The 230,686-nt window shown below is 44.8% G+C and carries 204 protein-coding genes, 1 tRNA gene and 1 pseudogene (2 of these 206 only partly in view); 80 read left to right on the forward strand and 126 right to left on the reverse strand.

Going from position 1 to position 230,686, the window contains the following annotated elements; genetic code table 11:
• Both CBX98_RS09100 and CBX98_RS09105 read left to right on the forward strand, forming a co-directional pair.
• A protein-coding gene (locus CBX98_RS09100; RefSeq protein ID WP_005395669.1) for an Hpt domain-containing protein crosses the window boundary here: on the forward strand, positions 1-125 show its final stretch. The gene continues 211 nt to the left of window position 1, outside the view; 125 of the gene's 336 nt are visible here — the last part of the coding sequence; the start codon falls outside the window, past its left edge; its stop codon occupies positions 123-125.
• A 35-nt stretch (positions 126-160) separates the two neighbouring features.
• Positions 161-352, forward strand: a complete 192-nt coding sequence (locus CBX98_RS09105; RefSeq protein WP_012842175.1) for a hypothetical protein — start codon at positions 161-163, stop codon at positions 350-352.
• Positions 353-384: 32 nt separating this feature from the next.
• Here CBX98_RS09105 and CBX98_RS09110 read toward each other — a convergent pair whose 3' ends face one another.
• From CBX98_RS09110 to CBX98_RS09125, 4 genes are all read right to left on the reverse strand, one after another.
• Positions 385-882, reverse strand: a complete 498-nt coding sequence (locus tag CBX98_RS09110) for an ATP-binding protein (protein WP_005395666.1) — start codon at positions 880-882, stop codon at positions 385-387.
• Between the two features lie 23 nt (positions 883-905).
• Positions 906-2,099 carry a SpoIIE family protein phosphatase gene (locus CBX98_RS09115; protein WP_109169032.1) on the reverse strand — a complete coding sequence of 398 codons (1,194 nt, stop codon included), beginning with the start codon at positions 2,097-2,099 and terminating at the stop codon, positions 906-908.
• A gap of 29 nt (positions 2,100-2,128) precedes the next feature.
• A complete protein-coding gene (locus tag CBX98_RS09120) occupies positions 2,129-2,389 on the reverse strand; it encodes a hypothetical protein (RefSeq protein ID WP_005395662.1) in 261 nt (86 codons plus the stop codon).
• A 213-nt stretch (positions 2,390-2,602) separates the two neighbouring features.
• Positions 2,603-3,217 carry a glutathione S-transferase gene (locus tag CBX98_RS09125; protein ID WP_047009249.1) on the reverse strand — a complete coding sequence of 205 codons (615 nt, stop codon included), beginning with the start codon at positions 3,215-3,217 and terminating at the stop codon, positions 2,603-2,605.
• 144 nt (positions 3,218-3,361) lie between these two features.
• On the opposite strand from CBX98_RS09125, the gene CBX98_RS09130 reads away from it, so the two are divergent.
• Positions 3,362-3,937 carry a TetR/AcrR family transcriptional regulator gene (locus CBX98_RS09130; protein WP_005395660.1) on the forward strand — a complete coding sequence of 192 codons (576 nt, stop codon included), beginning with the start codon at positions 3,362-3,364 and terminating at the stop codon, positions 3,935-3,937.
• A gap of 1 nt (position 3,938) precedes the next feature.
• A complete protein-coding gene (locus CBX98_RS09135) occupies positions 3,939-4,343 on the forward strand; it encodes a PPC domain-containing DNA-binding protein (protein WP_109169033.1) in 405 nt (134 codons plus the stop codon).
• Between the two features lie 98 nt (positions 4,344-4,441).
• Here the strand turns inward: CBX98_RS09135 and nirD are convergent, their stop codons facing one another.
• The 11 genes from nirD to CBX98_RS09195 form a co-directional block, all read right to left on the reverse strand.
• Positions 4,442-4,777: a nitrite reductase small subunit NirD gene (gene nirD / locus CBX98_RS09140; RefSeq protein WP_031412669.1), complete on the reverse strand. Its 336-nt coding sequence runs from the start codon at positions 4,775-4,777 to the stop codon at positions 4,442-4,444.
• A complete protein-coding gene (gene nirB / locus CBX98_RS09145) occupies positions 4,778-7,297 on the reverse strand; it encodes a nitrite reductase large subunit NirB (RefSeq protein ID WP_109169034.1) in 2,520 nt (839 codons plus the stop codon). It abuts the gene before it with no gap.
• Between the two features lie 10 nt (positions 7,298-7,307).
• Entirely contained in the window at positions 7,308-8,144 is an 837-nt protein-coding gene (locus CBX98_RS09150) for an ABC transporter ATP-binding protein (RefSeq protein ID WP_005450080.1), read from the reverse strand.
• An 11-nt stretch (positions 8,145-8,155) separates the two neighbouring features.
• Positions 8,156-9,121, reverse strand: coding sequence for an ABC transporter permease (locus CBX98_RS09155; RefSeq protein ID WP_109169035.1), 966 nt, complete (start codon positions 9,119-9,121; stop codon positions 8,156-8,158).
• 80 nt (positions 9,122-9,201) lie between these two features.
• Positions 9,202-10,566, reverse strand: a complete 1,365-nt coding sequence (locus CBX98_RS09160) for a CmpA/NrtA family ABC transporter substrate-binding protein (protein WP_109169036.1) — start codon at positions 10,564-10,566, stop codon at positions 9,202-9,204.
• A 265-nt stretch (positions 10,567-10,831) separates the two neighbouring features.
• Complete coding sequence (locus CBX98_RS09170) at positions 10,832-11,413, reverse strand: ANTAR domain-containing protein (RefSeq protein ID WP_172605945.1); 582 nt, start codon at positions 11,411-11,413, stop codon at positions 10,832-10,834.
• A gap of 73 nt (positions 11,414-11,486) precedes the next feature.
• On the reverse strand, positions 11,487-12,404 hold the full coding sequence (locus CBX98_RS09175) for a dienelactone hydrolase family protein (RefSeq protein ID WP_048625125.1): 918 nt from the start codon (positions 12,402-12,404) through the stop codon (positions 11,487-11,489).
• 170 nt (positions 12,405-12,574) lie between these two features.
• Positions 12,575-13,528 (reverse strand): glycosyl transferase family protein, encoded by a 954-nt coding sequence (locus CBX98_RS09180; protein ID WP_109169038.1) that lies wholly within the window; start codon positions 13,526-13,528, stop codon positions 12,575-12,577.
• Positions 13,525-14,430 (reverse strand): uroporphyrinogen-III C-methyltransferase, encoded by a 906-nt coding sequence (cobA, locus tag CBX98_RS09185; protein ID WP_109169039.1) that lies wholly within the window; start codon positions 14,428-14,430, stop codon positions 13,525-13,527. The genes CBX98_RS09180 and cobA overlap by 4 nt, the downstream gene beginning before the upstream one ends.
• A gap of 20 nt (positions 14,431-14,450) precedes the next feature.
• A complete protein-coding gene (locus tag CBX98_RS09190; protein WP_109169040.1) occupies positions 14,451-17,096 on the reverse strand; it encodes a nitrate reductase in 2,646 nt (881 codons plus the stop codon).
• A gap of 293 nt (positions 17,097-17,389) precedes the next feature.
• Positions 17,390-17,824: an N-acetyltransferase gene (locus tag CBX98_RS09195; RefSeq protein ID WP_005395641.1), complete on the reverse strand. Its 435-nt coding sequence runs from the start codon at positions 17,822-17,824 to the stop codon at positions 17,390-17,392.
• A 381-nt stretch (positions 17,825-18,205) separates the two neighbouring features.
• Here CBX98_RS09195 and CBX98_RS09200 point away from each other — a divergent pair, with 381 nt between their 5' ends.
• The 5 genes from CBX98_RS09200 to CBX98_RS09225 all read left to right on the forward strand — a co-directional run bounded on the left by CBX98_RS09200 (position 18,206) and on the right by CBX98_RS09225 (position 24,837).
• A complete protein-coding gene (locus CBX98_RS09200; RefSeq protein WP_109169041.1) occupies positions 18,206-19,462 on the forward strand; it encodes an aromatic amino acid transport family protein in 1,257 nt (418 codons plus the stop codon).
• 616 nt (positions 19,463-20,078) lie between these two features.
• On the forward strand, positions 20,079-21,992 hold the full coding sequence (locus CBX98_RS09210) for a tetratricopeptide repeat-containing diguanylate cyclase (RefSeq protein WP_109169042.1): 1,914 nt from the start codon (positions 20,079-20,081) through the stop codon (positions 21,990-21,992).
• A gap of 7 nt (positions 21,993-21,999) precedes the next feature.
• Entirely contained in the window at positions 22,000-22,341 is a 342-nt protein-coding gene (locus tag CBX98_RS09215; RefSeq protein WP_012842508.1) for a hypothetical protein, read from the forward strand.
• 249 nt (positions 22,342-22,590) lie between these two features.
• A complete protein-coding gene (locus tag CBX98_RS09220; RefSeq protein WP_109169043.1) occupies positions 22,591-24,369 on the forward strand; it encodes a S8 family peptidase in 1,779 nt (592 codons plus the stop codon).
• A gap of 12 nt (positions 24,370-24,381) precedes the next feature.
• Positions 24,382-24,837 carry a hypothetical protein gene (locus CBX98_RS09225; protein ID WP_012842506.1) on the forward strand — a complete coding sequence of 152 codons (456 nt, stop codon included), beginning with the start codon at positions 24,382-24,384 and terminating at the stop codon, positions 24,835-24,837.
• A gap of 147 nt (positions 24,838-24,984) precedes the next feature.
• Here CBX98_RS09225 and CBX98_RS09230 read toward each other — a convergent pair whose 3' ends face one another.
• The 3 genes from CBX98_RS09230 to CBX98_RS09240 all read right to left on the reverse strand — a co-directional run bounded on the left by CBX98_RS09230 (position 24,985) and on the right by CBX98_RS09240 (position 27,884).
• The gene (locus CBX98_RS09230; protein WP_046875332.1) at positions 24,985-25,914 is read right to left on the reverse strand and encodes an SRPBCC family protein; all 930 of its coding nucleotides are present in this window, start codon (positions 25,912-25,914) and stop codon (positions 24,985-24,987) included.
• 88 nt (positions 25,915-26,002) lie between these two features.
• Positions 26,003-27,244 (reverse strand): HAMP domain-containing sensor histidine kinase, encoded by a 1,242-nt coding sequence (locus tag CBX98_RS09235; RefSeq protein WP_109169044.1) that lies wholly within the window; start codon positions 27,242-27,244, stop codon positions 26,003-26,005.
• Positions 27,216-27,884, reverse strand: coding sequence for a response regulator transcription factor (locus CBX98_RS09240; RefSeq protein ID WP_109169045.1), 669 nt, complete (start codon positions 27,882-27,884; stop codon positions 27,216-27,218). Before CBX98_RS09240 ends, CBX98_RS09235 begins: the two co-directional genes overlap by 29 nt.
• Before the next feature lie 90 nt (positions 27,885-27,974).
• Between CBX98_RS09240 and CBX98_RS09245 the strand changes: the two genes are divergently transcribed.
• Positions 27,975-29,174, forward strand: coding sequence for a DUF5666 domain-containing protein (locus tag CBX98_RS09245; RefSeq protein ID WP_109169046.1), 1,200 nt, complete (start codon positions 27,975-27,977; stop codon positions 29,172-29,174).
• Between the two features lie 158 nt (positions 29,175-29,332).
• On the opposite strand, the gene CBX98_RS09250 is transcribed toward CBX98_RS09245, so the two are convergent.
• Complete coding sequence (locus tag CBX98_RS09250; protein WP_065646682.1) at positions 29,333-30,382, reverse strand: Preprotein translocase subunit SecY; 1,050 nt, start codon at positions 30,380-30,382, stop codon at positions 29,333-29,335.
• 485 nt (positions 30,383-30,867) lie between these two features.
• Between CBX98_RS09250 and CBX98_RS09255 the strand changes: the two genes are divergently transcribed.
• Positions 30,868-31,329, forward strand: a complete 462-nt coding sequence (locus CBX98_RS09255) for a hypothetical protein (RefSeq protein ID WP_074189701.1) — start codon at positions 30,868-30,870, stop codon at positions 31,327-31,329.
• Between the two features lie 93 nt (positions 31,330-31,422).
• Entirely contained in the window at positions 31,423-31,896 is a 474-nt protein-coding gene (locus CBX98_RS09260; RefSeq protein ID WP_005395626.1) for a copper chaperone PCu(A)C, read from the forward strand.
• Positions 31,897-32,235: 339 nt separating this feature from the next.
• On the opposite strand, the gene yegD is transcribed toward CBX98_RS09260, so the two are convergent.
• The 3 genes from yegD to CBX98_RS09275 form a co-directional block, all read right to left on the reverse strand.
• Entirely contained in the window at positions 32,236-33,588 is a 1,353-nt protein-coding gene (gene yegD / locus CBX98_RS09265; protein ID WP_109169047.1) for a molecular chaperone, read from the reverse strand.
• Between the two features lie 112 nt (positions 33,589-33,700).
• Positions 33,701-34,324 (reverse strand): hypothetical protein, encoded by a 624-nt coding sequence (locus tag CBX98_RS09270; RefSeq protein ID WP_005395624.1) that lies wholly within the window; start codon positions 34,322-34,324, stop codon positions 33,701-33,703.
• A gap of 325 nt (positions 34,325-34,649) precedes the next feature.
• Positions 34,650-34,970 carry a DOPA 4,5-dioxygenase family protein gene (locus CBX98_RS09275; RefSeq protein ID WP_005375836.1) on the reverse strand — a complete coding sequence of 107 codons (321 nt, stop codon included), beginning with the start codon at positions 34,968-34,970 and terminating at the stop codon, positions 34,650-34,652.
• A 657-nt stretch (positions 34,971-35,627) separates the two neighbouring features.
• On the opposite strand from CBX98_RS09275, the gene pdhA reads away from it, so the two are divergent.
• From pdhA to CBX98_RS09290, 3 genes are read left to right on the forward strand one after another with little or no spacing between them, the layout of a single operon-like run.
• Positions 35,628-36,722 (forward strand): pyruvate dehydrogenase (acetyl-transferring) E1 component subunit alpha, encoded by a 1,095-nt coding sequence (gene pdhA / locus CBX98_RS09280; protein WP_109169195.1) that lies wholly within the window; start codon positions 35,628-35,630, stop codon positions 36,720-36,722.
• Entirely contained in the window at positions 36,715-37,698 is a 984-nt protein-coding gene (locus CBX98_RS09285) for an alpha-ketoacid dehydrogenase subunit beta (protein ID WP_005395620.1), read from the forward strand. The genes pdhA and CBX98_RS09285 overlap by 8 nt, the downstream gene beginning before the upstream one ends.
• Entirely contained in the window at positions 37,695-38,843 is a 1,149-nt protein-coding gene (locus CBX98_RS09290; protein WP_172605946.1) for a dihydrolipoamide acetyltransferase family protein, read from the forward strand. Before CBX98_RS09285 ends, CBX98_RS09290 begins: the two co-directional genes overlap by 4 nt.
• 66 nt (positions 38,844-38,909) lie before the next feature.
• On the opposite strand, the gene CBX98_RS09295 is transcribed toward CBX98_RS09290, so the two are convergent.
• Positions 38,910-39,875, reverse strand: a complete 966-nt coding sequence (locus tag CBX98_RS09295; protein WP_109169049.1) for an FAD-binding protein — start codon at positions 39,873-39,875, stop codon at positions 38,910-38,912.
• A gap of 138 nt (positions 39,876-40,013) precedes the next feature.
• Between CBX98_RS09295 and CBX98_RS09300 the strand changes: the two genes are divergently transcribed.
• Positions 40,014-41,675, forward strand: a complete 1,662-nt coding sequence (locus tag CBX98_RS09300; protein ID WP_109169050.1) for an electron transfer flavoprotein-ubiquinone oxidoreductase — start codon at positions 40,014-40,016, stop codon at positions 41,673-41,675.
• Between the two features lie 159 nt (positions 41,676-41,834).
• On the opposite strand, the gene CBX98_RS09305 is transcribed toward CBX98_RS09300, so the two are convergent.
• The gene (locus tag CBX98_RS09305) at positions 41,835-49,454 is read right to left on the reverse strand and encodes a VCBS domain-containing protein (protein ID WP_109169051.1); all 7,620 of its coding nucleotides are present in this window, start codon (positions 49,452-49,454) and stop codon (positions 41,835-41,837) included.
• Between the two features lie 368 nt (positions 49,455-49,822).
• On the opposite strand from CBX98_RS09305, the gene CBX98_RS09310 reads away from it, so the two are divergent.
• From CBX98_RS09310 to CBX98_RS09325, 3 genes are all read left to right on the forward strand, one after another.
• The gene (locus CBX98_RS09310) at positions 49,823-51,136 is read left to right on the forward strand and encodes a TolC family outer membrane protein (protein WP_074190888.1); all 1,314 of its coding nucleotides are present in this window, start codon (positions 49,823-49,825) and stop codon (positions 51,134-51,136) included.
• A gap of 5 nt (positions 51,137-51,141) precedes the next feature.
• On the forward strand, positions 51,142-51,759 hold the full coding sequence (locus CBX98_RS09315; RefSeq protein ID WP_164665704.1) for an OmpA family protein: 618 nt from the start codon (positions 51,142-51,144) through the stop codon (positions 51,757-51,759).
• Between the two features lie 328 nt (positions 51,760-52,087).
• A complete protein-coding gene (locus CBX98_RS09325) occupies positions 52,088-53,743 on the forward strand; it encodes an ABC transporter substrate-binding protein (protein ID WP_109169053.1) in 1,656 nt (551 codons plus the stop codon).
• A gap of 74 nt (positions 53,744-53,817) precedes the next feature.
• On the opposite strand, the gene CBX98_RS09330 is transcribed toward CBX98_RS09325, so the two are convergent.
• From CBX98_RS09330 to artP, 5 genes are all read right to left on the reverse strand, one after another.
• Positions 53,818-54,390 (reverse strand): protocatechuate 3,4-dioxygenase, encoded by a 573-nt coding sequence (locus tag CBX98_RS09330; RefSeq protein WP_109169054.1) that lies wholly within the window; start codon positions 54,388-54,390, stop codon positions 53,818-53,820.
• 138 nt (positions 54,391-54,528) lie between these two features.
• Complete coding sequence (gene artM, locus CBX98_RS09335; protein WP_047009279.1) at positions 54,529-55,197, reverse strand: arginine ABC transporter permease ArtM; 669 nt, start codon at positions 55,195-55,197, stop codon at positions 54,529-54,531.
• Complete coding sequence (artQ, locus tag CBX98_RS09340; protein WP_109169055.1) at positions 55,194-55,883, reverse strand: arginine ABC transporter permease ArtQ; 690 nt, start codon at positions 55,881-55,883, stop codon at positions 55,194-55,196. The genes artM and artQ overlap by 4 nt, the downstream gene beginning before the upstream one ends.
• A 1-nt stretch (position 55,884) precedes the next feature.
• Positions 55,885-56,628, reverse strand: a complete 744-nt coding sequence (locus tag CBX98_RS09345) for an arginine ABC transporter substrate-binding protein (protein ID WP_005390934.1) — start codon at positions 56,626-56,628, stop codon at positions 55,885-55,887.
• Between the two features lie 88 nt (positions 56,629-56,716).
• Positions 56,717-57,445, reverse strand: coding sequence for an arginine ABC transporter ATP-binding protein ArtP (artP, locus tag CBX98_RS09350; protein WP_109169056.1), 729 nt, complete (start codon positions 57,443-57,445; stop codon positions 56,717-56,719).
• Positions 57,446-57,872: 427 nt separating this feature from the next.
• Here artP and CBX98_RS09355 point away from each other — a divergent pair, with 427 nt between their 5' ends.
• Together CBX98_RS09355 and CBX98_RS09360 are read left to right on the forward strand one after the other, a co-directional pair.
• On the forward strand, positions 57,873-60,107 hold the full coding sequence (locus tag CBX98_RS09355) for a hypothetical protein (RefSeq protein WP_109169057.1): 2,235 nt from the start codon (positions 57,873-57,875) through the stop codon (positions 60,105-60,107).
• Positions 60,108-60,248: 141 nt separating this feature from the next.
• Positions 60,249-61,244 (forward strand): ABC transporter substrate-binding protein, encoded by a 996-nt coding sequence (locus tag CBX98_RS09360; RefSeq protein WP_109169058.1) that lies wholly within the window; start codon positions 60,249-60,251, stop codon positions 61,242-61,244.
• 82 nt (positions 61,245-61,326) lie between these two features.
• Here CBX98_RS09360 and CBX98_RS09365 read toward each other — a convergent pair whose 3' ends face one another.
• The 7 genes from CBX98_RS09365 to CBX98_RS09395 all read right to left on the reverse strand — a co-directional run bounded on the left by CBX98_RS09365 (position 61,327) and on the right by CBX98_RS09395 (position 69,116).
• A complete protein-coding gene (locus tag CBX98_RS09365; protein ID WP_005390944.1) occupies positions 61,327-61,704 on the reverse strand; it encodes a nuclear transport factor 2 family protein in 378 nt (125 codons plus the stop codon).
• Between the two features lie 144 nt (positions 61,705-61,848).
• Complete coding sequence (locus CBX98_RS09370; RefSeq protein WP_047009283.1) at positions 61,849-62,580, reverse strand: DUF3726 domain-containing protein; 732 nt, start codon at positions 62,578-62,580, stop codon at positions 61,849-61,851.
• Positions 62,577-64,313, reverse strand: coding sequence for a hypothetical protein (locus CBX98_RS09375; RefSeq protein ID WP_109169059.1), 1,737 nt, complete (start codon positions 64,311-64,313; stop codon positions 62,577-62,579). Before CBX98_RS09375 ends, CBX98_RS09370 begins: the two co-directional genes overlap by 4 nt.
• A 101-nt stretch (positions 64,314-64,414) precedes the next feature.
• Positions 64,415-66,016, reverse strand: coding sequence for a BCCT family transporter (locus CBX98_RS09380; protein ID WP_005390956.1), 1,602 nt, complete (start codon positions 66,014-66,016; stop codon positions 64,415-64,417).
• 109 nt (positions 66,017-66,125) lie between these two features.
• The gene (locus tag CBX98_RS09385) at positions 66,126-67,115 is read right to left on the reverse strand and encodes a membrane dipeptidase (RefSeq protein WP_006742451.1); all 990 of its coding nucleotides are present in this window, start codon (positions 67,113-67,115) and stop codon (positions 66,126-66,128) included.
• Positions 67,116-67,184: 69 nt separating this feature from the next.
• Positions 67,185-68,645 carry an aldehyde dehydrogenase family protein gene (locus tag CBX98_RS09390; RefSeq protein WP_053349978.1) on the reverse strand — a complete coding sequence of 487 codons (1,461 nt, stop codon included), beginning with the start codon at positions 68,643-68,645 and terminating at the stop codon, positions 67,185-67,187.
• 72 nt (positions 68,646-68,717) lie between these two features.
• On the reverse strand, positions 68,718-69,116 hold the full coding sequence (locus tag CBX98_RS09395) for a RidA family protein (protein WP_012842492.1): 399 nt from the start codon (positions 69,114-69,116) through the stop codon (positions 68,718-68,720).
• A 155-nt stretch (positions 69,117-69,271) separates the two neighbouring features.
• Here CBX98_RS09395 and CBX98_RS09400 point away from each other — a divergent pair, with 155 nt between their 5' ends.
• Positions 69,272-70,162: a LysR family transcriptional regulator gene (locus CBX98_RS09400; RefSeq protein ID WP_109169060.1), complete on the forward strand. Its 891-nt coding sequence runs from the start codon at positions 69,272-69,274 to the stop codon at positions 70,160-70,162.
• Between the two features lie 105 nt (positions 70,163-70,267).
• Here CBX98_RS09400 and CBX98_RS09405 read toward each other — a convergent pair whose 3' ends face one another.
• The 15 genes from CBX98_RS09405 to CBX98_RS09475 form a co-directional block, all read right to left on the reverse strand.
• Positions 70,268-71,653, reverse strand: coding sequence for an FAD-binding oxidoreductase (locus CBX98_RS09405; RefSeq protein ID WP_085343642.1), 1,386 nt, complete (start codon positions 71,651-71,653; stop codon positions 70,268-70,270).
• A gap of 527 nt (positions 71,654-72,180) precedes the next feature.
• Complete coding sequence (locus CBX98_RS09410) at positions 72,181-73,284, reverse strand: NADH:flavin oxidoreductase (protein ID WP_109169061.1); 1,104 nt, start codon at positions 73,282-73,284, stop codon at positions 72,181-72,183.
• Positions 73,285-73,501: 217 nt separating this feature from the next.
• A complete protein-coding gene (locus CBX98_RS09415) occupies positions 73,502-73,915 on the reverse strand; it encodes a hypothetical protein (protein ID WP_242446583.1) in 414 nt (137 codons plus the stop codon).
• A 123-nt stretch (positions 73,916-74,038) separates the two neighbouring features.
• Complete coding sequence (gene cyoE, locus CBX98_RS09420) at positions 74,039-74,959, reverse strand: heme o synthase (protein WP_197710231.1); 921 nt, start codon at positions 74,957-74,959, stop codon at positions 74,039-74,041.
• Positions 74,920-75,231 (reverse strand): cytochrome o ubiquinol oxidase subunit IV, encoded by a 312-nt coding sequence (gene cyoD / locus CBX98_RS09425; RefSeq protein WP_012842490.1) that lies wholly within the window; start codon positions 75,229-75,231, stop codon positions 74,920-74,922. The genes cyoE (CBX98_RS09420) and cyoD overlap by 40 nt, the downstream gene beginning before the upstream one ends.
• A complete protein-coding gene (cyoC, locus tag CBX98_RS09430; protein WP_005375782.1) occupies positions 75,231-75,833 on the reverse strand; it encodes a cytochrome o ubiquinol oxidase subunit III in 603 nt (200 codons plus the stop codon). Before cyoC ends, cyoD begins: the two co-directional genes overlap by 1 nt.
• Complete coding sequence (gene cyoB, locus CBX98_RS09435; protein WP_109169063.1) at positions 75,823-77,859, reverse strand: cytochrome o ubiquinol oxidase subunit I; 2,037 nt, start codon at positions 77,857-77,859, stop codon at positions 75,823-75,825. The genes cyoC and cyoB overlap by 11 nt, the downstream gene beginning before the upstream one ends.
• 5 nt (positions 77,860-77,864) lie before the next feature.
• Positions 77,865-78,746, reverse strand: a complete 882-nt coding sequence (gene cyoA, locus CBX98_RS09440; protein WP_005388604.1) for a ubiquinol oxidase subunit II — start codon at positions 78,744-78,746, stop codon at positions 77,865-77,867.
• A 792-nt stretch (positions 78,747-79,538) separates the two neighbouring features.
• Complete coding sequence (locus CBX98_RS09445; protein WP_109169064.1) at positions 79,539-80,297, reverse strand: SDR family oxidoreductase; 759 nt, start codon at positions 80,295-80,297, stop codon at positions 79,539-79,541.
• 110 nt (positions 80,298-80,407) lie between these two features.
• Complete coding sequence (gene mmsB, locus CBX98_RS09450) at positions 80,408-81,313, reverse strand: 3-hydroxyisobutyrate dehydrogenase (RefSeq protein WP_005390978.1); 906 nt, start codon at positions 81,311-81,313, stop codon at positions 80,408-80,410.
• An 11-nt stretch (positions 81,314-81,324) separates the two neighbouring features.
• The gene (locus CBX98_RS09455; RefSeq protein ID WP_048625200.1) at positions 81,325-82,464 is read right to left on the reverse strand and encodes an enoyl-CoA hydratase/isomerase family protein; all 1,140 of its coding nucleotides are present in this window, start codon (positions 82,462-82,464) and stop codon (positions 81,325-81,327) included.
• An 8-nt stretch (positions 82,465-82,472) separates the two neighbouring features.
• Complete coding sequence (locus tag CBX98_RS09460; RefSeq protein ID WP_109169065.1) at positions 82,473-83,258, reverse strand: enoyl-CoA hydratase; 786 nt, start codon at positions 83,256-83,258, stop codon at positions 82,473-82,475.
• A 38-nt stretch (positions 83,259-83,296) separates the two neighbouring features.
• Positions 83,297-84,451 carry an acyl-CoA dehydrogenase family protein gene (locus tag CBX98_RS09465; RefSeq protein WP_109169066.1) on the reverse strand — a complete coding sequence of 385 codons (1,155 nt, stop codon included), beginning with the start codon at positions 84,449-84,451 and terminating at the stop codon, positions 83,297-83,299.
• A 19-nt stretch (positions 84,452-84,470) separates the two neighbouring features.
• Positions 84,471-85,964 carry a CoA-acylating methylmalonate-semialdehyde dehydrogenase gene (locus CBX98_RS09470; protein ID WP_109169067.1) on the reverse strand — a complete coding sequence of 498 codons (1,494 nt, stop codon included), beginning with the start codon at positions 85,962-85,964 and terminating at the stop codon, positions 84,471-84,473.
• A gap of 23 nt (positions 85,965-85,987) precedes the next feature.
• On the reverse strand, positions 85,988-87,199 hold the full coding sequence (locus CBX98_RS09475; RefSeq protein WP_109169068.1) for a thiolase family protein: 1,212 nt from the start codon (positions 87,197-87,199) through the stop codon (positions 85,988-85,990).
• 277 nt (positions 87,200-87,476) lie between these two features.
• Here CBX98_RS09475 and CBX98_RS09480 point away from each other — a divergent pair, with 277 nt between their 5' ends.
• The 5 genes from CBX98_RS09480 (at position 87,477) to CBX98_RS09500 (ending at position 92,494) form a co-directional block, all read left to right on the forward strand.
• A complete protein-coding gene (locus CBX98_RS09480) occupies positions 87,477-87,851 on the forward strand; it encodes a MerR family DNA-binding transcriptional regulator (protein WP_012842485.1) in 375 nt (124 codons plus the stop codon).
• Between the two features lie 66 nt (positions 87,852-87,917).
• Entirely contained in the window at positions 87,918-89,087 is a 1,170-nt protein-coding gene (locus CBX98_RS09485) for an isovaleryl-CoA dehydrogenase (RefSeq protein WP_109169069.1), read from the forward strand.
• 25 nt (positions 89,088-89,112) lie between these two features.
• Positions 89,113-90,717 carry a carboxyl transferase domain-containing protein gene (locus CBX98_RS09490; RefSeq protein ID WP_109169070.1) on the forward strand — a complete coding sequence of 535 codons (1,605 nt, stop codon included), beginning with the start codon at positions 89,113-89,115 and terminating at the stop codon, positions 90,715-90,717.
• Between the two features lie 29 nt (positions 90,718-90,746).
• On the forward strand, positions 90,747-91,586 hold the full coding sequence (locus CBX98_RS09495; protein WP_005390997.1) for an enoyl-CoA hydratase-related protein: 840 nt from the start codon (positions 90,747-90,749) through the stop codon (positions 91,584-91,586).
• Positions 91,586-92,494: a hydroxymethylglutaryl-CoA lyase gene (locus CBX98_RS09500; protein ID WP_104970104.1), complete on the forward strand. Its 909-nt coding sequence runs from the start codon at positions 91,586-91,588 to the stop codon at positions 92,492-92,494. Before CBX98_RS09495 ends, CBX98_RS09500 begins: the two co-directional genes overlap by 1 nt.
• Positions 92,495-92,502: 8 nt before the next feature.
• Here the strand turns inward: CBX98_RS09500 and CBX98_RS09505 are convergent, their stop codons facing one another.
• The 5 genes from CBX98_RS09505 to CBX98_RS09525 all read right to left on the reverse strand — a co-directional run bounded on the left by CBX98_RS09505 (position 92,503) and on the right by CBX98_RS09525 (position 99,109).
• Positions 92,503-93,054: a DUF2301 domain-containing membrane protein gene (locus CBX98_RS09505; protein WP_109169071.1), complete on the reverse strand. Its 552-nt coding sequence runs from the start codon at positions 93,052-93,054 to the stop codon at positions 92,503-92,505.
• A 40-nt stretch (positions 93,055-93,094) separates the two neighbouring features.
• Positions 93,095-93,973 carry a DMT family transporter gene (locus tag CBX98_RS09510; RefSeq protein WP_048625206.1) on the reverse strand — a complete coding sequence of 293 codons (879 nt, stop codon included), beginning with the start codon at positions 93,971-93,973 and terminating at the stop codon, positions 93,095-93,097.
• 211 nt (positions 93,974-94,184) lie between these two features.
• A complete protein-coding gene (locus CBX98_RS09515; RefSeq protein WP_109169072.1) occupies positions 94,185-97,232 on the reverse strand; it encodes an FAD-binding and (Fe-S)-binding domain-containing protein in 3,048 nt (1,015 codons plus the stop codon).
• 55 nt (positions 97,233-97,287) lie between these two features.
• Positions 97,288-98,157, reverse strand: a complete 870-nt coding sequence (locus CBX98_RS09520) for an amidohydrolase family protein (protein WP_109169073.1) — start codon at positions 98,155-98,157, stop codon at positions 97,288-97,290.
• 58 nt (positions 98,158-98,215) lie between these two features.
• Positions 98,216-99,109 carry an alpha/beta hydrolase gene (locus tag CBX98_RS09525; protein WP_005375755.1) on the reverse strand — a complete coding sequence of 298 codons (894 nt, stop codon included), beginning with the start codon at positions 99,107-99,109 and terminating at the stop codon, positions 98,216-98,218.
• Between the two features lie 154 nt (positions 99,110-99,263).
• On the opposite strand from CBX98_RS09525, the gene CBX98_RS09530 reads away from it, so the two are divergent.
• On the forward strand, positions 99,264-100,220 hold the full coding sequence (locus CBX98_RS09530; protein ID WP_109169074.1) for a GlxA family transcriptional regulator: 957 nt from the start codon (positions 99,264-99,266) through the stop codon (positions 100,218-100,220).
• A gap of 28 nt (positions 100,221-100,248) precedes the next feature.
• Here CBX98_RS09530 and CBX98_RS09535 read toward each other — a convergent pair whose 3' ends face one another.
• The 8 genes from CBX98_RS09535 to CBX98_RS09570 form a co-directional block, all read right to left on the reverse strand.
• The gene (locus tag CBX98_RS09535; protein ID WP_109169075.1) at positions 100,249-101,607 is read right to left on the reverse strand and encodes an MmgE/PrpD family protein; all 1,359 of its coding nucleotides are present in this window, start codon (positions 101,605-101,607) and stop codon (positions 100,249-100,251) included.
• A gap of 17 nt (positions 101,608-101,624) precedes the next feature.
• Positions 101,625-102,461 (reverse strand): nitrilase-related carbon-nitrogen hydrolase, encoded by an 837-nt coding sequence (locus tag CBX98_RS09540; protein WP_109169076.1) that lies wholly within the window; start codon positions 102,459-102,461, stop codon positions 101,625-101,627.
• A gap of 4 nt (positions 102,462-102,465) precedes the next feature.
• Positions 102,466-103,347 (reverse strand): glycine betaine ABC transporter substrate-binding protein, encoded by an 882-nt coding sequence (locus CBX98_RS09545; protein WP_046873659.1) that lies wholly within the window; start codon positions 103,345-103,347, stop codon positions 102,466-102,468.
• Between the two features lie 35 nt (positions 103,348-103,382).
• Positions 103,383-104,117, reverse strand: coding sequence for an ABC transporter permease (locus CBX98_RS09550; RefSeq protein ID WP_006742426.1), 735 nt, complete (start codon positions 104,115-104,117; stop codon positions 103,383-103,385).
• Complete coding sequence (locus tag CBX98_RS09555) at positions 104,114-105,283, reverse strand: ABC transporter ATP-binding protein (RefSeq protein WP_109169077.1); 1,170 nt, start codon at positions 105,281-105,283, stop codon at positions 104,114-104,116. The genes CBX98_RS09550 and CBX98_RS09555 overlap by 4 nt, the downstream gene beginning before the upstream one ends.
• 24 nt (positions 105,284-105,307) lie before the next feature.
• Complete coding sequence (locus CBX98_RS09560) at positions 105,308-105,964, reverse strand: ABC transporter permease (protein ID WP_031780180.1); 657 nt, start codon at positions 105,962-105,964, stop codon at positions 105,308-105,310.
• A 235-nt stretch (positions 105,965-106,199) separates the two neighbouring features.
• Positions 106,200-107,513: a methyl-accepting chemotaxis protein gene (locus CBX98_RS09565; protein ID WP_109169078.1), complete on the reverse strand. Its 1,314-nt coding sequence runs from the start codon at positions 107,511-107,513 to the stop codon at positions 106,200-106,202.
• Between the two features lie 354 nt (positions 107,514-107,867).
• Complete coding sequence (locus CBX98_RS09570) at positions 107,868-109,061, reverse strand: acetate/propionate family kinase (protein ID WP_104970111.1); 1,194 nt, start codon at positions 109,059-109,061, stop codon at positions 107,868-107,870.
• A gap of 363 nt (positions 109,062-109,424) precedes the next feature.
• On the opposite strand from CBX98_RS09570, the gene CBX98_RS09580 reads away from it, so the two are divergent.
• A complete protein-coding gene (locus tag CBX98_RS09580; protein WP_031780182.1) occupies positions 109,425-110,963 on the forward strand; it encodes a bifunctional diguanylate cyclase/phosphodiesterase in 1,539 nt (512 codons plus the stop codon).
• A 73-nt stretch (positions 110,964-111,036) separates the two neighbouring features.
• On the opposite strand, the gene CBX98_RS09585 is transcribed toward CBX98_RS09580, so the two are convergent.
• Complete coding sequence (locus tag CBX98_RS09585) at positions 111,037-112,971, reverse strand: DEAD/DEAH box helicase (protein ID WP_109169079.1); 1,935 nt, start codon at positions 112,969-112,971, stop codon at positions 111,037-111,039.
• A 413-nt stretch (positions 112,972-113,384) separates the two neighbouring features.
• On the opposite strand from CBX98_RS09585, the gene rnb reads away from it, so the two are divergent.
• Positions 113,385-115,388: an exoribonuclease II gene (rnb, locus tag CBX98_RS09590; protein WP_046873665.1), complete on the forward strand. Its 2,004-nt coding sequence runs from the start codon at positions 113,385-113,387 to the stop codon at positions 115,386-115,388.
• Positions 115,389-115,460: 72 nt separating this feature from the next.
• Complete coding sequence (locus CBX98_RS09595; protein WP_109169080.1) at positions 115,461-116,270, forward strand: AraC family transcriptional regulator; 810 nt, start codon at positions 115,461-115,463, stop codon at positions 116,268-116,270.
• A gap of 40 nt (positions 116,271-116,310) precedes the next feature.
• Here CBX98_RS09595 and CBX98_RS09600 read toward each other — a convergent pair whose 3' ends face one another.
• A complete protein-coding gene (locus CBX98_RS09600; protein ID WP_012842479.1) occupies positions 116,311-116,664 on the reverse strand; it encodes a DUF3024 domain-containing protein in 354 nt (117 codons plus the stop codon).
• A 266-nt stretch (positions 116,665-116,930) separates the two neighbouring features.
• On the opposite strand from CBX98_RS09600, the gene CBX98_RS09605 reads away from it, so the two are divergent.
• Entirely contained in the window at positions 116,931-117,755 is an 825-nt protein-coding gene (locus tag CBX98_RS09605) for a phosphate ABC transporter substrate-binding protein (protein ID WP_005391035.1), read from the forward strand.
• Positions 117,756-117,814: 59 nt separating this feature from the next.
• On the opposite strand, the gene CBX98_RS09610 is transcribed toward CBX98_RS09605, so the two are convergent.
• Positions 117,815-118,495 (reverse strand): MaoC family dehydratase, encoded by a 681-nt coding sequence (locus tag CBX98_RS09610; protein WP_005391037.1) that lies wholly within the window; start codon positions 118,493-118,495, stop codon positions 117,815-117,817.
• 329 nt (positions 118,496-118,824) lie between these two features.
• Between CBX98_RS09610 and CBX98_RS09615 the strand changes: the two genes are divergently transcribed.
• Positions 118,825-118,915, forward strand: a tRNA-Ser gene (locus tag CBX98_RS09615).
• Positions 118,916-119,077: 162 nt separating this feature from the next.
• Here the strand turns inward: CBX98_RS09615 and CBX98_RS09620 are convergent.
• Positions 119,078-120,628: a PAS domain-containing methyl-accepting chemotaxis protein gene (locus tag CBX98_RS09620; protein WP_172605948.1), complete on the reverse strand. Its 1,551-nt coding sequence runs from the start codon at positions 120,626-120,628 to the stop codon at positions 119,078-119,080.
• A 284-nt stretch (positions 120,629-120,912) separates the two neighbouring features.
• Between CBX98_RS09620 and modF the strand changes: the two genes are divergently transcribed.
• Positions 120,913-122,367 (forward strand): molybdate ABC transporter ATP-binding protein ModF, encoded by a 1,455-nt coding sequence (gene modF / locus CBX98_RS09625; protein WP_109169082.1) that lies wholly within the window; start codon positions 120,913-120,915, stop codon positions 122,365-122,367.
• Here the strand turns inward: modF and CBX98_RS09630 are convergent.
• The gene (locus CBX98_RS09630; protein ID WP_109169083.1) at positions 122,355-123,827 is read right to left on the reverse strand and encodes an EAL domain-containing protein; all 1,473 of its coding nucleotides are present in this window, start codon (positions 123,825-123,827) and stop codon (positions 122,355-122,357) included. The genes modF and CBX98_RS09630 overlap by 13 nt on opposite strands.
• Positions 123,828-124,175: 348 nt before the next feature.
• Between CBX98_RS09630 and CBX98_RS09635 the strand changes: the two genes are divergently transcribed.
• The 3 genes from CBX98_RS09635 to CBX98_RS09645 all read left to right on the forward strand — a co-directional run bounded on the left by CBX98_RS09635 (position 124,176) and on the right by CBX98_RS09645 (position 129,057).
• A complete protein-coding gene (locus CBX98_RS09635) occupies positions 124,176-124,910 on the forward strand; it encodes an IclR family transcriptional regulator (protein WP_005391048.1) in 735 nt (244 codons plus the stop codon).
• Positions 124,911-124,916: 6 nt separating this feature from the next.
• On the forward strand, positions 124,917-125,756 hold the full coding sequence (locus CBX98_RS09640; RefSeq protein ID WP_005391051.1) for an arginase family protein: 840 nt from the start codon (positions 124,917-124,919) through the stop codon (positions 125,754-125,756).
• Between the two features lie 307 nt (positions 125,757-126,063).
• The gene (locus CBX98_RS09645; protein WP_109169084.1) at positions 126,064-129,057 is read left to right on the forward strand and encodes a DUF6701 domain-containing protein; all 2,994 of its coding nucleotides are present in this window, start codon (positions 126,064-126,066) and stop codon (positions 129,055-129,057) included.
• A gap of 65 nt (positions 129,058-129,122) precedes the next feature.
• On the opposite strand, the gene CBX98_RS09650 is transcribed toward CBX98_RS09645, so the two are convergent.
• The 4 genes from CBX98_RS09650 to pcp form a co-directional block, all read right to left on the reverse strand.
• Complete coding sequence (locus tag CBX98_RS09650; RefSeq protein ID WP_005386186.1) at positions 129,123-130,415, reverse strand: DEAD/DEAH box helicase; 1,293 nt, start codon at positions 130,413-130,415, stop codon at positions 129,123-129,125.
• 170 nt (positions 130,416-130,585) lie between these two features.
• Positions 130,586-131,572 carry a GTP-binding protein gene (locus tag CBX98_RS09655; RefSeq protein WP_017635758.1) on the reverse strand — a complete coding sequence of 329 codons (987 nt, stop codon included), beginning with the start codon at positions 131,570-131,572 and terminating at the stop codon, positions 130,586-130,588.
• Positions 131,573-131,635: 63 nt separating this feature from the next.
• Entirely contained in the window at positions 131,636-131,899 is a 264-nt protein-coding gene (locus CBX98_RS09660; RefSeq protein ID WP_005391057.1) for a hypothetical protein, read from the reverse strand.
• A gap of 197 nt (positions 131,900-132,096) precedes the next feature.
• A complete protein-coding gene (pcp, locus tag CBX98_RS09665; RefSeq protein WP_109169085.1) occupies positions 132,097-132,735 on the reverse strand; it encodes a pyroglutamyl-peptidase I in 639 nt (212 codons plus the stop codon).
• Between the two features lie 289 nt (positions 132,736-133,024).
• On the opposite strand from pcp, the gene CBX98_RS09670 reads away from it, so the two are divergent.
• The 4 genes from CBX98_RS09670 (at position 133,025) to trpB (ending at position 137,958) form a co-directional block, all read left to right on the forward strand.
• Positions 133,025-133,273, forward strand: coding sequence for a hypothetical protein (locus CBX98_RS09670; protein WP_005375646.1), 249 nt, complete (start codon positions 133,025-133,027; stop codon positions 133,271-133,273).
• Positions 133,274-133,579: 306 nt separating this feature from the next.
• Complete coding sequence (locus tag CBX98_RS09675; RefSeq protein ID WP_005375644.1) at positions 133,580-133,792, forward strand: cold-shock protein; 213 nt, start codon at positions 133,580-133,582, stop codon at positions 133,790-133,792.
• A gap of 294 nt (positions 133,793-134,086) precedes the next feature.
• A complete protein-coding gene (rnr, locus tag CBX98_RS09680) occupies positions 134,087-136,333 on the forward strand; it encodes a ribonuclease R (RefSeq protein ID WP_109169086.1) in 2,247 nt (748 codons plus the stop codon).
• A gap of 401 nt (positions 136,334-136,734) precedes the next feature.
• Complete coding sequence (trpB, locus tag CBX98_RS09685; RefSeq protein WP_048625224.1) at positions 136,735-137,958, forward strand: tryptophan synthase subunit beta; 1,224 nt, start codon at positions 136,735-136,737, stop codon at positions 137,956-137,958.
• Between the two features lie 196 nt (positions 137,959-138,154).
• Here the strand turns inward: trpB and CBX98_RS09690 are convergent, their stop codons facing one another.
• Positions 138,155-139,612 carry a DUF3360 domain-containing protein gene (locus CBX98_RS09690; RefSeq protein ID WP_109169087.1) on the reverse strand — a complete coding sequence of 486 codons (1,458 nt, stop codon included), beginning with the start codon at positions 139,610-139,612 and terminating at the stop codon, positions 138,155-138,157.
• Positions 139,613-140,099: 487 nt separating this feature from the next.
• Between CBX98_RS09690 and CBX98_RS09695 the strand changes: the two genes are divergently transcribed.
• Complete coding sequence (locus tag CBX98_RS09695; RefSeq protein ID WP_005391068.1) at positions 140,100-140,513, forward strand: VF530 family DNA-binding protein; 414 nt, start codon at positions 140,100-140,102, stop codon at positions 140,511-140,513.
• A 150-nt stretch (positions 140,514-140,663) separates the two neighbouring features.
• Here the strand turns inward: CBX98_RS09695 and CBX98_RS09700 are convergent, their stop codons facing one another.
• On the reverse strand, positions 140,664-141,914 hold the full coding sequence (locus CBX98_RS09700; RefSeq protein ID WP_109169088.1) for a DEAD/DEAH box helicase: 1,251 nt from the start codon (positions 141,912-141,914) through the stop codon (positions 140,664-140,666).
• Between the two features lie 387 nt (positions 141,915-142,301).
• The gene (locus CBX98_RS26785; protein WP_258663106.1) at positions 142,302-142,424 is read right to left on the reverse strand and encodes a hypothetical protein; all 123 of its coding nucleotides are present in this window, start codon (positions 142,422-142,424) and stop codon (positions 142,302-142,304) included.
• A 37-nt stretch (positions 142,425-142,461) separates the two neighbouring features.
• Here CBX98_RS26785 and CBX98_RS09705 point away from each other — a divergent pair, with 37 nt between their 5' ends.
• Complete coding sequence (locus CBX98_RS09705; protein WP_109169089.1) at positions 142,462-143,667, forward strand: MFS transporter; 1,206 nt, start codon at positions 142,462-142,464, stop codon at positions 143,665-143,667.
• On the forward strand, positions 143,642-144,598 hold the full coding sequence (gene yidZ / locus CBX98_RS09710; RefSeq protein WP_109169090.1) for an HTH-type transcriptional regulator YidZ: 957 nt from the start codon (positions 143,642-143,644) through the stop codon (positions 144,596-144,598). Before CBX98_RS09705 ends, yidZ begins: the two co-directional genes overlap by 26 nt.
• A 260-nt stretch (positions 144,599-144,858) precedes the next feature.
• Here the strand turns inward: yidZ and CBX98_RS09715 are convergent, their stop codons facing one another.
• The gene (locus tag CBX98_RS09715; RefSeq protein WP_109169091.1) at positions 144,859-145,653 is read right to left on the reverse strand and encodes a helix-turn-helix transcriptional regulator; all 795 of its coding nucleotides are present in this window, start codon (positions 145,651-145,653) and stop codon (positions 144,859-144,861) included.
• Positions 145,654-145,775: 122 nt separating this feature from the next.
• Between CBX98_RS09715 and CBX98_RS09720 the strand changes: the two genes are divergently transcribed.
• Positions 145,776-146,582: a sulfite exporter TauE/SafE family protein gene (locus CBX98_RS09720; protein ID WP_109169092.1), complete on the forward strand. Its 807-nt coding sequence runs from the start codon at positions 145,776-145,778 to the stop codon at positions 146,580-146,582.
• Positions 146,583-146,704: 122 nt separating this feature from the next.
• On the opposite strand, the gene CBX98_RS09725 is transcribed toward CBX98_RS09720, so the two are convergent.
• The 3 genes and pseudogenes from CBX98_RS09725 to CBX98_RS09740 all read right to left on the reverse strand — a co-directional run.
• On the reverse strand, positions 146,705-147,724 hold the full coding sequence (locus CBX98_RS09725; RefSeq protein ID WP_109169093.1) for a hypothetical protein: 1,020 nt from the start codon (positions 147,722-147,724) through the stop codon (positions 146,705-146,707).
• A gap of 257 nt (positions 147,725-147,981) precedes the next feature.
• Positions 147,982-151,755 carry a hypothetical protein gene (locus CBX98_RS09735; protein WP_109169094.1) on the reverse strand — a complete coding sequence of 1,258 codons (3,774 nt, stop codon included), beginning with the start codon at positions 151,753-151,755 and terminating at the stop codon, positions 147,982-147,984.
• Positions 151,756-152,127: 372 nt separating this feature from the next.
• Positions 152,128-152,395, reverse strand: a pseudogene (locus CBX98_RS09740) (IS1-like element transposase); the annotation flags it as partial.
• 403 nt (positions 152,396-152,798) lie between these two features.
• On the opposite strand from CBX98_RS09740, the gene CBX98_RS09745 reads away from it, so the two are divergent.
• Together CBX98_RS09745 and CBX98_RS09755 are read left to right on the forward strand one after the other, a co-directional pair.
• The gene (locus CBX98_RS09745) at positions 152,799-154,403 is read left to right on the forward strand and encodes a S8 family peptidase (RefSeq protein WP_109169095.1); all 1,605 of its coding nucleotides are present in this window, start codon (positions 152,799-152,801) and stop codon (positions 154,401-154,403) included.
• A gap of 768 nt (positions 154,404-155,171) precedes the next feature.
• On the forward strand, positions 155,172-155,420 hold the full coding sequence (locus tag CBX98_RS09755) for a hypothetical protein (RefSeq protein WP_012842472.1): 249 nt from the start codon (positions 155,172-155,174) through the stop codon (positions 155,418-155,420).
• 140 nt (positions 155,421-155,560) lie between these two features.
• Here CBX98_RS09755 and CBX98_RS09760 read toward each other — a convergent pair whose 3' ends face one another.
• A complete protein-coding gene (locus CBX98_RS09760; protein ID WP_104970140.1) occupies positions 155,561-155,806 on the reverse strand; it encodes a hypothetical protein in 246 nt (81 codons plus the stop codon).
• Between the two features lie 40 nt (positions 155,807-155,846).
• Positions 155,847-156,062: a DUF3820 family protein gene (locus CBX98_RS09765; RefSeq protein ID WP_109169096.1), complete on the reverse strand. Its 216-nt coding sequence runs from the start codon at positions 156,060-156,062 to the stop codon at positions 155,847-155,849.
• A gap of 143 nt (positions 156,063-156,205) precedes the next feature.
• Between CBX98_RS09765 and CBX98_RS09770 the strand changes: the two genes are divergently transcribed.
• The gene (locus CBX98_RS09770) at positions 156,206-156,514 is read left to right on the forward strand and encodes a cysteine-rich CWC family protein (RefSeq protein ID WP_074189939.1); all 309 of its coding nucleotides are present in this window, start codon (positions 156,206-156,208) and stop codon (positions 156,512-156,514) included.
• Between the two features lie 38 nt (positions 156,515-156,552).
• Here CBX98_RS09770 and CBX98_RS09775 read toward each other — a convergent pair whose 3' ends face one another.
• Positions 156,553-156,897: a HopJ type III effector protein gene (locus CBX98_RS09775; protein ID WP_109169097.1), complete on the reverse strand. Its 345-nt coding sequence runs from the start codon at positions 156,895-156,897 to the stop codon at positions 156,553-156,555.
• A 198-nt stretch (positions 156,898-157,095) separates the two neighbouring features.
• On the opposite strand from CBX98_RS09775, the gene CBX98_RS09780 reads away from it, so the two are divergent.
• Entirely contained in the window at positions 157,096-158,865 is a 1,770-nt protein-coding gene (locus CBX98_RS09780; protein ID WP_109169098.1) for a choice-of-anchor I family protein, read from the forward strand.
• Between the two features lie 71 nt (positions 158,866-158,936).
• Here the strand turns inward: CBX98_RS09780 and CBX98_RS09785 are convergent, their stop codons facing one another.
• Together CBX98_RS09785 and phhA are read right to left on the reverse strand one after the other, a co-directional pair.
• Complete coding sequence (locus tag CBX98_RS09785) at positions 158,937-159,275, reverse strand: 4a-hydroxytetrahydrobiopterin dehydratase (RefSeq protein ID WP_005375563.1); 339 nt, start codon at positions 159,273-159,275, stop codon at positions 158,937-158,939.
• Positions 159,265-160,059 (reverse strand): phenylalanine 4-monooxygenase, encoded by a 795-nt coding sequence (gene phhA, locus CBX98_RS09790; RefSeq protein ID WP_005391119.1) that lies wholly within the window; start codon positions 160,057-160,059, stop codon positions 159,265-159,267. Before phhA ends, CBX98_RS09785 begins: the two co-directional genes overlap by 11 nt.
• 222 nt (positions 160,060-160,281) lie before the next feature.
• Between phhA and CBX98_RS09795 the strand changes: the two genes are divergently transcribed.
• The gene (locus CBX98_RS09795) at positions 160,282-162,255 is read left to right on the forward strand and encodes an acetoacetate--CoA ligase (protein WP_109169099.1); all 1,974 of its coding nucleotides are present in this window, start codon (positions 160,282-160,284) and stop codon (positions 162,253-162,255) included.
• Between the two features lie 155 nt (positions 162,256-162,410).
• Here CBX98_RS09795 and CBX98_RS09800 read toward each other — a convergent pair whose 3' ends face one another.
• Positions 162,411-162,986: a class I SAM-dependent methyltransferase gene (locus CBX98_RS09800; RefSeq protein ID WP_006742039.1), complete on the reverse strand. Its 576-nt coding sequence runs from the start codon at positions 162,984-162,986 to the stop codon at positions 162,411-162,413.
• Positions 162,987-163,157: 171 nt separating this feature from the next.
• Here CBX98_RS09800 and CBX98_RS09805 point away from each other — a divergent pair, with 171 nt between their 5' ends.
• Entirely contained in the window at positions 163,158-164,036 is an 879-nt protein-coding gene (locus CBX98_RS09805) for a LysR family transcriptional regulator (RefSeq protein WP_006742040.1), read from the forward strand.
• A gap of 176 nt (positions 164,037-164,212) precedes the next feature.
• Positions 164,213-165,109 carry a cation diffusion facilitator family transporter gene (locus CBX98_RS09810; RefSeq protein WP_005391129.1) on the forward strand — a complete coding sequence of 299 codons (897 nt, stop codon included), beginning with the start codon at positions 164,213-164,215 and terminating at the stop codon, positions 165,107-165,109.
• A gap of 90 nt (positions 165,110-165,199) precedes the next feature.
• Here the strand turns inward: CBX98_RS09810 and yddG are convergent, their stop codons facing one another.
• Positions 165,200-166,102 (reverse strand): aromatic amino acid DMT transporter YddG, encoded by a 903-nt coding sequence (gene yddG / locus CBX98_RS09815; protein ID WP_065646932.1) that lies wholly within the window; start codon positions 166,100-166,102, stop codon positions 165,200-165,202.
• Between the two features lie 120 nt (positions 166,103-166,222).
• Between yddG and CBX98_RS26275 the strand changes: the two genes are divergently transcribed.
• The 5 genes from CBX98_RS26275 (at position 166,223) to CBX98_RS09835 (ending at position 170,495) form a co-directional block, all read left to right on the forward strand.
• Positions 166,223-166,372: a hypothetical protein gene (locus CBX98_RS26275; protein WP_164673231.1), complete on the forward strand. Its 150-nt coding sequence runs from the start codon at positions 166,223-166,225 to the stop codon at positions 166,370-166,372.
• A gap of 12 nt (positions 166,373-166,384) precedes the next feature.
• Complete coding sequence (elbB, locus tag CBX98_RS09820; protein WP_048625237.1) at positions 166,385-167,035, forward strand: isoprenoid biosynthesis glyoxalase ElbB; 651 nt, start codon at positions 166,385-166,387, stop codon at positions 167,033-167,035.
• Between the two features lie 333 nt (positions 167,036-167,368).
• Positions 167,369-168,517 (forward strand): L-threonine dehydrogenase, encoded by a 1,149-nt coding sequence (gene yiaY, locus CBX98_RS09825; RefSeq protein WP_109169100.1) that lies wholly within the window; start codon positions 167,369-167,371, stop codon positions 168,515-168,517.
• Between the two features lie 138 nt (positions 168,518-168,655).
• A complete protein-coding gene (locus tag CBX98_RS09830) occupies positions 168,656-169,732 on the forward strand; it encodes a PQQ-dependent sugar dehydrogenase (RefSeq protein WP_109169101.1) in 1,077 nt (358 codons plus the stop codon).
• Positions 169,733-169,874: 142 nt separating this feature from the next.
• Positions 169,875-170,495: an HAD-IA family hydrolase gene (locus CBX98_RS09835; protein WP_109169102.1), complete on the forward strand. Its 621-nt coding sequence runs from the start codon at positions 169,875-169,877 to the stop codon at positions 170,493-170,495.
• Positions 170,496-170,594: 99 nt separating this feature from the next.
• Here CBX98_RS09835 and CBX98_RS09840 read toward each other — a convergent pair whose 3' ends face one another.
• The 9 genes from CBX98_RS09840 to CBX98_RS09880 form a co-directional block, all read right to left on the reverse strand.
• The gene (locus CBX98_RS09840) at positions 170,595-171,074 is read right to left on the reverse strand and encodes a Dps family protein (protein WP_109169103.1); all 480 of its coding nucleotides are present in this window, start codon (positions 171,072-171,074) and stop codon (positions 170,595-170,597) included.
• 300 nt (positions 171,075-171,374) lie between these two features.
• Positions 171,375-173,375 carry a methyl-accepting chemotaxis protein gene (locus CBX98_RS09845; protein WP_109169104.1) on the reverse strand — a complete coding sequence of 667 codons (2,001 nt, stop codon included), beginning with the start codon at positions 173,373-173,375 and terminating at the stop codon, positions 171,375-171,377.
• A gap of 144 nt (positions 173,376-173,519) precedes the next feature.
• A complete protein-coding gene (locus CBX98_RS09850) occupies positions 173,520-174,728 on the reverse strand; it encodes a hypothetical protein (protein ID WP_109169105.1) in 1,209 nt (402 codons plus the stop codon).
• Complete coding sequence (locus CBX98_RS09855) at positions 174,718-175,434, reverse strand: ABC transporter ATP-binding protein (protein ID WP_005391145.1); 717 nt, start codon at positions 175,432-175,434, stop codon at positions 174,718-174,720. The genes CBX98_RS09850 and CBX98_RS09855 overlap by 11 nt, the downstream gene beginning before the upstream one ends.
• Complete coding sequence (locus CBX98_RS09860) at positions 175,434-176,669, reverse strand: FtsX-like permease family protein (RefSeq protein ID WP_109169106.1); 1,236 nt, start codon at positions 176,667-176,669, stop codon at positions 175,434-175,436. The genes CBX98_RS09855 and CBX98_RS09860 overlap by 1 nt, the downstream gene beginning before the upstream one ends.
• On the reverse strand, positions 176,659-177,888 hold the full coding sequence (locus CBX98_RS09865) for an FtsX-like permease family protein (protein ID WP_005391149.1): 1,230 nt from the start codon (positions 177,886-177,888) through the stop codon (positions 176,659-176,661). Before CBX98_RS09865 ends, CBX98_RS09860 begins: the two co-directional genes overlap by 11 nt.
• 35 nt (positions 177,889-177,923) lie before the next feature.
• Entirely contained in the window at positions 177,924-178,670 is a 747-nt protein-coding gene (locus CBX98_RS09870; protein WP_046873698.1) for an outer membrane lipoprotein-sorting protein, read from the reverse strand.
• Between the two features lie 117 nt (positions 178,671-178,787).
• A complete protein-coding gene (locus tag CBX98_RS09875) occupies positions 178,788-180,230 on the reverse strand; it encodes a sensor domain-containing diguanylate cyclase (protein ID WP_046873699.1) in 1,443 nt (480 codons plus the stop codon).
• A gap of 142 nt (positions 180,231-180,372) precedes the next feature.
• On the reverse strand, positions 180,373-180,714 hold the full coding sequence (locus CBX98_RS09880) for a ribosome alternative rescue factor ArfA (protein WP_046873700.1): 342 nt from the start codon (positions 180,712-180,714) through the stop codon (positions 180,373-180,375).
• A gap of 365 nt (positions 180,715-181,079) precedes the next feature.
• Between CBX98_RS09880 and CBX98_RS09885 the strand changes: the two genes are divergently transcribed.
• The 4 genes from CBX98_RS09885 (at position 181,080) to CBX98_RS09900 (ending at position 182,926) form a co-directional block, all read left to right on the forward strand.
• On the forward strand, positions 181,080-181,289 hold the full coding sequence (locus CBX98_RS09885; RefSeq protein WP_005375625.1) for a cold-shock protein: 210 nt from the start codon (positions 181,080-181,082) through the stop codon (positions 181,287-181,289).
• 91 nt (positions 181,290-181,380) lie between these two features.
• Positions 181,381-181,926: a YaeQ family protein gene (locus CBX98_RS09890; RefSeq protein WP_005391156.1), complete on the forward strand. Its 546-nt coding sequence runs from the start codon at positions 181,381-181,383 to the stop codon at positions 181,924-181,926.
• Entirely contained in the window at positions 181,913-182,455 is a 543-nt protein-coding gene (locus CBX98_RS09895) for a hypothetical protein (protein ID WP_046873701.1), read from the forward strand. Before CBX98_RS09890 ends, CBX98_RS09895 begins: the two co-directional genes overlap by 14 nt.
• A gap of 111 nt (positions 182,456-182,566) precedes the next feature.
• Positions 182,567-182,926: a glutaredoxin gene (locus CBX98_RS09900; RefSeq protein WP_046873702.1), complete on the forward strand. Its 360-nt coding sequence runs from the start codon at positions 182,567-182,569 to the stop codon at positions 182,924-182,926.
• Between the two features lie 192 nt (positions 182,927-183,118).
• On the opposite strand, the gene CBX98_RS09905 is transcribed toward CBX98_RS09900, so the two are convergent.
• Complete coding sequence (locus tag CBX98_RS09905; protein ID WP_048625248.1) at positions 183,119-183,745, reverse strand: OmpA family protein; 627 nt, start codon at positions 183,743-183,745, stop codon at positions 183,119-183,121.
• A 278-nt stretch (positions 183,746-184,023) separates the two neighbouring features.
• Between CBX98_RS09905 and CBX98_RS09910 the strand changes: the two genes are divergently transcribed.
• Both CBX98_RS09910 and CBX98_RS09915 read left to right on the forward strand, forming a co-directional pair.
• Positions 184,024-184,656 carry a thiol:disulfide interchange protein DsbA/DsbL gene (locus tag CBX98_RS09910; protein WP_109169107.1) on the forward strand — a complete coding sequence of 211 codons (633 nt, stop codon included), beginning with the start codon at positions 184,024-184,026 and terminating at the stop codon, positions 184,654-184,656.
• Positions 184,657-184,669: 13 nt separating this feature from the next.
• Positions 184,670-185,143 carry an FKBP-type peptidyl-prolyl cis-trans isomerase gene (locus tag CBX98_RS09915; RefSeq protein WP_005391162.1) on the forward strand — a complete coding sequence of 158 codons (474 nt, stop codon included), beginning with the start codon at positions 184,670-184,672 and terminating at the stop codon, positions 185,141-185,143.
• 81 nt (positions 185,144-185,224) lie between these two features.
• Here the strand turns inward: CBX98_RS09915 and cyoE (CBX98_RS09920) are convergent, their stop codons facing one another.
• From cyoE (CBX98_RS09920) to CBX98_RS09935, 4 genes are read right to left on the reverse strand one after another with little or no spacing between them, the layout of a single operon-like run.
• A complete protein-coding gene (gene cyoE / locus CBX98_RS09920) occupies positions 185,225-186,124 on the reverse strand; it encodes a heme o synthase (protein WP_109169108.1) in 900 nt (299 codons plus the stop codon).
• Positions 186,117-187,136: a COX15/CtaA family protein gene (locus CBX98_RS09925; protein WP_109169109.1), complete on the reverse strand. Its 1,020-nt coding sequence runs from the start codon at positions 187,134-187,136 to the stop codon at positions 186,117-186,119. Before CBX98_RS09925 ends, cyoE (CBX98_RS09920) begins: the two co-directional genes overlap by 8 nt.
• A 12-nt stretch (positions 187,137-187,148) precedes the next feature.
• Positions 187,149-187,685: a hypothetical protein gene (locus CBX98_RS09930; RefSeq protein ID WP_047008370.1), complete on the reverse strand. Its 537-nt coding sequence runs from the start codon at positions 187,683-187,685 to the stop codon at positions 187,149-187,151.
• Positions 187,675-188,517 carry an SURF1 family protein gene (locus CBX98_RS09935; RefSeq protein ID WP_085344323.1) on the reverse strand — a complete coding sequence of 281 codons (843 nt, stop codon included), beginning with the start codon at positions 188,515-188,517 and terminating at the stop codon, positions 187,675-187,677. Before CBX98_RS09935 ends, CBX98_RS09930 begins: the two co-directional genes overlap by 11 nt.
• Here CBX98_RS09935 and CBX98_RS09940 point away from each other — a divergent pair.
• Complete coding sequence (locus CBX98_RS09940) at positions 188,465-188,701, forward strand: DUF2909 family protein (protein WP_005391169.1); 237 nt, start codon at positions 188,465-188,467, stop codon at positions 188,699-188,701. The genes CBX98_RS09935 and CBX98_RS09940 overlap by 53 nt on opposite strands.
• 13 nt (positions 188,702-188,714) lie before the next feature.
• On the opposite strand, the gene CBX98_RS09945 is transcribed toward CBX98_RS09940, so the two are convergent.
• The 4 genes from CBX98_RS09945 to coxB are packed head-to-tail and all read right to left on the reverse strand — an operon-like array spanning position 188,715 to position 193,002.
• Positions 188,715-189,599 carry a cytochrome c oxidase subunit 3 gene (locus CBX98_RS09945; protein WP_005391171.1) on the reverse strand — a complete coding sequence of 295 codons (885 nt, stop codon included), beginning with the start codon at positions 189,597-189,599 and terminating at the stop codon, positions 188,715-188,717.
• 51 nt (positions 189,600-189,650) lie between these two features.
• Positions 189,651-190,190, reverse strand: a complete 540-nt coding sequence (locus CBX98_RS09950; protein WP_109169110.1) for a cytochrome c oxidase assembly protein — start codon at positions 190,188-190,190, stop codon at positions 189,651-189,653.
• Between the two features lie 20 nt (positions 190,191-190,210).
• On the reverse strand, positions 190,211-191,842 hold the full coding sequence (ctaD, locus tag CBX98_RS09955; RefSeq protein ID WP_109169111.1) for a cytochrome c oxidase subunit I: 1,632 nt from the start codon (positions 191,840-191,842) through the stop codon (positions 190,211-190,213).
• A complete protein-coding gene (coxB, locus tag CBX98_RS09960; RefSeq protein WP_109169112.1) occupies positions 191,839-193,002 on the reverse strand; it encodes a cytochrome c oxidase subunit II in 1,164 nt (387 codons plus the stop codon). Before coxB ends, ctaD begins: the two co-directional genes overlap by 4 nt.
• 329 nt (positions 193,003-193,331) lie before the next feature.
• Here coxB and CBX98_RS09965 point away from each other — a divergent pair, with 329 nt between their 5' ends.
• Positions 193,332-195,026 carry a phospho-sugar mutase gene (locus CBX98_RS09965; RefSeq protein WP_047008374.1) on the forward strand — a complete coding sequence of 565 codons (1,695 nt, stop codon included), beginning with the start codon at positions 193,332-193,334 and terminating at the stop codon, positions 195,024-195,026.
• A gap of 99 nt (positions 195,027-195,125) precedes the next feature.
• On the opposite strand, the gene CBX98_RS09970 is transcribed toward CBX98_RS09965, so the two are convergent.
• Both CBX98_RS09970 and CBX98_RS09975 read right to left on the reverse strand, forming a co-directional pair.
• The gene (locus CBX98_RS09970; protein ID WP_109169113.1) at positions 195,126-195,548 is read right to left on the reverse strand and encodes a GNAT family N-acetyltransferase; all 423 of its coding nucleotides are present in this window, start codon (positions 195,546-195,548) and stop codon (positions 195,126-195,128) included.
• Between the two features lie 79 nt (positions 195,549-195,627).
• Entirely contained in the window at positions 195,628-196,260 is a 633-nt protein-coding gene (locus tag CBX98_RS09975; RefSeq protein WP_005375522.1) for a LysE family translocator, read from the reverse strand.
• Between the two features lie 230 nt (positions 196,261-196,490).
• Here CBX98_RS09975 and CBX98_RS09980 point away from each other — a divergent pair, with 230 nt between their 5' ends.
• The 3 genes from CBX98_RS09980 to CBX98_RS09990 all read left to right on the forward strand — a co-directional run bounded on the left by CBX98_RS09980 (position 196,491) and on the right by CBX98_RS09990 (position 198,419).
• Positions 196,491-197,318 (forward strand): AraC family transcriptional regulator, encoded by an 828-nt coding sequence (locus tag CBX98_RS09980; RefSeq protein WP_006742070.1) that lies wholly within the window; start codon positions 196,491-196,493, stop codon positions 197,316-197,318.
• 79 nt (positions 197,319-197,397) lie between these two features.
• Positions 197,398-198,108 carry an AzlC family ABC transporter permease gene (locus tag CBX98_RS09985; RefSeq protein ID WP_046873712.1) on the forward strand — a complete coding sequence of 237 codons (711 nt, stop codon included), beginning with the start codon at positions 197,398-197,400 and terminating at the stop codon, positions 198,106-198,108.
• Positions 198,108-198,419: an AzlD domain-containing protein gene (locus tag CBX98_RS09990; RefSeq protein WP_047008376.1), complete on the forward strand. Its 312-nt coding sequence runs from the start codon at positions 198,108-198,110 to the stop codon at positions 198,417-198,419. Before CBX98_RS09985 ends, CBX98_RS09990 begins: the two co-directional genes overlap by 1 nt.
• On the opposite strand, the gene CBX98_RS09995 is transcribed toward CBX98_RS09990, so the two are convergent.
• Together CBX98_RS09995 and CBX98_RS10000 are read right to left on the reverse strand one after the other, a co-directional pair.
• A complete protein-coding gene (locus tag CBX98_RS09995; protein ID WP_109169114.1) occupies positions 198,416-199,030 on the reverse strand; it encodes a fumarylacetoacetate hydrolase family protein in 615 nt (204 codons plus the stop codon). The two genes, CBX98_RS09990 and CBX98_RS09995, sit on opposite strands and share 4 nt — an antisense overlap.
• Before the next feature lie 221 nt (positions 199,031-199,251).
• Positions 199,252-200,310 (reverse strand): porin, encoded by a 1,059-nt coding sequence (locus CBX98_RS10000; protein WP_046873713.1) that lies wholly within the window; start codon positions 200,308-200,310, stop codon positions 199,252-199,254.
• Positions 200,311-200,920: 610 nt separating this feature from the next.
• Here CBX98_RS10000 and CBX98_RS10010 point away from each other — a divergent pair.
• From CBX98_RS10010 to CBX98_RS10020, 3 genes are all read left to right on the forward strand, one after another.
• Positions 200,921-201,898 carry a porin gene (locus CBX98_RS10010; RefSeq protein WP_046873714.1) on the forward strand — a complete coding sequence of 326 codons (978 nt, stop codon included), beginning with the start codon at positions 200,921-200,923 and terminating at the stop codon, positions 201,896-201,898.
• 465 nt (positions 201,899-202,363) lie between these two features.
• Positions 202,364-203,221: a DMT family transporter gene (locus CBX98_RS10015; RefSeq protein WP_172605949.1), complete on the forward strand. Its 858-nt coding sequence runs from the start codon at positions 202,364-202,366 to the stop codon at positions 203,219-203,221.
• A gap of 44 nt (positions 203,222-203,265) precedes the next feature.
• A complete protein-coding gene (locus CBX98_RS10020) occupies positions 203,266-203,880 on the forward strand; it encodes a glutaredoxin (RefSeq protein ID WP_109169117.1) in 615 nt (204 codons plus the stop codon).
• A 126-nt stretch (positions 203,881-204,006) separates the two neighbouring features.
• On the opposite strand, the gene CBX98_RS26790 is transcribed toward CBX98_RS10020, so the two are convergent.
• The 3 genes from CBX98_RS26790 to CBX98_RS10035 all read right to left on the reverse strand — a co-directional run bounded on the left by CBX98_RS26790 (position 204,007) and on the right by CBX98_RS10035 (position 205,994).
• Positions 204,007-204,141: a hypothetical protein gene (locus CBX98_RS26790; protein ID WP_005391196.1), complete on the reverse strand. Its 135-nt coding sequence runs from the start codon at positions 204,139-204,141 to the stop codon at positions 204,007-204,009.
• Between the two features lie 133 nt (positions 204,142-204,274).
• Complete coding sequence (locus CBX98_RS10030; RefSeq protein WP_005391198.1) at positions 204,275-204,622, reverse strand: hypothetical protein; 348 nt, start codon at positions 204,620-204,622, stop codon at positions 204,275-204,277.
• A gap of 178 nt (positions 204,623-204,800) precedes the next feature.
• Positions 204,801-205,994 carry a multidrug effflux MFS transporter gene (locus CBX98_RS10035; protein ID WP_109169118.1) on the reverse strand — a complete coding sequence of 398 codons (1,194 nt, stop codon included), beginning with the start codon at positions 205,992-205,994 and terminating at the stop codon, positions 204,801-204,803.
• A 105-nt stretch (positions 205,995-206,099) separates the two neighbouring features.
• On the opposite strand from CBX98_RS10035, the gene CBX98_RS10040 reads away from it, so the two are divergent.
• Together CBX98_RS10040 and CBX98_RS10045 are read left to right on the forward strand one after the other, a co-directional pair.
• Positions 206,100-206,987, forward strand: coding sequence for a LysR family transcriptional regulator (locus tag CBX98_RS10040; RefSeq protein WP_005391202.1), 888 nt, complete (start codon positions 206,100-206,102; stop codon positions 206,985-206,987).
• Between the two features lie 183 nt (positions 206,988-207,170).
• Positions 207,171-208,991, forward strand: a complete 1,821-nt coding sequence (locus CBX98_RS10045) for a GGDEF domain-containing phosphodiesterase (RefSeq protein WP_006742077.1) — start codon at positions 207,171-207,173, stop codon at positions 208,989-208,991.
• A gap of 107 nt (positions 208,992-209,098) precedes the next feature.
• On the opposite strand, the gene CBX98_RS10050 is transcribed toward CBX98_RS10045, so the two are convergent.
• Positions 209,099-210,382, reverse strand: a complete 1,284-nt coding sequence (locus CBX98_RS10050; RefSeq protein WP_031780190.1) for a peptidoglycan DD-metalloendopeptidase family protein — start codon at positions 210,380-210,382, stop codon at positions 209,099-209,101.
• Between the two features lie 124 nt (positions 210,383-210,506).
• On the reverse strand, positions 210,507-211,136 hold the full coding sequence (locus CBX98_RS10055) for a hypothetical protein (RefSeq protein WP_109169119.1): 630 nt from the start codon (positions 211,134-211,136) through the stop codon (positions 210,507-210,509).
• A gap of 202 nt (positions 211,137-211,338) precedes the next feature.
• Here CBX98_RS10055 and CBX98_RS10060 point away from each other — a divergent pair, with 202 nt between their 5' ends.
• The 4 genes from CBX98_RS10060 (at position 211,339) to CBX98_RS10080 (ending at position 216,701) form a co-directional block, all read left to right on the forward strand.
• Positions 211,339-211,740 carry a GFA family protein gene (locus CBX98_RS10060; protein ID WP_109169120.1) on the forward strand — a complete coding sequence of 134 codons (402 nt, stop codon included), beginning with the start codon at positions 211,339-211,341 and terminating at the stop codon, positions 211,738-211,740.
• Between the two features lie 152 nt (positions 211,741-211,892).
• Positions 211,893-212,564, forward strand: coding sequence for a YoaK family protein (locus tag CBX98_RS10065; RefSeq protein WP_005391213.1), 672 nt, complete (start codon positions 211,893-211,895; stop codon positions 212,562-212,564).
• A gap of 454 nt (positions 212,565-213,018) precedes the next feature.
• Positions 213,019-214,383, forward strand: coding sequence for a YjiH family protein (locus tag CBX98_RS10075; protein WP_109169121.1), 1,365 nt, complete (start codon positions 213,019-213,021; stop codon positions 214,381-214,383).
• 446 nt (positions 214,384-214,829) lie between these two features.
• Positions 214,830-216,701: a methyl-accepting chemotaxis protein gene (locus tag CBX98_RS10080; RefSeq protein ID WP_109169122.1), complete on the forward strand. Its 1,872-nt coding sequence runs from the start codon at positions 214,830-214,832 to the stop codon at positions 216,699-216,701.
• A 153-nt stretch (positions 216,702-216,854) separates the two neighbouring features.
• Here the strand turns inward: CBX98_RS10080 and CBX98_RS10085 are convergent, their stop codons facing one another.
• The 3 genes from CBX98_RS10085 to CBX98_RS10095 all read right to left on the reverse strand — a co-directional run bounded on the left by CBX98_RS10085 (position 216,855) and on the right by CBX98_RS10095 (position 219,613).
• On the reverse strand, positions 216,855-217,196 hold the full coding sequence (locus CBX98_RS10085) for a hypothetical protein (RefSeq protein ID WP_081441257.1): 342 nt from the start codon (positions 217,194-217,196) through the stop codon (positions 216,855-216,857).
• Positions 217,197-217,431: 235 nt separating this feature from the next.
• Positions 217,432-218,589: an aromatic amino acid transport family protein gene (locus CBX98_RS10090; protein WP_109169123.1), complete on the reverse strand. Its 1,158-nt coding sequence runs from the start codon at positions 218,587-218,589 to the stop codon at positions 217,432-217,434.
• A gap of 712 nt (positions 218,590-219,301) precedes the next feature.
• The gene (locus CBX98_RS10095; RefSeq protein ID WP_006742087.1) at positions 219,302-219,613 is read right to left on the reverse strand and encodes a hypothetical protein; all 312 of its coding nucleotides are present in this window, start codon (positions 219,611-219,613) and stop codon (positions 219,302-219,304) included.
• A gap of 141 nt (positions 219,614-219,754) precedes the next feature.
• Between CBX98_RS10095 and CBX98_RS10100 the strand changes: the two genes are divergently transcribed.
• On the forward strand, positions 219,755-220,090 hold the full coding sequence (locus tag CBX98_RS10100) for a helix-turn-helix transcriptional regulator (RefSeq protein ID WP_048625270.1): 336 nt from the start codon (positions 219,755-219,757) through the stop codon (positions 220,088-220,090).
• Positions 220,091-220,305: 215 nt separating this feature from the next.
• On the opposite strand, the gene CBX98_RS10105 is transcribed toward CBX98_RS10100, so the two are convergent.
• From CBX98_RS10105 to CBX98_RS10140, 7 genes are all read right to left on the reverse strand, one after another.
• Positions 220,306-221,052 (reverse strand): phosphatase, encoded by a 747-nt coding sequence (locus tag CBX98_RS10105; RefSeq protein WP_109169124.1) that lies wholly within the window; start codon positions 221,050-221,052, stop codon positions 220,306-220,308.
• 25 nt (positions 221,053-221,077) lie between these two features.
• Positions 221,078-221,812, reverse strand: coding sequence for a nucleoside/nucleotide kinase family protein (locus CBX98_RS10110; RefSeq protein WP_005391222.1), 735 nt, complete (start codon positions 221,810-221,812; stop codon positions 221,078-221,080).
• A 9-nt stretch (positions 221,813-221,821) separates the two neighbouring features.
• Positions 221,822-222,340: an MltR family transcriptional regulator gene (locus tag CBX98_RS10115; RefSeq protein WP_031780192.1), complete on the reverse strand. Its 519-nt coding sequence runs from the start codon at positions 222,338-222,340 to the stop codon at positions 221,822-221,824.
• 59 nt (positions 222,341-222,399) lie between these two features.
• On the reverse strand, positions 222,400-223,671 hold the full coding sequence (locus CBX98_RS10120; RefSeq protein WP_109169125.1) for a zinc-binding dehydrogenase: 1,272 nt from the start codon (positions 223,669-223,671) through the stop codon (positions 222,400-222,402).
• Between the two features lie 47 nt (positions 223,672-223,718).
• Positions 223,719-225,143 carry a PTS mannitol transporter subunit IICB gene (locus CBX98_RS10125; RefSeq protein WP_081442488.1) on the reverse strand — a complete coding sequence of 475 codons (1,425 nt, stop codon included), beginning with the start codon at positions 225,141-225,143 and terminating at the stop codon, positions 223,719-223,721.
• 12 nt (positions 225,144-225,155) lie between these two features.
• A complete protein-coding gene (locus CBX98_RS10130) occupies positions 225,156-225,599 on the reverse strand; it encodes a PTS sugar transporter subunit IIA (RefSeq protein ID WP_005391226.1) in 444 nt (147 codons plus the stop codon).
• 432 nt (positions 225,600-226,031) lie between these two features.
• Positions 226,032-227,789 carry an SgrR family transcriptional regulator gene (locus CBX98_RS10140; protein ID WP_109169126.1) on the reverse strand — a complete coding sequence of 586 codons (1,758 nt, stop codon included), beginning with the start codon at positions 227,787-227,789 and terminating at the stop codon, positions 226,032-226,034.
• 489 nt (positions 227,790-228,278) lie between these two features.
• On the opposite strand from CBX98_RS10140, the gene CBX98_RS10145 reads away from it, so the two are divergent.
• Both CBX98_RS10145 and arsB read left to right on the forward strand, forming a co-directional pair.
• Positions 228,279-228,620, forward strand: coding sequence for a winged helix-turn-helix domain-containing protein (locus CBX98_RS10145; RefSeq protein ID WP_005391232.1), 342 nt, complete (start codon positions 228,279-228,281; stop codon positions 228,618-228,620).
• A gap of 84 nt (positions 228,621-228,704) precedes the next feature.
• Positions 228,705-229,760 carry an ACR3 family arsenite efflux transporter gene (gene arsB / locus CBX98_RS10150; RefSeq protein WP_109169127.1) on the forward strand — a complete coding sequence of 352 codons (1,056 nt, stop codon included), beginning with the start codon at positions 228,705-228,707 and terminating at the stop codon, positions 229,758-229,760.
• A 43-nt stretch (positions 229,761-229,803) separates the two neighbouring features.
• On the opposite strand, the gene CBX98_RS10155 is transcribed toward arsB, so the two are convergent.
• Complete coding sequence (locus CBX98_RS10155; RefSeq protein WP_046873725.1) at positions 229,804-230,583, reverse strand: AraC family transcriptional regulator; 780 nt, start codon at positions 230,581-230,583, stop codon at positions 229,804-229,806.
• A gap of 21 nt (positions 230,584-230,604) precedes the next feature.
• Positions 230,605-230,686, reverse strand: partial view of a YbhB/YbcL family Raf kinase inhibitor-like protein gene (locus tag CBX98_RS10160; protein WP_005482606.1) — the final stretch only. 452 nt of this gene lie beyond the right edge of the window; the window shows 82 of its 534 coding nt (coding positions 453-534); its start codon lies beyond the right edge, outside the window; its stop codon occupies positions 230,605-230,607.

The following is a 230,686-nucleotide window of genomic DNA, read 5'->3' on the forward strand; positions in this document are numbered from 1 at the left end:
TCACAAAAATAGAAGCAGAAACAAGAAACGATAACGAGCCAGATAGCTCAGATATAGCTATAGTTACTAAAGAGCTAGCTGCCATTAATCAACAAATCTTTGCTTACTTGAAGAATATGCAATAAAACAAATTAAGGCTTAACTGGGGGGAAATATGGCAATGAACAATAGCAATTTCAAGGAGCTGATTGAGTCTCTCAAAGACTTAACGCCAACTCAAAAGAGGTACTTGCTTAGTCGTACAAAGATGGCGTTAGATGATGAGAGCAATATGCTAAACATCAGTGATATACTGACACCAGAAGAGTTGGAAGCATTATTGTCACCTGCACCAACCACAAATACAAAATAACAATAACATACAACGTAACCGTCAGATTAACGCTAGGGACCAGGTGGGGTGAATAGATCTTGCTTGGTTGTTAGTTTTTCGCCGTTCCTCTTCACTAAAACAAACGTGTTTTTTCCAATCTCTTTTTCTAACTTGAACTGATCAGATAATTGAGCGACTAACATCAGTCCACGACCTGAAGCAGACCAACTATCATCATCCATTAAGTTAGGCGCCTCAATCTGTTTATTTTTATGTTGGTTGAATGTCATTTCATTGATTGACGCTCCGTAGTCAGAAACCCTAAGTTCAATGAAATCTGACATTGGGTCACATCTAATCCTACACTCCACGTCTATCGGCTTGCCTTCAATTTCACTGTAAGAATGGATGTAAGCATTGTTCATAAGCTCAACAACACAAAGCTCCAACGACTGAGCCGTACTTAACGATACTTGATTATCCATTAAAAACTTAGCAACCTCTTTGCTCGCACTTCGAGAGCGAGTAAGGGATCCACCGTAAGTTCGTTTAAACTCGCTCTGGAACATTCTTTTCCTTTATCCCTAGGCTATCAGCCACGCCACCTTACTTGTAAAAGACTCGCATCATCATCAAACTCATCTTTGTTCTGCCACGATTGTACTTGTTCAAAGACACATCTAGCCTGCACTTCTGCTTCTAATTGCGAAGTACAAACAGCTTTTATACTTGATTCCAACCTTTGTACTGAAAACATCGCCTCGCCTCGCCTCGCTTCTATCAAACCATCCGAATAAAGCCATACTACATCCCCCTCACTCAGAATAATTTGATTATCAACGTACTCCATCGGCTGCAAAGCGCCAATCATAAAGTTGTCTTCACCCGCCAGCTCTGTAGTTTCGGTGCTCGCTCGCCAAACAAGGAACTTAGGATGACCAGCAGTACAATAGCGAAGTTGTCCTGATTCTGTATTAAGAATGGCATAAACCATGGTGAAATAAAGCTGACTGTTCCTAGTTTGCTGATACCGTCGGTTTAGCCGATCAATAACGGCTGCTGGTTCACTGATACAGTAGTCGCCATCTCTTAGCTCCATGGTTATCGAATCAGGTCCCAGATTTTGAGATAACGTCTGTTGGATAGAAAAAGCCATCAAAGCAGACGAAACACCATGACCTGAAACATCGAAAACATAAAATGCGACATGTTGTTCATCAAGCTCAAAATACCCCAACATGTCACCACCAATCTGGGAGCACGGTTTGTAGGCGTAACTAAATTGCATGTTCTGGATAGACGACTCCGCTGGGAGTAGTTGCTCCATCAGGTGACTAGCAGACTGTAAATCTTGATGGATCATTCGATAGGCTGCATCTAACTCTTTATTTCTCTCAACGAGTTTGTTGTGCAGTTCTAAAGTACGAAACCCCGCGCGGATTCTGGCCTGAAGTTCCTCTACAGACGTCTTCTTATCCACAAAGTCATCTGCGCCAGCATCGATGCCTTTCACGATCGAGCTTTGGTCATTTCTAGAGGACAATAAAACAAAGAAAATGTAACGTTCGCTAACTTGTGATTTTAATTGCCGACACAGCTCAATACCATTAATGCCAGGCATCATTAAGTCACTAAGTACAAACTGAATATCTTTGCGATAAGTCAGCACTTCAAGTGCGGATTGTCCGTCTTCAACAGCAATAACTTCATATCCCTGCTTTTCTAATGCACTGCTGATATAAAGTAGTACTGTTTTACTGTCATCGACCAAAAGAATGGATTTCATTCGCCTCCTTAAGACGGTAGTCGGGCACGCTAACGTAGAACACTAGTCACTGATTGCTCATTTCTAAAACGACTATAATCTTCAGCTAATAACTGGTGTTGATATCGAGTGTAAGACAGCGCCTCATTGGAGATTAATATCTGATGCTCTTTCTCTATTAACTGACTTTGCAGTTTTTCAATCTGTTCATTCTGCTGTGTGTTATTGAGGTACAGCGCGACGAGACCAAAGACCGAAACCATTAAAAGAGCAATAAGAACATTATTGATAGTTTTAACTTGAATACGCATGACCTCTCCTTGTCTATTAATAGACTTCCCACTATGAAAAGAACGTCTACAGACTAAGAGCGCTAGGCTCTAAAACGCATTGAAGCCCATTGAGGTTGTTTTTCCAATTATAGGCGATAGGAGACAAAATAAGAAAAAAGCTGAAGAATTTGAATATCCTTGTGAATTCGAAAGGCAATAGCAGCGAGCAATGATCTACTCGCTGCTGGTACATCAACTTAGAAATGCAGGCCGAGCTGAAACTTGCTCATACCAACGCGCAATGTTTGGTGCAGTAGTAAACACATCGATTTCTAGGCCTTTAATTGCAAAACCAATCAAAATAAAGCCTGTAATATCGACGATAGTAAAATGGTCAGCGGCAATGAACTCGCTTTCACCAAGTCGCTTATCTAACAACGGTAAAAACTCTTGCACGCGTTGCTTGGACTCTTCGCCCCACTCTTTAACACAACGCTCTCTATCTTCATAGATAGCTGTGATGTTTCTAAATGCTTGAAAAGCAGCATACAGACCTTGAAACTCCACCACGCGATGCCACATTTCCACTTGCGCGCGCTCAAGTTGGTTTGCCCCAAACAGAGCTAAATTATTTTCAAACGCTTCATCCAGATAACGACAAATTGCGACGCTCTCACAAATCGTCGTGCCATCTTCAAGCTCAAGCAATGGCACTTTTCCATTGACGCTTTTTTGCTTGAAATCTTCCGCTAGATTTTCGCCGTCACGCACATTTAAAGCGATGCGTTCAACATCGCCACCAATTTCCTTTAAAAAAATGCTAACTCGCTTACAACTTGGAGTTATCGCGGTTTCGTAGAGCTTCATTTTATATCCTTTTTCTTTTTCTAACCGATTGGTTAGGATATACTGTATCCAGTTTATAAACGATCAGTCAAGAACTTCATTTCCCAAAAGTTGTTCAATAAGTTTAGGAGTGGTTTGAGAAAAACCGCTCAGGTAGGTACGCATATGGCAAGAAAAGCCAACTTCGATCGAGAAGAAAAACTATTAGTCGCTATGGACGTTTTTTGGCGTAAAGGTTTCGCTAATACATCCATTTCTGATCTCACCGACGAGTTGAACATCAACCGCTTCAGTCTTTACAACACCTATGGTGACAAGCAACAGCTCTACTACGAGGCGCTCGATACTTACTTGAAGAAGGTCTCGCTACCGTCACTGAATGATTTGGAAAAAGACGACGCGTCTTTACCTGAATTGGAATCGTTCCTTAAATCTTTTGCTGAGCTGCAACGCAAACGCAACTGTGGGTGTTTTATTCAAAATGCGTTGATTGAGCACGCTGGCGAAGACGATGACGTGCTGCGCAAAGGGCATTTTTTGTTTGACCATCTTATCGACATCATTGCGGATGCGTTGACCAATGCGCAGAAAGAAACCTTAGTGCCGAAAACGCTGAAACCAGAAGAGCTTGCTCGTTTTGTTCTCAACAACATGCAAGGCATGCGCGTACTTGGCAAAGCCAAACGTTATGCCGATTTGGATACGGCGCTTTCCTGCTTACTGGTATTGATTAGGAAATAACATGTCGATTGAAGTGATAGCAGTACGTCTTACCAAAGGCATGGACTTAAAGCTCAGCCTAGCGAAATTGGTCGAACAGCACGGTATCAAAGCAGGCTCGATTACCTCATGCGTTGGCTGTGTCTCTGACCTCAACCTTCGTTTGGCAGGTGCAGAGAGTACGCTCACCAAACAAGAGCCATTTGAAATCGTCTCTGTGATGGGAACCCTAACGCCTGAACATCAACACGTTCATATCTCGGTGTCTGATCGTGAAGGGCGAGTTTGGGGTGGACATTTGCTGGAAGGCACAGTGATTGATACTACCGCAGAATTGATCATCTATTCTTATCTTGAACTTGAGTTCACTAGAGCGATGGACGACTCGACTGGCTATACCGAACTACAAGTGAACCCTTCCAAATAGCAAAAAGCTCCAGAGCCTTACTGTGCTGCCTCTGGAGCTTTATTCGCTTGTCTCTTACGCCAAGAATTTATTCATATCGAGCAAGCTAATTTCGAGGATCATTCTTCGACTAAGTAACAAACCTGATTATCGTCGACCGTTACTTGCCACGTTTTTAGACAGTGCGCTTCGTCTTCCAAACACTGCCCGCTCTTTAGGCTGAAATGCTGTTTGTACAGTGGTGACGCAACACACATCTCACCATCGATATCACCGACAATCCCTCGACTCATCACATAAGCCTTACCAATTGGGTCCCAATCCTGAACAGCATAAACACCGTTATCAGGAATGTAGAACAACGCCACATGCTCGCCTTCAATCAATACAGTGGCACCGATAAACGGCATTAGGTCATCAAGCTGACACAATTTCACTTTGGTTAAAGCTGCCATTCACACCTCCTGTTTCACTGGAATACGCTGACCGCGCACACGTTGGTACGGCAAGACTTTGCTGCCCGACGTGCTGTTCAAGAAAGGACGGAAGCGTTGCAATTTTTGAGGATTATCCAGCGTACTCTTCCACTCACATTGATAGGTATCTACGACGCGCGCCATTTGTTCATCCAAAGAGTCACATAGGTTGAGAGAGTCATCCAGAATCACTTGCTTAAGGTAATCTAAGCCCCCTTCCATGTTCTCCATCCACACAGACGTACGCTGCAAGCGATCAGCGGTGCTGACGTAGAACATCAAAACTCGGTCAATCATGGTGATCAACTCTGATTTGGATAAGTCGGATGCAAACAAATCAGCGTGTCTTGGTCTCATGCCGCCATTACCACAAACGTATAGATTCCAGCCGTTTTCGGTGGCGATCACCCCAATGTCTTTACTTTGCGCTTCTGCACACTCGCGAGTACAGCCCGATACGGCAAACTTAAGCTTATGGGGAGCTCGCAATCCTTTGTAGCGGTTCTCTAACTCAATGGCTAATCCGACCGAGTCATCAACACCATAGCGACACCAAGTAGAACCCACGCAAGATTTCACGGTGCGCACCGATTTGCCGTAGGCGTGCCCTGTTTCAAAACCAGCATCAATTAAGGTTTGCCAGATTTCAGGAAGCTGTTCTAATTGCGCACCAAATAAATCCACGCGCTGACCGCCAGTGATCTTGGTGTACAGATCGTATTGCTGAGCAACTTCGCCTAGCACGATGAGTTTGTCTGGTGTGATTTCACCGCCCGGAACACGAGGCACAATCGAGTAAGAGCCATCTTTTTGCAGGTTAGCCATAAAGGCATCGTTAGAATCTTGCAGAGATTGATGCTGTGGCTCCATGATGTGTTCATTCCACAAAGAAGCAAACACAGATGCTGCTGTCGGCTTACAGATATCACACCCATGCCCTTTGCCATGCAGTGCGATTAAGGTGTCGAAGTCTTTGATTTGTTCCACTTGGCAAATATGGAACATCTCTTGTCGACTGAGCTCAAAGTGCTCACAAAGGTGGTTGTTAACCTCTACCCCCATGGCTGCCAATTGAGTATCCAATACCGACTTCACCATATTGCTACAGCCACCACAGCCAGTACCGGCTTTGGTGTTGGCTTTAAGGTCCGTCAGGTTGGTAGTGCCAGCTTGAATCTCGGCAACTAAATCGCCTTTTGTGACGTTGTGACAAGAACAGATGATGGCGCTGTCTGGCATCTCTCCATCCAGCATTCCGGTATCAAACAGCAGATTCGCCGCGTGGTCTGGCAAGACAGTTTTGTTCAAATAACACTGTAAGAGCGCATCGTAGTCGCTGTTGTCACCAACGAGAATCGCACCAAGCAATTGGGTACCACTCGCATCAACCACTAGCTTTTTGTAGATGCCTGTGACCGCATCTTGCAACACCATTTCCTGTGCGCCTTCGGTTTGCATTTGTGCATCGCCGATAGACGCCACATCTACCCCAAGCAGCTTGAGTTTGGTGCTCATGTCTGCACCTTTAAAACCTTCACTCGGCATCCCAGTCAAGACATCGGCGGTGGTTCTCGCCATGGTGTAACCGGGTGCGACTAAACCAAAGATCTTCTGCTCCCAAAGAGCACATTCGCCAATCGCATAAATATTCTCATCGCTGGTTTGGCATTGGTTGTTAATCACAATGCCGCCTCGCTCGCCGACTTCTAGCTCAGCCATTCTTGCCAACTCATCTTGAGGGCGAATGCCTGCGGAAAAGACAATCACATCTACTTCGAGAGGATCTTTGTCTTTAAAAACCATACGATGCTTAGCCGTTTCACCATCGCAGATTCGCTCCGTACCCGTCGAGGTATGTACGGTTAACCCTAGCGCTTCAATCTTCTCTTTTAGCACTAAGCCGGCACCATCATCTAACTGCACGGGCATCAGACGTGGCGCAAATTCAATAACGTGAGTTTCTAACCCCAATAGTTTGAGTGCGTTTGCCGCTTCTAAACCCAACAAGCCACCGCCAATCACTGCGCCCGTTCTTGCGCCTTCACATGCCTTTTTGATTTGTGAAAGATCATCAAGCGTGCGGTAGACAAACACGTTATCGCGGTCTTTACCTTCAATTGGAGGCACAAATGGGTACGAACCGGTCGCGAGCACGAGTTGGTCGTAACCCAGCACATCTTCACCATCAAGCAGAATGCGCTTTTGCTCTCTGTCGATGCCTGTTACTTGGCTGCCAAGTACGAGTTGGATGCCGTGCATGTCGTACCATTCTTGGTTACTCAGCATCAAATCATCATGAGACTTCCCCGCAAACAAAGAGGACAACTGTACACGGTCATACGCGATAAAACGCTCTGCACCAATCACGGTAATTCGGTGCTCCAAATGTGCATTTTTCTGCACCAATTGCTCGACGAGGTGTTGCCCGACCATACCGTTACCTACCACAACAATGTGGCTTAATGCGTTCTTTACTGGAATCGTTAAAGGACTATTCATCACTGCCTCCTTATGCCGTTTGCGCTGCGGTTTTGGGCTTGTCTTCTTTCGAAGCAGGAATCTCGACTTTGGATTGCTTCTCGTAAAGGAACTTCAGCACCGCTTGTCGACACTTCTGATACTGCGCATCATCTGCCAGTGCGACACGCTCACGAGGGCGAGGTAGATTCACTTCTAACACTTCACCAATGGTTGCTGCCGGTCCGTTAGTCATCATCACGATTTTGTCGGATAGCAGCACCGCTTCATCCACGTCATGGGTAATCATGATGACGGTGTTGTTTAGCTCGGCTTGAATCTTCATTAGTGCATCCTGTAAGTGCGCACGTGTTAACGCATCCAACGCGCCAAATGGTTCATCCATCAATAAAACCTTTGGCTGAAGTGCCAGTGCTCTGGCGATTCCGACTCGCTGCTTCATACCACCAGAGATTTCATCCGGCTTTTTGTGCGCGGCATGCTGCATTTGAATCAACTCCAAATAGTGATTCACTTGTTCCTGAATCCACGCTTTGCCCTTTTTGCCGGCAATTTGCTTTACTGCGAGCTCAACGTTTTGATATACGGTGAGCCAAGGCAATAATGAATGGTTTTGGAACACCACTGCGCGGTCAGGCCCCGGCCCTGCCACCTCTCGTCCATCGACGATCACGCCGCCGTCTGTTGGCATGTGCAGACCCGCAACTAAGTTCAATACCGTTGATTTTCCGCAACCAGAGTGGCCAATCAGCGATACAAACTCACCTTTATTGATTTGTAAATCGACGTTCTTTAGTGCGATGAACTCGCCATCTGGCGTTGGGAATCGCATCCCTAAACGCGTTAGATCTAATAATGCTTTTTCCATGATCTTTTCCCTTATCTCAACGCTTGTTGTTTATTCCAAGACAGCCACTTTTGAAGTTGCAGCATGCCTCTATCGAGCATCAAACCGATAAAGCCGATAGTGATGACCGCCACCATGATGCGACCCAATGACGCTGAGCTGCCGTTTTGGAACTCATCCCAAACGAACTTGCCTAACCCAGGGTTCTGCGCGAGCATTTCTGCCGCAATCAATACCATCCAAGCGATACCTAAAGAGAGACGTAAACCAGTGAAAATCATTGGAATGGCAGAAGGTAAAACGATGGTGCGAATGTGCTGCCACCACGAAAGTTGAAGCACTTTACTCACGTTGATTAAGTCTTTATCAACGCTCGTCACACCCACAGCGGTGTTAATCAGAGTCGGCCATAAGCTACACAGCGCTACTGTGATCAGAGAGTTAATGAACGACTTAGCAAACATCGGGTCATCACTAACATAAGTAGCACTCACCACCATGGTAACGATAGGCAGCCAAGCCAAAGGTGATACAGGCTTGAGCAATTGAATGATTGGGTTGAACGCTTGATACAGCCCATGATTAAGACCAAGCACGATGCCAAGTGGAATCGCGATAACCGTCGCCAGCAGAAAGCCCGCTGTCACAGTCACTAAGCTTGTTATGATTTGGTCGAAGAACGTCGGCTTACCTGTGTAAGGACGAATCTTCACTTCCGCGTCTGGATTCTTGGCTAACTTCGCAGCATTTCGTTTTTCCTGGCGTTCGATAAACGCTTGTTCTTTTTCTCGCTCTTGCCAATGGTCATCGACAAGGTTGCTGAACTGCTGAAAAGTTTGCACAGGTCCCGGTAGCGTACCTAATGAAGTTTGCACTTCTCTCGCTGCTAAGTGCCACATTGCCAAAAAGATCAGCAAGCCAATGACGGGCAAAAGCACCAACCGACTTCGGTTCACTACCTGCTTAGCAGGAAACAGGGAAATGACATTACTAGACATACTCACTCCTAAGAAATTTACATCCTTGTTATTGCGGGCAGACTCACCTGCCCGCTGTATTTTTTGTAGGACTGCTCATCCTAAACTTTGTCTTTTCCTTTAAGCCCGATAGAGAACTTCTCTAGATATTTATTTGGCTCGCGACCGTCATAAACGATGTTGTCGATAAAGTGTGTTTGTGGCGCGCGAAAACCATCTTCAGCGCTGAAATCTGGGAAGTCTTTTTTGCTCAACACACCATCTTCAATTAGCGCTTGAGCTGCTTGTTGGTAGATATCTGGACGGTAAACCTCTTTTGCCACATCCATGTACCAATCATCGGATTTCTCGCTTGAGATTTGCCCCCAGCGGCGCATTTGGGTCAGATACCAAATCGCATCGCTGTAATACGGATACGTGGCGTTATGACGGAAGAACACGTTGAAGTCTGGCACGTCTCGTTTGTCGCCTTTCTCGTATTCAAATGTGCCCGTCATTGAGTTGGCGATAACTTCGGCATCCGCTCCAACGTATTCGCTTTTTGATAGCATCTTCACTGCTTCTTGGCGGTTGGCATTGTCGTTTTCATCCAACCAATGTGCAGCTCGAATCAAGGCTTTCACTACGCGAATGTGCGTGTTTGGATACTTCTCAGCCCAAGCTTTAGAAACACCAAACACTTTCTCTGGGTTGTTCTTCCAGATTTCGTAATCGGTCACGACTGGCGTACCAATGCCTTTGAATACGGCTTGCTGGTTCCATGGTTCGCCGACGCAGTACCCTTTGATTGTGCCCGCTTCCATTGTGGCTGGCATTTGTGGTGGCGGTGTAACACTCAAAAGAACATCAGCATCCAACTGACCACTGTTGTCACCAGAATCTGGGGCGTAAAAACCGGGATGAATCCCACCAGCCGCTAGCCAATAACGCAACTCGTAATTGTGAGTAGAAACAGGAAACACCATGCCCATATTGAACGGTTTGCCTTTATCCAGATAGCTGTCGACAACTGATTTTAAGGCATCTGCTTTGATTGGGTGAACAGGCTTGCCATCTGGTTGTTTTGGAATGTACTGCTTCATCTGCTCCCAAGTATCATTGGAAACCGTGATTGCGTTACCATTCAAATCCATACTGAACGCGGTAATCACTTCTGCTTTTGTGCCGACACCAATCGTCGCGCCCAATGGTTGACCAGCAAGCATGTGAGCGCCAGCAAGCTCACCATCGATGACTCGGTCTAAGAGCACCTTCCAGTTTGCTTGCGCTTCTAAAGTGACGTACAAGCCTTCGTCTTCAAAAAAGCCTTTCTCATAAGCAACCGCCAGCGGTGCCATATCGGTTAACTTAATAAAACCAAACTTCAGGTCTTCAATTTCTGGCTCACCCAACTCTGCCTTTACGCTGACCGTGGTGAATACCGATAACGAAATTGCTGACACTTTCAGCATCGAACTCCATTTCATTGGTTTGCTCCCATAAAAAAAGCGCCACTACTCCGAAGAGCAGTAGCGCCGTTGCTAAGTCTACAATTACCGCCGTTGATAATTGAGATAAGCGATTCAACAATAAACCCGTTTTAACTAATCCAAGTACTGTGCCAACTTATTTTCTACTTTAAATACAGCACATTAGAGTCTACCCTCGTAACCAAGCAACTGTTTTTGCTTGCTGTTAGTGCAACACGCACCACGGTAGAATTTCTGCCATAACCCCAAAGTAGTAGAGAAGTTAATCCATTAACTGCAATGCCGTAATCAGATTCTTCGCCACTTGTGAGAGCGTTTGGCTCGATTGCATGGCTGAATTTCTAAGCGCTTTATAAGCCTGATCTTCATCAACACTGTGCATCTTCATCAGCAGACCTTTGGCTTTTTCCACCAGCTTGCGCTCTTCAATCTTATGGGTCAGCGATTCAATTTCCGATTGCATACTTTCGAATTTCGCTCTCACTAATGTCGCATGTTCAATCCAGGGTTGAAGTGCAAACTCACTATCATGTGGCATGAGAACATAATCCATTTTTTCTGATAACCGATTGATATCATTGGATGATAGTTGCTTCAGCACGATAAGGAGTGGTGCCGATTTTCTGCGACAGAAATCGACAATCAAACGCAGTTCCGCCGTCGGCTTCTGCCATCCAACAACAACGCGTGCCGATGGTTCTCGCTGCATCAAAGTTTCTAGTTGTGCCAATTGGCAGCCAACTATGTTGTCGTAATCTTTGCTCAACAAGCCGGACAGTCGAGCCTGCTCTTGGAGGCTATCACAGCATACTATGATGGGTGTTTTTGACGTTGATTGAGTCATGCACATTCCTTGTTTATATCTCACTCACTAAGAGAGACATAACAAGGAATGTGCCAATTAAAGTTGAAGCGTTTTAACTAGAGGCGAGATGTTCTTTGAAGAAACCTAGTGTGCGTTCCCACGCGAGCGCCGCTTCTTCTGGTGCGTAGCGAGCCGTTGAGTCGTTATGGAAGCCATGGTTGACGTTTTCATACATTAACGCCTGATATTGCGCATCGTTCGCGATCAATTGCTGCTCATAGGCAGGCCATGTGTCGTTGACGCGCTTATCGAGCCCTGCGAAGTGAATCATCAACGGCCCTTTGACCTGCTTTTGAATCTCTTGCGCCGCCGGTGTTCCGTAGAAAGGCACACCTGCATCCAGCTCTTCTGGCATTACCGCTGCAAGCATATTAACGATGTATCCACCGAAACAGAACCCAACAGCGCCTAATTTACCGTTCCCACCCTCGTAGTGTTTAATGAAATTAGCAGCAGCAATAAAATCTTGTTCGATCTTGGCTCTGTCCATCTCTTTCTGCATGGCGCGACCTTCATCATCGTTCCCCGGATAGCCACCGAGTGGATAAAGCGCGTCAGGAGCGAAAGCAATAAAGCCGTCTTTCGCGAGTCGTCTGGCGACATCTTTGATGTATGGGTTTAGACCTCGATTTTCATGAATCACCAACACTGTCGGCGATTTTAAGGTCTTCTTTTGTGGCACAACCAAATAGCCGCGACCTTCCCCATGTCCATTGGGCGAAGCAAAGGTTTCATAGGTTGCTTTGATCTCAGGATCATTAAAGGAAACTTGCTCTGCGAGTGCATAATTTGGAGTCAGAGCATCAACCAGGGCCGTCATACTAAAACCTAAAACAGCGAGGCCACCAAGACGGTTGAGAAACTCTCGACGAGAGATTTTGCCATGTGCGTATTCGTCATACCAATCGAAAGCTTCTTGTGGAATGGGATGTGACGCCTTGTTGTTAGAATTTGAGTGCTTTAGAACCATTATCCTTGTCCTCATTTCTTATCGAAAAGTAAACTCATCAGGCCTCACTGATGTTTGCCCCAATCAGCTGTGAGACACTTCAAGTGATAAATACATCACTGACAAGCTTACACAAACAATAGATAAAGGATTCCGATCCAACAACGTTTCGCGGTTAGCTCGTCACAGGATTAACTGCCACAACAATAGTTTTCCCAATAAGTAAACGCACGTTCAAAGGCCTGTTCCCTATCGTGCACTTGAGCAAAGAGCACAACGGTCATCGTTGCCAAAACCGTATTCGCCATTTGGTTCATATCATCTTCTGACGTCCCAAACGGACAGTTCGTAGGCATTGGCACCTCAGACAGCATTTGCTCCGTCCAGTAGTGCGATGTCACGCCGCTTGTTTGGCTTAACCATACCGTTTGGCTTACTTTCGGGTTGTATTCTGATTCGCCCGATTGCCCTTTGAATGACACAACGGCGTGAGCGGTTTGACCGATTTCATATTCGACTTCTGCATGAAGTTGTTGGAAACCAGGATGGAAGCTACCACGAATACCAACCGTTGCTTGCCCCGGATTCAATGCTCGAACCACGGTATTAATCGGCGTTCTAAGCCCATAACGATTCTTCCAACCGATCATGGTTTCTGCTTGAGGAGCAAATGCACTGAGCGGTAGATACACGATGTTTTGTGTTTCTAACACACGCTTTGCGTCTTCTGCTGATTCCGCTTTCGTAATAGCAAATTTGCCGAGGTAATCTTCGGCGTGTAAACGTCCAGATTGACGGTCGTGATAGCCATGCATCAGCACTTTATGACCATTATCGGCAAGGATCTTCGCTGCCAACAGGTGCCAAGGCTGACCTGCCGCTTCACGTTTGCCTGCGTAACATGGCCAGTCGATGTCTGCACCAATAGCAGGCATGCGGGATTGGAATGCTTTTACAAAGCCAGCGATTTCTTGTTGAGTCTCGTTTTGTACGCGGATCAGCATCAGCAGCATTGCCATTTGATCATCATCGCACTCTCCGTTTAGGTATTCATCCATAACTCGAAACGCTTGATCAAAGTTCAGTGGTTTTCTACCACGTTCGCCACGACCGACTGTTCTGATACATTCCAAAATGCTGCTCATATTCCCTCGTATTCCGTCACTGACTGTACGGTTTCTATTAGTTGTTCGCGCAGTTTGACAACTTCTCCCATCACAATCAATGCAGGGCTGATGCCTTTAAGTGTAATCGATAACTCATTGAGCTGATTGAGTTGGGTAACGTGCACTTGTTGCTGAGGGCTGCAACCATGAGTAATGATCGCGACAGGAAAATCTTCTCTCAAACTGGAGTTGATTAAACCCGTTTGTATTTGCGATGACTTTTCTAACCCCATATAGAAGACCAACGTTTGTCCGCTTTGCATCAGTTGGCTCCACGCTTCAAATGCGCCTGTTACCACTTGCCCTGTAACAAAGGTAACGCTGCGAGCAACGCCACGATGAGTCAGCGGAATCAAGCTGTTTGCTGAACATCCAATCGCAGCAGTAATACCGGGGATGACTTCGTAAGCGATAGAGTGTTTGACGAGTGCTAATGCTTCTTCGCCTCCACGACCAAATACAAAAGGATCTCCCCCTTTTAAGCGCACAACTCGCTTTCCTTGTAGAGCGAGCGACACCAACAAATTACAGATTTCTTCCTGACCAATACTAGGTTGTCCGCATCGTTTGCCCACGTAAATCCAATCGGCTTGTGGCGAGGCCAACTCCAAAATATCTTTGTTTACCAGACGGTCGTACAACAGCACCTCTGCCGACATAATCGCTTTCACTGCCTTCACGGTTAACAAGTCTGGATCGTGCGGTCCTGCTCCGACAATCGACACAAAACCTTTGTGGTTCGCGTCGAGGTCTACTGAGTGGTCTTCTAAAAGTTGGTTCAGTTTGCTTGCTTGGTCATGCTTAGAAAAGCGAGACGAGCGTTCTTGATTCTGACTCGCTTGTCCTTTCTTAAACCAAGACTTTTGATAAGGCGCTTCCATGTGCTTATCCTCTTTATGATTTACTTTATTTGCATCGCCAGACTTTGCTGGCTCGCTTGCTGTTTGCCCTTTTGATGCTGATGGCTGTCGACCATTTGTTTGATTTGAGAGACGCATGAGCCACAGTTGGTACCGCATTTGAGTTTGTTTTGAAGTTGGGTCAGTGAAGTGCAGTCTTGTTTCTCCATCGCGTCATGTATTTGTTTATCGGTGACACGGAAACAACTACAAACCAGTTTGGCGCTGCTTTGCGATTGAGTGATGGTAAGCAGTTGCGATAACTCCATCGGCTTGCCAATCAAGTGCGTAAAGTTGGTGTAATCGGTTTGAATCGGTTCACTAGACACCACCAAAACAGAACGAATGATACGAACGTCTCCAACAAGATCGTAATCCACTGCTAGCCAACCTTGGGCAATATCAATCGTGATCCTGCGGCTCTTTTCCGTTCGACAAAAACTCTGCTTTTTTGGTCGTTTATCGTGTGCGAAGCGCCAGATGCCCAAATTACTTTCTGCTTGAAATGCGCTGTAGAGAAACTTGCCGGAATCAAACTGTGTCCCGATGAACATACCGTAGGTTTTTACCGCTGCGTCTTGCACTTCAACATAAGACGACTTAAACGCAGGTTGCCCAGAAATAGGGTCTTTTGCGCTGTTTATTATCGCGTTAACACTGCTTTCACCGCCATATCGGCCCGCCCAGTGCATTGACATAAACAGCTCCTGAAACCCCAAACCTTCATCAATGGCAACTTTGGCATAAATACCGGTGTTTGAAGTAGGCTGGAACAGCTTGATGAGCTGTCCGGCTTTTAAGCGATTTTGAGTGGCAGAGAGTGTGTTCATGTACACGGTTGGCTCTAACTCAGAGGCGGCAAGGTGTGCGATATGCCCTGTACGCGTCATGGTATGCCATTGGTCGCGTTGTCTACCCGTATTGAGCCACCAGCCTTTTGCTCTCTCTAAGCGTTGAGGCAATTCACTGGTCACGACAAAACGCGCTTTACCATCTGGGTGCGAATAGATTCCATCAGCAAAAGGGCGCTCTCCTCCCCATTGTGTCGGCACCCACTCTTCGTATTCTTGCTCAGTTAAGTTCGCGTATTCAGATAGGTTGAGCTTCAATGGCGAATCAGCATTCATGCCTGTCATCGCCGCATATTCCCTGAATACCGCCCGCTCAGAAGTAAATGCAAAGCCATTTTGTGTCTTTTCCAATGCACACAGAGCTTGTCCGACTTGGCTTATCGCCCACCAATCTGATTTTGCTTCACCCGGAGGTGTTTGAAACTGGCGCTGCCTTGAAAGTCGACGCTCAGAGTTGGTCACCATGCCTTGCTTTTCACCCCAACCAGCCGCTGGCAATAAAACATCTGCATATTTAGCAACGTCCGACTCCGCGGTAATATCAGACACAATCACAAAAGGACAAGCCTCTAACGCGCGCTTAACCATCTGATTATCAGGCAAAGAAACCACGGGATTGGTTGCCATGATCCACAGAACTTTAATCTCACCACGTTCTACCGCCTCAAACAGCTCGACGGCTTTTAATCCAGGCTTAGTGGCAATTTCGGGTGAATCCCAAAACGCTTGGACTTGCTTTATAGAGTCTGCGTCAAAAGCGCGATGAACCGCTAGTTGGTTTGCCAAACCACCGACTTCTCGCCCACCCATCGCATTCGGCTGACCTGTAATAGAAAACGGCCCACAACCTGACTTAGCAATTTTACCTGTCGCCAAGTGTGCATTAATGATTGCATTGCCTTTATCGACACCATTTTCGGCTTGGTTAACCCCTTGGCAAAACAGCGTGATTGCGGTTGGGCTTTGTGCGAACCATTGGAAGAATGTCGTGAGTTTTTCTTCTGAAATACCAATGGAAGACGTTAAATTAGTGACATCGTAACGCAAATCAGAAACTTCTTCTGCAAGCGCATCAAACCCGTCGGTATGGGAATTTATGTATTCAGAATCAATACATTGCTGCTCGATAAGAAACTTGAGCAACCCATTAAAAAGTGACACATCCCCATCGTTTTTAATCGGTAGATGCAAATCCGCTTGCTGCGCGGTGACCGTTTCACGCGGGTCAATAACCACTAATTTAAGGTTTGGATTATTCTCTCGCGCTTGCTGAACACGACGGAATAACACGGGATGCGTCCAAGCGGTATTCGCACCGCAGATGATCAATAGCTCAGTCTTATCAATATCGTCGTAATTGACAGGAACCACATCTTCGCCAAATGCGCGTACGTGAGCAGCAACCGCCGAAGACATGCATAAACGGGAATTGGTATCGATGTTCGCGCTACCCACGTAACCTTTCATGAGTTTGTTGGCGACGTAATAGTCTTCCGTCAACAACTGGCCTGACACGTACATAGCGACGGAATCCGGTCCAAACTCTGCTTTCGCTTGATGGATCTCTTGTGCAATTAAGTCTGTGATCACCTGCCATGATACTTCTTTTTCCCTTAGCTTGGGGTAGAGCAATCTTGAAGGCATTTGTAAGCTTGCTGCTAATGCGACACCCTTTACACACAGTGAACCGGAATTGGCCGGATGAAGCGCATCTCCAATAATCTTGTTATTGCTGATTTCAATTCCGCAGCCTACTCCGCAATACGGACAAGTTGTCTTTCTACACCCTTGTGACATAACGCCTCCTGCGCGACTAATCCTAAATTACAGGCAAAAAAAAAGCCTCTCCCGAATCGAGAGAGGCAGCAATGCCTTTAACGCTGTTAGTACATTTTCAAAAGTAATACCCTATCCCGCTCTCGCCTGCTATAGAGAGCGGCGCATCGAGTTAACGATGAACATTTATCTCAAAGCAAACGAGGTGCCAAGATTGAAAATCATTAATTTACAAAACGTTAGAACGTAAACAACTATTGCAAAGTAATACCGCGCACTGATTGAGTGCAAGTTTCGTTCATTATCGTGCAGGGTTACTTTACTAATTCCATGACCAATCTAGACTCTTCGTCACCGAAATAATGCGCTTCTTCTTTTAATACTTTGAAGCCAAGGGAGAGGTACAAAGACAATGCAGGCTGATTATTCGGATCGACCGTCAACTTCACACTTGAGCCCAACTTCAACGGCGCGATGGCACTTTCAATCAGAGAACGCGCAATACCCTTACCACGATGTTGAGTATCGACAGCCAGTGACATGATCCAATATTGCTGCGCATTTGTGCTCGTCGTCAGCAAAATATATCCTGCGACTTGCTCCCCCTCTTTCGCCACTAGTAAGCTTTCCCCCCAACAATCAAAAGCTTGTCGAAAGAAAAATTGAGGATAGGCATGTTCTCCAAACAAAGTATTTTCAAGCGTATACACAGCCAATAAGTCGTCTTTATGTGCAGACAGAATGTCCATTCAATGATTCCTCCTTTAACATTTGTGGCGGCAGTATATACCTAAAGCTCATCTAAATGCAGGACTCATAGACCTGCCACTTGCTAGCCCTACAATATGCACCATGGCTCATTAAGTAAGAGCAAGCTTCTTTAGCATATACATCCATGATTAAGTTTTAACCACGAAATCAAAAACCACCCATTAGTAAAAATTTGAAATATAACACCAATTTATTACTCATATATCAGATTAAAATTCTAGTTTTTAAAAAAATTCATAGTTTGATAAGTTACAACCACCCCTTATCTTCAGCATGATTCACCACACTTCCGATGTGATAACAAACACCAAAACCTATACCATTCTCCGCATTATTATTTTTATAAAAGCGAGTTTTAAGTGAAAGAATCTCGAAATGCGTTAAATTCCAGTGAATTAAACACAACAACATCTTGGTCAAAACACGATACACATTGGGTCCTTAGTCTGTTTGGAACAGCCGTTGGTGCAGGCATTCTATTTCTGCCGATCAACCTTGGTATTGGCGGGTTTTGGCCGTTAGTCGCAATGGCTGTGCTTGCTTTCCCAATGACTTATCTTGCCCACCGTGGTTTAGCTCGCTTTGTACTGTCTTCCAAGATCAAAAATGCAGACTTTACTGATGTAGTAGAAGAGCACTTTGGCGCAAAAGCGGGTCGCTCTATTTCACTGCTGTATTTTCTTTCGATCTTCCCGATCCTGTTAATTTACGGTGTCGGTATTACCAATACCGTAGACAGTTTTATGGTTAACCAAGCTGATATGGCTTCTTTGCCTCGCCCTCTGCTTTCAGGTGCACTAGTGTTTGCATTAATTGCCATTATGATGGCGGGCGAAAAAGTCATGCTACGGGCTTTTGCCATTATGGTTTACCCACTAGTGGCTATTCTTGCCTTTCTTTCATTTTACTTGATACCAAACTGGACCATGCCAATCATGGACGCCCCTGAAGCGTCTGCTTTTGCTAGCACTATGTGGTTAGCGGTTCCTGTGGTTATTTTCTCGTTTAGTCACGCAGCTGCGATTTCAAGCTTTGCAAATGTGCAACGTCGCCATTATGGCGATCAAGCGGATGCGAAATCCGAAGTAATTCTTCGACGCACTAGCATCATGTTAATTGCGTTTGTGCTTATTTTTGTCTTTTCGTGTGTATTAGCGCTGTCACCAGAGCAATTGGCTCAAGCTAAAGAACAAAACGTGTCGGTGCTGTCTTATTTAGCCAATGCAACAGACAACCCATTTATCGCAACGCTTGGTCCTTTGGTGGCTTTTGTTGCTATCACTTCCTCTTTTCTTGGGCACTTTTTAGGTGCACGCGAAAGCTTAAATGGTTTAATTACTAAACACTCTAAACTGTCTGAAAAGCGAGTTGATCTTATCAGCGTTGCAGTACTTTTCTTTTCAATCTGGGCAGCAGCGATCATGAACCCAAGCATTCTTGGTATGATGGAAGCGTTGTCAGGGCCTGTTATCGCGATGATCTTATTTATTATGCCAATGTTAGCGGTATACAAAATCGATGCATTGAAACAATATCGTGGGAATGGCTCAAATTACTTTGTTTTAACTGCGGGCATTGTAGCGGTAAGTGCATTGATTTTTAGCTTCTTCAGCTAAAAAGTAGTTATTAGGTTGGATTTTCAGGGGAATACCTTATACGAGATTAAGGTGATTCCCTGAATTTTCTTACTCTTAAGCGGGTAACCATCGTTACCATTGAATCTTAGATAAGAGCAAAAACGCCCGCAATCATAAGCACTGAAGCGATACAAGTGCGGCCAATAATACCGAAGTGTGAAGGTTGAATCATTTCATTATGCATAGTTAATCTCCTGTTTATTATAAAAGCCATTTTTTATTGGCTTAATAACACTATGTCTAATATCGAGTTTTTTAACAACCCATACAAACATTAAATATTTATGACAGAAAGATAATTTTTTAGCGAACCAGCCATCTTTCGAGATGCGAATCGCACCGACTAAATGATGAAACTTACACCACTAACAATGTTCGACACACTAGATTCGTCGCACTGTTTATTTTGTCGTTAAATCAATCTTTCCACTTTTGAACAGATTTATCATTATAAATCAGAATATTAGCCTCACCTTTCGCGAAACTTTCTTCACAAGCCGTTTGTAACTCGGAATCCATCCGCACTTAGCCAATAAGAAGTGATAGACTTACCTAGTATTAGGGTTAAACGAGATCACATTTTATTAATAAGCTCATGCACTTTCCGATTAAAACGCTAACTTGCGCGCTGTTCTCAGTACTTGGATTCTTCTTCCATCCACCCCATGTACTTGCCAACACAGAAAAACAGGGCTATCTGGAAGAACACATTTCTCCTCAAAGCAGCTCCATGCTCAATCTCTATTTTCGTTCAATGGGTAAGCCGCGCTCAATTGAAGAAGATGAATTAGTTGCGCCACAGAATGCGTCAGCGGAATCTCTTGCCCTTTATTACTTTGCGCGCCTTTACCTAAAGCGCTACGAAGGCGTTCCGCTGCCCAAAGATATGCCTGATTTAATTGAGTTTGGGACAGAGCATCATTTACCATGGGTAGTCGCTGAAGCGCAGCTTAATAAAGCGGTAACCATGATTGAACTAGACGATAATTGGAATGCAGAACTTGTACTCCATGACATCATCGCTGAAGCCCGCGATCTCGGCTACTTAGCGCTAGAAGGAAGAGCATATCGCTGGCTAGGGAACTTAGAGGTTTCACGGAATCAACTACGTAGCGGACTCAAATATTACCGAACCGCCTATGAGTTGTTAGAGAGAACCGTATTTGAAATGCAAGTTGCCATGACGCTGAATAATATCGGTACCGTCTATATCGATGCATCCGATTGGGCTCGCGCCAGTAGCTACCTTACACAAGCACTCGATACCTATTTAAACAGCGAATATCAATATGACAACAGCCTTTTCATCGGGGTTATCTACGCAAACTTAAGTATTGTTCACTTAAGCAGTGGAGATAGCGAAAAGGCAGAACACTATTTTAATGAAGCAATCCGACTCTCAATGCAAACGGGGTCAGACGTCATCAAACACTATTCATTATCCAGCTTCTCACAAATGTTAAGTTCGATAGGGAAAATTGATGAAGCGTTGATGGTTGCACAGCGTTGCGTAGCTCTCCCTATCACGGGAAACGTAGAGGCGAAGAAAATGCCTTGTTATGAAGCATATGCAGAAGTATACCTCGCAGATGAACAATACGATAAAGCTATTTCGACAGCTATCAAAGTACTTGAGCAAACTAAATCAACCGATGAGCTAGAAATACGACAGCGCATTGATATGCTGTCGGTCCTAGTAAACGCGAATCAAACCCTTAATAATTTTGAAGCGGCTTTTCGTTACTTGACTCAGTTAAGAGAGCTAGAAGCTGAATTTTCTCATCATATTCACGGCGAAGAGATGATTAATATTAAGTTTGACCTCGAAGCTAAGTTAGCTCAGAAAGAACTCAAGCTACTAGAAACGAAAAATGCGTTGCAAGCTTCAGAGCTGCGTTCACAACGCTATAGAGAAATGTTCTACTTTATCGCTATCGCAGCGATTGGTGTCGTTGGCTTTCGTTACGTACTGCGCGTTAGGAGTATTAATAAAGCACTCACTCAAGAAAATACTACCGATCCATTAACTCAACTGCACAACCGTCGCTACCTTCCCATTTGGCTGGATAAAATGGCTCGTAGAAGCCCAGATAGAACGTTTGCCTTAGCCGTATTAGATATCGATCATTTTAAAACGTTTAACGATGAATATGGGCATGATATTGGCGACAAGATGTTAATGCATATTGCCAGGCTATTTAATGAATCGACTCGCTCTGGTGACCTACTCATCCGTTGGGGTGGAGAGGAGTTTGTCTTATTATTTGAAGTAAACAGAACTGAAGATTGCGCTAAATTCTTGGATCGATTGAGATATATCGTGGAAAAAACGCCACTAGTGGTTGACTCTAAGTCATTAAACGCGACAATTTCTCTCGGAGCTGTCGACAGACTGTCCGTAAAAACTATTCAACAAGAATGGGATCAATGGTTTTTCTTCGCAGATCAAGCTTTGTATGACGCAAAGCAAGCAGGAAGAAATCGCTTCGTTATTCACCCGACGTCATAAGAGCAAAATGAAAAAAATCCTAACCATCGCTATTTTTGCGCCTGCACTTCTCACTGCGTGTAGTAACCATCAAGCCTCTCAACTGGGAATGCGCAGTAGCAGTGTTAACGTATATGCCCAGCAAATGAGTAACACTCAGTTGTGCGAGACCCTCTACTACAACCGTGCAACCAACCAAACCAAAGTTGCGATTGGCGCTGAGTTTAACCGACGTGGTTTAAACAAGAAGTGGTGTGATAGTGAGTTCAATAAGCTATACATCAAAAAGTGGATTGATAACGTGTTACCCAAAGAAAAGGCCAAACCGAAGAAACCAATGGCGACAATTCAACCCGCTTCAACTAAATAATCCTTCCTCTCAAAGCAGACAGTACGACCGTATTTTCTGCTTTTTACTTTTCATGCGTGCGCTATTCGACATTAAAAAACCCTATAGTTTCAGTAAATTAACACTAACTCATGTTGTTCGTCGAACTTTTTATGTAAACAAGTTGTAAATGGTTTTCGTCCTTATTCTTTGTCGTTAGCTTTGTTTATTCCTGTTAGAGGAATATGAAACAGGAGCTAAAAAATTCCAAACAAAGACATGAGGTCAAAAATGGAAATACGCATTAACCGCCTATTTGCTGCTATGTTGGCAGTAGGCATTGCACCTGCCGTCTCGGCGTTTGATCCACTCTATTCTGAACAATGGCACTTAGACAACACAGGGCAAACTGCTTTTGCTGCTAACCCAGCTGTTGCTGGGAACGACCTAAACACCAAGCTCACTCAAGCAATGGGTATTGCGGGTATCGGTGTAAAAGTCGCGGTCATTGACTCTGGAGTGCAGATCGATCACCCAGATCTTGCAGGTAATATAGTTACAGGTAGCAGAAACTTCGTCGAAGACTCTTCTTTCCCATTAAGTTATCCGGTTGATACCAATGGTCACGGCACTGCTGTAGCCGGTTTGATCAGCGCAGTCGGCAACAATGGTGAAGGTGGACGCGGTGTTGCTTCTCACTCTTCTCTTATTGGTTTTAACTGGTTAGCCAACCAGACATTAGAAGGCTGGCTAATCTCTCACGGCATGGACCCGGCCACACGCGATGTTCGTGTATTTAACCAAAGCTATGGTTTCAGCCCGATCAACCCAATAACTTTTGATGAAAGCGATCCTCAACTTAAACTTGAAATGGACGTGATAAAAAATGTCAGCGAGAGTAACTCATGGGGACGCGGTGCTGTATTTGTTAAGTCAGCCGGCAATGGTTATCGCTATTTCAATGCGGGAAGATTCTTCGTATTACCAAGTAACTTCTTCGCTGGTGGAGACAACCAAGGCTTGCCGATGCACAACTCCGCTCAGTCTTATGACAACGCCAACTACTTTAATTTAATCACCAGTGCACTACGTTCGGATGGCACGCGAGCGAGTTACTCATCGGTGGGGTCTAACGTGTGGGTTGCCGCACCAGCAGGTGAATATGGGCAAGACTTCCCTGCCATGGTCACCACCGATTTGATGGGTTGTGAAGAAGGGCAAAATACCAGCGACGGACTTGGTATCAATGGCTTACACGGCGGAACGGAGCTAGACCCGAACTGTAACTATACCAGTACAATGAACGGAACCTCGTCTGCTGCGCCAAACACGTCCGGTGCCATCGCGGCAATCATGTCCACGAATCATGCACTTTCTGCTCGTGATGTACGTGCTTTGCTAGCAGAGACAGCAAAAGTAACGGATAAAACGCATCCAGGCGTACAACTTGAATTTACTAACCACAAAGGTGAACAGGTTAGCTACGAGGCCATTTCTCCTTGGCAGAAAAACGCTGCAGGCGTAGATTTCCATACTTTTTATGGCTTCGGCGCTGTCGATTTGGATGAAGCAATGCAACGTGCTCGCATGACGAATCGTGTTTTACCGCCTCAAGTTATTACGCCTTGGGTTAATAATGCTAAAGAAGTAAGTGTACCCGATGCAAGTCTGGCTGGCGGTTCATCAAGTATCGCTATTGCCGATGATCTGAAGGTAGAATCCGTTCAAGTGAAATTGACATTAGACCACTCTCGCCTGCCCGACTTAGCTATCGAGCTCGTTTCGCCATCAGGGACTCGTTCCGTTTTGCAAACACCACGTAATGGTCTTGTTGGTCAATCTCTTGACCCAACGATTACTGGCTACAAAGACCAACTAATGTTGTCTAACCAGTTCTATGGCGAAGATGCAAAAGGCGAATGGACATTACGAGCAATCGATACGAATGGCGACGAAGTCTTTTCTTACATTGCATATTTTAACTCTTCAACCATCTATGACGTTCCGATGGCAAACAACGCTCAGCCAGGTGTTATTAAGAGCTGGTCGATGCGCATCTTTGGACACTAAGGAGTCAATTACATGAAATACATATCATTTTCTATGCTGGCTCTTTCTATGATGACGGCTAGCGCATACGCTGAGCAACAACTCTCTCAACAACCCGCACCTGAACTGTTTGTGCCTTCAGAAGCGGTTGAGATTAATGGCCAAGATTATCGCAAGGTGCAAACGGGTACAGCTAGGAGCCTATCCGAAGAAGTAAAACTTCAAGCCGGTGATGAAGTGTTTAAGAATGCGTTTAGCAATGTATCCAAGGCCACTGGACTGGTTTACATCACGGTAAACAACCCTAACGAAGCGAAAGCGGTCGCCAAAGAGCTAAAGCTGGAAGTTGTCTTCGCAGAGGGAGAGTCTGCGGTGTTAAAAGCATCTCAAGATCAAGACCTACTGAGCATTAGCGACTATCTAAACGCAGACAGCCGGGTAAAAGCTTCTAAAATTGAACTAAACAGCGGTAAGTACCGTGCACAATAATTCTCTAGCAAGAGAAGTTGGCTGATAAAACCATGCCTCGGCAATTGCTGAGGCATTTTTATAGGTGGGTACAGAAACCCTCTTTTTCTTTTGTAGATTACTACGGAACTAGCATGATATTTAGGGGAGCGTGTCCGGCAACGCCTATCATTTCTTAAATAAAATAACTTCGGTTCTTAGTTTATCCTGCGTGGTTTCTTGCGGGTTATCTAAGTAGCGCTCAATCCCTAATGGACTGGTTTTGGCTTTCATACCACTCTGACGAACCAAGTTCATCGCTAAAGCCCATGCATTTCCCAAAAACTGATATTCCCCGCGGTGCTCGACGACAAATGTTTCACTCTCAGGTATGGTACCGGAAACCGCTCCCTCTGGCGCAGTTACTGCGTTATCAAGTGGCAAGCAAGTGATAAACTCAAACGTGCCTTTCTGCATATCCATCGACTGGTAATAACAAAATAACTCGCCGTTCACAGATAAGCCCTTGTCATCAACTATCTGCTTTAACTGTTGAACTTGTTCTTCTATTACCGGACCTAATTCTGGAATGGTGGCCTCGCCTTTTATTCCGATGTAGTGAACCTGAGGCAGGGTTCGATTACCAATTTCAACCAAGTCTGAGAGCACTTGCCCGGTTTCAAGTTTGCTTTTGAGCATGCGTAGCCCACGTTGATAATCCATCTCTATCATCGATTTAAACATACTTTTCAAAAAGAACAGATACCAAGGAACGCGTGATTGCATTTGCCATTCGACTAAACAGCCATTTTGTGACGGCGTCACGACTAGAGTCACCTTTCCATGGCTCTTGATTGGGCGAAAGAAATGCAGCTCCATATCTAATCGATGCTCTTGAGTACTTTCCAGTACAATCGCGCCAGTCCCAATACGCTGACCATTCCATTGATAACCAGCCCCAACGTGGCCCTGATTATCACTGAATGTCAGCTCGCAGCTTGGTTCAAGAATGATCCATGGTGACCAGCTTGGCCAGTTATTGAAGTTCTTGAGATAGCCAATAATTTCACTTTGATTCTTATTAATTTCAATACTTCGGCTGACCTGATAAGAGAGCATAACGGTTCCTCGAGTTTCCGCTTCACTAACTTCAGTCTAATTCAAATTCCAGTTTTTTCTTGTTTGACTGTGGGTTAGACGCACAAAGCTAGGAACGGAATTCCACTTTCGCACTAAATCGAACACCATCATCGTCCAGTATTAACGCCCATCCCATCCGTTCACATATGCGTTGTACGATAACAAGCCCACAACCGTAGCCGGCGTTGTACGTCTCGTTACCATCGTGACGATTCAGGATCTTAAGAGCATGACCATCCAACTCAATCTCAATATCTCCCACACTATAGCTAAAGGCATTTTTAATCAGATTGTTGATTACAATGGTCACAAAACTCTCTGGTGCATTCACGACACCACTATGTTGTTCGTGCAAAGAGTAATTCGAATCTTGCTTTGCAAATAAAGGAGCCAGCTCTTCCAGTTGTTTTTGTAGACAAGTAAGAAGCTGATGCTCTCCGTAATGCTGAGGCTCTATTTTCTCTTTACCGAGCAAGAGAAACGCTTCTGTCAGTACGCGCATGTCTTCACAAGCTGACTGCATCCTCGCGATGGCTTTTTGCGCGACTCGAGGTTGTTCTGGAATACGCGTTAGAATGTCTGTTGAGCCTTTGATCACCATGATTGGCGTTCTCAACTCATGCGATGCAAAACGACTAAATTCTTGTTCTCGTTTGAAATAGCCCGCGATATCGTTTTTATTATCCAGCAAAGTTTGCTCTATCTGGCGTGTCTCGCTGAACTTGGTTTCAACTTGGAAAGCGGGTTGATCCGGTGACATTTGGCTGATTTTGTCTTCGATTTGCGCTAGTGGTCGAGACAATATTCGCACCATATAAATGCCATACCCGACCATAACAAATGAAAATAAGCCACCGAGCAGTAGCGTAAACTGATGCAGCGAGCTTTCGTATTCGTCGAGGTAATCATCGGAGTCATCTTGAAACACAATGTACATAAGCCCCTTCCCTGAGGGATGTTTCAATACGACAAAGTGTTTGTCTTCTTCACCAAGCAGATATTCGTAAAAACCGGGCGAAGTAAAAGAGAGCAACCAATCCGGTGTCGGTGCTTCACTCCAATATGAGTTGAACTCCAATACGTTTGGCAATGGCGCATCCCAGCCCTGTTTCTCGAAATTCTCACTATAAAGCGCAGCTTCAGTATCAAGCCAGTGATGTAAACTCAGCACTTCGAGTTTGTTTTCTGCCACATAAATCAGCGACCAAAAAAGAGTAAACATCACAAGCGTCATCACCCCAAAACCCCAACGGATCTTGCGATAAATACTTGGATATTCGTTATGCTTTAAGTCGGTAACCTTGTCCATGAATAGTCTCTAATCGTGATTCTTCAAAACCTTTGTCTAACGCGGTTCTTAAACCATAAATATGGCTACGAAGTGCATCACTTCCGGGTGGTTCGTCTCCCCACACACTATCGATCACTTCTGTGCGCGAAACCGATGCTGGAGCACGTTGGAGAAGTAACTTTAAAATCTTGGTTTGAATTCGGCTCAGCTTAATTTCTTTGTCTTTTCTCGTCACTTTGCCTGTGCGCGCATCTAAACAAATGTCCGCAAACTTGAGCGTGCCAATATCTTGCCTTGGACCGCGATTAGCCAAAGCATGAACACGCAAACTAAGCTCTTCCATCGCAAATGGCTTCATTAAATAGTCATCGCCTCCCGCTTTAAATGCCGCGATTTTGTCATCTAACGTACCTTTTGCGGTTAGGAAGAGGATTGGCGTTCCACAGAGCTGATCTTGTCGAAGTTTCTGTACCGCACTAATGCCATCGAGCTTAGGCATCATGATATCCATGATGATTACATCGTAATGATTATCCTCGATTAGCTTCAGTGCGGCCTCACCATGATACGCACAATCGATAATCATGCCTTCAAGCTCAAGATAGTCCGCAATCGTCTCCGAGACATTGTGGTTGTCATCTACAATTAAAATTTTCATAAAAATCACATTTCTTCACGATCTCTTCACGATATGCCCAATAAGATACAGGCAATTTCCTAAACTAGCTCGTAAATTGAGGTTAATACAATGAAAAAACTCGCTCTTATTTCTGTAGTAGGTTTGGCATTGTCTGGTTGTGGTGGTTCAGGTGGTGGCAGCAATAGCGATAGCACACCAACTCAACCAGTAGTGAAACCAAGTGTAGCGATTGGCTCTGTTGAAGCGGTCAACGCTGAAGAAAACACGTTAACCGTCAATGGATATACATACCATGTGTCTGGGGTGGTTTATGGCGAGACATCAATGCAATTAGCCGATGTAGAACCCAAAATGATGGTTCAAGTAGGGACAGGTGTTCGTAAAGCGTCTGACGATGGCTTCTTAGTAACACTTGAGCCAACCATTACAGGACGTGTTACAGCAATTGATTATGTGAAGAAAACATTTACGGTAAACGGCGTAGATCTGCAGTTTGACGGTTTAAGTGATGATATAGAGGTCAACGACTGGGTGATGGTGTCATCCTTGCCGACTGCTGATGCGGGTTATCGAGTGTTGTCTGTGGTCGAAATCGACGTAGATAACGATTACCCAACTCTTGGAAGCTACTACGAACTGGAAGGTCGCATTACTAGTATCGATGAAAATGCTAGCACGTTTGAGCTTGGTACAAATATAACCGTATCTTACGACAACATTAGCCAACTTAGCATCGGCCAATGGGTGGAAGTAGAAGGTGAAATGCAAAACGGCATCTTCATGGCAAATGAGGTAGAAGTTGAAGGCTACGACGTCATAAGCAATGACAGCGATGTGGAAGGCATCGTGACTTGGGTTGCAAATGATTACAGTGAGTTTTCATTAAACTACCGAGGTGCATTCTTCATCGATAACGCAACACGATTTGAAGATGGCAGCAAAGCGAACCTAAAACAAGGCCAAGAAGTGGAAGTAACGTCTGTCATGAAAAATGGCAAACGCATCGCTACCGTTATTGAGTTTGAGCAACCAGACTTTGACGATAACAACCAATGGCAAGGTAAAGAATTTGAATGTGAAGGATACGTATCAAACTACGATGCTGAAGCAAGAACATTTGACATCGAGCGTTGCGAAAACGACGCAAATCAATTGCTAAACAACACTACCGTTGTGATTGATGCACAAACACGCTTCCAAGGCATCGAAGAACTTAACCTAAATGGTGCTCGTGTCGAAGTCGATGGTGTAATCATCAACGACCAAAATATTGCCCGTGAAGTTGAGTTGGACGTTTACGACAACTGATCCCTTCTACACTAGAGAAAAAGTGTCACTTCGGTGGCACTTTTTTGTTTTTCTATTTTTTAAATCCTCTCTCTTCTTTTGGCTCACTTTAGTAGCGAAACCTTACAGTAAAAAAGAGCGCCGATTGACGCTCTTTCCGATCTCTAATTGATAACCAATTATGCTGTCTCTGTCTGACCTATCCAATGATAATGGTGGTTGGCTTTTTTACCCACTAAACCGAGCTCTGCCAATTCCTCAAACACCTTGTCTACCTCTTCCGCAGATAGCCTAAATTGTTTGGCAACGGCTTTTTTTGTGCACGTAATTTGATGCGTTTTAAGTGCATCGCTAACTTGCTCTAACAGAGTTTTCGGTTCTTTTGGCTCTTCAGGCTCCGGCGTTACTGGTATTTCTTGCTCTTCCTCCTCTTTGATATGAGGAAGATATCCCGCTGGCTCTGGATCGATATCGCGAACCGTTTTCAGTATCATGCCCTCATTTCGGCGATAGAAATGTCTGAACCGTTGCTCTTCACCAATCAGGCCGACAAAAAATGCAGCAAAGAAATCCAACAGAATCGAAAGAAATACAACCAAGCCAAGCTGAGCTTGCTGAGAGGTGGTACCAAATGCGTTGGCTAGGCTATCAATCAAACCAATCACTGAGCCTTGCGTGACCGGTGGCAAACTATCACGTTCCATAGCCAAGCGTTGCTGCTCTTCGCGTAAGGTTTTGTTTTGCTCCTGAATGCGAGTTACACCGGTCGCGATACGCTCCATCTCGATGTATTTCTGCGCTGCCATATTGTTGAGCTCAATCTGTTTATCGATTGCCGCAATTTGGCGATTAAACGCTTCCACTTTCGCCTGCTCTACCGAAATATGACTTTGTGCGCTGTTTGTTGCACTGTTAATGCCACCAATACTACCGCCAATGGAGATCGCAGCTAAGACTAAATAAAACACGAGAGCGGTTGCCGCCCCTGTATAGTTGCGATGGGCTCGGCGCTCACCGTATTCATACCAAGCGTAGAACTTACCCGCTTCAAAAATAATCGCTAAACCACCAAATAAGGTTTGCATCATCGGGTTTTCGTCGATCGACAAAAACAGCAATAGAGAAAAAATAGTCGATGCTAAAATCGCAGCACCAGTGAATGCGTATACACTCACCATGGCAAATCGACCTTTAGGGTATCGATATCCAATCTGTTGTTCGTATTTCATTTGAGAAATTTCTTAAGATTAATCGCCCCTCCGACTAAGTAGGACGGACGTTCTGGCATGTACAAAGGAGCGCAGAATACCGTATCCTTTATTAAATTACTGTCATAATTCCGTTAATGGAAAACAAGTGAAGATTCGGTGTGCATTTTGAATCGATATCAGCCAAATCTAGCACGTAAAAACACCACTTCGGCACCCACTAACCGAAGTTTCAGTGACATATAAGAGAGATTAATTCAGTATCTTCAAAAGCGACTAGGCAAGACAGACAAGCTGAATTGGAGGTTATGAATGCAAGCCTAATCAAAACATGCCATCTGCCGTAACACGTTGCTTTAAATCGTAAAGAGCCAAGCTATTAAAGCGTTAAAAATAGGCAATAAAACAAATAATGCACACTTGCATCACCTTTTAGTAAACTGATAATTACATTGTTTGGTTAATTTGTTAGTATCCCGCGCCGAAGAAGATAAGCACTCAATTGTATGGAAAACACTCTAATACAGCATAAACACCATCGCTTGCACGCTATTGCGGTTATTATCGCGGTGTTGTTTCAGTTGTATTTAGCGTCCACAGCGACTCTTAACCCAACACAAGTTCACAACACAACCTGGCTTAACAAAGTTCAAAGTGAAAAGGTCTTACTGTGTACCGCAGATGGTTTCAAATGGGTGGATATCAATACGCTGATTGAAGCTAACGCTCAACCTTCTTCTACGCTCATTCAAGATCTTAATTTACATGAGGGCTTTCAGTTTGAGTGTCCGCTTCTTCAAGCGGTTCAATTCTTTCTTTTGGTTGCGATTGGGCTATACCTGACTACCATCCATTGGCAGCGCCGAGTCAAGAAAGCTCTGACGCCTTACCGATTTTCAAAATGCGATAAGCTCGTTTACAAACACATCGCGCCTAAGCACTCTCCGCCGAGTGTTTTTCCTGCCTAACAGGCATCTAATCATTAACAACTTTATTCAAAAATAACGATGACTCTGTTTGTTGTCCATTCAGAAAAGCTATTCATTCAAAAGGAAAAACACATGCTTAAATCATTTAAAACCGCCGCTATCGCGCTTATTGCTGTCATCGCTAGCCCGCTGAGTTTAGCGCACGATTATGAAGCAGGGAAAATTCATATCGATCATCCATGGAGCCGCGAAGCGCCACCAAACGCACCTGTTATCGGTGGTTTTTTTCAATTAACCAACCACGGTGATAGTGAAGATGCATTGATCGCAGCAGAAAGCCCAATCGCAGGACATGTCGAAATTCACACGCATAAGAAAGAAGATGGTGTGATGAAAATGATTAAGATTGACGAAGTGCGCGTTCCAGCCAATGACTCAGTGTTGTTTAAGCCAGGCAGCTTCCATTTAATGATTTTCAATCCAACACAAGCGCTCAAAGAAGGTGACCGCTTCCCTATGACGTTAACATTCAAAAACGCGGGTAAAGTGGAAGTAGAAATGGCGGTTGAAAAACAAGGTCACATGGAAAAACACATGCACCATTAATGACGTAAACAAAAATGCCCGCTGATTTAGCGGGCATTTTTATTTCAGCTTAGTAAAAATCATTATTCCGATAGATCATAACCCGATTCTTCAGAATAATGGCAGCGAGTTGCGCTTAGCGAGACGAAGTCATATACATAACAGCATGCTCGGACAATAGATCTGAATCACGCTCGTCCCTCATTGTTCAGAATGACATTGAAAGATTTAAGAACCCTAACAAGGTTCCCTACTCGCATGAAACTCAATCTCTCAGCGAAGTCTTCCAACCATCATTTGATAAGCCTAAGCGAAGTCATAAATTTGGTAACAATGCCCATAGCGCAATTAGTTTTCTTTCTACTTGAAACAGACCTCAGCCCAACGAGCTAGGCCAGCAGTGACCGAGCCAAAATAATTTCCACTGACAACCGGAATATTTGGCAGTACAGTTTGCACCGCATCGCGCAAAATTGGCGAGCGTGCCGAACCACCAGTCATAAAGATAGCATCGGGTTTCACCCCAGCTTGCTCTACCGCTTCTGTCACCAACGCCGTCATTTTATTCTTCGGCGACTGAATCGCTTCGATCATTTCGTCTCGTTGCACATCGACTTCAATCAGTTCTGACAGTAAGTTGATGCCAGTTCGGTAAGATGCTTGCTCTGAAAGCGCCACTTTCGCTTCTTCGGCACGGCGAACGATGTTGTAGCCTAAAGACTCATGATACACCTCTAGCAAACGAGCAAGCTTTTCTGGCTCTTGAGCCTGCTTTTGAAGCAACTTCAACGCGGATAGGTTCTCTCGCGAATAGAAATCACTCTGCGCTTCTACATTGTTGATTGCTATCGGGTTCCAGAATTGGGTGGTCGGCATCACAATACCTGACTCCATTTTGCTTTCCATGCCAAACGGGAACATGAGCTGCTTAAATGCTAACGCGATATCAAGATCATTCCCGCCGACGCGCTGGCCACTATGAGCTAACAAGCTTGCGGTCCTATCCGCTTTGCCACGCCAAGACGGCCCCATTTGAATCAACGAGCAGTCCGTTGTACCACCGCCAATATCGACCACTAGAATGGTTTTGTCTTCGCTGAGTGTCGCTTCATACTCTAGGCCCGCCGCGACAGGCTCAAACTGAAACTCCACATTTTGGAAGCCCGCACGTTTCGCTGCCCGCAACAAAATACTTTCAGCCTGAATGTTAGCCGTTTCACCGCCACGCCCATGGAAGTTAATTGGCCGGCCGATAACAGCATCGGTAATACTTTGCTGCGCATCGTTTTCGGCTTGCGACTTAATATTGTCCATCATCGCGCAGACAAGATCTTCGAAGAAAGCCAATTGCACGTCACGCAAACCAGAAGCGCCAAGAAAAGACTTCGGCGACTTTACGTAATAGATATCACGAGGATCTTCCAAATAAAGATTAAGCGCCGCCTGACCAAATGCAATGTCGTCAGATTCGAGATCAATACTTTCTTCTCGGTTTAAATTGATTGCCCGGCGTAAAACCTGCTCACCAACTTGATCTAATGGTTTAATATCTCGATGGCGAAATAAGTGCTCGGATACCGATTCACGAGTCGGTGCAGCAAGGGTGGAAGGAATAAATGGACTGTTCCCTTCTAGGTTAAGCATTACTGGCTCACCCGATTCCATTTTTGCCACTGAACAGTTTGCAGTGCCATAGTCAAAGCCGATAAACATAGTTCCTCCCACTAATAAGGGCCTGTAGACCGTTAAAAAGCCGGCAATGCTAACTTAATGGCATAGGAATTACTATCCTAAAATCGTGTGTAATTTAACGTGGCAAGTCTATCTAAGGTTTATTGCTCTCTTTTTTCATAGATGGCAAAACAACCGCAACCAATAACGCTAATAATAAGAATACAGGAGTAAGCGTTAACCCGTGCCAGATCGAATAACCGTCATGGAACAACCAGAAAATACCAACAGTCAAGAGATACGCAAAGTAACTGCAAAACACTAAGCTAATCGCAACAAAGCGAGTTCGATTGATAATAAGAATCCGCACTAGATACTGACTAAGAATACCAGAACAGTGCATGGCAAGCTGCCAATTGATGATAAAGAAAGCAAGCGCAATAAACCCTGCAACCACTAGTGAATCGTGAGTATTTAAAATAAAGTAGCTACCAAATCGGCTTATGATGATCGGGTAATCCCCTTCATATACTGTTGACCAAGATATCGCATTTGCTGCTGCAATATAATTCGCAAAATAAGCGATGGCGTAAAAAGTCGTTTGAGAGCTGAACGGCTGAAATACATCCGTACAATATCCTCGCCATTCTTCTTTGTTGGCGGTAGGTCCAACCCAGTTACGTTTTTGATGAGCGACGCGCTCGGCGAATGCAGGTCCGTTGCGAAACAACAACCAAAATATATACAGTGAAAGTATGACCAAGAGTATCGAAAACATACCCTTCCCCCTCAGAAATTATCGGCTCCACTGCCAATGGCGTTGGGGTCGTAAACTGCACTTCCCTGCGATACCTATTTCATTTATCTGAACTTATTATTTTATTGCTGCCAAAACTTATTTAACGACATGCTAAACAGAAACATGGTCTCACTTGATGTTTAAGCTCAAAAACCTACTTGTAGGTTTAGCACACAAAAACAGGGCCTGCAGAATGGAGAAAAGGAAATCGCGACTTATTAACGAACATGAAAACGCTAACTTGCTACGGTGACCGCGATGAGGGGAGAAGCATTCAAAGCGGTCATACATGCGGGAGGAACAGCTATTTCTCTAGCTTCTCTTCAAATACACCAATCTCTCTACCCAGCCAAATCGCGCGTTCCGTATGATCGAGCAACTCTTCTTCACTCACAGGATGGATAAGCACAGAAAAATCACCTCGAATTGTATCGAGCCAAGCCAAAAACTCTTCACTCAATGACTCTAGATGAATTTCAAACATCGGCATTTTATGTGGGCCAACCAATCTTCCAACCAAAGGAAACACACGCAGCACATCTTGACGCTCTTGACGGATGATCTCGTTCAAGGCTTGCGCTTTATCTTGTTCTCTTAAAGGAAAATAAACATGAGCGTGATACATAATTTCTCCATAATCACTTCGACTTGAGCGCCATCTACTGCTGATAAGCTCAAGGACCGCCGAGGGTATACATTTGTAATGCCGTCACCCTACCTTGATTCCACTCTGTTGGGAAGAAGTTATGTATTCTCATAAGGCCGGAGTTTCGGGCACAACAAAAAATCTCAATACAACACATAACAACTACTTGAGTTGATTCATTAATAATGACTCACTTTGTCAAATTTTACAGCCAAATTTTGTTGCAAATATGTTTCATTAACCGGTAATTAAATTCGAATTTAAAAATACCACCAACAAAATAACAGCATATTACTCTGCCAAATCAGGGTGTAAGCAAAACTTTACTACTGGTCAAAAGTCAAAATGAAGCACAATTTAACAATTTGTTTACACTTATTGTATCTGGCTATACCACGATTTAGTTAGAGGGTTAGATGCAGAAAAAATGTTTCTCTGTGTCTTGCGATGAAATAGCCGCAGCGGTGTTATCGAAAAATAGTTTAAAGGACGTACAGATGCCTACAGCTATAGAAAACACAAGCAACCTTAGGTATGGCCTTTGCGCTGATATCAGAGTTTGAGTACCCATACAAACTCTGGTTTGATATGAACAGCTGCAGTCCAAAAGACACGCAGCGTCAAAAGGAGCTTGAGATGAACGTTCAGGCATTACCCATGCATCGGTTTATCGACCATCATGGGGACCTAGTCGGCCAACTACCCAACTGGGCTGACACTGAAACTTTGGTCGGGTTTTACCGAGACATGGTATTAACTCGTACTTACGACAACAAAGCCGTTGCGTTGCAACGCACCGGCAAGTTAGGGACCTACCCTTCGCACCTAGGTGCTGAAGCCATCGGCATTGCGGTCGGCAGAGCGCTGAAAGCCGATGATGTATTTGTCCCTTACTATCGCGATATGCCTGCAATGTGGTGTCGTCGTATTGGCATGGAGAAGAATCTTCAATACTGGGGCGGTGATGAGCGCGGTAGTGATTTTGCTCCTGAGGGCAGCCCAGTTCCTAGCCGAGATCTTCCATTCTGCGTCCCCATTGCGACGCAATGTACGCACGCTGTCGGGGTGGCTTCCGCATTGAAAATTCAAGGTAACCATGAAGCTGCGCTAGTCATGTGTGGCGATGGCGGTACATCCAAAGGGGATTTTCTAGAGTCAATAAACTGTGCGGGTGCTTGGAATATTCCACTTGTTTTCGTTGTGAATAACAACCAGTGGGCAATTTCAGTGCCGCGTAGCCTTCAATGTGCTGCCGATTTCTTATCAGAAAAAGCGCAAGGCGCTGGTATACCGGGCATTACGGTAGATGGTAACGATGTCGTCGCCGTTTATGATGCAACTAAGACCGCACTTGAGAGAGCGAGAAAAGGGAAAGGCGCAACACTCATCGAAGCGGTCAGTTACCGATTAAGTGACCACACTACGGCCGATGATGCGACTCGTTATCGTAAAGAGGACGATGTTCAAACCGCATGGCAATACGAACCTATAGCACGTCTTAAAACGTATCTCCTTAATCAAGGTGCTTGGAGCGATGAACAAGAGCAACATTGGCTAGAATACTGCAAGGAACAAGTGGAACTGGCAGTTGAGCGCTACCTCAGCTTACCGTCACAAGCACCTGAAACTGGGTTCGATTATTTGTATGAATCGCTTCCCCAAGAGCTTCACGCTCAAAGAGATGAACTCATCAACAAAGCAATGCGAATGCAGGGAGGCAAACATGGCTGAGCTAACGTTAGTTGAAGCAGTAAACCTCGCTCTGCACCACGAAATGCAACAAGACCAAAATGTTGTCGTGTTAGGTGAGGACGTAGGTGATAATGGTGGCGTATTCCGTGCCACCGTAGGGCTCAAACAAGAGTTTGGTCTCAAACGAGTGATCGATACGCCACTCGCTGAAGCGTTAATCGGCGGTGTTGCGGTCGGTATGGCAACGCAAGGATTACGACCTGTCGCCGAATTTCAATTTCAAGGTTTCGTTTTTCCTGCAATGGAGCACTTAATGTGCCACGCGGCACGCATGCGTAACCGAACTCGCGGTCGCCTCACTTGCCCCGCGGTTTTTCGTGCGCCATTTGGTGGCGGTATTCACGCTCCAGAGCACCACTCAGAAAGTGTAGAGGCGCTATTTGCGCACACTGCTGGCTTTAAAGTAGTGATTCCTTCTTCACCTCAACGCGCATACGGCCTGCTTCTCGCCGCGATTCGAAGTAATGATCCTGTCATGTTCTTCGAACCGAAACGCATTTATCGAACCGTAAAATCTGAAGTCGTTGATAATGGCGAAGCACTTCCACTCGACACCTGCTTCACCTTACGTAAGGGGCGAGATATCACGCTTGTTACTTGGGGCGCATGCGTCGTAGAGTCACTTCAAGCCGCACAGACCTTATCTAGTCAAGGAATTGAAGTCGAGGTGATTGATTTGGCGAGCATTAAGCCAATTGATACCGCAACGATTTTCAGCTCACTAGAAAAAACCGGACGTTTACTCGTTGTTCATGAAGCGAGTAAAACTTGTGGTGTGGGCTCTGAGCTTTTAGCTCGAACAGCCGAACACGCCATGTGCTTACTAAAAGCCCCACCTAAACGAGTAACTGGAATGGATACCATTATGCCTTATTACCGTAACGAAGATTATTTCATGGTTCAGGAAGAAGACATTGTGACCGCAGCGCGCGAACTCGTGGAGGATTGGAAATGAAGACGTTTAACTTACCCGATCTCGGCGAAGGCCTTGCTGAATCAGAAATTGTAAAATGGCACGTTAATGTCGGTGACATGGTTAAGTTGGATCAAGTGATCTTAACTGTCGAGACAGCAAAAGCGACGGTCGACGTTCCCGCCCCCTACTCGGGCCGTGTAGTCAGCCGCCATGGGGAAGAAGGTGATATCGTCAATATTGGCGCATTGCTACTCGAAATTGACGAAACTGGCGCAGAGCGCGGGGCTACGGTAGAGAAAAAAGAGACTGCTGACGCCGCGACCGTTGTCGGCAATGTTTCTCATCAAGCGCATCACGTTAACGTCGATGACTTCTGGATTGGAGGCAATCACAACACGACTGAGAGTAATCTAGTTACTGCTCTACCGTCGGCTCGTCTATTGGCACAAAAACTTGGGGTAGATCTTAATCTCGTGTCAGGCAGTGGTCCAAACGGTCTTATCGTTGATGCCGATATTTACGACGAAGCCGGAAAACAGCGTCCGGGCACCGAAGTATTGAAAGGCGCTCGACGCACCATGGTGTCGTCGATGACTGAGTCACACGAGCACGTTGCTGCCGTGACCATTACAGAAGAAGCGTTGCTGGAAGACTGGCTGCCGAACGAAGACATCAGTATCCGCCTGGTTCAAGCGATTGTTCATGCGTGTCAGGAAGAGCCCGCTTTAAATGCTTGGTTTGATGCAGAAACCATGACGCGTTGCGTGCACAATACGGTTAATCTTGGTATTGCTGTAGATAGCCGTCATGGCTTGTACGTACCCGTATTGCGCCACGCAGATGAATACGAGCCACAAGATGTTCGTCGTTGGCTCGATCAAACTGTTGAAGGGGTCAGAGAGAGAAAGATCGGTCGAGAGCAATTACAGCACGCGACGATTACGCTTTCCAACTTCGGAGCGATTGCCGGCATTTACGCGACACCTGTCGTCACACCTCCGCAAGTCGCTATTGTTGGTGCTGGTCGAATACTCGACCGAGTGGTGATAAGAAATGGTCAAGCAATTTCGGTGAAAGCAATGCCGCTATCCGTAACGTTTGATCATCGCGCTTGTACTGGTGGTGAAGCAGCAAGGTTTACTAAAGTGCTTGCAGAACACCTGCAACGCCCGAGCGAAAAGTAACTGGTAAAAACCAAATGATAAAGGCTTCCAGTTCGGAAGCCTTTTGTTTGAGAGAACATATTATATCTACAGCTTCTCTAGCAACTCCGGCATCACATCAAATAAATCGCCGACCAACCCATAGTCAGCGATGTCAAAAATAGGCGCATCGGGATCGCTGTTAATTGCGACAATCACCTTTGAGTCTTTCATTCCCGCTAAATGTTGAATAGCACCAGAAATTCCGACGGCAATGTATAATTCAGGTGCAACAATTTTACCGGTTTGCCCGACTTGATGGTCATTAGACACATACCCCGCATCGACCGCCGCTCGGGACGCTCCTACCGCTCCACCTAGCTTGTCAGCCAATTGTTCGACTAAAGCAAACTTCTCTTTACTCCCGAATGCACGACCACCCGATACCACCACTCTAGCCGCTGGCAATTCTGGTCGCTCACTTTCTGGCGTTTGCTGCGAAATAAACTCACTAAGTTTGTTGATAATAACCGTATCGACTTGAGTAACCTTAGGGACAACTGGCGTGTCTAACAGCTCTACGGCATCAAAAGCCGTACTTCGTATGGTCATCACTTTATAGAGGTCGTTCGACGTGACTCTCGCCAATGCATTCCCGGCATAAATTGGACGACTCACCGTATCGATAGACTCGATTGTCATCACATCCGAGAGTTGCCCTACATCGAGCAACGCCGCCACGCGAGGCATTACATTCTTACCAAACGTACTAGCAGGAGCAAGAATGTGCGAGTAATTTTTGGCTACTTGTGAGATCAAAGGGGCGATATTTTCCGCTAACCCATGCTCGTATTCCTTCGCGTCAACCCAGATAATTTCTGCAACGCCCTTAACGCACTTCAACTCATCCAAAACCGATTGGCACTGATAACCAATAAGCAATACAGAAATAGGAAGCGATTTAGCATCATCCTTGATATCAAATGCCGCTTTAATTGCACACAGCGTCCCTACAGCCAACGACTGGTTGTCATGTTCCGCAATGACAAGTGTTGCTAATGGTCGGTCGTCCATGGTCATGCCTCGTATAACACGTCAGATCCATTACTTGAGCTTAGTTCACTTCACGTTAACGTCAACTGAGCTATAGTTTTCTGTATAGAAACCAAAAACCTGTCACGCAGATGACGATAATAGAAAGGAAGCAGATAGATGGAACGAGAATGCATGGAGTTTGATGTCGTGATCGTGGGAGCCGGACCTGCGGGCTTAAGTGCCGCTTGTCGCATAGCTCAACTCAACCAAGATAGTGAAGGTGACGCACTTTCAATTTGCGTTGTAGAAAAAGGCTCAGAAGTGGGCGCACATATTTTATCTGGCGCTGTTTTTGAAACTAGTGCCTTGGATGAACTTTTCCCCGATTGGAAAGAAATGGATGCCCCGCTATCAGCCTCAGTTCAGCAAGACCATTTCCTTTATCTTACTACTGAGCAAAACCATATTCGCGTCCCTCATTTCCTTACGCCACGTCCAATGATAAATGGCGAAAATAATTATGTAATTAGCCTTGCCAACCTTTGCCGTTGGCTCGCTAACCAAGCAGAAAGTCTTGGGGTGGAAGTTTTTCCTGGCTTTGCCGCTGCAAACATCAATTATGATCAGAGTGGCGCCGTGACAGGCATTAATACGAGCGATATGGGACTAGATAAGAACGGCCAAGCCAAATCTAACTTTGAGCCAGGTATCGAGCTAAAGGCAAAATACACCCTTTTTGCTGAAGGTTGTCGCGGACATCTGGGTAAAGAACTTATTCAAAGGTTCGACCTAGACGCAGGCAAGCAACCTCAGCACTACGCGCTTGGCTTAAAAGAGATATGGGAATTACCCTCTGACAGCAAGGATGTATCCGGCAGTGTTATCCACTCCGCTGGCTGGCCTTTGAGCGAGACAAATACCACTGGCGGCGGTTTTCTATATCACATGGAGAACAACCAAATCGCGGTCGGTTTGATCGTAGATTTAAACTACAGCAACCCTTACTTAAGCCCGTTTGACGAGTTTCAACGCTTTAAGCATCATCCAGCTATCGAGCAACACCTAAAAGGTGCCCAACGTATCGCATATGGTGCAAGAGCCATTGCAAAAGGTGGACTTTCTTCTCTACCGAAACAGCAATTCCCCGGCGGTTTATTGATTGGTTGTGATGCAGGCACTTTGAATGTCGCTAAAATTAAAGGCAGCCACACCGCCATGAAGTCCGGAATCATTGCAGCAGAAGCGGTACATACGGCCCGACAAACTGGGGCTTCTGAGCCAGACTACCAGTCATTGTTTGAATCATCATGGTTGTATGACGAGCTCGCCGAAACACGTAACTTTGGTGCGAACATCCACAAGTTTGGCAGCATACTGGGCGGTGCACTTTCGACCTTTGAGCATAACCTATGGCAACCACTGGTTAAGAATCCGTTACCTTGGACTGTCAAGGACTATTCGTACGATCACGAACAGTTAAAACCTAAACAAGAGTGCCAACCAATTACATACCCAAAACCAGATGGTGAAATCAGTTTTGATAAGCCTTCGTCGGTATTTTTATCGGGAACACAGCACGAAGAGAACCAACCTTGCCACCTTGTTCTGACTTATCCTCACATTCCAATTGATGTGAATTTGGGTATGTATGACGAGCCGAGCCAGCGCTATTGCCCTGCGGGGGTTTACGAAGTGGTGGAAGTTGAGAGTAAGTTGAAGTTTCAGATAAATGCCGCCAACTGCGTGCATTGCAAAACCTGTGACATCAAAGATCCTTCACAAAACATCACATGGAAAGCGCCAGAAGGTGGTGGCGGACCAAGCTATCAAAACATGTAACCAAAGAACCACTTAAAGTGCGAAGCAGTGCATTTACTACTGCCAATTTTTGAAGTGGTTAGGCAAAAAGTCGGTAACTAACAACAGCAGAAAAGAAAAACAGCACCTGATGATTCAATCAGGTGCTGTTTACTAAAATAACTTTATCTTCAGGTAATACTAATCCACGTTAAAAACTTGGTGATGGAACAGCTGATCAACAATTTCATGAGATGTCGCTGACGACCCTAGCTCCAACCCTGATAAATCAAAGTTCTCTAATGCCACTGACATTGTGTTGCTGCCTTCTCCAGTAATCGTCAAATTCAGAGTATCTTGGGCACTATCGTAGTCTGCGCTTACGTGTTCCAACAAGTTATCCATATCCGTTGTGTCGTCACCGACAAACTCAAGAATGTCACTCAAATCCAACTTGTCTTCATCCAGCCTAAAGTCTTTAATCACATCTCTTGATGACGTCATGTCCAGTGATTCTTGAGTAAAGGTGAAGGTGTCAATACCCTCTCCACCTGTCAAGATGTCACTGCCTAGACCTCCCGTCAGGATATCGTTTCCAAGCCCACCAACCAGAATGTCATCGCCTGCGCCACCACTCAACGTATCTTCATCTGCTTGTCCTAGCAAAATATCAATGCTTTCGCCACCAGTGATACTATTCGCAAACTCATCTCCTACCGACGCATGGCGCTCAGTTTGGGCAATATCGGTGCCAGAATCGTTCAATGTAAGTGTAAAGACGTTTTCACTTATGCCACCTTTACCATCAGACACTTTAAACAAGAAATGCATATCCGCCTGCTGGTCTCCCTGTAGAGTAAGCTCATCGCTTTGAGTAAAGCTATAACTGCCATTGGATGACACTTCCAAGGTGCCGAACGCTGTCTGGATATGAAGCTGACCATCTACTTCACTGGATGAAGAAACTAACGGCTGATTTACGCTTACACCGTGCAGATCTGCGCCCAACAGAGTGAAATCGCCTTCTGCCAAAGAAACGGTCATGCTATCACCATCAGCGTCCTGGCTTCCCGCCAGTAACTCACCGGCAATTGGATCGGGAGAGAACTGGTTTAGGTACTGCCCCAAGTCTTCACCTGAGTCGATAAACACCACTTTGTCGCTAAGCTCATCTAGAGCCTCTGCTGCTTTGACATTATCAGAGAGAGCAATACCAATCCCATATACTTTGGCGTCATGAGTCTGTTTGTAATCCTCCCAGCGCTCGGCTAGATCAGGAGAAGTAACAGCGCCCTCGCTAGGGTTGGGTTCGCCATCTGAGATAAAGAATATGGTGTCCTTACTCTCAGACGGTTTTTCTGGACCGAAATAATCCCAACCATCCTGCCAAGGGTAAACGGCATTACTTGCCTCACCAGGCTCCATTACAGCCTCTAAAGCTTTATCGTAATCCGTATTGGTACCGTATTCTACGTCACACCAGTTGCGCACATATTCTGAAACTTCATTTTGGAAACTTAAATCGTTTGGATCACGGCCATTCATCTCTGGTGGGCGTGTCATCAACTCAACTTCACTCAAGGTCAGCCAGCTATGTGTGGATGTATCTCCGTCGAAACGTACCAGGCGGATATAGGTATTTGATTCTCCTCCATCGGCAATCATGTTTTCAACCATGGAATGTAACGCTGCTGCTGCTTTGTAAGCTCTCGATTCAGTTTTCGGTGCGGTTGCATCACGACCCACGGTATTTTCACCGTCAAAGGTACGGGTCATGCTGTTCGAGTGGTCGAACACTACCGTCACTTTATTGATCGGTAAGTCTTCCATCTGAGCAAAGCCCTGAACTGGAGATGAGGTTGGGGCATGGTTCTCAGTGACATTCAGGATAACCTGAGTTGTATCGGTATCCACACCATCGCTTGCAGACACTTCCAACTGATACGTTTGCTGAGTCGAGTGATCCAGTTTTACACCATCTTTCAGCCAAATCTCACCACTATTAGAGTCAACACGGAATAGATCAGCATCACCACCACTCAATTCATACTTTATGGTGTCACTGCCATCCGGATCAAACGCTTCCACCTGGCCGACTAATACCCCAACTTCTTGCTCAGCGACGTCAAAGCTTGCTGTATCTTCTGTTGGCATACCGTTGGCATCGGTGCCATGGATTTGGTCTGTATCACCGACACTGATGAATTCTGGTGCGCGATCTCGGATATCAATGGTAACTTCGCTATTTGTAGTATCACCATCAGCATCGATAACCGTAACGTCAAGCTTCTCTTGTTGATGACCTACAACATTACTCGCTTGATAGTCGTAGTGACCATTTTCAAAGTTAATGGTCAGCTTGCCGTGGTTGGTATCAATCTGCGCCAGAGAATGATCCGATATTTTCGTGCCATCGCTGGTAGTGACATCACCGTTTACTTTGTTGTAGTAATATATCTCGCCATCGATAGTGATGTGATCTACCCACTGAGCATCACCGCCATTGTCATCCAGAAGGTTGCCTTGCAACTGGCCTGAGACCGTTTTACTAAGCAAATCCCCAATCTGAGAATCATCTACAACGACAATAGCACTACCTTTATCTGTCGCGATCGACTCCAGATGTTCCAGAGACGCACCATTACCGATACCGACAGACCAGATATTTTCAACATCCTGACCGCTACTGCTGATGCCATTTTCCATCGCATTTTGCAGAATGATGCCCTCTTCTTCAGAAGTAGGCTGAACCCGACCATTCACTATGTCCTGATAACGCTGTTCACTTTCAAAATCATCTGATGTTGACCACTTAATCAAGTTTTCACGGGTTTGAATTTCTCCCACGTTCGTTTGATTTGTCCAATAGGTAAAATCGGAAGGTCGACCATCTGAGATAAAGTAAAGCTGGGTATCGGTATTACTAAGCAATGCGTCATCTTCTGGATCACTAAGTATTTCATTTATTTGGTCAACGGCCTGGTTATATGGCGTCGATGCATATGGATGTATACCAGAGATAAAGGCATCAATGGCCTCGGCAGAATCTAGCCACTCAGAAATCTGGCCAGATGGTTGTCCGCTGTAAGTTGCAATTCTAAAACTTACTGGACCCAAATTTTGGTATTGCTCAAACATTGACTTAATAGAGTCTTGAGCAAGTTGCCAGCGAGTAACATATTGTCCGTCTGCATCTGTTACCCAGTCGAGCATTGATTCTGACGCATCAAGTGCAATCACAACACTATTACTTTGTGAATCAACATCATTTATTTCGTAGTGAGCTGAAGACGATGACGGTAATGAATCCGTTACATTCAGATGCAAGGTGGCACTCTCAGACTGACCTCCGGCATCCACCTCGACGCTAGCGCGGATATCCAGCATGTCCGCCCCCTGATCCGCATGATCAAGAGGCATATGTTGATCAACTGTGAAATGACCCGTTTTGCTATCTATGTTGGCTTGAACCACTTTGATGCGGTCGGCACCTGTTCCAGTATAACCAGTTAGAGTGCTCTGATCTGCACTCACTTCAAACACAACCTCTTTACCATCGCTGGTGAAACCACCTAGGTTTTGATCGGCATTGAAGTGATATTCAGCCTCCGTTGCAGACCCGAGGTTTGCGATAAAGTTGCCTTCAGCATGTACGCCAGTATCCGTACCAACTTGAGATTCATCCAATGCTGCGTGCGCATCACTGAGCGACATAGGCTCACCCATCACACTAACGGTAACTTCTGCTTTATCAGTCAGACCGTCGTCATCACGGATGGTGTATTCGAAGGTATAATCTTTCACTTCACCCGTTTTCAGGGTTTGTTGATCAGCTGGCAGTGACTCTAGGTACTTGGCCGCATCAAAGACCAACTTACCATCTTGCAGACTAAGGAAGCTTTCTGATGGATAGTCGATAATAGTCAGAGCGTCACCATCCGGGTCGCTGTCATTCGCTAGAACATCCAGCTCTAAAGTGCCTGAGCCGTTGGTCTGGTAAGCTTCATCAAAGGTCGTCAGGTCCGCTGATACCTGAGTAATAAAGTACTCTGAGCCTTTAGGATCAATGACACCGTCTTTATAGCTGGTAGTAGACATTTCAATACTATCGAAGAAACGCCCATCTGCATTGATGTTGACTACTTGATTACCACCACGGGTACCTTCAAACACACCTGTCGCAACCAAGTCACCTTTGTAGTAAGCCTTCCAAACACCGCGCTCAATACCAGGCTCCCAGCTACCGTTCGAAGTGTCTGTCCATAGGTTTTTCACTTCAACTTCAGCATGATCGGCAACCTGACCATTAGCGAAGGAGAAGCGCATTGCTTCACTTTGTCCAGTTGCATCATCATATCGAATCTGACCATCTTGAACCCGGTCTGAGCCGCTGTCTAGCGCAGAACTAACGCCATATTTGTGGTCGCCGTCACCAACATAATCAGCTTTCGATGCATCCGAAACCTTGTTTCCAGATCGAGTATCAATCACATAATAATCAACTGTGATATCAGTGCTATCATCCCAGTTGCTCTGGTCAAGTGTCTTGGTTGTTTTTTCAATGCCCTTATCATCTTCAGCAATAGGGGCTTCATTAATATCGCGAACCAACACTTCGACCTGAGCGGTGTCTTTACCGCCAAACTGGTCACGAGCTTCCACTTCTAGCTGGTAGTTATCGATAGATTCATGGTCCAGATTTGCACCATTTTTGACACTGATCTCACCAGTAAGACTGTTGATTTCAAACAGTTCGCTATGACCGTTTAAGTGATACGTTATCTGACTGTCCTGATCGACATCGAATGCATTTACTTTTCCAATTACACCCGATTGACTGTTTTCATCAACGCTAAACTGGTAACTATCGATGTCGGTTTTACCTTGAGCATCCAGACCAAAGTTGTCATTACTCCCACTAACAAATTCAGGAGCATCATTAGTGCCCGTAATATCAATCACGATCTTTTGTTGGGTGCCATCGGTCGCCGTGAGAGTGATGATGTCTTGCACCTGGTCACCCTCGTCCAACTGTTGAACCTGGCTTTGATCCAGCGTATACGTCCACTTTCCATCCGCCAATACTAGCTCACCGTAGGTGCCCGTAACGGTAGTGTTGCTGAACACTGGCTCATCGCCATTATCAACATCAGAGATAGTGATGGTGCCTGTTGCGGTCGCGACATCACCGAGGTTGCCTTCGCTCACCTTGCCAGTAAACGTACCGTCAACAATAGGCGTGTCTTCGGTGCCCGTAATATCAATCACGATCTTTTGTTGGGTGCCATCGGTTGCCGTCAGGGTGATGGTGTCTTGCACCTGCTCCCCCTCGTCCAGCTGTTGAACCTGGCTTTGGTCCAGCGTATACGTCCACTTCCCATCCACCAATACCAACTCACCGTAGGTGCCCGTAACATTGGTGTTTGCAAAAATCGGATCGTCGCCGTTATCAACATCAGAGATGGTGATGGTGCCTGTTGCGGTCGCGACATCCCCGAGATTGCCTTCGGTCACCTTGCCTGTGAACGTACCGTCAACAATAGGCGTGTCTTCGGTGCCCGTAATATCAATCACAATGTTTTGTTGGGTGCCATCGGTCGCCGTGAGAATGATGATGTCTTGCACCTGCTCACCCTCGTCCAGCTGTTGAACCTGGCTTTGGTCCAGCGTATACGTCCACTTCCCATCCACCAATACCAGCTCACCATAGGTGCCCGTAACGGTGGTGTTTGCAAAAATCGGATCGTCGCCATTATCAACATCAGAGATAGTAATGGTGCCGGTTGCGGTCGCAACATCACCGAGATTACCTTCAGTCACCTTGCCGGTGAACGTACCGTCAACAATAGGCGCGTCTTCGGTGCCCGTAATATCAATCACGATGTTTTGTTGGGTACCATCGGTTGCAGTGAGAGTGATGGTGTCTTGCACCTGCTCACCCTCATCTAACTCTTGAACCAGACTTTGGTCCAGCGTATACGTCCACTGCCCATCCACCAATGCTAACTCACCATAGGTGCCCGTAACGGTAGTGTTGCTGAACACTGGCTCATCGCCATTATCGACATCAGTAATAGCAATGGTGCCTGTTGCGGTCGCAACATCACCGAGATTACCTTCAGTCACCTTGCCGGTGAACGTACCGTCAACAATAGGCGCGTCTTCGGTGCCCGTAATATCAATCACGATGTTTTGTTGGGTACCATCGGTTGCAGTGAGAGTGATGATGTCTTGCACCTGATCACCCTCGTCCAGCTGTTGAACCTGGCTTTGGTCCAGCGTATACGTCCACTTCCCATCCACCAATACCAACTCACCATAGGTGCCCGTAACGGTGGTGTTTGCAAAAACCGGATCGTCGCCATTATCAACATCAGAAATAGTAATGGTACCTGTTGCGGTCGCGACATCACCGAGATTGCCTTCAGTCACCTTACCGGTGAACGTGCCCGTCACGACTGGCGCGTCTTCGGTGCCCGTAATATCAATCACGATGTTTTGTTGAGTGCCATCGGTCGCCGTGAGAGTGATGGTGTCTTGCACCTGCTCACCCTCGTCCAGCTGTTGAACCTGGCTTTGGTCCAGCGTATACGTCCACTTCCCGTCCACCAATGCTAGCTCACCATAGGTGCCCTTAACGGTGGTGTTTGCAAAAATCGGATCGTCGCCGTTATCAACATCAGAGATAGTAATGGTACCTGCTGCGGTCACAACATCACCGAGATTGCCTTCGGTCACCTTGCCCGTGAATGTGCCCGTCACGACTGGCGCGTCTTCGGTGCCCGTAATATCAATCACGATGTTTTGTTGGGTGCCATCGGTTGCCGTCAGGGTGATGGTGTCTTTTACCTGATCACCCTCGTCCAGCTGTTGAACCTGGCTTTGGTCCAGCGTATACGTCCACTGACCATCCACCAATACCAACTCACCGTAGGTGCCCGTAACGTTGGTGTTTGCAAAAATCGGATCGTCACCATTATCGACATCAGTAATAGCAATGGTGCCTGTTGCGGTCGCAACATCACCGAGATTGCCTTCAGTCACCTTGCCCGTGAACGTGCCCGTCACGACTGGCGCATCTTCAGTGCCCGTAATAGAGATCACAACTTCATGCTCAGTGCCATCTACAGATAAAACGGTAATACTTCTGATGACTGGGTCACTGTCATGATCCAAAGCCTGCACTTCTTCGTGCTCATTATTCAGCTGATAATTCCAGTTACCGAAAGCATCAATTGAGAAGACGCCCCAATAACTATCTTGAACCTCACTCTGTGATTGGAATAACGCTTCACCTGTATTTGGCTCAGTAACACTGAGGTTGCCAGAAGTTCCAAGCGTCACGTCTTCTTGAACGGCACCTCTATCTTCACCATCAATCAACGCTTCAGTTTCACCAAGCTCTGAGGTTGTGAATCGAGAAATATTAAATAGCGTTGTACTTTGCTCTGTCGTCACGCCGGCGGTTTCAAAAAAAGTACTTGCTAGTACTTCTGCCCCCGTTCGTTCAACAGTACCAGAGGCCGTCAAACTTGAACCCGTAACTTCACCAGCTTCAGTAGCATATTCATCACCTAGTTCGCTCGGGTCTTGTCCTTTTTCGATGGCCTCTAATATTTTCGCAAGCTTGTCGGTAGAATCAGTTTGAGCTTCACCTCCTGTGTCCGCAATATATACATGCTGAGGTTGGATCTTCCCCCCTACTAATTCAACGACCACTTCTCCCGGTAACAAGTTTTCTTTAGACGCAAAAGCTTTAATTTGACCATCTAGGCCGATTACAACATAGGTTTGTGCGGTTAATTTTGATGGTCCAACCAAGAGCTTATACCTCATTTAGTAAATACAAAAATCTCAAAGTCCATAAAACTAAGAAAGTAATAAGACTTATTTTCAAGAAGCGATATACACAATTGGGCGTAAGCTAGCATCAATTAACCCATCTAAAACACGCAATTATCCTATCAATAATTTTCATGTTTTAAATTTGTTTTATTTTGAACCGTAAAAACATATGTTATGCGACCTATTTTTAATATTCTTTAAACTTGCCATTAAATTTTCATTGAAATAGCAGCTTACATTCCAAAAAAGCAAGCAAAAGAAAACGTTTGCCTTGGGTAATATTAGTAATCTTTAATATTTATTTTTGAAAAATAACTGGCGTTAAATTATTTGGGGAGATTTTAGTGAAGCTAAGTAATATTAGTATCGCGTGTTTTGGTTTGCTAATACCACTGGTTTCTAGCGCACAAACTTTAGAACAAGCAATAGCGACAACATTTGCAACGAACCCTGATATCAAAAGTGCGTTTAACGAGTATATGAGTAGTCGTTATATTATCGATAAATCACGTGGAGCATATAAACCTAGTCTCGATATTGACGCGGGTATCGGTTACGAGAGCATTCACCCTTCCGACTCTACTGGTAAGAGTGATACCGAGATGACCCGCAAAGATATGGCAATTACTCTTACCCAGTTGATCTGGGATGGTTCAAAAACCCTATATGACATTGATCGTACCTCTGCAGATGCAGAGTCTGTGCGTTATCAGTTACTTGCAGATGCCCAAAATGTTGCGTTAGAAGTCATCAAAGCTTATTTGGATGTAGTAAAAACACAAAAGCTGACTGCGCTTTCCACTAGCAACCTAAACACACATAAGCGAATTTATACTGATATTAAAAAGCGTACAGAGTCAGGAATTGGCTCAGTTGCCGACCTTAACCAGGTTAAAGCTCGTTTAGCAAAAGCTCAGAGTAATGTTTTAGCTGCACAAAATAACCATAAAGACGCTCAAACAGCATTCTTTCGCTTAGTTGGTGAAGCACCAACTAACCTTATTTTTCCGCACGCAGACCAAAACTTTATCCCCAATTCTCTAGACGAGGCCCACTCGCAGGCTTTTGACAATCATCCTGTCATAAAAATAGCACTCGCAGATGTCGATTCTGCCAGGTTCCAATATAAACAAGCAGATGCAAACTATTTCCCTGTCATCTCATTTGAAGCGAAACAAAGCTGGAACGATGATGTAGGAGGAGTAAATGGTCTCAACTCTGAAACACAAGCAATGCTCCGTGTCCGATACAACCTTTACAACGGTGGCCGAGACTCTGCAAACAGTGACAGTATGGCCTACCAACTCAATAAAGCGAAAGACCTCAGAGAACGAGCATACCGAAGTGTGGAGCAAGAGCTCCGCCTTTCGTGGAGCGCTCTTGAGCTGACTAAACAACAAAAGTCTTTTTTAATACAACACGTTGATTCCATGTCAAACACCGTTATTGCATACCAAAAACAATATCGTATTGGAAAGCGCACCCTACTTGATCTGCTGAACACTGAAAACGAGTTGTTTGAATCACGCAAAAACTACTTAGAAACACAATTTGCACAGCAATACGCACAATATCGGACCCTGACTTCAACCGGGCAACTTTTAGACGCATTGCGCGTCGACATACCGGAAGCGTGGACTCAATCGGTGGAGTACTAAATACAATGAAAAAGAACCTTCTAATCACTCTGGCTTTAATCATAATGAGTCATCATAGTGCATACGCACAAGATGAGCTGACGTACATTCCTATACCAAAGGCGAATCAGATTGCTGACCTAAACGACTTGGACAAAGATGGTGTGATAAACGCTCGTGATCTTTGCGCAGGCACTCCAATAGGGGCAGAAGTGGACAATGATGGTTGTGAAACCTATTTGCATAAAGAAGAGCAATACCAACTTAAGATTTTGTTTGATAATGACTCTGCTCTTATTAACCAAATTTTTAAAAACAAGATAGATGAGTTGGCTGCATTTCTTAAAAAGTATCCAACCACTTCTATAGAGATACAAGGATACGCAAGTAAGGTAGGACGCGCAGAATACAATTTAAACCTATCTCGCCATCGTGCAGAGAATGTACGCGATCTATTGATAGAAAAAGGAATCCCGGGTGACCGCCTCGCAATTATTGCTTTTGGCGACACACAGCTAGCAGAGCCGGGTATGGATCGTGTCAGCCACGCATTAAACCGCCGCGTTACTGCCACTGTTGTCGGCCAGCAAGGGATGGTTAAAGATGAGTGGACGATATTCACTACCTTCCCAGAAGTAAAATAAACTTATACCCCTGCTTATTTACATAGATGAGTGGGGGTATTTTCATGTCATTACGCCTAACTAATTAGACACAACTAATAAAACAAACACTAACATTAATCATAACTCACTAATATTATAGTAAAAATTAAAAGTGAGCCTTTGCTCTCTATTAGTAGTAATATATTAGAGTCAAAATGAAAACCACCAATACTTTTAAATGGGAAGAAGATAAGCCAATCAATAACACTGAGAGGTTTAAGCAATCACCTTTCTTCACCACAATATGAAATCAATTTATTATATAGCTTTAATAAATCAATCATCTATTGAGGAAACATAATAAAACATGACAGAAACATGTCTTCGTAGATTGAGCCAGTTATTAAAACATTACAAACACTCTCAAACGTATCAGGTAAACCTCGACGATTTAGAACTGGTTTTTTCAACTTCTAGACGCAATATATCTAATATACTGAGAATACTTGACAGCTACAATTGGATCCACTGGGAGCCAGGTCGTGGCCGTGGGAAAGCCAGCACACTAAAAGTGACGGTAACAATACATCAAGCCCTCTACTTTACGATTCGTAATGAAATCAACAATGGTAGCTTTGACGTCATCTCGAGGTTACTTGAGCATTACCGTAGCACCGCTGTAAGCGCACTTAGCCAAGCACTCGCAGAAGTTTCAGAAGAAAACAAAGATTCAAATACACTCATCGTCAGCCAGTATCCTTGGGTAGATGAGCTAACCCCTTCACTGACTTATCGCTTTTCAGAACTGCAGGTAATACGCAGCTTGTATGACACCCTATTTACCGTTGATCACTACGGTCAATTAAAAAATCACCTCGCTTGTGAGTACAAAAATGAAGGCAGTTGTATATATATTTGGCTCCGCCCTGATATCTGCTGTCACGATGGGCTAACATTACAAGCAGAAGATGTCGTACACTCTTTAAATAAGCTCGTTACAACAGATGGCCCCGTCCAAAAATTACTTCAGCAAGTCACTCGTATCAGCTTCGATAATGCCAAACAAGCTATACGTATTGACTTAAAGCAGCCTAATAACTTATTCATTTACTGCTTAGCAACCGCAAATGCGTCTATCACTACTCGACGTCAGAAGAGCTTTAAAGGTCGCAGTATCACAATAGGTACTGGCCCGTTTGTACTTAGGCATTGGGATACCGACAAAATAGTACTGAAGAAACATCATAACTATTTCGCAAAAAAGGCATTATTGGAGCAAATAACGCTCTCTCATCAAGGGACTGAGCTGGATCAATACATCAGTTATAATCAGGAAACTGACGATACCGAATGTTATATGATTCAGGCATTCTCTTTTCTAGCACGTAATCGTCGCGCCGAGTGTTCACTAAGCGAGCAAACTTGGCAGCGCCTATTTTCTTTTATCGAGAGTCGTAGATTTGAATTTGCCAAAGCGAATGGCTTGGAAACGATGCACATTCTCGATGATAGCTCTCACAACGAGAATGTTCCTCGGCTTGAGGGAACGTTGGTCATAACCCATCCAAAGTGGACGATTGATTATTTAAGTAAAGCGAACCAATGGATCGTAGATTTAATCCGTCAAACTGGGTTGCATGTAGAATTTGTGGAGCTAACTGACGCTAGTAATCCTCAACTTGTAAAAGAACAAGCCGACTTGCTCTTTGTCGAAGATGTCATTGAGCCACCTTTAACCTATGGAATTTATGAGTGGCTATTAACAGGTACAGGTATTCGATTTGCTCTTCACTTTGATGAATTTGAACAGCATGTTAATCACGTACACGATGCAGTCTCAGATCCCACGCCTGAAAAACGTTTGGAGGGAATACTCTCGGAGCTCAGAGCTGATACAACAATTTTACCATTGTTCTGGGGGCAAGAAAAAATCACCAGAGCGAAAGGTGTAAGCGGTGTTCAACTCCGTAAATCTGGGTACAGTGATTTCTACAAACTAAGAGTCAGAGCCGGACAAGACTAATCTGTTAGAAGCTTCTGTTTGCTAATTACTTTTGTAATCTACGATGTGAGTTTTCAAAATAATGCTTAATCACACTAAGCGAGCACAAAATTGAACTCACCGACGACTCGACCATCAATGTTGACAGGCTCAAACTGCAAATAATCACGGGCTTTTCCGCCCCACCACTCGTTACCAGTTCGCCCTTTCAAATAAAGCTGAGTCGTTAACAGCTCTTTCTCTCCACGCCACAATTTTACATGGATGTGGGGAGGTCGAGAGCTATATGGAACCGGAAATAACGTTTGAAAAAGGTAATTCCCATCTTCGTCAGTTAAAACTGCACCAAAGCCTGCAAAGTGTGGATCAAACTTATTATTGTTAGGTTGATTCGGGTGATCATAGATGCCTTGTCCATCACATTGCCATATTTCTATTTTCATTCCAGACAATGGGTTTCCTGCTGTATCCATTACCTTACCCTGAAGAAAAATGGGCTCACCAATAAGACCTTTCGACTGCAAAATCAAATTTTGACGAAGTGACACTGGAACCACGGGATAAAATGGCCCTTCCGTTTGAGGCGGTGTCGGCTTCATTGGGCTAGCGGATTTTAGCGAAGGCGCAAATATTAGCGACCATAAAGCTAAGAAGTGTCGACGTTCCATATCATCACCAGTGATTGTTTACCTTACTTAAGTTTGGTGATTCTTGATGATTTTTCCAGCGTAGCAGTACACTAAAACAAACATGCCTCTGTTCAGGGCAACGCTGAACAGAGGCATTTACAAATTAGCTACTAATAATTAAACGGCTTCAAAGGCTAGTGCTTTCTTCTCTACCTGACGGAAGATAAGAGTGAGCAAACCATTTACGGTTAAATAAAATGCGCCTGCAATACCAAATACCGTCAACGTATCGTAAGTTTGTGCGTTAATGCGCTGCGCGTAACCCATAAGATCCATGATCGTAATCGTGCTTGCTAGTGAAGTACCTTTGAAGACCAAAATCACTTCGTTCGAATAAGCCGGAACGGCACGACGAATAGCGTATGGCAGCAGCACTTTTAGCGTTGCGGTTTTGTTCATCCCTAGAGCACGACACGCTTGCCATTGACCAGAAGGAATCGCGTTAAACGCGCCTTTAAACAGCTGAGTGCTGTACGCCGCGGTATTAAGCGCTAACGCTAACATCGCACAGAACCAAGGTTGGCTTAACCATGTCCAAAAAACACTTTCTCTCACTACATCAAACTGACCCGGACCGTAGTAAACCAAGAAGATCTGTACCAACAAAGGCGTACCAGTAAACAAGGTGATGATGCCACGGCTTACCCAATGCAAACCCGGAGTACGTAGGATCAGAGTCAGCGTCATCATCAAAGCTAAGAGGCAGCCGACAACCAAGGAAGCGGCGGTTAATTGAAGGCTAGTACCTAAGCCATCCAGCATTTGCCAAACATGTTGTTCGTTCATGCGGTTGCCTCCTGTCCCATACTCATGCCTTGAATTGAGAATTTCTTATCAATCAGTTTGACGGCACGTTGTGTAATCAAAGTGATGCCTAGGTAAATCGCCGCAGCGGTTGCGTACCATGTAAAAGCTTCATGCGTCGCAGCAGACGTTAGCTGCGCTTGTTTCAACAAATCCGTTACGCCAATCAGTGATACTAATGCGGTATCTTTCAACAGAACCAACCATTGGTTAGTTAAACCTGGTAGCGCGTGTCTTACTGCTTGTGGCAAAACAATGCGAACGAAAGCATGTGCCTGACTGATGCCGAGTGCACTTGCTGCTTCTCTCTGTCCTCTTCCAACGGCTTTTAACGCGCCACGTAGAGTTTGAGAAGCATAAGAAGCGAAGATCAATGACAACGCCACCGCGCCAGACAAGAACGGGCTAACTTCAATAAAGTCGCCGGTGATTAAAAACAGAACCTGCGTCGAACCAAAATAGATGAACAACACGACAAGGATTTCTGGCAAGCCACGCACAATCGTCACAAATGCCGTCATTGGCCATTTAACTAAAACGCGGCGAGACATTTCACCACTGGCGAATACCACTGCCAGAATCAAACCGACTAAAAGGCTTGTGAAGGCTAGCTGGACAGTCATCCAACTAGCTTGAACAAGCGATAAAGAGTAACCCGTTAGTGCCATATTACTTACCGAAGTACTTGTTGTAGATTACGTCGTATTCGCCGTTCGCTTTCACTGTTTTCAGTGCCGTGTTCAGCTTGTTCACTAGCTCGTCGTTACCTTTGTTTACTGCGATACCGAAACCGTTACCGAAGTATTTAGGGTTGGTTACGTGCTCGCCCACGTATGCTAGATTGTCTTCTTTCTTGAACCATTCAGCTACGACAGCTGTATCGCCGAATACAGAATCAATACGACCGTTCTTCATATCGATGAATGCGTCTTGGTAGCTAGAGTAAGGAACCGCTGTTACGCCCGGCATTTGCTCAATCAGGTAACTTTGGTGTGTTGAACCGTTTTGAACACCAACGCGCTTACCTTCTAGTGCTTTTTGATCAGCAACTTTTTCTTTGATAGAAACAAACGCAGCTGAGTTCTCATAGTATGCATTCGTGAAATTCACTTGCTCCAAACGCGCCTCAGTAATATCCATTGCAGAGATAGCCGCATCGTAACGTTTGAATTTTAATGCAGGGATCAGGCTGTCAAAAGATTGGTTATGGAAGGTACATTTGGCTTCCATTTCTTTACATAGTGCGTTCGCCAGATCCACGTCAAAACCTTGGATTTGGTTGTTTTCATCCATGTATTCGAATGGTGCGTACGTCGCTTCCATCGCGAATTTGATCTCTTCTTGTGCTGCTGCGTTTGCTGCCATAGTTGCAGAAGAAAGGCCGATTAGTGAAGCTAGTAGAATCTTTTTCATTGCAATACTCCGTGTGTACTTAGTGGGCTGACACTCGCAATGACAGCCGAGCTTATCTGTTAAATAGACTGAACTTTAAAAACGTAATTTAGTGATTTAGGTAATCAGCAAACTGGGCGGTTTGCGGGTTAGAAAACGAATCATTTGTGCCGTGCTCGACGATGTGTCCTTTTTCTAGATACAGTACGTGGCTAGCGATTTTCTTAGCAAAATCGACCTCATGCGTTACTACGACTTGGGTGATGCCAGTTTCGCTTAAATCTTTAATAATCTTAACGACTTGGTTAGTAATTTCTGGATCAAGCGCAGCGGTCGGTTCATCAAAAAGCAAGACTTCTGGTTTCATCATCAGTGCTCGGGCAATCGCCACACGTTGTTGCTGGCCGCCAGAAAGTTGCATCGGCCATGCATCCGCTTTGTCTGCCAAATGCAGCGTCGCGAGAATTTGCATTGCCTGCTTCTTCGCTTCTTCTTTATCCATGCCAGAGACTTTTACCGGAGCCTCAATCAGGTTCTCCATTACTGTCATGTGCGGCCATAAGTTGTACTGTTGGAACACCATGCCTACTTTACGACGAAGTGCTAAACCTTGTTTCTCTTTGATTTCAGTAGAGAAATCAAAAACATCATTTGCGATGTTTAGCTTGCCGTTATCCGCCCCTTCAAGAAGGTTAAGAACACGCAGTAGAGAGCTCTTACCTGCGCCACTTGGACCGAGTAAAACCAGTGCTTCCCCGCTTTCACACTTAAAGCTGACATCGTGAAGCACTTGTGTCTCACCGTAGGATTTATTGATTCCGCTTACCTGAATAGTCATGCTGACATACCGCATTAATTGTCACTTGGTATTTATATTACTCAACTGGACTTTTTATGCAATAAAAATGTATAAAAATTTAATTTGTTAATTTTTTGTATGATCAGCAACCACCAATACAGAGTATCTGACTGGTTTGAAGAGTTAGTTTTAACTGAATTTGTTGAAGAAAAATCCAACAACATGGTGACGACCGAAACAAGGTTAAAATGGTGGTTATTTTTGTGCTGACGTGTAGAGGAAGTTTTGAGTCTATGAGGATGATCTATTCCAAGTACACCCGCTCATTTTTGCACAGCATCCCCTGTTAGTTTTCCTGTAAAGTCCTCTATGGCAGGGTCCTGATTACGACTTCGCGAATGGACTATAATTTCTTTTTGTATCTGACTCTTAATTTGAGTCATCTAAGTATTAATGGGATAACTCCATGTTGAAGTCGCATTGTTTTTCTCTCGTTACACTCATTTCTTTGAGCTTGCTTTCTGTACCCAACGTTTGGAGTAAAACAGCAATCGTGTTACCTGGGTTGCATGAACAGGGTATTGATCTTCAAGATAAGCCTATCTCTGCTGCCGCTGCACTTGAATGGGAGCTGGATAATGCCGATATCGTGTTTGGAGCTTACGAAAATAAGAGTGATAACGAGCGTGTAAAAGCGCTTGGTTACATGTACAACCAAAAGCTGGAACTTAACTCAGGTTGGCTGGAAAACGATATACGTAACCAAGCAGAACTGAATGGAGTTGACTACGAAGATTTCTTTCTCCACTTTTCTGAAGACACTATCATCGCAGAGGTTGACTCAAGCCATGGCGAGAATACTCTACTCAATCGAAAACCGATGATTGTTGGTTATACGGCTAGTGCTGACCACGCCGGTTTTTGGCTATATCAACCACCGCCATGGGATGCTGATGTATTCGGTCAGGCGAATAATGGTGGTGCCCTCTATGTTTATCACTCAGAGAAGTTCGACCGCTTGACCCTTACGTTTTCCCAGTTTGCTCTAGGTGGCAACTTCACAATTGAATACCCTTCTGCCATCGATTCGTTTGGTCTGGTAACAGAATGGAAAAGCTTCGCAATTAAAAAAGACAAGACTGAGAACATGACTAAAAACCAAACGGTAAACTGGTCTGTTCCTTCGGATTGGGTTCGCGCTACGACACACGATGGTAGCGGACAAACCTATGGTGGCGGTCAGTATTTTGGGTCCACTTTTTTACGCGACGGCGGCCGCCTTTACGTTGCGAAAATTACTTGGCATGACGACAACATAGAAAACCGCCCACGCCTCGAAAACATTCAACTCAAAGATAGCTTCCCTGTCGTCAATGTCTCAGGAGCACCAACGGAGACACCTGAAGGTCAAACCATTCAGCGCTGGCGACAAATTCGAGGTTTTGACGAATCAGCTGATCGAAACCAAGATAATTATCTTTCTTGGCAAGAGTTCAAGAGCCGCTCAAATAAGAATGCAACGGCACGATTTCGTTGGGAGTCACGCGTTATTCCATTTGGTCGCATGTGGAATCAAACCTCTTCTTGGGCATTGACTAATCTCGGCAATCCCGATTTTGTCAATACAATGCGCCACTATTATCAAGCTGAATGGGCGAAACAAGGTTTAAACGGTGCGTACAACGACGATACGAATAAGTTACTCGGAGAAAATCAGTTCTACGTTTATTCCGGTGGTGGGGTGGATGAGCTTGGTTTGTTGGCGGGAAGCCAAGCCGCTGATGATGCATACAAAGCGCAATTCTCGGCGTTCCTAAACAAATTGGCGACGCTGGATGCGGATGCGTTAATTGGCCTCAACATAGGCACGGCCAACTTATTCGGTCGTAACGGCCAAAACCACTTGGTTGATGCTGGCTCCTTGTACTTGCGCGAGCACTACCTTTTCCCTTCCACTGGCTTTAGTGGCTATGCTGGCTTGGCTAAGTTTTGGGATAACTCTGCTCTCGCCAAAGTTGGCCAGAACGTGATTTATCAAGCAACAACGCGTTATGGTCGCGTTCAATACTTTGGTAACACAGAAAACAATTGGAAGCAGGACCAATATTCTGCACTAGTGGTGTTCTACTTAAACTATCACCCTGAGCGCAGTTACTTTAGCCAGTGGAATAATGGTTACGTATATGGAAGCAATAACACTGCAGGTGACAACTTCTGGAAGGCAGGCATACCAAAGAATATTGCTTATCAACCTAGCACCTTGCTTGCCATCGATTTAGGTACGCCAGCCAATCAAATCCCAGATGGGTATCAGGCGACTCCGTTAATGATGTCCACCAGCACGCCCTATTCCGCCGATTACACGGTGATTGGAGATGCTTCTATGAGCAAAGTGGCTCATCCTGACTTGCCTAATGGCGCTATCGATTTGTTACCAACCCATACGTACTTTGCGTATCGCTCAGAAGATACGGTAGTGATGCATGGCCCTACAGAGATGGTGTTAGCTCGCGAATTTACTAAAGGCCGAGTGCTGTATCGGACTGATTTCTTTGGCAAGAATATCGATTATTTCTCCTCACCGAAGATAACTATCGCACTTACAGAACCTATGCGACCTGTAGATCAAGACGGTAACATCGGCGACTATGTTTCTCACATTGAGATCGGCGGCTACGAAGGGGTGTTCTTGCTGTATTAACTCCCTATCAACCACTCTCACTAAACGCTTCATAAATCGCCGTTTTTATGCTTAACGTCACTGAAAAAACCTTGTTCACTGAATCTTTGTAAACCGATGTATATACTGAAGTAAATGACAACGACAAGGAAATTCAGTCACATGAAGACGACACCTTCAATGCTCTCTGTTCTGCTGCTATCAGCATTATCAACTCATGCAAATGCGGATGAATGTGGAAAAATAACCATCGCGGATATGAATTGGAATTCGGCCAGCTTAATGGCGCACATCGACCAATTTGTCTTAAATGAAGGCTACCAGTGCGATGCGGAATTGATCCCTGGTGATAGCGTTCCTACAGGCACCTCTATGATTGAAAAGGGGCAGCCTGACGTTGCGCCAGAGTTATGGACAAACGGTATTAAAGAAGCACTTGATAAAGGGATTGCGGATAAACGCTTGCGTATCGCTGGTGAATCGCTTGTCAATGGCGGTGAAGAAGGGTTTTGGGTTCCCGCCTATCTGGTAAAACAGTATCCAGAGCTCGCGACGATAGAAGGCGTCATCAAGCACGCCAAGCTGTTTGAACACCCTGAGGATGATGACAAGTTCGCCTTTTATAGCTGCCCTGCTGGTTGGACATGCCAAATCACCTCCGGTCACTTGTTTAATGCATTAGGGTTAAGTGAGCACGGCTTTGAGATGGTTGACCCAGGCTCTGGCGCTGCACTAGCTGGTACCATCGCCAAAGCCTATGATCGCAAAATGCCTTGGTTTGGTTACTACTGGTCACCAACACCCGTATTGGGCAAGTATGATATGGTCAAAGTGGATTTTGGTAGCGGAACGGATCTGGAAGAGTATCGCAACTGTACCACCCAGCCTGATTGTACTTCTCCCAAAGTAACAATGTACCCACCTTCTCCAGTTCGCACAGTAACAACTGAGGCGTTTGCGAGCAAAGAACCCCAAGCATTCGCGTACTTGCAGAAACGCGGATTTACCAACGAGCAAATGAGTGAAATGCTGGCCTGGATGGAAGATAACTACGCAGATGGTGAAGAAGCGATGTTTTACTTCTTTAATACCTACCCTGACTTATGGAAAGGTTGGGTATCTGAAGACGTAGCGATGAAGATCGAAAAAGCGCTTTGATGATTAATACTTAGAGTGCCACAAATCATTTAACCTCCCATACCGCTTGAATAAACGGCATGGGAGACTAATCAACGATTCGTTAATACATGGTGTGACCATTCAATGTTTCTTTAGGAATCTCTTGCAGAGCGTCCCAATGTTCGACGATTTTCCCATTATGATCAAAACGAAAGAAATCCATCGTCACGTATTCAATATCATTAGGCCATGTTTGGTGAGTGTGTAGTGCCACCAAATTCCCTTCAGCAATGGCTCGCACAAACGTAATGTCTTTATTTGGATACTCGTTTTGCATCCGCTCAAAATACTCGATAAAAGCCTCGGGGCCGTTTCCAACTAATGGATTGTGCTGGATGTACTCATCGCCAACGTAGTCTTCAACCGCCTTTCTTGGATTACCTCGATAGGCGGTTTCGTAAAACGCAATGGCATTTCTTTTGTTCTCTTGCAGGTCCATTTTTCTTCCCTATGTCGCTCTACTTGGTATTCAACGATAATCATAGCCTTAGAACCTAAGAAGTGACCGAACATCGCGCACAAAAAAGGCCGCTAAACCGCAGCCTTCATCACTTGAAACTTGGAATCACTGTCCCTTCAGAGCTTAAACCACACCACCAGCGCCCTGCATGGAACGCTCACTGTTCTCCACTAGCAACGCGGTTGCGGTTTGTTTCAGTGTTTCCCACTCTTGGTCTTCGACAAAAATACCATTTTGCCAAGAGGCTTGTTGCGTGTTGCTTAACTCATCGCCTTCAATGTGAATGGTGTATCCTTGTGCGCTTTTCTCGATATCGAAATCGTTCACAGAGAGTTCGATAACCATACTATGCAAATCCGTATCATGCCCATCAAACTGATCCGAGAAAAAGACTTCTGGCGCGATTCGTCCACGATTTAACACATAAAGCGTTCGCTTGGGACTAGAGCCATTGACCCATTGTGCACGGCACGCAATGCCTTTTGCAGAGAGCTTCAACAACTCACTAAAACCTAGCCACCGATTATGACACTGTTTCAATGTGATAGTAATCGACTTGCTGTTGATCATTTTCTCAAGTGCGAAATCCAACACGGCGGGTAAGTGGCACGCCACACTGCCATTGTGCAAATCCATCTCGATACTCGCTGACGTGTTGTTGGTCACCGATACAGCGCAGTCCGAATCTAACCCAAGAAACAGGCTGGCGTTATTAAAGTGACGCACCCCGTGCAAGCCAACCATTTGCAAGTCCGCCACCATGTTCGCAATGACATCCGCCTCACCACAGTGACGGCGCATGCCAAGAAATGCCTTATTAACCGCGGCCACCAATTCGTTGTGAGAGACGATCATAATGCAAATCCTCCGTTGATTTTTAGATTGTCACTTTGCGCAATTTCTTCTCGTTCCGGCATGCTTGGGAAAATCCATGTGTCCGCCAGTTTAGGATCGTGAATTTCATCTAACAGCGGCGCACCTTGGAAGAAAGTTACTCGAACCCAACGATCCGAGCGCGGATCAAACTTAGTCGCACCAAAGATCGCCAACTTACAGCGCAATAAGTGCATTGGCAGTGCATCTTGGCGTAGCACGTTCATTTGAATATCACCCATTGCTCGGTTGCCTAACGTCCATACGCGACGTGTGATCGAACGGTAAGTCGGATTTTGCAACAGAAACTCTGCTACGGACATTTCTTCATCACAACCAAGCAAGGCGTGGTACAAGCGATTCACTTGTCTGCCGATATCAAGCGGCAGCTCTTTTTCTTCTCCTGCTTCCTCCCCACGAACACCAAGCCTTGGCTCTTCTTTGTCTTGTGAGCGATACCAGAACCAGTAGTTGTTCTCGGCTAGTGAGTAATCCGCATCAATCGCCCAGCGGTACTTGCTTTGCAACACTTCCAGTAAATCTTGGATCTTTTTCCCGCCCGGAATAGATAACGTTTCATCCGTATTCATTTGGCTAGCAAATTCATCCACTAAAGATGGGTAGAGTTCGATCAAGCAAGAGGTGAGGATTTCTTGGGCTTCCACACTCATTGTTTTCTTTTGCTCGACCAAACTCGCCCAGTTCGGATGTGATGCCATTAACGTTGTTAGCTCCGATAGCAGTTGTTTGATGTCTGCTATCGCTTGATGATTGAGCCTGTCTTGATGTTCATTGATGGTGATGACTTGCTCTAAATGACGCTGCGCTTTTTGTAGTAATCCTTGCAAAGGAGCATGGAATGAAGCTTCACACGGCATCGCAAAGACTCGCGCTACTGCACGCTCGCGAGAGGTCATCCATTGGTCAACGATGCACGGGTGATTAATCAAGTATGGAGCCATGCCTAAGCCAGTAGCATTTCCGACACCAAGGTAGCGCTGCAAGCCACGGTGCAATGCCACCGAGTTGTCGTGACCTTGCTGAAGTGCTAGGTAGTGCACCCAATCCAAGCTGAATTCACGCAACATATATACTGCGCACATTTGCGCACTAAAAGACTGGCTGAAATCTGAGTTGTTCTCTAGCAGTTTGAAATCGGCGATGCCAAACTTGCCGTTCCCATAAACAGCTGTGGTACGCAGGATATAACCCACTTCCGCCAGCTCTTTTGGCTCGGGCTGCTTGCCTTGAGAAAGGGCGCTAACAATGTGTTCAAACACACGCACGCTTTTGTTTGCGCGAGCCAGAACAAGCACGTTATTCGGATTGCGTCCCGCTTCTTGCAGCGGTACATTTGCTCGCAATCTTTCCAACAAAGTAACATCAACATCGCCTTGAACCAGTGCGAATGTGACGTCCCACTTTTCAGCAATGACGCGGTCATTACGCTCGTCATCAGCAATTTCATCACAGAACACCACCAAATGATAAACGTGCTCTGGCGTGGTCAACTTGTAAATAACGTGACCATAACCACGCGGACAAAGTTGCCACTCATGCTTGGTTACTTGCCAGTTTTGGCTTGCCATATTACGAATCAGACTACGAACAAAGCTGATTCGGTTTTGGTGCATTGCACCAAGCCTTTCGGCTGCCATGACAATCGCTGCATCGCGCATAGTTGCTTCCGTATAAGTAGAACGATGTGCATCCATTTTGCTCACCACCTATTTGTTATTGTAAGAATACTAGGGTTTGTGCGGATGCAGGAGGAAAACACCCGCACAAGCTCCACGTTGTTTGAATTAGATAATTGTTATAGCCCTTGCTCTTTCGCCATTTTGATTGCGATTTGCGGTGCATTCCAAAGTGACGGCAACAGAATCAGAGAAACCGGAACCGCGGTAATCACAATGAAAGATTGCAGTGCAGAGATGCCGCCAGAGCCAAGCGAAATCAGGATCAGAGCTGTCACACCCATCATTACGCCCCAGAAGGTACGGATGATCGCATTCGGCTCCGTTTCACCACTGATCACGACACTGATCGTGTAGGTCATTGAGTCGCCCGTCGTGACGATGAAGATCGTGGTTAAAATCAGAAATAGAATTGAAGTCAGCATTGGCATTGGTAGTTGCTGAGTCACCGCAAGCAAAGCACCTGGCAAGTTAAAGCCTTCAAACGCCGCACTCACACTACCCGGTTCAGCAATTTCAAACGCTAGGCCAGAGCCGCCTACAATCGTGAACCAAAAACAGGTGGTGAGCGGAGCCACAATACTGATGGTTGAAATAACTTGGCGAATAGTGCGACCACGAGAAATACGCGCAATAAAGATTGCCATCATCGGACCATAACCGAGGAACCAGCCCCAGAAAAATACTGTCCACCAACTTAGCCAACCTTCGTCACCGCGATAGGTCGCCATTGGGATAAAGTTATCCAACATGCTTCCGACCCCTTGAATGTATCCGTTAAAGATAAAATTCGTAGGACCAAAAAACAGGATGTAAACCATCAATGCCATTGCCAGAATCACGTTGTAACGACTAAGCAGTTGCATGCCTCGGCTTAATCCACTGAGTGCTGACAAGGTGTAAAGCGCAATCGCAAACAAGATGATGATAAGCTGAGTCGTAAAGCCATCAGGAATATCAAACAATGCATTTAACGCGTAGCTAACCTGCAAGCCCAGAAACCCAATGGGACCAATAGTGCCCGCGGCTACCGCGATAATGCAGCATGCGTCAATCAATGCACCGAGCTGGCCTTTAAGTGCTCGTTCGCCCAAGACTGGATAAAGCAAAATACGGGGTTTTAGCGGTAAGCCTTTGTCGTAATGCAGGTGCATCACCACGATGGAAGTTAAGCTACCTACAATCGCCCAAGCCAGAAAGCCCCAGTGCATAAAGGATTGCGACAACGCATTCACCGCACCTTGCTGCGGGTTATCTTGCGCGCCGTACAACGGGGGTGGGCTAACGTAATGCGCGATAGGCTCAGCCGCGGCCCAGAAAACGCCACCACCAGCCAATAAGGTACAGAAAATAATCGCCATCCAGCGGAAAGAATCCATTTCTGGTTTAGCAATCCCGCCCAACATCACCTTGCCTGTTCGCCCTGCAGCCAAGCCAAGACCAATAAGAAAAGTGAGAAGCAGCAGTAACTGCCAGTAAGGACCAAACACCTGAACTGCCCAGCCAAAGCCGGCGTTAACGATCGTAGATAACAGCTCGCCGTCATAAAGTGCAATAGCAACGAACAACGCGATAAAACCACCGCTATACCAAAAAGCCGGGTTATTCAGTCCCAATTTGTCCGTCGTGTTTTCTGTTGTTGATGTGTTGTGTGTTGCTTTTGACTTGCCCGATGACACGCTCATCGTGGAAGCTTTCATGCTATTGGTTAAATCAGACATACTCTGGCTCCAGAGGTTCTTTGCAGCTGCCAAAGACTGGCTACAAATGTGAGTTTTACGCCTGCCGTATTGTTGTTATGTAGGCAGGCGGTTCCTAATTTTGGGAGTACTATGAAATAGGCTCTAATCCTTCTTTGAGGAAGTTGAACCAGTTTTCACCCAATATTTTTCCAGCCTCAGATTCACTAAATCCGTGACGCATTAATCCGTTGTAGATGTTCTCCATCCCTGCACTGCCGCAGAACCATGGCAGCGCATCTGGCCATCCCGAGTTACTTGCCGAACCTTCGCCGTAATCCATCGCTTTTGACCAACGACCGTTGCGCATCCACTCCAACACTTGTTGCGGCTGATTTAGGCACAAATCGCTACCGATACCTAAATGGTCAACGCCAAACATGTCTGCGGTTTTCGCAACCATCTGGCAGAAATCATCCAGCGTGCACTGGCTGCCATTTGGCAAATGGAATGGATATAAACTGAATCCAATCAAACCACCGCGCTCCGTCAGTGCTTTGATCACGGTGTTGGACTTGTTGCGCAGTGCGTCATGCGCAAACGTCGGGTTAGCATGGCTGATACAAATTGGACGCGAAGAGAGCTCGATAGCTTCCAACGTTGAACGCTCCGCGCTGTGGGACATATCAATGATCATCCCGACTCGGTTCATCTCCTCAATCGCTTGCTTACCAAAGCGAGTTACGCCGGAATCGTTTTGTTCGTAACAACCTGTCGCTAGTAAGCTTTGGTTGTTGTAGGTCAATTGCATGATCAGCAGACCTTGGCGGCGCATCACTTCAATCAGGCCAATTTCATCATCAATCGGTGAGCAATTCTGCGCGCCGAAGAAGATGCCGACTTTGCCTTCTGCTTTGGCTTTTTCTACATCTGCCATTGAATAAATAGGCATGATGAGGTCCGCATTTTGCTCGAAGCGCAAGTTCCACTCAGCAAAACGCGTTAAGGTTTCGCGCGCAGTTTCGTGGTAGACGATGGTGGCATGAACGGCGGTAATGCCACTCGCCTTAAGCGTTTGGAAGTACTCTCGATCCCAATTGCAGTACTGCAACCCGTCAATCACAATCCGTTGTTGGTACATAACCACTCCTTAAACAATTTCTTAGCCTTTCAGTGCGGGTAACTGACACCATCAGCTACCCTGCTGTTCTTAGTAAGGGCGCTGATAAGCGGTTTTCACCACGGTGTAGAACTCTTTGGCGTACTGACCTTGCTCACGAGGGCCAAAGCTAGATTCTTTACGGCCACCAAATGGGACGTGATAATCTGTACCCGCAGTTGGCAAGTTAACCATGACGCAGCCCGTTTGGACTTGCTGTTTGAAGATCGCGCTATTGCGCAAGCTTTGCGTGATAATGCCGCCTGTCAGGCCAAAGCGCGTATCATTCGCGACTGCAATCGCCTCATCCAGATCAGAAACGCGAATCACGCTTGCCATTGGTGCAAAGACTTCTTCTTGGTTCACTTCCCAGCTGTTTTGTGTGTTCAAGAACAGGGTTGGTGACATGTAGTACCCGTCATGCTCTAGGCTCAGACGCTCGCCACCAAAAGCCAGCTCTGCGCCCGCTTGGCGTGCGTTTTCAATCCACTCAAAGTTCGCATTCAGCTGGTTACCATCAACAACAGGGCCCATGAATACGCCCTCTTCCAGTGCGTGACCCACTTTTAATTCGCTCATGCGTTTGATTAGCGCTTCAACATACGCGTCGTGAATTCCGTCCATAACCACAAGACGAGAAGACGCGGTACATTTTTGACCTGCACCCGAGAATGAGCCTGCGATTGTGGCTTCAACGGCAATTTGAATATCTGCATCATCTGCCACTACGAGCGCGTTTTTACTGCCCATCTCTAGCTGACAACGCACAAAGTTTGGTGCCGTTGCCGCGGCGACTTTACGGCCTGTGTCCACAGAACCAGTGAAGCTCACGCCGTTCACATCTTTCGAATTGATAAGGGTATTACCAACTTGCGAACCGCTACCCAAAACGAGGTTAAACGTGCCAGCAGGTAAACCTTGGCGATGGATAATCTCAGTCAGTGCAACGGCACTTGCTGGAGTTAGGTTGGCAGGCTTCCAGACGACACTGTTGCCAAACGCAAGTGCTGGCGCGATTTTCCAAGCCGCTGTTGCTGTTGGGAAGTTCCAAGGAGAGATAATGGCGATAACGCCGACGGCTTCGCGAGTAACTTCAACGGAGACACCTGGACGGACGGAAGCAGCGTTATCGCCAATTTGACGCAGTACCTCAGCAGCAAAATATTGGAAGAATTGGCCAGCACGGTAAATCTCACCTCGACCTTCAGCAAATGGCTTACCTTCTTCACGCGAAAGTAAGGTGCCCAATTCGTCACATCGTGCAATGAGCTCATCACCAATCGCTTGCAGCACTGCTTGTTTGCGCTCGATTGGTGTTTTTTCCCACTCTGGCTGCGCTGATTTAGCCGCTTGAATCGCTTGCTCTACTTGCGACACACTCGCTTGTGCGAAATCGCCAATGTTTTCGCTGATATCAGAAGGGTTAATATTGGCGATGGTGTCCATGCCCGATTGCCATTCACCTGCTATATAGAGGGATTTTTCTGCTTGAACATTGTTAATAAAAGTCATGGTTCTTTCCTTGTTCTTCCGATTTGTGATGGCAAGCCACCCACTCACTGATCTCAATTATTCTTGTTGGATTTATTCTGGTTGGCTTGCCGACGCGTAGACGACAAACTCCACCAACATTTCTTCTCGTGCTAACCCTGCAACCACCATGGCGGCGCGATTTGGGTACGGCGCTTCAAAATATTCCGCGTACACTTGGTTAACGGTTTTTAAGTATTCTCTGTCGGTCACGTAAATCAGGACCTGCAATACAGAGTCCAAAGACTCCCCTGCACACTCCAGGGTGTGAATGAGATTGTTAAAGGTTTGACGTGTTTGTGCTTCGATGCCACCTTCAACAACCGCGCCTGTATCATCAATAGGAATTTGTGCTGTATACAGAGTTCCATTGTTAACAATCGCCCATTCAAGCGGCGCTTTAGAAGCAAATAGACTGGTTTTTACTGGATGTTTTTTAGTAGAAGTATTCACGTGCCTTTCAACCTTTGTAACAACTTTGTTTCAATACAGTTAAATGATGCACATTGACACGCGATAAATCTAACGGTAAATTTTTTACATTTGATAAATAAAACTTATCACCTCATTAAGAATAACGTAAATAAAGGGATTAAGAGGCATTAGGGATGAGTATTAAGCTTCAACAATTAATGCATTTTGTGATGGTAGTCGAGGAAGGGGGCTTTCGAGCCGCTTCACATCGTGCAAATCGATCTCAGGCTGCGCTCTCCACGTCGATAAAAGAGCTAGAGAAAATGCTAGGACAAACGCTGTTTGAGCCCGGCAACAAAACCAAATTAACGCCTTTTGGTGAGATTTGTTTGCCCAAGGTGGTTCAGTTTCTCAATATCTACAGTGCGCTGGACAACGATCTCAAAGCTGCCGCGGCCGGACAGCAAGGGAGAGTGCGAATTGCGAGCGTTCCTTCTGTTGCAGCGAAACTCATCCCGAGCGTGTTGGGTACCTTTTGCGAGCAGTATCCAAATGTAGAAGTAAGCTTGATCGATGATAACGCGGCGGGCGTCGAGGCTCGCTTACTCTCCGGTGAAGTCGACTTGGCGCTCGGTAACCCCTCTCACCTTGATGAGGGCGGCATTGACTTTACGCCGCTGTTGTCCGACCCCATTGGCGTGGTGTGTTTAAAAGATAACCCTATTGCCAATCAAACAGAGGGAATCGAGTGGCAAACTTTGCTCGAACAGCCTTTTATTCGTAACGGCACCTGTACGCTTCTCGATCCAACCCCAGCCAGAGCGCTGAGTGAGCAAGCGCTCTATTCGGTCGAGAATATCACTTCGCTGTTTTCTGTCTTAGAACTTGGGATTGGTGTCACGACCCTACCGAAGCTTGCTTTCCCAACCAATGAAACACGCTTGGTTTGGATCCCGCTTATCGATCCACCCCTTGAAAGGCAAATTGGTATCTTTACGTTGACTGACCGCACGATCTCGCCTCAAGCAAAAGCGTTTCATGATTTGTGTGTACGTTATCTAAACTATCAAGATGAAGAGACGTAGTTCGAAGGTTTTAGCTAACAGTGGCTCCATTAGATTTTAGAGCCACTGTTATTTGATATTAAGTGACAGATCCGGTCATATGAAATGACGACGCTCTTATTGCACTTATTCTGGCTTGATATTCTGATTCATTCTGAACAAGTTATTTGGATCAAACTTCTTCTTCACTGCTTGTAAACGCGCAAAGGTTGGACCGTAGGCAGACTCTGTACGTTCAGCTTCGTCTTGTGTAAGGAAATTGATATACGCTCCGCCACTTGCATAGGGCTTAGTCTTGGCAAAAAATTCCCTTGCCCAGCTGATGCAAGCTTCATCATCTTCTGCTAAATCCCATCTTCCATGCACATTTAATACATAGTTTGCATCACGGCTAGAATAAGCCATAGACTCGGGCTCAGGTCTAGAGGCAGCGCAGCCAAGAGAGGCGATAAAAATCTCACACTGAGGCGATGGTAACTTACCTGCGTATTCTATCGCTGCATCAATCACACCTTCGCTTAGCGAGTTAAAATTGTGCGATTTCCAATAGTTACGTGCGCCCGGAGTAAGCAATGGATCAAACGCTTGCTGCCACGCCGCAAATGGCTGTACACCAACGTGCTCACCATGTGCATCACCAAACTCTCTCAACGGTGCAATTAACTTCTCACCTTCAGCCGGGTCACCCGCATAACATATCGCGAGTACAACTACTTCTTTACCGTGAACGCTTTCAGGTAAGAATGGGAGTGGCGGCGCTTTCCGACTCACCATCCAGACACTTAGGTCATCAGGGGCCGACTCAGTGAATTTCGCAAACTGGGTGATAATGGATTTCGCTTGCTCAAATGGAAAGACAATGAGACCACTTAACACCTCTGGACCGACAGGATGTAGCTGGAATTCAAAACGCGTAACGATACCAAAGTTACCGCCGCCCCCACGTAACGCCCAGAACAAATCGGCATTTTCTGTCTCATTCGCGAGCAGTTGACGACCATCTGCAGTTACGACATTTGCAGAGACCAAGTTGTCTATCGTCATACCATATTTTCGGCTCAACCAACCAAAACCACCACCAAGCGTTAACCCCGCAATTCCCGTGGTTGAATTAATGCCGACAGGCGTTGCTAATCCATATTTTTGTGTGGCCTCATCGACATCAGCCAACGTACAGCCAGGTTCAACGAAAGCCCTTCTTTCGCTTTCATCCACTTGAACATGATTCAAAAGCGACAAGTCGATCATCACACCATGATCGCAAACCGCATTGCCCGCAATATTATGCCCACCACCTCGGACCGAAAGTAGCTGATTGTTATCCCGAGCAAAGTTAACCGCCATCACGACATCATCGGCAGACTTGCAGCGAGCGATAACACCGGGACTGCGATCTATCATGCCATTCCAGATTTGACGAACTTCGTCGTACGTAGGATCTCCGGGCAAAACAACATCACCCTGAAATTGATTTTTGAAGTGTTCAATGGTTGCATTTTCTAGACTATTCATATTAGTTGCCTCTCACGTTTTACATGAGGCTTGCAAAGCACAATGCAACGACAAGCTAATACAAGTCCCTCACAATTAAACGTGACGTTTGAGTAGCTATTTTCAGCAAATAAACAAGGCCCCACAGTAACGATACCGCAGGGTCACAAATTCCCTTACTCTCTTGGGTTCGATAAAGCTGAAACACAGTTATAAAAATCAGATAGTTATCGCAATGATACCGCACCTCAAAGCACCTTCTGTATTCTTTACCCTGCGTGACACTCGCACCTAATTATTAATAAGTTCATTGTAAGTTTAGAATGCAATTTAGTTTCAGATATGAAACTTTGTCTTATAATTAATATTTTTAATAATTAATTATATTACCTTTATTTATCAATTAAATAGGATTATAAAAATATTTCGGACTGCGAATAGTGAATAGCCGTTAGAGGCAGTGATATTGAATTAAATAGAATAGCCTTCTTAGTATTTTAGAAGACTATTGCATTATTAATCAGTGACATACCGTCACTTAAGGTGGGTTATTTACGACGATTTCGGTTCTTATACACTACGCAAAAGTTACCACGTTTGGTACGGCACTTTGAGCAACGTTCGCAATCCACTGGCGCTCGATTACCCTCTTTCCAGCGCTTTATTAACTGAGGCTCAGCCAATAAAGGACGTGACACAGCAAAAAATTGGATATCTGTGTTTTCTGCAATTTTCTCAATCGCATCAATGTCACTCAATCCGCCGACAGTAATCACCGGAATGTTAACGTCCTGACTGATCACGTGCCCATATTCGTGAAAGTAACCTTCTTCTTGTAGTGTATAACCATCGAACGTTTCACCAACAAGTTCGTTTGCTTTGCCGTGAATATTGCCAGACACGATGATCGCATCAACGCCCACTTCTTCGAGTTTCTTACAAACGACGCGAGTTTCATCGAACGTTAAACCGCCGTCAAAGAATTCTGTCGCGGTAAGCTTCACAAGGATTGGGAAAGTATTCCCAACCAGCTTTCTGGTTTCAGAAAAAATTTCTAAAAGGACACGCATGCGATTTTCTAAGCCACCACCGTATTCGTCTTCGCGACGATTATAGTACGTGCTTAAAAACTGGTTAATTAAATAAGTGTGCGCCGCATGAATCTCTACGCCGTCAAAACCAGCGTCTTGAGCACGTTTACTCGCCAATGCGAATGCCTTTACGATGTAGTCGATTTCGTCCTTAGTCATCACTTTGCCTTGCGTATTCGTGCCACGCTCAGGCACGTCACTCGGAGCGAAGATGACACGCTCACCGACGTTGTAGGTGGTTTTGGTTCCACCGTAAGCAATTTGCATTACGATTTTAGAATCGTGTTGATGTACTAGCTCTGTTAGCTTTTTGTATTCTTCAATAAAAGAGTCGTTGTAGATCCCCATCATCCCAGCGTTGGGTTTCTCTTCTTCCACGATATTGGCATAACCGGTCACAATTAGACCCACTTCACCTTTCGCCAACTCTTCGTAAATATCGTAAAGCTTATCCGTCATGTGGCCATCTTCAGTCGCCATGTTCTCCCACGTTGCGCTGCGCACAAAACGGTTCTTTAGGGTCATGTTGCCAATGCGGGCTTCGGAAAACAAAATGCTCAAAACCAGTCCTCTTAATGTTGTCTTTATAGTTCTATCTTTTCCCAAGTAACCAAGAACAAAAAAGGAACAGCGATACACAACGTATGGCTGTTCCTTCTCTGAATCCGTGAGACCTGCAAACTACAGGCGCACCTTAATGCCTCGTGGGTGACAAAACTTTAATCTGGATTAAGGTTTAGTAAGATAAGCTTGTAAGCAAAGCAACTCGGCCGATTTCTCAGTTTACCTTCACTCTACATTCTGGGGGTAAGATCTTCTCTTTTTCGAATGAGACTTCACAATCCACAAGAACGCTTCCTCCCCCATGTAGGTAAAAGTAATCAAGCACGAAAAATACTTTATTATCACGCTCTCCATACTCTTCTACAAAAACGCCAGCACTCTGGTTGAAATCCAGTTTTTCATTATCTAGAGAAATGGAGGCAACTCGAAATACATCATTTATTCCATAATCTGAACGATTAATTGTATCGACTTCAATCACTGGATTAATCTCCATGTTGTGGATAATAAGCCTAACAAGAGTATCTCCAATACGATAAGTTTCCACGGAGCTAACCGAGGACGGAACTTGGGCTAATACGCATGAAGAAATTGCAACAATTGGAAGAAGAGTAAAACGACGGAACATGAACCACGACCATAGTTAAAAGGGATAATCATATTATCTCTTTTAGGCATGAATTCGAGTCTAGCAAAGCATGTAGCTCTCAGAATGGGAGCTACATGGAAGTGATATTAAAGAATTTCAAACTCAATAAATAAACGGCAACGGAATAAGCTCTAATCCTAGTACACCACTAATCCCCATCACCACTAGCAGTGAGACTTTAAACACCGACTTTGACCAAGCGATGTAGTTGCTGTCATCAATGCTGCGAAAGGTCACTTTCGTCCACATAAAGCAAACGACCGCTGCAACCGCTAAGTATTCATACCCGGCTTCACCAAGTAAAAATAACCCCAACGATACGGCCCCAAACGCCACGACATACGCTTTCATGTGTCGCTGCGCTTTATGAATACCTTCTTTAACTGGCAACACGGGAATCCCGGCTTCTCGGTAGTCTTGCATGCGGAACATGGCAATCGCGTACGAGTGCGGCATTTGCCAGAGACAGAACATGGTAAAGAGTAAAATCGCTTCCAAGCTAATGAAGTTTGTTACCGCCAAGTAACCCACCAATGGCGGGACTGCGCCTGAAATACTTCCCACTAAGGTTCCATACACCGAGTTACGTTTGTACCACATCGTGTAAAAGAACACGTAATACACGTAGCCAAGCAAAACGACGACAGCGGATAGTGGGTTCACTCGGATAAATAACAGTGCGGTGCCTACCAGCAATAAAGCAAGCGCATAAACAAACGCAATATCGATATTGATGTTACCTTTCACTGTTTCACGATTTCGTGTACGTGCCATCTTTTGGTCGATATCACGATCGAAAATATTATTCACCACACAACCTGAAGCGATGACTAACCCCACACCAACTAACGTTGTAACGAACAACATTAGACTAGCTGGTTCTGTTTTTGCGGCGAGGAAGAACCCCGCCGCAACAGAAATCAGGTTGCCGAAAATAATGCCCGGTTTGGTGATAGACAAATAACTTTTCAGCATACCTTGGCCTACAACTTCATGTTGACGTTCATGTTGTAGATGATCCATACCGAGCCAGCGATAAGGATAAGTACAACAATAGCGGTAAACATCAGTGATACAAGGTTCCAACGTCCGTCGGATGTTTTTGTTTCCATGTGCAAGAAGTATTTAAAGTGAACAAATATCTGCACTAATGCACATCCAAATAGAATCGCATAGGTTGTTGTATCTGGTAATGATTTCGTCCAAACAAAGTAGAACGGAATTACCGTCAGAATCAGTGAGGCAATAAAGCCTTTCACATAATCTGATGCACTGGTTTCTACATGTTGATCCATTACATTACCCCCAGTAAGTAAACGATGGTAAAGACACAAATCCAAACGATATCTAGAAAGTGCCAAAATAGGCTTAAGCAGTTAAAGCGCATTGCCATATTGTCGTTCAGACCTTTCGTCGACAGTTGGTGATACGCTACCGCTAACCAAATCAGACCAAAGGTTACGTGCAGGCCGTGCGTACCAACCAACGTAAAGAATGCCGATAGGAATGCACTTGTTTGTGGACCATAGCCTTCTTCAATCAGGTGATGGAACTCATAGACCTCCATACAGATAAAACCAAGACCAAGTGCGAACGTTACTAACATCCAACGTTTGAGACCAGCAACGTTGTTGCGCTTCATCGCGATAATGCCAAAACCAAATGTGATACTGCTAAACAGCAGCAGCATGGTTTCGACAAACACGAATGGGAGTTCGAAAATGTCTTTACCTGTTGGGCCCGCAATTGAATTGCTCGACAACACAGCGTATGTCGCGAACAAGGTCGCAAACAGTACGCAGTCACTCATCAGGTAAACCCAAAAGCCAAATAGCTTGTTGCCATTCGTGTCATGGTGGTGATCATGGTCGTGATGTGCTGCGATATTAGTTTGCATACGTCACCTCCAGATCATCTTTACTTTCGCTGTCTTTCACTGAGTTTTTCTTCGCTTCTTCAAGCTGAGCTCGACGCTCGGCCTCAATTGCTTTGATCTCTTCAACTTCCACGTAGTAATCCACGTCATCGTTGTAACTGTGCTGAATACACGTCACGATAATACCGACCAAACTTGCTGCCGCTAGCCACCAGATGTACCAAATCATGCCGAAGCCAAATAGGAGCGACCAAGCCGACACGTAGATGCCTGTTGCCGTGTTTTTTGGCATATGAATACGTTCGTATTCCACTTCTTTAGTTGGATCGAACTCGCCACTTTGTTTCTGGTACCAGAAGGCATCCAGCACATCACCTTTTGGCAGGTGTGCAAAGTTGTAGAACGGCGGTGGAGACGATGTTGCCCACTCAAGAGTACGACCACCCCACGGATCACCAGTTAGGTCACGGTTTTGCTCGCGGTCACGGATACTCACGTAAATTTGGATGAACTGAGACAATACGCCCAGCGCAATCACAACCGTACCTGCTGCGGCAATCGATAACAGTGGGAAGTATTCAGGGTTGATGTCTTGGCTTAAACGACGAGTCATACCCATAAAGCCCAATGCGTAAAGCGGTAGGAACGCCATTAAGAAACCAATAATCCAAAGATAGAACGCACGTTTGCCCCAAGTTTCATTCATGGTGAAACCGGTCGCTTTCGGGAACCAGTAAGTGATCGCAGCGAAACATCCAAACACCACACCACCGATGATAACGTTGTGGAAGTGAGCAATCAGGAATACTGAGTTATGCAGAACGAAATCTGCACCCGGAACAGCCATTAGTACGCCTGTCATACCACCAACAGTAAAGGTGATCAGGAAGCCCACCGTCCACATCATTGGCGTCGTAAAGTGGATGCGGCCTTTGTACATGGTGAATAGCCAGTTGAAGATCTTCACCCCTGTTGGGATAGAAATGATCATCGTGGCAATACCGAAGAAGGCATTTACGTTCGCGCCAGATCCCATCGTAAAGAAGTGGTGTAGCCAAACGACAAAGGCAAGAATCGTGATAACTACGGTAGCCCAAACTAGCGATGTGTAACCGAACAACTTTTTACGTGAAAAGGTTGCGGTGACTTCTGAGAACACACCAAAAATTGGCAAGATCAAAATGTACACTTCTGGGTGGCCCCAAGCCCAAATCAGGTTGACGTACATCATTACGTTGCCGCCAAGATCATTGGTAAAGAAGTGCATGCCTAGGTATCTATCCAGCGTTAGCAGAGCGATAGTCACCGTTAGGATTGGGAATGAAATGATGATCAAAATGTTTGCACACAGAGACGCCCAAGTGAAAACTGGCATCTTCATCATTGGCATAGACGGTGTACGCATACGCAAAATGGTCGCGAAGAAGTTCACGCCTGTTAACGTCGTACCAACCCCTGATATCTGTAGCGCCCAAATCCAATAGTCGACCCCGACTCCTGGGCTGGCCTCAATACCTGAAAGCGGCGGATACGCTAGCCAGCCGGTGCGACCAAATTCACCTAAGCCGAGAGACATGTTTGTTAGAATGACACCAACAACAAACAGCCAAAAGCTCAAGTTATTCAGATACGGGAAAGCTACGTCACGCGCACCAATCTGTAATGGCACGATGATGTTCATCAGACCAATAACCAATGGCATCGCTACGAAGAAGATCATGATCACGCCATGGGCAGTAAAAATTTGATCGTAGTGATGCGGTGGCAAGTAACCTGCTTCACCCGCAGAAGAAAGGAGTTGCTGACTACGCATCATGACTGCGTCAGCAAAACCACGAACAAGCATCACCATCGCTACTGCGATGTACATGAAGCCAAGTTTTTTATGGTCTACTGAAGTAAACCATTCATTCCACAAATATTGCCACTTTCCGGCTTTAGTTACCGCGTAAACTACGGCTAAACCAACCAGCGCCACAACCGCTAAGGTGATGACGATAATAGGTTCGTGGAATGGAACTGAATCAAGAGTTAATCTTCCAAACATTACGATTATCCTTGGTTTTCAGGCAAACAGTTCATTGAACCAGGATGCTGAGTCACAACGTCGGTGAACAAGAACGGAGGAACGCTAGAGAACAAAGTGACTGGCTCTGCGATACTTGGCGCTGCCAGTGAGCTGTATTGCTCCCAATCTTCAATACGATCAGGGCTCGCCTTCACTTTCTGCACCCAATTTAGGAACGCAGCACGATCAGACATTGCAGAGGCTGTGAACTTCATTTGCGAAAAGCCTTCGCCGCTGTAGTTCGATGCAAAACCCTTGTAGTCACCTTCGTGGTTCGCTATCAGGTTGAGCTTGGTAACCATTCCTGGCATCGCGTAGATCTGTGTACCTAAGCGAGGGATGAAAAACGCGTTCATGATGTTGTCCGAAGTCAGTTTGAACTGCACTGGCACATCTTTCGGGAACGCCACATAGTTCACCGTCGCAATGTTTTCTTCTGGATAAATGAACAACCATTTCCAATCGAGTGACACCACTTCGATGGTCATTGGTTTAACATCACTTTCCAAAGGTTTGGATGGCTCTAGTTCATGAGTCGAACGCCATGTGATCGTCGCAAGAATCGCAATGATGATGATTGGAATTGTCCATACCACCACTTCGATTTTGGTCGAGTGTGACCACTCGGGTGCGTACTCTTCTTCAGTGTTAGAGGCGCGGTATCGGTAAGCGAAGTAAATCGTCATTAAAATCACAGGGATTACAACGATCAACATCAGCAAAAGAGCAGTAATAATTAGCTCTTTTTCCTGCACACCAATGGCACCTTTGGGGTCAAGTAAAGCTGAATTACATCCTGAGAGCATAAGTATGACGGACGCCAAACTTCCCCTCGACAAGATGCGTTTATATCTTGAGGCTTCCATTAACTTTCTCGATGGTTGTCTGGTTTCAAAACAAATGCCAATCACAGTAAATAAGAGCTCAGAAACAGCGCAGGGGAAATGTTTGATAAAAAGGCAAAAATTTTGATAAGTAGTTATTCTACTCACAAATTTTTCAGCGCCGTTATCAAGCATCTTAACCCGCTAGAATGAACAATTACTTGCTACGATTGGTATCAAGCTAAGAACCAGTTGTTATAGTCATTAGAATGTTTATGTGTTGAGCATGAGTAACGTCGGGATCAGAGCGAAACAAAACGGAATTGAGTGGAGATCAAAACCACACTATTAGTGTGAGTTTATTGTTACACTTTGAAACACAATGTTACATTTGGCGCATTATGAGGAGTAAAAAGTTAAAGCTCATTAGCCACAACTGGAAACTAACCTTCCATTAATGAAACCCACACACTTAAAATAGGAGATTAACCTCAACACGAATTTCACGTGCTTCACAGTTAATGTCTTTTGAAACAGACAGTTGCAAATTCATTTTGATGAGACTGACTATCAACTGCATTTACATAGATAGCTTGATTACGAAGGGGAAATTAAAAGTGGAAAATTGTGATCAATGTCAAATTAATGATTTCACTTAGTATTTGAGTGGTATTTACTTCTCATTATTTACTTTTGGTAAACCATTCACAGGGCGAATCCAAACATGAGTAATAAACACACTTACGTTGCCCAGAACTGGCTCTCGGAAAAATAGGAAATGTTGAAAGGGAAAGAAGCTTGTCATTCCGGTCTGTGGGGCCTAACCCTAGGGCTTTACATACGAATGCCTCCATCCACTTCTAAAACTCTGCCAGTAAAGTAATCACTCTCAAGAATGTATTTTACTGCATGCGCGATTTCACTTGTTTCACCCATCCTTCCAATTGGGATCATCTTTTCTAGTCGTTCTATGGCTTCTGGTTTCATTTGCTCTGCCATCGCGGTATTTACCACACCTGGTGCAATCGCCGCCGCGCGGATACCGTATCTTGCTAACTCACGGGCCCACGTTGTCGCCATGGTTGCGACCGCCGCTTTAGATGCAGAATAATTGGTTTGACCGATATTCCCTGCTCTCGCGACACTAGAAATATTGATGATAACGCCTTGTGAGCCGCTCTCAATCATCTTGACGGCAGCTTCACGCCCACACAAAAATGTCCCCGTAACGTTGACGTTCATGACCAAATTGAATTGATCCAAAGACATCTTACTGATCACACCGTCTTTTGATTTTACAAGTAGCCCATCTCTTAGCACGCCAGCGTTATTGACTAGCCCATTGAGTTGGCCAAAATCTTGGATAACCGCGTCAAACGTGTTTTCAACGTCGATTTCGCTCGTTACATCCACTTGATAAGTCAAAGCTTTCGCACTCAGCATTCGGCACTGCTCTTGTGTTTCCATTAAGCCGCTAGCGTTTACATCTAATAACGCTAAATCTGCTCCGGCTTGAGCAAGCGTAATTGCCATCATTTGCCCAAGTCCCTGCCCTGCACCTGTAATGGCAATGACACTATTTTTAATATCCATAGTTACTGCACTCCGTCGCTAATAATGTTCCCTATTTCAAGCCTGTTTAGGTGGTCCGAAATGATGAGTTTTACTTCACCATTTCAGACGGCTTTGTAGCAAAACTCAGTCTAGCCTTTCTTACTCTTGTAAAACTCAAACAAGCTTGAAAAATCGAGCTCGCCGTGGCCGCTCGCGTTGTGGAAAGAATATAAATTACGCGCCAGTGAGCCCATCGGAACCGAAGAGTGTGTTTGTAACGCCGCATCTAACCCCAAACCGAGATCTTTCAACATGAGTTTGCTCATAAAGCCCGGTTGGTAATCGTTGCTGGCTGGCGCACTGTCCATCACTCCTGGGCAAGGATTGTAAAGCTCCAATGCCCAATTTCGGCCAGAGCTTTGCAGCATGATGTTTGATAACACTTTGGGATCGAGCCCATGATCGATACCTAGATTTAGCGCCTCGCACGTACCAGACATTAAAATGCCGAGCATAAGGTTATTACAAATTTTTGCCATTTGACCATCGCCCGCTTTACCGGCATGGAAAACATTTTTTCCCATGTACTGCAAAATGGCATTGGCTTTAGAAAATGCTTCATCCGAGCCACCAACAATAAAGGTTAATGTCGCCGCTTTAGCGCCGGCAACGCCACCCGAAACGGGCGCGTCGACAAACAACACGCGTTTATTTGCCGCTTCATTGGCGACTAATCGCGCAGAGTCCGGATCAATGGTTGAACAATCAATCATCAAGGTACTTGGCGAGACAAGATTGAGGACACCTACACCGCCGTGTAAGTCGCCAAGATACACGGAACGAACGTGAGAACCTGCTGGTAGCATCGTGATGACTGTGCTTGCGCCATCCACGACTTCCTCGATAGAGCTCGCCACCACCGCACCAAAAGGTGCAAGTTGCTTTGCCGCTTCGCTATCGACATCGAATACTTGCACGTTAAATCCAGACGCTAATAAGTTTTGCGCCATCGGATGCCCCATTCTTCCTAAACCGATAAATGCGATGGTACTCATGATCATTCTCCTTATTGACCTAGTGTTTGTTCACCCAAATCAGCAAGCGGATGTTCGTCATCCGGCCAAAGTGAGGTAAACAAGGTATCGATGACATCTTCATCGACTTCACTGACACTGTTAAACATCCAGTTAGGTTCGCCATCCCGGTCAATAAGCCGAGAACGGACGCCCTCTTTAAACTCACCTAATAAGGCGCTACGAACCGATAAACTCAGCTCCAAGCGGAAGCAATCTGCAAGTGGTAAGCTGTGGTATTCTTTCACTTGTCTGAAGCAAATATGCGCGGTGATTGGACTGCCCGCGGCGAACGTTTGTTTCGCGTTTTCTATCCACTGACTGTTCCCTTCGATAGCCATGATTCGCTGTGCTATCGCATTAAGATCAAAGCCTTTGCACGCTTCCTCTATCTGATCTAAGTATGGACAAATTTGCGTGGTTGGTTTGCTATCAATAACCTGTTCTTCCATTAATTGTAGTAGCGCAGTTACCAACTCTTTCGCATCTTCTTTGCCCCACTGGAGCCGCTTTAGCTCATCCAGTAAGGTGGGATACTGCTCTTCCAACAGTAACCAATCGGCCAAACCAATAGTGACAGCGTCACTTGAATTCACCATGGAACCTGTCAATCCGAGGAATAAACCCACTTGCGGATCTATCTGGCTTAAAAACCATGTACCTCCCACATCGGGATACAGTCCAATATTAATTTCTGGCATAGCAAGGCGTGATGTTGTTGTCACAACTTTGTGGCTAGTTCCCATAAAAAGCCCCATCCCACCACCCATGACAATACCTTCTCCCCAACCGATAATAGGTTTGTTGTAAGTGTGGATGAGATAGTCACACTCATACTCCAATGAGAAATAGTCCGTACAGAACTCTACGATTTTTTCTTTACTCTCGTTATGCATGACGTGATACATAGCTCGAACATCGCCACCAGCACAGAATGCTTTTTCTCCAGCGCCAGTGAGTACCACACAAGTCACATGCGGATCGTCTTGCCACTTGATAAGCTGATCGTTGAGTTGGACCAACATGTCATACGTCAATGCATTCAATGAAGCGGTGTTGTCTAACGTTGCGATACCAATGCGGTGCACGCCATCTAAGCACTCTATTTCACTGATGGTTACCATCCCTGCCATGTGGCCTCCTATCGGTTTTTCCATTGCGGTGGGCGTTTTTCTAAAAAGGCGCGAACACCCTCAACTTGATCTTCCGTATCAAAAAGATTCAGAAACAACTCTCGCTCTTTCATTAAGCCGTGCTTAAGTGGCGCAGAGCGCATATTTTGAATGAGCGCCTTACATGCGGCGACAGAAGATGGTGACTGGTTCGCAACAGATTCAGCAAGCTCCAACGCTTTACTTAACGCTTCGCCTTTGGGAACCAACTCCTCAGCCAAGCCTAGTTCTTTTGCTTTGTCAGCGCTGACTTGCTCTCCACATAAAATGATGCGCTTTGCCCAGCCTTCCCCTACTAACGCTGTGAGGTTTTGGGTACCGCCAGCGCAGGGCAAAAGTCCGACTTTAGCTTCAGGTAAAGCAAGTACCGCTTGCTCTTCAACTACTCGAATATCACAAGCTAATGCCACTTCTAAACCTCCGCCCATGGCGTAACCATTAATGGCGGCAATGGAAACACCACGGAATTCCGAGAGTGTTTCAAACGCTTCACCAAAGCATTGCGCCATGTCTAACGCAACCGCTTTGTCACCATCAGAAAATAGCTTGAGATCCGCACCAGCAGAGAAAAACTTTTCTCCACTGCCAGTTAAAACCAGTGCGTAGACCTGCTTATCATTGTTAAGTGTGAGTATCAGCGACTTCAGTACCTTGAGGCTCTCTGCTGTCCACGTATTGGCTGGCGGGTTGTTCATCGTCACCACCGCAACGTGATTAGTGATCGTATGTTGGATGGCTTCTTGGGTTAATGACATATATGAATCCTTTCTCAATGAGCAAATCCAATATTTCGCTACAGCAAGGCCGATTCCTCAGAGAGCAAACGGCGCGCGATGATCAAGCGCATGATTTCGTTTGTCCCCTCCAGAATTTGATGCACACGCACATCTCTGAAATGACGCTCCATTGGATACTCTTTGATATAACCATAGCCGCCATAAAGCTGCAGCGCTTGGTCGCAAACCTGAAAGCCCACATCGGTTGCGAACCGTTTTGCCATCGCGCAATAAGCCGTGGCATCCGGGTCATTTCGGTCGAGTTTACTGGCGGCATAGCGCACCAACTGCCGCGCTGCCACTAGCTCTGTCACCATGTCTGCCAATTTGAATTGTAAGGCTTGAAACTGCGCAAGCGGTTTGCCGAACTGCTTACGTTCTTGAATGTACCGTGCCGCCTGATTAAGGGCCTGTTGAGCCGTACCGACGGAGCAGGTCGCAATATTTATACGCCCTCCATCAAGCCCTTTCATCGCAAAGACAAAACCGTGCCCTTCTTCGCCCAGTAAATGGCTAGCTGGAACAACGACATTTTCAAAAGTAACCGCTCGTGTTGGTTGGCTGTTCCAACCCATTTTGGGTTCTTTGCGCCCATAGCTGATACCATCTGTTTGAGCTGGAACAACAAATGCAGACACGCCTTTGGCACCCGCATCTCCGGTTCTCGCCATCACGACCAAAACATCTGTCTCTCCTGCGCCAGAGATAAAGGTTTTGCCACCGTTGAGGACATACTTATCTCCCTTTTTTGTAGCGGAAGTGGTCAGTGCAGCGGCGTCTGATCCTGCGTTGGGCTCGGTTAAGCAATAGGAGCCTAACCATTCCCCCGTAACTAACTTCGGGCAGAACTGCGTTTTGGCTTCATCGGTAGCAAAACTGGCTATCATCCAACTGACCATGTTGTGAATCGTCATAAACGCCGTAGTGGACGTACATCCCATGGCCAGTTGTTCAAAGATAATTGAAGCATCCAAGCGACTCAGCCCTAGGCCACCTTGCGCTTCTGGAGTGTAGAGACTGAGAAACCCCAGTTCTCCCGCCTCTCTCAATACGTCTTTGGGGAAGATCTGTTTTTCATCCCACTCCGCCGCCATCGGTGCTAAACGCTCATCGGCAAATTGCTGAGCGGTATCGGCAAATGCACGTTGATCTTCATTAAGTTCAAAGTCCATAAAAGCTCCTTCTATTCACTCAGCGCAGTTGGATGGTCAAATTAGGCCCCGTTGGAATATCGTCATCAAACCAACGTGCCGTCACCGTTTTAGTCTCGGTATAAAAACGTACCGCTTGTTTACCATACGCATGCAAATCGCCATAGAAACTGCCTCTCCAGCCTGTAAAAGAGAAAAATGGCAAAGGTACCGGAATAGGCACATTGATCCCGACCTGACCGACTTGAATGTCATGCTGATATTTTCTTGCAGCAGCGCCATTAGCCGTAAAAATGGAAGTGCCGTTCCCGTAAGGGTTGCGATTCACCAACTCAATGGCCTCTTGCAACGTTTCGACTTCCATACAAACTAAAACGGGGCCAAATATCTCTTGCGTGTAAATCGACATATTCGCTGTTACACCGCTAAACAAGGTTGGGCCAATCCAGTTTCCATCGGGAAAGCCTTCCACTTCACACTGACTGCCATCCAGTTCACACACTGCGCCTTGTTGTTTGCCATCTTCAATTAAGTCCAATACGCGTTGTTTAGCTTGCTCACTGATGAGAGGACCATAAGCAGCTTGCTCATCGTCCCAAGGCCCTGGGTGTACTTTCGCCATTGCCTGTTTGAGGTCTGTAATCCATTGTTTTGAATCGCCGACAAATACCGCAACAGAAATCGCCATACAACGCTGCCCCGCCGCCCCAACGGAGGACCCCACTAGGTTATTCACCACTTGTTCTTTGTTCGCATCAGGCATGATCACCATGTGATTTTTAGCACCAGCAAAAGCTTGAACGCGTTTAAAGTGTTTCGTACCCGTGGTGTAGATATAACGGGCAACAGGAACCGAGCCAACAAATGACACCGCTCGAATGTCAGGATGAGCCAGCAGAAAGTCGACTTGGTCTTTGCAACCGTGAACGATTTGCAACACTCCTTTCGGCGCGCCAGCTTGCTCAAATAGTTCGGCTAAACGAATAGAGGTCAACGGCACTTGTTCGGAGGGTTTAAGCACAAACGTATTGCCCGCAGCGATGGCGATTGGGAACATCCACAACGGAATCATGGCAGGAAAGTTAAACGGCGTAATGCCGCAACACACACCTAGGGGCTGAATCATTGAGTAACTATCAATATCCGTGGCAACATTTTCGACGGTTTCGCCCATCATATTGCTGGCAATGTTTGCAGCCTGTTCAACCACCTCTATGCCTCGCCACACATCGCCTTTAGCATCCACTAAAATCTTACCCGTTTCATGAGAAAGCAGTGTGGCAAGCTCATCATGATGTTCTTTGAGAAGGTGCTGATAACGAAGCATGACTCTGGCACGCTCGGATACTGCCACTTCCTTCCAGGATTGGAATGTCTCTTTCGCATTATCAATGGCGGCTTCCATCTCGTGGTCCGTTGAGCAGGGAACGTACGCAATGACATCATTAGTGGCAGGATTGGTCACCTCGATCCAATCCGAAGTTTGAGATTCACGAAACTCTCCACCAATAAACAAGGGAACTAAACGAGTCATCATTTACTCCTTTCTGATTTCAATTAAAGCGGTATTTCAATGCCTATCGCCGTTGCCTCTCCACCACCGATACAAAGTGACGCAACGCCTCGCATCACTTTTTTGGCGTCTAGATCACCGTCGGTACCTAAAGCTTGTAGCTGACACAAACTATGAATCAATGTCACCAGAATTCGTGCGCCACTTGCGCCTATCGGATGCCCCAGTGCACACGCTCCGCCTTTAATATTGACTTTACTCATATCAAGCCCAAGTTCTGCTACCGCGATTTGTGTCACGACAGCAAAGGCTTCATTTATCTCCCACAGATCCACTTCGTCAATTGACCAATCCAATTGAGACAACAACTGTTCAATCGCATAAACGGGAGCCAAAGTATATTCAGCAGGTTTTCTGGCGTGTGTGGCGTGAGACTTGATAACGGCGAGTGGCTCAAGACCTTGGTGGATCGCAGTCTCTTCATCCATTAGAACAAGCGCTGCAGCGCCATCGGAAATCGCACTCGAATTAGCAGCGGTCACCGTGCCTTTTTTATCGAATGCAGGTTTGAGTTGAGGGATTTTATCCAGATCAACCGAGCGCGGGTGCTCATCGTAATCCAGCGTTCCTTGTTCAGACTTGGTGTTGAATTCAATCGGTGACAGCTCGTCGGCAAATAAGCCTCGTTCTTGAGCTTCCAACGCACGTTTTGCCGACATCACTGCCCATTCGTCCATGTGCTCTCTAGTGAACTTAAGCCTGTCTGCGACGTGCTGAGCATAAACACCCATTAAGTGCCCTTCGTACGCATCTTGCAATCCATCGAGAAACATGTGGTCATACGTCGACTGGTGGCCCATGCGCATTCCCTTTCTCGCCTCTTTCAATAAATACGGCGCATTGGTCATACTCTCCATACCACCAGCAATGGCCGTTCGAATCGTTCCAGCTTTGATAAGATCGTGCGCCAACATGACGCTCTTCATGCCGGAACCACACACTTTATTGATTGTCGTGCACCCTACACTCATGGGTAAATCCGCACCAATTGCCGCTTGTCTCGCCGGGGCTTGCCCACAACCCGCAGGGAGCACACATCCCATGAAGACTTCATCTACAGATGTCACATTCACTTCGTGCATTGCCGCCTTGATCGCCAGTGCGCCTAATTGGGGAGCGGAGTAAGTTTGCAACTTTCCTTGAAAGCGCCCGATCGGCGTTCTCTTCGCGCTGACAATCCAGATGTCTTTTTCCATGATTCGCATTCCCTTGAGGTATATGTGAACACTAGACTGACTGATAACGCCCTTGCATGGCATTGCTTACCAAGTGCTACGCCAGTCTTTGTCGCCCTTTCTCACTGACAAACTTTCATACTGCGATTTCTTGACGTTTACGTAAGCATAGCACTAGCCTTTACAATGAGATGAAAAAACACACCAAGTAGGCGTTTATCTTTCAAAATTTGCGTTCGGCCTTTCCGATGAGGGTTCGATTTCCAGAAACTGGATTTTTATTCGAGGTAAGTATGTTATGGAAAAATACAAGATCAGTGACCTCGCCAAGGAGTTTGATATTACCACTCGCAGTATCCGGTTTTATGAGGACGTAGGTCTGATTGAACCAGAGCGAAAAGGCAACATGCGCGTTTATCAACGCAGAGATAAAATTCGTCTCAAACTGATTTTAAGAGGGAAACGGCTCGGTTTTTCACTGGCAGAAATTCGTGAACTTTTCGAGCTCTATGACATGCAACAAACCGAAGGACAGTTATTGAAAATGCTCAATATCATTGAAGAGAAACAAGCCGTCCTACAACAGCAACTCAATGACATCAGCGTCGTAATGGCAGAGTTGAATGCCGCTAAAGAACGCTGTATTCAAACACTCAAAAGCAAAGAGACATAACCGCTATACTCAAATAGCGACACTGCAATCGGCTTTTCCACCTTACCTCTGATATCGGGAGACGTTATGAAAAGCACCTACGCCCCACTCAATTTCGGACTTGGTGATACCATCGATATGCTCCGAGACCACGTTAATGCCTTTTCTACGGAACATATTGCTCCCATCGCCGCAGATATAGACCGCGATAACCAGTTTCCAAACCATTTGTGGCCTTTGTTTGGAGATATGGGGTTGCTCGGTGTCACCGTCGATGAAGAATTTGGTGGTGCAGGCATGGGATACCTCGCTCACGTTGTTGCAATGGAAGAAATCAGCCGTGCCTCTGCATCTGTCGCTTTAAGCTACGGCGCTCATTCTAACCTGTGCGTCAATCAGATCTTTCGCAATGGCACGCCTTCTCAACGCAAGAAATACCTTCCCAAACTCATCGATGGTACGCACGTTGGCGCCCTAGCTATGAGCGAGCCCAATGCCGGTTCAGACGTGATAAGCATGCAACTGAAAGCGGAGAACAAGGGTGACCATTTTGTACTGAATGGCAACAAAATGTGGATCACCAACGGTCCCGACGCTGACATAGTGGTGCTTTACGCTAAAACGGATGTCAATGCAGGTTCACGAGGTATTACCGCATTCATTGTTGAACGCAACGTCGAAGGTTTCAGCCATGCTCAAAAGCTGGACAAACTAGGCATGAGGGGCTCGAACACTTGCGAACTTGTATTTAACCATTGCGTAGTGCCGAAAGAGAATATTCTTGGCGAGCTGAATCAAGGCGTCGAGGTGTTAATGAGTGGACTAGATTACGAGCGCGTCGTCCTCGCTGCCGGACCACTCGGGATAATGCAAGCTTGCATGGACATTGTGGTCCCGTACGTACATGAACGAAAGCAGTTTGGAAAATCCATTGGCGAGTTTCAGTTAGTTCAGGGCAAGATCGCCGATATGTACTCTCGAATGAGTGCAGCAAAAGCGTATGTATATACCGTCGCAGCGGCTTGTGATCGAGGTAACGCAACGCGTAAAGATGCCGCAGGAGCGATTCTATACAGTGCAGAACTCGCCACACAAATGGCACTCGATGCAATCCAATTGCTCGGTGGGAATGGCTACATCAATGAATACCCTGCTGGTCGTTTGCTACGTGATGCAAAGCTTTATGAAATCGGCGCGGGTACCTCAGAGATTCGCCGCATGTTAATAGGCCGAGAACTGTTCGAAGAATCTCGCTAAAGGAACATACGACAAGGAAGTCATTATGGCCATTATCAAAAGTAAAACTAAGCCAACTGACGAGTTATTTCTTTCCAATAAAGCTGCGATGGAAACGTTGGTCACTCAACTGAATCAACATATCGAGACCATCAAACAAGGAGGCGGTGAAAAAGCCATTCAGCACCAGAGGCAAAAAGGAAAACTCCCCGCACGAGAACGCATCGCGCGCTTGCTTGATGACAACACTGATTTTCTTGAAATTAGCCAGTTTGCCGCCTGGCAAGTGTATGACGAATCCATCCCCTGCGCTGGCGTTATCGCCGGCATTGGTTTCATAGCGGGGATTCAATGTATGGTCATCGCCAACGATGCTTCGGTAAAAGGCGGAACCTACTACCCACTCACGGTAAAAAAACACCTTAGAGCGCAAGAGATAGCCCAACGTTGCCAACTCCCCTGCGTATACTTGGTGGACTCCGGTGGCGCAAATCTCCCTCATCAGTCCGACGTCTTCCCCGACAAAGAACACTTTGGTCGCATTTTCTTTAACCAAGCGAGGATGTCAGCAAAAGGCATCCCTCAGGTTGCTGTTGTGATGGGGCTTTGCACTGCTGGGGGCGCATATGTTCCTGCCATGGCGGATGTGTCCATTATGGTCAAAGAGCAAGGCACCATATTTTTGGCGGGACCGCCTCTGGTGAAAGCGGCCACTGGCGAAGTCGTGACGGGTGAAGAGCTCGGCGGTGCAGACGTGCATTGTCGTAAATCTGGTGTTGCTGATTATTACGCTGAAAATGATGAGCATGCCCTAATGCTTGCCCGAGAAGCCATTGCCAATGCCAATAGAGCGAAACCGATTAAGCCGGAGAACACCGTGCTACCTCCCCGCTACGATGCTGAAGAAATCTACGGAATCGTGAATGCCAACTTACGACTATCATTCGACGTCCGAGAAGTCATCGCCCGCATCGTCGATGATTCTGATTTTGACGAATTCAAAGCCTTGTACGGCAGAACGTTAGTGTGTGGCTTTGCTCGCATTCACGGACACTTGATCGGTATTGTGGCAAACAACGGCATCTTGTTTTCTGAATCGGCACAAAAAGGCGCGCACTTTATTGAACTTTGCGCCAAACGGAAAACACCGCTTCTCTTTCTCCAAAACATTACCGGATTTATGGTCGGGAAAAAGGTGGAAGAAGAAGGCATCGCAAAACATGGCGCCAAGCTAGTGATGGCCGTCGCTTGTGCTGACGTACCAAAGTTTACCGTGATCATCGGTGGATCGTACGGCGCTGGCAATTATGGCATGTGCGGCCGAGCTTATGATCCAACCATGATGTGGATGTGGCCGAACGCTCGTATTTCTGTGATGGGCGGAGAACAAGCGGCAGGCGTCTTAACACAAGTTCGAAAAGACGCGAAGGAACGCCAGGGAGAAGCGTGGTCAGAGCAAGAAGAACACACTTTTAGAGAATCGATCATAGACTTGTATGAAACACAAGGACATCCCTATTTTGCGAGCGCTCGGCTATGGGATGACGGAATTATTGACCCCAAACAAACGCGTCAGGTGTTGAGTCAGGCGCTAACGGCAGCATTAAATGCCCCCATTCCTGATAGCGAGTTTGGCGTCTTCAGAATGTAAATATCCAGAGATAAATTAAGGAAGTAAGTATGCAGGAAATGCAACCAAGCATTATTCCCAACGCCCAAAGGCAAGATGATGTTCTTTGGCATGTCGATGACAATGGCGTAGCAACCATCACTCTAAACAGAACAGCCAAGCACAATGCTTTTGACGCTTGTACGATCGACTTGCTGATCCACCGCCTAGATTATCTCGCTTTACGAACGGATGTGCGATGCTTGGTATTAAAAAGTAACGGCAAGCACTTTTCATCCGGGGCCGACCTGAATTGGATGCAGTCGATGGCCGACAGCACGAGGCAAGATAATTTCGTTGATGCCCAAAACTTGGCAAGACTCATGGAAACACTAGATTCGTTCCCTCAACCCACCATCGCGGTTGTACAAGGCTCCGCTTACGGCGGCGCGCTGGGATTGATTTGTTGCAGTGATATCGCCATCGCGAGCCAATGTGCTAACTTTTGCTTAAGTGAAGTTAAGCTTGGTTTAGTTCCGGCAACCATTGCGCCTTACGTCATGCGCGCGATGGGGAATCGACAAGCTAGACGCTATATCTTAAGTGGTGAAGTCATTTCAGCCGAGGATGCCGAACGGTTTGGTATTGTGCATGAAGTGAAAGAAGCCAAACAACTTGAAAGTGCGGTCGATAGCGTGATCAAGACGTTACTACTTAATAGCCCAGATGCGATGCGTAAAGCAAAAACGCTCTGTCACCAATGTCATCAAAACCCCATCGATCAACAACTGATTCACTATACTAGCAAGCTCATTGCGGACATTAGGGTATCGCCACAAGGCCAAGATGGCTTGCAAGCGTTTCTTGAAAAACGAAGCCCAAGTTGGGTAACCAAATCACAGGACAAGTAATGCTGCCTTCCAAAGTAAATATTGTCGAAGTAGGTCCACGAGATGGGTTGCAAAATGAGTCTCCTGTTGCGACCCAGACTAAAATCCGGTTGATCAACTTACTCTCTGATACTGGGCTAACGCATATTGAGGCGGGCTCTTTTGTTTCGCCCAAATGGGTGCCACAAATGGCGGACTCAACAGAGGTCATGAAAGCAATAACAAGGCGAAATCATGTTACTTATTCTGCCCTGACACCAAACCTAAAAGGCTTCGAACAAGCCTTGGAGGCTGGTGCCAATCAGGTCGCAATTTTCACTTCATCATCAGAAGGATTCTGCCAACACAATATCAATTGCTCGATTGCAGAAAGTTTAACTCGCTTCGAGCCTGTAATGCGATTAGCCACCAAACACGGCATCCCTGTTCGAGGCTATCTATCCTGCGTTGCCGATTGCCCATACGACGGTCCGACAGACCCTAGACAGGTGGCGAGCGTGACCAAATCCCTCATCGATTTAGGGTGCTACGAGGTGTCTCTAGGTGACACCATCGGCACAGGCACGCCAAATCGAATTGCAGCCATGCTGGAGGCCGTCATGTTGGTTACACCTCTCCCCCTGCTTGCTGTCCATTTCCACGATACATGGGGACAAGCGCTCGCCAATATTCATCAAGCATTGAGTATGGGCATCAATACCATCGACAGCAGTGTAGCTGGGCTGGGTGGATGCCCATACGCTCATGGTGCCTCGGGGAACGTCGCGACGGAGGATGTACTGTATTTATGCCAAGGATTAGGGATCGAAACGGGGATCGACTTGGAGCTGTTAGCAAAAGCTGGCTGGATGATCAGCGAAGAGCTTAATCGAGAACCCACGTCAAAAGTATCGCTAGCTTTGCGTAACCGTATGACATCTCTAACGTAAGACGTTTATTAAACCTCGTAGTTTGCTTTGATACCGATATCAAAATGAAGTGGCATCCGCCACTTTGATATAGACAGGAAGCCCATAATTAAGCCAGACAACCCTGTCGCAATAGTCGCTACCGTCAGTATTTCGAAACAAAACGCAAAGGTTGCGATGGCAAGTAGCACTGGCACCGCTTTCAAGCCTGGAACTTTAAAACAAAAGGACTCTTTCAGCGCCACACCGGAAAAAGTGACAAAGACAAAACCAAGAGAAAGCCACACGCGGGATAAGTCTGGGTCGCTCACCATGAAGAGCAGTCCCACCCAAGTTGACCAGCTGATGACAGTCCGTACAGTTTTACTGTAGACATGGATATTGGCTGCAGTTAATACACCCGCAATGGCGATGATCAGCAACACATTTCGATCATAAAATGCCGAACCTTCAATAAGGTGCAAACCCGATATCGTCATCGCGATAAGTCCAAAGGCAAATACGCTAATTCCTAAACGGTATAAACAGACACTTAAAATATCTAAAAAGTCTAGTGATTCCTGATGCTCAGTATTGGCCATGCTTCACTCCTAAATTGTTCCCTACCCAAACCTCTTGAAGCTACCTAGGGATAGACAAACGAAATCGACCGCCAGTACGATAAATAATAAGAGAGAATAAGATAAGCACACAGCCTACTAGCTTATTTGCCGTTAGCACTTCGCCATACCACAGCACGCTTAGAATGACGGTCCAAACTGGCTCTAATATCATGATCAAGGCAGCATTACCTGCCTGAACAAATTTTTGCCCCATGGTTTGCATTACGTAACGCAAGCTCGTCGCTAGCAAGGTGCTCAACGCGAACCACCACCAAATGGAGGAGTCAACCTCTGCCGGAAAAGACTCCATAAAGAAAGAAACCAACAAACCTAAACAACCAGCAGAAAAAAGCTGCACGCAAGTAAGCAGCAACACAGGTAGTTTTTGAGAGTATTTGCTGTTCACATTAAAATGAAGCGCCAAAACCAGTGCCGCCCCAAGAAACCAAAATTGACTGGCCGATTGCTTCCAGCCGCCAACTAAAGAGAGACAGGCTAGACCTAACACCGCGATAGGCAAAGAAAGCCAGAAAATTCGTTGTGGTCGTTGACGAAACATAACCCACGCAACAATAGGCACAAATAGCATGGAGAGACTCATGATAAATGCGCCTTCTCCGAGCGTATCGCTGATGGAGATGGCGTAAATCCATGTCATAACGGCACTGCCTAACAGGAGCCCGACACCACCAGCAGAAAGCACATCTCTCAAATTCGCTTTCAGCAAAGGTCGATAGCACAACGGCAACAGACAGAGCGATGCAATAGTAAATCGCGCCCCAATAAAGCCAAAAGGTGGTAACCCCTGTATTGTTTCCTTAGAGAATATCCAGCCAAGTGCCGCGATCATCGTCGTCGCAACCAGAATAACCGTCGCTTTGCGTTCTGAGTTAAACATAAATACTCACAAAATATGGAACACAGTATCGCAGCAAGGGAAGTTTGCTGCGCTGTTGTATCAATTTGAAAGGAGTTTCTGTCGAGCGGAAGTGAAAGCCCGATTCTCTCCTGTGTTGTTGTTAAGCAGATTGAAGTTCTGCGGTCGGATACATTAAAGGCAGGCAAAGTCTTAAGGCAAGCGTTTTCGTATACTAAATTGCCTAAGCATCTTATGCATTAAACAAACTGGCTAAAACTTGGACCGGATGTCGAACGACCTCCCCTTCAAAACGCTTAACCTGACTGCGACAGGAATACCCCGTGGCTAACACACGCTCAGTGGGCAGGTTCTTTATATTCGGTTCCCAACTCAGCTGATAAATAGCTTCAGACGTACTTTTCTTATCCACTTCATGGCCGAATGTCCCTGCCATGCCACAACATCCCGTAGGTATCACATGCAGCTTTAAGCCAAAGTGATGAAAAATAGACTGCCAAGATTTCTCAGTCTGCGGTATTTTTGTCTTTTCTGTGCAATGCGCCATCAAATACCAAGGCTCTTCATCTGATGCGCGTACAGCTGGCCATTCATTGAGTGTATCCACCAGCCATTCATGAGCCGTATAAACTGTAAACTCGCCCCGCTTTTCTTTTAGAACCTGATGGTATTCATCACGATAACAAAGCACTAAGGCTGCATCGATACCGATCATAGGAATTTCAAGATCAGCAACTTGGTTGAGAAAGTCCGAGGTGTTTTGTGCATTTCTGGCGAATTTCTTAAGGAAACCTTTTACATGTTGAGCTTTCCCATTAGGTTTGAAAGGCAGAACAACAGGGTGTTTCCCTAACCGCTGCAATAACTGAATAAAGTCCGCAACCAACTCGGCTTCATAAAAGCTGGTAAATGGATCTTGAACAATCAAGACGTAATTTTGCTTCACTTCTGGGGAAAGCGATTCTAGATACGCAAAGTCGAACGGGCTCACGCCAAGTGCCTGACATCGACTTTGCAACGTAGGGATCGATAGCACTGGCGAATCAACAAAACCGATGGATGTCTCTAATACTTGCGTAACAGGCCTACTAGATGCAATTTGATTAACCAGCTTGGGAGCTTTTGCCATAATCGGCAGCAGTTGCTCAATATTTGACACCAGATAGTCGCGCAGAGGTCTGCGATAACGCGAGTGATAGAGGTGTAAAAAACGCGCTCTAAAATCAGGCACATCAACTTTAATAGGGCACTGACTCGCACACCCTTTGCACGCTAGACAACCGCTCATCACCTCATAAACTTCATGCGATAGGTCATCAGATGCGGGGCGAGATATCAGTTGACTCAGCTTCTGAGCCAAAAGCTTAACCGATAACGTTTGATTGAGAAGTTGCTGTTCGTTAGCGAGCAAATCGAAGCCACTGTCATTAAGACGACGCAGCCATTCACGCATTATCCCTGCCCTCCCTTTCGGAGAGTGGCGACGATCGGCTGTTACTTTAAATGATGGACACATTGGGCTATCAGCATCGTAATTAAAACACAGCCCATTGCCATTGCAAGACAGCACGGGCTTAAGCGACTCTCGGACTTCTACGGGGATCTGACGATCATAGTAGCCACGCTTAGTCGCTGTGACTTTTACCATTTCAGCGTCGCTATTCAGTGGCGTGCAAATCTTGCCCGGGTTCATTTTATTGTCGGGGTCAAACGCCGCTTTAATACGCCTTAATTCAATAAAGAGCTCATCACCAAAGAAGGCAGGTCCATATTCTGAGCGATATCCTTTACCGTGCTCTCCCCACATTAAACCATTGTATTTTGCCACCAGCGCGACCACATCATCGGACAGTTGATGCATCAACGCTTCTTGCTCAGGGTCACACATATCGAGCGCTGGACGCACGTGAAGGACGCCAGCATCCACATGCCCAAACATGCCATAATGCAGGTTATTGCGGTCTAGCAACGTACGAAATTCCGCGATAAAGTCCGCTAAATTTTCAGGCGGCACACAGGTATCTTCCGCAAATGCAATGGGCTTTGCCTGACCTTTGGTCGCGCCAAGCAGCCCAACCGCTTTCTTGCGCATGCCATAAATGGCCTGGATGTCTTGGGGTTCGCGACAGACTTGATACCCGATGATACCACTGCGTCGGTGAGCCATTTCTTTATCGAGAATTGAAAGTAAGCGTTCAACTTTATCCTCAATATCATCGTTGTGACTGCCTGCGAACTCGACAAAGTTAATCCCTTGCATCTCTTTGCCCTGCACATCTGAGATCGCGTGTTTTACCGAGTGCCAGACAATGTCTTCTCTTGCAAGATTGAGCACTTTTGCATCAACTGTCTCAACCGATAGCGCCTCTGCTTCGACCATCAAGGACGCATTTCGTAGCGCTGAGTCAAAACTATCGTATTTAACGTTCACTAATAGTCGCGTGGTAGGTATTCGCGTAAGATTGAGCTTAGCTTCAGTGATAAAAGCTAACGTACCTTCAGAGCCACATAATATTCTCGTGACGTCAAACGCTTCACTCTTGTCGTTGATGGCGTTTTTTAGGTCATAACCAGTAAGAAATCGGTTCAGAGGAGGAAACTTATCCAGAATCTGTTGACGCTTGTCTCGACAAACTTCCTCCGTAATTTTTAACGCTCGCGATACTACATCACTATTTAACCATTTGTTTTGTTGAATTGCTTCGGTATCGAGAACCGAACCATCCGCCAATACGGCTTTGAGCGCCAACACATGATCCGAGGTTTTACCATATTGCAAAGAGCCTTGGCCTGATGCATCGGTATTAATCATCCCACCTAATGTTGCGCGGTTGCTGGTCGACAGATCTGGCGAGAAGAAATAACCATAAGGGCGAACGATGTCGTTGAGTTGATCTTTGACTATCCCTGTTTCCACTCTCACCCAGCCTTCCTGCTCGTTAATCTCTAACACTCGATTCATGTAGCGAGACAGGTCAACCACAATCCCCGAGTTCAATGATTGTCCGTTGGTGCCCGTTCCGCCTCCTCTGGGCGAAAAGGTCAGGTGTTTAAATTCATCACGTGCACTGACCTTGCCAAGTATTACCACATCATGATGGTTGGCAGGAAAGACGACCGACAACGGAAGTTGCTGGTAGACGCTGTTGTCAGTCGCCATGCTCAATCTAGTGGTATAGCGAGCATCAGTATCCCCCTTGAAACCAAGCTGTTTAAGGGTGTTAAAGAACTTGATAACCACAGGATCAGAGGAAACCTGTAGCGGAAGTGCAGGAAGCATAATTTGAATCAGTGCCTTACGGTTGTCTTTTTAGGTTCGTAACATGAATGCGGAGTTAAAAGCGGTAGAGGCGCTTGGGGTTATCGACCAGAATCTTACTAAACAGTGTCGTATCTTGCGTCCAGTGCCACAAGGTATCTAGCAACTGGCCATCATTTGGCATCTCAGCAGCAAAACATGGATGAGGCCAATCCGATCCCCAGACACACTGCTCTTCATTCGCTTCTAACAAAGCTTGAGCAAACGAAGAAACGTCATCATAAGGCGGCGATTGAGGCGACAAACGATACGGAGCCGACAGTTTTGTCCACACTTTCCCTTCGGCCTTAAGCTTCAATAAGGTTTGAAAACCAGGATGAGAAATAAGCTTGTTTGTTGGCATATGTCCAAGATGATCAATCACTACGGGCACGGGTAAAGCCCTTAATCGGCGATATAAGTCATCAAACTGCGAAACATCAATTAAGCATTGAAGGTGCCAGTGTCGCTCTGCAAGGCGAGCCGCTAAACGTTCAACATCACGCCACTCAATGCCACCTTTAAACAGCAGGTTCATCCGCACCCCACAAAATCCGGCTTCTTGTAGCTCATCCAGCGTTTGCTCGGACACATCCGCATCCACGACCGCGACGCCTTTGTAGTCGTAACCTTGCTGGCGCAAATACCGTAATGTATCAAGATGCAACTGGTTGTCATTGCCATACACACTCGGCTGAACGAGCACGCCATGACGGATGCCTAATTGCTGGTGCAAATGCAGGTACGCGCCGATGCTGGCATCAGGTGGCGTGTAGGTTCGCGTTTCACAGTACGGATAACTTGAAGAAAAAACGTGGGCATGACAATCAACCGCGCCTTCAGGAATCGCGATTGTTGGTTTATGTACAAATGGGTCCGCCGCTTCACAAAATGGAATTATGCTCATCGAAAATCATCCTGTCAGAAAGGTAGAGGTGCCATCAACGAGAGCACCTCTTGAAGACTCAACTGAAGTTCTCACTCAACCAGTTTGCGATCACGCCAGAGAACTGAATAAACTTAGGATCGTCGTCCAACATCCACTCGGTGTGACCACCTTCCGGCAGTAAGAATAGAGATTTCGGCCCAGGGTATTTCGCGTACAGCGACTTTGCTTCGGTCACTGGGTGAAGGTCGTTTTCTGCACCGTGCGCAATCAAGATTGGCGCGTCTGCAAATCGCTCATCCAGTAGAGCTTCCGGTTTGAAATTGATGAGAGAATCCGCAAAATCCAGATCAGATGTCACGCCGTAGCCCGGCGCTTTGACCAGTTCAGTGAATACATATTCGCGGCTTACTGGATCAAGCGGGTAGATTTCAAATGGATCAATCCCCTGCTTTTCTCCACCAAGAGCAAGACGTGTACGCTCTTCTAACATAAATTGACGGAACGCTTTCCAGCCGTGCTCGCCACGTTGAGCCACCTGAACACGTACCGCATCATAAAAGCCGTTCATGGAGATAAGGCCATCAATCGCATCTTGGCAAACGCGGTAAGCATCAAGAATTAATCCTCCCGCCATGCCCCAGCCAGCCAGTACGACTTTGCGGCCTTCCTCGTCAGCGCGCTGTTTCACAACCGCAACCGCATTAGCGATGTCGCGTACTTGTTCATCCAGAATAACTCGCTCACGAATACCCTCAGATTCGCCAAAGCCACGGTAGTCAAATCCGAATACTGTAAAGCCCTTCGCAGTTAAGGCTCTCGCGTAACGCTCTGGGTGAATATTTTTTTGCCCAGTAAAGCCTGAGCAGACAATAACGATCGGTAAGTCTGGGTTGTTAACGTTCTCGTCAGTAAAGAAAGCGCCATCAAGGCGTAGACCATCACTAATTACTGGGGCTTTTTGTTCAATCATAATTATCTCGTCCAAATGAATGTGTATGCTCGACAAAGAACTCCTTGTCTTGGGTCACATCATGTTCTAATTTTGATAGCAATAATTTAACAATTGCGACATTCTTATCCAGAAATACGACATAGATGAACTGCCCACTTGGTGACCACAGAGAATGAAAACGACACTCACGTATCGCATTGGTTTTTTCCTTATTCCTGATTTTTCGATGCTCTCTTTTTCGGCGGTTATCGAACCTCTTCGAATGGCCAACCGCCTCGCTGGTTGCGATTTGTATCAGTGGGATATTTATGGATTCGAAGATAAAGAAGTATCGGCCAGTAATGGCGTTTCATTCTCGCCAACACAGTCAGTCAACAACATTGCTCATTTAGACTTGCTGCTGGTTGTAGCAGGTATTGGCGCCCATGTTGCTGCTGCGAGTGGCTCCGTGAACCGGTGGTTAAAGCAAGCGCTTCGTCAAGGCATCGCCGTGGGCTCGACTTCGACAGGCAGCGTGTTGTTAGCAAAAGCTGGCCTGTTAAAAAACAAAACGTGTACCGTGCATTGGGAGTCCGCCAACAGCCTGGCAGAGGAGTTTCCAAACATTAACGTGACCAGTGAGTTGTACGAATTCGACCCACGCACACCAACTTGTTCGGGCGGCCTAGCCGGTTTGGATATGATGCTTCATTTAATTACAAACCAACATGGGAGCGACTTGGCGAATCAAGTGGCAGAGCAATGCATTCACCCTGCGATTCGACCAGCGCATGATAAACAGCGGATGTCGTTAATCCGTAAGCACAACATCCGCCACCCGCGCCTGCTCGACGCTGTAGAGATCATGGAAGCCAACATGGAAGAGCCGCTAAAGTGCTATGAAATTGGCGAGCAAGTAGGGTTATCGGTCAGGCAGATGGAAAGGTTATTTTTGCAATACTTGCAAGACAAACCAGGTAATTACTACCTTCAATTGCGCTTAGAACGCGCTCAACATTTGTTGTTGCAAACCATGCTGTCCATCACCCAAATCAGCACCGCTTGTGGGTTCAGTTCTACATCGTATTTTGCGCGCTGCTACAAAAAACGCTATGAAAAAACGCCGCGTGAAGAGCGACGTTTAACTTAAGATTGAGTAAGAGAAAAGAAGTTCGATCTCATCTTGATGTGTCAGGCGACGTGTCAGACGGCTTATCAGACAAAGTGCCTTGGTAAAGCAATGATAGCCAAGCAAGTACCTGCTCTTTACTGGCTTTATCAAGTTGCAAACACCCCTCTTCTATCGCTGACACGCGTGAAGCGGGCAGTTCTGTCTCTGCCAAAGTACGAAACTTTCCTCGCATCTCGTCTCGACTGAGAGGGTTTTCAGGATTACCTCGCGCAATACAGGGAGGCGAAGTCAGTTTGTCGCCATTTTTCAACGTCACCACGACATGCGCCCAGCGTTCAGCTGGAAACTTATCATTATATGCAGGCTCTTCAATTAACTTCATCCGCTCCGTAAGTGCCAAACGAGCAGGATCTTTCAGTCCTTTGGTGACGGCTTCTACCGTGACCGTATTATCCATGACCGCACTCGCGACTGAAAATGGCAAACTGTACTGAGCCTGCTCGGTTGTCTCTGGGCGCTTGGTATGCAGACACACCGCCTGATGAAAGCTATGAACTTCGATAAGTTCAATCTCATCAGGTTCTAGTTTATTTTCTTGTTGCAGCGCTCTCACTGCTTCAACCGCGGGTTGAGCCCAACGACAAACCGGATACGGTTTAAAGTATTGCTCCAGGATATACCAACGCTGCCCTAAATCTGCCCACAAAGCGTGAGTTTGTTGGTCCAGCAGAGTCACGGCTGGCGCGCCAGTAAAGCCCTCTTCTGCCAGCTCTGCACTGGCAAAGCCCGCCATCGCTCCCCAGCCAGAGCCGTCTTTGAGCATGGTTGGATGTTCAATACAACGCATCATTTGGCTGCGCGGGCCATAGAACTCGGCAATGCCGAGCGCATGCTCTGTTTGTGCCTCCGTTAATTCTTTTCTTCTTGCAGATACTGCGGCGACGCCCAGCGCATTCCAAGCACCAGAAGTATGGTAGTCACAAGCGGTTTGATGCAGCGCGATTCCGGCGCGAGTTGCTATTTCGTAGCCAATGACGAGGGACGTTAATAACTCTTCTCCCGTAACTGCTGACTCATACATACTGGCGAGCAGCCCCGGCAAAACAGCGACGCCAACATGGCCTTTCGTCAGGACTTGGCCGTCGTGCGCGTCCATACTGTCAATCAACATGCCGCCATATAGACTTGCCCCACAACCACTGGCCGTGTGATCAGAAAACAGCATCGGCGTATCACCGGCAAACTGCTTCAGCGCGAGTTTGGCTACCATGTTTTGCAGCTGCGTCGCTTTACCAGCTGCGGCGACACCTAACAGATCCAAGACGCAATATTTCGCTTGTTCAATAACGTCAGCGGGAAGCTGTTCAAAGGTTAATTCGTGAATAAGTCGATGAATAGATTGCATCGTCTACTGCTCCAGTTTTAGCGTTTTGCCTTCGACAATAGCGTTGTGATCAATGGTGTATTGCTGTCTCGCACGGTAGGCAGCTCAAATCTGGCTTTATCAATATCGTCCAATGACAAGGTCGCAGTTATCAAGGTTTCACCGTCTTCTGCCTGCGCCAATAGCTTACCCGTTGCAGACAAAATACAGCTTCCTCCCCAAAACCACGCTTCGCCCTCTGGCCCGTAACGGTTGGCCATCAAAACTGGAGTTCCGTAGAGCACCGCATAAAATTTAACGTTAACTAACCAGTTGTCTTCATTGGAAAAATCTTTACTGACAATACTGCTGGCCGAATTGATCGGCGCGAGCAAGATTTCAGGCTTATCGAGTAGCGCGCAATGAACTAAAGGTGGATTCCATAAATCGGCACAAATTAAAACCGAGCCTCGCCAATTATCATCAAGAGAAACGCTGGTGGTTGCGTCTCCCGAATGAAACCACTTGCCCTCTTCAAGCCCACCATAGGTTGGTAAATTGATTTTGCGATGCACAGCAACCACCGTACCACCGAGCAACCAAGCCATCGCGTTGTAGTATTCTCCCGGAGCGGCCTGTTCCACAAAGCCGACAATCACGGACATGTGCGGTGCAAGTTGCGCAAGCTCTTTAAGCCGAGCATCATCACGCTTCATGGCAACTTCACGCACAGAAGATTGGAGCTGGTATCCGGTCAAGGAGAGTTCAGGAAACAGCAATAGCTGCGACCCCAAGGCCGCAGCTTGCTTTATGTAATCCTGATGAGTATTCAGATTGGCATTCACATCGCCTAACTGGGCGTTGATTTGGGCCACACTGACTTGCAGGATAGTCATGGTATTACCCCAAGTTATGCTCAGATAGGAACTGGCTTGCGACTTCTGAGATCGAACGTCGCTCCACATCAACTTGTTGATTCAAAGTCGACATCGTATCGCCATCGATCGCCGCAGAAAGCGCGTTCATTTGCTCGGCAAGCTCTGGGTTCGCATCTAGCGTTTCTTGGCGAACCACAGGTGTGATCGCGTAATCAGGGAAAAACTGTTTGTCATCCGTTAAAACGGTAAAACCGAATGCTTTGATACGACCATCGGTTGCAAATACAAGCGCAGCATCGACTTCTTTCCCTTTTAGCGCATCATAAGTTAACCCCGTATCCATGCGTTTCACTTGGTCTCGTGACGCTTTGAATTTGTAGGTTTTCTGTAAAGGTCGGAAGCCATCTTTTCGTGCATAGAATTCCGCATTCAAAGCAATGGTCATTGGCGGGTCTTGGCGCATTTGCTCGGCGAAGTCGGATAAGGTTGAGATGCCACGTTGTTTCGCATCGTCACTGCGCATAGCGAGCGCGTAGGTGTTGTTCGCTTTTGAAGGGTTAAGCCAAACTAGGCCTTTCTTCGCATCGAGTTCCTTAACGCGTTGATACACTTGCTCTGCTGGGAGCTTGTCTTTGACTTTGTTGTAAATGATCAGTGATGTACCCGTATATTCCCAATAAAGATCGATCTGGCCGTTTTCTTGCGCTTTACGCAAAACCGCACTGCCCATGCCCGAACGCTTATCAACGTCGTAGCCTTTTTTGGTTAAATATTGAGACGTGATCTCCGTTAAAAGCTGTTGTTCTGTAAAGTTTTTACCACCTACGACGATTTCCGCAGATGCGTGAAAACTTGAAAGCAGTACACCAACGGCCAGCAAGCGGCGAGTAATTTGCTTCAACATGTTTGACTCCTGTCTGTGTTCAATTTTTAGGATTGTTATTGTCTAGCTCTAATAGGGTTACAGCCTTTAGGTACAGTGACATAGGAAACGGCTCCTACCACACTGTCGATAGCGATAGCCAGCATCGCTGTAGGAATAGCGCCTGCCAGCATCATGATGGGTTCATCCAGATCAATACCGGTAAAAATGAGCTCCCCTAACCCACCGCCACCAATTAAGAAGGCCAGTGGAACGGTGCCCACGTTGACAGCTAACGCCGTGCGGATACCTGCAAAAATGACGAACAGCGCATTAGGAATTTCAACCTGAAACAACATTTGTAACTCGGTCATACCAATGCCTGACGCCGCTTCTTTTAAATGAGCGGGCACTTCTTTCAGCCCGATGTAGGTGTTTCTGACAATCGGCAACAACGAGGCAATCGTCAGTCCAAATACCGCAGGCACGGTGCCAATGCCAAGAAAGCTCATCGCCAGGGCGAGAATGGCTAAAGTAGGAATCGTGGTCCCCACATTCAAAACCTGCATCGCCGATTCTGCGACTTTCTGAAAACGAGGACGGCTGAGCAATACGCCGACGGGAATCGCGATTAGGATCGCCAATCCACCAGACAGCAGCACCAGTTCAATGTGCTGAACCGTCAGATAAACAATGTCTTCTTGGTAGTAAAGAAAATCATCGATCGTACCCGCGCCTTGTAAATAAATACCCAATGCAAAGACACACGCCAATAAAACGAAATAGTAAGTTTGTTTTAGCTGATTGGTCACGATGCCTCCTTAGCCTGATGCAATGGCTGCGGCTGACTAGGAGAGGTATCGCGCTGATAAGTTGCGCCTAGATAATGAGTAATGCCGCGCTGTGTGACTTCGCCCACTAAGCGGCCACTCTCGTCAACACACGGCATCCAAACAATGTCGTGCGTGAACATCTTCGACGCGACTTTACGCAGATCATCCGTGGTTCGGGCGATTGTTTTCAGGCCGACATAATGTTCACCGCAGTACCCCTTCATATTGATTGCGGTAGCTTTTGGCACATAACCGATAGGCTGGTGTTGGTCATTCACTAACATCACGGCGTCGCGATACCCATACGCGTCAATTTTGGTTAAAGCGTCGGCAAGCGTATCGTTAGGTTTCACGTACGCAAAGGTGGTCTGCATGACGGATTCAGCTGTAACTAAGCGTAGACGTTTAAGTGCGCGATCATCTCCGACAAAGTTTTTCACGAAATCATCTTTCGGGTGTGCGAGTAAATCGTCAGGCGTATCGTACTGAACCAGATGACCATCGCGGAAAATCGCGATTCTATCGGCCATTTTGACCGCTTCATCAATGTCATGACTGACAAACATGATGGTTTTGTTGAGCTCCTGATGCATTTTAAGGAACTCATCCTGGATTACTTCACGGTTGATCGGGTCAATCGCACCAAAAGGTTCATCCATCAGCATGACGGGAGGATCCGCCGCTAGCGCTCGGGCAACACCAATTCGTTGCTGCTGTCCGCCAGACAACTCATTTGGATAACGATTAAGGAAGACACTAGGATCAAGAGCCACCATCTCCAATAGCTCTTTTGCACGGGTCATGTACCTTGCCTTATCCCACCCTAATAACTTGGGAACCACCGCGATGTTTTCGCCGATCGTCATGTTGGGAAATAAGCCAATTTGCTGAATAACATAACCGATATTGCGGCGCAGAGTGACTGTATCCATCCCAGAAGTATCTTCACCACCAAGATAGATCTTGCCCGATGTCGCGGGAATAATTCGGTTGACCATTTTCAGCGTGGTGGTTTTGCCACAACCGGACGGGCCAAGTAACACACAAATTTCACCACTGGGAACTTCCATCTCAATGTGATCTGCGGCAGTCACCGGGCCATTAGGCGTTTCAAAAATTTTGGTTAGCTTGTCAATTTTGATCATTTGAATGTCCCTATTATTTGTCCTTTATCGAGCAGCGGTTAGGCCCGGTGGCGTTAATCTTTTTTGTAGTCGAATCAATCCGTAATCCGCGATGATAGCCAGAAGGCTGACGGCGATGGCACCAACGATCAGTTGTCGAGGATCACTTTGCGAGATGCCACGACTGATAAACACGCCCAACCCTCCTGCTCCGATATACGCGGCGATCGCCATAACGCCAATATTCATTACTACTGCCGTTCTCACACCCGCCATAATCACCGGAATCGCCAATGGAATTTCCACCATTTTCAAACGCTGAAAAGGCGTCATCCCGATGCCGCGAGCAGCCTCTCGGAGTGACGGTTCTACGTTGTGAATGGCGGTATAAGTGTTGCGAATAATAGGCAGCTGAGAATAAAGCAGTACGGTAATCACGGCGGGCACGTAGCCAATCCCATGACCAATGGTCGATAAGAGAGGAATCATCAAACCAAACAGTGCGATTGAAGGAATGGTGATAATGATGGACGCTACGTAAAGCACCACTTTCGCAACGCGCTCATTTTGTGTGATAAGAATGCCGATAGGTACGCCAGTTAGGATGGCAAGCCCAACAGCCAGAGCGACCAAAGAGATGTGCTCCATGGTAAGCGTACCTAGCAGCGCTAAGTTATCTATGGTGAAATTTAGTAAGTCCAAGTAGGTCTCCCCCAACTGTGATTCGCAACCAAGTTAACAGGAGATTAAATTACGCTACTTTTTATTAACAGTGTTGTAAAATAGCGACACGTTAAGATAGAAATACGAAATATTAAGGAGGGAAATAATTAGCTTTCTCATCACCAAAAAAGCGCTTTATTGGCGATGAGCAGCAGTAGTAAACAGGTTGATTATATCGGAGCTGAAAAAAGCCATTGATAGCATGAAGAACCCACTACAATGAGCGGTTAAATTGCTCCACAGCCTCTACGACACGGCTAGCGCCATCTTGTATTTCGTTCATCACATTTCCCGCTTTTTCTGAAAGCTCTAGCGTATCTAGTGCTTCTTTTTGGCACTTGGCGATCAGTTGGACAGCATTATCGGTTCGCTCTAAGTTTTCAGTTACCATTGTGACAATTTCATCAGTGGTCGCATTGGTTCTTGTGGCAAGCTGTCTGACCTCGTCAGCAACAACGGCAAAGCCTCTACCATGCTCACCCGCGCGAGCCGCTTCTATCGCCGCATTTAACGCTAGTAAGTTAGTTTGGTCAGCAATACCACTGATGCTATTAACCAGTTCACTAATGCGTGATGAGTGCGCTTTGAGCTCGTCAATGGCCGTATTCGCTTGCTGCATCTGGTCAGACAGTGTTTGCACCTTTTCTAGCGTCGAACCTATCACTTGCTGACCTTGCAGTGTTTGTGTTCCGGTCTCTTGAGAAACTTCATTAGCCAATTGCGCAGCCTGAGCCATTTGCTGCTCTTGCATCACCTGCTGGGTGATGTCGGTCGCGAACTTGACGACCTTGTAGAGCTCTCCTCTATCGTTATGGATAGGATTATAGGAGGCTTCTAACCATACCTCTTCACCGTAACGGTTAACTCGCTTAAATCGGTCTGAAGCAAACTGTCCTTTTGCCAAACGTTGCCAGAACTCGCGATAAGCTTCAGAACCAGCCTCTTCCTGATCGCAGAACATACGATGATGCTTACCTTTAATTTGATCCAGTGTATAACCCATCGTACTAAGGAAATTATCATTGGCCTTTAATACATTACCATCTAACGTGAACTCAATAACCGCCATAGAACGGCTCAACGCATTCAGCATGTCCTCTTGCTCACGCGATGCTTTGATCGTTCGCGTAAGCTCAGAAGCAAACACAAAAAAGCTTTCGACTTCTTGATGTTCGTTTAAAACAGGCTGGATAACCGTTCGTAACCACGCTTCTTCGCCGTTGCCTTTAAGTACTTGCATCGCGCCATTCCAAAAGACTTTTTCCTGAACGGCTCTCTTCATTCGATGAAAGTGATCTGTATTGCGCGAATTTGATGGCACCAACTCGGTAATCGGTTTCGCTAAAACATCTGCATCAGTGAAAAAGAGTTGTTGGTGAAGTTTTGTATTTACAGAGGTAATGCAACCTTTCTTATCCAGCGTTAAGCGAAGCATTTCTTCATCTAAACTGTGTTGGATTTGCTGCAAGCGTTGCAGATCCTGCTTTAATCGTTGGTTTTCTTGCTGAAGCGACTTATTAAAAAACATGACTTTCTCTCATTTGACTAATCTTCGAACTAGTCAACGGTTTATTATTTATATGCCCAATAGCCTGCAAAGATACGATTTCGTTTGATCGTTCTTCAAACGCAATTCCTGTCTCCGAGCTGAGACACCTACATGACATAAGGCTATTTTTCTTTGGTATGACTTAAGCGCAGTATACTGAAATTTCTTCACCGCCCAAGTTGTTTATATATTTATCAATATTAAGGCAATTGGCAGCTATTAGAGATCCGTATTAATGCGGATAGTTGTATGGAGAAAAGATGTATTTGGATCAAAAAAAGCCCTTTCCATAAAGGAAAGGGCTTTGACTTAGTTCCCAAAATTTTTGCCGTTTTACAGCAGTTCCACCGACTGTTGAGCGATCACCCACTCTTCGTTGGTAGGAATAACTAGTGCTTTCGCACCGAGCAACTCAGATGTTGCAATAACACCTGCGTTGCCAAATCTTGCATCTTCGTTGCCTTTCTCATCTTCAACAAAACCTAGCAGTTTTAGGTTTTTCAAGATTTCACGACGAATTGGTAGTGAGTTTTCACCAATACCACCAGTGAAGATGATGCCGTCTAATGAATCCAGAGCAGCTAGGTAAGAAGTAATGTATTTCGCAACACGGTAAGTGAAGATTTCAAATGCCAACTTCGCACGTGTGTTACCCGCTTCCATGGCTTCTAGTACACCACGTGCGTCACTTGTTACACCGGATACACCTAAGAAGCCTGACTTCTTGTTCATCATCTCGAACACTTCGTCTTTTTCCCAACCTTTACGGAAAAGGAACTCGATAACACTTGGGTCGAGGTCACCACAACGAGTACCCATCATTAGGCCAGCTAACGGCGTCAAACCCATACTTGTATCAACACATTCGCCATTTTTAACCGCACTCACTGATGCACCATTACCTAAGTGCACGGTGATAAAGCTGCTTTCTTCAACCGGCTTATCTAGCATTTTCGCTGCTTCACGACTTACGTAGTAGTGGCTTGTGCCGTGAGCACCGTAACGACGCACTTTATGCTCTTCGTAAAGCTCGTAAGGAAGCGCGTACATAAACGCTTTGGCAGGCATTGTTTGGTGGAAAGCAGTATCAAACACAGCGAATTGAGGCAGTGAAGGGAATGCTGCCATTGCTGCTCGCATGCCTTCTGCATTCGCTTTGTTATGAAGTGGCGCTAGCTCAGCAAGACGCTCAACTTCTTGAATAACTTTTTCATCGACTTTTACTGTGCCTTTAAAGGTTTCGCCACCAGCAACAATGCGGTGACCTACAGCCACAAATTTTGAGCTCAAACCCAAAGTCTCGAGTAGTTTTACCACTCGCTCAACAGCGTACTGATGATGGTTACCGCCAGCAGGAATTGCTTCAACGGTTTTTTCTCCCTGATATTTCCAACTGATTTCAGCTTCAGGTAGGCCAAAACACTCACCAATACCTGATACCAAAGCTTCACCGGTTTCAGAATCAATAACAGCAAATTTTAATGAAGAGCTACCAGAGTTGATCACCAGTACAAACGAATTAGACATGAAATAGTTATCCTGTTGTAGAGCAGAGGTTGTAATAGCGCTTGTGCGCTGCGTACTTCTTGTTTGCCCCTCTATTATTCAATAATTTTTTAATCTTTCAACAATCTTTTAGTAAAAGCGATTTGATTGAACAAATTTTGTTGATCTGTAGCAAGTTTTGATTTTATTTGAAGACTAAAAAATATGACTTGTTAAACATAATTTATGAATAGGTCAATTTGTACAAATTCAGAGATATGAGCTACGTTGTTTATTGGGTGAACAAAAATAATAAACCAATCAATAAATCGGGGTAATAATGTGCCCACTATTGCATTTCTATTAGTGATCTTAGGTTTGATTTTGCTCTGCTGGGGATGGCAGATGACAAAAAACATCTGCTCGAGAACTGATGTACCCGGGTGGACTTTCCTATTGTTGTTAATCAGCTGTTTCATTTTTGCGTATGCCGCTTTTTTACACGCTATAATGCAAAAACCTATCGCTTCCCTCTTGGAAACCGGAGTTTCTCTCATTTTATTCGGTGGCAGCATTTTTGTGGTGCTGGTTATCAAATGGAGCAACGACTCCATACTAGAACTTCATACCGTTGCTGAAAAAGAGAAGCGTAATGCCGTTCACGACGCACTTACTGGACTCCCTAACCGTAAATACTGCTTTGAGTTAATCGAAGATAGAATACAGTCTGGAGACCCTTTCTCAGTGATCCTTTTCGATGTCGTTAACTTTAAACAAGTCAACGATGCTATGGGACACTTTTGTGGAGACCAACTACTGATTCAAATTGGGCAACGTCTCCAAGAGAAACTTAAAGGCAGTGACAAAATTTTCCGCGTTGGTGGCGATGAATTTGTCATCCTCACCTCGTCAGCGTGCGAGGAAACAGGCAAAAGTCTCATCGAAGAGTTAGATTCAGCACTGTCTAATCGCTTCCATTTAGATGAGTTTCAAGTCTCTTCCCGCGTTGTTTTCGGTGTCAGTACCTACCCTTATGACGCTCTGTCCAATGATCTATTGATAAAGCACGCGGACATTGCCATGTATCACGCCAAACGAAATGGCAACCTCTTTGCATTTTATAATGAGGACATGAACGTCGGGGCCAAGTACCAGCTCGAAATCTCTTCTCGTATTCAATGTGCGCTGGAAAAAGAGGAGTTCCAGCTGTACTACCAACCGTTGATTGACGCACATACTAACTTAGCTGTCGGCTTTGAAGCCGTGATCCGTTGGCATGACGAAAATGGTAAAACGATTTCGCCTAACGACTTCATCCCCATCGCGGAGCGAAGTAATCAAGTGCACAACATCACCATGTGGGTCCTCAACCAAGTTGAAAAAGACCTCCAGACCTTTATAGAAAAAGACATCAAGCTTCCTGTCCACGTTAACTTATCTGCAAAAGATCTCTCGTCTAATTTATTGTTCAACCGCTTGGAAACACTGCTCAAAGTAAACCCTCAATTTGCTGACCTTATAAGCTTAGAGATTACTGAAACGATGGCTATTGATAGAGTTGTTGAGCTCAACCCCCTAATTCACCAAATCAAAGGATTGGGTATTAAGATCAGCTTGGACGACTTTGGCACCGGGTATTCATCTCTGTCGCTTTTGAGAGATCTCCCAGTTGATCAAATTAAAATCGACCGATCATTTCTTTGTACCGCAAGCCGGACAGAGGGCACCCGCTCTATCGTTGAGAACACAATAGCGTTAGCGCATGGCCTAGGGTATTCAGTCGTCGCAGAAGGCGTTCAAGACATGGATACACTGCATTTTTTACGCAGTCGTGGCTGCGACATCATTCAGGGCTACTTGTTTTGTCCAGCCCTACCCTTAAACGAAGTAATAACCTGGGTAAATGAGCACGATGAAAAACAAAGCCGTATTCGACGCGCATAAAAAAGCCGAGCATTTCGCTCGGCTTTCAATTCTTGCGGCAATTTAATCAATTGCTCTAATCACTGATTCGTGATTATGCTTCTTGAGTGCGACGACCACGGCCGTGACCACGCTCACCACGGTGGTTACCACGGTGATCACCACCACGGTTACGATCGAAGCGACGTTCGCCACCTTCACGGTTACCATCGCGGTTGCCGTCACGGTTACCACGGAAGCCACCTTCGCGACGACCGCCTTCACGACGATCACCACCACGGTTGCCGCCTTCGCGGTTGCCACGGTAACCGCCGCCATCACGACGACCGCCATCGCGACGACCACCGTCACGGCGACCACCACGAGACTCTCGGAAGTCATCGAAGTCACATACTACAGCACCAACATCTTGTTGACGGATGCGTAGTTTGCTTAGCTTGCCCGCAGCTTCAGAAGTCATTGCTTTTGGTAGCTGAACGAATGTGTGGCCTTGTGCTAGCTTGATCGCACCGATAGAGCCTTTACCTAGACCTAGTTCGTTCGCTAGAGCACCAACGATGTCTTTAACTTGAACACCTTGCTCGCGACCAACTTGAAGCTGGTAAGTATCCCAATCTTGGTTGTTGAAGTTACGACCGCCGTCACGACCACCTTCACGGCGCTCTTTGCGGCGTTGCTTATCACGCTCAATCGCTTCAACCATTGGGTCTTCGCCAATGTAGAACAGAGGACGTTTACCTTGCTGGCGCTTCAGAAGCATAGCAGCAAGCGTTGCTGGGTCGATGTATAGAGAAGTTTGTAGTTTCTCTACTAGCTCAGCAAATTTGTCTAGAGCTTTGTGCTCTTTCTCTGCTTCAAGCTCAGCGCCTAGCTTAGCTAGACGAGCTTCAGCAACTTGGTCACGTAGAGGAAGTTGAATCTCTTCCATAGATGACTTAGTTACGCGCTCGATGGTGCGAAGCATACGGATTTGGTTAGTGCGAACAAGAAGGATCGCTTTACCTTTACGTCCAGCACGGCCAGTACGACCGATACGGTGGATGTAAGACTCAACATCGAATGGGATGTCGTAGTTGAATACGTGCGTAATACGTGGAACGTCAAGACCACGTGCAACAACATCAGTTGCAACTAGGATGTCGATAACACCTTGTTTGATGTGATCAACAGTACGCTCACGTAGAGACTGAGGAATGTCACCGTGCAGAGCAGCCGCTTTAAAGCCACGTGCAGATAGCCAATCAGCTAGACGCTCAGTGTCTTGACGAGTACGTACGAAGACGATTGACGCGTCAGTTTCTTCCGTTTCAAGAAGACGAGACATCGCTTCATCTTTCTCTACACCCTTCACTACCCAGAACTGCTGTTGAACTTTGTCTACAGTGTGGTTCTTACCAGCAACGTCAACCATTACAGGCTCACGTAGGAAACGCTCAACGATTTTCTTAAGCATCGGAGGCATTGTTGCAGAGAATAGAACGCGTTGAGCAGACTCTGGTGCGTGTTCCATGATCGCAGTAACGTCATCAACGAAACCCATGTTTAGCATTTCGTCAGCTTCGTCTAGTACAAACGTGTTTACTTCATCTAGGTGTAGACGTTCACGGTTGATAAGGTCTTGAACACGACCTGGAGTACCAACGATAACTTGAGCACCGCTCTTAAGAGCACGCATCTGATCTACGATAGAAGCACCACCGTAAATCTCTAAAACTTTAAGACCCTTGATGTTCTTACCAAGGTTTTTCATTTCAGCCGCAACCTGGATCGCTAACTCACGCGTTGGCGCAAGAACGATAGCTTGTGGTTTACGTTGGTTGAGATCGATCTTATTTAGAAGAGGCAGAGAGAACGCTGCCGTTTTACCTGTACCTGTTTGAGCTTTACCCAGCGCGTCAGCACCTTCCAACAGGTGTGGGATTGCCGCAGCCTGAATTGGAGTTGGTGACACGAAACCCATTCCGTCTAGAGCAGAAAGGATAGAATCATTCAGAGATAAATCGCTGAATTGAATAACAGAATCTTGCATTGGGATCCTACTTAATTAAACAAAAAAACAGTCCCATATGCTCTTCCAATTCGATACTGATTCATCCAGTTACTGATTCCATTCAGACAGGAACACAGCACAGTACACAACCGCGATAAGCCATTAGGGACGACTAAGGGAGGCGGATTATTCCTTAAAAGCATAAAAAAAGCCAGAAAAAATTGAATTACATCACAATTTATTCTCAATAATGGCATTTTTAGCATATTTTTCCACCAGCCCCACCATTCCCCGTAGATTTGCGCAGCTCGCAGATGAGTTTTTCATCAATATTTAAGCCGATTTCCTGCAATTAGATCAGCAAAATTCACGGCGAAATTGCGCTCCACAGGTAGTAATAATAGCTCGCAATGATTATAGTGTGCCCAACTCCATAGGTAATTTAAGAAAAGATGTTTCAAGATAACCCACTACTCGCTCAGCTTAAGCAGCAAATCCAAGAAAACCTGCCGAAAAAAGAAGGCTCAATAAAAGCCACAGATAAAGGCTTTGGCTTTTTGGAAGTGGACAGCAAGACTAGCTTCTTCATCCCACCTGCGTACATGAAAAAGTGCATGCACGGTGACAAAGTCGTCGCCATTATCCGCACAGAAAATGAACGCGAAGTTGCAGAGCCACAAGAGCTGTTAGAACAAGCCGTGACTCGCTTTATTGGTCGAGTCAAAATGTTCAAAGGCAAGCTAAACGTAGCACCTGATCACCCGCAGCTTAAAAAGCTTTCTCTTAAAGCGAAACTAAAGAAAGGTCTAAAACCTGACGAGTTCGCAGAGGGAGATTGGGTTGTCGCACATCTTATTCGCCACCCTCTAAAAGGCGATAACTCTTTCTTCGTAGAAATTTCTGAAAAAATCACAGACGCGAACGACAAAATTGCACCTTGGTGGGTAACGCTTGCTCAAAACGATCTACCAAACTCTGAGCCAGCAGGCATCGAGAACTGGGAACTGAAAGACGACGCCGATCTAGAACGCGTAGACATGACACACGTTCCTTTCGTGACTATCGATGGTGAATCAACCAAAGATATGGACGATGCGCTGTACGCGAAGAAAACCGAATCTGGCGATTTCGAACTGACTATCGCTATCGCAGATCCAACCGCCTACATCACACCAGAAGATGAAATGGATAAAGTAGCACGTGAGCGTGGCTATACTATTTATCTTCCGGGCCGCAATATTCCAATGCTGCCTCGCGATCTAGCAGACAACCTATGCTCTCTGATTGAAGGCGAAATCCGCCCTGCTATTTGCTGTACCGTAACCGTAAATAAAGACGGCGTAATTGGCGACGATATCAAGTTCTTTGCAGCAAACATCAAATCACACGCACGCCTAGCATACGATCACGTGTCTGATTGGCTAGAAAACGGCAGCTCAGAAGCATGGCAACCATCTGAAGAGATCGCGACGATCGTTCGTGACCTTTACGACTTCTCCCTTGCTCGCGCAGAATGGCGTGAGAAAAACGCAGTGGTCTTCCCAGACCGCCCTGACTACCGTTTTGAGCTGAGTGAAGACAACGATGTGGTTGCTATCCATGCAGATATGCGCCGCAGTGCAAATCGCTTGGTTGAAGAATCAATGATTACCGCAAACATCTGTGCTGGTCGTACACTGCGCGATAAATTTGAAACAGGGGTTTTCAATACTCACGCTGGCATTAAGACTGAGAAGATTGAAGAAGTTGTTCAACTTGTCAACCCAGAAGGTGAACTGGAATTCACAGCGGAGTCAATTACCACTCTAGAAGGCTTTGCTGCATTGCGTCGCTGGTTGGCTGCGCAAGAAACCTCTTACCTAGATAATCGTATTCGTAAGTTCCAAGCCTACAGTGAAGTAGGTAATCAGCCTCTTCCTCATTACGCTATGGGGCTGGATATCTATGCGACTTGGACATCACCAATTCGTAAGTACGGCGATATGATCAACCATCGCATGTTGAAGGCCGTCATCCTAGGCAAAGAGCCAGTGCAAAAACCTGATGATCAAGTCGGTGAAGAACTAGCTCTGCACCGTAAACATCATAAAATTGCTGAGCGAAATGTCTCAGATTGGTTATATGCACGTACGCTTGCTGATGAGCCGAACAAGAAAACTTGTTTCACAGGTGAGATTTTCGATATTAATCGTGCTGGTGCACGTGTCCGACTTCTCGAAAATGGCGCAGCAGCCTTTATTCCTGGTGCACTAATTCTTGATAATAAAGAAAGAATTGAGTGCAATGGCGACAACGGTACCATCTCTATCGATAAAGAGGTCGTATACAAACTTGGTGATACATTGGAAATTGTCCTTGCGGACGTAAACCAAGAGAACCGCAGTTTAGTTGCAAAGCCAACCCAGGTATTTGCTGAACAACCAGCAGCACAAGCAGAACAGACTGTAAGTGAATAATACCGAATGAAGTTAAAAGGCGCTCTATTGAGCGCCTTTTTTATTTGTTATGTAAAAATGATAAGAACGAATATGCCGAACATTGAGATCATTCGCTTTAATCACTTCACTGCGCGCAAAAGTGAGCGTTACACCGCAACACATAATGGCTTATATGTTGTTGAAGAAGGTGCCCTATTAGTTCATCAACCAAATGGTGAACAGTTTGAACTTAAAGCAGGAGATTTTACTCTCTACAACTCCTCTGATTTGAGCAGCGCAGAAGCCATCCCTAGTGAAAATGGCTTTAAAGCACTGGCTCTAGTCTTCAACCCAAATCTATTCTGTGACTTTAAAAAAGCGCACCCAATGCTACGCTCCAAGACGGAAGAAAGGCGCTTCTATCCTTTTTCAGCGCAAACCAGCAGCGAAGTAGCACAACTAAAAGACACATTGGTCAACTTAGCGAGTCGCAATGCTCCAGACTACACACAAGGTCATATCGCAATGGCACTGCTGTCGTTAATGGTGGAGGCAGAGCCAAACATCCTATCAATCATAGATGATGCAAGCAGCCTAAGCGACTCTCAAAAGGCCATCAAGTATATTGAGAACAATATCGAGAAAGATATCACTCTGGAAGGCTTAGCGGCTCATATGAGCATGTCTATTGCGACCTTAAAACGCCGCCTCGCCGCAGAGGAGCTTTCATTTTCACAGATATTAAAAGTGAAGCGGATCAACTTCGCCGCAACCCAGCTGCGCATGTCAGAAAAATCTATAACAGAAATAGCGTTTGAATCCGGATTTAAAAGTGCTGCGCATTTCAGTACCGCATTTAAATCGGTTTACAACATGACACCGAAAGACTTTAGAAACCAAGTCGTTAAATCCAAAGCATAAATTATGGCGACATTGGCAGCTGTTAGAATTGGAGCGTTCCCTATTCCCAAAAACACGCTTGAGGATCGCTTTCCAATTCGGTGAGTAGTTCTTCAAGCGTTTGGCTGTATGGAAGTGGCTTATAAGGTATCCACCTTAATAATTCGTTGCGGTACGTTGGGACGTAGAAATACCAAAGCTGATTGCCCTCATCAAACACGATCTTCGCGACGGGAGAGGTATATTCGCTGTGCTGTGAATCAAGAAGAAAATGCGCCCTATGAAGCTCGACACCATTCTCCACAGGCTCATATAGGCACTTACCCTGCTCGACAGGCAGGTTAGCATTACGCGCAGAGCAGAGCGATTGAACTGATTTGTATAAACGACTTGTCGCCATTTGGGACACTGACATCAACGTTCTCCTGGTGGATCATAGTTAGAGCTGTCGATCCTAGTATATAACCTTTACACCACCATCGATGGTGATTATCTGCCTACCTCAAACAAAGGGTGGCTATATTCTTATTTACTCAGGTTATCATCTCACTCTACTTGGAAACGCTACCTACATCACCTCTTGGTTAGAAAGAATTCCCTTGTTTAGACCCGACAATTCACAAAAGTGTAACCTGAACGCAATATCATAAACGCTGCTTTATACCGTATATGGAGTTTAATATGTTACGTTTTACTGTGGCGACGTTATTGGCCATAGCAGTCTCCCTCCCCGCCATTGCAAAAGAAATTAATATATCTGGATCAACCTCGGTTGCTCGCGTAATGGATGTACTTGCAGAGGAATACAACAAAACACACCCGGACGATTACATTGCAGTTCAAGGTATTGGTTCTAGTGCGGGTATCACAATGGTCAATAAAGGCGTAGCTGAGATTGGAATGAGCTCTCGCTATCTGACAGAAAGCGAAAAAGGTGAAGATCTCAACGTATATCCTATCGCTTATGATGGCCTAGCTGTTGTTGTAAACCGTACAAACTCTGTAAAAAACCTTTCTCAACAACAACTATTTGATATCTACAAAGGTAAAATCAAGAATTGGAAAGAGGTTGGTGGTGCAGATCAACCTATCGCTGTTGTCACTAGAGAGGCGTCTTCAGGCTCACGCTACAGTTTTGAAAGTCTGCTAGGACTAACCAAAATCGTAAATGATCGCCTCGTCTCAGATATCAGCCCGAACAACTTGGTTGTAAATAGCAACAGCATGGTAAAAACCATCGTGAACCATAATACTCGTGCAATTGGGTTTATTTCTGTGGGATCAGTAGATCGCTCAATAAAAGCGATTCAATTAGATGGTATTGACCCAACTTCGGCAAACATTAGCAATCACAAGTATAAATTGGCGCGGCCATTCCTAGTACTCTACAAAGTAAATAAGATTAGCGAACCAGGTAAAGGATTCGTCACCTTCCTTCGTTCCGAACAAGGACAAAAAGCGATTGCTGATTACGGTTACACTCCAGTAAAAAGCTTTAATCAATAAAACCAAAAAGAGAGCATATTAATGCTCTCTTTTTATATGTTTTCTATCTGGCTCTGGAATTAGAAATGCAGTTGAATAACAGAAACGACAACAGCACCAGGTCGACGAATACCTTCGATTTCCACTTTAATTTCACGCTCGATCTCCAAACCTTTTTTGATCGGCGTTACTTTTGTTAAGGTGCTGACAGCACGAACGTTGTTTCCTGCTTTAACAGGGTAAGGGAAACGAACTTGGTTTAAGCCTAAGTTAACGACCATTTTGGCTGTTGGGAACATTGGCTTATCAGGGTCCACTGAGTCAGTCAATTTAGGCAACAATGCTAATGTTAAAAAGCCATGAGCGATGGTTGTCTTAAATGGAGATTCAACTGACGCACGTTCTGGATCTGTGTGAATCCACTGCATGTCTTCCGTTACCGCACCAAATTGATTGATACGTTCTTGAGATACATGCACCCAGTCACCAGTGTGAATCACTTCACCAATTTTTTCACTTAACTCGTCATACAGCTTTTGAGCCTCAGGTGCCATTACGATTGGTGCAGGTTGAGGCGCAACCTCTTCGTTAACAGCTGGCTGTTGGTGATCACGAACTTTTGAGAAAAGAAAGCTATTCTGAGCTTTTCCCAAAAAGTCACTCCAATAATCGCGTAGCGTTGGAGACATCCAATTCATAAACTCGGATTGATGAGCAGAAATCGCATCAACTTTGTCTTTAAATAGATTTGTGACCTTCATAAACACCCTTAAAAAATTTAAGCACAACTGGCTATACCAGTTAATTTTGAATTAGTTCACAAAGTCTTGCAAATACTTTCGGGCGAACACCTGTACCCTAAAAGCAAGTTATTTCTTAAATATCATAAAGATAGCAATAAAACACCATTTTATTGACTTGCGCCAATATAAAGTAAAAACTCTATAAATCGCTACTATTTGTCTCTTTTTTACCCCATTTTCAAACTGTTTAACATTACATCAGCGACTATAAAACGAGCAAACAGTACTTCTATTATAATTCAGCACTTTACAATTCGGACTATGCTCCCTATTATACGTTCCGCAACGGAGAGATGGCTGAGTGGTTGAAAGCACCGGTCTTGAAAACCGGCATACGTTAATAGCGTATCTAGGGTTCAAATCCCTATCTCTCCGCCACTTATTTAGAAAGCTCGCATTTATTGCGAGCTTTCGTCGTTTTAGTGCTTGTAAAATGACGGAGGTTCGAACCCCTAGTCGTATACGGCCCCAGAACTTCACCACATTCCAATAAAGAGCCCGCTAAAAATTAGCGGGCTCTTTATTTCTATTTTCTAGTGTTTAAGCAAACTTCTTAATCATTTCAGATAGGTCATTGGTACAACTTTGCACTTTAGAGTTCATCTGATTCGTTTCTGTCATCAGATCATACGATTCACTGTACTTTAAGTTAAGCGACTGGATGTTTTCGTTAATCTCATCCGTTACGTAAACCTGTTCTTCTATCGCTACCGCAATTTGTTGATTTCGCTCGACTACATCCTGAACGAGAGATTGCAGCTGTTGGATGCTCTCTAAAGCCGTGCCTAATAATGTTACCGTTCCGGTCGACATTTCATTACCTTTCTCTAGCGCAGAAACCGCTGATTTACTGCCCTTTTGAATTCCTTCAATGGCCGCTTTAATTTCTGTTGTCGATTCCTGTGTTCTTTTAGCAAGGGTTCTCACTTCATCCGCAACGACTGCAAACCCTCTCCCTTGTTCGCCTGCCCTCGCCGCTTCAATTGCTGCATTCAACGCTAATAAGTTGGTTTGTTCAGCAATATCATTGATCACTTCAATAACAGTTCCTATTTGCTCGGTTTGTTGATTCAAACGCATGACCACTTTAGAGATTTCGCCGAGCTCATCCACCAGCTCTAGTACCGAGTGATTAACATTATCGATAACGCTACGGCTATCTGTCATCGTGTTCTGCGCTTCTAGCGTAGCATCGGCAGTCGCTTGAGCATTATTTGATATCTCAGATGATGAGGCTTGCATCTCGTTGACCGCTGTAGCGACCGAGTCGATCTCTACTTTCTGTGCACTCAAGTTTTCCGTCACTTGCTGGCTATTAGTCGCAGCACTGTTGGCACTTGCACGCGTTTCTTCGCAAGAGTCTTTTACAGACACCCCGACTCGCCCTAATAGCGCATCTGCAAATTGCTTACGCATCTTCATACCCAGCTCAATTTCAGCCAGATCGTTAATTTTTCCGCAATAAATATACTCCATTAGCGGATTGTTGAAGTCTTGCCTAGCCTGTCTAGCAAGCTTCTCAACTGGCCTTGTTAATACATAAATTGAGAAAACGGAAAGTAATGCAGCAATGCCAAAGGCCACCGCTGGTGATTGGTTCATTTGTAGAGTTAGCAAGCCAAGAAGGTTTGAAATGAAAAGAAAGAAGGCTGATCTCATCCACAAACGCGTACGAGGAAGATACATTTGCAATGGTTTACCGTTATTCCGAAGCTTTGAATACGCTTTTTCCGCTCGTTGAACGTGTATACGCTCAGGTTTAAATCGAACCGATTGGTATTCAACAACTTCGCCATTGGATTTGATAGGAGAAGCAAACGCATCAACCCAATAATACCCTCCGTTTTTACGTCGGTTTTTCACCATTCCCATCCAGTGTTTTCCGGCTTTTAGGTGCGTCCATAAATCTTTAAAAGCCTGTTTCGGCATGTCTGGGTGGCGTACAACATTGTGAGGCTTACCGATAAGTTCACCATCATCAAACCCCGCGACTTCATTAAAGTTTTCACTGGCATATTTGATATAGCTGGACGTATCGGTGATAGAAACTAGGCTGTAACTCGAAGGGTAATCATATTCCGTTTCACTCATAAACATGTGTCCTTACATTGATTAATTAATTAAACGGCAAGTATGAGTGTAGCAGCATAACATTTATGCGCATAATGATAAGCTCATTGTAAAATTCAATGAAATTACTGATAGGTCAATTTATTACCTGCAAGCGTAGTGGCGGTTTCACTCTCAAATAGCACTACCCTTGAGTGCTCACTAGATGCTGCATTGATTAAAATTAATACACAAAAGCGCTTCCTTACTGAGTTCGTAAATTGTTATAAATAAACGATTACAACGAAAACAAGGAAGACAAACATATGACTATTCGTTTTAGTCAGCTTGCCGCTCAAGGGAACACGGCTCACCTATTTATTGACGATTGGAAAATAGATACTCAGCAATCTTGGGGAATATTCAGCGCGGATGGGGATATTGGTTCTCTACTTGGAGACCTTATTTGTGGTGAACTTTTACCAATAAGCGGGAAACTTGAGCTTGATGGGCTGTCCGTTGCTCAAGTGTCGTTATCAGAGCAACAGCGATTACTGGAAAGAGAATTAGAAAAGGACGATACAGACTTTCTTGATCGTATCGATCAAGGCAGTACCGTTTACTCACTCATTCAGGAGCACAGCCAAGACGCTAATTTAATAGATCAGTTGATTACCGACCTCGACCTAACTCACCTTAAACACAGTGGCTTTCGTGTTCTCTCTACAGGGGAAACAAGACGAGTGATGCTAGCTCGCGCTTTAGCAACACAGCCTGATTTGTTACTGCTAGATAACCCATTTACTGGTTTAGATATTGCCCATCGAGCAGCTCTCGCTCACTATTTACACTCGCTTTCTCAAACCGTACAGCTGCTGGTCACCTTCTCTCGCGAGTCTGATATACCTGAGTGGATTGATCGAGTTGCGCTTTTCAGTGCGGGAAAGCTGGACAGTACGATGGATAAATCCAGTTGGGATAATCATCCAATCATTGAACAAATTAAATCTCAGTCCGAGCAACAGAGTGAAGAAATGATGAACTTGATACGTCAGCATCAGCACTCGACACACTTCGACAATCCAATATTTGAACTAACAAATGGGTCTGTTGAATACACTGATAAGAAGATCTTTACTGACTTAAACTGGCGAATAGACAAAGGTCAGCATTGGCAGGTCAAAGGCCCAAATGGCTGTGGGAAGAGCACCTTGCTTGGGTTAATCTTTGGTGATCATCCTCAGTGCTACAGCAATGACATTGATATCTTTGGTAAAAAGCGAGGGTCTGGCGAGACAATCTGGGAAATTAAGCAGCACATAGGCATGGTATCTTCAGCGTTACACCTTCAATACCGCGTTAACTGCAGTGCGCTAGACGTGATTTTGTCCGGTTTTTACGACTCCATAGGGTTGTATAACCAACCCACTCGTAAAGAAGTGGACATCGCAAACGAATGGCTCGACATCCTACATATGAGCCAATACCGAAAAACCTCATTCAAGCAATTAGAGTACGGTCAGCAGCGCCTGTTGTTGATTGCAAGAGCCATCGTTAAACAGCCTACATTACTGATTTTGGACGAGCCATATCAAGGGTTGGATTTTCTTGGCAGGCGTTTAGTTAAGAATACTCTTGAGCTCATCGCCCGAGAGAATTTAAGCCAGCTATTGTATGTATCTCATTACCAAGAAGACCGCTTGGATAGCATCAAGAATGAGCTAGAGTTTGTTTTTGATGACAATGACCAATGTTACCGGGCTAACGTTTACCAATCATAATGACTTCGCTGAGCAAGTTGATCATAAGGTAAAGGCTTGGAGTAAAAATATCCTTGATGATATCGCACTCCCATCTTTTTCAAATGGTCGGCTTGCGCCGTTGTTTCTACACCTTCAGCGATGAGTTGTACTTTTAGCTCTTCCGCAAAGTGAACAATAGCTTTTAAAACGGAAGCACTAAGGCTAGGTATACCAATAGTTTCGACAAAACATTTATCGATTTTTAGGTAATCAATACGCATGTGCTGCAGAAACGCCAGCGAGGTTTGACCGGTACCAAAATCGTCGATTAACACATCAATGCCATGTACTCGCAGCGCTGCGATACACTTTCTGGCTTCAGCATCAATGAGTTGACGTTCTGTTATCTCTATGCCTAATGAGACGTTATTTCGACTTAACTTCCTATCAATGAGTTGAATCTTTCTAATCGCGTTTGGCCCAACTAAGTAACCGGGCGGTACATTAATACCAAGGTGAACAGACTGATTAAAGTCTAATTTACTAAAGTCTTCTGCCGCTTTATCGAGAACGTAATCCGTGAGCAAAAAGACCAATCCACTTTGCTCCGCCGCTGGTACAAACTCATCAGGAGAAATGAACCCTTTATTCTGATGTTCCCATCGCACTAGGGCTTCAAAACCAAATAGTTGACCAGTATCGACGTTAATCTGGGGCTGGTAATACAGAGTCAACTCGCCTTTCTTTATGGCTTTCTTTAAATCCAGAACCAAGCTTCGATGAGGATCGATAAATTTATTTAACGCATATAAGCAAAGATAGATAACAAAAATGATTGGAATTGAATACAAAAAATAGGAAAGTGTTCTCTGTTTGACGAATAGATCGCTAGCTTCACTCAAAGCTTCATACTCAAACATTTGCGACGATTTGATGCCAATAGGATTACTTCCCGTTCTCAACGCTTCTTCAGGTGCAACTTGGTCATGAATAAATAAGGCAGAGCGTTTTAAGCGTAAATCGTTATTAAATCCTATCTTCGCATTAAAGTAGTCATGATCAATAATCGTCACCGCTTGATAACCGTGCTCTCCTTCGGTCACGACGAGCAAAAATTGGTCATATACGCTATCCACGTTTCCAAGTGCTAACGCTTGTCCCTCGGGAAATATAATGTGCTCGGCTAACGGCTTAGAAATTACGCCCAGTTTAGAAGAACACGTAATGATCCCATTTTTTACAATCAGCATTTCTTCGATATCTCGTTCAAACATCAAGTTTTGCTGAAGCTCTTCACATCGTCTAGGATGCAACAAAGCCGTGCGGTTTTCGGTCTCTATTTGGAATAAAATTTCGTCTGCGATTTGAACGTTTTTTTCTAATAGATGATTGAGGTTGTTTTGCACGCTTTCACGAGCTAAATACAAGACCTCGCCAACAATCAAAGGAATGGGCAACAAAAAAATGATGGCTTTTTTAAAAAGCGCCTTATTCAGCATATAAAAGTAACCTTTTATAAAACCGATTTACTGAGATGGTATCTGGATTCTGATACCCACTAGCAACTCTCGTTTATAATATTATTTATTTAGATTAACTCAGTATGCGAAACACTTGGTAATACCGCAAACTAAACAATGCCTTAATCCCTCCTGTTCCAATTTAGCATCAAACGACTCAAACCTGAGACGTCAATACGACATCATTTTTGAGCCTATCGGTACCGAGGTAAGCCCTCAGCCATCAAATTCTCACCCTGCGAGAATTACCCATTAAAATTATTTTTCTTTTCTCAGTGATTAAGAATTATATTTGTCGTAATTCATATAACACGTTACAACACTCTCATGACGACAAACAAAGCTAATGCGAATCAGGTAAACGAAAAAGCACTGCAGTTGTTAATGCAAGTTGCAGTTAGTCCATTCCCAGTCTCTGCGAAAACGCTAAGCGAGCAATTGAACGTTCCTTTGAGCAGTCTCTACCGACACTTGAAGCTACTCAAAGAGTGGAACTTGATTGAAGAAAGCGTACACGACAAGACATTTGTCGTTGGCCCGGCAGCATTGCTGCTCATGCATAGCTACGAGACCGCACAGCATGGGTTAGATATGGTCGAAACCATACTGGCTCGGTTGGTACAACAAACAGGGGAAATGGCCGCTTATATGGTACCTGCAGGGTATCGCGCGCTTTGTGTCAGACAAAAAGAAAGTATGCAGGCGCTACGTTGCAGCTTCGTCCAGGGTCAAAGTCAACCTCTGCTACGTGGTGCCTCATCTAAAGTGATGCTTGCTTTTATGCCTCAAAGTCGATGCGAGAAAATCTTGAGATACTTTAATCAAGATCACCGACGAGACGAATGGGAACAAGAGCTCACAACCATCCGTAAACACGGATATGCCGTCAGTACTTCTGAAATTGACCCGGGTGTTTCTGGCATCAGTGCACCAGTGATGAAAGGAAGCAAACTGATCGGCGCGGTCTCGGTGATGGCTCCGGCCCACCGAGTCGAAAAGGATAAGCAGCGCATTATTTTGCATGTGTTGCAAGCGGCAAGGGCACTACCACCAGAAAGGTAATTCATCATGTTAAGCTTTTTCAAACGCTATAAACTCCACCACACCGTGAAACAGCCGCAGCATTACCCTTTTTCTTTTATGACAGTGTGTGAGTATTTGCCACCCATGTCTAAAGGCGCGTTTGAATTAGCTGATCAAAGTTTAGAAAATGCTAGCGACTGGCTGTACCAACAGCATGATCATGAAACCGCTGAAAACTTTGGTCACTTCAACCACGACAAGCTGGAAAATGGCGAGTTTCAGGAAGCGTTAAGCCTTTCGCTTTCTCGTCATTCTATTCCCGTTTTAGTGACCAACTGTACCGAGGCAATCTTGTCCATGTTACCTGTGGTCGTGTCCTATCGAGACGAAGTGGGTGTGGTAAATATTGGACATGACATGAACTTGAAGCCAACACTTGAACCACGTTTAGGCTCCGCATTCCATTTTGCTCTTTCTCGCTATCAAAACGTGCGATTATTTTTTGCTGGTGTTAGCGAACAAGATACAAAGCAAGAAACGTGGGAATACGCGGAGGATCAAGGTTGTGACTGGGTAACCGATAAAGAGTTTTCTTTTCGTCATCGCAATAATGTAAAGCAGTTGATCGGCAATTACCTCGACCATTGCGACCAAATAATCCTCAGTATCGACCTTGGCTCCCTAAAAACCAAAAACAGCCTTGATGGTACCTCAGAAATTGATATCCAAATGGTTCTACGCACCATTAGGCAATGTCTGGTTGCAGGTAAAGTCAGAGCCATTCAACTCGTTGGCGATCGCGATCGTCTGGTCTATTCGAGACAAACGAAAGCCATACTAGAAGAGTTATATCAAATGGCCCCACTCATTGTTCACGCAGCCTAGGGTTAAGTTCGGTTCAGAATCAGGACGCTCAAGCTACTGATTCTGAACCAACATGGTTAATTATTATCTTTTACCAACAAATAGTTACATAAATAAAGCGACTCATGTCACACTTAGCTATTGAACTAATCTCATACTTACGTTCTAATAACGCCACTATGCTTTGGTATGACATACGAAATAAAAATAGCCAAAGTTCAATAAGTAAGCGGATTAAAAACCAAAAACACCGCCGACATTTCAACTTCTGTGAACACTTGCTCACGCTCGCTTGATGCCATCTTGTTCCACTTATTTAGGACATTTGATGATGCGTCTTTGCAGTATTTTCGCTGCGGTTCTTGTTTTACCGCTAGCCTCACACGCCACCACCTATGACTTAGCAGATATCAAGTCAAACACTAATGTTGCCTTTTGTAAAAACGGAACCATTCATGTAACGGGTTCTACTTACGATTGCACTACAAATATTGTTCTCCCGAAAGGCGATCAAATTATAAATAGTAGTCAAAGCTCATCGTCTTTAACCGCTCATGGTTCCATAACACTCCGTGGGCAGAATGTCATAGGCTCAAAGGAAAGCCCTATAAACATCAAAGCTAAAGGAACTTGGTTAAAAATTAATGGTAATAGCTACGTACTAGGTAATGTCTCTGCTTTAGGTTCTATAAAAATAACTGATAGTGAAATCGAAGGAGATATAGAAACCAATGGTGTTGGTGGAAATGGCCGTTCTGTCGAGTTTCACGGAGAGCACAACGTCCTTAATGGCAACATCATTGCTCAAAGTGATGTGTACATCGAATCTGGTATGTTCTGCGGTGATATCAAATCAAAAGGAACAAAAGTAGAAATTAATCAACTGGAATCGTCGCTTTCTAATACACCAATAGTTGTGGGCAACATTAATGCTCTATCGGGGATAAATCTTAATAATACGACAGTTTTTGGTTCTTTGACATCTCAGGGACATAATGTAGATACAGGTTTTGGCACGACCAAAATATATGCGAATAAGCAAGCTATTTCGGCAATGCATTTTTCAATTAATAACTCCAATACTTCTATTTGTGGTAGTGTGACAGCCACCCTAGAATCAAGTTCAAATTTCAACCACTATTGTGGCATTGATGAACCCAATTGTGGTTACGCAAATCAAACACCAACAACTTGCCCTATTCCTTCTTATATCCCTGAATGTAAAATTACGCCTCCATCAGAGAACGACTTCGACCTAAGCGTCACACCATCGGACGATATGGCACTGATGTGCGGCGACGATCTTCCGCAATTTACAGCAACAACAACCAATAATGGAGAAGTTGTAAGCGCAGAAGTCAGTGCTGCCCTATCACACCCTGACTTGTTCACTTTAGAGGTGGTCAAAGGTCAGCAGATATTAAAAGCAAACCAATTTATGTCTGACGACAATGGTGAGCTCGTTGTTCGAGTGGTCCCGAACGATATTGATGCCATCGCGTTAGATACTAACTACACGCTGACTTTCACTATGGCAGAAGACACCAGCAAGCATCAAACGGTTAGCTTTATGTTTACGCCATTTATGTTTGAGGCCTACTCAAAGACGAAAAGCGCAACTTTAAATGAAATACGCGTTATTGCAGGTAAACCAGAAAACGTGCATACGCGATTGCTTGCTTGTGCCTCCACCGGCGAACCTGTAGTCGCAAGCAACTACAATGGTACTCCTAAGGTTTTTCATCCATTGGTTCAACCATTAGGAGGAAATGAAGGAAACTTTAGCTATTCAGCGGAATTTAAAGACGGCTTGTCTGAGCATGGTCTTATCACGAACGAGTCCGGCATATTTGAAGTGACACTGTCCGATCGTTTTGAATGTGAGGGATTTGAAGAGTGCCCAGAAGAAGGCAAAGTGGAAGTGAAAGGAACATTTAATGTGTACTCGCGACCATGGACACTGGCTATCTGTGACAACCAACGTGCTTTGCCTTCTGGCACCTCTGAACAAGGAGATGGGTTTATTGCCGCCGGAGAACTTTTCTCTCTAACAGTGAAGCCGATCATTTGGCAAACTGACGGCTCTGTAAGTGGTTCTGTTGAATCAGCACGTTATTGTGATGCCTCTATCACCCGTAATTTTATGCTTGATGACGCTCCAGCAGCATCCGTTGTCTTGTCGAGTGAGCAACATACGCCATCAGAGACAGCGAACCAAACCTCGAAATTGCTAAAAAGTAGTTACTCACTGGCTCAGGCGCATAATTCAGCTAAGAATGATCAATTCGTCTTTAATGGATTATATTGGGAAGAAGTCGGGAGCTTGAGAGTAAAAACAAACCTAGAAAGTAAATATCTAGGTATGACTGTTAACGAAGGCTATCGTTACATCGGTCGTTTTTACCCAAAATATTTTCAAGTGCAAGACCAAGAATGGCACTACCCACATGGCCAAACTTTTGCTTACATGAATCAACCTTTTGAAAAAGTCACTTACGATGTTGTCGCACTCAATGCGAATAAAGAAAACGTGAAGAACTACGTCCACTTTTCATCTAACCTTCAACAACATTTCGATTTAGGCGAGCTAAGCTCATACTCCGATCGGTTTTTGCCGCCTAAGCCTAAGAAGGTAGACTGGAAACTACTGGGTAGCGCGAGTGTTGGAACGTTTGTTATCGAGAAGCCCTCAACCAACGCGACTTGTAACAATAGCCCATGTTGGAAAAAGAACACAACCGATAAACAATACCCTGATGGTCCATTTAATAATGGGACTAACAGTGACAGCAGCAAAATAGGTATAGTCACGACTAAAGCCGTTGATGAGGTAAATTTCTTTGATAACAGCGAAGTGCTCACTCAACAACCGGACATTCGATTCGGTCGTTTGAACTTTCAAGATGTAGGTGGCAACCAAGGCATGGTGATCAAAGTGCCACTTGATGTGGAAATTTGGCAAAACGGTCGATTTACGACTAACTTCGATGACAGCTCAACAACGGCGAATGGTGAATATTACTTCAGCACGCCAATTTGGTCGCATGCGCCAACAAACAACGCCCTGCTTTCTGGCGTTGGAACGATGAGTATTGGCAGAATGACCGATATCGTTGCAAGCCAAATTGACTCAGCGCGCGAGCAAATACAATTCCACCTAGATTTAGACAGCTCAGGCAATCGCATCCCTTGGCTAAAATACGACTGGGATAGCTCTACAAGTGAAGAGGAAAACCCACCCGTCATTGTTACGTTTGGTATTCATCGAGGAAACGATCGCATTATTTATCGTGGTGAACCCAATATGCTTGGCCTAAATTAACGCGAAACGGCAAACAAAAAGAGCCCCCTCAGTTGAGGGGCTCTTTTCACACAAACTGATGTAATTTACTTTGCGCCACGACGCGCTTTCAGGCGCTTCACCATAGCAAGACGACGCTCTGCCGACCCTTGGTCTGTTGCCGACTGGTTCGGATTATTACGACGACCTTGACGATTCTTGAATGCTGGTTTTGAGTGCAGCTTTTCAATATAAGATTCACGCTGTTTTGGTTCATAGCCTGCAAGCTCAATACGGCGAATGCGTTGCTGGATTAGATTTTCAACCTGAACCACCGTGAGCTCTTCATCTCGGTTTACAAATGAAACAGCATGACCTTGTTTACCTGCACGACCCGTACGACCAATTCGGTGAACGTAATCTTCCGCTAGGAAAGGCATGTCATAGTTCACAACGTGAGGTAAGTCTTCAATATCTAGACCTCGAGCAGCGACATCGGTAGCCACCATGACACGTGCTTTACCGGACTTGAACTCTTCTAGCGCACGACGACGAGCACTCTGAGCACGGTCACCATGACAAACCACCGCTTTGATACCATCAAGTTTCAGCTCTTTTACCACTTCGTTTGCGGTCTCTTTGTAGTTCACAAATACCAACACTTGTTTCCAGTTTTTGCGACCAATTAGCTCTGAAAGCAGTTCCGTTTTTCGCTCTTGATCAACTGGATATAGCACGTGAGCAACTGTTTGTGCCGTAGTATTTGCACGCTCTACTTCGATACGTTTTGGTTTACGCAGAATGTCTTTCGCTAACAGATTTAGCTGGCTTGAAGTCGTTGCCGAAAACATCATGATTTGCGGATCTGTATCCACATCCAGCATGATCTTACGAACTGCATGAATAAAGCCCATATCCAAGATACGGTCTGCTTCATCAAACACCAAAAACTCTAAGTGTGCCACCGAGACATTACCTTGTTCGATGTGTTCTTCCAATCGACCAGGTGTAGCCACAAGGATATCAACACCATTTTCCAGTGCCGCAACCTGAGAAGACATTTTACGGCCACCGAAAATCGCCGCCACCGACAGATTGGTGTACTTCGTATAAGCTTTGATGTTGTCAGCAATTTGTTCAGCAAGCTCGCGAGTTGGAGCCAAGATAAGTGCACGAGCAGTCTTACGAGAAGCGCTACGGTTACTGTCTAACAACTGCTGAATCATAGGCAGAGAAAACGCAGCCGTTTTACCAGTACCTGTTTGTGCTGTAGCGAAAATATCATGGCCTTTGCGAGCCATTGGAATCGCCTTCTGTTGAATTGGCGTTAACTTTTCATAACCGCATTCTGCCAGTGCTTTAACCACTTCTGGCGCAAAACCTTGAGATGAAAATGACATTGAGCGTATTCCTTAAACAAACCACTAAAAATAGCTTTAAAAATTTAGCCGTGCACTATACCCGAATTTGAGTGATTTATCTCACTTTTCTCATTGAAACGCTACAAAAGCAAAAACGGCGAACGCAGACAGATTGCTGGCTCACCGTTTCCGTTTAACATTTGTTCGATTTAACGCTTGATGCCAGACAACTGAAGGAGAATTTGCTCAAGTTCATCCCATGGCAACAGCTGAGAATCTATCACTTCTAATCGTGATTCAAACCCTTCTAAGCTGATTTCATTCACCGACACGACTCGGTTGGCAACATTAAACGCGTAGCACCCCTGATCCGTGTTGACCACCGCTTTAACGCGTTCCGCCGTTAAGTCCGAAAGCATTGAGAAAAGTTTATCAAAATCAAACGTGTACTCTGCCCCAAACAACCACCCGCAGCTAAAATACCCTTGCCCTTTGTTCTCTTTGCGCACAAAGGCTTCACCTGGCGGCAACTGGAATTGAGGCTCTTGGTGAGCATGGTCATGATGATGTGACTCGATATGGGAAGAAGCGCTGCCGTAAACCCGTTCGATATCCAAGACTTCTATCGGTAACTCACCGTCATGAATAAGCTTACTGAATACTTTTGAGGGAGATTGGTCCGTCACCCAGTCATTAAACACATCAATGTCGTGACTGGTACAAAGGTCAACCTTACTGCCTATAACCACATCTGCGCTGTCTAACTGGTCCACGAAATTTTGGTTAGAAAGATATTTTTCATCACTTAAGTTACGCGGATCAACCAGAGCGATCGTCGCTTTTAGATCAACGTAAGGTTCATACTGTTCTGAGGTAAGCGTCGCGATAACCTGTTTTGGATGACCAAGGCCTGTCGGCTCAATCAATAAACGGTCCGGTTTTTGGCGCAGTAACGCGGTAATACCGACCGACATTGGCACGCCCGCCGTGCAACACATACAGCCACCCGGCACTTCTTTAATCAGCGCACCTTGGTCGGTCATCAATGCACCGTCGATGCCAATCTCACCAAATTCATTGACCAAAACCGCCCAGTTTTCGTTTTCCGGTTTGTTCTTCAGTAGATTTAAAATCGTGGTCGTTTTACCGACACCCAAAAATCCGGTCAGTATGTTGGTTGGTACTCGATTTGACATGCTTATCTCCGACACGTTAGTGCATTAATGCACCAGCAAAGTATACGGAGAATGTGACTCGCTTCAACGCTTTTTATCGCGCTCATCAAGCTCATTGCGTGATGCGTGGGTACACATTTTTTGAGAATGATCAGAGTGACTTATCAACTCTGAACGCTTCATATCAGAAAGATACATACTGGTGTAAATGACGCAGGTAAAAAACGCGATAATAGCGACTACGATGGGAAGAACTCCGAGCGTGTTTTCGAATTTAAGCGCAGCGATAGCCAATGCGAAAACAACGACAGAGATAAGTGCGATTGACTTACTTTTGTTGCTTTTCATGATAACTCGCCTTTCGTAAGGGTAGCCCCTAACACCTCCTGTATTAGGGGAACGCCAGTTTGAACAACATCCAACCTGACTATTCAATGCTACTCCTTTCGCTACTTGTGAAATTTGACAAAGCTAACATTTATTACAACATCAAACGATGAACTTATTACTAGCTTTCAGACACTTAGTGCACTGTAAAGCACTTACTAGCAAATCGACCCGCCGCTGACCAATATGTCGTTTTCATTGGCAATACAAACTTGAGCCACCAGCCTTAGCCCTTCGACTATCATCTCCAGAGACATAGAAGGCTGACTGCCACCTGCTGCTTGTTCTGGCAATAATGGGATATGAACAAACCCATGACGAATTGGTTTGTCTTTTAGATAATGTTGGATGCCATAAAAAAGGTGGTTACATACAAATGTTCCGGCACTGTTGGAAATCTGGCTAGGTATCCCCTGCTTTTGCAGCGTTTGAACAACACGCTTTATCGGCAGCGTCGAGAAGTAAGCATCTGGGCCATCAGCCACTACGGGTTCATCAATCGGTTGATGACCAGCGTTATCTGGAATACGAAAATCATCCACATTAATTGCGACACGCTCTGGGGTGATCGCGCCACGTCCGGCCGCTTGCCCAACGGTAATCACACAATCTGGCTGGTGCGCTTCTATTGCATCAATAACGGTATTCACTGACTCATGCCGAATCACAGGAACTGGGCAAGTAACGATCATGGCATCTTCTATTGCCGCAGCCTCTAATCGCTTGACCGCTTCTAAGGCGGGGTTAATGGCGTCACCACCAAAAGGTTCAAAACCGGTAATCAGGACTTTCTTCATAATAGCCTTTAGGAAAAGAGTTTCACAAATTATTGCACTCCCCTTCACCCCCATCCAATAGCAAAAGTATTGTTGACATAAACCAGGCAACATTATGTGACTCATGTCTAACCAGCGAGGGTTTTCACCTTTATTGAATCTAGACAAGTTCCGGACTATCGAGACTAACCATTGATAATTAATGGCAGGACAAGGCTCTCTCATTACATGACTCACGCAGAAACTTGGTTTCCACGCTTAACTTAGGTAGAGTACGCGACCGCAATGCAATTCGAAGAGATTGAATACAATGAATATTGATAACCATGTAATCGAAACGATTGAAGAGTTAGAGGCATTTCTGCATTTAGTAGAAAGCGGCGCTCTGGGTCTTGAAGGTGTCACTGGCGTTGCGCTAGCCACCTCTAATACCGATGGCCGTCCATTTGTTGCCGTATTAGGAGAAAAGCACCAATTGCTCCTTGGCCGCTGGGTTTCGCAGCACGTATATGACAATGGTAAAGACATCGTTCGTAACGGCCCAACCAGAAAACACTAAGCGCTCTGCACCATCTATAACACCATGCCGTCTTATACACCAAACGTATGCTTTGAAAGCAATGCGCTTGGTGTACTTAAAAATAAAAAAAGAAAAGGCTAGCCTTTATTAATTTTGTCGGTATACTGCACATCAGCTCTTACGGAAAGAGCTATTAATGTAATTAAAGATCAAAGTTTCTCTCAGTTCCACATCGAATTCCTCGTTTACGTTCCTGCGACAAAATAGTTATCTCTAAAATCATATAGTAGCACTTGATATTAGCTAAAAATTCAATATTTAAAACAATCAAATATAGAGGTATCTATGTCTAATAAATTAACTGGTTCAGTAAAATGGTTCAACGAAACTAAAGGTTTTGGTTTTATTTCTCAAGACAATGGCGGTGATGACGTATTCGTTCACTTCCGTTCTATTGTTTCTGAAGGCTTCAAAACTCTTACTGAAGGCCAAAAAGTATCGTTCGTTGTTGAACAAGGTAACAAAGGTTTACAAGCTGCTGAAGTAACTGCACTGTAATTCTTTGTGTGGCATCAACGTTGTTGGTGCCACAATCCCCTTCCACTTATTGCCGCCCTTACTATTCTCTATCTAAGTTTATATACCCAAATCACTTACCTCTCCCACACCGTCATTAATCACTTTCAATAAAGTCACTTTGGTATACATCTTTAGGTAATCACACTACCTATCTTGCAATTCCAGTTTGGAATTAAATTAATCTGATTCATATCTGAATCACTTCGCCTCATGCTTTGCTCATATAAATAAAGTTTATAAAATAAAAGCGATTGGCGAATATAAGAGAAAAAAATGAAATTAAATATATCCGCACAATCAATAAATTCTAATAATTACGAGCACATTATCCCTAGCCGAGACGTTATCCTTAGCCTATTCGATAAAGTTAAAAATCACTTAAGTCACGAGCAAATTTCTCGCTCTACTGGCTTAGATGAGAAACCACAAAAAGACGCTTTAAAAAAACGTTTACGCGCTATGGAGCGCGATGGCCAGTTGATTTTCACGCATCGCCGTGGTTATAAGAAAGTCGATCAAACCGCTTTGGTTTCTGGAAAGGTCAGCATTCACGCAGACGGCTTTGGTTTTGTCACTTACGACAGTAATGAAAAAGACCTTTTCTTACCTAAACACCAACTTACTCATGTGTTTGATGGCGATATCGTACTGGTTCTGAAAGGCAATGCTCAGCATCAAGGACGCTCAAATCATCGTTTCATCAAAATAGTGGAACGAAAAACAACCCACATCGTAGGCTTGTTAAAGAGAAAAGGTTCGAACTTCTATCTAGTGCCAGAAAGCGCGAAACTGACTCAAACCATTCATGTCACACCAAATGATCTTATCACCAAAAGTGCCGGTAAACTCGTTCATTGTAAAGTCACTGCCTATCCAGATCACAGACAATCAACAACAGTTGAAGTGGCTGAAGTATTAGGGCGTCCGGGAGAAGCGGGGATTGAAGTTAAATTGGCGTTACGTCGACATGGCATCAATGACCATTGGGATGATGAAGTTCTTCACGCTGCTTCCGCATTTGGCAATCACGTAGAAGAAAAAGACAAAACGTCACGAGTGGATTATCGAGATTTACCGTTCGTCACTATCGATGGGGACGACGCGAAAGACTTTGATGATGCCGTTTACGCATACCAAATGGACAATGGGCATTGGAAGTTATTCGTTGCGATTGCAGACGTATCTCACTACGTTCAGCCAAACGACCATTTAGATCTTGAGGCGCAATCTCGTGCAACGTCCGTTTACTTCCCCGGATACGTTGTACCAATGCTACCAGAAACATTATCTAACGGTTTGTGCTCGCTTAACCCGAATGAAGACAGATTGGTTATGGTATGTGAGATGACCTTTGACGACGAAGGTAACATGCTAGATTCAGAGTTTTCTGAAGGGATCATTCACTCGCATGCTCGTTTAACTTATAACGAAGCTTACCGTATTGTTTCCCAATCAACGGAAGCAAAAAAATACCAAGGTAAGAACCCAAAACAAAACATTAAACAGCATCTGGTGAATCTCCATCGCTTGTATTTGAACCTATCAGGTCAACGTCAAGTCCGTGGTGCCATTGATTTTGACACGCAAGAGCTTTCATTCACGTTAAACAATAAAAAGAAAATCGCGTCCATCGTTCCTGTAGTTCGAAATGATGCCCACCGAATGATCGAAGAATTCATGCTGTGTGCCAACGTTGCCACCGCTCAATTTTTGCAGCAACAAAAAATACCGAGCTTATACCGCGTGCACTCTGGTCCTCAGATGAAAAAACTGTCCTCATTAAGAATGATGCTTGCAGACAAAGGGCTAACGCTTGCGGGTGGTGATAAACCAACTTCTCATGACTACAACGCATTACTGGAACAAGTGCAAGATTTGGATGAGTGTGATGTGATTCGTACCCTACTGCTACGTTCTCAGAGTCAAGCCGAGTATTCGCCGAAGAATATGGGTCACTTCGGTTTAGCCTATGACGCATACGCGCACTTTACTTCGCCAATTCGTCGTTACCCAGACTTACTCGTTCACCGCGCCATTCGCGCTAAACTTCGAGAGCAAAAAACAGGCAAGCTACGCAGTCTGCTCATGAAACTAAAACCTATTCGTCAATTGACAGGTGCGGCGAACAACTACCCTTACGATACAAAAGTAATCGAGCAACTGAGCGTGCACTGTTCACATCAATCTCGTCAGGCAGATGAAGTGAGCCGAGAGGTTGAGTCTGCACTGAAATGTCATTACATGAAGCCATTTATTGGGCAACACTTCACGGGGAAGGTGTCTGGAGTCACACACTTCGGAGTATTTGTTGAGTTAGAGGAAAACCGGATCGAAGGTCTCATTCCTTTATCAAGTTTTCAAAATGGAGAGTTCGAATTTGATGCAGTCAAACAAAAAATTTCTAGCCAGAGCACCACGTTTACTTTAGGGACTAAAGTGCACGTATTGGTTAAAGACGTCGATTCGAAACAAAGAAAGATCATGTTCAATTTAAAAGATACAGAACACACGGTTGGTTAGTCTGTTGTAGTCTATTTTCTAACCCATTGTTCAAAAATAAAAAATAAGCTTTAGATACCGCGATTAACTTGTGACATTTCGCTGACATCAGCTCATTCTAAAACCCTAATATCTGGCAAAGGAAACGAATCTAACTTTTGTTTCCAGACACCATCGCAGAGTGTATTTCCAGCACTCTGTTTGCCTCGAGAGGTTCTTATGACAGCCTAGGATCTCTCGGGGCTTTTTTGCGCCTCTTAAATCCCTCCTTATTTTGTATCCAACCCGTTATCAACCACACAAATTGTACTTTTTAACTAGTTCACTAGATCGCGAATTCTGATTTAAGCAACTGATCACACAACCTCTTCCAAATTTTGGGTATAAAAGTATCAATACTTTCGTTAACTAGGATGTAAATAATGAAAAACTCGTTTGATCTCACCATGCCCAATGAAGAAGGATACTTTGGTGAATACGGTGGTAGCTTCGTGCCGCCGGAGCTTGAACAAATCATGCGTGACATCAACGCAGCTTATGAGGAATGCAGCAAAGATCCTGAATTTAAAGCGGAACTTGCTCGCCTGTATAAGCACTTTGTTGGACGACCTAGCCCAATCTTCCATGCAGAAAACTTGTCTAAGAAATACGGAGCAGACATCTACCTAAAGCGCGAGGACTTAAACCATACAGGCGCACATAAAATTAACCACTGCTTAGGAGAAGCCATTCTCGCTAAAAAGATGGGTAAGAAGAAACTGATTGCTGAAACTGGCGCAGGGCAACATGGGGTCGCGCTTGCGACAGCCGCCGCACTGGTCGGCTTAAAGTGCGATATTTACATGGGTGAAGTTGATATTGCCAAAGAGCACCCGAATGTCGTCCGTATGAGAATCCTTGGTGCCAATGTCATCCCTGCTACTCACGGGCGCAAAACTCTCAAAGAAGCGGTTGATTCTGCCTTCGAAGCCTACCTAAAAGATCCTGACACACAACTTTATGCGATAGGCTCTGTCGTTGGCCCTCACCCATTCCCTAAAATGGTACGAGATTTCCAATCAATTATCGGTAACGAAGCACGAGTTCAATTCAAAGAAATGACAGGTAAGCTACCCAATAATCTCGTTGCATGTGTTGGGGGTGGATCTAATGCGATGGGGCTATTTACTGCTTTCTTAGACGATGAACAAGTCGCCATTCACGGCGTCGAGCCCGCGGGCCGCTCTTTGCAAAAGGTTGGCGAGCACGCTGCAACACTCACACTCGGTGAGCCAGGTATTATGCACGGATTTAAGTCTTACATGCTTAAAGATGAGCAAGGCGAACCACAGGAAGTCTATTCTGTAGCAAGTGGCTTAGATTACCCATCGGTTGGGCCTCAGCATAGTTACTTAAAAGACATTGGCCGTGTCAATTACGGCTCAATCACTGATGACGAAGCAATTGATGCATTCTTTGAACTGTCTCGCGAAGAGGGGATTATTCCAGCGATTGAATCCTCACACGCTGTCGCTTACGCGATTAAACTCGCGAAGCAAGGAGAAACTGGCTCAATTCTGATCAACTTATCCGGTCGCGGTGACAAAGACATTGATTTTGTCGTTGAACACTACGGCGCAAAATACGGCATTGAATCAATCATTTAGTCCCTGCTTGGTAGGCTAAATGTCTATACAAAAAGCTACCTATTACTAGGTAGCTTTTTGTTTGCGCCTTACTTTCCCTACATGCGCTTTGAAGGCTTAACTACACAGTCCAAACCTTTTACTTTTGAGAAATAGGCATAGCTTGAGAAAGCCATCTTACTTACCACTCCAACTAGTCCTTTAGAACATAATTCGATTAACCGACCAGAGCAGGAATACCCGGAAGCTGACCAACGACAGCAAGGGAGCCTGCACAGACGATAAATGCAGTACCAGGAATCAGGTATTTATCTTTTCTCGAGAGTTCGTTGGCACGCTCATGGTCGCCGATAAGTCCAAGGTTATCCAGTAGCATCGTGATTGCCCAGCCAAAGACTGGATTAACGAATGCACAGGCAAAAATACAGATACCGGCACTGAGTGAATCTTTATGCTTGTGGATCATCTGCATACCCGCTTCAAGAAGTGGTAAGAATACACCGACAATCAAAGCAACGCGCAGAACAGGCTCCCACATCGCTAGATCCATAGGGTAACCAATTACCGCGGCGGCAATACACATGAAACCCGTTAACAGTGCGCCACCTGGAATAGGACGTTTAGCAATTGCGGCTGGAATCATGTACGTTCCCCAAGAAGAAGCTAGGTTTCCGCCACCTAATAGTGAGCCAACTCCCTGACGAACAGACGCTCCGACCATCGTGTCGTCGACATCCATGAGTACGCCTTTTGCTTCTTTTGGGTAGTTAAGTTCTTGAAACACACGATGGCCGAGATAATCAGGGGACCACATAGCGACTGCCAGTAGCGCAAATGGAGTCACGGCAATAAAGTGCTCTAGGGTTGGCCAGCCTAGCTGCCAGCCTGTATCTTCACCCCACCAGTAGAATGGACTGAAATTAGGCAGGCCCGGTTCTGTGGTAAAAGCAAACTCAGCGCCCATCAAATAAGCAACAATACCCGCGAGTGCAGAACACAGTGGAATTGCCAACCAACGCTTGTTGATCTTAGCTAGATAGGCATAAACCATAACCGTTAGACCAATGACAACAAACGAAATGTAACCTTGGTCTGTACTTGCAGCCCACGCCTCAGTCTTATTAATTTGTCCGAGCAACCCAACAGCGCCTAGGTAGATCAATAACCCTCCTCGAACTCCAATGCCAGTCAAGGTCATGAGTTTAGAACCGCCTTTAGTCAAAGCGAGAATTAAGCCAAAAGCACATACCATCAAGCCAAGCGCCAGAGGATGCCCTCCTGCAGCAGCAATCATGGGAATCAGCGGTATCATTGGGCCGTGGGTACCGGCTAGGTTTGCATTCGGGTTTAGGATGGCAGAAAACAAAATAACGAACAGAGCACCCGCGATAAGCAATTCGTAACGCACGTTTTCTGCAACGAACTCCGGAGATAAACCGAACTGAGCAGCAAAGGCAGCAACCATGGCGGTGACCATCACCACTTTACCAATGGTTGCGGCTAATGCAGGCACCCAGTCTTCGATTTCAATACTGTAATCACGTGATGGCAAATGAATACCCCAGCGACGAAAGCTCATGATGGTTAAATCATGGTTTAGAAAGTCTTCACGACTTTCAAATTCATGCGGTTTTTTGCGCACATCCCTGTAAAAGGTCTTACTTGAGTCAGACATTGAGCTATCCTTTGTTATATTTCAACGTTGAACTATGCCAACTAGAGTTTCGCTTGGTATACAGACCAATACGAGACAACACCCACATCAAACATCGAGACCACACCAAGAAAGCGGTATGGCTAATTTTTGATTTGAACCTATTAAGCATGTGTTGCTATCGGTAGGAATATTAGACATTAGTAAAAGGACAACAAAAATCTCACTTATTACACAAAGATTTAACATTGCATTAGAGTACGCTGATCTTTAGTGAGAGTTTTTGAACAGCAATTCAACAAGAGGAACAGCCGCAACTCCACCTGTGCTTTTCAAGGTAGAAAAAACATATCCGTATTCACACAGGTAATTGGTTAATTTTGCTCATGCAAGTACGCACTAACAACATCAAATCGAGTTGCAACCCAAACCATCGCTGCCTAACTATAGATATCTCTGTAATGTATACTTTGCTAAACTCCACCCTTTGATGAGTAAGGCCCCTAAAATGATGACTGACGAAGAAAGAATCGAACTGCAACGAAACAACCCACTGCACGGGTTAAAGCTAGAAACTATGTTGCAAGAGTTGGTGGATTTTTATGGCTGGGACATTCTAGATACAGCAATGCGCTTTAATTGCTTTAACACTAAGCCTTCGATTGCAAGTAGTGTGAAGTATTTAAAGAAGACCGAATGGGCGAGAGAAAAATTAGAAAACTTTTACCTTTATCGCTTTAAGCGCATGCCACGCGCAAGTGAAGAAGAATATGATTTACCACCGAGAGCTCGTACGTTCCCTCATGGTCTTGAACCTAAAGAGCCAATGCCGCTAACCGTTGACTCTATCCTCAAGTCACAAGCTAAAGCTGCATCCGCATTTAAAAAACGCTCACCTCGTGGACGTCCGACGCGTCGATAGTACATAACCTTGAAAAGCAATAGAGCCCTACTGGTAGCTCCAGCAAGGCTCTATTGTTCTTTAAAGAAATGGCTAGAAGAGAATACTCAAGCTAGTGCGCCCCCTTCTCCAACGCCTCCCATAAGTAAACTCACATGTAGTTTACGTTTTCTATTGATTACGCTTTTTCTTCTTTTTACCCGTACCTGCTGGCTTTGCTCGCGGCTTCATCGGTAAAAAGTAGGCTTCACTTTGGTCGTCTTCCACTTCAAAGCCCTCTACCTGCTCACGTTCAAGTTGGAACTTATTTTTCTTTTCTATCACTTTGAAATGGTGGTAGTCATCGTAATCGATAAGAGATAGCCCTAGACCCACTTCACCAGCACGACCACTACGCCCTATTCGATGCATATAGTCAGCAGGACTACGCGGGAGATCGAAGTTAATCACCACTGGCAGCTTTTCAATATCAAGGCCACGTGCTGCGATATCGGTGGCAATAAGAACTTGAATCTCGCCAGACTTAAAACCGTCAAGTACACGAGTACGAGCGCCCTGCCCTTTATCACCATGGAAAACTTCAGCAGTAATACCGCGTTTTGACAGCTTTTGAGCTAAATGGTTACAGGCATTCTTAGCATTCACAAAAATCAAAGTCTGTCGCCACTGATGCTGTTTGATTAAGTGCGCAAGTACCGCCGTTTTCTCACCTTTATTTACACTAAACACACGTTGCACCAAAGTGCTGGCTTCTGCGCTCTGCAACTGAACTTCAACAGGGTCACGGAGCAAGTGCTGAGCCAGCGTCGTGACTTTATCAGGGAAAGTAGCAGAAAATAACAGCGTCTGTTTCTTCTCTGGCAGTAACGCAAGAATCTTATTGAGTTCTTCGGTAAATCCGAGGCTCAACATACGGTCAGCTTCATCGAGCACGAGCGTTTTTACTTGGTCCAACTTAATCGCGTTACTGGATACCAGATCAAGTAATCGACCTGGCGTAGCTACGATAATGTCACAGCCACCGCGAAGCGCCAGCATTTGTGGGTTCACCGACACACCACCAAATACGGCAACCGTTTTGATCTTATCTCTAAGATGGTATGAGTAAGATTTGACGTTATATGCCACCTGTGATGCCAGCTCACGAGTTGGAACTAAAATCAGGTGAGAAACGAAGTTACCACGGCGATGATTTGTTTCGTCTTGCTGAACAATTTTTTGCAGAATTGGCAGCGAAAAAGCAGCGGTTTTACCAGAGCCCGTATTGGCACCGCCAACAATGTCTTTCCCTTCAAGGATATAAGGAATGGTATGAGATTGAATGGGCGTCGGTTGGCTGTATTCTAACGCTTCTAGTCGCTCGACTAAGGTTGGAATCAGGCCAAGATCGGCAAATGTCGCTTGCTGTGTTTTATCTGTCATTACGATGAGTGGCTCAGTGCTAGTAAAGGCCGTGTATCTTATGCTATTTCGCGTCTGGATGTTAGAGATAATGGCCCAAACAGAAGATTGGTGAGAGAAGCACTATAGGGAGCTGGAATCTCCTTTCACTAACTGAGTTAATGGTTTCTATAACTAAGGCTCTACAACTCACGATGGTAGCGTTCGCGACGAACACTGGGAAAAAGGAGCCAGGCCAGTCTGACTCCTGTAAAGCCAAAACACATTGTATCTTGGAAAAATTAAGGTTGCAGAGACAGACCAACTCCGCTTGAAAGGCTTAATCATACTATCTAAACCTTCGGTTTTGAGAGCAGAATACATAATGTCCATCGTGGTCTATTGTGGACTCGGTTGTATAGATTGCTTTCACCCGATACCACGGTTCTTCTCAGTGTAAGTTTGACTGCTGTAGCCACAATCGTTGCTGATGTCGTATATGGAAATACCTGTTGTCAGAAAGGTAACGCGCCAAGATGAGTAATGTTGCATATCATGCTCGTAAGCCCAATTCCTTCACGAGGTAGTAATGGAACAAATTAATTTACCCCGATATCTGATATGTAGCTTCGCCTTTGTGCTGCTTTATCCTACGGCAATAGATCTCTACTTGGTTGCTTTACCACAAATCGCCAATGACCTGTCTGCAAGCGAATCACAACTTCATATTGCTTTTTCTATTTACCTTGCTGGTCTAGCATCGACTATGATTTTTGTTGGGCGAGTTGCTGATTGTTTTGGACGCAAACCTGTTGCCATTTGGGGTGCAGTGATTTTTACCCTTGCATCAATGTTCGCGGGCTCTGCTGAGACCAGTAATAGCTTCCTAATAATGCGCTTCTTTCAAGGTGTAGGTGCCGCATGTTGCTACGTAGTGGCCTTCGCCATTTTGCGCGACACTTTAGGTGAGCAAAAGCGAGCTAAGGTTCTGTCGATGCTCAATGGAATTATCTGTTCTATCCCAGTACTTGCCCCCGTGATCGGCAATCTGATTATGATCAAGTTTCCGTGGCCCGTGTTATTCACTGCCATGGCGATGATGGGTATTGCGATAGGCTTAATTGCTTGCTTTGTCTTAAAAGAAACCTTGCCTAAAACCAAGCGCACACTTTTAGATATGAGTGAAGATTCGAACGAATCACTATATAACCGTTTTTTTATATCGCGCGTTATTTATACATCTTTAGGCGTCACAGCGATTCTCTCTTATGTAAATACGTCACCAATGATAATAATGGATTCGATTGGTTTTACTCGAGGCGAATATTCAACCACGATGGCACTACTCGCGATGGTTGGTATGACTACATCGTTTTCAGTCCCATTTGCTCTGTCTTACTTCAAACAAACCACATTGATGTTCGCTGCACAAATGACCAATTTCCTGTCGGCTATCGTTATTCTCGCGGCTCACTTGAATAGCGATAGTCCGACACTTTATATGGTAGGGTTCACTCTGCTCAGCATGAGTTTCCCTATGGGGTTTGGTGTGGCGATGAATCAGGCGCTAAGTCAGTTTTCTCGTAAAGCTGGTCAGGCAAGTTCTATGCTTGGCATAGGGCAGGTTTCTTGTTCTGCGCTTTACATTTGGTTGATGGCGACGTTAGGTGTGTCGGCTGTGATGATGTTAATGATAGCGTTGGTTGCTAGTAGCGTTATTGGACTCTCCATAATATTATTATTTCCAAATCAGAACGTTAGTGAGCCTCATGAAGAAATCTCTTGCCCGACTTGATCTTAATTTACTGCTCACTCTGCAATTGCTACTGCAAGAGCAGAGTGTTACGAAAACGGCGAAAAAACTTAATGTAACTCCCTCAACCGTGAGTAAGTCTTTAGGCAAATTGCGCGCTTGGTTTGATGACCCGCTTTTTGTGAATACGCCGCAAGGCCTAAAACCAACAAATCTCGCGACAAACGTGCAAGTGCTTTTGTCAGACTGGATGCAGATCGGTAACCAGATTGTTTCACACCGAGGTGATGATGCGCCAAGCGGGGTTAAATTTCATCTTGGAGTAGAGTCGCCATTGTCACTCATCATGGCGGATGAACTGACCAAACGAATCCATGATTTTTACCCAGACTCAACGGTAAAGTTCCATAACTGGGATTACGACTCGTTAGACGCCATTACCAGCGGTGAAGTGGATATTGGTTTTACTGGCCGTGAAAGCCATCCTCGCTCCAAAGAGTCGTTAGAACTGCTCCCGTATTTTATTAATTTCGAAGTGCTGTTCTCGGATTTACCTATGGTGTATGTCCGCAAGGATCATCCTGCACTCAAGCAAGAGTGGAATTTAGATACTTTCTTAAGCTATGCCCACATCAATGTAGCATGGGAGAAAAATGACAGTTGGGCATTGGATGAGATCTTGGCTGAGCAGGGACACACTCGAAACGTTAGCCTAACGATGGCGAGTTTCGAGCAAGCTTTATTTGTTGCAGAAAAGCCCGATCATCAAATGTTAACCACAGCACCAAAATATTGTCAGCGATACTGCGAACAGCTTCACCCCAACTTAATAGCGTTGCCTATCCCCATTGCGGAAGATTATCAGCACAAGCTACTGATTCCATTTACTATGATTTGGCACAAACGCAATAACAAGAACCCTAAAATCGTGTGGTTGAGGGAGACGATAAAGAGCCTGTATGGCACAAGTTGAACGGGTAATTTTGAAGTACATTTAAAGCAAAGGAATGAACATTCTCCCCCCCTTTATGTTGTCAATAACCGTAGGAGTGTGGTCTTGCCTTCCATTAGATTAAATATTTAAAAATCTTGAAATCTATTATCCACTTCGAAATTGATTTCAGCTCATTTGGGGCAGAAAGAAGCTAGAAGCAATTGCTTATGTTGGGTGAGTAAATGTATGTAAAGCCTCAGTACATAAAAACGAACCTAATTTAGGTAAGCTCTTGGCAACTATATGCCACGACTCGAAAAGTAACGCGTGGGTGAATCGCCATAGACCCGACGAAACATCGCGATAAAGTTACTGGGCGTCGAATAACCCAAAGCATGTGCAACCGCTCCTACGGATTCTCCGCGAGCCATCATTTCTAACGAATGTATTAGCAGTGCTTGTTGCCGCCATTCACTAAAACTCATGTTTAACTCACTTCGAATCAATCGTCTTAATGTCCGAGATGAGACTGCCCCGATCTTTGCCCAATGCTCCACAGAATGTTTGCTGTTTGGGTCTATTAAAATCGCTTGAGTAACTTTTTGCAGTCTCGGATCTCTGGGCAGTGGGATGTGGAGTGACTCATGAGGGCTATTGACGATTTCATCGGATATTACGGCAAGAATACGTAAAAACTGTATGGATAGATCGTCTGTTTTGCTCCATATCGATGCTCTAACCGATAGGGCTTTCAACACATCGCTCATTTGGATCACACAAGGTCTCATTGGAAACCGCTCACAACTCTCTGGAGTAAACAGTAATGAACGACCTTTCAGAGAACCACAAAAATAAACACTGTGCATCGCACCCGGGGGGATCCAACCAGCTCGGTGAGGGGGTAGTATCCACGTTCCTTCATCGGTTTTGACCTGAATTAGCCCTTCATCTATACACAGTAGCTGGCCTCGATGATGACTGTGCCAATTATGTGGCCGTTGATCCAAATGGTTGAAGTCGCTCCTTTCATGCTGCCACTCCTTAGCGATCAGTGCGGCTCCATTTTTCCATTCGCTGTAGTCAGAGTTTGTCACTTTATTTACTCAATTCCATTTTGGCCATTATTCATTATTTTCTGTCCTCTTAACGTTACCATAGCAAGTTAGCGTTCGAGTAACATTTTAGCAACGACCATTTTATCGAAGGCAGAACCATCATGAACGAACCTATCTTTATTATCTATTACATTACAGCAGGCTTGGGCATCGGCTTTCTCGCTGGACTCGTTGGTGTGGGTGGTGGTGGAATGGCCGTCCCGATTTTTGCGTTTCTGTTTTCACTACAGGGAATAGCTGATACGGAAGTAGTCCATCTTGCCTTAGGGACATCAATGGCTTCGATGATTATTACAACATTGGGCAGCATGCGCGCTCACTACAAAAAAGAAAATGTAGACTCGACAATGGTAGTAAAAATGTTGAGCGGAGTTCTAGTCGGAACATTTTGCGCCACATTCGTAGCATCGTATCTACAGGGGATCTATCTGGCAGGTTTTTTCAGCGTATTCATGTTGTATGTAGCTTATAAGATGTTTCGCAACACTGAGAATGAGTACAACCCGAACCCACATGGGGCTATCGGTAATATCACTGTAGGCTCGGTGATTGGCTCTGTATCAGCACTTGTCTCTATAAGCGGTGCGGGCTTGATCATCCCCTATCTTGTCCAGCAAAATTTTGAGGTAAAACGTGCTATTGGCACCTCTGCTGCGATAGGTTTCCCTATCGCGCTATCAGGAAGCCTCGGTTACATGTTAAACGGATGGGAAAATACAGATTGGAACAACTTAGTATTAGGATACATATACCTTCCTGCAATGATCAGCTTCTCCATTAGCAGCTACTTAACTACTAGCCTCGGCGTGCGTTGCGCAGAGTATTTCCCAAATAAAGTTCTTAAGAAAATCGTTGGTATTTTGTGTGTTCTTCTGAGTTTTAAAATGCTGGTACAAGTACTTAATTAAGGCAAGTAATACAGTCATCAGTATGTCTTGCAATATGTTGTGGGGACAAACCTGAAAAACTTACTTCTCGCTTTGCTGGCCCAAGCACACAATGTGTAAGAAAGCTCCGCATTGTTGCACTCTTATGACTTTGTTAAGCTAGCCAGAATTACATCCAAAATTTGCTGGTGATTGTCCTTTCTGGAAACCTCGTCACGCTCCTGGCAAAGTGCTTCCTCCCCTTCTGATGCGAGAATTTTAATGCCACGCTCAGTACATTCTGCGAACGCACTAAACTGACTCGCACTGGGAATCTCTTGAAATGTCACATTGGGAAGAGCAACAAGTGATTCGGCTGGTGTCAGTGCGGGATGTACCCGATCAGAAAGCGTCACCACGGTGATGGTATTTTTCATCAAGGCCAAAGTTTCAGGGACAAAAGTTTTCGTTAGCTCAGGGTTGATAACGACGACCGATTTCAGTTTGCTTTCAGACTGAAATCGGGGGAATTTTTGATCCGGGATGTTGGTAATATCAACGTTATTTTCACGTAACCAATGACAGTCTACATTGGTGACGTTGTGGCACGATGTTCGATATTTTTCCGGGCTTATTTGCGCTCCGGAGAGCATCAGCATAGATGTCCCGCCCAGAAAAAAGCCGACACCCTGCACTGCATCAGTATCTACGCCTCCGGACAGTATCCCGACCGAACTTAATTCGTTCAGCCCAAGCACCAACTCACTGGTTCTGAATGTGATTTCATCAACAGCCATTTCTGCATTGATTTCGTTCGGTGCAGGAGGCTTTGGTACAACAACGACATAACCTTGTTGCGCCAGGCTCGAGGCTATCCAACCACTATGGGAAAATGCTGACCGTGTTCCGCCCTGCGACAAAAGCACAACGGGAAATTTTCCACTTGCTAACGGGGCATCTAACTGCGTTTCGACTGATTTAAAAATGTTACCCCTACCAAACGTGAAGTTGTTTTTTTCATTCGTTGTGGGATACCAGTAGTAGACTTCTACAGGCTTGTCTCTGTCTTCACTGAATGCCGTTTTGACTGTTAGCGCAGAATGGTATTTCGGCTCATTCGTACTGGCGCTGACACTGACACACAATGAAGCGAGTAGAAACGACATTATTATTTTGGTTTTCATTTTTACCCCAGCCGATCAATACATTACTCTGCACGGCATCTGGAAAAATAACGCGCAGGAGATTCTCCATATATTTTGCGAAACATAGCAATAAAGTTACTCGGAGTCGAGTAACCCAAAGCAAGTGTCTACTTTGAACTGCGCCAGCAAGCTTTTGGACTATTTCGTGTTACGAATAGAAATAACACAAATCCAGTTTGCATGAAAAGATGTATGGGAAAATTCCACCGCTTTGAACAAGTTTATGGTTCAATACTTTATTCACAATAAAAGCTAATGACGACGTGATAAATCGAAACTGTAACGTTACCACGCTGAAGTTCTTCTTTTCCCATCCAAAAGGTATCTGAATCTTCACCATTTACAGTTTCAAGAGCATAACTCTTTGCTTTGGTAAAGCCTTTGTGCTGACGGTTTTTTATGTGGTTCTTATACTTATCTAATAGGGTGACAAAATCTTTATCGAATGCATATACGACAACAAATATCGTATTAAAGCCCTCTTGAGCATACCCCGCCAACTTATCCATATGCTCATTGATATCGGTAGTACCCCATTTAAGAAGGCGAAATGCTTCAAATAACGCAATACGTCTACTTTGATTGTTATCTACTATGACACCATCCACCTCACCATAGCTTTTACCTGAAGATGAACTACCTATTTGACTTTGATCCGAAATATGAAGTGGAGAGCTTTTTTCTCTCATGTTAAAAAGACTACAAAACCATTGATTAATTCGATCTTCGTTTGCTGGCTTACTAGAGTATCCAGATGAGGATTCGTCATTTTTGACAGGTATGTAAATATTTTTACTGCGGCTAAGCAATTCTTTAGAGACTGAAGAAACTGTTTCAACTAAATACTCTTCAACAGAGCTGTTATTTATTATCTTCACATATGTTTCGACATCACTACCGTTAATCAGTTTAAAGCTATTTGCTAGTTGCTCAGGACTTCTTTGATTCCTTTCTGCAAAACGATCGAGATATTGCGTAGCAGATGATTCCTTCGCTAAAGCATTCATTATAGTGTCGTTGATTTTTTCTAATTCATCTGAGAGTGCTTCGTATTGACCTAGGAATATAATATAAGCTGAAAATGCTATATCTGCTTCTTTTATCAACTTATGCTTGAGTAGTAATTCACAGTAAGGTGTAAGTAACTGAGGAAGAAATTTCTGAGCTGAGCTCAATAGTTCCCATGTTTCCCTCATTGAACTGATGTCATCAATTGTCCAGTAAGCATGCAGTATTCCAGATATCCAAGGTAATGGATAACTTGAGATAACAGACCATTGCGCTTTTGCCGATTGTTCTACTTTTGACAAAGCATTTCGAATCAAAGTTATATTTGAAGCATCATGATGGTTAGCAAGATACGCATGTAACAGCATTAAAAGATGTTCTGGGTTACTAGTATCTTCGACCAGTCCTTCCAAAATAAGAATGCTATTTTTGGTATCATGTTCGATTAGATAATATGCTAGATAGTAGCGTCTAAAATATTCACATTCGTTGTAATATTTTTTCTCTTTATAGGTGAATGGAATAGGGATATCGTTAATATGTGCTTGAAAATCAGGGGTATATTCGTCTTGATTAATAGCCAACAATGTAACGTCTAATTTATATTGATAACACTTTATCAATTGGCGTTTTTCAGCAAAGAGGTGATGGTGTTGATCTTTGAACCTACCTTCATTCAGTTCATGACTAGCTTGATTAAGAACGGTCAGAGCCAGATCAAACTCAGAAGCACGGTAGGCTGATACAAATGTTTTTTCTAAAACATCCAAAGAGCTGTTATCAATATTGTTTATTGCGAATTTTGTAATTGCTGATTTGATAAGCTCTTTTCTTGCAGGATGAATACAAGCCTCCATCAATTGGAAAAGCTGTGAGTTTGTTAGGGTCTCGTCATTTGAATCAAGAAAGTCTTCGAAGTCTGAGTCATCGATTTTGTTTATGTAAACACAGAAATCAGGCCATAGATCGTAAGCACCAACTCCAAAAGTGCGAAATAATCCGACTCTTTCATTAGTATCGAAGCCTAAATTGTCAACGATAGATATGTTTCTTTTATGCAGTTTACTTAAATGTTGGCAAGAGTCATGATTTGCAATCACCATCAGTACTTGAAAGTAACAGCTTATAGCTCCTTTGGCTTTATACTGTGAATCGTTTGTCCATAGCAGAGCAGATGACCAATCGGTTTTATGCCTTTTAGAAATCGACAATAGCCGTTCTACATTATCTTCAATAACTAATTTGTACCAAGGAAACTGTTTAATAAGGATTGAAGCATCTAGGTTTGATTTTCCCCCTTCAAGAGTTAATCTTAGGTCATGCTCTAGCTCATTAGTAATAAGATTAACTAATTCACTTATATGCACCTGAGCAGTATCAAGCGAATTCCTATCGATGAAATCATATAGCCACCATAACAAGAAATACTTGTTATTACGGAGATTAAAAATCGCTGGGGTCGGATAAGCATGTTCGCTTAAATCCACGTTTTTAATAATATCAATCATTGATAGTATTTTATTAGGATGTTGATGCTTTAGAAAGTTATCAAATAACGTGTAGTAAATTGAATCTTTAAAGTTATCTCTATATAGATCTAGCTTGTCAGTTAAAACAAGAACGATATCAAGAAACTCTTGATTACAATCAGTATTTTCAGAATTCGTTTCTGCGTATCTTTTAGAGATAGAAACCTCTAAGTCTTCCACAACACCCCGATTTTCAATCTGATTTGAAATGTCACCATAGAAATGTGCAAACCAAAACATTGCGAAATTGCATGTATCTATTCGAGAGAGGAGTATGCAGAAATATTTAGGTAATAATCGAAACCTAAATAAATCTTTGAAAAGCAGATGATTAAGTAAAGGGTGCACCAACGAACATTCAATCAGTTCTATTAGCATATTAGGGTAATATATCGAATGGTTATCGATACCTATGCTTTCCTCTAAAAAATCCGAAATTAACCAACCATAAAAGTATCCGACTCCTTCGTAATAAGTTCTGCTTTCCAAATGCTCCTGAATCTGAGAAAACTTATTTTTACTAATCTGACGTGGTGAATTAGAACGAAAGGATGACAGGGAGCTTTTTGTAACTACGTTTCTCCTTGGTTCCTTCACATATCTGTCTACACTATTACTCTCTGCTTGTGAATTTCCACATGATATGTTTATAGTTTGCGTGTAATTGAGAATGTCTCCAGAAAAATGGTTACTGTTTGATATGGAACGGGATAAATTTTTAGGGACAGGAAGAGCTAATAAGTGTTTTTGTAATTCAAGAGTATACGTATTGTACTCCACTTCTGAAATCACATACTTAAGAACTGGGAAAGCACTGCTACATGTTAATCGCATGATTTGTAGCCATTTTTCGAAAGCTTCTGTAGGACTAGCGGATTTAGCAAGTACTTTTTGCCATAAAAAGGTACTAATTAGCTGGTTAAGGTTATGTTCTCTGCCATTAAATACATACGAGTTATCTTCTTTCTTAACATAGGAAAGCAAAGGGGAGTTGCTATTGAATTCTTTGTCCCATATTTCTTCTGAAACGCAGAGATTGGTTTTTTTATATCCTTCTTGACCGCACTGGATATGTTGTAAAGTTCTAAGAGTTTCTATTACGGGAACTAGAGAGTCATCAACTTGCCGTTCAAGGTCGTGTTCTAAGTTACAGGTGAGTAAAAGGTAATCAGCCTCGAACATTACAAGACAGCACTCTTCTAAATATTCAAGTTTTATTCCTTTGCTAATCGATACAAGTTCACCATTCCGATCCCATAACTTAGTTCCATTGAGAAGCTCTGATACTGTATCTCTGTCTAAAGGTTCTATCGTAGGTGATGAGTGCATTAAAAACTTTGCTAATTCTTCAGCTTCTTTCTGCTGTTCTAAACTGTAGAATTTTTGCGAATCAGTTGACGCTCGTGTGGATAGCTCCAAAAGAGATTTAATCTTAAACCAATCCCTTGAATGTTCGACATGATTTGCAGCCATAGTATCTTCCCTTGATTTAAACGAATAGATAGAAACTCATTTGATTTCATTGAACTATATAGAAATATGATACACCGAAAAACCAAAAGGTTACCTATCAGTTGTTTAGAAATTAATGCAAAGGAATAAAGCATCTTACCTATGGCTATTTATGCCAAATAAAGACGTTAATCAACTATTAGGAAAAGTAGGTTAAGAACTGGCTTAAGAAGGTAGTCGGAATTGAACGCCAAATTATTTTGGGGCAAAGGTGTGTTGCAGTTCTTAAATGGGGAAGTGTTTTTCCTCATATTCCTCAACCAATGCAGCTAGCCTTTCAAGTTTACAAATTAGTCTTATATTTGCTCTATCGAAAGGTATTGAGGTTACTTACCTTGGCGAGATTTTTTAAAGTGCTCAATACCGTGTTGTATGCGACATTCAACACTTGTGCTGTTTCCCTAACTCCAGAGCTATTCATTGACATATCGACAATTTTTTCTTTTACATCTGGCTTGCGGGCTTCGTAAACTTAATCGAGTTGAAAGCCCTTTCGACATTCGATACACCTGAAACGAGGAAAGCCAGAATGCCCTTTTCCATGTTCACGGACGGGCTCTGTTTTATTACAGAAACGACATTGAACTTAGATAGTAGCCATGAGTTAAAAAACATCAGAAACCAGGTGGCTATATTAACATCTATCAACCAATTTGAGTCATGACCAATGAAAGGATAGTTAGGTTTTTATTGCGTAAATTATCGGTAAGAATAGTGCATATAACAGGCAATAAGCCAGGTGTGTAGAATTATTCTATTTTAGGGATTTTGCTCTAAATCTAAATGAATCTTTGCATTTCAATTTCAATAAAGCTTAGTTATTGATCATGTTTCTGAGTATGCGAATTATTATCAATTATGCATATGGTTACTCATTGTCTAGTTTGATTTGTGTAACGTCACTGCAGCACGTATTGAGCGTACTACGCTGATTGTCTGTGTTTTCGTGTTGACAGTTTGGTACTAGGTAAAATCAACAAGACTATGATTTCAAGGAACATTTTATGTTAAAGAAACTACTAAGTTGTTGTATCACCTCCGCGCTCTGTTTTCATTCTTCTCTCGCTTTTTCGCAACCCAATGAGATTGCGGACAGTGCAGAGTTACAACAAGCTCCCGACACATTGCCTGCCACTTTGATGCTTGCACCGGACGACATCGCCATTGCAGATCGATATATAGTGGTATTTCAACAACCGCAAATGATGGCGAGCAGCTCACCGGAATTCGAGCAATTCACGCAACAGTCTGTAGACCGCATGTCCGGTTTATATTCGATAAAAGTGGAGTCGGTTTTTGACCACTCGATAAGTGGATTTGTCGCTAACTTGAGCCCTGAGCAGCTACAAGATCTACGTTCTGATCCTCGTGTGGACTACATTGAGCAAGACAGAATCCTATCGCTTGACCCAATAGTCTCGGCAGACGCAAATCAAACCAATGCCATTTGGGGACTAGACCGAATCGACCAACGTAACTTGCCGCTCGATAACAACTACAGTGCCAACTTTGATGGAACTGGTGTAACGGCTTATGTTATCGATACTGGTGTGAACAATGCACACGTTGAGTTTGGTGGGCGCTCGGTTTCTGGGTATGACTTTGTCGACAACGATGCAGATGCAAGTGACTGTAATGGACACGGGACACACGTTGCGGGCACCATTGGCGGCAGCTTGTATGGTGTTGCGAAAAACGTCAACCTTGTCGGCGTGAGAGTATTGAGCTGTACCGGATCGGGTTCTACGTCTGGTGTTATTGCCGGTGTGGACTGGGTGGCTGCGAACGCTTCCGGACCTTCAGTCGCCAACATGAGTTTAGGTGGCGGTCAATCTGTTGCTCTAGATAGCGCAGTGCAAAGTGCGGTTCAATCAGGTGTCAGCTTTATGCTAGCAGCAGGTAACTCCAACGCCGATGCATGTAACTACTCCCCAGCACGCGTAGCTACAGGAGTGACTGTCGGTTCGACCACAAGCACGGATGCACGTTCGAGTTTTTCAAACTGGGGCAGTTGTGTGGACGTGTTTGCGCCAGGCTCACAAATCAAATCTGCGTGGTATGACGGTGGTTACAAAACCATTAGTGGTACATCGATGGCGACGCCACATGTAGCGGGTGTAGCAGCATTGTATCTTCAAGAAAACAGTTCACTGTCTCCAAGCCAAGTAGAGGCCTTGATCGTTAGCCGCGCAACTAGCGGAAAGGTGACGGACACAAGAGGCAGCGTGAACAAGCTACTTTATAGCTTAACGGATGCAGATTGTGGCCAAGACTGCGGTGGCCCAGATCCAACACCGGACCCAGAAGGCAAATTAACCTCGGGCGTGCCAGTAAGTGGTTTAAGTGGTTCAACTGGTCAAGTAGCGTATTACTATGTTGATGTCGAAGCTGGGCAGCGCTTAACCGTACAAATGTATGGTGGCAGTGGTGATGCAGACCTGTATCTCCGTTTTGGTGCAAAACCAGCACTGAACGCATGGGACTGCCGACCTTTCAAATACGGTAACAATGAAACATGTACGGTCAGCGCGACACAAAGTGGACGTTATCACGTCATGATTCAAGGTTACTCAAACTATAGCGGTGTCAGCATTCAAGCGAGCTACTAGTTATTATTTTCGTTATTGAAAGAGAACAAAGCCCACTTGTCGGTGGGCTTTGCTTTGGGAATACTGAGTTTAATAGGAGACGTTCGATGCTATTCAAACGCACCGGCCTTTTTCTTCAAGAACTCAACTCGAAACGGCATCGAAGCTTTCTATTAGTACACCGCATAAGTCGGGTTCTCCAAGTCGTGTACATCAAATAGGATGCGAACTTAATCTCCTCGAGCTAACTCTTTCTCCATCATAAATCTTGGCATGATGGCAAACCCAAGATGATACAAAACAAATTCTTTACTGTGACCGCGGTTCTCACTTGCACTTTTGGGCTGTGAGACAAACGCGTGACCTGACCTTGGCTGTTGATAATCGTGAACGATATAGTGGCTAATCCGAGAAGATTGTATCCACTCAAAACTCAGACCCTATACTGCACATGTTGATGGGCTGGCAACGGTAACATTGGATGAAATGGGCCTTGAACCACGCAAGATCATTATAAATGGGAACTATTAGGCAAAGAGACGCTCAAACGAGCTAAATTGGAATGGGGCAAAAACGTTACAAACCATACCGACACGCCTCTGGATATAAATGTTCGAGTCCTTTTCTATTAAATCATTAATAACCAAGGATATTGCAAAGAGAGTTGTGGACAGTTAGCAGTATCAGTAGGCTTGTGCCAGTCAGGGCACCTGACTTTGGGAGAGCACTAAACATAAACCTTGGATTCTGCTACCGTAAAGCCCATATTTAATTTGAGAGAGATGGATAATGAACGACAGTTGGGCTAACTTCTTTCCGTACTTTGCTGGCGCTTTTAAGCTTATTGTATTAGGTATTGGAGCTTACTTAGCTATTAAATGGCATTTTGATGAAGAGCGAAGAGTAAGGGAGGCCGAAGGCGTGGTATTCGATAAACCAAGCTTCAAGAAAAAGTTCGTAATGATGCTAACCTTCCCATTCCTTCTAGGTCTTCTAGTCCTTCTCGTTATTTATGCAACTAACTGGTTTCTCTACTGACGGACTTTATTAATACGATCAACGTTTAAGCTCTCAACGGGTTTGGAGCAAAAAAGAGTCAGCCTAACAGTCTGGCTCTTTTGAATGAAAATACATGGTATCGTGGAATAACTAGGGAAGCTGTGGCAGGTTAAACTCACTTACTCCTTAGGCATGTGACCAGTTTCCTTCGCAAGCTTTTGCATCGCCTCGGCAAACGTTGTTGTCCCGCCTTTAGCTTTAACCTGTATTACCTTATATCCCAACTTTTCCAACGCTTGGCGCTCTGCCAAAACAGCTTTGTCATCTTGCTGGCTACCTTGGGCTGGCTGATGAATGTAACATCCCTCTAATTTACCATCTTCGACCAATTGGTGGTGTTTCAGTGCATCGATATCAAAATTCATAATAAGTCTTTTCATTAAAAGTGGGAGTTTCTGTGGCTAGTTACATACGCTTCAAAGGCTTCACGACATTATCTAAGCCTTCAATTTTGAGCGCTAAACACAGCTTGAGCAAATCCCCTAGTTCGCCGCTTGGCCAGCCCTTTTTATCGAACCACAGTAAGTATTCTTCAGGTAGGTCGACTAACACTCGCCCTGCATATTTCCCAAATGGCATTTGCATTCTAGCGAGTTTAATGAGGTTTTCTTTTTCTAACATAAGTGACAAAGATTTGAGGTAACTCGTCCAAGAATATCACTGCCGCCCTCTCCTCACCAGCAAATCGCACTCATGTTTATTTTGGCGGCTTTGACTCGCTTTGTGCTAGAGTACGCGGCATAAAAAATGAGAACGAGAAAGCAATGAAGTCACCTTGTCGAGCAGCATGTAAAAATAACGCCGGAATATGCTCTGGTTGTCACCGAACGATGGATGAAATCATCCAATGGAAAGACAAAACCGATCTCCAACGAGATACGATTATCGAACAAATCGCAGGGAAAGATTCAACGCACAATTGTCCTGAGTGCGGGACTCAAGCCCATTGTGATATCGTCGCAGGCAAAGAAACCTGTTGGTGCTTTACTATTGAAACCCGTGATTTACCCAAGCCAAGCGCCAACCAGCTGTGTTTGTGCCGAAAATGTCTAGAAAAAAAGCCAGTCGCATAATACGACTGGCTTACTGTTCTGCGTTTTCTGACTGGTGTTTATTTAGCGGTTAAAGCGGGTGCTTCAAACTTAATGCCTTCCCAACCTGTCACCATAAAATTACGAATATTCTGGTGATCGTTATTCTCTGGATGCTGCAATACATCTTCACGATAAAAGCGACCAAAGCAGGCTAGCGTCGCTTCTTTGTCTAGGTTGTTTAGCAAACCGAAAGCGAAGATCTTACACGAACCGTTGTTCTCGCCTGCATTGTTTTGTGTCTCACCATTAACAAAAGCGGTTGGCTCAAACGTATAGTTATCTTCGATCACCGCCATCGTGACTTCAAATTCGACCTGCTCTGGTGAAGCTGCCAATAAATCTAAAAACGATTTTAATTCCATTATTCCTCTATCCCTACTTCATCATTTTGATGACACATTAGTTTCATAAAAAGCCAATATAAGAGTCATCAATCATACATATATTCAGAGCCTTACCAAATCACACGTCATTCAGCGTTCCATCATTCCAGTGCGGAAATGGACAGCAGCATAAAACCCATGCTGATTGACAACGTATCGGATTGATAAGGAGATATCATGATCACCCCTTTAAAGGCAATCGGTGCACTCGCATTGTCATCACTTGCCATCGCGTGTTCATCACAACCCGAAGATACCGTGGCTTCATTCGCTACACAATGCAAACCTACCACTGCGCCCGTTGCTGGGGAAACTTCAATTCAAGGGTTAACGTTTATCGGGACATCCGTTGCTGATGCCCCATTCGACACATCGGCAGCTGAAATCGTCAGTTATGACGCCTGTACGGATAAGCTCTATGTGGTCAATGCTCAAGCAAAACGTGTCGATGTACTTTCTATGGATGACAACGGCGTACCAACCCAAAGCGCATTCATTGACCTCAACAGCGCTGGCGAAGCAGCGGGCATTGAAATTGGCGCAGCAAACAGTGTCGCTGTATTCAATGGTTTGGTCGCGGTTGCGATTGAAAACAGTAATAAACAAGCGAATGGTATTGTTGGTTTGTACCGCTCCGACGATTTGTCATTAGTCACGACTTTCCCAACAGGCGCATTGCCAGACATGGTAGGCTTCTCGAAAGATGGCCGATATATCGCAACCGCTAATGAGGGCGAACCAAACAGCGATTACAGCGTCGATCCTGAAGGTAGCGTCACTTTGATCGATCTGAACCTTGGCGTTGCTCAAGCAGAAGTGACACAAATTGGCTTTAACGAGTTTGATGGTTCACGAAAAGCAGAGCTTCCAATGAATGTGCGTATTTCGGGGCCAAACGCCACCATTGCACAAGATCTAGAGCCGGAATACCTCACTTTTGCAGATAACGGTAAAATCTATGTCGCGCTACAAGAAAATAACGCCATGGCAATCGTCAATCCAGTGAGCAAATCGGTAGAAAAAATTGTTGGCTTAGGTGAGAAGTCTTGGTCGGACGCTAAACTCGATGCATCTAACAAAGACAAAATTATTGGAAACTTGAAAAGCTACCCACAACTGGTTGGCTTATTTATGCCTGACACCATCGACAGCTACTCAGTGGATGGGAGTACTTACATCGTATCTGCAAATGAAGGAGACGGGCGTGAGTACGGATTCAAAACCACTCAAGAACACTGCGACAAAGCAGGCTTGATGTGGGATGAAGACGATTTCCTTGGTACAGATGAATACACATCTGAGCAAGGGACCTGTCTAAGCCATGTTGATGAAGTGCGCGGTAAGAAGCTGAAAGTAGCAGCAGAGCACCCACTGGCAGAAGCACTAAAAGACAACAAACAACTCGCGCGTTTAAAAGTGATTAAGCCGGAACAAACGCTTTCTGCACAAGAGAATGTTCAAGCATTTGGCGCGCGTTCATTCTCGATTTGGGATGAAAACGGCAAGTTGGTCTTCGATAGTGGTGACGATTTCGCGACCATCGCGCTGCTGAATGAAGGTAAAAACTTCAACAGTACCAACGATAACCATCACAGTGGCGATGACCGAAGTGATGATAAAGGCATTGAGCCAGAGGCGATTGAAGTAGCACAAATTAACGGTCGCCATTACGTGTTCATCGGCTTAGAGCGCCAAGGCGGTATTATGATTTATGACATTACCGATCCGAAACAAGTGCAGTTCCTACATTACGTAAACCGTCGTGATTACAATCAGCCAGTGTGTACACAAGTGGAAGATGGAGAATGCACCAACGACACATACAATCCAAAAGCAGGCGATTTAGGCCCAGAATCCATTAATTACTTTATCCGTAATGGTAGTCATTTTATCGCCGTTGGTAATGAGGTATCTGGCACGACTTCCGTCTTCCGAATCAATCTATAAAGCAATGTAAAAGTCATACAGAAACACAACGCCCGGCATAAAGCCGGGCGTTTTTTGTGTGAGGTAATGTCCTACTCTGCCGATGCTAGTGCGTCACACTTTGATGCGCAGATAAAATCGTTTTTATGCAGACCTTTGATCGAGTGACTCCACCACGTTACGGTGACCTTACCCCACTCCAACAAAATAGAAGGATGGTGGAACTCATCTTCTGCCAGTTCCGCGATTTTGTTACTGAAAGCCCATGCTTGTTTGAAGTTCTTAAATTTATACACCTTTTCTAGTTGAGGTATGTCTTCTCTTTCAATGATCTGCCAATCAGACAATTGCAGCAGCAGAGATTGTTGTTCTTCTTTGCTTAGTGCAATGGCATCGATACTACAAGCTTCGCATTTTTGTTCATTCAACATGAGCAGGTTCCTTTGGTTCAAAAAGTGGAGGAAGCAGTCCAGCTTCAATCGCTAGATCGGCTTGTTTCAATAAATTTAACTGACTGATTTTAAAGAGCTGAGAAAAGTCATCAATCACGTAGTACTTCGGTTGCATGATGTCGATACGATAAGGCGTTCTCAGCACAGTTTGTAATTCAAATGGGTCGCGAATTGCTACATCACTCTCTAATGCGTAGAGGGTTTCGCCAGGAGATGAGAGAATACCACCACCGTAAATTTTGGTTTTGTCCCCTTCTTTCACCAAGCCAAATTCTACGGTAAACCAGTAGAGACGAGCGAGATACGCTCTTTGTTTTGGTGTAGCGGCTTGCCCTAGTTGACCATAATGTTCGGTAAATGCAGCAAAATCTGGGTTGGTTAACATCGCACAATGACCAAATATTTCATGGAAGAAATCCGGCTCTTGCAAGTAATCGAACTCTTCTCTGGTACGCAAGAATGTGGCGACGGGAAAGCGCTTATTACCGAGCAGATTAAAAAAACGGTCGAAGTCAATAAGCGCAGGAACGGGCTCCACTTGCCAACCTGTTGTCTCCATCAGGACACGATTAATTTCTGGCAATTGAGGAACGCGGTCTTGAGGTAAATCAAGCAGCGTTAAACCGTGTAAATAAGCCTTACAAGCTCTGTTTTGGATCACACCCATTTGTCGTGTTACCAAATCTCGCCAAATGGCGTCTTCTTCACGGCTCCATTCAACCCTGCCTTCCTGGTTTACGGGTTTAGAACGATACTGAGTCATGGTACATCTCCATTAACAAATCCTTTACATTAAGCCTATCTTCAGTCTTAAGAGCTTCCAATCCCCACACGATTTTCTCAGTATCAATCCGATGTAACATATTGTTTACAACACGTCGTAACTGCATGATTTTTATGACACGATATAATATCTAGCTTGTTTGACTTTATCGTGTATTCCTCTCAAACTAAAATCTGTTACCACTTTGTTATAGAGGGACCTATGCGCGAGAGCAGCAAAGTATGGCAACCGAGCGAAAGTCGTATCGAAGAAGCCAACATCACACAGTTTATTGAACACATTAATCGACAAGGAAATACCATTGAAAACTTCGCCGATCTGCATCAATGGTCACTCGATCATGTGGAAAAATTTTGGCAAGAAGTCTGGTTATTCTGCGACGTCATTGGTACTCAAGGAGAGACCGTAAAGGAGCAAGCAGAAAGTCGCTGGCAGCAACCCGTCGAAAATAGGGACATGAAATGGTTCCCAAACGCGCAGATTAACTACGCCGAAAACTTGCTAACCTACGCGTGTCACCAACCCGATGATCTCGCGATTTGGTTTGAAAATGAACGTGAAGAAAAGCAAACCTACACATGGAAACAATTGTGTGAAGAAGTTTCGAGTGTCCAGCAATGGTTGAAAGAATGTGGAATCAAGCAAGGTGATGTCGTAGCTGGCTATTTGCCTCACTTACCTCAAACGGTGATAGCCATGTTAGCAACCACCAGTTTAGGGGCAACCTGGACTTCTACCTCACCTGATTTTGGCGTTGAAAGCGTTTTGGAGCGCTTTGGTCAAGTGAAACCTAAAGTCCTGTTTACTTGTGATGGCTATACATTCAATGGCAAAACTTTCGATATGTCTGAGAAAAACCAGCACATTGCGGATCATCTTGATGGTCTTAAACAGGTTTGCCAAATTAGCTACCTGAAACCACACATTTTTGAATGCGACGTCTGCACTCAAGATTGGCAAAACGTCCTTAATCAATACACACCCGAAGCGCTGACTTTTACTCGTGTTAATTTTAACGATCCGCTATTTGTGCTCTATTCTTCAGGCACGACAGGCAAACCGAAATGCATCGTTCATTCCGTCGGCGGAACAGTGCTTAACCATTTGAAAGAGCACCAACTGCATTGCGACATCCAACCTAACGACAGAGTGTTTTATTACACGACCTGCGGCTGGATGATGTGGAACTGGCACGTTTCTTCACTCGCGAGCGGCGCATGTTTAGTAATTTTTGATGGTAGCCCTGTTTATCCCGCTCATAACGTGCTTTGGGACCTCGCTGAACAAGCCGAAGTGACGCTGTTTGGAACTTCGGCGAAATACCTAGAGGCATTGGAAAAAGTTTCTTTTTCTCCGCCGAAAAGTGATGCATTTCCAAGTCTGAAAACCATTTGCTCAACGGGCTCAGTTCTGTATCCAGAACAGTTTGATTATGTCTATCAGCACATTAAAGAAGATGTCCACCTCGCATCGATCTCAGGCGGGACAGACATTTGTGGCTGCTTTGTGTTAGGCAACCCTATTTCTCCCGTTTATCGAGGAGAGTGCCAATCAGCGGGATTAGGGGTCGATGTCAGAGTCTTTAACCCACAAGGTAATAGCGTAATTGGAGAGCGCGGTGAGTTGGTTTGTGCCAATTCATTGCCCAACTTCCCCGCTGGCTTTTGGAACGACACCGGGGAAAGATATCATCGTGCTTATTGGGATAAGTTCGACAATATTTGGCACCACGGCGACGATGTTGAACAAACCAGCGTTGGTGGATACGTGTTTTATGGTCGAAGTGATACCACGTTGAATCCCGGTGGCGTAAGAATCGGCACAGCCGAAATCTATCAGCAAGTGAACAGTATAGACGGTATTCTAGATTCCATCGCAGTAGGAAAAGAAGTCGATCGCAACGAACAAATATGGCTGTTTGTCCAATTAATGAAAGGGATAGAGCTCAACGACGAGATGATCGCCTCCATCAAAGCACAGCTAAAATCTGCATGTTCTCCAAGACATGTACCTAGTGCAATTTACGCAATAAGCGATATACCTAAGACCCGTTCGGGAAAATTGGTTGAGTTAGCCGTTAAGCAAGTCGTTAACAATCGGAGCGTAGAAAATTTAGGCGCAATAGCCAACCCTGAAGTATTGGAGGAGATACGCAGGATAGTCGCCCAAAAATAACCTCAGAACACTTGGTTGTTAGAGAACCACTTTGCTTACACCCGCAGCGACAGGTTGAAGAACAAGTGAGATTAACTTGAGTACATCCCCTCAACCGATAAGAAAAAAGCGAGCTAGGTAGCTCGCTTTTATCATGTGGTGTTCTTTATTCAGTATTAACGGCGACCAAGCCCCATTAATACCGACATCGTTTTACCGTCAGATGTAATGTCAAAAACGTGTTGCGATTCAACCTCAGTAAAACCTGCATCTTTCAAAGCACGTTTAGACTTCGCAAGGGTAAAACCGTCTTGTTCAGATTCTGCAATCCAATCAAAATGAACAAAGTAACCGCCGTGGTTAAGTAAAGAATGCGAGATTTTTAATGACGCGTCTAAGTCTTCCACAAACGCTAAAACTGACGATGCAACTACTAGGTCAAACTGTCCACGAAACGCTGGATGCTGAGCGACCAAGCCGCGAGACAATGCATCTACGACAGGTTCTACATTGGCAAGCTCTTTTTTATCGAGTTCTTCAATCATGGCTTCCGATGCGTCTAATGCTACGATGTCTTTAACCATCGGTGACAATCGTTGACTTAACTGCCCGGTTCCGCATCCAAAATCTAGTACTTTAATGCCATCAAGCTGAGTTAGCTGTTGTAACTGCTCAAACACCGACTGCGCAAATTGCTCTGTTGCTGGATTTGATTCCCAGTTTTTTGCTAAGCCGTCCCAATCTTGTGCCATCGTGGCCTCCATGTTCACTTTTTGTAACCCACATAGATTACCGCAAAACCGTTAAAAGACCATAGACTTATCTGGCGGATTCGCGTTTTTTTCGATAATCTTTCACGGCTTTGGGAGCACATCTGCATAATACCCAAATTATTTGAATTCATTTATTGGTTGTGTCAAATCATGAACTTAACTCAAGTAGAAGCCTTCTGCACCATCGCTGAGTGTGGTTCTGTTTCTGAAGCAGCAAGGCAACTCGATTGTAATCGCACCAAACTCAGTATGTCGATTAAGGCTTTAGAGAAAGATCTCAACGTTGAGTTGTTTACCCGAACTGGCAACCAGCTCACTCTCTCTGAAGCTGGGAAAGCCATTTACAAAGATTGCGAACACCTACTTATCATCGCACAGCGGATAAGAAAAACCTGTGCTCAAATCTCGGAAGGTTTTAACGCGGAAGTTTGGGTAGCACGTGACGACTCCTTACCTGATGATCTCTGGCAAGAGCTTTCTCATACATTGAATAACCGCTTCCCTTCCACAACCTTCAACTTAATCTTGGCATCCAGTGGCGACTTAGCCAACTTAGTCAGTACCCACCAAGTGGATTTTGCCTTTGGTGTTGATTATGAGCGCGTCGACGATCCTCGTATCGTGTATAACCCGCTAGGCAAGATACGTATGATGTCAGTATGCAGTGCAGAACATCGCCTAAGTAAGATGCGCCGAGTCTCAGACGAAGATCTACGCAGCCAGATGCAAGCGTTGATGGTGTACCTAAATGAGAAAGATAACCCTGAACTGCAGCCTTTCTCGACTCGATACATTGGCTTTTCGAGTTTTGACTACATGCTCAACACCATCTTAGAAGAAGACGCTTGGGGTGTACTGCCAGAACCATTAATCCGCCATTACCTTCGCCAGCAAAAGCTCGCCGTTATCAAGCATACATACGGATTGACACAAGAAGACTACTGTATGTTTTCACCTAACGGTCAAACTGAGCACCCAGCAATGACATGGTTAGCGGATAAATTGAGCGAGTATTTATTTGACTTCTAAACATTTTATCAGTGAGCGCCAATTTTATTGGCACCAAGTTCATACAGTAAGTCATTGTTTTATAAGAGTAAAAACAAAAACGCAACTTTTTAGATTAGAACCTGCTCACTTAGTGGTTGCCTAAATTACCTTATGCGAGAAGAATAGTAAGGTATTAAAATTTAAAGGCATCTTTTATGTGTGACAGGACAAGCAAAAACGAAAACCGTATTCTAACCATTTCAGCCCTTTTAGCATCTGGGTTCGCTGCTGGTGGTATGGTACTTGGCTTGCTTGTAGGATCAATTGTCATCGTTTTTGACGGTGTTTACTCTTTGGTCAGCTTACTGTTAACTTTATTGTCACTGGCCGCTTCCTACTATATTAACAAGCCCTCAAAATCTGTATTCCCATTTGGAAAAGCGGTCTTAGAGCCAATCGTTATTGCGATAAAAGCGGCTGTTATTTTAGTGGTTGTAAGCTTTTCTCTTTACTCTGCAATTTCCGCATTGATGTCCGGAGGCCGTGAAGTCGATGCTTCTATTGCCACTCTATTCGGCATCGTAAACGTCATCGGTTGTGGTTACGCTTGGTGGTTTATGGCTAAACGCAGCCGTCGCTTCTCATCAGGCTTGATTGAAGCAGAGAAAAAACAGTGGCAGATGGATACGCTATTAAGTGTAGCGGTGACGGTAGGATTTGTTGCTGCTTGGGTTGTATCACTAACGCCATTCGCTGAATATGCGGTTTATGCCGATCCTATGATGATGGTGCTAATGGGCTTCTACTTTCTGAAAGTTCCTTTTGATATGTTGGTTGGTGCACTACGTGAGCTACTAATGATGACACCAAGCAAAGAGCTATGTCAGGTCGTTGGCAATGATGTACTAGAGATAGAAAAAACATCTGACCACCAGCTAAAGTTAGCGGGTATCACTAAAGTGGGCCAAGAGCTTCGTATTAACATCGATTTGCACGTCGATGACGACACCATTGCATTGGATAAATTGGAACAAACTCGTACTCAGTTAACGAAACGTCTGTCGAAGCACAGATTCAAACTGCAACTCCATTTAAACGTCGCAAACTGTTAGAGCACGAAAGAAAAAGCTCCCGACCGAGGGAGCTTTTTTCTTTCTGTCATTTGAGCATACAGCGCAAAGATAAAACCAGATAATTTTGGTTTAACCTGCTGCTTCACGCTTCTCCTTGGTGACTACCCAACAAAGCAAAGAGCCCACCGTAACCATCACAACCCCCTGCCAAAAGCTCGGGCTCAACGTCACACCAAGAATAATGGAAGAAAATAGCGCAGAGAAAATGGGCGTAAAGTAAGAAAGTGTCGCGAGAAAGACCATATTTCCGCCAACAATCGCGATGTTCCACAAACCATAACCACCAGCCATCAACGCCGCAGAAGCCAAAAGGTAGCCCATTGCTTCCCATGAAAAAGTCATCTCTGGCTCATCAGCAAACGCATATTTCACCCATAACGAAACAGCAGTAGCAATGAAAAACAACGTAATCGCGTTATGTTTGGATTGCTGCCTCTGGGTTAAATTACAATAAAAGGCCCATATAACTGCTCCTGCGAAAGCCATAAAGTACACCAAAGGGTTACTACTGACATTGGACATAATCTGAGTAACGGATAAGCCATTTTCACCACTCACCGTCCACGCGACTCCGATAAACGCCAGCGCAACCGCTGGATAAAGCAGCCAGTTTGTTTTTTTGTTACTGCCTAAGACCGCAAACAAAACGGTGAGAGCTGGCCAAAGATAATTGACAATCGACACCTCAATAGCCTGCGCACGCGAGTTGGAATATCCCAGAGATAAAGCGAGAAATATTTCATAACAAACGAACATTGCGCCACCAAGCACGAGATACTTTGGAGAAAAGTACGATAACTTCGGAATGCCAACTACGATAAGAAGGAAAATAGAACTGAGAGAGTACAACATGGCCGCCCCGCCCACGGGACCTAGGCTCTCGGTAACTAACCTGGCAATGCCAAGTAAGCAACTCCAAGAGAGGATGGCAATACAACCATAAAGTGTGAAACGAAATTGCACTGATTTCATGTGACCTACCACTCACGAATGCCAAAGGAAACATCAGCTTAACTCAAAAATGATCAGGTTCAACGTACTGTTTTATAAAAATCAGTATAAAAATCACTCCATTACGCAGTTGGAGTCGATATGAAACATTTTCTGCCCTCGAGTGTTATGCTTACACCTTTTGTTGTGCGCTACTATGATGAAGAAGACGACGGTAGCGAAATCGCCGAAACTGATTCGAGCACTCAACATCTAAAAGAAACAGAGCAACAAACGGAAACCTCAGACTAAAGGAATTCTCAAATGAAAAAAGTCGCAGTTATCTTCAGTGGTTCAGGTGTTTACGATGGCACAGAACTACATGAAGCCGTATTAGCACTCCATGCCATTGAAAAAGAAGGTGCATCATGGCATTGCTTTGCTCCTAACATCGATCAATTACACGTGATTAATCATCTAACTGGCGAAGAGATGGACGAAACACGAAATGTGTTGGTGGAATCTGCACGCCTTGCACGTGGCAATATTGATGATGTTGCAAGATTGAATCCAGATGAGTTTGATGCCCTACTCTTACCTGGCGGTTTTGGTGCCGCTAAAAATCTCACTGACTTCGCAGTATCAGGGGCTGAGTGCTCGATTAATACACACGTAGCTCAAGCATGTCGCGCATTCGCTCATGCCAAAAAGCCAGCAGGTTATCTGTGTATTTCTCCTGTCATTATTCCGATGATTTATGAGCATGGCGTGAAAGGCACCGTAGGCAACGATGAAGCGATCTCGATAGCATTTAATCAAATGGGCGGTGAACACATCACTTGCTCTGTCGAGGATATCGTTTTTGATGAAACACACCTCGTTCTATCAACCCCAGCTTATATGTTGGCAGAGAATATCTCTCAAGCGGCATCAGGTATCGAAAAGTTAGTATCAAAGCTGATTGATATTGCCTAATTATTGATAGATAACTTATAAACCTACCTCCTATCCCCATTGATAGTTAAGTTATTAATGGGGATTTTTTATACTTTAGTCTAATTTAGAGATATATCCGTATTAGATATCAATTTTTGCCAATCGATTGCGTCACTGGTTTCATATTTGTTCTACTTTATATCTGTGTTGCACCTATACGCTGTGCAACAAGATCACTGTCACAGTTTTTCTCTTGCAAATACCTCTAAATAGGTAAACTTGCTTCAGATCAACTTCAATCTGGAAACGAGTGTGCGACAGTAAATGGCAAATTAAGAAAGATTATTAAAAATAACGACGGAGCTATCCAATATGACAAGTGCATTTTTTATCCCTACGGTAAACCTAATGGGCGCTGGTTGTTTAAAAGACGCAGCAGACAGCATCCAATCTCAAGGCTTTAAAAAAGGTTTGATCGTTACGGATAAGATCCTTAACCAAATCGGTGTAGTCAAACAAGTTCAAGACCTTCTCACTGAACGCGACGTAGCAACCGTTGTGTACGATGGCACTCAACCAAACCCTACTATCACCAACGTTAATGATGGCTTAGCTTTACTAAAAGAAAACGAATGTGACTTCGTTATCTCACTCGGAGGCGGCTCACCGCACGATTGTGCAAAAGGTATCGCTTTAGTGGCGTCAAACGGCGGCGAGATCGGCGATTACGAAGGCGTTGACCAATCCGCAAAACCAATGCTGCCTCTCGTATCAATCAACACAACGGCTGGTACTGCTTCTGAAATGACGCGTTTCTGCATCATCACAGATGAAGAGCGCCACATTAAGATGGCGATTGTGGACAAGCACACAACACCATTGATGTCAGTGAATGATCCTGAGTTGATGCTTGCTAAACCTGCGTCTCTTACTGCCGCAACAGGTATGGATGCGCTAACACATGCGATTGAAGCTTACGTATCTATCGCTGCGACACCAATCACTGACGCGGTAGCAATCAAAGCAATTGAACTGATTCAAGCTCACCTTCGCACAGCAGTGAAAAACGGTGAAAACCTTGAAGCTCGAGAGCAAATGGCATACGCACAGTTCATGGCAGGTATGGCATTCAACAACGCATCTCTTGGTTACGTTCACGCAATGGCGCACCAACTAGGCGGCTTCTACGACCTACCACACGGTGTATGTAACGCAATTCTTCTACCTCACGTACAACGTTACAATGCGCAAGTATGTCCAGAGCGTTTACGTGACGTTGCTAAAGCAATGGGTGTTGATGTTGAAGGTATGTCAGCAGAGCAAGGTGCTGCGGCGGCCATTGATGCTATCGTTGAGCTTGCTAAAGATGTCGGCATCCCATCAGGCATTAAAGAGCTTGGTGCGAAGCTAGAAGATATCCCAACCTTAGCGGACAACGCGCTAAAAGACGCTTGTGGTTTCACCAACCCGAAACAAGCAACGCACGAAGAGATCTCTAAGATCTTCGAAGAAGCGATGTAGGCTCGCTAAGTAAACAATTCTCTAGTCTTAATTCAATCCCCGATCTCGTATTGGGGATTTTTTATGTTCGCATACCCTGCCAAACGTCCTCTTTTAGTGTTAGTTTTTAAGTATCTTGGATTCATATTGGAAGGAACCATGAGAACTATCACTGCAACCCTACTCGCTTGCCTAGCTTTTTCTATCGATGCTGCGGAATATCGTGCTAATGAGGTTGCCAATGGGTTTCAAATCCCATGGGGAATTGAATTTCTCGATAAGCAACAAATGATCGTGAATGAAAAAAACGGCACCGTTTCATTACTTAATATTGCTTCGGGAAAACAGCAAATCCTCTTCAAAGTTCCGAATGTGAGCACCAGTGGGCAAGCTGGTTTATTAGATGTAGCTCTAGTGCCGAATACCGCTCCACAAAATCCACAACTTTTCTTTACTTACAGCAAACGTACCGATAAAGGAAATACTGTGGCCTTAGCGACCGCACAATTGAAAAACAATCAACTTGTGGATTGGAAAGACGTCTTTGTCGCCGACGCAATCACGGACACCAGCCGTCATTACGGCAGCCGTATTGCGTTTGTCGATGACAAGGTTTACTTCTCAATTGGGGACCGTGGCGAACGTAATAATGGGCAAGACACTCAAACCCATGCAGGCACTATTCTTCGCCTCAACCTTGATGGCTCGGTACCACAAGATAATCCATTCAAGACTTCTGAGGCTCGCCCTGAAATATGGAGTTACGGGCACCGTAACCCACAAGGCATGTTTTACGACAAAGCAACAAAACAGCTTTGGTCGATTGAACATGGCCCTCGTGGTGGTGATGAAATCAACCTGATTAGGAAAGGTGCAAACTACGGCTGGGCAAAGGTCTCTCAGGGTAAAGAGTATTGGGGACCGTTAGACGTTGGAGAAGCGAAAAGCTTACCGAATATGGAAGACCCCAAGTTGGTTTATATTCCGTCTATCGCGCCAAGCAATATGGTGGTGTATCGTGGTGATAAGTACCCAGAGTTGGATGGAAAAATCCTCGCCGGTGCCTTGAAGCTGGCGCACATCAACGTGGTTTCTATTGAGAATGGCAAGCTCACCGAATCAAAAAGATTGATGGAGAATCTTGGCGAGCGAGTCAGAGATATCACCATCAGTCCGGATGGCTATGTCTATTTTTCAACAGATACAGGCAAAATTTTCCGTCTTGAAGAGAAGTAATCAAACACCAACATTATTGAGACTATTTAAGTTGTGACGTATCAGTGATTTATTTTCGTACAAGTAACACGTTTGAATCTAAAATTAACAATAACCTTTTGTTTTTAGAAAGATAGCTTGGTTTAAGTCGTACGAGGTCATCATGGTTCCTTTTCCATTAAAACTTGAAAGAGTCAAAGCCGTTATTTTCGACTTAGACAATACGCTCGTCAGCTCCGATATGAACTTCAAAGATCTTCGTCAGCAACTAGGCTGTCCACAAAACGAAGATTTATTGGATTTTGTTGATAAGCTTGACCATCCACATCAGAGAGAGCATGCCCATAATGTCATCTTTGATCATGAAATTTCTGATGCTGAGCAGTCATCTCCGATGTTGGGTTGCCACGAGCTTTTAGCATACTTACATCAGCATAAAGTTAAAACCGCGATAGTAACGCGCAACTGTTTGATCGCTACGCAGCGTAAGTTGGAACATAACCGAATTGATGTTGAACATGTCCTCACTCGTGAATGCTATCCAGCAAAACCTGATCCTTTATCACTCCAAGTCCTAGCTAAAGAGTGGCGATTAATGCCAGATGAAGTACTTTATGTGGGCGATTTCCTTTATGACCTACAAGCCGCATACAACGCCCAAATGCCATCCTGCCTTGTTCACCACAATACGACTGCACAATTGCGCGACTCCGCATCTCTTGCTGTAACAGAACTGACCGATTTACTCGAACATTTTCAGTCTTTTAAGCACATTCACGACTAACTAGGTACTTTCATAAACAAAAGGAGCACTCACGTGCTCCTTTGACTTATTCCCGATTTATTTATGCGTCCCCAAGTGAGTGCTTGGGTGATGCGTTGCTTAGCCTTGTAGGTAGGCGTTAAGCATCCACATAAGTTTTTCTTGCTCACGGATGTAATCACCCATCAATGCCGCTGTACCTTCGTCATCTGCTTCACCCGCGTTTTGTAGAATCTCACGCTGTTTTAGAAGTAGAACGCTAAAGCCTTGAACCAGACCTTGTACACACTCCTCACCAGAAGTCGCGTTTTGATGTTCTTTAATTTCACTTGCTTCCAAGTAGTGGCTGAATGCGTGCGCTGGCGTATGACCCAAAGTTAGAATACGCTCTGCAAGCTCATCGATTTTTGTTTGTAGATCAGTGTAAATCTCTTCAAATTTTACGTGCAGTTCGAAGAATTGCGCACCTTTAATGTTCCAGTGGTAACCGCGAGAGTTCATGTACAACACTTGGTAATGCGCTAGCAGTTGATTTAGCTGTTGAGCTAGTTGTGCTGATTGTTCGCTGTCTAGACCAATTAGGCTTACTTGTTTGTTCATAATCTTGCTCCTAGAAGGATGATACCAATCGTAGTAACGAACGATTCTCTTACCGGGATTGGTATAAAGTTTAAAAATTCTTTTGCAGTATTTGCTGCCGATGGAGTCATATTACGACTCAGGCTCGGCGAAGAAAATTTGGTTTTAGCTATGATTTAAATAGCCAAATCCAATGAGCAAGTAGACGAATATCGGCGTATCATCCAACAAAAAGCCCCAACCCTTTTTGTGTAAAAAGGATTGGGGCTTTTTTACTATTTGGTTAACGAGCAAAAGTCGATGAACAGACGTAAACCTTATCTACGCCGTTTTAAAAGTTGCCATCTGTTGATTCAGCTCGGTAACTTGCTCTTTTACTTGCAATGATGTCTCTGATGCACGTTGGCTGTTATTCGAAACCTCATCCACTGATTGAGTAATATCGGACATTAATCCAGTGATGGAATTGGTCGCATGAGATTGCTGCTCTGCCGCTGCCGCAAGTTCTGCCATTTGTTCATTCAAAGAACCAATTTGTTCAGTAGTGACGAGCAAACGAGTTACCGCTTTTTCAATGTGCTCAGCGCCCTGCTCCGCAAGTGATTGGCTGTGTTCAATCTCCTCAACCACCGAATTGGTCGAGCGTTGAATCGCATTGATGATACCGTTGATTTCTGTCGTCGATTGAGTAGTGCGAGTCGCTAACATACGTACTTCGTCCGCCACGACCGCAAAGCCTCGCCCTTGATCACCCGCACGCGCCGCTTCTATCGCCGCATTCAATGCCAATAAATTGGTTTGCTCTGCCAAGCCTTCAATCACTTCAGTAACTCGACCAATGGCTTCGCTCTCTTTGCTTAACTGCGTCACTTGCGTACTCGCGGTTTCAATGCTGCCATGTAAGCTTTCCATAGTGACTTTGTTTTGCTCTAAAGCATCACGACCTTGTTCAATCTCGCCTTTTGAATCAGAAAGCTTCTGCACCGATTGATTGGCTTGATCTAAGGTGTTACGCGCGGCTAAAGCGATTTCATCCAATTGGCTTCCCATTTCAACAATGCTGGTCTGTTGCTGTTCCACATTCGATGAGGTGACTTGCGCCGATTCCAACAAAGCCCCCATACTGGTATCCACTTGGTGCGCTTTCTCACTCACCCCTGCCACAATGCTCGCTAACGATTGGTTCATGCGGTTAATCGAATCGGTAAGGTCTGCCAATTCATCTTTCCCAACAACAGTGAGCGGAGGTTGAGAAACGTCCCCTGAAGCGATCGTCTTGGCTCGCTCCGATAAGTTTTTCACTCGGCGACCAATGATATTGCCCATGTATTTTGAAATCGCTACCGCGGCAAACAAAACCAACGCTGCCGCAATCAGCATGGTGGTGAGTACGTTTTTGATCGACTGATTAATACCCTGTCCACTTTGATCTGCACGACTTTGTTGAGCCAATACGATCGTTTCTAAACTTTGGTCTAGGGCATCCGCTGCTGGCAACAGTTCGTTCGCCATCAGCAAGTTTGATTCGTTCCACTCTGGCGACTGACGCAATGCAATCACCTGCTCTGCTAAAGGAAAGTACAGTTGCTGCATTTCTTTAAACAGTGACCACAGTGATTGGTCGTTATCAGTAAGTCTGTCGAGTTTGCTGTCGATTTCCGCCACAGACTGATTGTGGTACTTAATCAAGTCGTGGTATTTGTCCAGATGATCTTGCTGCCCGTACAACAGGAAATCACGCAGAGCAGACAGAGCATTGGCGAGCGAGGTATAACTGTCGGCGTAAACTTTAAACAGACGTTTTCTGTCTCCACCAAATGGGTTTCCTGACTCTTCATTGATTAAGCTTTGAAGCTGATCAAGTGCCACTTCTGCAATGGGTGCCGCTTCGTTAATAAAGAGGTTGTGCGCGGGTAAGTTCTCATCACTGTGGCTAAGTTCAATCAGCTTGTTTAGAGAGACTTTTACCACGTCCCACTGGCTTTGAATCGCTTGAAAATCCTGTTCAGAGATCAAAGCCTGCAACGTTGGAAGCGACTCGTCTGTTGACGCCATGATATTGCGTACGTCCTCACTTAGACGTGCGCTCGCCTCTTCATCGCCACCTAGCAACATGTAGGCTCGAATAGAGGACAGCGACGCTTGAACGGACTGTTGGATACCGCGACTGGTGTCTACGGTCGGTAAATCGGATTTAAGTAACGAAGAGGCGTATTGCTCTACGATAGTGACGTTGCGATACGTGAATACCGCTGATGCCATAAAAAGTACGGCTAGCAGCACAAAACTGAGCTGCAACTTCCCTGATATCGTAAGGTTCATCCATAAACTCCTGACAACGATGAGCCTTAAATATAACGATGTTTATAAAAATGTTAAATGCTTGTATCAAAAACAACTTCAGAACAAGGCATTATTTGTGATTGATTGCATTATTTAGGGATAGCAGCTAAATGAAAGGCATCTCTAGTAACTATACCGGATATTAGCAAACACCAAAGTTGCAGGTGTTTCTCCAAATAAGCTGCCGTCCGTACCGTTAAAATGTTGAACTACAGTTAGCAGTTGCCAATTATCACTGAGTGAATAGCTGCTGGATAATCCAGCAAAGTAAGAGCCATCATCATAGTAACTAGCCGATAAGGTGACGCGGTTGAGCGCCGTTAAGTCGAAGCTAGCATCGGCATAAACAGTATGCTCCGTGAAGCTCAAGGTTTTCGCAGAGAGAGGGAGGTTTAGGTAAGTTAATGCGCTGCTCGCTGGCTTTGGTTCAGAAATAAACAACCAAGCCCCTCTCACCATCCAGTTACGCACACCACCAAAACTGTAATCTGACTCCAAACTAGCGACTGTCGTATCCTCAGTAGGCTGACCTTGACGCTCTGTATCAATAGGATCAAACCAGCTTAACTCGCCTCTAAGCCCGGCTTGATAGATATCAGTCGCGAACCCTGCTCCAAGAACATAGTCTTGCCGAGATCGACCCGCAATGATTTGATAGTCCCAACCAGAAACGTTGGAGAAATATCGTAGTGACGTGCTGTTTTCTTTAGACTGCTTTGACGGAGAGAAAACGAGATCTAACCCATCGGCAAACCCAAGTTTTTTACTCGCCATGACAGCGTCGGTGCCCGCCCGCTCTTCGTAATCAAAGTCGTAAATAGAATAGGCGTTGTAGATGTCGTTTGGGTTCCAAATGGTGTTCATTGACCAGTTGACCCGGAACCGCCCTAACCTTGCCCCCCAATCTTGGTCACTCCAAGAGACGTAGAGTCGATCCAGTTGGGTATTGAGGATTACATTATCTTCTCGCCAGTTTTTGCTTAGATCAAAATACCCATTATCAAGCGCCACGAGTTCCGCATATTGAGGAATCTCAAGCGCATCGCCCCACAATGCTCTATTCCTGATACCAAGATTTATTCGCCATTCAGGAGAAAAGCGATATTCAACGTTAATCCGGTTATGGAGTAGATGGTCAAGGGTATTACTCTGCTCGTCAGGCATACTATAGGTCGCCATGTATTTCACATAGCCATTGATATCCCATGCTTTTTCAGGCTCCAAACCCGGTACGCTGGCATTAGTTTTAATGCAAATTACCGCAGGACTTGATGCAAAAATAAGCCGCAATAACTTGGATAGTAAGCTCACGCCTTCTACTCTACCACGCATGGCTCTTCTCTATGGTGTTATCAATGTTGGCAAAATCTCGTGCCAAACGCCCGTCCTCAAATACTATGATTCGATGTGCGCGCTTAATAACTCTAGGATCATGGGTAGAAAAGATAAATGTCGTGCCTTCTTTTTCGCTGAGTTGTTCCATTATATCAAGCAGCTCGGCTGTACTTTTTGCGTCTAAGTTGGCGGTAGGCTCATCTGCCATTACAAACCTTGGTTTTGGTGCCAATGCTCTTGCAACCGCAACTCTCTGTTGTTGGCCTCCAGACATTTTACTCGGACGTTTATGCATCTGCTGTGATAATCCAACCTGTTGCAGTAGCGCGCTGGCGCGTTCACGACATTCCCTTTCTGTTTTCCCTTGCAATTGCATAACAAACTCGACGTTTTCAAGAGCTGTCAGTACGGGGAGCAGGCTATAATCTTGGAAGATAAAGCCAATGTTATCGCGCCGATAAGCGATCAACTCTTTTTCTGACATATCAGAGATTAAGCATCCATCAATTTCCACGCGTCCTGATGTAGGCGAATCGATCCCGCCCAACATGTTTAGTAGCGTCGTTTTCCCTGAACCAGAAGGTCCCATAATAGCGACAAACTCACCTTGCTTGATCTCCAAATCTACGCTCTGAACCGCATGTACCGGGAAGTCACTCTTTGGGTTGTACGTCTTGGATAAGCCTTCCAATTTAATCGTCATTACGTTTTCTCCGCCATGGCATCCGCAGGTCGATGCTTGAGAATTTGCCTTGCTGGATACAAAGCCGCAAATAAGCTCGCGACAAAAATAGCCACAATAATCAATTGATATTCATAAAACGACACTCTTGGATAAAGCAAGGTATCGACGCCATAAGCACCTAACCCATCAGCAAGTGCGCCAAGCGATAAGCCAGTAATACTCAGTATTTTCAACATGACTGCGCTTCCTAATAACCCTAGCGCGCAACCACTCAAACCAAGGAATAGCGTTTCCAAAATAATCAGTGTGCGAATTTTATGCTGCTGCATGCCAACCGCCATTAACACCCCAAACTCTCTCGTTCTTTCAAAAACTGACATCAGCATGATGTTGATGATTCCGAGAGTCATGGCAAGTACGAAAACGACCAACATAATTTGGTTAGAGATATCCATTGAGCTCATCATTGTTGCGAGTAAAGGCTGTATTTCTTGCCATTTTCTCACGACCAATTGTTCACGGTTGGCTTGTGGCAATATTGATAACGTAAATGCCTCTGCACTTTCTAGCTGTTCAGTCTCGTTGGAGTTCAACAAAACGCCAATTTCATGCGCACCCGACAAGCCTGCGATTGTTTCGAGATCGACTTTACGGACGTAGACATTACCGTCATCAAACGTGGTGGATGGCGTTTTAAAAATACCTCGAACGCGAAAAGCTGCGCCAGATACATCACCCTTGATGTCAGATAATGTTAAAACCACTTTCGATCCAACACGCAGCTTCAACCGATTTGCGGTTTTTTGCGAAACAAGAATGGGGTTTCTTCCCACTTCGTTTAACCATTCTCCGTCTATCACATGGCTTTTAAGCGGTGTGATACTTTGCTCTTGTTCAATATTGATGCCATTGATCCGAACGCCTCTCGTACTACGCGCAGAAGCAATCATGCCATCAGCAAGAAATCGCGCCGATACCGCTTTAACATCTTGATGTGCAGCCAAAGCGGCCGTTATCGTTTGATAATTCGTTATTGTGTCACTAAGGTCAGGATTATTAAGGTAGGATTTCTGATGCACTTGTAGATGACTGGTTTGCCACGCAATCGCGTTTTTGATCATGCTGTCGACCAAACCGTTCATGAATCCAATCATGGCAACAACGCCCATTAAGCCGAACACCATCGCTCCCAGCATAATGGAAGTTCTGAGCTTGTTCCGCCATAAATTACGCCACGCCAATTTAATCAACATGCGCGCCTCCTTTTAGCCCACTAGCAATGGGCAAGCGAAGAAGTCTAGCCATCGGATACATCAGACATAACGATAAAATAACGAGAACGACAAGAATTTGATCCATTAACAAATAAGGGTCTAGCGAAACAGGTACGATTGGTTCAAAGCCACTCTCCAGCATCACTTGTGCAGCATCGCCAGTAATCTCAATCGGATTGATATAGAAATACGCAAGCACAGGCGCGCTGATCAAGACACCGAGCACAAGACCAATAACGGAGATAAACATCGATTCAATGGCGACGAGCCCCATAAGCTTGCTGCGCAACATACCCGTCGCGAGCATCACCGCAAATTCACGCTGGCGCTCTAACGTCATCATCAAAATCGTGGCAAACAGGCCAAAACCAACAATGCCGTACAAGATATAGATCAAAAAGATCCCACCCGCTTTGTCCAAGGCTATCTGTTGAGAAAGTTCTGGCGACAGCTCCTGCCAGCTTTTTACTGCGACGCCATTCCCGTAGTGGCGCTTTAGTTGTTTAACAATGTCAGGCAACACGCGTAAACTTTGAGTGTTAAGGACCCATGCGGTGACTTGGTTATCAAGCGAATACAACGCTTGTGCGGTATCAAGAGGCATGTAGACCAACTGAGAATCTAACTGCTGCAAAGGAAAGTGCAAAATACCGGACACCTGATACAGTCCAGCCGCCGTTTGACCACGATAACCCGAACCATACAACACCAGTTCATCACCAACGTTCAAATGAAGGTAGTTTGCCAAGCCCTCACCAACAAGCACCGAGTTTTGTCCAGATGCAATAAAGCGCCCTTGTACGATTTTGTCACTAATGCTGGAGTAGCTATCTTCAGCGTCAGGCTCAACGCCAAGCACCATCACGCCTTTGGATCGTTCGTCTTTGGCGGCAAGCGCAAATGACTCAATTCTCGGCAGAACGATGTCGATATCAGGATTATTTTTGGCAGATGCAATGAACGCAGGCGTTTGAGGAAGGACATCATCAATGCTAGAGGAGTCCCCAAAATCGGGATGTTGTAGCTGAATTAATCCCGTATAGAACTTCGCAGCGTTTTTAATATTTGAGGAGTAACTTCCTTCTTGGAACGCTCGAGTCAGTAAGGAGAGAAACAGAACAAGAGCTAACGCAGAAGCGGTTAACAATGTCCGCCGTTTTTGCCGCCATAGATTTCGCCATGCGAGCTTGATGAGCATCCGATTCTCACCTCTTATCTAAACCAAAATCCACCCTAATCTCGCAGAGCCTTCATTTGCTGCTGGGAGAAAAAGTCATCATCGATATCAAAATCAAATTGCGCTTCGTGCGTAATCAAAACCGTTTTATTTCCTGGTTTATCTATCGGCTGCATCTCCATGCGAGTCGCAACGTCTCGCCCACCCAACGTTTTCACATCGTAAGTCGTCAAAACATTTACCAGTTCATCAAATTCATCGTAAAACTCGACTTTGCGCTGTAACAAGCTCGTTTGAGAAATCCACAGTCTGACTTTGCTCCAAACCACTGGGGCGTCAGGCTTGGCAAGTGCATCAACTACCCAAACTTTGTCGCCATCAAAGGTTTCACTTTGAAGCAGTTGATGTTGATAATCGACAACAATAGAAGATTGGTTAATTAAATCATCATTCGTGAAGTCTGATCCCATCCAAGACTGACTGAGCATGGATGGCGCAATTTTAATCACTCGCTCTATACTCGGCACCCAATTCCACATTTCTCTATGACGTTTTAACGAGGCGCTACCTTTATCTTTCGCCGGAGCAGTCACCAAGACCAAAGATAATTCCGTACCTTTCGTCCAACTCTTCATGGTCATTGAACGTGACCAGTCAGGGCGAACAATTTTCATGGTGGCTTCGCTATAACTGGATTTTCCGCGCATCGCTTGATCAGACTTTTGGACTATATCGAAAGCGCTCTCAGCGTAAGAAAAAGAAGAGAGAAGTACACAAGCGAGAACACAAAACGTTTTATACATACCTTCCCTTTGTACCGACACGACCTAGAATTTGAAGCTAAACGGGTATAATAATTTTAAATTCAATTGAGTATAGCAAGTGAGGATTTAGAAATAGCGATTGGTGACTCAAAAACGCTAAGGGACTTGACGAAGCTCAGGTTGAACCTGGCTGTCTGTTATGACTTGAAACACAGCGCGATTTTTACCTTCAGACTTACCTTGATACATCAGTTGATCAGCGTCTTGTAAATTCACGATGTGAGTAAATTCAGGGTAGTATGCGCAGCCTAAGCTAATGCTCAAATGAATCGCTTGCCCGCCAAGGATAATAGGTTGTTCGTACACGGCTTTGCAGAGCATTTGAGCAAAGTTGCGCGCTTCTCGCTCAGAGAGCGATGCCGTCACGAGTGCGAACTCTTCTCCGCCAATTCTCGCCAATGTCATACGTTCATCAGTCATTGATTTTGCTGTTTCAGCCACGGCCACTATCGCTCTATCTCCGACAAGATGACCGTATTGGTCATTAATTGATTTAAAATCATCAATATCAAATACCATTACCGTCAAGCTTCGCTGCAAGTGATTCAAGAGCGCCAATTGTTCAATCAAGTGTCTACGGTTGTAGAGTTTTGTTAGGGAATCCGTTAACGTCATCTCCAGCAATTGCTGGTTAGCAATCGTCAATTGTCTTGTGCGCAGCGCAACCATGCGTTTGAGTGCGAAGATATGATACAGCGTCGCGACCGCCATAACGAAAATCGCAATAGGTAGGAGATAAAGAGGATAGACCGTTTTCACCACACTCCACCGATTGAGGATCCTTTCTCGATCTGTATCGATAACTTTTTCAAACGCTCGAGAGACATCCAAAATGGAAGCAGAACTATGCAACCCTGCTGCAATCCGAAGGTCTTTACTATATAAATTTATTACAGGAACAAACATGCCTGCTCCCGGCATAGTTGCCATATAAAAGTTAGCAACTTGAAGGTCCGCGACAAAATACAGCACCTTCTTATCGACAGCAGCCTGTATCATCGTGTCGTTATTGATGTATTCCGCGATAGGCGCATTAGGATAATTCGTCTTAATAAACTCAGACTCGTAACTTCCTTTAACGACACCAATTGGCAACGTCATTTCACCAGCTAAAACACTTTTGACATCAATCGAAAGCACGTCTTGATTGACATATAATTTAGTTTGAATGGGCATGATAACTGCGCCAAAATCCAAGTAATCGGCTCTTTCCGATGAGTAAACCAATCCCGCGTGAAAGTCAGCACGCCCCTCTTTTACGGCCTGTAAAGAAGCCTCCCAATCAAGAAGCAGAAACTGAACATCAATTTGGTTGTCCGCCGCATACGCTTTCCAGAAGTCGATCAAAATGCCTTTGGGTTCACCGTCTGGGCTAAGGTAAGAAAATGGCTTCCAAGCTTTGGAGTTAGCAACAATTAAAGAATGAGACTCTGACTTGTGCGCATACGTCATCGGGCAAATAGACAGCCATAGTAGTAACAAAGAAGCACACGCTTTTGTACACTTGCAACCATAAGTACCATAACTCGTCGATGACATACCTACTTCTCACCAGTCTTTTTAAACCATAATCTCGGCTGTTTTGTCTGATCTAAAGATATAGCAGAGCGGTGTCGGACAGGAAGCGGCTCCTATTGATATGAATCTAACTTAGTAGGTTTTAGTACTTATTTGGTACTTTTCAGCGTCTAGTTTTAAGAAGAAAGCTAGCCAGTATAAGGTGAGGTAAGAGTGATTTAACTAACACTAACCCATTGAATTTGAATAGTTTGATAAAAACCAGCTTCAATAAAAAAGCCCTATTCAAAATCCACATCGGGGAGAACTTTGAATAGGGCTCTTTGCCTCTATGCTTCATTTTCCGACTGAAGCTGCCTTTACCTTTTTTCGCTTTTACGACACGTGTTCTGAACAATTGACTGGTGACAACCGCTTTTAACGCATTGTCCTTGATTTCACCTCTGCCGAAATCGGTCTCGTGTTGTAACTCATTCGGCTGAGGACTGGTTTTAGGTTTTGCCATAAATCCTCCTTAATGGTCGAACCAGATTGGACAATAATTATATAAATAAGTCAAATTTATAGATTTAGTTGAATTTTATGCTGAAAAACTTCACATCACCGTCATTTATTTGAAATTTAATCAAAAACATGCTGGTTAAATAGTGACTAAATACAAATATTTGTCCATAAAGCACTAATATATGTTGACTCTTCGTGGAATTAACCTAGACTCAAACACGGCTAGAAAGAAAGTTCTTTGTTTTCACATTTCGTTGGATTACTTGTAACCCGTCGTCCTGTGGTACGCAATAGCAATTTATTTTTCCACGCTATAAGCGCCGTTGAGGCGAAAGATTACATTATTTAGATATTTAGGAAATAGACATGTCTAACACAGCTACTGGCACAGTTAAGTGGTTCAACGAAACTAAAGGCTTCGGTTTCATTCAACAAGAAAACGGTCCTGACGTATTTGCTCACTTCTCTGCAATCACTGGTGACGGCTTCCGTACTCTAGTTGAAGGCCAGAAAGTAGAATTTGTTATCTCTCAAGGTCAAAAAGGCCCTCAAGCAGAGCAAATCAAAGTACTTTAATTCTTAAAGAATTTGATACGATAGCCAGCTTCTAAAGCTGGCTATTTTTTTGTCTATAACTTATTTTTGCCAACAAAAACGATATAAATCCATGGCTCTTAAACCGACTATTTATAAATTTCGTATCGCCATTTCCGATATGAATAACGACTATTACGATTCTAAAAATCTAACTATCGCCCTTCACCCTTCAGAAAAACCTCAACGAATGCTGGCTCGTGTTTTAGCTTACTGCTTAAACGCTCAAAGTAATTTAGAGTTTACGAAAGGGCTTTCTACAATTGAAGAGCCTGATTTATGGCATGTTGGCGATGATCAAAGCATTACTCACTGGATTGAAATTGGCGAACCAGAACCAGAAAGAATCAAGAAAGCCTCTCGCCTAGCAAAGCATGTGAAAGTTTACACTTATAACACTAAAGCGACGGTATGGTGGGATAAAATGTCAGGAAAGTTCTCAATGCTTCCCGTCAATGTAGAAAGCTTTGACTACGACGCTATCGACTTGATTTGTCAGCACCTTGACCGAGGCACTAGCCTTTCTGTTATGATTACCGGCAGCTCTATTTTTGTTGATATCAACGATCAACACGTCGAAGTAACGGTGAAGGAACTAAAAAGCCATGACGTCTCTTAGTGAACTGAGTCAAGAGATGGGATTCAAAGAAATTCCCTTCGTTAAAGAACATAAAGCGGCAAAGCGACGTTGGTTAAAAGAACAGTCACAACTGTTTACAAAAGTTTGTGAGAACAAACCCGCCACGGCGCCTACTCTTCACCTGCTTGGTCTTTTGACTAAGTCGCATATTGAAGCCAGCGCTAACTATGAGCAACACGCGCACTCTGCCCAGCAAATGCAGCAAGTGCTGACTGACTCCTTGGGTGATGAGCACGCGGATAAGTTCACTAACCAGTCCGCAGAAGACCTTATCTTGATAACCCACCTTTGGCTTTATACTCAAGGCTATTTGAATATGGACTTTAGCTTGGCGCACGATCATGCCGAGCAAACTCAGAATACATTGCAACACGAGCTTGTTGTAAAACGCATGGATGTTGATGCATTCAGAACCGAACTGATGCAAAGCTTTTATCTAGGTAGAGAAGCCAGTCCAGCTTCGACTAGCGGCTTTTGGGGCAAGTTAAAACGCTTATTTTCCGCATAAAATACATGGTTTTATCCATTTCAAACAACTGATAGACTTCACGCTCAATGCAACAAGCATCATGATTGCATTTTTAAAGGACAATTACCCAATGAACATCAAGGGATCATTATGAAGTTTATCCGTTGGATTTTAGGCAAGGTTATCTTATTGCTGAACGCCGTGTTCTCACCTCGTGGTGTTAAACGCAGTGCAGAAGAACAACAACGTATTGATGAAAAAGCAAAGCAATACGCACTTTACCAATTTGAAGCTTGCCCTTTTTGCGTAAAAGTCCGCCGTGCAATGAAGCGTCAGTCAGTGAACATTGAGCTACGTGATGCAAAAAATAACCCGACTCATCGAACTGAACTAGAGCAAGGTGGTGGACGAATTAAAGTCCCTTGCCTACGTATCGAAAAAGATGGCGAAACACAGTGGCTATACGAGTCATCTGACATCGTCGCTTACGTTGAAAAAGAATTTGCCTAAGTTCCCCCTATGAACATTGGCGGATGTAAAAGAGGCACCATACAGGTGCCTCTTTTCTATTCAGTCTAGCTGCTCGTTGCTATGCCTAGCCTTTGGGTTCACTCTTCTTGCTCATTCCCAGACGGAAACGCCAGTAAACACATAAGGGCTCAGTGAAAACGACACGACGTAGTTTATCGACCAGCCATCGCCTTACTCATCAACGATCAGCGTTAGCTCTACGCGTCGATTACAAGCTTTGCCACTGGCTGTCGAATTACTGCACTGCGGCACATACTCGCCAAAACCTCTAGAAAATACGCGTTGACGAGGAATACTCGTCGCCAGTAGTTGCTTTTCCACTTCACGAGCTCGCTTTTCTGACAACGTGTCATTAAAGCTGGCAGCTCCTGTGCTATCGGCATGGCCATCGATCACGACATCCACATCCGTTCTTCCTGCTAGATAGTGACCAATGTTTCGAATCCAGTCTTGAGATTGCGCTGATAACTGAGCAGAGCCAGTTTGAAAATGCACTTGCTCTTTCAAACGTATCATTAAGTGACCGCCACTGAGTGTCTCATGAGGAATATTGTGCCTGTTCAGAAACATTTCCAGAGAGGTCACATTTTGCGACTTTTTTACTGATGCCCTCTCAGTCTGATACGTGCGAGGTGAAGAAGCCACACTGGAGGCGCTCGGATAGCCCCACTCAGGATGTCTCAGCTCGGTGTTTGTTTTAGGAGCTGTATCTAAAATATTCCCGCCAGGAACCATGTCTTGATCAAGGCTACTGCACCCAGTCAGAATGCCGCAAACAATTAAAAACCACTGCTTCATACCATTACCAACGTAGAAAAACTCTTGTTCATTGTGTCGACAAAACACGCCAAATCTTTAGCGCTTTTATCCACCGATTGGTTTGTATATGCAGCGTTCATGCCACTGGAATCAATATCAAGTATCTCTCAAATAAAAAGAGATGCCCAAATACCCCCCTGCAGCCTACACATCAGGAAAAGCCTGTTACCAATCGTCTCACTTTATTGTTACTTAATGGTTTTAGTCACTATCGTTAACCGATAAACTAACGCAAATTTCTTACTTAGAGCATTATTATGTTAAAAACCATATCGAAAGGCTTTGCTGTGATTGCCGCTATGATGGCTTTGTCGGCATGCGATAGCGGCAACACTCAGCCTCAGCAAGGCAAACAATACGAAGTTTTGCCTGTATCCCTTGAAGAATATGATTTGGCGCCATTGACAGAAGCTTTTGCCCTAACTTGCGGCCACTGCCGTTCAATGGAAGAGTTTGTCCCTCAAATTGAATCATTGACCGAGCAAAGCGTTGAAAAAATGCATGTAACTTTCAATGAAAGTGCACAAGTAAGCGCCATCATCTTCTACACTGCAGTCATGCAACTAGAGTCGACACCTGACAAAGCATTTATGGCGGATCTTTTTGCTGCCGTACAAATGGGTCCTGATGCGACTGCTGAGGAACGTCAAATCGCCGTAGAGAAAGCCTTTGAATCTCGCAACCTTATCAGCCCTTACCATTTAGATGAAGCACAGCAAAAAACGCTGTTTGAGCACATCACTAAGGCAGAAGCGATCACAACTCGCGGCCAAATTAACTCCGTTCCAGCCTTTATCGTTAATGGAAAATACCAAGTCATTACTGGTGGTCATGACAGCGTCGAAGCCATGGCAGAAACCATTAACTATTTGCTAAAACAACCTAAATAGACAAGGAGCTTACGTGTCTAAATTTTTGTTCCCTCTCATTATTTTCATTCTGGCGGGCTTTTTCATTTACCGTACTTGGACAAACCATAAAGTAGCGGATGAAAACTTTGCGAAAGGCCAAGCATTCTTGCTCGAGAATGCGAAGAAAGAAGGTGTCATTACAACAGAAAGTGGTCTTCAATATATTGTTCTTGAAAAAGGCGAAGGTGAGGTTCACCCAACCGCGACAAGCAAAGTCAAAGTGCACTACCACGGCACGTTGATTGATGGCACTGTGTTTGATAGCTCCGTTAATCGCGGTGAGCCAATTTCGTTTGGTCTTAACCAAGTCATTAAAGGCTGGCAAGAAGGCCTACAATACATGGTCGAAGGTGAAAAAATCCGCCTTTTCGTACCAAGCACGCTCGGTTATGGCAAAAGTGGCTCAGGCCCAATTCCACCAGCAAGTGTTTTGATCTTTGATGTTGAATTGTTAGAGATTCAATAACTCTAGAAACTTTGCATTAAAGCCCAACTATCAAAACCAAAAACGCCGCGAACCACGCGGCGTTTTCTGTTTAAAGAGAGGCTACAAACCAATATAGTGATCCGAAAGCAATGCAATGAACAACGCAAAAAGGTGATAGATAGAAAATTTAAACGCCTCCATCGCGGTATTGGGCTCTGGCGCGTATTTTAGCTTCCATGCATGGTACATAAAGCCAGCGTTAAGTAGTAACGAGGCAAAAAGATAAACTACGCCGACCATTCCAACCAACACCGGCAGCACACAAACCAACGTCAACAATACTGTATACAACAGAATGGAAGTTTTGGTGTACTCGATACCATGTGTCACTGGCAACATTGGAATATCCACCTTACGATAGTCCTCTACGCGATGAATTGCGAGTGCCCAAAAGTGTGGTGGCGTCCAGATAAAAATGATCATCACAAGCAGCCAAGCATTCGCATGCAAATGCCCTGTTACGGCAGTCCAACCGAGAAGAGGCGGCATCGCACCCGCAATACCTGCAATTACGATATTTTGCGGAGTAGCGCGTTTGAGGTACATGGTGTACACCATCGCATAGCCGAGTAAACTCATCAAAGTCAGCCATGCCGTCAGTGGGTTGACCAGAGCATATAAAAGAACAAACCCTATGACGCCTAACGCCGTCGCAAAGGTTATCACTGATAACGGCTTAGCTTCACCCGATGGCAACGGACGTTTGTGTGTCCGAGACATTCTCGCATCAATGCGGCGGTCAATCAGGTGATTAAACGCAGCCGCGGAGCCTGCCATCAAACCAATGCCTGTTAGGCCAACCGCCGCCTGCAACCAAGGAAACTCAGTAACAGGCGCTAAACTCATCCCGACAACGGCCGTCACCAGCATTAATGCGACTACTTTAGGCTTCGTTAACTTCAAATAAACGGAACTTAGTCGCTTTCGCTCATTTAACGACAGTGCGATTTCTTTACTCATAGCGAACTCCTTTCGCGGTGTAACTCCAAGCTTTTTTGCCCTGCCACAAATAAAACTGACTCACACAAACAAGACTCAACATAATGGCGGCACCCAAGTTATGTGCCACGGCGACATAAATCGGAAGTTGGAATACAACGTTGCTCACGCCCAACATAATTTGACACGCTAAAGTGAGTAGTAACCATCCTCCAATGCGCTGTGAATGATGGGAATCTTGCCTCATGAGCATAATGCTATAAGCCAATACGACGGTAGCGGTGACCATCGCACCGAGGCGATGCGTAACATGTATGGTCATTCTTGCGGGATACTCTAATACACCAAACTCGTAATTCTCGAATCCGGTTTGCCAGAAAGAAAACGCCTCTTTCCATGAGAGATGACTCATCCAATCTCCCTCACAAATCGGCAGTGAGGTGCACATGAGCGCGGCATAGTTTGACGAAGTCCACCCTCCTAGCAGCACCTGCATAAAAACAACCAGAAAAACCAATAATGAGAAGCCTCGCAGCGAGCTGGAAGATGGAGAGAAATAGAGATTATTTTGCGCTTTTAACTGACAGTAAAAAATCGCCTGCAGAACCAGTAAAGTAAATCCACCAAGCAGATGAAGCATTACGATGACTGGCATTAATTTGAGCGTCACGGTCCACATCCCCAAAAGTGCTTGCCCGACCACCAGTACACTGAGAAGCATCGGAATAGTAGGATTCACGCGCTCAGATCTCGTTGATATCACTGTCATAGCAAAAATGACCAGACCCAGCGTTCCTGCAAAATAGCGATGAATCATTTCAAGCCATGCTTTCTCATGCTCAACAGCCCGTTCAGGGAAATTAAGATTGGCACGTATTACGTCTTCTTCTTGATGAGGCACAGCAAGATGCCCATAGCAGCCGGGCCAATCAGGGCAACCTAACCCTGCATCAGAAAGGCGAGTATATGCGCCTAACATGATCACCACGAAAGTTAGGAGCAAACTGAATTTAACCAACTGAATTAACTTCATATACGCCCCTTTCTAACCAACTCGTGACAATTTTAAGAGCTTGCGTAAATCCGCCAACATACCTTTGTTGAACGAGACTAAATCTTCATTCGGTTTTGGCGAGTAAGACATCACCAATTGCCCCAGAGGATCAACGATTAACATTTGTCCGGGTTTCACTTTGGCGGTAACCGATTGATTCATTTGCATTGTCGTCATCGATACATCTACGGTACCGGACAACTCTGTCTGCCAAAGCACCGGCACCACACGCTCTTGATATTTTCCTAAAGCGACATGGCTTTGCTGAAGCAGGTAAAGCTGCTGCCTGCATTGTTCTGTGCACTCATTAGGTAAAACATAAGCGAGTTGCCACCTGTGCTCCTTGAGTGGGGACTCTTGACCAAGTAGCTCTAACGTTGTGTATGGTTCAACCAACACACCTCTATTGGTCACACCGCTTTGATACCACCCTTGGGTGAGAATGACCTTAGCGATGACGGCAGGAAGCGCAAACGTACACACCAACGCAATCAACATTAGCCGCCCTTTGGTTACTTTAGATGTCATGCTTCACCTCCATGTGACGCAACTTTCTTTGCCAACGAACAAAAACAATTAAGGTCAATAATAAGAAAACGCCCGCCATCGAAAACCACTGAATCGAATAACCGAAATGCTTGGCGCTGTTGAGCGGCAATGGGTTCCAAGGAAAGTCGTAAGGCCAATTTTTTAGATTGTCTGGCTGCAAGACTGCGGGCATAAGTTCAATATTAAGTAGCTGATTCAGTTGCGCGATATTCAGGTTCTGCACACGAATGGCATCGCCAACTTCTGGCATTAATTCAGAGCTCAGCGGGTTAGCAGATTTTCGGTACAGACGTCCCGTGATAAAGGTCGACACTTCGAGTGTTGTGACGGTTGGTAATACTGAACGATCTGCTATTCCCTCCAAAAAACCAAGCTCTAATAATGCATAGGTTCCTGATTCATCACTCATAGAGACAATCTGAAATGCTAAATAGCCCACATTGCCCTGATGCGTTTGGTTATCCAGTAAAATTACGGGAAACGCCTGAGGAACAACATTAGCTTCCACTTTTTTCCCGAGAATGCTGCCTTCTCTCCAATCGTTTTCTTCAAGAACTTCGCCTAATGCTTGGTACGCACTATCCGCTCGCGCAAGAATGGCTTGCTCCAAAGCCTGTTTCTCTTGCCCTCTTTCAAGCTGCCAAAAACCCAGTTTGACCAAAAGAGAAAACACAACCACAGTTAAACCAACTGCAACCCAAAACCGTTTCGATAGCCATAATTGTCTTGATAACAACAACGATGAAACCGGAGGTGCTATGTCCACCGTATTTCTATTCAAACTGACGCTTGTCCTTTTGCTGCTTTTCATTATCTTCAACCTCGCAAAAGCGCTTATCGAAATGGTTCGTGAAGACCCAGATAATCCCGAAAAAAGAGACAAACCTATGAGTCATTACTTAGGCCGTCGAGTCATGTTCTCCGCTTTAGTAGTTATCCTTCTACTTATTGCGCTCAGTTCAGGCTGGCTGGCTCCGAATCCCCGTCCTTACTAATCGCCCAATGCACCTACAGCACGTACACGAACACAAATAGACATAACCAAACCACATCCACAAAGTGCCAATACCAACTACCTGCTTGGAAGGCAAAATGGTTCTTAGACGAAAAATGATCTTTAGCGATTCGGAGCAATAATACGATTAAGAAAATCGTCCCAAGACAAACGTGCAAACCGTGAAAACCCGTCAGCATAAAGAAGGTGTTTCCGTAGATACCAGATTGCAACGTGAGCCCCATTTCTTGATAAGCATGAGCATACTCAACCGCTTGGTAATATAGGAAAAAGCCCGCAAGCACGATGGTGATTTCCAACCAAACAATCAGTGCCGTTCTTTTGTCTTTTTCAAGGCTTATGTGCGCCATATGCAGTGTAATCGACGACAATAACAGCAAAATAGTATTAGTAAGGGGAATGCCCTGCCACGGCATAGCTTGCGTTGTTTCTCCACCCGGAGTCAGTGTGAGTGGCCACATAGCTTCGAAGGTTGGCCACAAAACCTCGTTGGTCATGAAGTTGTTATCTGCCCCACCTAACCAAGGCACAGAAATCATCCTGGCGTAAAATAGCGCACCAAAAAAGGCACCAAAAAACATCACTTCAGAGAAGATGAACCAGCTCATCCCTTGGCGAAAAGAACGAGTAATTTGTGAGCTGTATTTTCCACTCAGTGACTCAGTAATCACATTACTAAACCAGCCCGCCAACATGTAAAGCAAGAACAGAAAACCTACCGCTAGCACAATGCTACCAATGGTTCCCACAGCCCCTTCACTTTGTGTCCCCTGAACGGTCATTCCTGCACCAACGGCAACTAAAAATAGAGCAAACGCACCGATGATCGGCCAGCTACTTTGAGCGGGAACATAATATGTTCCTGGCTTGTTACTCATAATTTCTCTCCTTACTGACCAGCCTTGGTCTGTATCTCTCTCCTTGAGTGGCTAAGAACCTGTAGGAGGGGGAAGTTTATAGAGTGTGTAAGACAGCGTTAACGTGTGTATCGACTCCGGTAAGTCCGGTTCGATATAAAAAATCAACGGCATTTGAGCTTGTTGTTTGCCATCCAAAGGCTGTTGGTTAAAACAAAAGCACTCAATCTTATTGAAATAAGCGGCACCATTCCCGGGAGAAACAGAGGGAACGGCTTGCCCTACCAACTTCTGCCCGCTTTCATTAAATGCAAGGTATTCGGTTTGCACGACTTCACCGGGATGAACGTCCATCGAAATCACTTTGGGTTTAAACTCCCAAGGCATATCGGGGCTTACATGCGACATAAACTCCACGCGAATGGTTCGGCTCATATCCGGTTGCATACCAGTTGGTTGAATGGCGGCCACTTCACTTGTTTTTCCATTGATACCCAGTGCATCGCACATTACGTCATACAATGGGACAAGTGCGTAGCCAAACCCGAACATCAAAAGGGTCGCTAAAAGCAACTTCACTGTGAGCTTTTTGTTTGATGGATTCGGTTTCATCTCACTCACCCTATTCGTTTCTAATCGACTTTAGGCGGCGTAGTAAACGTATGATGGGGCGCCGGGCTTGGCACCGTCCATTCTAAGCCCTCCGCACGTTCCCACGGTTTTGCAGCGGCCTTTTCACCGCCACGAATACAACTAATCACCACCCATAAAAAGATCAATTGTGACAACCCAAACGCAAATCCACCAATGGAGACGATTTGATTGACATCAGCAAACTGAATAGCGTAATCCGGGATACGTCTTGGCATACCCGCTAAACCTAGAAAGTGCATCGGGAAAAACAAAACATTAACTGAAATAATCGAGCACCAGAAATGCCACAAACTCAGCTTGTGGTCGTACATATTGCCTGTCCACTTAGGTAACCAATAGTACGCTGCCGCCATAATCGAGAATACGGCACCAGATACCAACACATAGTGGAAATGCGCAACCACGAAGTAAGTGTCATGATATTGGAAATCCGCCGGCACAATTGCCAGCATCAATCCCGAGAAACCGCCAATCGTAAAGAGCACAATAAAGGCAATGGCAAACAACATTGGCGTTTCAAATGTCAGAGCCCCACGCCACATGGTGGCGACCCAGTTAAAGACTTTCACCCCTGTTGGTACCGCAATCAGCATGGTGCAATACATAAAGAAAAGCTCTGCAAAAACTGGCATCCCCGTTGTAAACATGTGATGCGCCCACACAAGGAAAGACAACAACGCAATGCTGCACGTCGCGTAAACCATCGAATGATAACCAAACAGCTTCTTGCCACTGAAAGCAGGAAGGATGGCAGAAATGATGCCAAACGACGGTAAAATCATGATGTACACTTCTGGGTGACCAAAGAACCAAAAGATGTGTTGAAACATCACCGGATCGCCGCCACCAGCTGCATCAAAGAAGCTAGTCCCGAAATATTTGTCAGTAAGAACCATCGTCACCGCACCCGCTAATACCGGCATAACCGCGATCAATAAGAAAGCGGTGATTAACCAAGTCCAAACAAACATTGGTAACTTGAACCAAGTCATTCCCGGAGCTCGCATATTTACTATCGTCACGATAACGTTTATCGCGCCCATGATGGAGCTGATACCCATGATGTGAACAGAGAATACAAACAGCGCGGTGCTATCTGGGCCATAAGTCGTGGACAACGGAGCATAGAACGTCCAGCCAAAATCGGGGCCGCCGCCAGGTAAAAACAACGAGCTCAATAAAACAAGAAATGCAAAAGGTAGAATCCAAAAGCTCAAGTTGTTCATGCGAGGTAGCGCCATATCTGGAGCACCGATCATCATTGGAATCATCCAGTTAGCAAGGCCCGTAAATGCTGGCATCACAGCACCAAACACCATCACCAAACCGTGTACCGTAGTCATTTGATTAAAAAACTGTGGATCAACCAGCTGAAGTCCAGGCTGGAATAATTCGGCACGAATGACCATCGCCATCGCACCACCAGTCAGAAACATCGCAAAACTAAACCAAAGGTACAGGGTGCCAATATCTTTATGGTTTGTGGAATACAGCCAACGAGCAATACCTTGGGGAGCATGATGATCATGGTCATCATCAATCGCAATGGTACTGTTTGCACTGGCTTCCGCTGGAGCAGACTTCACTGCCTTTTCTATTGGCTTACTCATATTTCCTCCTTAGCACTGCCTTGTGCCTTAAAGGCATTCACATCGGATGCTTGCACCCTATCACCAGTGTCGTTGCCCCATGCGTTTCGCTGGTATGTGATGACCGCAGCAATTTCTTTGTCACTTAACTGGTTCGAAAAAGACTGCATTGCAGTGCCCGGACGGCCATTCACAATCACATCAATGTGCTCTGAAATTGGGCCTGTTGCGATAGGACTGCCCTTAATCGCGGGAAATGCACCCGGAATCCCCTCACCATTAGCCTGATGGCACACAGCACAACGCGCCGTGTATATCGATTCGCCCTGCGACATCAACTCATCCATGGATAAATCTTGAGAGAGCGCCTCTTGTGCCGCCGCTTTTTGAAGTGCGATTTCTTCCTTCTTACTCGCTAACCATTCATCAAACTTTTCTTCTTCCATCGCATGCACCACCACCGGCATGAACCCGTGTGCACGACCACATAGCTCCGCACATTGACCGCGATATACGCCTGGCTCATCAATTCTTGTCCATGCTTCATTAATAAAACCAGGGATGGTGTCTTTCTTGACAGCAAAATCCGGCACCCACCATGAGTGAATAACATCATCAGAAGTCATCAAAAAACGCACTTTGCGATTCACAGGCAACACCAAAGGGTTGTCTACTTCCAATAGATAATGCGCGCCTTTTGTCTCGATACCATCAATTTGCTTTTGGCTGGTGGCAAGCAAACTGAAGAACTCAACATCTTCACCAAAATAGCTGTAATGCCATTTCCATTGCGAGCCTGTGATCTTGACCGTGATATCTGATTGGCTTGTGTCTTCCATTGCGACTAAAGTTTTCGTTGCGGGAATCGCCATGGCGACAAGAATGATGATAGGTATGACTGTCCAGATAATTTCCACTTTTGTACTTTCGTGGAAATGTGCGGCAACTGCTCCTTTTGACTTGCGATGACGAAAGATGGAATAGAACATGACACCAAATACAATCAAAGCAATTACGCAGCAGATATAGAAAATCAGCATATGTAATTCATACACTTGCCCACTTATCGCTGTGACCCCTTTGGTCATGTTGTAGTCACTTTCCTTTGACCAACTGAAAGAGGATAATGTGATTAAAATCACATTCAGTGATAAGGCTAGAGTAGTCGTTAATCTTTTCAAAAGATCTCTCCTCTGCTCAGCCGCTACGCTTGCGCGAGCTTCCTTGCGTCCCGATGCAAATATCGAACAACTTTACGAAAAATCACAAAAACTACGATTTCGACACGGTTTGTTATATTTATGTTAAAAGGCTAGTTATAGTTCCAAGGTTCTTCAAGAAATTAAATATGATTAAATTTTGTTCGGATAAAAAAATTAATTCGGTTTATCGATTGCCCTCTTTGAAATGTAATTGAGAACCATTTACATTAATTTAAAAGAAAACATTGAGATACTTACAAAACGAAGTGTCCAAGAAAGTAGGCGCCCCCTACTAAGGAATGATTGATATGACAGCACTAATTACTCAATGGCTAGAACGAGACCCTGATCCTAAGACTCGCGAAGAGCTACAACACCTCGTCGATACAAATAATGAACAAGAGCTTACTGATCGCTTTGGATCGCGCCTTGCCTTTGGTACAGCAGGGTTACGCGGCAAAGTGGGTGCAGGTCCAAACCGAATGAACCGTTTGGTGATTCAAGAGACAGCCACTGGCCTAGGAAACTATTTGCTAGAGCAAGTCAAAGATGCCGCAAGTCGTGGTGTCGTTATTGGCTACGACGGTCGTCCTGATTCGAAACAATTCGCGCATGATACCGCGTCCGTACTGACAGCCCTTGGTATCAAGGTTTACCTAACGTACGATGTTGCAGCAACCCCAATTGTTGCGTTTGGTGTCCGAACATTGAATGCTGCGGCCGCTGTTGTTGTTACCGCTAGCCACAATCCACCAGAGTACAATGGCTTTAAAGTATATTGGGAGAATGGCGCACAAATCATTCCTCCACACGACTCTGGAATCGCAGCGAAAATTGATGACGCAACAACGAAGCCATTACCTTTAATGTCTCTCGATGATGCAAAACAGCACGGTTTGTTAGTTTGGTTGGAAGACGACTACTACCAAACTTACCGTAAAACGATGAACGAAAACGCGCTGCTTACTCCTGACAACAACACCGATATTTCTATCGCTTACACTGCGATGCATGGCGTTGGCGCGAATATGGCGGAAACGCTCCTCGCAGACGCTGGCTTCAAAAAAGTGGCAAGTGTTAAGGAACAGCGCGAACCTGATGGTAGCTTCCCAACCGTCAACTTCCCAAACCCTGAAGAAGCGGGAGCAATGGATATGGTGATGGCGTTAGGTAAGTCCGTAGATGCTGATATCGCTTGTGCCAACGATCCAGATGCCGACCGTTTTGCAGTGGCGGTCAAACGCCCAGATGGCGAATACCAAATGTTAACCGGCGACCAAGTGGGTTCACTGTTTGGCGATTACTTGCTAGAACAGCAACCTAACGCTCTGGTTGGCAACACCATCGTATCATCAAGAATGCTGAGTAGCATTGCCAAAGCGCATGGCGCCCAATACTACCAAACGTTAACAGGCTTCAAATGGCTCACTAACGTTGCCATGGAGCAAGAGACAGAAGCCAATCCATTCTTGTTTGCTTATGAAGAAGCGCTCGGTTATACCGTGGGTAACAAAGTGTGGGATAAAGATGGTTTATCTGCAATCGTCGCATTTGCTCAGCTAACAGGTAAACTTAAAGCTCAAGGCAAAACACTATGGGATAAACTGGAAGAACTGTACCGCGAGCACGGTTTCTACTTTAACGCGCAGCGCAGTATCGCTCTCGACCCGAACTCTCCACCAATCGGTGACAAGCTCCGTGCAAACCCACCAACAGAGATTGCTGGTAAAAAAGTAGCAGTAACTGAAGATCTAAAAACATCAGTTCGCATGTTTGATGACGGCTCAGAAGAATCCATTGACTTACCAGCAAGTGACGTATTGATTTATCACCTAGAAGATCAGTCTCGTGTGATTGTTCGCCCTTCGGGTACCGAGCCAAAACTAAAATGTTACTACGAAGTCATCAACCTTTTCCCTGCGGATATGAGCTATGCACAAGCACAGCAAGCGGCAGAGGCGAAGATGAACGAACTTATCGACGCGCATCAGACAAGTTTGTAAGTCAAAGAGAAGCCGAGACATCTGATACGATAAGAGGCGCAAATTCGCGCCTCTTTTTTGATTTTGACTAGAACAAGTCAAGCTAACCCGTGCCTTTTCCTAGCCTACAATTTCCTTTTGTAGAAAGTACTTGTGGATGCCCTCTGCAGGATAGCCTGAGTACTGCCCTACTTTCTCAAAACCTAATTTGAGATAGAACTCAAGAGCTTGAAAGCTGTAGGTATCCAAATAAACATGGGTAACCCCGTGAGGCTTTACTTTGTCTTCTAGCATTGACATTAACTGGCTACCGAGACCAGATGTCCGACTTTCAGCATCTACCCACAAAAACTCAACAAACACCGTGTTTTTAAACATTTCGCCAGTCAGACCACCCATGGTCTTGCCATTCTCATCTTTAGCAAAACAGCCCACAGCATGCACTTCCCCTTCAGGCAAATGCATTCGGTTATAAGATCGAATACCTTCACGAACAGAATCAAGGTCTGTTTGATCTGGATTTAAACAAAATTCAAGCTTCATACATCCTCTCCTTAAGAAACACCAATATCCTAAAACAAAAAGCCAGCAATTGCTGGCTTTCTGATGGAATATGATAACTTTATAAGGCGAAACTGCTCAGCATCCACAACGCGAGAATAACGAACACTAAACCCATTAGTTTATGTTGATACGTGCGGAATTTTTCGTTCTCGAGCAGCCCCTTACCCAATGTGCCTGCCAGCCCAACAAGTAATAAATTGAATGACAAGCCAAGGACGTTTAACAATAACCCTAGTGCTAGCATCTGCTCACCAGAAGACGCTGTAATATTGCTTGAGACAAACTGCGGCAAAAACATCACAAAAAATACCAACGCTTTAGGGTTAAGCAAATTACTCATCAAAGCACGTTGATAATAAGTTGACGCCATTTTGTTTTGACCATCAAGCTCTGGAGCCGAAGATGCCTCAGCTCGTAAGCAGTCCCAGCCCATTTTTAGCAAGTATGCGCCACCTAATAGATGAAGGACTTTAAGGGCGATTGGGCTCATTGCAATCAGGGTAGATACTCCCATTGCAGCAAGCAAAGTAAGAATAACACCAGACGTCGCATTGCCTAAGCTAGCAAACAGACCGACCTTCTTACCGTAACTCATACTAGAGCTCGCGATAAGCAACATATCGGGCCCTGGTAACAGCAACAAAGCCACTACTGCGGTGAGATAAACAGGAAGTACAGATAAATCAATCATGATGGAACCGCTTTTTCTACAACAAAGCGGCGAATGTTATACCAACAAAATAACAACAGCCAGCCCAAAATCACCAAGATAATTCAGAAAATAAAAATCATAGTTTGCTAGGACGAAAAATAACAATCAATTCGCCTATTTATAAAAATCGAATAGCAATTTTGTACAAAAATAAGCACGATGGATCCGTTACACTTCTAAGATGACTTTCTTGAGCAGACCGGATAAAGATGAAAGAAAAGAATAAGGAAATCGCTACCTTCAAGATAGCTCAAGAGCTCGGCGGTTTAGAGCTTCTCGATGCAAAGTACGAGAAGCAGAATTTTTCACGCCATAGCCACGAAGGTTACACTATTGGTGTCATCGAAAAAGGGGCACAACAATTTTTTAGGACGGGCGGGAATCATATCGCGCCACAGGACAGCATCATCCTTGTTAATGCAGATGAAGTACACAACGGGCATTCAGCCTCGGAAGGCGGCTGGGAATACAAAGCAATGTACCCCGTACCTCAGCAGTTTCAAACTTTAGGACAAGAGCTTGGTTCACCAAATGTAGCGCTGCCCTATTTTCCTCAACCTGTGGTTTACGATCCTGAGCTGGCTAGTCAGTTACGATTGGTGTTTGAAACACTAGAAAAATCAGACAACCGTTTATTGAGAGAAACTTTGATTTACGGCACGTTGATCAAACTAGCCAGCAAACACAGCACCCACCGGGCACCGCTCAAAGAATCAACCAGAGCTCAGCGACAAATACAGTTGGTCAAAGAGTTTTTGGAAGACTTCCCGCAAACGGACGTCTCGCTAGAAGAGCTCGCAAAACTGGCTGGGTTAAGCCCTTTTCATTTGCTAAGAGAGTTTCAAAAACAGTTTGGCTTCCCTCCCCATGCTTATCAAATTCAGCAACGTTTACGTATGGCGAAGAAGCTACTAAAAATGGGACAAAAAATTTCAGATGTGGCACAAGAATGTGGCTTCCATGATCAAAGCCATCTGCATCGACACTTTAAAAAAGCCATGGGCGTCACTCCCGGCCAATACGTCCGTCACAGCTAAAGCAGCAATATTGTACAAGGCGTTATGCGACTACCGAGCTATCTTGGTAGCCTGATTTAGGAATAACTAAGAAGAAACTATGGACCACACTTTGCCGTTACAAGAAGAATCAAAAGCCACGCTATTTTGGCAAGGCACACTTGCGATGATGCCACTGAGTATCGCGGTGTTACCTTGGGGTTTGCTCGCAGGCTCATTCGCGATTGATACTGGGCTTCACCCTTTGGAAGGACAAGCACTGTCCGCCATTCTGTTCGCCGGTTCCGCGCAGCTCGTCGCGATGGGGATGATTAAATCGGGGGCAGGTCTAGTAACCATGTTACTAACAACGTTTTTTATCACCTCTCGACACTTCCTCTACAGTGTATCGATGCGCAGTAAAATTGCACCACTTCCTCTTAAATGGCGGTTATCACTCGGATTCTTACTCACTGATGAGCTGTTTGCGATTGTAGGTCATCATTCCGATAAACAATTTAATCGCTGGTATGCGCTTGGGGCTGGTTTGAGTTTTTACCTGTTTTGGAATATCGCGACATTGACGGGCATTATTGCGGGAAGCCTGATCCCTGAACTGAACGAAATGGGATTGGAATTTGCTGTGGCCGCGACTTTTATCGCAATTGTAGTTCCGACTATTAAAAATATGGCGGTGCTAGCGAGTGTTGTCGTGGCATTAGTGAGCTCGGTCGCCCTAACCTATTACCAAGTGGAAGGAAGTTTGATGATTTCGAGCATTTTAGCCATGCTTACAGGCTACTTTGTGGAACAAGTACAGGAGAAACACTAATGATCATGTTGTCTATTTTACTGATGACGGTACTTGTTTTCACCAGCCGCTACTTGTTTTTAGAACCCAAGCTACCACTGCGATTAGGAACACGTACACAAAAAGTGCTCAACTACGCCAGCCCTGCGGTACTCACTGCGATCTGGGCGCCTATCGTTTTCATTCCCGATGGAGCACTCAGCGTGAATGTGCACAACCCATTTTTATTGGCTGCCTTGCTGGCTGCGTTAATCGCGTACTTTACTAAAAATGTTCTTTTAACGACGGTGATCAGCATGGTGGTATTTCTCGTTCTGCGAATTTGGCTTTAATCCGCCACCCACTCAATCTCCAACAAGGTGACATCACCACACTTTAATCGTCCAAGGAAGATGTCACCTTGATGCACCTCACCAACTCCTTTTGGTGTGCCGGTCATTACCACATCGCCATCTTGAAGTGTTGTGTAACTCGTTAATTCATCCAAAATGGTTAGCGGCGGATAGAGCATCTGGTTAACGTGACCTTTTTGTACACGAACGCAGTTAATCAAGAGCTCTAGGTTAAGATCATTAATATCAATGTTATCCAAAGAGACAAATCGACTAAACACTGCGGAGCCATCAAACGCTTTAGCACGCTCCCAAGGCAACCCTTGTTGTTTAAGTGAAGACTGCAAACCGCGCTTGGTCAGATCCAATCCCAAACCGACCGCTGAATAGCGTCCATCTTTGATCAGAAAACAGATTTCAGCCTCGTAATGAAGAGGCTCTTGATGAAATGAACGCAGAGTCGTCGATACGGAAGTCGCGGGTTTATTAAATACCACCATTTGCTCAGGGATCGCATTATCAAGCTCATGAATATGTTCAACGTAATTTCGCCCAACACAAAGCACTTTACCCACTTCTACTTTCTTTTCTTCAACTTGAATAACGCTCATCGCTCTTCCCTGCAAAACAAAAACCTCATCATAATCTAACCTATTGACTTAACGACACTAAATCCCATCCTCTAGTGTGAAAAATAAGACATTCACCCCGTTTTGAGTTTTGTATCATCTAATTGAAACATCACGGTATTTACAAAACAAATAGACAAAAAAGCCAGCACGAGGCTGGCTTTAAATCAATAAGGGTGAATGATTGTTCTCGCTAAATCCTATTATAGGTAGTAACGAGCACCTATCGCCCATTTGTCATCAGTTTCACGACCATGGTCATCATTTAGGTCAAACTGGTAACCCGCGTAACCAACAAATTTAGGCGTGAAGTTGTACTCTGCCTGCAGTGCCATTTCCTCACGAGCGGTTTCTGTTTTAGAATTTTTGAACTCTTTACCTTCAACCATCTCGTAGTTAACGCTCAAGTTTAAGCTGTTCGCTAGAGCGTATGCGATGATCGCTTCGTACGCATCACTTTCCGCCAAACGGTCGCCATTTACACTGAAGTTCATATTTTCATTTGAACCATATACCGCGGCAAGGAACAGACCTTGGCCGTAAGCGCCGTAAGATGCAGACACAACATGTGATTCTGCGGTGTGTTTACCTGTGTAAGCAGGGTGTTGGAAGTCACCACCGTTGTATGAGTAGCCAATTTTCGCGCCCATGATTGCGTAAGAAAGCGCAACTTGCATGCGGTCATCGTATTTAAGACCACCAGTGATAGTACCTGCGTCGTTACGCGTGTATTCATCATTTGCGCCTTGCCATCCAAGACCAACGTTAATCGCACCTGCTTCGCCTAAATCAAAGCCATTTCGATAAGACAGCATTTTATCCGCACGACCTGTGCCTAGGTTTCCGTGATCGTCGTAAATGAAGTCATTCGCAAACGCAATTGGCATATCCGCGATGCCTGCTACATCATAGTAAGGTGACCATTGCGTACCACCTACTGCACGACCGTAAACCTCATGTGTTAAACCTAAGTAACCTAGACGAGTTTTAAACGACTCTTCACCGCCATCTAAGTAGTTTAGAGCCCATTCACCACGTGCGTCTGCGGTAAAGCCATTGCCTAAATCTTGTGTCGCAGAGATATTGATACGAGGAGAGTTAGTACCAACATCCGTGTCACCTTGCTCTGAACCATTTAAGTTAACAGAAACGTGGCCGCCCATCGAAAATGTTGTGCCATCGTTATTATAAAGTTCCACTGCCACTGCTTGAGTGCCGAAAGTTGCTGCTGCGATTGCCGCTGCTAATAATTTTTTATTCATTTCTAAATCCATTACTTATTAGTTGGTTAGTCAGTTTTAGACCCAGCTCTGATTCACTTTCGTAAAACGAAATGATGAACACAGAAAGGAATACAAAGGCCCTCTGGGGCATCTTTTCCGCCAGAATGGATTTACCTTTGTGTAACAACTGCCGACACTTTATTTGATTAGTTCCTGATAACCGAGTGAAAAATTCTCAGCAAAAAACTAAAAAGCAAACGTTTACTTATCCGAAAAAAAATCCAGGTGTAAAAACCTTACAAAAAGAAATGATTTAACGAGATAGTGCTAACAAATACTTGATGAACCCCAACTTTTGAAAATAACTTTCCCGTCAAAATGAAATATTTACTTACATTTTGGAACCAAAATAGGTTCAGGAACTTTTTGAAAAAAGCACGGTCTCCAATAGAAGGCAGAAAAACCTCAAAAAAGATAAAACCTTTCTTTTTATAAGAGATATAAGAAGGGGCACTTATTCTCGCCAGCAATAAAAGTGCAATCAAATCATAACTTAACAGAAATCTATCTTTCATTTTCAGCGTTTACCTTAGCGTCATCAACACATCGGGCAAGAAAGCCCATCGATTACAACTAGGGTAATAAGAAAATGAAAAAGGCAGCACTAACTACTGCAATTCTTACAGCATTGGTATCAGCACCATCATTCGCAGCAACAGTATACAAAAACGACGGTACTGAATTAAAAGTTGGCGGCCGCGTTGAGTTCCGTGGTGACTTCATCGGTTCAGGTGGTGCTGAAGTTGAAGGCTCAATGGAAGATAAAAGCCGCGCTCGTCTTAATCTAAAAGGTAAAACGGACATCGGCAATGGCCTTTCTGCATTCGGTGTTTACGAAGCCGAGCAAAAAACGGGCAAGAGTGAATTCAAAAACCGCTACATGTATGCAGGTGTCGACTCTGATATCGGTGCTTTCTCTGTAGGTCGTCAAGACATGGCTGCAGTCATCATCTCTGACATGACGGATATCACTGAGTTCTCTGGTGTTCAGCAAGTTATCGATTCGTCTTCTGATAAGCAAGACAGCGTTTTCGCATACCGTGGTGCGTTTGATGCGCTACAACTGCAAGCAACCTACCAAGCAAACTCTAGCGATAACGAAGATAAATACGGCATCTCTGGAATGTACTCACTACCAATGGGCCTCGACTTTGGTCTTGCATATTCTGGTGGCGACGTAAATAAAGACAACTCTGAAGATCAAATTCTAGGTGGTATCGCCTACTCGATGGATAACCTATACCTAGCAGGTACTTATTCTCAAGGTTCCCTGACTGACGCTGAAGACTTTACGGCTTACGAGCTAGTCGCAAGCTACAAAGTAGCAAGCAAAGTGACACTTGCAGCTCTATACACAGCTCAAGAGAATGATCCAGACAACAGTTCAAAGTACGACACCGTTGAAGGTATCGAGCTTGTTGGTTACTACAAACTAAACAGTAACTTCCGTACTTACCTGTCTTACTACATCAACCAACTCGATGAAAAGAAGGATGTAGTAGATGGTAAAGTGAAAGTGGTTCAAGGTGAAGACACACTACGTCTAGGCGTACGTTACGATTTCTAATTCACTCTTGTCCTAAGAGCGAGTCCAATTGGCCAGCATGCTTGCTGGCCATTTTTTTGTGTAACCCAAGATAACTCGATAAATTTTCACACTATCCAAGCATCGCTCTGCAATGAAAAACGAGCGTAGTGACTCCTGCCTCTGCCCTCTTTTAATGCGATTTGTCACTAAGTTAGTGCATTTCTCCTAATAGCCAACCGAACTAAAATAAAAAGACAATTAAAATCAAATAGATAAAAATTGGCACGCGTTCTGCAGTATTATTTATGCAAATGCATGGCAGCGTTTGTGCTTCTCGTTCTTTGTACCTGTTATAACAGGCACGTCCTTTGAATTGGTAATGTCGCCTCCCTCTGGGAGGCATTTTTTTATTGGCGCGAAAAACAATAGGACGTATGATCCCGCCACCTCTATCAAACTGGAATTTTTCAATTGAATCATCATCCTGTTCAAGGTGCGTCCTGGATGCTAACAGCTGGCTTGGCATTCGCCATAGTGAACAGCTTCGCCCAAATTGCTAGCATCAACTTTGGTGTCTCTTCCACCACATTCGCATTATTCCAATACGCTATTGCCTTATTTGTCATTCTGCCCTATCTGCGTACACTTGGAATTAGACGCTCACTAAGAACCCAACACTTTGGTTGGCATGCCTTCCGTATTTTTCTCTCTGTTATCGGGATTCAGCTTTGGCTTTGGGCACTCGCTTATCCAGTTCCGATTTGGCAAGGCATTGCGCTGCTGATGACCTCTCCGTTATTTGCAACGGTTGGATCTGGCTTGTTACTCAAAGAGAAAGTAGGTACTGCACGCTGGTTAGCAACATTAACAGGGTTCGTTGGTGCTATGATCATTCTTGAGCCGTGGGCAGATTCATTTACATGGGCGACCCTGCTTCCTGTTGGCGCCGCATTTTTCTGGGCAGCGTATTCTCTGATGGTAAAGAAAATGTCGGTCAACGATCCGCCTTCAACCATGGTTGTCTATTTATTACTGCTGATAACGCCGTTTAATATCTTATTGGCAATACCGACATTTACTATGCCAAATACCTGGACGATATGGGGCGTACTTTTAGCCGCAGGCGCGCTTACAGCACTCGCTCAATGGGCTATCGTTAAAGCATATGCAGTAGCAGACGCCTCGTTTGTGCAACCATTTGATCACGCAAAGCTGCCTTTGAATGTCGTTGCTGGCTGGTTGGTGTTTGGCTGGGTACCACCTGGTCGTTTATGGCTAGGCGCCGCGATTATTATTGCCTCCATTGCGTTTATTACGCACTGGGAAGCGAAAAAGACAAAGCAAGTTGAAAGAAAAGTCTAATTTCGAGGTTCTATATTTTCAGGAAAGGAAATGAGGAACACCATATGAGTCAACCAATCAAAATTACACTGTACCGCTGGGCTGGTAGTTGGGGTCCATTCAAAGTCAATATTCCTTGTGGTGAATGTACGTTAACTAAAGATATTTTGACGGATACTTTTAAAAACGAACTCGCTGATGTCCCCGTTGAACTGGAAGTAAAAGATTGGTTATCACATTGGTGGGAACCATTAAAAGCAGGGGCCTGGCATGCACCGATTCTTCTTGTCGAAGGAAAACTGGTCAGCCAAGGAGAAGCGCTAAACCGGGGCGTGCTTGTGCAATCAGTTATCGCTGAATGGGTCAAACGCGATGAGCTAAAAGGCAACATTGTTTATGGTAAAGCCACCTGCCCTTACTGTGTCAAAGCGAAACAACTACTTGACGATGCTGGTGTTCAATACGAGTATCATGACGTGGTTAAAGACAGCGCTGCTTTGTATCGCATGATCCCCGAAGTAAAGGCCATCATTGGAGAAAAAACGCCGGTAACAGTGCCGCAGATCTGGTTGGATGGAAAGTATGTTGGAGGCGCTGACGATTTAGAAAAGTGGTTAGCAGCAAAGGGGCTAGATAAAGTGCCTAATAATGTCGTGGAGATACCAAGCCAATCCGCTTAGCGTTTGATTCAAATGCCACCCGTCTTTGAGTAGTGGTTTACCAATGTTGTTCAATATGTAGGCTGCCACTAAAAACAAGACAGATAAAAGCAAAAAGCCCTGATTCTTCAATCAGGGCTTTTTAAATTATTTCGCCAGTTTTTTCATAACACGAGCAAAAACAGAAGCTTTTTTCTTCTTCGCTTTACCGTAAAGCGCTTTGTGCATCGCGTCTTTTGCAATCATCTGGCCAATATAAGCACCACCAAGTTCGTTACCCATGACCTTCTCCTGAATGTATTGACTTAACTATGTTGTAATTTTACACCACAATTAGATAAAAACAAGACTGATGTCACATTTATTTTGTAATTAACTTTCAGGTTAATTCTGATTACTTTTTCGAAACGGGCGCCTATCGCTTAGGTTGCTGGTATGTTTTACCCGCTGCGACGTACGTATCTTTCTGTTTGATTTCAAAGAATGTTTCAAAGAACCACGCAGCAAATTTGATCAAGTGATCGCCTTCATTCATGACGTGCTCCACGTATTCTTGCTCTTCTCCGGACTCGTCTTCTTGAGTGGTAATATGGTAAATACGTTTCTCGCCATCAACTTCTGCAAGACCAAACTGACCCGTCAGGGATTGTGCCGCTTGTGCAACTTCTTCTTCCTCACACGCCTTCAAGACTTCGAGTGCCTTTGGCATGCTTTCTTGCTGAGTAATTTCTTTTACCAGTGTTTCAAATTCGTTTTGTTGCATTCTTTCACCTAACGATTAGAGATCGGATAGTCATATGGGCAGAAATGTATCCCCAAGCTTGAGAGGAGCATCAGGCATTGCCCTCTTCCTCTCAAACTGAGTCATTCAATATACACAATGATCCTGACTTAATTTAGCAGCGCATTTTAGAAAGCTGCCTCTTTCGTTGCAAGTATATTCAGGTGGAAGTTTCTGCTTGAATCGTCCCTTTAGGGACTTTACGAAATTGACTCAATGCAAGCACACAGCAAGAAAGTAACGCAATAAACAAATAAAACACCCCAAGCTGGTTTTGATTCGTGACCCAAGAATCTACCAAGTATCCGCCAAACAAACCAGCTAAACACATTTGAATTGATCCAGATAGCGCAGAAACCGCTCCGGCCTGTTGCTTATGTGGCGACAGCAACAAACTAATTGATACCGGAAACGACATGCCTTGGGCAAAACTTAAACACGTAAATGCCACTAGTAATGAAAATACACTGAAGGATGTAACCAACAACATGAAGCCAGCAATAGCAACAATCGCGAAACTCATCAGCAAGATTTGCTGAGCTTTGTAACGAGCGTTGATCAAATTAAGCACCAAGCTACCCGTCAGCAAACCAACTGACGGTATGATCATCAAAGAACCGTAATCTGCCGCCGTTAAGCCTAACTCTTGTTGCATTAAAAATGGATACAAGGAGAGCGTAACCAGAGCCGATAAATAACTAAGCCAGTTGTAGCTCGCACTACCAATCACTTGAGTATTCGTTAACAGGCGCAAATAATTTGCACTCACCTGGCCTACTTTAAATTTTCGCTTCGGGTAAGGCAGCGTTTCTGGCAGCACCAATAAACCAAGCGTAAAAATTGCCATTAAGTAAATCAGCACAAACACAAAGACAGCATGCCAGCTCAGGTGAAAAGCAATCCAACCACCAAACAGCGGAGCAATAATTGGCATCACAGATGCCGTGACTGAAATATAAGATAGCGCTTTGGTTAATTGCATACCGTCATAACTGTCACGCAATACGGAGCGACCAAGCACCGAGGCACTGCCCGCTCCCAAACCTTGAAGTAACCGCCCCGCTTCAAGAGCAATAATGTTGTCCGAAAAGGCGATACACATAACCGTACCAACTAGGTACACACTTTGGCCCAGAATAAATACTGGTCGACGACCAATCGCATCAGACAATGGGCCATAAAACAGCTGAGAGATACCGAAGCCAACGAGAAATAGTGTGACGAGATTCTGAATCGAATGTTGCGGCAAATTCAAGTCATGACCAATCAATGGCAAAGAAGGAAGATAAATACTAACGCCAACTTGGCCTGTGGCAATGATCATCATCGCTAATAACAATGGTGTTTTACGCAAACGTTCCTCCTACTTTGTGACAGATTGATGGCAAACAGTGTATATTTGATACTCAAAGATGATAATCAGCTAAGTTGGAAAGGAATTAATTCCCAAGGAGACATAATGGACTGGATTCAAAGCGTGAAGAGTTATATTCGTGTGGTCGAAGAAGGTAGCTTTAATGCCGCAGCGCGGAAACTCAATACTACCAGCTCAGCTATCAGTAAACGAGTTCAATGGCTAGAAGATAAAATTGGCGTTCAGCTACTTAAACGCACGACCCGCTCTATTAGCCAAACCGAAGCTGGTGCGCTGTTTTATCAACGAGCAAAAAATCAGTTGGATTCATGGCAATCAGTATTAGATGAAACTCGCTCAGTCAATCAATCACCAGCGGGGTTATTGAAAATTGGCGCGACACTGGCGGTTGGTTCTAAGTTTTTGGTGCATTACCTAGATGATTTTCTTGAGAAATATCCAGACATCACGCTTCAATTAACGACAACGCTACCAGGCCAATTGCCAGAGCTAAGCTTAGACCTGTTTATTAGCCGGGAATTAGAGCAACTGAACTCTCTGAGTTTCAAAGCCACTGCGCTTTTCGAACATAAAGCCCAGTTTTACGCTGCGCCTAGTTACCTAAAAAAATACGGCACCCCACAATGCGTTGAGGATCTGACAGAGCATAATGTCCTGATTTGGGGTGAAAAGCCCTCACGAGAAATCAAAACCAATCGAGGTAAACGTATCAGCTTGTCCGGTAACTTTGCCACGACTAACCCAGAAGCGCTGTTTCATGGTGCCAAAAGAGGCATGGGTATTCTGATGACGAATAACGTCATGATCAAAGATGATCTCAAATCCGGAGCTTTAGTTCCTATCTTGCCCGATATCACAGCGGATAAAGCCACTGTATATGCCTACTATCCAAAGCTGGATTATCAGCATACCCGAACTAAGCTGTTCCTCGATTATCTCAAATCGCGATTAGAAGAGGAGAAGCGCGCCTAGCTTAGCGTTTTTATCGCTATACCTTTAAAAGGTTCAAGCATAAAAACATGAAAATAATGATTTGTTCGTTCACAAAATTTGAAAAATTCGCCTTAGTAACCGATAGTTTATTTGATGCATATCAAATAATAATTCTTCGTGTCTCACACGATATGGTAATCACAACGCTAGGTGAAATGCTCAATGGGTCAGGTACAAATCAGTTTCCACAAAATTGATGAAATATTGAAGCTAAACGGCACGGCTCAGCTAAACCGAGTCACGTTAGATATTCATCAACAATTGCAGAGCCATTGCACTTGCGTTGTAGAAGTTGCGCATCTTCAACATTCGGCTCATACCATCTCCTTCGCTAGCAATGGAAAAATTACAGACAATCTAAGCTACCACCTTTCAGGCACCCCCTGTGAAAAAGTGGCGAAAGACATTGGCGAACATATTTTCTATCAGGACCAAGTTTACAAACGCTTTCCTGAAGATCAGATGTTTCAAGAGGATGGTATTCAAGCTTACATTGGTCTGCCATTAAAGACACAAAATGGCGAGGTTCTGGGAATTTTATTGTCCACCTTTACCCGAAGCATCCACGCTAAGGAAGCGCAAGATATCCTCGACTTCCACCGCTTTTATGCCAATGTCATTATTCACAGCTTACGTGAAAAGTGGGTCAGTGAACGTTCAGATAAGCTTCTTAATCAGCTTAGCTATGAAGTATCGCATGATAACCTAACTGGGCTGCTCAACCGTAGCTGCTTAGCTGATACCTTGGAGACATTGACGCAACAGGCCACTCGTCCATTCAGTTTGGCTTACCTAGACATCGATAACTTCAAATCGATCAATGATATCAACGGAAACTACATCGGCGACCAAATTATTAAGTTTACGGCAAACGCCATTCAACAAAGCTTGTCATCGCCAAACAACGCTTTTCGTGTCGCTGGAGATGAATTCGCCTTCATTACTTACGACGAAGATCCTGTCGCCGTGTGTCAGGAAGTACTCGACAAAATTGAAAGCGGCTACAGCGACAAATCTAACCGAATTTCTTTCACTGTTAGTATTGGTATCGCGCGCGCACCAGTACATATGTTGAACAGCGATGAGCTGATTTTGAATGCCAGTCTCGCTCTCAAAGACTGTAAAAAACATCGCGATACACGAATTCAGCATTACGACACACACCTTAGCGCCCTTTATCACCGTAGAACGCAGCTTATTGAAGCTATGCGCATTCAACTTAGCGCTGACATACATGATAGCGAAGAGTTGTATGTCGTTGTTCAGCCAATCGTAGATATCACAAGCGATCGCTGGAATTACTTTGAAATCCTAGCCCGCTGGAACAGCAATGTTTACGGAAACATCTCCCCTGCGGAATTCATTGAAGCTGCCGAACAATCAGGCCTGATTATCGAGTTGGGTGAACGTATTATTGAACTCGCATGTATCGCAAAACAAGAGCTAGAAGCCAACTTAGGATACAAAGTCAAACTCTCTATCAATTGCTCTGCGTATGAGCTGGTAGACTCTAACCGCTATATTAACCACCTAACTAACATGGTTGAAAAGTATCAGCATGAAGCAAAAGACTTTGTTATAGAGCTCACCGAGACCGTTTTACTCTCGCAAAGTGGCCGTGAACAGATGGTACTTAACTCATTGCGGTACTTAGGTTTTAAGGTCGCGTTGGATGATTTTGGTACGGGCTACTCAAGCTTGAACTATATACACAATTATCCGATTGATAGCATTAAAATCGATGCAACCTTCGTTCAAAACATGCTCTCAAATACAACCTCTGAACAAGTGGTGTTTTTGATAGCGCAATTAGCAGAACTGCTTGATGTGGATTTGATTGCCGAAGGCGTAGAAGACGATAGAGCACTACAAAAGTTAATTGAAATGGGCTGCCACTACATTCAAGGCTATTTCTACTCTCGCCCACACAGTGTTGATGAAATCGTACACCTGATAAATGAACGTGAAGTGCGGAGCGCCTAAGAGCTCTAAACAATCGATGGTCATGGAATGTAAATCTAGTTAATGCACAAAGTAAAAGAGACCAAGCTATTCTTAGTCTCTTTTTATTTTTTGAGCGAAGTACTTTGTTACAGCACTGCTTTCTCTTTATCGCGTAATAGCTTATCCATTTCATCTCTGTTCGCGACAAAGGTTGCCATCTCTTTCTTAGGAACAGAGCTCGCCATTGGGATGTTTGCTCGCATAGCGTTAACTGGACGGCCGTATTCAATCAATTCATAGTGAAGGTGTGGCCCTGTCACTCGACCTGTTTTGCCGGAAAGACCGATACGCTGGCCTCGAGAAACCTTTTGCCCTTTTTTCACCAGAATCTTACTTAGGTGTAAGTAACGGGTTTTGTATTTGCTGCCGTGCTCAACAACCACGTAGTTACCCGCATAAGGGTGTTTACGAGTCATGATCACTGTACCGTCACCAGTAGAAACGACTGGAGTACCGGTTGGTACGGCAAAGTCAGTACCGTTGTGCGGCGCGACACGCCCCGTTACTGGATGTAAACGATTAGGATTGAAGCCAGAACTGATACGCCAACGGCTACTTACAGGATAACGCTGGAATGCGCGCTGCAAGCTCTCGCCTTTAGCATTGTAGAATTGACCATCGGTATGAAGGTAAGCTGTGATTTCACGTCCACGATTGTAGATCTTAATCGCCTCAATTTCGTTCTTGCCCGTTGGTACACCATTGATGCTTTGCGAACGACGAACGACTTCAAATCGATCACCTGCACGAAGATCACGCCCAAAGTTGAGCTGCTCTTTGAGTAAGCTCACAACTTGACTCACTTCTGCCGACGTTAGACCTAGTCGACTTGCAGAAGAAGAGAAACTGCCTTGAATAACACCAACCAATGGTTCTTGGCTCCACACGCCAGGTATCGAGATATCGGTAAAGTCATAGCTACCATCACTATTTAGTTGGTAGACCACTTTATCTGCAATAGAAAATTGCAATTCCATTTTCTCTAACTCGCCTGTCGCATCATCACGCCAAAAGCGGAGCGTGTTGCCCGGCTTTAGTGTATCAAGTGCAAGGTAGTTCAAATCCGTTTCCATTACTTTCATTAACGAGCTGTAACCGAAACCGAGCTGGCTAAAAATAGTGCTTAGGTTGTCACCTGCTTGGATTTGATATTCGAAGTTCGGGGGAGTGACAACTTCGGCAGTTGTCGCATCAAGAATTTTTTCAACGACCTGAGATTCAGGCAGGTTCAATGCGATGGTTTTGGTTAAAGATGACTCTTTGAGAGAGTGAGAAACACCAATCGCAACTAAAACTGGCAAGGAGTATAACAGCAGCGCTCTACGACTTGTCAGATTCGGCAACCGTCTTGTAATTTCATTTGTAGACACGGGAATTACTATCTCCTTTCAAACAAGGCTCATAGCTTATGCATTCCCGTATAAGAAATCACTATGAAATTTCGAGATCTAGCGCAGAAAACACTGAATTTTTACAGAACTCAAAAAAAATTCATCACTGTTGCATATGTAAGTTATTCCCTACACGCTTTAATGTGGATGAATTTAATTGATTTGGCGTATCTGCCATTGCTTGATCGTCACCATGCGCTAAATATGAAAGCGTGATAATGGCATCACTTTCCCATGTGATTTGGGTAAATTTAACGCGATCACCGACAAAAATACTGTCTAAAAGGACAACTCGGCTCGGCACGGGGTCAAACTTGAACAAGCCAACATAGTTAAACGAACCGCTACCTTGTGTCGTTACAATCATCGGTGCAGTAATCCATGAAACACCCTCAATTTCACGCTGACTAATAAACGCAGTTGGAACGAGTACCTGACCTTTTGTCGCACCTGCGTCATAATCACCTATCAAATAGCCGTTTTCTTTATCCCACTCATCAAGAAAAGTGACCGCTCCCTGCTCTGGTACTTGAATCGTCCATGGGTTGCGTGAAGTAATTCCCAGCGTCTCTTGCACAATAACATTGGTTTCTGCTTCCGTTTGAGGGAACTTAGCCATGATCTCTTCATCAGACAAACTAAAGCGATAAACACCCGCGATCACAACCACGACCAATAATACGATCGGAATAAGAAGAATAAGTGGTATCGGCAGGATTCTTTTGTGAGCCATGAAGACTTCCTTGTTTAAAGGTATAAATGAAAAAGCGAGTATAGCATTGTATACCCAAATGATTTCATCCCTTCAGTGTTTCAAAATTAAACTAAACTGACTGTATCCAAATGATTTTCAAGCCCAGAGTTCATAACTGGCCACTGACACTGCTCTCAGTGTTCCAAATTCATTGGTGTATTGGGAAGAATAGGTAATCACGATGACAACAACCATTCATACATGCGAATGCGCTTGCGGTTTAGTTGAGCTCCGTTGTAAGGGAGAACCCATCCGTACATCTGTCTGCCATTGTTTTGAATGCCAAAAGCGGACAGGCAGTGTGTTTGGGGTACAGGCTCGCTTTGATAAAGAGCACGTAACCTTAAACGGTGAAGTCACCTGCTATACCCGAATGGGGGATGATGGCAGCGAGGTTCAGTATGAGTTTTGCCCTTCTTGCGGCACGACAATACGTTTATTGGTCTCTACATTTCCTGAAATCATGATCATTCCCGTCGGTCTTTTTACTGATAAAGAGTTCCACCAACCAACGGTTTCCATCTATGAGCAGAGGAAACATGGATGGGTGAGTTTCGAATGTACAATGGAACACATCAGGTAGGGGAAATCCCCCTCTATGTCGTTATCACGGTCAACGCAAAAGCTCTATAAATGAGATTTTTTTGAGAATGATCAACCGAGTTTTACTGTAAGGGGTTTCGTAACGCGGTGTGAGCGTTATAATCGGCTCCTAACATTTGGTGGGGTTTTATTGTGATTTCCAGACTTCCTCGTTGGGTGGAATATGGCGCGTTTCTACTTGCCCTTCTCGCGGGCTGCGTCAATGCCGTTGGTCTTCTCGGCTTTCAACATCAAGCGATAACACATCTTTCGGGAACCGTAACTCAGCTAGGGAACAGCTTGCTAACAGGTGTGGATAGCTCCATTCACCTGCTCTTCATCGTATTTAGCTTTTTGATCGGTGCTGCCTTTAGCGGCTTTTTTATTGAGAGCAGTGCGTTAAAACTAGGGCGAAGATATGGTGTTGCACTGTGCATAGAAGGGAGCTTGCTCCTACTCAGTTTGGGCTTTTTGGTGCAAGGGGATTTGTACGGCCAATATCTAGCGTCAGCAGCATGTGGATTACAAAACGCAATGATCACTACATTCAGCGGCGCAGTAGTCAGAACCACACATATGACTGGAATCATCACCGATCTGGGGATTATGATTGGAGAAAGCTTAAGAGGTCGTCAATTTGATCGACGTAAAGCAAAGCTATTCCTATTCATTTTCTTCGGATTCTTGCTTGGCGGTGTCGCAGGAGCCGCACTATTCGTGGTATATGGATTATATACGCTCGTCTTCCCTGCAATATTGGCTTTCGCTACGGCTCTGATCTACTGGAGTTACCTTTACGTGCTTAGTCGCCAACAAAAAGCATAAAATCTCGAACCGATTGAGGCCGAATGCTTCAATCGGTTATAGCTCAACTATCTCACCACTGCACATCATAATAAACGTTTTATCGTGTTGTAACGCAGCTAAAAACCTTATAGCAGCTAGGGCTAACAGGGCTTCAGGTAAAAAGTTAGTTAGATCAAAGTCACATTTGTTTACCGTTTTATTATTCCAGTCACAATGCGCCCCATAATTCTCTGCGCTGCTCGCGCTCCGTGCTACAATTTTCTAACACAAGCAACATATTCATATACACTTATACGTTATTTGACCAATTACCCGACAAATCGGCTGAATAACTAGATGTATTTAATGAATAGTATTGCAATGGATGCAGTTTGCGGGTACCCTCCGCAAAACTGTGATTAAATACGGATGTTTAGTGAATATTTATGTCATGGAAATGGCAAGTATTGACTAGTAGTAACACGAGACAACTATGCATAACACCACTAATGCTACTGAAGCTCCTAAGGGCAACTTTTGGATGTTTTTCATCCCTTCCCTAATCGGTCTTCTACTCTTTATGGCTCCGATCTCATACGATGGCGGCCTAACTATCCCTGTTGCGGTTATGGCAAAAGTCATCCCGGCAGTATTAGGCGATACCTTGATCGCTATCGTCACCAGTATCATCGCTTTCATGGCAGTAGCTTCTGTTCTTTGCAAAATTTTCAAGCCTGCAGCGATTTTACGTAATGGATTTTTAAACGGTCTTTTCAATCCATCGCCGCTTTGGCTTATTGTTCGCTTAATCGGCGGTGCAGCCGTATTAATGACATTCTTCCAAGTGGGTCCAAAAGCGATTTGGGAAGAAAACACAGGTGGCCTTGTTCTTACCAGTCTTCTACCAACTTTGTTTGCGGTGTTCATTTTTGCGGGCCTACTCCTTCCGCTTCTTCTGAACTTTGGTCTTCTTGAGCTGTTTGGCGCATTACTGAGTAAAATAATGCGCCCGGTATTCAACCTGCCTGGACGTAGCGCAATTGACTGTATGGCGTCTTGGTTAGGCGACGGCAGTGTTGGTATCTTGCTAACCAGCAAACAGTACGAAAATAAGTTCTATACTCAGCGTGAAGCCGCTGTTGTAGGGACAACGTTCTCAGCAGTATCGATCACGTTTAGCTTAGTGGTTATCGCTCAGGTACAGTTAGAGCATTTGTTCCTACCTTTCTACGGCGCAATCTGTTTAGCAGGTATTGTCGCTGCGGTTATCATTCCTCGCTTACCGCCGCTAAGCCTGAAGAAAGATCGCTACATTGATGGCAGCAACCCAGATAAAGATGCTGACGCCGTACCAGAAGGTCACACCACATTCTCATGGGGTATGGATCTAGCACTTAAGCGCGCGGGTCAGGTAACATCTGTTCAGTCGGTATTTAAAGAAGGCGTACATAACGCAATCGACATGGTGTTTGGTGTACTGCCTGTGGTTATGGGTCTGGGTACCGTGGCATTAGTGATTGCAGAGTACACGCCTGTATTTGAAATTCTAGGTCAGCCATTCATTCCATACCTAGAGCTACTGCAAATTCCAGAAGCTGTCGCCGCATCACAGACTATTGTTGTTGGCTTTGCGGATATGTTTATCCCGGCAATTTTAGCGGCATCAATTGATAATGAAATGACACGTTTTGTTATTGCAGCAATGTCAGTAACTCAGCTTATCTACATGTCAGAAGTTGGCGCCCTACTACTAGGCAGCAAAATTCCAGTAAACATTGTAGAACTGTTCGTTATTTTCATTCTGCGTACGCTAATCACATTACCTGTGATTGCTGGTGTTGCTCATCTGATTTTCTAAAATCAAAGCATCAATCAACAAAGGCTCCGCATTGTCGGGGCCTTTTTTATGTCTAAAACTCTATCTACAGCTCTATTCAGATCACTTAATTAGCAAACGCTCATAACTTACAACGAACAGCTCCAATCACGCCCCTTTTACGACAGTTAAGTCGCTCTCATCTCACCAATAACGCCAACCTTAATCACTATGCTTTACGCAATTCTTTTCATTATGACGCTTTCATTAACAGAGCGCACAAATCTGATCAAACTCACGGTTTTTGTCGTAACTTACCGTTTTGTTTAAATTTGGTTAAAAAAGACAACAAATAGACTCATGTTTTTGACAAAGATGTCGATAAAAAAGATAACCAAACACAATAGGTTTCTCTTGATGCCGAATTCACTCGTTTAAAAAGAGGTGAAAGCATAGTGAAGCCAACCGGGAGAATCAGAGGAAAGCTCATGAAATTTAGACATAAGGTTGTCACAGCCTCGTCATTTTTGCTGCTAATTACCGTGTCACTACTGTCGACGCAACAAGTTATGACGATCCGCTCCCAAACGCAGGAGCACATTGACTCGAGTGTGAACGAGATATTGACCAGTGTTGGAAATACCGTGCAATCAGAAATGAATGCTAAAAAGGATCTCGCTCGTTCTATTACTGAAGTTATCGAACTTAATCCAAGTTCACACAACTACGTTCAGAACATTCTTGAGCGACCAACACCAAAAGCCAGCTTTCTTGCGATTGGCTTTGGTTATGAAAGCAATGGCTTCGTGATTGAAAATGACGACGGCTGGGAAGCAGGACCAGACTACGATCCGCGTCAACGTCCTTGGTTCATCGCAGCTAAAAACAAAGGCGATTTGGTCGTAACAGACCCATACGTCGATGCGTCTTCAAAAAACGTCATCATCTCTGTTGGTACACCAGTAAAAGAAAACGGCCAGTTCTTAGCTGGTATGTTTTATGACCTCGAGCTCACTACCCTTTCAGACCTCGTCAACCAAGTGAATCTGTTTGACGCTGGTTACTTATTTTTGGTCACCGCTGATGGAACAACCATTGCTCACCCTCAAAGCAAATACAACGGTGAAAAAGTTGGTAGCTACCTACCACAGGTCGATCTTACACAATCAACGCAACACATTGAGATCGATGGCGATCGTTATATGATTAACTTGACTCACATCCCGGGCGAGAACTGGTACGTGGGTTCAGTTATTGATGAAGCTATCGCCTACTCTGCCGTAGGAGAGCTTCGCAACAGCGCTATTATTTATTCAATCATTGCCGTGATTGCTTCTGTTATTGCACTGACTCTGCTCATTCGCACACTCATGCGTCCGCTAGACACATTAAACAACGCGATTAAAGGTGTTGCGTCTGGGAAAGGCGATCTTACACAGCGCCTTGAAACTGATACTGACCAAGAATTCTCAGAGCTTGCTACAAACTTCAATACGTTCATGGAAAACTTGCAACAGCAAATTATTGAGTCGAAGAGTATTTCTGATCAAATTTTGAATGGCACTCAAATCACCGCTGAGGGTGCAAAAGATTCGGCTGGTGCTATTCAAACTCAGCTACAAGAGCTAGAACAATTAGCCACCGCGATGCACGAAATGTCTGTTACCGCGACTGAAGTTGCCAATAATGCGCAAGGCGCAGCAAGTGCAGCCAAAGAAGCTGATCAAGCAACGGTTGAGGGCTCTTCTGTGGTCGGTGAATCGACACAAACGATCAACATGCTTTCCGATAGCATTGACCTTGCTGTCGAAGAAGTGCAAGTGCTTGAATCTGCAACCGCCAACATCGAAACGATTCTAAAAGTCATCAACGATATTGCGGACCAAACGAACTTACTCGCGTTGAATGCCGCAATTGAGGCTGCACGTGCGGGAGAATCTGGCCGAGGCTTCGCCGTCGTTGCTGATGAAGTTCGTACACTGGCGCAACGAACTCAAGAATCAACAACAGAAATTCGTACTATGATTGAGCAGCTGCAATCTGGCGCATCATCTGTGGCAAATGCTATGCATCAAAGCAAGGGTAGCGCTGTAGAAGCCGTAGAAAAAGCAGACTTGGCAAACAACGCGCTACAATGTATTCGTGATGCGATTCAGCGTATTTCTGATATGAACTTACAAATCGCCTCAGCGGCGGAAGAACAAAGCTTAGTTGCGGAAGAGATCAACAACAATACGGTGAATATTAAAGACCTATCGACTCAAGTCGCCGAATCTGCAAATCGAACTAACGATGCTATGCAGGCACAGCAAGAAGATGTACATAAACAAGATCAAATATTAAACCGATTTACAGTCTAGTCTTCACCTAAACAAAAACAGCGAGCCAATGCTCGCTGTTTTTGTTTTTAGACCTCTATCGCAGTGGTATCTAGACTTAGAGCGCCTAGTTTTTAGTGTTGTTGCCACTCGGCTCAAAACTGTTATCACGCTTGCTATGCTGCCTTTCCCACTCTAGTTGAATTCAACATGGATATAGCGGTCATTGGAGCGACGATAATAACGATCATCCACTTTTAAATAGGTGAAATCTCCAATCTTTATGTAGGTACTATTACGAGGAATTCGGTCGTGGTAGTAGTAACTGCGTCTTGGTCGTCGAGACTCCACATAAATAACGTCACGATGTTTATACTTATGTTTATGCTTGTGCTTGCGTTTATGATGATGGTGATGCTCATGATGGTGATCATATCGATGACCATGCCTATGTTTCGGGTCAGCCATCACTTCTGTACTGAACACACCTAAAGACAATATAACGCCAACCATGGCAAAAGATAATTGCTTTGACACAACAGAGCCTCTTATTAATATCAATAGCAACATAATAGGTAAGTGAATCACTGCACATGTCAGCCTTTCGCCAAGGAGTTTTACTACAAGGTCAAAGCTTATCGTGATTATCAGAGAAAGGTAAAGTATCACTGATATTGATAACTTTTTAAGTCCTCTGTGTTTGGGTTATAAACACAAAAAAGCCGCCCGTTATACAACGGGCGGCTCAGTTTTTAAATAAGCTAGCGTGATTTTATACTGCTTGGGCAAACAGCAAGAAACAGCCGAATAGGAAGATCATGCTCATTCCCATTACGCCGCCACCAGCTTCATAAATACTGTCATCTTCTACTGGCACTCGACGTACTTTCATTGTCATTGATAATGGGACAAAGACCGCGAGAAACACAAGAATAATCCCCGCGTAGCTAAGAATAGCCAAGAAATGTTCTGGCGCATATACAGCACCTAGTAGTGGTAGCACAAAAGTAGTAACAAAAATCACTGGCTTACTTGCTTTCAGTAGGTCTGCATTTTGATCGTATAGCGCCATTGCCACACCTAAGAACGATGTTAACAGTGCTAACCCAGTGAACATGGATAGGATAAACTCCAAACCCTCGTATTGCTGACCTAATACCGAGATCAACTCCGTTACGTTGGAGTATTGAACAAGCTCATGAGGTGGTAGGTTACCGACAACTGCTAACAACCATAATAAGTAACAAACAAGCGGAATAGTTGAACCCACGATAATCATATTACGCAGTTGAGTTTTGCTCGCTTCTTTGTTGTAAGTTACAAGCGATGGGATCACGACCATAAAACCGAAACTGGTGAAAAGCACCGAGCTTGTCTTAATTAGCGCCATCTTATCGTCACTCACGACTTCATCAAGTCCCTCAAACGAGACGCTTGGTGCAAGCGCAAAAAGTGTCAGAATCAGCGCCACGATCATGCCTAGGAACAAACCGCGATTAAGCTTATCTACAACCCCTGTGCCTGCCGAAACAATGATACCGACTAAAAGAGTAAAACCGACTTGGCTTGCGATCGTAGATGTTGGCAGCCCAATTGAGGCTGTTACTTTTTGTACGAGATCACCCGCACCAATGATATAAGCCATCAATAGACAAACTAACAGGGCGTAAAGCAAGCTGTTGGTTACCAACTGGCCACCTTTACCTAGCGTTTCGCGAGCAATTGCATTCATGCTCGCGCCGCCGCCTACTTTGCAACTGGCCTCAAGAAGGAGCAGCGCAGCGTAAGTCGTCCCAGCCCAGATAAATAACATAAGAAGAGTGCCCCAGAGGAGGCCAAATTGAGCAAGCACCATTGGTATAGCAAGCATACCAGCGCCAAGAGCAGTACCTGCAACGATCAAGGAGCTGCCGACAAGTTTTAGGTTCACGGTTAATACCTCTAAATTCAATCCGTTTATTTCTCGCCAGTTGTGCTACATCCAAAGCACACCCAACAAAACGCTCTACTCAACCAAAATTTGGTTACAAGAGCACTATGTTACAAGAGCCTTGTATGGCTAAGAAAACATGCAGCAAAAGGTGGTTAATTCAATTGCACATGAACACTTGAGAGTCGTTTTGGGCGATGTCATCGTTGATGAAATGCGCACAACTTTGGGTTCGAAGCAAAATTGTTCATCTTAATTCATCAACCCCATTCGTCGTGAATGGATTTGGTTCGAAAAGATTGTAAGGCATAAGCAGGACGATTGAAAAGCAAAAGGTCAATCTTATAGCGATATATTTTAACAACTCTCCTCATTCACCTAAGATGTGTTGTTATTTTCATCACTAATCAGTCTTTTATCGCCTAATGAGAGTAAAAACGTGCTCAACCGCTCAACTTTGGATAGGTGTACAAATTAATTTACAGTTCAAGTAAAGGTGTTAGATTCCAGGGGCGTAGCCTAGATCGGACAATATCGCTATTATTCGCTGCGTACCGACACTGTTCGGTTCACATACCTCTAAACACTGATTTACGGTTCGAAACTATAGGTAAATGAGTGTCCGAATGCTGGGTGTGGTTCCCCAGCATTTGCATCCTTTCTTTTAGGTGTTATCCAAACTGTCTAAATCTAAGCTAGCTTGCCCATTCTATTAATACGCTTTATCTAACGCTCCGATGATATAAGTTAATGCTGAAACGCCCATATCCGCGACCTGCTTCTCAGTCACACTCATATTTTCATACGCAATCTGCAACTCTACCTCACCTATCGATTCTTTATGAAGATAAAGCTCTTTGTAGTTCATCAACCTCTGTTGAGACTGTCGAGTCAGAGCGACAACATTTTCTTTAGTGACACGATGCTGCTCATTAAGCTCGCTAAATAATTGATCTAAAATGCGTTGCATTTTGCGAATTGAGGATTTTGTCTCTATTGATTTGTATGATTGATACTTTTCCATTGAGTTTATAACTGACTAAAATATGTACATTTTTATTAGATAGCTATTCTTATACTGATTGCAAAACAGGTAAATATGAGATGGTTAAACTGGTCCACTTCTTGCTTTATTTAGGTCAAAACTGTCCTTTCAGGAGAGCACATGCAGGTCGACCCTATTATTGAAGCACTGATTGCGAGAAGAAAAGCGAGTGGCCTCTCCCGTGAACAAATGGCAAACATCGCAGGGATGAGTGTGAAAACGTATCAACGGATAGAGCGTGGAGAATCCGACCTGAAACTTTCCCAATATCGCTCCATACTGCGCTCTCTGCATTTGACCGATCTCGACATCGCATTGGATATAAGAGGCGTTCAACACGTAACAGCGGATGACCTAATGGCCGTTGCACGCTTGCTGTCTCCTGAAGCTCAGTCCCTACTTGTTCGCCTGTTATCGCTCGTTATTGAACAGCGGAACACAAAAAGCGGCTCATAACCTTATGACTGATTAAGAGCAATAAAATTCCCGCTCGGCCTATAATATTCTCGAATTATGGCCTTCGTTCCCTTTTTCATTGATTCCTCTTTTCACGCTTTATATGACAGTCGCGTTGTCTGTTCTACGCCTCCCCAAAACGAATAAAACCCGCTGCTTGGCGGGTTTTAGGGCTGTATAAGAAAATACTTCGTTTAATGTGTTTGGGATTTTACTTAGTAAAAATCCTTAAACTCTGGAATCCTCGCCTTACCTCTCAGCAATAAGAAGTTCAAGAATCGGCTCGTCGACGTAGTGAGTATCTTCTCTTCTTCCACACCGTGTTTTTCCAGCAAAGCAATCGCCAAATCTAACTTAGAGATCTCTTCACAGAAGTGCGCATCAGATCCGGTACTGAAGTAAACGCCAATCTCTTTGCCCAGCTCGACAATGCGATCACAACGAGAATCACTGCCCTTACGGCTTTTGCCTGTCAAAGATGTATTGTTAACTTCAACCGCAACATTGTTCTCTTTAGCACAGCGCAGCACCTGTTCCATATCGAATGGGTAATTTGGGTTACCTAAGTGACCGAGAACATCCACCCTGCCGCTTTTAATAGCACTTATCAGAGCGGCAGTATGCTCAGCTTCGGTCGCGGGCTTGAATACGGGTTCATGGAAACTCGCAATCACCCAGTCAAGATGTTGGTCAGAGGAAGGTGGTAAGTCTATCTCCCCTTTCACATTCAGCGTGTTGGCTTCGACACCACGGAGAATACCTACATCGTGTAAAAAGCGGGGCAAAATTCTTTGATTATTGAAATGCCAGTAGTGAGGGGCTCCTGGCATTTCGGGAGCATGATCGGTGGTACAAAGAAGTTTTAGCCCCTTATTCTTCGCTGCCAATGCGTTCTCTAAAATGGTGCTGTAAGCATGTCCACTGGCAATAGTATGGGTGTGGCTATCAACGACGATATCCATGGTGACCTCCTAAGTTGTGGACGAATTATCGAATTTCGAACGAACCGTTTTGATTCAGAAACAGCGTGAGATCCGCTGGAATCGAGTGATTTAAAACCTTATCTACATTTACGGCATCTGAGTTCAAATAAAACTCCAATGCAGCTTCTGGCTCTGTACCACCACGAATCTTACGATTGACTAAACGCTCTTGTAGAAACTCAGGCTGTGTATCTACGAAGACGGTGAAATCGGCCAAACGATGCAGTTCATTCCACACCGGTTCATTAAGCAGTAACCAATTCCCCTCAACGACAACCACATTCCGATTTACCAAAATGGCGTCGTCGACTGGATCATGCAAATTGCGGTCGTAGTATGGCCATTTTGTATCTTTCATTTTGAGCTGTTTGAGCTTGTCGATAAGCTCCGTCAGATTAAATGTTTGATAGGACCCCTTAATACTGCGCAGAGGCACGAGCTCGCCATCTCGTTCAATCGTATTGTTGTCGAGGATCTCATTTGGATAGTGGAAACCATCAAACGGCAGCACTTGTAAAGGCTCTTGGCTTTCATCATGTTCAGAAAGATATTCCCAGAACGCAGCAAGGGTTGACTTACCGCTGCCCGGAGGGGCACACAAGAACACCACAATGCGTTCCTGCTTCTCATGATAAAGACGGGTAAATTTTTCGATAAGAGGTTGATGGATTCGCTTTACGTCGGCATCAGGAAAGGTAGCTTCGGTTTCAAAACCACTGACGTTTAAATTCACTTTCATGGTGAATCCTTATTGATTGATCTCCCCTTCGATTCTTTCTATCAACATTTCACACGACAGCTTCAACACTGTTTTGATGAGAGATTCGTATCTCATTTGCGAAAAGGACTCAAACGAAGAGAACTTAAGCTGATTGATCGACTCAAGATAAAAGCTGTCTTGCTGAGAAGAGAGTACCGCTTGGTTTTTGATGAAATCGTAAATCACGTCATCCGCGAATTCGACTTTCTCAGGTTGGCTAACCACGTACTCCAAGACCTGATCGTACAATCCGATATCGGCGTAAGTTTCCAAAGAGATTTTGCCCATCGCAAACATCAGCTTCGATACCACATCGGTTGTTGCTAACGGACCATCTTCTTTCAATAAAGGATCCACAGCATACTCCTTCACAAGGTCGTCTTGAACGAACACTTTCGGAAGCAGTGCTTTTAACTTGAGGTTAATTATTTTGTTAGAAACCTGAAGAAACGCAGTGGCATTTTCGCACTCGTCCAGTTTCTCCAGTAATTCATCTTCACGTGACAACGTATTATGACCTCTCCATTGTGTGGCAGCGCAAAGGCTACCACACAAATTCGTTGCAACTAAACCGTTAAGCTCACGTCATAAAACTCAAGTAACGCTTTTTCTGCATGCGCGTTCCACACATAGTTATTAGCGTTCAAAATTGCGTCTAATTCGGCGAAGAACGGGTCTTGGTCTGCCAGCGATAAAAAGTCATCAATCGCGGTCAATGGCAGGTCAATATGCGGGTAAATCAACTTCTTACCGCCCGGAATATCCAACTGATTCAAAATCGTATGGGGTGCAGCTTGTAAGCCACCAACATGCGTGATCATGAACGATGGATTGATCTTACCTTGTGAGGAAAGCTCTATAGATTCCACCATGTCACCCTTTGAACCACCGGACGTCCCTACAATATGGGTTGATTCGTAATGCACGTTGTAAAAGTTAAACGGCACTTTGAAGTTCTTATCCGTTGGGCCAGCAAAGAAATTCAAGCAACCATCATTGCCAAGTAGCTCATCCGCTTGCTCAAGCACTTGAGCAACCGCCGCGTAGACCATTACATCGTCATAACCATTGCCACCGTTGAGTGCTTTGAGATACGTGACCGGGTCGTCGATTTGAGCCGTGTTCACGTAGTGCAGTTCTACGCCCTGCTCTTTGGCTTTTGCAACGGGAATGAGGCTTTCAGCTCGGTCTAAACGCGCGGCGTCGATGTCCGTCACCACGATCAGTTTTGGCTTTACAGGGCCGTTGATCGCATAGTCAATCGCACCAATGCCCATTGGGCCAGCACACGCAAGTAGCGCTAATGCTCCGCCCTCTTTGATGCCCATATCGTGCTCGTACACGTATTGCGTGGTGTGGTAGCTCGCATGGTACGCACCGATAATGCAAGACATTGGCTCAGCCAGCGACGCATCAGCAAAGTAATCGCCGTGGTAAGGCAGCACGCAGCCTAGGTCGATAGCGATTTTAGGAATAATGGAATACGTCGCGTTGCCGCCAAATGTCTCATAGCTGTAGCCCGCCGAGTAGCCTGTTGGCAAGCCCATGGCAGGTTGCAGAACAAAGTAATCGCCAGCTTTGAATCGGTCTTTTAGATTCTCACCGACTTCAACAATCACACCTGCGTATTCATGACCTGTCATCACTGGCACTTCGTCAATGTTTTCAGGAACGCGTTTGTGTTTGCTACCTAACAATGCTGCTTTGTAAGTGGATAGACAAATGCTGTTTGAAATGTTTTTAACCAGAAGTTCATCGGCTGAAATGCTTGGCAAATCAAAAGTTCTTAGTTGAACGTTTTTCTCACCACAGATAACCGCTGCCGTTGTTTGTACCATGATTTCTCTCCTAATTGGGGCGATACCTGCCGCCCCAAACTGCATTGTTAGGCTGGTTGCTCAGTCGCGACCGCTTGTTGCTTAATCTTGTCCATCAGCTCGTCAAGCGCTGGGTCGTTGAGGAAGTTCTTGATCGTTACGACTGGTAAACCTGTCGCGTTGACTGCGCGGCTTTCTAAGCTCTCGTGCGTCACGACGATGTCGGCTTCACTCGGGACTTTCTCGATGGCAAAGTTCTTCACTTCAATCTCTATCCCAGCTTGTACTAGCTTGCGTTTGAAGGTCGAAGCGCCCATTGCACTAGAGCCCATACCTGCATCACAAGCGAATGCGACGAATGAAATTGGTTTGCTTAGTTCTTGCGTCGTAGCAGCTGCAACTGGCTTAACTGCGCCTTCCGCTTTCATCTCTTTCATGTCAGAAACTGACTTCTCAAACTCGCTTTCTTTTTCTTCTGATTTGCTCACCTTCAGAATCGCACTTGCTACCAAGAAAGAGACAATCGTTGCACTTGTCACACCTGCGATGGTCGCAATGAAGCTACCTTTCGGAGTAAGAGCAAGGTAAGAGAAGATAGAGCCTGGACTTGGACCCGCGACCAAACCGGCATCAAATAGGTTGAAGGTTGCGATGCCTGTCGCCGCACCAGCAATCATTGCCACAATCATGATTGGTTTCATGAGTACATATGGGAAGTACAGCTCATGAATGCCACCAAAGAAGTGAATGATGATGGCACTTGGCGCAGAGCGTTTAGATAAACCCTGACCAAACTTTGCGTAAGCCAGCAGCATACCAAGACCTGGGCCTGGGTTAGACGCCACCATAAAGAAAATGGACTTGCCCGTTTCTGCGGCCGCTTGCAGGCCTAGTGGGTAATAAATACCTTGGTCAATGGCGTTGTTCAGGAACAACACTTTTGCTGGTTCGTTAATGATCGCTAACAGAGGCAGGAAACCCGTCGCAACCAACGCTTCGATGCCTGATTTCACAAACAAGTTTGCTGCGGTGACTGAAGGGCCAACAATCTCGTAGGCGAACAAACACAACAACATACCGACGATACCCAACGAGAAGTTGTTGACCACCATCTCAAAACCAGAAGGGATGCGGTGTTGAATACGTTTATCCACTTGCACCACAACCCAAGCACTCAGTGGGCCCATGATCATTGCGCCAACAAACATCGGTATGTCAGCCCCGACAATCACGCCCATCGTACCGATAGCCCCCGCTACCGCGCCGCGTTTTTCACCAACAATCTGACCACCAGTGTAACCAATTAAAAGTGGCAGCAAGTAAGTGATCATTGGCCCCACGAGTTCGCCAAAGGCTTCGTTTGGCATCCACCCCGTAGGAATAAAGAGTGCAGTAATAAAGCCCCAAGCGATAAAGGCTCCGATATTTGGCAGCACCATGGCGGTCAAATGACCTCCGAAGGCTTGCACATTGGCTCGCATGTTTGCTTTCACGTTATGTTCCTTTTAGTATGCTTTTATTATGTCTAGCACTTGTTCTTTGGAAGAGGCTTGTGCCAGTTTTGCAATGTTCTCTTCATCCACAAACATCTCGCTCAACGCTTGAATCACCTCAATGTGGGTATCAGAGTCTTTCGCAGCTAAGGTAATAAGAATATTGGCCGGACCGAGATCCGATCCAAAATCAACAGGTGATGGGAAAATATGGATGCCTAAGCCTGTTTTTAAAACGCCAGTTTCAGGTCGGGCATGAGGCATAGCCAATCCAGGGCATAACACATAGTAAGGACCGTTTTCTTCCGTTGAACGGATGATCGCATCAGCATAGTGCTGGGAGACGTAACCTTTATTTTCTAGGTATTGAGTGGTCTTTTTAACCGCATCTTGCCATTGGTAAGCGCGATCATTAATTACATCTACTAGTTCGTGGTCGATTAACTCGTACAGCATATTTAACCCTATCAACAGTTCGTCATCTGATGGGTTAATTATCAATAACAGAGTCCCAACCGCGCAACCGAGCTACTTTTGCGCTTCGAATCACACTTTAAAGCCTGTCAATTTGTTTAAATGGATAGAGCTCAAAAATCTCACACGTAAAAAATCTACAAATTTTATTTGAGCAACAAATCAATAGACGAATTTTGAATAAAATCACTTTCTCGAAAATATTCTTAAAGTTACATTATTTAAATCAGATCACATTAGACCTATTGACTCAATATAATTCGTGATTAATTTCAAAGTTCATTTCGGGCCATTTATTGATAGCTCACACTAAAACGTAGATAAACATCACATTTGTTGGCTAGAAGAAATAAAAACGTCACTGGCTTTCACCAAATTGCAGACACAAAAAAACCGCCATTCAGGCGGTTTTGATCAGTCCGCAGACCAAACGGATCGTATGTCTGGCCATCCCCAGTTTGTGAGTGCGACATCTTCCAAGACCCCTTGAAAACGTAGCGTCTGAGTATGGTGGAACATCGGTGCAATCCAATATTCGCTGATCAAAGTGGACGCAATCGGCTCTAACGCGCTCAGGTAATCTTCAAGCAGTGAGAATGCACGGACATTTTCCATTTGAGCATCCAACCACGCCGCATTTTGCGCCCCTAAGGTGTGGTAAAGCACTGCATTGCTAAAGAAGTTGCTAAACGCAGACGCATGACGGTTATCGTCCAAGTTAATATTGGTGACAACCAGAGTCTCATCAAGCGTGCCGTTTTTAGCTTTCTCGCTCAGTTCACGGTAGGAGTACATAACGATCTCCACTCGGCTGCCCGCACGCTCTAAACGCGAAGAAATCGCTCGTGCGCACCGGCGTAGCGCCGTGTAATTGTACCCTGCGATGGTGATCAGCTTTGGCAACTTGACCGCATCTCCAAAGGGGCGCAACACTGGCTTCCAGTTAGGCAATAAGTTATAAGCAGGTATGCTCCCAAATATAATGTTTTCATTACGCATCACGTCAGCTAGCAGTTCAGGTTGAATCAATTCACTGATGTATCGGCGCTGGGCCTGAGACAAAGCGTGCTTTGCATGATGGTTAAACAGTGCGAACAAACAACCGTCTTCCGTTCGACTGCGTTTACTCGCTGGTGATACTTCACTGTTTGGCGTCGACATATAGTGGCTGCACATGTCATCAGCAGAATCAGGTTCTGGTTGCAATGTGTTTGCGGCAAGCGATGGATTTTCCATCTGTTCATCGTTGACGATCCATATCGTCACAAAATCCGTTAATACTCGACACGCGTAATAGCCATCAAACGCTTGCAGTTTCAAACGGTTTTCACTGTGCTCAACGACGGAAAATGGGCCACTCCCCACCACCAACTTGTTGTTAGCAACGTTCACCTGACTCACGGGCTGAATGCCATATTTCACGCCAGAAATAAGTCCAGCAAAACCCAAGTCAGGTCGATTAAGCTTAAAAACAACCTTCAACGGATTAAGTGCCGTAATGTTGGCAACATGCTCCAGCTCTTTTTCGTAGTATTCCAAAGAGCTTAATTTGGCGAACAAACTGACAACCGTTTCAGCATCAATTGGGTTGCCATTATGAAAAGTCAGACCCGGACGAAGATAAAATGTCCATTCGTACAAGCTGTCATCATAACGCCAATGATGAGCCAGCTCTGGCTGCACCTGTCCGTTGTAATCGCTCGAAACCAAACAACAATAAATTTGGCGAAGCAAAAAACGTTCACTACTTCGCTGCAGTTGATGCGGAACCACACGCTCGAACATGCGTTTGTAGGTCAGCTGAATATTGAGCCGCCCCTCTTTTACCGATGCGCCCGACGTTGTTTTGAGGAGTCGCCCAAATGCAGCTTCATCTTCATCCAGAATCGACAGCGCTTTCTCGTACTTACCAAGCTTGATTCGCTCTAGTGCAAGGCTTTCTTTTAGCGCGCTGAGTTCAACATTTAACAACAATGTTGAACGTTGGTTCCGTCCCGGTTTTGGTCGCCAACTTAACCACGCTATCTCTTGCATCTGCGCTAGCAAACTGCGCGCATGACGAGGCGAAGTAAACAACAAATCGGCGATTTCTTGCAGCGTAGTTTTTGCTTCATTACCAACACCAAAAGAGAGCAAGCGTTGGTAATAACGAAATAAGTTGAGATCAGACACCGCACGTACCTTAACTCTAGGAGGTCATTGAATAGGCGTATTTTACTGAACTTAGCGGCAATAAAATAAGAAAACTTCCAAACACTTTGTTCCCCTTTTACTAGCATTTCGTCCCTATATTGTAGGAAAAACCCACCTATTTGGTCTTATCAGGAATAAAGCGAAGAAATCTAATCTCTTTTTTACCTCCCCTTTTTTCACCATACTGATTTGGCTCGCAGGAAATATAGAAAATTGCTCACAACCTAACCCCCAAGCAGAACTTAGCTCCTGATACCACACCCCCAATTCGTCGTATCTTTAAGTTCTGCTTTTTTACTTGCTGCCATTTGACCGAATTCTTTGTTAGTCCGCCAAATATTTTTCGAGACATCATCCCTTCCCATTTTTGACGTCGCTTATCTTCAATTTTCCTTTCAACAGTTGCGCCTTAGAAAAAGCACACGTACACTTAATCGCAATTCGACGATTAACTATAAAGGTCTGCTCATGAGCAACAAATGCAGCGAAACATGCGAAATTGCTTTTGAAGCCACACAAAAACAACTGGATAAAGAGCAAGCACTCGCCGCTCAAGCAAAAGCGCTGTCTCATCCTGCTCGCTTACGCATTCTGCATATTCTTCACACTTTAGACACTATGGGCGGCTGCTTAAATAGCGATTTAGTCTCTGAGTTAGGTTTAGCGCAATCGACCGTATCAGAACACTTACGTATTCTAAAACAGGCAGGGTTTATCAGTGCAGAACCTAACCCGCCAAAGGTTTGTTACCGCATTCAACGTGAAAAACTGAACGCGTTTAACGCTCAATTTTCCGGTTTATTTAGCTAAGACACGTTGCGCGCTTTCCATGCGCGCAAAGATAAACTATAACCTTATATATCGCCTTTCGACGATAAACGAATAGAGACCACTATGACGACTGAAGTTTTAAATAGTGCCAGCGAAAAAATGAGCTTTCTTGACCGCTACTTAACGGTTTGGATCTTTGTCGCAATGGCCATCGGCGTGGGGATAGGCGCAGCCTACCCGCAAGTAGCAGAATGGAACGAAGCAATGTCCGTTGGTAGTACGAACGTACCACTCGCCATTGGTTTGATTTTGATGATGTACCCACCACTCGCCAAGGTGAACTACGGTCTATTGGGAACGGTAACGAGAGATAAAAAGGCCATCACGCTGTCTCTGGTTATGAACTGGATCGTCGGTCCAATCCTGATGTTCGTTCTTGCTTTAACCTTTCTTGGTGATCATCCGGGTTACATGGTCGGTATTATTTTGATTGGCCTTGCACGCTGCATCGCTATGGTTTTAGTGTGGAATGATATTGGCGGCGGCAACAAAGAATATGGCGCGGCCTTGGTGGCATTAAATAGCGCATTTCAAATTCTGACTTACAGCGTTATGGCTTGGCTATTTATCACCGTACTTCCACCGTTCTTTGGCTATGAAGGTTTTGTGGTTGATATTTCCATGGGAGACATTGCGGAAAGCGTATTGATTTACTTAGGTATTCCGTTCCTCGCTGGTTTTCTCAGTCGTAAATGGTTAGTCGCTGCAAAGGGTGATAAGTGGTACAACGATGCGTTTATTCCTCGAATTTCACCCATTACTTTGATCGCTTTGCTCGCCACCATCGTGCTGATGTTCAGCCTCAAAGGAGAGATGATTTTACAACTGCCAATGGATGTGTTCCGCGTAGCAGTCCCACTAGCGATCTACTTCGTATTGATGTTTTTTACCAGCTTCTTTATCGGGAAGAGAATGGGCATCCCCTACGACAAAAATGCCTCCATCGCTTTTACGGCGACGGGCAACAACTTCGAGCTGGCGATCGCGGTTTCCATTGCTGTATTTGGCCTGAACTCCGATCAAGCATTCGCTGGCGTGATTGGTCCGCTAATCGAGGTTCCTGTTCTGATTGCTTTGGTTAACGTCGCACTGAGGATGAAAACCAAATACCAGAGCTAAAATTGGAAACATAAAAGATCGAGCCAAACAGCAATATTAAGTACTAACTGACGACAGTTTTTATGTACTCACTGGGCGTTAAACCAAACTTCCCTTTAAATCGTTGGCTAAAACGGCCTTCCGATTGATAGCCACACAACTGCGCGAGTAACGCAACGTTGTATGAACCATTTTGCATCAGGTAGAGTGCGTGATTTAAGCGCACTTCTGCCAGCACTTCGCGATACTGAGTGCCCTCTTGCTTGAGTTTGCGTATCAACGTTGCTCGGCTCATAGCAAAGCGCTCAGCAACAAATTCCAAAGGGTGGTCATCGCCCGGAGAGCGTGACAGATAGCGGCTGAGTTTCTGACTGAACGAGGTATTGGAACTCGAGAAAAGCCGATGCAATAGTCCTCGCTCTGCTAACTGCTGATACAACCCCATCATCCAATAACGTTGCGTCGCTTCACTTAAACTTTCCCGTTCAAAAGAAAACAAGGCATTTAATGTCGCTTGCAGTGCTTTATCTGTCTCCACCGCTGGGACGTAATTTCCCAATGCATTACTCATACTCAGCTCTAACATTTCATCGCTAGGTACACAGTGAAAACTGAACATTCGTGAGAGAAAACGCCCTTGTTGAGGAAGGTTTTCAAAATTCAGCGAAGCGTTTGCTTCACAAAGCATGATGTTAGGATGAAGAATATCAAACGCTTCGTCTTTCCAAAACAGACGCTTACTCCCTTTAATGATCTGGATAATACTCGGGGAGTGAATCCTGACGTTACGCAGCTTTTGCTGCTGCTCCGCACGAAACAGCGTCACTTGATATTGATGCCCCATCTTCTCCCCTTAAGCATTTAATTATCGCGTGTAAGTCGCGGTTAACTTCGCTTTGTCCAATGCGACACTATTCAACGTGAATCCCACAACCGCCGCTGGCGTG

The organism is Vibrio sp. T9 (assembly GCF_003123985.1).
Classification (GTDB): Bacteria; Pseudomonadota; Gammaproteobacteria; order Enterobacterales; family Vibrionaceae; genus Vibrio; species Vibrio diabolicus.

Coding starts and splice junctions, on each gene's coding strand:
- CBX98_RS09105 (WP_012842175.1), top strand. CDS start 161: ATGAACAATAGCAATTTCAAGGAGCTGATTGAGTCTCTCAAAGACTTA.
- CBX98_RS09110 (WP_005395666.1), bottom strand. CDS start 882: ATGTTCCAGAGCGAGTTTAAACGAACTTACGGTGGATCCCTTACTCGC.
- CBX98_RS09115 (WP_109169032.1), bottom strand. CDS start 2,099: ATGAAATCCATTCTTTTGGTCGATGACAGTAAAACAGTACTACTTTAT.
- CBX98_RS09120 (WP_005395662.1), bottom strand. CDS start 2,389: ATGCGTATTCAAGTTAAAACTATCAATAATGTTCTTATTGCTCTTTTA.
- CBX98_RS09125 (WP_047009249.1), bottom strand. CDS start 3,217: ATGAAGCTCTACGAAACCGCGATAACTCCAAGTTGTAAGCGAGTTAGC.
- CBX98_RS09130 (WP_005395660.1), top strand. CDS start 3,362: ATGGCAAGAAAAGCCAACTTCGATCGAGAAGAAAAACTATTAGTCGCT.
- CBX98_RS09135 (WP_109169033.1), top strand. CDS start 3,939: ATGTCGATTGAAGTGATAGCAGTACGTCTTACCAAAGGCATGGACTTA.
- nirD (WP_031412669.1), bottom strand. CDS start 4,777: ATGGCAGCTTTAACCAAAGTGAAATTGTGTCAGCTTGATGACCTAATG.
- nirB (WP_109169034.1), bottom strand. CDS start 7,297: ATGAATAGTCCTTTAACGATTCCAGTAAAGAACGCATTAAGCCACATT.
- CBX98_RS09150 (WP_005450080.1), bottom strand. CDS start 8,144: ATGGAAAAAGCATTATTAGATCTAACGCGTTTAGGGATGCGATTCCCA.
- CBX98_RS09155 (WP_109169035.1), bottom strand. CDS start 9,121: ATGTCTAGTAATGTCATTTCCCTGTTTCCTGCTAAGCAGGTAGTGAAC.
- CBX98_RS09160 (WP_109169036.1), bottom strand. CDS start 10,566: ATGAAATGGAGTTCGATGCTGAAAGTGTCAGCAATTTCGTTATCGGTA.
- CBX98_RS09170 (WP_172605945.1), bottom strand. CDS start 11,413: ATGACTCAATCAACGTCAAAAACACCCATCATAGTATGCTGTGATAGC.
- CBX98_RS09175 (WP_048625125.1), bottom strand. CDS start 12,404: ATGGTTCTAAAGCACTCAAATTCTAACAACAAGGCGTCACATCCCATT.
- CBX98_RS09180 (WP_109169038.1), bottom strand. CDS start 13,528: ATGAGCAGCATTTTGGAATGTATCAGAACAGTCGGTCGTGGCGAACGT.
- cobA (WP_109169039.1), bottom strand. CDS start 14,430: ATGGAAGCGCCTTATCAAAAGTCTTGGTTTAAGAAAGGACAAGCGAGT.
- CBX98_RS09190 (WP_109169040.1), bottom strand. CDS start 17,096: ATGTCACAAGGGTGTAGAAAGACAACTTGTCCGTATTGCGGAGTAGGC.
- CBX98_RS09195 (WP_005395641.1), bottom strand. CDS start 17,824: ATGGACATTCTGTCTGCACATAAAGACGACTTATTGGCTGTGTATACG.
- CBX98_RS09210 (WP_109169042.1), top strand. CDS start 20,079: ATGCACTTTCCGATTAAAACGCTAACTTGCGCGCTGTTCTCAGTACTT.
- CBX98_RS09215 (WP_012842508.1), top strand. CDS start 22,000: ATGAAAAAAATCCTAACCATCGCTATTTTTGCGCCTGCACTTCTCACT.
- CBX98_RS09220 (WP_109169043.1), top strand. CDS start 22,591: ATGGAAATACGCATTAACCGCCTATTTGCTGCTATGTTGGCAGTAGGC.
- CBX98_RS09225 (WP_012842506.1), top strand. CDS start 24,382: ATGAAATACATATCATTTTCTATGCTGGCTCTTTCTATGATGACGGCT.
- CBX98_RS09230 (WP_046875332.1), bottom strand. CDS start 25,914: ATGCTCTCTTATCAGGTCAGCCGAAGTATTGAAATTAATAAGAATCAA.
- CBX98_RS09235 (WP_109169044.1), bottom strand. CDS start 27,244: ATGGACAAGGTTACCGACTTAAAGCATAACGAATATCCAAGTATTTAT.
- CBX98_RS09240 (WP_109169045.1), bottom strand. CDS start 27,884: ATGAAAATTTTAATTGTAGATGACAACCACAATGTCTCGGAGACGATT.
- CBX98_RS09245 (WP_109169046.1), top strand. CDS start 27,975: ATGAAAAAACTCGCTCTTATTTCTGTAGTAGGTTTGGCATTGTCTGGT.
- CBX98_RS09250 (WP_065646682.1), bottom strand. CDS start 30,382: ATGAAATACGAACAACAGATTGGATATCGATACCCTAAAGGTCGATTT.
- CBX98_RS09255 (WP_074189701.1), top strand. CDS start 30,868: ATGGAAAACACTCTAATACAGCATAAACACCATCGCTTGCACGCTATT.
- CBX98_RS09260 (WP_005395626.1), top strand. CDS start 31,423: ATGCTTAAATCATTTAAAACCGCCGCTATCGCGCTTATTGCTGTCATC.
- yegD (WP_109169047.1), bottom strand. CDS start 33,588: ATGTTTATCGGCTTTGACTATGGCACTGCAAACTGTTCAGTGGCAAAA.
- CBX98_RS09270 (WP_005395624.1), bottom strand. CDS start 34,324: ATGTTTTCGATACTCTTGGTCATACTTTCACTGTATATATTTTGGTTG.
- CBX98_RS09275 (WP_005375836.1), bottom strand. CDS start 34,970: ATGTATCACGCTCATGTTTATTTTCCTTTAAGAGAACAAGATAAAGCG.
- pdhA (WP_109169195.1), top strand. CDS start 35,628: ATGAACGTTCAGGCATTACCCATGCATCGGTTTATCGACCATCATGGG.
- CBX98_RS09285 (WP_005395620.1), top strand. CDS start 36,715: ATGGCTGAGCTAACGTTAGTTGAAGCAGTAAACCTCGCTCTGCACCAC.
- CBX98_RS09290 (WP_172605946.1), top strand. CDS start 37,695: ATGAAGACGTTTAACTTACCCGATCTCGGCGAAGGCCTTGCTGAATCA.
- CBX98_RS09295 (WP_109169049.1), bottom strand. CDS start 39,875: ATGGACGACCGACCATTAGCAACACTTGTCATTGCGGAACATGACAAC.
- CBX98_RS09300 (WP_109169050.1), top strand. CDS start 40,014: ATGGAACGAGAATGCATGGAGTTTGATGTCGTGATCGTGGGAGCCGGA.
- CBX98_RS09315 (WP_164665704.1), top strand. CDS start 51,142: ATGAAAAAGAACCTTCTAATCACTCTGGCTTTAATCATAATGAGTCAT.
- CBX98_RS09325 (WP_109169053.1), top strand. CDS start 52,088: ATGACAGAAACATGTCTTCGTAGATTGAGCCAGTTATTAAAACATTAC.
- CBX98_RS09330 (WP_109169054.1), bottom strand. CDS start 54,390: ATGGAACGTCGACACTTCTTAGCTTTATGGTCGCTAATATTTGCGCCT.
- artM (WP_047009279.1), bottom strand. CDS start 55,197: ATGAACGAACAACATGTTTGGCAAATGCTGGATGGCTTAGGTACTAGC.
- artQ (WP_109169055.1), bottom strand. CDS start 55,883: ATGGCACTAACGGGTTACTCTTTATCGCTTGTTCAAGCTAGTTGGATG.
- CBX98_RS09345 (WP_005390934.1), bottom strand. CDS start 56,628: ATGAAAAAGATTCTACTAGCTTCACTAATCGGCCTTTCTTCTGCAACT.
- artP (WP_109169056.1), bottom strand. CDS start 57,445: ATGACTATTCAGGTAAGCGGAATCAATAAATCCTACGGTGAGACACAA.
- CBX98_RS09355 (WP_109169057.1), top strand. CDS start 57,873: ATGTTGAAGTCGCATTGTTTTTCTCTCGTTACACTCATTTCTTTGAGC.
- CBX98_RS09360 (WP_109169058.1), top strand. CDS start 60,249: ATGAAGACGACACCTTCAATGCTCTCTGTTCTGCTGCTATCAGCATTA.
- CBX98_RS09365 (WP_005390944.1), bottom strand. CDS start 61,704: ATGGACCTGCAAGAGAACAAAAGAAATGCCATTGCGTTTTACGAAACC.
- CBX98_RS09370 (WP_047009283.1), bottom strand. CDS start 62,580: ATGATCGTCTCTCACAACGAATTGGTGGCCGCGGTTAATAAGGCATTT.
- CBX98_RS09375 (WP_109169059.1), bottom strand. CDS start 64,313: ATGGATGCACATCGTTCTACTTATACGGAAGCAACTATGCGCGATGCA.
- CBX98_RS09380 (WP_005390956.1), bottom strand. CDS start 66,016: ATGTCTGATTTAACCAATAGCATGAAAGCTTCCACGATGAGCGTGTCA.
- CBX98_RS09385 (WP_006742451.1), bottom strand. CDS start 67,115: ATGTACCAACAACGGATTGTGATTGACGGGTTGCAGTACTGCAATTGG.
- CBX98_RS09390 (WP_053349978.1), bottom strand. CDS start 68,645: ATGACTTTTATTAACAATGTTCAAGCAGAAAAATCCCTCTATATAGCA.
- CBX98_RS09400 (WP_109169060.1), top strand. CDS start 69,272: ATGAGTATTAAGCTTCAACAATTAATGCATTTTGTGATGGTAGTCGAG.
- CBX98_RS09405 (WP_085343642.1), bottom strand. CDS start 71,653: ATGAATAGTCTAGAAAATGCAACCATTGAACACTTCAAAAATCAATTT.
- CBX98_RS09415 (WP_242446583.1), bottom strand. CDS start 73,915: ATGTTCCGTCGTTTTACTCTTCTTCCAATTGTTGCAATTTCTTCATGC.
- cyoE (WP_197710231.1), bottom strand. CDS start 74,959: ATGGATCATCTACAACATGAACGTCAACATGAAGTTGTAGGCCAAGGT.
- cyoD (WP_012842490.1), bottom strand. CDS start 75,231: ATGGATCAACATGTAGAAACCAGTGCATCAGATTATGTGAAAGGCTTT.
- cyoC (WP_005375782.1), bottom strand. CDS start 75,833: ATGCAAACTAATATCGCAGCACATCACGACCATGATCACCACCATGAC.
- cyoB (WP_109169063.1), bottom strand. CDS start 77,859: ATGTTTGGAAGATTAACTCTTGATTCAGTTCCATTCCACGAACCTATT.
- cyoA (WP_005388604.1), bottom strand. CDS start 78,746: ATGGAAGCCTCAAGATATAAACGCATCTTGTCGAGGGGAAGTTTGGCG.
- CBX98_RS09445 (WP_109169064.1), bottom strand. CDS start 80,297: ATGGATATTAAAAATAGTGTCATTGCCATTACAGGTGCAGGGCAGGGA.
- mmsB (WP_005390978.1), bottom strand. CDS start 81,313: ATGAGTACCATCGCATTTATCGGTTTAGGAAGAATGGGGCATCCGATG.
- CBX98_RS09455 (WP_048625200.1), bottom strand. CDS start 82,464: ATGGCAGGGATGGTAACCATCAGTGAAATAGAGTGCTTAGATGGCGTG.
- CBX98_RS09460 (WP_109169065.1), bottom strand. CDS start 83,258: ATGTCATTAACCCAAGAAGCCATCCAACATACGATCACTAATCACGTT.
- CBX98_RS09465 (WP_109169066.1), bottom strand. CDS start 84,451: ATGGACTTTGAACTTAATGAAGATCAACGTGCATTTGCCGATACCGCT.
- CBX98_RS09470 (WP_109169067.1), bottom strand. CDS start 85,964: ATGACTCGTTTAGTTCCCTTGTTTATTGGTGGAGAGTTTCGTGAATCT.
- CBX98_RS09475 (WP_109169068.1), bottom strand. CDS start 87,199: ATGGAAAAAGACATCTGGATTGTCAGCGCGAAGAGAACGCCGATCGGG.
- CBX98_RS09480 (WP_012842485.1), top strand. CDS start 87,477: ATGGAAAAATACAAGATCAGTGACCTCGCCAAGGAGTTTGATATTACC.
- CBX98_RS09485 (WP_109169069.1), top strand. CDS start 87,918: ATGAAAAGCACCTACGCCCCACTCAATTTCGGACTTGGTGATACCATC.
- CBX98_RS09490 (WP_109169070.1), top strand. CDS start 89,113: ATGGCCATTATCAAAAGTAAAACTAAGCCAACTGACGAGTTATTTCTT.
- CBX98_RS09495 (WP_005390997.1), top strand. CDS start 90,747: ATGCAGGAAATGCAACCAAGCATTATTCCCAACGCCCAAAGGCAAGAT.
- CBX98_RS09500 (WP_104970104.1), top strand. CDS start 91,586: ATGCTGCCTTCCAAAGTAAATATTGTCGAAGTAGGTCCACGAGATGGG.
- CBX98_RS09505 (WP_109169071.1), bottom strand. CDS start 93,054: ATGGCCAATACTGAGCATCAGGAATCACTAGACTTTTTAGATATTTTA.
- CBX98_RS09510 (WP_048625206.1), bottom strand. CDS start 93,973: ATGTTTAACTCAGAACGCAAAGCGACGGTTATTCTGGTTGCGACGACG.
- CBX98_RS09515 (WP_109169072.1), bottom strand. CDS start 97,232: ATGCTTCCTGCACTTCCGCTACAGGTTTCCTCTGATCCTGTGGTTATC.
- CBX98_RS09520 (WP_109169073.1), bottom strand. CDS start 98,157: ATGAGCATAATTCCATTTTGTGAAGCGGCGGACCCATTTGTACATAAA.
- CBX98_RS09525 (WP_005375755.1), bottom strand. CDS start 99,109: ATGATTGAACAAAAAGCCCCAGTAATTAGTGATGGTCTACGCCTTGAT.
- CBX98_RS09530 (WP_109169074.1), top strand. CDS start 99,264: ATGAAAACGACACTCACGTATCGCATTGGTTTTTTCCTTATTCCTGAT.
- CBX98_RS09535 (WP_109169075.1), bottom strand. CDS start 101,607: ATGCAATCTATTCATCGACTTATTCACGAATTAACCTTTGAACAGCTT.
- CBX98_RS09540 (WP_109169076.1), bottom strand. CDS start 102,461: ATGACTATCCTGCAAGTCAGTGTGGCCCAAATCAACGCCCAGTTAGGC.
- CBX98_RS09545 (WP_046873659.1), bottom strand. CDS start 103,347: ATGTTGAAGCAAATTACTCGCCGCTTGCTGGCCGTTGGTGTACTGCTT.
- CBX98_RS09555 (WP_109169077.1), bottom strand. CDS start 105,283: ATGATCAAAATTGACAAGCTAACCAAAATTTTTGAAACGCCTAATGGC.
- CBX98_RS09565 (WP_109169078.1), bottom strand. CDS start 107,513: ATGTTTTTTAATAAGTCGCTTCAGCAAGAAAACCAACGATTAAAGCAG.
- CBX98_RS09570 (WP_104970111.1), bottom strand. CDS start 109,061: ATGTCTAATTCGTTTGTACTGGTGATCAACTCTGGTAGCTCTTCATTA.
- CBX98_RS09580 (WP_031780182.1), top strand. CDS start 109,425: ATGACAAAAAACATCTGCTCGAGAACTGATGTACCCGGGTGGACTTTC.
- CBX98_RS09585 (WP_109169079.1), bottom strand. CDS start 112,971: ATGCAAGATTCTGTTATTCAATTCAGCGATTTATCTCTGAATGATTCT.
- rnb (WP_046873665.1), top strand. CDS start 113,385: ATGTTTCAAGATAACCCACTACTCGCTCAGCTTAAGCAGCAAATCCAA.
- CBX98_RS09595 (WP_109169080.1), top strand. CDS start 115,461: ATGCCGAACATTGAGATCATTCGCTTTAATCACTTCACTGCGCGCAAA.
- CBX98_RS09600 (WP_012842479.1), bottom strand. CDS start 116,664: ATGTCAGTGTCCCAAATGGCGACAAGTCGTTTATACAAATCAGTTCAA.
- CBX98_RS09605 (WP_005391035.1), top strand. CDS start 116,931: ATGTTACGTTTTACTGTGGCGACGTTATTGGCCATAGCAGTCTCCCTC.
- CBX98_RS09610 (WP_005391037.1), bottom strand. CDS start 118,495: ATGAAGGTCACAAATCTATTTAAAGACAAAGTTGATGCGATTTCTGCT.
- CBX98_RS09620 (WP_172605948.1), bottom strand. CDS start 120,628: ATGAGTGAAACGGAATATGATTACCCTTCGAGTTACAGCCTAGTTTCT.
- modF (WP_109169082.1), top strand. CDS start 120,913: ATGACTATTCGTTTTAGTCAGCTTGCCGCTCAAGGGAACACGGCTCAC.
- CBX98_RS09630 (WP_109169083.1), bottom strand. CDS start 123,827: ATGCTGAATAAGGCGCTTTTTAAAAAAGCCATCATTTTTTTGTTGCCC.
- CBX98_RS09635 (WP_005391048.1), top strand. CDS start 124,176: ATGACGACAAACAAAGCTAATGCGAATCAGGTAAACGAAAAAGCACTG.
- CBX98_RS09640 (WP_005391051.1), top strand. CDS start 124,917: ATGTTAAGCTTTTTCAAACGCTATAAACTCCACCACACCGTGAAACAG.
- CBX98_RS09645 (WP_109169084.1), top strand. CDS start 126,064: ATGATGCGTCTTTGCAGTATTTTCGCTGCGGTTCTTGTTTTACCGCTA.
- CBX98_RS09650 (WP_005386186.1), bottom strand. CDS start 130,415: ATGTCATTTTCATCTCAAGGTTTTGCGCCAGAAGTGGTTAAAGCACTG.
- CBX98_RS09655 (WP_017635758.1), bottom strand. CDS start 131,572: ATGTCAAATCGAGTACCAACCAACATACTGACCGGATTTTTGGGTGTC.
- CBX98_RS09660 (WP_005391057.1), bottom strand. CDS start 131,899: ATGAAAAGCAACAAAAGTAAGTCAATCGCACTTATCTCTGTCGTTGTT.
- pcp (WP_109169085.1), bottom strand. CDS start 132,735: ATGAAGAAAGTCCTGATTACCGGTTTTGAACCTTTTGGTGGTGACGCC.
- CBX98_RS09670 (WP_005375646.1), top strand. CDS start 133,025: ATGAATATTGATAACCATGTAATCGAAACGATTGAAGAGTTAGAGGCA.
- CBX98_RS09675 (WP_005375644.1), top strand. CDS start 133,580: ATGTCTAATAAATTAACTGGTTCAGTAAAATGGTTCAACGAAACTAAA.
- rnr (WP_109169086.1), top strand. CDS start 134,087: ATGAAATTAAATATATCCGCACAATCAATAAATTCTAATAATTACGAG.
- trpB (WP_048625224.1), top strand. CDS start 136,735: ATGAAAAACTCGTTTGATCTCACCATGCCCAATGAAGAAGGATACTTT.
- CBX98_RS09690 (WP_109169087.1), bottom strand. CDS start 139,612: ATGTCTGACTCAAGTAAGACCTTTTACAGGGATGTGCGCAAAAAACCG.
- CBX98_RS09695 (WP_005391068.1), top strand. CDS start 140,100: ATGATGACTGACGAAGAAAGAATCGAACTGCAACGAAACAACCCACTG.
- CBX98_RS09700 (WP_109169088.1), bottom strand. CDS start 141,914: ATGACAGATAAAACACAGCAAGCGACATTTGCCGATCTTGGCCTGATT.
- CBX98_RS26785 (WP_258663106.1), bottom strand. CDS start 142,424: ATGCAACATTACTCATCTTGGCGCGTTACCTTTCTGACAACAGGTATT.
- CBX98_RS09705 (WP_109169089.1), top strand. CDS start 142,462: ATGGAACAAATTAATTTACCCCGATATCTGATATGTAGCTTCGCCTTT.
- yidZ (WP_109169090.1), top strand. CDS start 143,642: ATGAAGAAATCTCTTGCCCGACTTGATCTTAATTTACTGCTCACTCTG.
- CBX98_RS09720 (WP_109169092.1), top strand. CDS start 145,776: ATGAACGAACCTATCTTTATTATCTATTACATTACAGCAGGCTTGGGC.
- CBX98_RS09725 (WP_109169093.1), bottom strand. CDS start 147,724: ATGAAAACCAAAATAATAATGTCGTTTCTACTCGCTTCATTGTGTGTC.
- CBX98_RS09735 (WP_109169094.1), bottom strand. CDS start 151,755: ATGGCTGCAAATCATGTCGAACATTCAAGGGATTGGTTTAAGATTAAA.
- CBX98_RS09745 (WP_109169095.1), top strand. CDS start 152,799: ATGTTAAAGAAACTACTAAGTTGTTGTATCACCTCCGCGCTCTGTTTT.
- CBX98_RS09755 (WP_012842472.1), top strand. CDS start 155,172: ATGAACGACAGTTGGGCTAACTTCTTTCCGTACTTTGCTGGCGCTTTT.
- CBX98_RS09760 (WP_104970140.1), bottom strand. CDS start 155,806: ATGAATTTTGATATCGATGCACTGAAACACCACCAATTGGTCGAAGAT.
- CBX98_RS09765 (WP_109169096.1), bottom strand. CDS start 156,062: ATGTTAGAAAAAGAAAACCTCATTAAACTCGCTAGAATGCAAATGCCA.
- CBX98_RS09770 (WP_074189939.1), top strand. CDS start 156,206: ATGAAGTCACCTTGTCGAGCAGCATGTAAAAATAACGCCGGAATATGC.
- CBX98_RS09775 (WP_109169097.1), bottom strand. CDS start 156,897: ATGGAATTAAAATCGTTTTTAGATTTATTGGCAGCTTCACCAGAGCAG.
- CBX98_RS09780 (WP_109169098.1), top strand. CDS start 157,096: ATGATCACCCCTTTAAAGGCAATCGGTGCACTCGCATTGTCATCACTT.
- CBX98_RS09785 (WP_005375563.1), bottom strand. CDS start 159,275: ATGTTGAATGAACAAAAATGCGAAGCTTGTAGTATCGATGCCATTGCA.
- phhA (WP_005391119.1), bottom strand. CDS start 160,059: ATGACTCAGTATCGTTCTAAACCCGTAAACCAGGAAGGCAGGGTTGAA.
- CBX98_RS09795 (WP_109169099.1), top strand. CDS start 160,282: ATGCGCGAGAGCAGCAAAGTATGGCAACCGAGCGAAAGTCGTATCGAA.
- CBX98_RS09800 (WP_006742039.1), bottom strand. CDS start 162,986: ATGGCACAAGATTGGGACGGCTTAGCAAAAAACTGGGAATCAAATCCA.
- CBX98_RS09805 (WP_006742040.1), top strand. CDS start 163,158: ATGAACTTAACTCAAGTAGAAGCCTTCTGCACCATCGCTGAGTGTGGT.
- CBX98_RS09810 (WP_005391129.1), top strand. CDS start 164,213: ATGTGTGACAGGACAAGCAAAAACGAAAACCGTATTCTAACCATTTCA.
- yddG (WP_065646932.1), bottom strand. CDS start 166,102: ATGAAATCAGTGCAATTTCGTTTCACACTTTATGGTTGTATTGCCATC.
- CBX98_RS26275 (WP_164673231.1), top strand. CDS start 166,223: ATGAAACATTTTCTGCCCTCGAGTGTTATGCTTACACCTTTTGTTGTG.
- elbB (WP_048625237.1), top strand. CDS start 166,385: ATGAAAAAAGTCGCAGTTATCTTCAGTGGTTCAGGTGTTTACGATGGC.
- yiaY (WP_109169100.1), top strand. CDS start 167,369: ATGACAAGTGCATTTTTTATCCCTACGGTAAACCTAATGGGCGCTGGT.
- CBX98_RS09830 (WP_109169101.1), top strand. CDS start 168,656: ATGAGAACTATCACTGCAACCCTACTCGCTTGCCTAGCTTTTTCTATC.
- CBX98_RS09835 (WP_109169102.1), top strand. CDS start 169,875: ATGGTTCCTTTTCCATTAAAACTTGAAAGAGTCAAAGCCGTTATTTTC.
- CBX98_RS09840 (WP_109169103.1), bottom strand. CDS start 171,074: ATGAACAAACAAGTAAGCCTAATTGGTCTAGACAGCGAACAATCAGCA.
- CBX98_RS09845 (WP_109169104.1), bottom strand. CDS start 173,375: ATGAACCTTACGATATCAGGGAAGTTGCAGCTCAGTTTTGTGCTGCTA.
- CBX98_RS09850 (WP_109169105.1), bottom strand. CDS start 174,728: ATGCGTGGTAGAGTAGAAGGCGTGAGCTTACTATCCAAGTTATTGCGG.
- CBX98_RS09855 (WP_005391145.1), bottom strand. CDS start 175,434: ATGACGATTAAATTGGAAGGCTTATCCAAGACGTACAACCCAAAGAGT.
- CBX98_RS09860 (WP_109169106.1), bottom strand. CDS start 176,669: ATGTTGATTAAATTGGCGTGGCGTAATTTATGGCGGAACAAGCTCAGA.
- CBX98_RS09865 (WP_005391149.1), bottom strand. CDS start 177,888: ATGCTCATCAAGCTCGCATGGCGAAATCTATGGCGGCAAAAACGGCGG.
- CBX98_RS09870 (WP_046873698.1), bottom strand. CDS start 178,670: ATGTATAAAACGTTTTGTGTTCTCGCTTGTGTACTTCTCTCTTCTTTT.
- CBX98_RS09875 (WP_046873699.1), bottom strand. CDS start 180,230: ATGTCATCGACGAGTTATGGTACTTATGGTTGCAAGTGTACAAAAGCG.
- CBX98_RS09880 (WP_046873700.1), bottom strand. CDS start 180,714: ATGGCAAAACCTAAAACCAGTCCTCAGCCGAATGAGTTACAACACGAG.
- CBX98_RS09885 (WP_005375625.1), top strand. CDS start 181,080: ATGTCTAACACAGCTACTGGCACAGTTAAGTGGTTCAACGAAACTAAA.
- CBX98_RS09890 (WP_005391156.1), top strand. CDS start 181,381: ATGGCTCTTAAACCGACTATTTATAAATTTCGTATCGCCATTTCCGAT.
- CBX98_RS09895 (WP_046873701.1), top strand. CDS start 181,913: ATGACGTCTCTTAGTGAACTGAGTCAAGAGATGGGATTCAAAGAAATT.
- CBX98_RS09900 (WP_046873702.1), top strand. CDS start 182,567: ATGAAGTTTATCCGTTGGATTTTAGGCAAGGTTATCTTATTGCTGAAC.
- CBX98_RS09905 (WP_048625248.1), bottom strand. CDS start 183,745: ATGAAGCAGTGGTTTTTAATTGTTTGCGGCATTCTGACTGGGTGCAGT.
- CBX98_RS09910 (WP_109169107.1), top strand. CDS start 184,024: ATGTTAAAAACCATATCGAAAGGCTTTGCTGTGATTGCCGCTATGATG.
- cyoE (WP_109169108.1), bottom strand. CDS start 186,124: ATGAGTAAAGAAATCGCACTGTCGTTAAATGAGCGAAAGCGACTAAGT.
- CBX98_RS09925 (WP_109169109.1), bottom strand. CDS start 187,136: ATGAAGTTAATTCAGTTGGTTAAATTCAGTTTGCTCCTAACTTTCGTG.
- CBX98_RS09930 (WP_047008370.1), bottom strand. CDS start 187,685: ATGACATCTAAAGTAACCAAAGGGCGGCTAATGTTGATTGCGTTGGTG.
- CBX98_RS09940 (WP_005391169.1), top strand. CDS start 188,465: ATGTCCACCGTATTTCTATTCAAACTGACGCTTGTCCTTTTGCTGCTT.
- CBX98_RS09935 (WP_085344323.1), bottom strand. CDS start 188,517: ATGAAAAGCAGCAAAAGGACAAGCGTCAGTTTGAATAGAAATACGGTG.
- CBX98_RS09945 (WP_005391171.1), bottom strand. CDS start 189,599: ATGAGTAACAAGCCAGGAACATATTATGTTCCCGCTCAAAGTAGCTGG.
- CBX98_RS09950 (WP_109169110.1), bottom strand. CDS start 190,190: ATGAAACCGAATCCATCAAACAAAAAGCTCACAGTGAAGTTGCTTTTA.
- ctaD (WP_109169111.1), bottom strand. CDS start 191,842: ATGAGTAAGCCAATAGAAAAGGCAGTGAAGTCTGCTCCAGCGGAAGCC.
- CBX98_RS09965 (WP_047008374.1), top strand. CDS start 193,332: ATGACAGCACTAATTACTCAATGGCTAGAACGAGACCCTGATCCTAAG.
- CBX98_RS09970 (WP_109169113.1), bottom strand. CDS start 195,548: ATGAAGCTTGAATTTTGTTTAAATCCAGATCAAACAGACCTTGATTCT.
- CBX98_RS09975 (WP_005375522.1), bottom strand. CDS start 196,260: ATGATTGATTTATCTGTACTTCCTGTTTATCTCACCGCAGTAGTGGCT.
- CBX98_RS09980 (WP_006742070.1), top strand. CDS start 196,491: ATGAAAGAAAAGAATAAGGAAATCGCTACCTTCAAGATAGCTCAAGAG.
- CBX98_RS09985 (WP_046873712.1), top strand. CDS start 197,398: ATGGACCACACTTTGCCGTTACAAGAAGAATCAAAAGCCACGCTATTT.
- CBX98_RS09990 (WP_047008376.1), top strand. CDS start 198,108: ATGATCATGTTGTCTATTTTACTGATGACGGTACTTGTTTTCACCAGC.
- CBX98_RS09995 (WP_109169114.1), bottom strand. CDS start 199,030: ATGAGCGTTATTCAAGTTGAAGAAAAGAAAGTAGAAGTGGGTAAAGTG.
- CBX98_RS10000 (WP_046873713.1), bottom strand. CDS start 200,310: ATGAATAAAAAATTATTAGCAGCGGCAATCGCAGCAGCAACTTTCGGC.
- CBX98_RS10010 (WP_046873714.1), top strand. CDS start 200,921: ATGAAAAAGGCAGCACTAACTACTGCAATTCTTACAGCATTGGTATCA.
- CBX98_RS10015 (WP_172605949.1), top strand. CDS start 202,364: ATGCTAACAGCTGGCTTGGCATTCGCCATAGTGAACAGCTTCGCCCAA.
- CBX98_RS10020 (WP_109169117.1), top strand. CDS start 203,266: ATGAGTCAACCAATCAAAATTACACTGTACCGCTGGGCTGGTAGTTGG.
- CBX98_RS26790 (WP_005391196.1), bottom strand. CDS start 204,141: ATGGGTAACGAACTTGGTGGTGCTTATATTGGCCAGATGATTGCAAAA.
- CBX98_RS10030 (WP_005391198.1), bottom strand. CDS start 204,622: ATGCAACAAAACGAATTTGAAACACTGGTAAAAGAAATTACTCAGCAA.
- CBX98_RS10040 (WP_005391202.1), top strand. CDS start 206,100: ATGGACTGGATTCAAAGCGTGAAGAGTTATATTCGTGTGGTCGAAGAA.
- CBX98_RS10045 (WP_006742077.1), top strand. CDS start 207,171: ATGGGTCAGGTACAAATCAGTTTCCACAAAATTGATGAAATATTGAAG.
- CBX98_RS10055 (WP_109169119.1), bottom strand. CDS start 211,136: ATGGCTCACAAAAGAATCCTGCCGATACCACTTATTCTTCTTATTCCG.
- CBX98_RS10060 (WP_109169120.1), top strand. CDS start 211,339: ATGACAACAACCATTCATACATGCGAATGCGCTTGCGGTTTAGTTGAG.
- CBX98_RS10075 (WP_109169121.1), top strand. CDS start 213,019: ATGCATAACACCACTAATGCTACTGAAGCTCCTAAGGGCAACTTTTGG.
- CBX98_RS10080 (WP_109169122.1), top strand. CDS start 214,830: ATGAAATTTAGACATAAGGTTGTCACAGCCTCGTCATTTTTGCTGCTA.
- CBX98_RS10095 (WP_006742087.1), bottom strand. CDS start 219,613: ATGGAAAAGTATCAATCATACAAATCAATAGAGACAAAATCCTCAATT.
- CBX98_RS10100 (WP_048625270.1), top strand. CDS start 219,755: ATGCAGGTCGACCCTATTATTGAAGCACTGATTGCGAGAAGAAAAGCG.
- CBX98_RS10105 (WP_109169124.1), bottom strand. CDS start 221,052: ATGGATATCGTCGTTGATAGCCACACCCATACTATTGCCAGTGGACAT.
- CBX98_RS10110 (WP_005391222.1), bottom strand. CDS start 221,812: ATGAAAGTGAATTTAAACGTCAGTGGTTTTGAAACCGAAGCTACCTTT.
- CBX98_RS10120 (WP_109169125.1), bottom strand. CDS start 223,671: ATGGTACAAACAACGGCAGCGGTTATCTGTGGTGAGAAAAACGTTCAA.
- CBX98_RS10130 (WP_005391226.1), bottom strand. CDS start 225,599: ATGCTGTACGAGTTAATCGACCACGAACTAGTAGATGTAATTAATGAT.
- CBX98_RS10145 (WP_005391232.1), top strand. CDS start 228,279: ATGAGCAACAAATGCAGCGAAACATGCGAAATTGCTTTTGAAGCCACA.
- arsB (WP_109169127.1), top strand. CDS start 228,705: ATGACGACTGAAGTTTTAAATAGTGCCAGCGAAAAAATGAGCTTTCTT.
- CBX98_RS10155 (WP_046873725.1), bottom strand. CDS start 230,583: ATGGGGCATCAATATCAAGTGACGCTGTTTCGTGCGGAGCAGCAGCAA.